At 39.6% G+C, this 230,686-nt stretch carries 216 protein-coding genes, 1 other RNA gene, 26 pseudogenes, 1 riboswitch and 1 other annotated feature (2 of these 245 only partly in view); of the genes and pseudogenes, 80 read left to right on the top strand and 163 right to left on the bottom strand.

All coding sequences use genetic code 11. The annotated features are described in order from the left end of the window. Positions 1-460, top strand: partial view of a class A sortase gene (locus HFK82_RS03575; protein ID WP_168260829.1) — the 3' portion only. It extends 212 nt beyond the left edge of the window; only the last 460 of its 672 coding nucleotides appear in the window; the start codon falls outside the window, past its left edge; the stop codon is at positions 458-460. 481 nt (positions 461-941) lie between these two features. Here HFK82_RS03575 and HFK82_RS09275 read toward each other — a convergent pair. Together HFK82_RS09275 and HFK82_RS03570 are read right to left on the bottom strand one after the other, a co-directional pair. Then, positions 942-1,448: pseudogene (locus HFK82_RS09275) on the bottom strand (IS982 family transposase); the annotation flags it as partial. 98 nt (positions 1,449-1,546) lie between these two features. Then, entirely contained in the window at positions 1,547-2,194 is a 648-nt protein-coding gene (locus HFK82_RS03570) for a LysR family transcriptional regulator (RefSeq protein ID WP_240928816.1), read from the bottom strand. 473 nt (positions 2,195-2,667) lie between these two features. Between HFK82_RS03570 and HFK82_RS03565 the strand changes: the two genes are divergently transcribed. The 3 genes and pseudogenes from HFK82_RS03565 to HFK82_RS03555 all read left to right on the top strand — a co-directional run bounded on the left by HFK82_RS03565 (position 2,668) and on the right by HFK82_RS03555 (position 6,316). Continuing rightward, positions 2,668-3,672, top strand: coding sequence for an IS5-like element ISSth7 family transposase (locus HFK82_RS03565; RefSeq protein ID WP_168260828.1), 1,005 nt, complete (start codon positions 2,668-2,670; stop codon positions 3,670-3,672). Between the two features lie 206 nt (positions 3,673-3,878). Further along, positions 3,879-5,135 (top strand): annotated as a pseudogene (locus tag HFK82_RS09270) (MFS transporter). A 202-nt stretch (positions 5,136-5,337) separates the two neighbouring features. Beyond that, positions 5,338-6,316: pseudogene (locus tag HFK82_RS03555) on the top strand (DUF1002 domain-containing protein). Positions 6,317-6,387: 71 nt separating this feature from the next. Here the strand turns inward: HFK82_RS03555 and HFK82_RS03550 are convergent. Continuing rightward, complete coding sequence (locus tag HFK82_RS03550; RefSeq protein WP_168260827.1) at positions 6,388-8,106, bottom strand: phospho-sugar mutase; 1,719 nt, start codon at positions 8,104-8,106, stop codon at positions 6,388-6,390. Positions 8,107-8,358: 252 nt separating this feature from the next. On the opposite strand from HFK82_RS03550, the gene HFK82_RS03545 reads away from it, so the two are divergent. From HFK82_RS03545 to HFK82_RS03535, 3 genes and pseudogenes are all read left to right on the top strand, one after another. Further along, positions 8,359-9,435, top strand: coding sequence for an aspartate-semialdehyde dehydrogenase (locus HFK82_RS03545; RefSeq protein ID WP_168260826.1), 1,077 nt, complete (start codon positions 8,359-8,361; stop codon positions 9,433-9,435). A gap of 53 nt (positions 9,436-9,488) precedes the next feature. Next, the gene (gene dapA / locus HFK82_RS03540; RefSeq protein WP_168260825.1) at positions 9,489-10,424 is read left to right on the top strand and encodes a 4-hydroxy-tetrahydrodipicolinate synthase; all 936 of its coding nucleotides are present in this window, start codon (positions 9,489-9,491) and stop codon (positions 10,422-10,424) included. A gap of 229 nt (positions 10,425-10,653) precedes the next feature. Beyond that, positions 10,654-11,721, top strand: a pseudogene (locus HFK82_RS03535) (IS3 family transposase). A gap of 74 nt (positions 11,722-11,795) precedes the next feature. Here HFK82_RS03535 and treR read toward each other — a convergent pair. After that, a complete protein-coding gene (gene treR / locus HFK82_RS03530) occupies positions 11,796-12,506 on the bottom strand; it encodes a trehalose operon repressor (RefSeq protein WP_154454352.1) in 711 nt (236 codons plus the stop codon). Between the two features lie 197 nt (positions 12,507-12,703). Between treR and treP the strand changes: the two genes are divergently transcribed. Together treP and treC are read left to right on the top strand one after the other, a co-directional pair. Continuing rightward, on the top strand, positions 12,704-14,677 hold the full coding sequence (treP, locus tag HFK82_RS03525; protein ID WP_168260824.1) for a PTS system trehalose-specific EIIBC component: 1,974 nt from the start codon (positions 12,704-12,706) through the stop codon (positions 14,675-14,677). Between the two features lie 14 nt (positions 14,678-14,691). Then, positions 14,692-16,317, top strand: a complete 1,626-nt coding sequence (treC, locus tag HFK82_RS03520) for an alpha,alpha-phosphotrehalase (RefSeq protein WP_168260823.1) — start codon at positions 14,692-14,694, stop codon at positions 16,315-16,317. Between the two features lie 7 nt (positions 16,318-16,324). On the opposite strand, the gene HFK82_RS03515 is transcribed toward treC, so the two are convergent. Beyond that, on the bottom strand, positions 16,325-17,587 hold the full coding sequence (locus tag HFK82_RS03515) for an aminotransferase-like domain-containing protein (RefSeq protein ID WP_168260822.1): 1,263 nt from the start codon (positions 17,585-17,587) through the stop codon (positions 16,325-16,327). 119 nt (positions 17,588-17,706) lie between these two features. Here HFK82_RS03515 and HFK82_RS03510 point away from each other — a divergent pair, with 119 nt between their 5' ends. The 10 genes and pseudogenes from HFK82_RS03510 to HFK82_RS09145 all read left to right on the top strand — a co-directional run bounded on the left by HFK82_RS03510 (position 17,707) and on the right by HFK82_RS09145 (position 26,883). Continuing rightward, a complete protein-coding gene (locus HFK82_RS03510) occupies positions 17,707-18,567 on the top strand; it encodes a pyridoxamine kinase (protein ID WP_168261023.1) in 861 nt (286 codons plus the stop codon). Continuing rightward, positions 18,564-19,121 (top strand): ECF transporter S component, encoded by a 558-nt coding sequence (locus tag HFK82_RS03505; RefSeq protein WP_168260821.1) that lies wholly within the window; start codon positions 18,564-18,566, stop codon positions 19,119-19,121. Before HFK82_RS03510 ends, HFK82_RS03505 begins: the two co-directional genes overlap by 4 nt. Positions 19,122-19,265: 144 nt before the next feature. Beyond that, positions 19,266-20,804, top strand: a complete 1,539-nt coding sequence (locus HFK82_RS03500) for an ABC-F family ATP-binding cassette domain-containing protein (RefSeq protein ID WP_168260820.1) — start codon at positions 19,266-19,268, stop codon at positions 20,802-20,804. A gap of 148 nt (positions 20,805-20,952) precedes the next feature. Then, positions 20,953-21,464 (top strand): annotated as a pseudogene (locus HFK82_RS03495) (uracil-DNA glycosylase family protein). Between the two features lie 236 nt (positions 21,465-21,700). After that, positions 21,701-23,551, top strand: a complete 1,851-nt coding sequence (locus HFK82_RS03490; RefSeq protein WP_168260819.1) for a heavy metal translocating P-type ATPase — start codon at positions 21,701-21,703, stop codon at positions 23,549-23,551. Positions 23,552-23,630: 79 nt separating this feature from the next. Continuing rightward, positions 23,631-23,858, top strand: a complete 228-nt coding sequence (locus HFK82_RS03485; RefSeq protein WP_037619394.1) for a heavy-metal-associated domain-containing protein — start codon at positions 23,631-23,633, stop codon at positions 23,856-23,858. A gap of 15 nt (positions 23,859-23,873) precedes the next feature. Beyond that, positions 23,874-24,152, top strand: a complete 279-nt coding sequence (locus tag HFK82_RS03480; RefSeq protein WP_168260818.1) for an iron-sulfur cluster repair di-iron protein, ric — start codon at positions 23,874-23,876, stop codon at positions 24,150-24,152. Between the two features lie 27 nt (positions 24,153-24,179). After that, positions 24,180-24,833, top strand: a complete 654-nt coding sequence (locus HFK82_RS03475) for a Crp/Fnr family transcriptional regulator (RefSeq protein WP_168260817.1) — start codon at positions 24,180-24,182, stop codon at positions 24,831-24,833. An 8-nt stretch (positions 24,834-24,841) separates the two neighbouring features. After that, entirely contained in the window at positions 24,842-25,471 is a 630-nt protein-coding gene (locus tag HFK82_RS03470; protein ID WP_168260816.1) for a hypothetical protein, read from the top strand. A gap of 156 nt (positions 25,472-25,627) precedes the next feature. Then, a pseudogene (locus tag HFK82_RS09145) lies at positions 25,628-26,883 on the top strand (ISL3 family transposase). Positions 26,884-26,933: 50 nt separating this feature from the next. On the opposite strand, the gene HFK82_RS03460 reads toward HFK82_RS09145, so the two are convergent. Beyond that, a complete protein-coding gene (locus HFK82_RS03460; RefSeq protein ID WP_168260815.1) occupies positions 26,934-27,605 on the bottom strand; it encodes a Crp/Fnr family transcriptional regulator in 672 nt (223 codons plus the stop codon). A gap of 157 nt (positions 27,606-27,762) precedes the next feature. On the opposite strand from HFK82_RS03460, the pseudogene nrdI reads away from it, so the two are divergent. The 21 genes and pseudogenes from nrdI to HFK82_RS03360 form a co-directional block, all read left to right on the top strand. Beyond that, positions 27,763-28,200: pseudogene (gene nrdI / locus HFK82_RS08890) on the top strand (class Ib ribonucleoside-diphosphate reductase assembly flavoprotein NrdI); the annotation flags it as partial. Beyond that, positions 28,198-28,530, top strand: coding sequence for a TehB-like domain-containing protein (locus HFK82_RS08885; RefSeq protein WP_272869847.1), 333 nt, complete (start codon positions 28,198-28,200; stop codon positions 28,528-28,530). The pseudogene nrdI and the gene HFK82_RS08885, both read left to right, overlap by 3 nt. A 33-nt stretch (positions 28,531-28,563) precedes the next feature. Further along, positions 28,564-30,720, top strand: a complete 2,157-nt coding sequence (gene nrdE, locus HFK82_RS03450; protein WP_168260814.1) for a class 1b ribonucleoside-diphosphate reductase subunit alpha — start codon at positions 28,564-28,566, stop codon at positions 30,718-30,720. A gap of 9 nt (positions 30,721-30,729) precedes the next feature. Beyond that, the gene (locus tag HFK82_RS03445) at positions 30,730-31,683 is read left to right on the top strand and encodes a ribonucleotide-diphosphate reductase subunit beta (RefSeq protein WP_168260813.1); all 954 of its coding nucleotides are present in this window, start codon (positions 30,730-30,732) and stop codon (positions 31,681-31,683) included. A gap of 364 nt (positions 31,684-32,047) precedes the next feature. After that, a complete protein-coding gene (tpx, locus tag HFK82_RS03440; RefSeq protein ID WP_168260812.1) occupies positions 32,048-32,539 on the top strand; it encodes a thiol peroxidase in 492 nt (163 codons plus the stop codon). A gap of 74 nt (positions 32,540-32,613) precedes the next feature. Then, complete coding sequence (nrdF, locus tag HFK82_RS03435; protein WP_168260811.1) at positions 32,614-33,564, top strand: class 1b ribonucleoside-diphosphate reductase subunit beta; 951 nt, start codon at positions 32,614-32,616, stop codon at positions 33,562-33,564. 29 nt (positions 33,565-33,593) lie between these two features. Beyond that, positions 33,594-34,551, top strand: a pseudogene (locus HFK82_RS03430) (L-lactate dehydrogenase). Between the two features lie 111 nt (positions 34,552-34,662). Beyond that, positions 34,663-34,920, top strand: a complete 258-nt coding sequence (locus HFK82_RS03425; protein ID WP_168261021.1) for an FAD-binding protein — start codon at positions 34,663-34,665, stop codon at positions 34,918-34,920. A 298-nt stretch (positions 34,921-35,218) separates the two neighbouring features. After that, positions 35,219-35,440, top strand: a complete 222-nt coding sequence (locus HFK82_RS03420) for a helix-turn-helix domain-containing protein (RefSeq protein WP_168260810.1) — start codon at positions 35,219-35,221, stop codon at positions 35,438-35,440. A 270-nt stretch (positions 35,441-35,710) separates the two neighbouring features. Next, positions 35,711-35,944, top strand: coding sequence for a hypothetical protein (locus tag HFK82_RS03415; protein ID WP_043043681.1), 234 nt, complete (start codon positions 35,711-35,713; stop codon positions 35,942-35,944). A 74-nt stretch (positions 35,945-36,018) separates the two neighbouring features. Then, positions 36,019-37,463: pseudogene (locus HFK82_RS03410) on the top strand (tyrosine-type recombinase/integrase). A gap of 90 nt (positions 37,464-37,553) precedes the next feature. After that, positions 37,554-38,408: a ribosome biogenesis GTPase YlqF gene (ylqF, locus tag HFK82_RS03405; protein WP_168260809.1), complete on the top strand. Its 855-nt coding sequence runs from the start codon at positions 37,554-37,556 to the stop codon at positions 38,406-38,408. Next, positions 38,395-39,168: a ribonuclease HII gene (locus HFK82_RS03400; protein WP_168260808.1), complete on the top strand. Its 774-nt coding sequence runs from the start codon at positions 38,395-38,397 to the stop codon at positions 39,166-39,168. Before ylqF ends, HFK82_RS03400 begins: the two co-directional genes overlap by 14 nt. 81 nt (positions 39,169-39,249) lie before the next feature. Next, positions 39,250-40,091 (top strand): annotated as a pseudogene (gene dprA / locus HFK82_RS03395) (DNA-processing protein DprA). A 134-nt stretch (positions 40,092-40,225) separates the two neighbouring features. After that, positions 40,226-42,358, top strand: coding sequence for a type I DNA topoisomerase (gene topA, locus HFK82_RS03390; protein WP_168260807.1), 2,133 nt, complete (start codon positions 40,226-40,228; stop codon positions 42,356-42,358). Positions 42,359-42,525: 167 nt separating this feature from the next. Continuing rightward, entirely contained in the window at positions 42,526-43,902 is a 1,377-nt protein-coding gene (gene trmFO / locus HFK82_RS03385) for a methylenetetrahydrofolate--tRNA-(uracil(54)-C(5))-methyltransferase (FADH(2)-oxidizing) TrmFO (RefSeq protein WP_168261020.1), read from the top strand. A gap of 22 nt (positions 43,903-43,924) precedes the next feature. Then, a complete protein-coding gene (locus HFK82_RS03380) occupies positions 43,925-44,749 on the top strand; it encodes a TIM barrel protein (protein ID WP_168260806.1) in 825 nt (274 codons plus the stop codon). Positions 44,750-45,168: 419 nt separating this feature from the next. Further along, complete coding sequence (locus tag HFK82_RS03375) at positions 45,169-45,921, top strand: ABC transporter ATP-binding protein (protein WP_168260805.1); 753 nt, start codon at positions 45,169-45,171, stop codon at positions 45,919-45,921. Position 45,922: 1 nt separating this feature from the next. Further along, positions 45,923-47,893 carry an FtsX-like permease family protein gene (locus tag HFK82_RS03370; protein WP_168260804.1) on the top strand — a complete coding sequence of 657 codons (1,971 nt, stop codon included), beginning with the start codon at positions 45,923-45,925 and terminating at the stop codon, positions 47,891-47,893. Between the two features lie 63 nt (positions 47,894-47,956). Further along, positions 47,957-48,619, top strand: coding sequence for a response regulator transcription factor (locus tag HFK82_RS03365; protein WP_168260803.1), 663 nt, complete (start codon positions 47,957-47,959; stop codon positions 48,617-48,619). Further along, positions 48,616-49,563: a sensor histidine kinase gene (locus HFK82_RS03360; protein WP_168260802.1), complete on the top strand. Its 948-nt coding sequence runs from the start codon at positions 48,616-48,618 to the stop codon at positions 49,561-49,563. The genes HFK82_RS03365 and HFK82_RS03360 overlap by 4 nt, the downstream gene beginning before the upstream one ends. 34 nt (positions 49,564-49,597) lie before the next feature. Here HFK82_RS03360 and xerS read toward each other — a convergent pair whose 3' ends face one another. The 14 genes and pseudogenes from xerS to guaA form a co-directional block, all read right to left on the bottom strand. After that, on the bottom strand, positions 49,598-50,668 hold the full coding sequence (gene xerS / locus HFK82_RS03355; protein WP_154454325.1) for a tyrosine recombinase XerS: 1,071 nt from the start codon (positions 50,666-50,668) through the stop codon (positions 49,598-49,600). Positions 50,669-50,813: 145 nt separating this feature from the next. Then, on the bottom strand, positions 50,814-51,383 hold the full coding sequence (locus tag HFK82_RS03350; RefSeq protein WP_168260801.1) for a ribonuclease HI: 570 nt from the start codon (positions 51,381-51,383) through the stop codon (positions 50,814-50,816). A 74-nt stretch (positions 51,384-51,457) separates the two neighbouring features. Then, positions 51,458-51,835 (bottom strand): annotated as a pseudogene (locus HFK82_RS08750) (type II toxin-antitoxin system HicB family antitoxin). A 56-nt stretch (positions 51,836-51,891) separates the two neighbouring features. Then, positions 51,892-52,076 (bottom strand): annotated as a pseudogene (locus tag HFK82_RS03340) (type II toxin-antitoxin system HicA family toxin). A gap of 180 nt (positions 52,077-52,256) precedes the next feature. Further along, on the bottom strand, positions 52,257-53,822 hold the full coding sequence (ffh, locus tag HFK82_RS03335) for a signal recognition particle protein (protein WP_168260799.1): 1,566 nt from the start codon (positions 53,820-53,822) through the stop codon (positions 52,257-52,259). Between the two features lie 58 nt (positions 53,823-53,880). Then, positions 53,881-54,213 (bottom strand): putative DNA-binding protein, encoded by a 333-nt coding sequence (locus HFK82_RS03330; RefSeq protein WP_168260798.1) that lies wholly within the window; start codon positions 54,211-54,213, stop codon positions 53,881-53,883. A 117-nt stretch (positions 54,214-54,330) separates the two neighbouring features. After that, positions 54,331-55,029 (bottom strand): GntR family transcriptional regulator, encoded by a 699-nt coding sequence (locus HFK82_RS03325; RefSeq protein WP_168260797.1) that lies wholly within the window; start codon positions 55,027-55,029, stop codon positions 54,331-54,333. A gap of 111 nt (positions 55,030-55,140) precedes the next feature. Further along, positions 55,141-55,320 (bottom strand): hypothetical protein, encoded by a 180-nt coding sequence (locus tag HFK82_RS03320; RefSeq protein ID WP_168260796.1) that lies wholly within the window; start codon positions 55,318-55,320, stop codon positions 55,141-55,143. A 320-nt stretch (positions 55,321-55,640) separates the two neighbouring features. Next, a complete protein-coding gene (locus HFK82_RS03315) occupies positions 55,641-56,933 on the bottom strand; it encodes an MATE family efflux transporter (RefSeq protein ID WP_168260795.1) in 1,293 nt (430 codons plus the stop codon). A 346-nt stretch (positions 56,934-57,279) separates the two neighbouring features. After that, positions 57,280-57,567: pseudogene (locus tag HFK82_RS03310) on the bottom strand (tyrosine-type recombinase/integrase); the annotation flags it as partial. A gap of 128 nt (positions 57,568-57,695) precedes the next feature. Beyond that, a complete protein-coding gene (locus tag HFK82_RS03305) occupies positions 57,696-58,472 on the bottom strand; it encodes a hypothetical protein (protein WP_168260592.1) in 777 nt (258 codons plus the stop codon). 1 nt (position 58,473) lies between these two features. Then, positions 58,474-61,260, bottom strand: coding sequence for a DEAD/DEAH box helicase family protein (locus tag HFK82_RS03300; RefSeq protein ID WP_168260794.1), 2,787 nt, complete (start codon positions 61,258-61,260; stop codon positions 58,474-58,476). Position 61,261: 1 nt separating this feature from the next. After that, a pseudogene (locus HFK82_RS03295) lies at positions 61,262-63,211 on the bottom strand (DNA methyltransferase). Between the two features lie 223 nt (positions 63,212-63,434). After that, complete coding sequence (gene guaA / locus HFK82_RS03290; protein WP_154454320.1) at positions 63,435-64,997, bottom strand: glutamine-hydrolyzing GMP synthase; 1,563 nt, start codon at positions 64,995-64,997, stop codon at positions 63,435-63,437. Between the two features lie 536 nt (positions 64,998-65,533). Here guaA and HFK82_RS03285 point away from each other — a divergent pair. Genes HFK82_RS03285 through HFK82_RS08875 form a run of 3 tightly spaced genes read left to right on the top strand, consistent with a single transcriptional unit; the run spans position 65,534 to position 67,430 of the window. Continuing rightward, entirely contained in the window at positions 65,534-66,991 is a 1,458-nt protein-coding gene (locus HFK82_RS03285) for an alpha-amylase (protein ID WP_168260793.1), read from the top strand. A 33-nt stretch (positions 66,992-67,024) separates the two neighbouring features. Next, the gene (locus HFK82_RS08880; RefSeq protein ID WP_239472444.1) at positions 67,025-67,186 is read left to right on the top strand and encodes a hypothetical protein; all 162 of its coding nucleotides are present in this window, start codon (positions 67,025-67,027) and stop codon (positions 67,184-67,186) included. Position 67,187: 1 nt separating this feature from the next. After that, a complete protein-coding gene (locus HFK82_RS08875; RefSeq protein ID WP_240928812.1) occupies positions 67,188-67,430 on the top strand; it encodes a hypothetical protein in 243 nt (80 codons plus the stop codon). Between the two features lie 42 nt (positions 67,431-67,472). Here HFK82_RS08875 and HFK82_RS03275 read toward each other — a convergent pair whose 3' ends face one another. From HFK82_RS03275 to HFK82_RS03235, 9 genes are all read right to left on the bottom strand, one after another. Next, positions 67,473-69,215, bottom strand: a complete 1,743-nt coding sequence (locus tag HFK82_RS03275; protein ID WP_168260792.1) for an ABC transporter ATP-binding protein — start codon at positions 69,213-69,215, stop codon at positions 67,473-67,475. Further along, positions 69,212-70,942, bottom strand: coding sequence for an ABC transporter ATP-binding protein (locus HFK82_RS03270; RefSeq protein ID WP_168260791.1), 1,731 nt, complete (start codon positions 70,940-70,942; stop codon positions 69,212-69,214). The genes HFK82_RS03275 and HFK82_RS03270 overlap by 4 nt, the downstream gene beginning before the upstream one ends. 22 nt (positions 70,943-70,964) lie before the next feature. After that, on the bottom strand, positions 70,965-71,567 hold the full coding sequence (locus HFK82_RS03265) for a lysozyme family protein (protein WP_154454316.1): 603 nt from the start codon (positions 71,565-71,567) through the stop codon (positions 70,965-70,967). Then, on the bottom strand, positions 71,567-72,541 hold the full coding sequence (locus HFK82_RS03260; RefSeq protein WP_168260790.1) for a nucleoid-associated protein: 975 nt from the start codon (positions 72,539-72,541) through the stop codon (positions 71,567-71,569). Before HFK82_RS03260 ends, HFK82_RS03265 begins: the two co-directional genes overlap by 1 nt. Positions 72,542-72,562: 21 nt before the next feature. Beyond that, the gene (gene glyA, locus HFK82_RS03255; protein WP_154454314.1) at positions 72,563-73,813 is read right to left on the bottom strand and encodes a serine hydroxymethyltransferase; all 1,251 of its coding nucleotides are present in this window, start codon (positions 73,811-73,813) and stop codon (positions 72,563-72,565) included. Positions 73,814-73,905: 92 nt separating this feature from the next. Next, positions 73,906-74,505 (bottom strand): L-threonylcarbamoyladenylate synthase, encoded by a 600-nt coding sequence (locus HFK82_RS03250; RefSeq protein ID WP_154454313.1) that lies wholly within the window; start codon positions 74,503-74,505, stop codon positions 73,906-73,908. Next, positions 74,498-75,328, bottom strand: coding sequence for a peptide chain release factor N(5)-glutamine methyltransferase (gene prmC, locus HFK82_RS03245; RefSeq protein ID WP_168260789.1), 831 nt, complete (start codon positions 75,326-75,328; stop codon positions 74,498-74,500). The genes HFK82_RS03250 and prmC overlap by 8 nt, the downstream gene beginning before the upstream one ends. Further along, positions 75,328-76,407 carry a peptide chain release factor 1 gene (prfA, locus tag HFK82_RS03240; protein WP_154454311.1) on the bottom strand — a complete coding sequence of 360 codons (1,080 nt, stop codon included), beginning with the start codon at positions 76,405-76,407 and terminating at the stop codon, positions 75,328-75,330. Before prfA ends, prmC begins: the two co-directional genes overlap by 1 nt. Positions 76,408-76,437: 30 nt before the next feature. Beyond that, a complete protein-coding gene (locus HFK82_RS03235) occupies positions 76,438-77,019 on the bottom strand; it encodes a thymidine kinase (protein ID WP_154454310.1) in 582 nt (193 codons plus the stop codon). 377 nt (positions 77,020-77,396) lie between these two features. Between HFK82_RS03235 and HFK82_RS03230 the strand changes: the two genes are divergently transcribed. Beyond that, complete coding sequence (locus HFK82_RS03230; RefSeq protein WP_168260788.1) at positions 77,397-77,582, top strand: 4-oxalocrotonate tautomerase; 186 nt, start codon at positions 77,397-77,399, stop codon at positions 77,580-77,582. Between the two features lie 43 nt (positions 77,583-77,625). Here the strand turns inward: HFK82_RS03230 and HFK82_RS03225 are convergent, their stop codons facing one another. From HFK82_RS03225 to HFK82_RS03205, 4 genes are all read right to left on the bottom strand, one after another. Beyond that, positions 77,626-78,258, bottom strand: coding sequence for a GyrI-like domain-containing protein (locus HFK82_RS03225; RefSeq protein WP_168260787.1), 633 nt, complete (start codon positions 78,256-78,258; stop codon positions 77,626-77,628). A gap of 488 nt (positions 78,259-78,746) precedes the next feature. Further along, positions 78,747-80,012 carry a nucleobase:cation symporter-2 family protein gene (locus tag HFK82_RS03215; RefSeq protein WP_168260786.1) on the bottom strand — a complete coding sequence of 422 codons (1,266 nt, stop codon included), beginning with the start codon at positions 80,010-80,012 and terminating at the stop codon, positions 78,747-78,749. A 1-nt stretch (position 80,013) separates the two neighbouring features. After that, positions 80,014-80,595: a xanthine phosphoribosyltransferase gene (locus tag HFK82_RS03210; protein ID WP_168260785.1), complete on the bottom strand. Its 582-nt coding sequence runs from the start codon at positions 80,593-80,595 to the stop codon at positions 80,014-80,016. A 227-nt stretch (positions 80,596-80,822) separates the two neighbouring features. After that, on the bottom strand, positions 80,823-82,493 hold the full coding sequence (locus HFK82_RS03205) for a formate--tetrahydrofolate ligase (RefSeq protein ID WP_168260784.1): 1,671 nt from the start codon (positions 82,491-82,493) through the stop codon (positions 80,823-80,825). Positions 82,494-82,683: 190 nt separating this feature from the next. Between HFK82_RS03205 and HFK82_RS03200 the strand changes: the two genes are divergently transcribed. From HFK82_RS03200 to HFK82_RS03190, 3 genes are all read left to right on the top strand, one after another. Further along, positions 82,684-83,367: a phosphopantothenate--cysteine ligase gene (locus HFK82_RS03200; RefSeq protein ID WP_168260783.1), complete on the top strand. Its 684-nt coding sequence runs from the start codon at positions 82,684-82,686 to the stop codon at positions 83,365-83,367. Continuing rightward, entirely contained in the window at positions 83,360-83,911 is a 552-nt protein-coding gene (gene coaC / locus HFK82_RS03195; RefSeq protein WP_168260782.1) for a phosphopantothenoylcysteine decarboxylase, read from the top strand. Before HFK82_RS03200 ends, coaC begins: the two co-directional genes overlap by 8 nt. Before the next feature lie 106 nt (positions 83,912-84,017). Then, positions 84,018-84,590, top strand: coding sequence for an ECF transporter S component (locus tag HFK82_RS03190; RefSeq protein ID WP_168260781.1), 573 nt, complete (start codon positions 84,018-84,020; stop codon positions 84,588-84,590). A gap of 232 nt (positions 84,591-84,822) precedes the next feature. Here the strand turns inward: HFK82_RS03190 and cls are convergent, their stop codons facing one another. From cls to guaC, 3 genes are all read right to left on the bottom strand, one after another. Then, on the bottom strand, positions 84,823-86,403 hold the full coding sequence (cls, locus tag HFK82_RS03185) for a cardiolipin synthase (protein WP_168260780.1): 1,581 nt from the start codon (positions 86,401-86,403) through the stop codon (positions 84,823-84,825). A gap of 138 nt (positions 86,404-86,541) precedes the next feature. Then, a complete protein-coding gene (locus HFK82_RS03180; protein ID WP_336498119.1) occupies positions 86,542-87,225 on the bottom strand; it encodes a class A sortase in 684 nt (227 codons plus the stop codon). A gap of 180 nt (positions 87,226-87,405) precedes the next feature. Further along, complete coding sequence (guaC, locus tag HFK82_RS03175; RefSeq protein WP_168260778.1) at positions 87,406-88,389, bottom strand: GMP reductase; 984 nt, start codon at positions 88,387-88,389, stop codon at positions 87,406-87,408. Positions 88,390-88,767: 378 nt separating this feature from the next. Between guaC and HFK82_RS03170 the strand changes: the two genes are divergently transcribed. Then, positions 88,768-90,279, top strand: coding sequence for an ABC transporter permease (locus HFK82_RS03170; RefSeq protein WP_168260777.1), 1,512 nt, complete (start codon positions 88,768-88,770; stop codon positions 90,277-90,279). A gap of 12 nt (positions 90,280-90,291) precedes the next feature. Further along, positions 90,292-90,948, top strand: coding sequence for an ABC transporter ATP-binding protein (locus HFK82_RS03165; protein WP_168260776.1), 657 nt, complete (start codon positions 90,292-90,294; stop codon positions 90,946-90,948). A 46-nt stretch (positions 90,949-90,994) separates the two neighbouring features. On the opposite strand, the gene HFK82_RS03160 is transcribed toward HFK82_RS03165, so the two are convergent. From HFK82_RS03160 to yjbM, 7 genes and pseudogenes are all read right to left on the bottom strand, one after another. Then, complete coding sequence (locus tag HFK82_RS03160) at positions 90,995-92,413, bottom strand: glycoside hydrolase family 1 protein (protein ID WP_168260775.1); 1,419 nt, start codon at positions 92,411-92,413, stop codon at positions 90,995-90,997. Positions 92,414-92,529: 116 nt separating this feature from the next. Further along, positions 92,530-93,221: pseudogene (locus HFK82_RS03155) on the bottom strand (HAD hydrolase family protein); the annotation flags it as partial. 138 nt (positions 93,222-93,359) lie between these two features. Next, complete coding sequence (locus HFK82_RS03150; RefSeq protein ID WP_168260774.1) at positions 93,360-94,115, bottom strand: SDR family oxidoreductase; 756 nt, start codon at positions 94,113-94,115, stop codon at positions 93,360-93,362. A 62-nt stretch (positions 94,116-94,177) separates the two neighbouring features. Further along, positions 94,178-95,173 carry a phosphate acetyltransferase gene (gene pta / locus HFK82_RS03145; RefSeq protein WP_168260773.1) on the bottom strand — a complete coding sequence of 332 codons (996 nt, stop codon included), beginning with the start codon at positions 95,171-95,173 and terminating at the stop codon, positions 94,178-94,180. Between the two features lie 17 nt (positions 95,174-95,190). Continuing rightward, complete coding sequence (locus HFK82_RS03140) at positions 95,191-96,081, bottom strand: RluA family pseudouridine synthase (RefSeq protein ID WP_168260772.1); 891 nt, start codon at positions 96,079-96,081, stop codon at positions 95,191-95,193. Further along, positions 96,078-96,923, bottom strand: a complete 846-nt coding sequence (locus HFK82_RS03135) for an NAD kinase (protein WP_168260771.1) — start codon at positions 96,921-96,923, stop codon at positions 96,078-96,080. The genes HFK82_RS03140 and HFK82_RS03135 overlap by 4 nt, the downstream gene beginning before the upstream one ends. Further along, positions 96,898-97,563 carry a GTP diphosphokinase gene (yjbM, locus tag HFK82_RS03130; RefSeq protein ID WP_168260770.1) on the bottom strand — a complete coding sequence of 222 codons (666 nt, stop codon included), beginning with the start codon at positions 97,561-97,563 and terminating at the stop codon, positions 96,898-96,900. Before yjbM ends, HFK82_RS03135 begins: the two co-directional genes overlap by 26 nt. 124 nt (positions 97,564-97,687) lie before the next feature. Here yjbM and HFK82_RS03125 point away from each other — a divergent pair, with 124 nt between their 5' ends. From HFK82_RS03125 to HFK82_RS03105, 5 genes are all read left to right on the top strand, one after another. After that, entirely contained in the window at positions 97,688-98,251 is a 564-nt protein-coding gene (locus HFK82_RS03125; RefSeq protein WP_168260769.1) for a CYTH domain-containing protein, read from the top strand. A gap of 91 nt (positions 98,252-98,342) precedes the next feature. Next, positions 98,343-99,314 (top strand): ribose-phosphate diphosphokinase, encoded by a 972-nt coding sequence (locus tag HFK82_RS03120; RefSeq protein WP_168260768.1) that lies wholly within the window; start codon positions 98,343-98,345, stop codon positions 99,312-99,314. A gap of 3 nt (positions 99,315-99,317) precedes the next feature. Next, complete coding sequence (locus HFK82_RS03115; RefSeq protein WP_168260767.1) at positions 99,318-100,433, top strand: cysteine desulfurase family protein; 1,116 nt, start codon at positions 99,318-99,320, stop codon at positions 100,431-100,433. 1 nt (position 100,434) lies between these two features. After that, the gene (locus HFK82_RS03110; RefSeq protein WP_168260766.1) at positions 100,435-100,782 is read left to right on the top strand and encodes a DUF1831 domain-containing protein; all 348 of its coding nucleotides are present in this window, start codon (positions 100,435-100,437) and stop codon (positions 100,780-100,782) included. A gap of 127 nt (positions 100,783-100,909) precedes the next feature. Further along, positions 100,910-101,548, top strand: a complete 639-nt coding sequence (locus HFK82_RS03105; RefSeq protein WP_167829273.1) for a redox-sensing transcriptional repressor Rex — start codon at positions 100,910-100,912, stop codon at positions 101,546-101,548. Between the two features lie 48 nt (positions 101,549-101,596). Here HFK82_RS03105 and radC read toward each other — a convergent pair whose 3' ends face one another. The 3 genes from radC to HFK82_RS03090 are packed head-to-tail and all read right to left on the bottom strand — an operon-like array spanning position 101,597 to position 104,297. After that, entirely contained in the window at positions 101,597-102,280 is a 684-nt protein-coding gene (gene radC, locus HFK82_RS03100; protein WP_168260765.1) for a RadC family protein, read from the bottom strand. Positions 102,281-102,327: 47 nt separating this feature from the next. Then, a complete protein-coding gene (locus HFK82_RS03095) occupies positions 102,328-103,170 on the bottom strand; it encodes a glycosyltransferase family 8 protein (protein WP_206151191.1) in 843 nt (280 codons plus the stop codon). A 2-nt stretch (positions 103,171-103,172) separates the two neighbouring features. Further along, positions 103,173-104,297 carry an AI-2E family transporter gene (locus HFK82_RS03090; RefSeq protein ID WP_168260764.1) on the bottom strand — a complete coding sequence of 375 codons (1,125 nt, stop codon included), beginning with the start codon at positions 104,295-104,297 and terminating at the stop codon, positions 103,173-103,175. Between the two features lie 615 nt (positions 104,298-104,912). On the opposite strand from HFK82_RS03090, the gene HFK82_RS03085 reads away from it, so the two are divergent. Together HFK82_RS03085 and HFK82_RS03080 are read left to right on the top strand one after the other, a co-directional pair. Continuing rightward, positions 104,913-106,244, top strand: a complete 1,332-nt coding sequence (locus tag HFK82_RS03085) for an alanine/glycine:cation symporter family protein (RefSeq protein WP_168260763.1) — start codon at positions 104,913-104,915, stop codon at positions 106,242-106,244. 45 nt (positions 106,245-106,289) lie between these two features. After that, positions 106,290-107,483 carry a cation diffusion facilitator family transporter gene (locus HFK82_RS03080; protein WP_168260762.1) on the top strand — a complete coding sequence of 398 codons (1,194 nt, stop codon included), beginning with the start codon at positions 106,290-106,292 and terminating at the stop codon, positions 107,481-107,483. A 43-nt stretch (positions 107,484-107,526) separates the two neighbouring features. Here the strand turns inward: HFK82_RS03080 and HFK82_RS08870 are convergent. The 8 genes and pseudogenes from HFK82_RS08870 to pdxS form a co-directional block, all read right to left on the bottom strand. Beyond that, positions 107,527-107,793 (bottom strand): annotated as a pseudogene (locus HFK82_RS08870) (methyltransferase family protein); the annotation flags it as partial. Between the two features lie 36 nt (positions 107,794-107,829). Beyond that, the gene (locus HFK82_RS08865) at positions 107,830-108,198 is read right to left on the bottom strand and encodes a hypothetical protein (protein ID WP_240928811.1); all 369 of its coding nucleotides are present in this window, start codon (positions 108,196-108,198) and stop codon (positions 107,830-107,832) included. 37 nt (positions 108,199-108,235) lie between these two features. Then, the gene (locus HFK82_RS03070) at positions 108,236-109,030 is read right to left on the bottom strand and encodes an amino acid ABC transporter substrate-binding protein (RefSeq protein WP_369945201.1); all 795 of its coding nucleotides are present in this window, start codon (positions 109,028-109,030) and stop codon (positions 108,236-108,238) included. A gap of 61 nt (positions 109,031-109,091) precedes the next feature. Then, positions 109,092-109,721 carry an amino acid ABC transporter ATP-binding protein gene (locus HFK82_RS03065; RefSeq protein ID WP_168260760.1) on the bottom strand — a complete coding sequence of 210 codons (630 nt, stop codon included), beginning with the start codon at positions 109,719-109,721 and terminating at the stop codon, positions 109,092-109,094. A gap of 11 nt (positions 109,722-109,732) precedes the next feature. Next, positions 109,733-110,374, bottom strand: coding sequence for an amino acid ABC transporter permease (locus HFK82_RS03060; RefSeq protein ID WP_168260759.1), 642 nt, complete (start codon positions 110,372-110,374; stop codon positions 109,733-109,735). Positions 110,375-110,494: 120 nt separating this feature from the next. Beyond that, positions 110,495-112,807, bottom strand: coding sequence for a DNA helicase PcrA (gene pcrA, locus HFK82_RS03055; RefSeq protein ID WP_168260758.1), 2,313 nt, complete (start codon positions 112,805-112,807; stop codon positions 110,495-110,497). A 121-nt stretch (positions 112,808-112,928) separates the two neighbouring features. Beyond that, a complete protein-coding gene (gene pdxT / locus HFK82_RS03050; protein ID WP_154454739.1) occupies positions 112,929-113,501 on the bottom strand; it encodes a pyridoxal 5'-phosphate synthase glutaminase subunit PdxT in 573 nt (190 codons plus the stop codon). A gap of 9 nt (positions 113,502-113,510) precedes the next feature. Continuing rightward, positions 113,511-114,386, bottom strand: coding sequence for a pyridoxal 5'-phosphate synthase lyase subunit PdxS (gene pdxS / locus HFK82_RS03045; RefSeq protein ID WP_168260757.1), 876 nt, complete (start codon positions 114,384-114,386; stop codon positions 113,511-113,513). Between the two features lie 103 nt (positions 114,387-114,489). On the opposite strand from pdxS, the gene pdxR reads away from it, so the two are divergent. Both pdxR and HFK82_RS03035 read left to right on the top strand, forming a co-directional pair. Further along, the gene (gene pdxR / locus HFK82_RS03040) at positions 114,490-115,899 is read left to right on the top strand and encodes a MocR-like pyridoxine biosynthesis transcription factor PdxR (protein ID WP_168260756.1); all 1,410 of its coding nucleotides are present in this window, start codon (positions 114,490-114,492) and stop codon (positions 115,897-115,899) included. A gap of 160 nt (positions 115,900-116,059) precedes the next feature. Next, positions 116,060-116,186: riboswitch (glycine riboswitch) on the top strand. A gap of 129 nt (positions 116,187-116,315) precedes the next feature. Beyond that, positions 116,316-117,701, top strand: a complete 1,386-nt coding sequence (locus HFK82_RS03035; RefSeq protein ID WP_168261018.1) for an alanine/glycine:cation symporter family protein — start codon at positions 116,316-116,318, stop codon at positions 117,699-117,701. Positions 117,702-117,732: 31 nt separating this feature from the next. On the opposite strand, the gene HFK82_RS03030 is transcribed toward HFK82_RS03035, so the two are convergent. The 6 genes from HFK82_RS03030 to HFK82_RS03005 form a co-directional block, all read right to left on the bottom strand. Continuing rightward, positions 117,733-118,689 (bottom strand): ABC transporter permease, encoded by a 957-nt coding sequence (locus HFK82_RS03030; protein WP_168260755.1) that lies wholly within the window; start codon positions 118,687-118,689, stop codon positions 117,733-117,735. A gap of 1 nt (position 118,690) precedes the next feature. Further along, entirely contained in the window at positions 118,691-119,743 is a 1,053-nt protein-coding gene (locus HFK82_RS03025) for an ABC transporter permease (protein ID WP_168260754.1), read from the bottom strand. Continuing rightward, positions 119,736-121,274 carry an ABC transporter ATP-binding protein gene (locus tag HFK82_RS03020; RefSeq protein ID WP_168260753.1) on the bottom strand — a complete coding sequence of 513 codons (1,539 nt, stop codon included), beginning with the start codon at positions 121,272-121,274 and terminating at the stop codon, positions 119,736-119,738. The genes HFK82_RS03025 and HFK82_RS03020 overlap by 8 nt, the downstream gene beginning before the upstream one ends. Positions 121,275-121,409: 135 nt before the next feature. Then, positions 121,410-122,471, bottom strand: coding sequence for a BMP family lipoprotein (locus HFK82_RS03015; protein WP_168260752.1), 1,062 nt, complete (start codon positions 122,469-122,471; stop codon positions 121,410-121,412). Between the two features lie 156 nt (positions 122,472-122,627). After that, entirely contained in the window at positions 122,628-123,290 is a 663-nt protein-coding gene (gene deoC / locus HFK82_RS03010; protein WP_168260751.1) for a deoxyribose-phosphate aldolase, read from the bottom strand. Positions 123,291-123,696: 406 nt separating this feature from the next. Continuing rightward, on the bottom strand, positions 123,697-124,293 hold the full coding sequence (locus HFK82_RS03005; RefSeq protein WP_235281240.1) for a class I SAM-dependent methyltransferase: 597 nt from the start codon (positions 124,291-124,293) through the stop codon (positions 123,697-123,699). Positions 124,294-124,400: 107 nt separating this feature from the next. Between HFK82_RS03005 and coaA the strand changes: the two genes are divergently transcribed. After that, complete coding sequence (gene coaA / locus HFK82_RS03000) at positions 124,401-125,321, top strand: type I pantothenate kinase (RefSeq protein WP_168260750.1); 921 nt, start codon at positions 124,401-124,403, stop codon at positions 125,319-125,321. Positions 125,322-125,374: 53 nt separating this feature from the next. Further along, a complete protein-coding gene (rpsT, locus tag HFK82_RS02995; protein WP_154454731.1) occupies positions 125,375-125,626 on the top strand; it encodes a 30S ribosomal protein S20 in 252 nt (83 codons plus the stop codon). Positions 125,627-125,708: 82 nt separating this feature from the next. On the opposite strand, the gene HFK82_RS02990 is transcribed toward rpsT, so the two are convergent. The 76 genes and pseudogenes from HFK82_RS02990 to HFK82_RS02625 all read right to left on the bottom strand — a co-directional run bounded on the left by HFK82_RS02990 (position 125,709) and on the right by HFK82_RS02625 (position 192,479). Next, positions 125,709-127,052 carry a sensor histidine kinase gene (locus tag HFK82_RS02990; RefSeq protein WP_168260749.1) on the bottom strand — a complete coding sequence of 448 codons (1,344 nt, stop codon included), beginning with the start codon at positions 127,050-127,052 and terminating at the stop codon, positions 125,709-125,711. After that, entirely contained in the window at positions 127,042-127,716 is a 675-nt protein-coding gene (locus HFK82_RS02985) for a response regulator transcription factor (protein WP_154454729.1), read from the bottom strand. The genes HFK82_RS02990 and HFK82_RS02985 overlap by 11 nt, the downstream gene beginning before the upstream one ends. 159 nt (positions 127,717-127,875) lie before the next feature. Next, the gene (locus tag HFK82_RS02980; RefSeq protein WP_168260748.1) at positions 127,876-130,416 is read right to left on the bottom strand and encodes a M1 family metallopeptidase; all 2,541 of its coding nucleotides are present in this window, start codon (positions 130,414-130,416) and stop codon (positions 127,876-127,878) included. Between the two features lie 164 nt (positions 130,417-130,580). Further along, the gene (phoU, locus tag HFK82_RS02975) at positions 130,581-131,234 is read right to left on the bottom strand and encodes a phosphate signaling complex protein PhoU (RefSeq protein WP_168260747.1); all 654 of its coding nucleotides are present in this window, start codon (positions 131,232-131,234) and stop codon (positions 130,581-130,583) included. 34 nt (positions 131,235-131,268) lie between these two features. Then, the gene (pstB, locus tag HFK82_RS02970; RefSeq protein ID WP_154454726.1) at positions 131,269-132,027 is read right to left on the bottom strand and encodes a phosphate ABC transporter ATP-binding protein PstB; all 759 of its coding nucleotides are present in this window, start codon (positions 132,025-132,027) and stop codon (positions 131,269-131,271) included. Between the two features lie 11 nt (positions 132,028-132,038). Continuing rightward, positions 132,039-132,842: a phosphate ABC transporter ATP-binding protein PstB gene (gene pstB, locus HFK82_RS02965; RefSeq protein WP_154454725.1), complete on the bottom strand. Its 804-nt coding sequence runs from the start codon at positions 132,840-132,842 to the stop codon at positions 132,039-132,041. A gap of 10 nt (positions 132,843-132,852) precedes the next feature. Then, positions 132,853-133,740 (bottom strand): phosphate ABC transporter permease PstA, encoded by an 888-nt coding sequence (gene pstA / locus HFK82_RS02960; RefSeq protein WP_168260746.1) that lies wholly within the window; start codon positions 133,738-133,740, stop codon positions 132,853-132,855. Then, the gene (gene pstC, locus HFK82_RS02955; protein ID WP_168260745.1) at positions 133,730-134,647 is read right to left on the bottom strand and encodes a phosphate ABC transporter permease subunit PstC; all 918 of its coding nucleotides are present in this window, start codon (positions 134,645-134,647) and stop codon (positions 133,730-133,732) included. The genes pstA and pstC overlap by 11 nt, the downstream gene beginning before the upstream one ends. Before the next feature lie 9 nt (positions 134,648-134,656). Then, positions 134,657-135,514, bottom strand: coding sequence for a phosphate ABC transporter substrate-binding protein PstS (locus HFK82_RS02950; RefSeq protein WP_369945202.1), 858 nt, complete (start codon positions 135,512-135,514; stop codon positions 134,657-134,659). 163 nt (positions 135,515-135,677) lie between these two features. Next, positions 135,678-136,988 (bottom strand): RsmF rRNA methyltransferase first C-terminal domain-containing protein, encoded by a 1,311-nt coding sequence (locus tag HFK82_RS02945; protein WP_168260743.1) that lies wholly within the window; start codon positions 136,986-136,988, stop codon positions 135,678-135,680. A 114-nt stretch (positions 136,989-137,102) separates the two neighbouring features. Further along, positions 137,103-138,458: a glutathione-disulfide reductase gene (gene gorA, locus HFK82_RS02940; protein WP_168260742.1), complete on the bottom strand. Its 1,356-nt coding sequence runs from the start codon at positions 138,456-138,458 to the stop codon at positions 137,103-137,105. 10 nt (positions 138,459-138,468) lie between these two features. After that, positions 138,469-138,804, bottom strand: a complete 336-nt coding sequence (locus HFK82_RS02935; RefSeq protein ID WP_154454719.1) for a DUF6568 family protein — start codon at positions 138,802-138,804, stop codon at positions 138,469-138,471. A 78-nt stretch (positions 138,805-138,882) separates the two neighbouring features. Next, positions 138,883-139,206, bottom strand: coding sequence for a putative quinol monooxygenase (locus HFK82_RS02930; protein ID WP_154454718.1), 324 nt, complete (start codon positions 139,204-139,206; stop codon positions 138,883-138,885). An 88-nt stretch (positions 139,207-139,294) separates the two neighbouring features. Beyond that, the gene (locus HFK82_RS02925; protein WP_168260741.1) at positions 139,295-140,122 is read right to left on the bottom strand and encodes a ZIP family metal transporter; all 828 of its coding nucleotides are present in this window, start codon (positions 140,120-140,122) and stop codon (positions 139,295-139,297) included. A gap of 73 nt (positions 140,123-140,195) precedes the next feature. Beyond that, positions 140,196-140,753, bottom strand: a complete 558-nt coding sequence (locus tag HFK82_RS02920; protein WP_168260740.1) for a DNA-3-methyladenine glycosylase I — start codon at positions 140,751-140,753, stop codon at positions 140,196-140,198. A 26-nt stretch (positions 140,754-140,779) separates the two neighbouring features. Beyond that, on the bottom strand, positions 140,780-141,541 hold the full coding sequence (locus tag HFK82_RS02915; protein WP_168260739.1) for an inositol monophosphatase family protein: 762 nt from the start codon (positions 141,539-141,541) through the stop codon (positions 140,780-140,782). Beyond that, positions 141,531-141,806 (bottom strand): UPF0223 family protein, encoded by a 276-nt coding sequence (locus tag HFK82_RS02910; RefSeq protein WP_154454714.1) that lies wholly within the window; start codon positions 141,804-141,806, stop codon positions 141,531-141,533. Before HFK82_RS02910 ends, HFK82_RS02915 begins: the two co-directional genes overlap by 11 nt. 119 nt (positions 141,807-141,925) lie before the next feature. After that, positions 141,926-142,333, bottom strand: coding sequence for a Spx/MgsR family RNA polymerase-binding regulatory protein (locus HFK82_RS02905; RefSeq protein ID WP_154454713.1), 408 nt, complete (start codon positions 142,331-142,333; stop codon positions 141,926-141,928). An 86-nt stretch (positions 142,334-142,419) separates the two neighbouring features. Next, entirely contained in the window at positions 142,420-143,331 is a 912-nt protein-coding gene (locus tag HFK82_RS02900; RefSeq protein ID WP_168260738.1) for a bifunctional riboflavin kinase/FAD synthetase, read from the bottom strand. A gap of 11 nt (positions 143,332-143,342) precedes the next feature. Further along, the gene (gene truB, locus HFK82_RS02895; RefSeq protein ID WP_168260737.1) at positions 143,343-144,224 is read right to left on the bottom strand and encodes a tRNA pseudouridine(55) synthase TruB; all 882 of its coding nucleotides are present in this window, start codon (positions 144,222-144,224) and stop codon (positions 143,343-143,345) included. 88 nt (positions 144,225-144,312) lie between these two features. Beyond that, positions 144,313-144,810: pseudogene (locus HFK82_RS09265) on the bottom strand (PAS domain-containing protein); the annotation flags it as partial. A gap of 80 nt (positions 144,811-144,890) precedes the next feature. After that, positions 144,891-145,668 (bottom strand): annotated as a pseudogene (locus HFK82_RS09260) (DUF438 domain-containing protein); the annotation flags it as partial. Beyond that, positions 145,661-145,900, bottom strand: coding sequence for a DUF1858 domain-containing protein (locus HFK82_RS02885; protein WP_154454709.1), 240 nt, complete (start codon positions 145,898-145,900; stop codon positions 145,661-145,663). The pseudogene HFK82_RS09260 and the gene HFK82_RS02885, both read right to left, overlap by 8 nt. A 108-nt stretch (positions 145,901-146,008) precedes the next feature. Further along, positions 146,009-146,443, bottom strand: a pseudogene (locus tag HFK82_RS02880) (N-6 DNA methylase); the annotation flags it as partial. Positions 146,444-146,529: 86 nt separating this feature from the next. Then, positions 146,530-147,978: a DUF2130 domain-containing protein gene (locus HFK82_RS02875; protein ID WP_168260735.1), complete on the bottom strand. Its 1,449-nt coding sequence runs from the start codon at positions 147,976-147,978 to the stop codon at positions 146,530-146,532. 23 nt (positions 147,979-148,001) lie between these two features. Further along, positions 148,002-148,598, bottom strand: a complete 597-nt coding sequence (locus HFK82_RS02870) for a restriction endonuclease subunit S domain-containing protein (RefSeq protein ID WP_168260734.1) — start codon at positions 148,596-148,598, stop codon at positions 148,002-148,004. 73 nt (positions 148,599-148,671) lie between these two features. After that, the gene (locus tag HFK82_RS02865; RefSeq protein WP_168260733.1) at positions 148,672-149,331 is read right to left on the bottom strand and encodes an ABC transporter ATP-binding protein; all 660 of its coding nucleotides are present in this window, start codon (positions 149,329-149,331) and stop codon (positions 148,672-148,674) included. 275 nt (positions 149,332-149,606) lie between these two features. Continuing rightward, a complete protein-coding gene (tpx, locus tag HFK82_RS02860; RefSeq protein WP_168260732.1) occupies positions 149,607-150,098 on the bottom strand; it encodes a thiol peroxidase in 492 nt (163 codons plus the stop codon). A 177-nt stretch (positions 150,099-150,275) separates the two neighbouring features. Further along, on the bottom strand, positions 150,276-150,611 hold the full coding sequence (locus HFK82_RS02855) for a zinc ribbon domain-containing protein YjdM (RefSeq protein ID WP_154455460.1): 336 nt from the start codon (positions 150,609-150,611) through the stop codon (positions 150,276-150,278). Positions 150,612-150,717: 106 nt separating this feature from the next. After that, a complete protein-coding gene (locus HFK82_RS02850; protein ID WP_168260731.1) occupies positions 150,718-151,881 on the bottom strand; it encodes a mannitol-1-phosphate 5-dehydrogenase in 1,164 nt (387 codons plus the stop codon). Between the two features lie 16 nt (positions 151,882-151,897). Further along, positions 151,898-152,335, bottom strand: coding sequence for a PTS mannitol transporter subunit IIA (locus tag HFK82_RS02845; RefSeq protein WP_168260730.1), 438 nt, complete (start codon positions 152,333-152,335; stop codon positions 151,898-151,900). Between the two features lie 2 nt (positions 152,336-152,337). Next, positions 152,338-154,299 (bottom strand): BglG family transcription antiterminator, encoded by a 1,962-nt coding sequence (locus tag HFK82_RS02840; protein WP_168260729.1) that lies wholly within the window; start codon positions 154,297-154,299, stop codon positions 152,338-152,340. A gap of 19 nt (positions 154,300-154,318) precedes the next feature. Beyond that, positions 154,319-156,091 carry a PTS mannitol transporter subunit IIBC gene (locus HFK82_RS02835; RefSeq protein ID WP_168260728.1) on the bottom strand — a complete coding sequence of 591 codons (1,773 nt, stop codon included), beginning with the start codon at positions 156,089-156,091 and terminating at the stop codon, positions 154,319-154,321. A 141-nt stretch (positions 156,092-156,232) separates the two neighbouring features. Next, positions 156,233-158,047, bottom strand: a complete 1,815-nt coding sequence (glmS, locus tag HFK82_RS02830) for a glutamine--fructose-6-phosphate transaminase (isomerizing) (RefSeq protein ID WP_168260727.1) — start codon at positions 158,045-158,047, stop codon at positions 156,233-156,235. A 219-nt stretch (positions 158,048-158,266) separates the two neighbouring features. Beyond that, the gene (gene lepB / locus HFK82_RS02825) at positions 158,267-158,824 is read right to left on the bottom strand and encodes a signal peptidase I (RefSeq protein WP_168260726.1); all 558 of its coding nucleotides are present in this window, start codon (positions 158,822-158,824) and stop codon (positions 158,267-158,269) included. Positions 158,825-160,165: 1,341 nt separating this feature from the next. Then, on the bottom strand, positions 160,166-161,011 hold the full coding sequence (locus tag HFK82_RS08745; RefSeq protein WP_206151190.1) for an SLC5/6 family protein: 846 nt from the start codon (positions 161,009-161,011) through the stop codon (positions 160,166-160,168). A 3-nt stretch (positions 161,012-161,014) separates the two neighbouring features. Next, on the bottom strand, positions 161,015-161,554 hold the full coding sequence (locus tag HFK82_RS02815) for a Panacea domain-containing protein (RefSeq protein ID WP_168260725.1): 540 nt from the start codon (positions 161,552-161,554) through the stop codon (positions 161,015-161,017). 607 nt (positions 161,555-162,161) lie between these two features. Then, a pseudogene (locus HFK82_RS02810) lies at positions 162,162-162,747 on the bottom strand (GH25 family lysozyme); the annotation flags it as partial. Continuing rightward, on the bottom strand, positions 162,734-162,988 hold the full coding sequence (locus HFK82_RS02805) for a phage holin (protein WP_168260723.1): 255 nt from the start codon (positions 162,986-162,988) through the stop codon (positions 162,734-162,736). The gene HFK82_RS02805 and the pseudogene HFK82_RS02810, both read right to left, overlap by 14 nt. After that, positions 162,985-163,260, bottom strand: a complete 276-nt coding sequence (locus HFK82_RS02800; RefSeq protein ID WP_168260722.1) for a DUF7365 family protein — start codon at positions 163,258-163,260, stop codon at positions 162,985-162,987. Before HFK82_RS02800 ends, HFK82_RS02805 begins: the two co-directional genes overlap by 4 nt. A 20-nt stretch (positions 163,261-163,280) precedes the next feature. Further along, positions 163,281-163,532 (bottom strand): hypothetical protein, encoded by a 252-nt coding sequence (locus tag HFK82_RS02795; RefSeq protein ID WP_168260721.1) that lies wholly within the window; start codon positions 163,530-163,532, stop codon positions 163,281-163,283. A 14-nt stretch (positions 163,533-163,546) separates the two neighbouring features. Continuing rightward, a complete protein-coding gene (locus HFK82_RS02790) occupies positions 163,547-163,705 on the bottom strand; it encodes a hypothetical protein (protein ID WP_168260720.1) in 159 nt (52 codons plus the stop codon). Between the two features lies 1 nt (position 163,706). Beyond that, positions 163,707-168,836, bottom strand: coding sequence for a hypothetical protein (locus HFK82_RS08740; RefSeq protein ID WP_206151189.1), 5,130 nt, complete (start codon positions 168,834-168,836; stop codon positions 163,707-163,709). Next, a complete protein-coding gene (locus tag HFK82_RS02780; protein ID WP_336497890.1) occupies positions 168,833-170,338 on the bottom strand; it encodes a distal tail protein Dit in 1,506 nt (501 codons plus the stop codon). Before HFK82_RS02780 ends, HFK82_RS08740 begins: the two co-directional genes overlap by 4 nt. Then, positions 170,332-174,429, bottom strand: coding sequence for a phage tail tape measure protein (locus HFK82_RS02775; RefSeq protein WP_168260719.1), 4,098 nt, complete (start codon positions 174,427-174,429; stop codon positions 170,332-170,334). Before HFK82_RS02775 ends, HFK82_RS02780 begins: the two co-directional genes overlap by 7 nt. Before the next feature lie 12 nt (positions 174,430-174,441). After that, on the bottom strand, positions 174,442-174,609 hold the full coding sequence (locus HFK82_RS02770; protein WP_168260591.1) for a hypothetical protein: 168 nt from the start codon (positions 174,607-174,609) through the stop codon (positions 174,442-174,444). 23 nt (positions 174,610-174,632) lie between these two features. After that, positions 174,633-174,962: a hypothetical protein gene (locus HFK82_RS02765; RefSeq protein ID WP_168260718.1), complete on the bottom strand. Its 330-nt coding sequence runs from the start codon at positions 174,960-174,962 to the stop codon at positions 174,633-174,635. Positions 174,963-175,010: 48 nt separating this feature from the next. Further along, entirely contained in the window at positions 175,011-175,562 is a 552-nt protein-coding gene (locus tag HFK82_RS02760) for a major tail protein (protein ID WP_168260717.1), read from the bottom strand. Between the two features lie 20 nt (positions 175,563-175,582). Then, positions 175,583-176,011 carry a hypothetical protein gene (locus tag HFK82_RS02755; protein WP_168260716.1) on the bottom strand — a complete coding sequence of 143 codons (429 nt, stop codon included), beginning with the start codon at positions 176,009-176,011 and terminating at the stop codon, positions 175,583-175,585. Beyond that, positions 176,008-176,382 carry an HK97-gp10 family putative phage morphogenesis protein gene (locus HFK82_RS02750; protein ID WP_168260715.1) on the bottom strand — a complete coding sequence of 125 codons (375 nt, stop codon included), beginning with the start codon at positions 176,380-176,382 and terminating at the stop codon, positions 176,008-176,010. The genes HFK82_RS02755 and HFK82_RS02750 overlap by 4 nt, the downstream gene beginning before the upstream one ends. Next, positions 176,379-176,732 (bottom strand): phage head closure protein, encoded by a 354-nt coding sequence (locus tag HFK82_RS02745; protein WP_143887964.1) that lies wholly within the window; start codon positions 176,730-176,732, stop codon positions 176,379-176,381. Before HFK82_RS02745 ends, HFK82_RS02750 begins: the two co-directional genes overlap by 4 nt. Further along, positions 176,719-177,030, bottom strand: coding sequence for a head-tail connector protein (locus tag HFK82_RS02740; RefSeq protein WP_168260714.1), 312 nt, complete (start codon positions 177,028-177,030; stop codon positions 176,719-176,721). Before HFK82_RS02740 ends, HFK82_RS02745 begins: the two co-directional genes overlap by 14 nt. A 142-nt stretch (positions 177,031-177,172) precedes the next feature. Further along, on the bottom strand, positions 177,173-178,360 hold the full coding sequence (locus tag HFK82_RS02735) for a phage major capsid protein (RefSeq protein ID WP_168260713.1): 1,188 nt from the start codon (positions 178,358-178,360) through the stop codon (positions 177,173-177,175). Between the two features lie 38 nt (positions 178,361-178,398). Beyond that, positions 178,399-179,073, bottom strand: coding sequence for a head maturation protease, ClpP-related (locus HFK82_RS02730; protein ID WP_168260712.1), 675 nt, complete (start codon positions 179,071-179,073; stop codon positions 178,399-178,401). Further along, positions 179,030-180,256: a phage portal protein gene (locus HFK82_RS02725; RefSeq protein WP_168260711.1), complete on the bottom strand. Its 1,227-nt coding sequence runs from the start codon at positions 180,254-180,256 to the stop codon at positions 179,030-179,032. The genes HFK82_RS02730 and HFK82_RS02725 overlap by 44 nt, the downstream gene beginning before the upstream one ends. A gap of 170 nt (positions 180,257-180,426) precedes the next feature. Further along, entirely contained in the window at positions 180,427-182,181 is a 1,755-nt protein-coding gene (locus tag HFK82_RS02720; protein WP_168261016.1) for a terminase TerL endonuclease subunit, read from the bottom strand. Between the two features lie 15 nt (positions 182,182-182,196). Next, positions 182,197-182,421, bottom strand: coding sequence for a hypothetical protein (locus HFK82_RS02715; RefSeq protein ID WP_168260710.1), 225 nt, complete (start codon positions 182,419-182,421; stop codon positions 182,197-182,199). A gap of 16 nt (positions 182,422-182,437) precedes the next feature. Further along, positions 182,438-182,908, bottom strand: a complete 471-nt coding sequence (locus HFK82_RS02710; RefSeq protein WP_168260709.1) for a phage terminase small subunit P27 family — start codon at positions 182,906-182,908, stop codon at positions 182,438-182,440. Positions 182,909-183,095: 187 nt separating this feature from the next. Continuing rightward, the gene (locus tag HFK82_RS02705) at positions 183,096-183,434 is read right to left on the bottom strand and encodes an HNH endonuclease (protein WP_168260708.1); all 339 of its coding nucleotides are present in this window, start codon (positions 183,432-183,434) and stop codon (positions 183,096-183,098) included. 113 nt (positions 183,435-183,547) lie between these two features. Further along, positions 183,548-183,988 (bottom strand): DUF1492 domain-containing protein, encoded by a 441-nt coding sequence (locus HFK82_RS02700; protein ID WP_168261015.1) that lies wholly within the window; start codon positions 183,986-183,988, stop codon positions 183,548-183,550. Positions 183,989-184,303: 315 nt separating this feature from the next. Beyond that, a complete protein-coding gene (locus tag HFK82_RS02695; protein WP_168260707.1) occupies positions 184,304-184,456 on the bottom strand; it encodes a hypothetical protein in 153 nt (50 codons plus the stop codon). 59 nt (positions 184,457-184,515) lie between these two features. Continuing rightward, complete coding sequence (locus tag HFK82_RS02690) at positions 184,516-184,800, bottom strand: hypothetical protein (RefSeq protein WP_168260706.1); 285 nt, start codon at positions 184,798-184,800, stop codon at positions 184,516-184,518. Positions 184,801-184,847: 47 nt separating this feature from the next. Then, a complete protein-coding gene (locus tag HFK82_RS02685) occupies positions 184,848-185,339 on the bottom strand; it encodes a DUF658 family protein (RefSeq protein ID WP_168260705.1) in 492 nt (163 codons plus the stop codon). Next, positions 185,332-185,580 (bottom strand): hypothetical protein, encoded by a 249-nt coding sequence (locus tag HFK82_RS02680; RefSeq protein ID WP_168260704.1) that lies wholly within the window; start codon positions 185,578-185,580, stop codon positions 185,332-185,334. Before HFK82_RS02680 ends, HFK82_RS02685 begins: the two co-directional genes overlap by 8 nt. A gap of 303 nt (positions 185,581-185,883) precedes the next feature. Continuing rightward, positions 185,884-187,173, bottom strand: a complete 1,290-nt coding sequence (locus HFK82_RS02675) for a VapE domain-containing protein (RefSeq protein WP_168261014.1) — start codon at positions 187,171-187,173, stop codon at positions 185,884-185,886. Between the two features lie 41 nt (positions 187,174-187,214). Continuing rightward, on the bottom strand, positions 187,215-188,033 hold the full coding sequence (locus HFK82_RS02670; RefSeq protein WP_168260703.1) for a bifunctional DNA primase/polymerase: 819 nt from the start codon (positions 188,031-188,033) through the stop codon (positions 187,215-187,217). Positions 188,034-188,061: 28 nt separating this feature from the next. After that, positions 188,062-188,589: a hypothetical protein gene (locus tag HFK82_RS02665; protein ID WP_168260702.1), complete on the bottom strand. Its 528-nt coding sequence runs from the start codon at positions 188,587-188,589 to the stop codon at positions 188,062-188,064. A 19-nt stretch (positions 188,590-188,608) separates the two neighbouring features. Then, entirely contained in the window at positions 188,609-189,379 is a 771-nt protein-coding gene (locus HFK82_RS02660; protein WP_168260701.1) for an AAA family ATPase, read from the bottom strand. Next, positions 189,380-190,573 (bottom strand): DEAD/DEAH box helicase family protein, encoded by a 1,194-nt coding sequence (locus HFK82_RS02655; protein WP_168260700.1) that lies wholly within the window; start codon positions 190,571-190,573, stop codon positions 189,380-189,382. It lies immediately after the preceding gene. Continuing rightward, positions 190,551-191,021 carry a hypothetical protein gene (locus tag HFK82_RS02650; protein WP_168260699.1) on the bottom strand — a complete coding sequence of 157 codons (471 nt, stop codon included), beginning with the start codon at positions 191,019-191,021 and terminating at the stop codon, positions 190,551-190,553. Before HFK82_RS02650 ends, HFK82_RS02655 begins: the two co-directional genes overlap by 23 nt. After that, entirely contained in the window at positions 191,002-191,211 is a 210-nt protein-coding gene (locus HFK82_RS02645) for a hypothetical protein (RefSeq protein ID WP_168260698.1), read from the bottom strand. Before HFK82_RS02645 ends, HFK82_RS02650 begins: the two co-directional genes overlap by 20 nt. Further along, positions 191,208-191,465, bottom strand: a complete 258-nt coding sequence (locus HFK82_RS02640) for a hypothetical protein (protein WP_206151237.1) — start codon at positions 191,463-191,465, stop codon at positions 191,208-191,210. The genes HFK82_RS02645 and HFK82_RS02640 overlap by 4 nt, the downstream gene beginning before the upstream one ends. Positions 191,466-191,491: 26 nt before the next feature. Further along, entirely contained in the window at positions 191,492-191,626 is a 135-nt protein-coding gene (locus HFK82_RS09255; RefSeq protein ID WP_419579900.1) for an FmdB family zinc ribbon protein, read from the bottom strand. Then, entirely contained in the window at positions 191,626-191,880 is a 255-nt protein-coding gene (locus HFK82_RS02635; RefSeq protein ID WP_240928809.1) for a hypothetical protein, read from the bottom strand. The genes HFK82_RS09255 and HFK82_RS02635 overlap by 1 nt, the downstream gene beginning before the upstream one ends. Before the next feature lie 9 nt (positions 191,881-191,889). Next, on the bottom strand, positions 191,890-192,060 hold the full coding sequence (locus HFK82_RS02630; protein WP_168260696.1) for a hypothetical protein: 171 nt from the start codon (positions 192,058-192,060) through the stop codon (positions 191,890-191,892). Positions 192,061-192,167: 107 nt separating this feature from the next. Next, a complete protein-coding gene (locus tag HFK82_RS02625) occupies positions 192,168-192,479 on the bottom strand; it encodes an excisionase (protein WP_168260695.1) in 312 nt (103 codons plus the stop codon). Between the two features lie 107 nt (positions 192,480-192,586). On the opposite strand from HFK82_RS02625, the gene HFK82_RS02620 reads away from it, so the two are divergent. Further along, the gene (locus HFK82_RS02620) at positions 192,587-192,736 is read left to right on the top strand and encodes a hypothetical protein (protein ID WP_168260694.1); all 150 of its coding nucleotides are present in this window, start codon (positions 192,587-192,589) and stop codon (positions 192,734-192,736) included. On the opposite strand, the gene HFK82_RS02615 is transcribed toward HFK82_RS02620, so the two are convergent. Both HFK82_RS02615 and HFK82_RS02610 read right to left on the bottom strand, forming a co-directional pair. After that, the gene (locus tag HFK82_RS02615; RefSeq protein WP_168260693.1) at positions 192,714-192,872 is read right to left on the bottom strand and encodes a hypothetical protein; all 159 of its coding nucleotides are present in this window, start codon (positions 192,870-192,872) and stop codon (positions 192,714-192,716) included. The two genes, HFK82_RS02620 and HFK82_RS02615, sit on opposite strands and share 23 nt — an antisense overlap. A 181-nt stretch (positions 192,873-193,053) precedes the next feature. Continuing rightward, entirely contained in the window at positions 193,054-193,242 is a 189-nt protein-coding gene (locus tag HFK82_RS02610) for a helix-turn-helix domain-containing protein (protein ID WP_168261012.1), read from the bottom strand. 166 nt (positions 193,243-193,408) lie between these two features. On the opposite strand from HFK82_RS02610, the gene HFK82_RS02605 reads away from it, so the two are divergent. Further along, a complete protein-coding gene (locus tag HFK82_RS02605; protein WP_029188633.1) occupies positions 193,409-193,663 on the top strand; it encodes a hypothetical protein in 255 nt (84 codons plus the stop codon). 117 nt (positions 193,664-193,780) lie between these two features. Here HFK82_RS02605 and HFK82_RS02600 read toward each other — a convergent pair whose 3' ends face one another. Beyond that, on the bottom strand, positions 193,781-193,996 hold the full coding sequence (locus HFK82_RS02600) for a transcriptional regulator (protein WP_156672583.1): 216 nt from the start codon (positions 193,994-193,996) through the stop codon (positions 193,781-193,783). 304 nt (positions 193,997-194,300) lie between these two features. Between HFK82_RS02600 and HFK82_RS02595 the strand changes: the two genes are divergently transcribed. From HFK82_RS02595 to HFK82_RS02555, 10 genes and pseudogenes are all read left to right on the top strand, one after another. Continuing rightward, complete coding sequence (locus tag HFK82_RS02595) at positions 194,301-194,657, top strand: helix-turn-helix domain-containing protein (protein WP_168260692.1); 357 nt, start codon at positions 194,301-194,303, stop codon at positions 194,655-194,657. 27 nt (positions 194,658-194,684) lie between these two features. Next, positions 194,685-195,065: an ImmA/IrrE family metallo-endopeptidase gene (locus HFK82_RS02590; protein ID WP_168260691.1), complete on the top strand. Its 381-nt coding sequence runs from the start codon at positions 194,685-194,687 to the stop codon at positions 195,063-195,065. A 56-nt stretch (positions 195,066-195,121) separates the two neighbouring features. Next, positions 195,122-195,325 carry a hypothetical protein gene (locus tag HFK82_RS09195; protein ID WP_044023275.1) on the top strand — a complete coding sequence of 68 codons (204 nt, stop codon included), beginning with the start codon at positions 195,122-195,124 and terminating at the stop codon, positions 195,323-195,325. A gap of 24 nt (positions 195,326-195,349) precedes the next feature. Then, entirely contained in the window at positions 195,350-195,604 is a 255-nt protein-coding gene (locus HFK82_RS02585) for a hypothetical protein (protein WP_240928808.1), read from the top strand. Then, positions 195,568-195,921, top strand: a pseudogene (locus HFK82_RS02580) (S24 family peptidase); the annotation flags it as partial. The gene HFK82_RS02585 and the pseudogene HFK82_RS02580, both read left to right, overlap by 37 nt. 44 nt (positions 195,922-195,965) lie before the next feature. After that, positions 195,966-196,388, top strand: a complete 423-nt coding sequence (locus HFK82_RS02575; RefSeq protein WP_168260690.1) for a hypothetical protein — start codon at positions 195,966-195,968, stop codon at positions 196,386-196,388. Between the two features lie 3 nt (positions 196,389-196,391). Continuing rightward, positions 196,392-196,811 (top strand): hypothetical protein, encoded by a 420-nt coding sequence (locus HFK82_RS02570; protein ID WP_240928807.1) that lies wholly within the window; start codon positions 196,392-196,394, stop codon positions 196,809-196,811. A gap of 59 nt (positions 196,812-196,870) precedes the next feature. Further along, positions 196,871-197,488 (top strand): DUF4352 domain-containing protein, encoded by a 618-nt coding sequence (locus HFK82_RS02565; RefSeq protein ID WP_168260689.1) that lies wholly within the window; start codon positions 196,871-196,873, stop codon positions 197,486-197,488. Positions 197,489-197,739: 251 nt separating this feature from the next. Further along, on the top strand, positions 197,740-199,335 hold the full coding sequence (locus tag HFK82_RS02560; RefSeq protein WP_336497863.1) for an SIR2 family protein: 1,596 nt from the start codon (positions 197,740-197,742) through the stop codon (positions 199,333-199,335). A 274-nt stretch (positions 199,336-199,609) separates the two neighbouring features. After that, positions 199,610-200,767 carry a tyrosine-type recombinase/integrase gene (locus tag HFK82_RS02555; RefSeq protein WP_168260687.1) on the top strand — a complete coding sequence of 386 codons (1,158 nt, stop codon included), beginning with the start codon at positions 199,610-199,612 and terminating at the stop codon, positions 200,765-200,767. Positions 200,768-200,864: 97 nt separating this feature from the next. Here the strand turns inward: HFK82_RS02555 and pyk are convergent, their stop codons facing one another. The 3 genes from pyk to HFK82_RS02540 all read right to left on the bottom strand — a co-directional run bounded on the left by pyk (position 200,865) and on the right by HFK82_RS02540 (position 206,661). Beyond that, positions 200,865-202,367, bottom strand: a complete 1,503-nt coding sequence (pyk, locus tag HFK82_RS02550; protein WP_168260686.1) for a pyruvate kinase — start codon at positions 202,365-202,367, stop codon at positions 200,865-200,867. Between the two features lie 78 nt (positions 202,368-202,445). Further along, entirely contained in the window at positions 202,446-203,462 is a 1,017-nt protein-coding gene (gene pfkA, locus HFK82_RS02545) for a 6-phosphofructokinase (protein ID WP_168260685.1), read from the bottom strand. Positions 203,463-203,553: 91 nt separating this feature from the next. Further along, positions 203,554-206,661: a DNA polymerase III subunit alpha gene (locus HFK82_RS02540; protein ID WP_168260684.1), complete on the bottom strand. Its 3,108-nt coding sequence runs from the start codon at positions 206,659-206,661 to the stop codon at positions 203,554-203,556. A 161-nt stretch (positions 206,662-206,822) separates the two neighbouring features. On the opposite strand from HFK82_RS02540, the gene HFK82_RS02535 reads away from it, so the two are divergent. The 3 genes from HFK82_RS02535 to HFK82_RS02525 are packed head-to-tail and all read left to right on the top strand — an operon-like array spanning position 206,823 to position 208,666. After that, positions 206,823-207,191 (top strand): GntR family transcriptional regulator, encoded by a 369-nt coding sequence (locus HFK82_RS02535; RefSeq protein ID WP_168260683.1) that lies wholly within the window; start codon positions 206,823-206,825, stop codon positions 207,189-207,191. Next, positions 207,191-207,892 (top strand): ABC transporter ATP-binding protein, encoded by a 702-nt coding sequence (locus HFK82_RS02530; protein WP_168260682.1) that lies wholly within the window; start codon positions 207,191-207,193, stop codon positions 207,890-207,892. Before HFK82_RS02535 ends, HFK82_RS02530 begins: the two co-directional genes overlap by 1 nt. A 9-nt stretch (positions 207,893-207,901) precedes the next feature. After that, a complete protein-coding gene (locus HFK82_RS02525; RefSeq protein ID WP_168260681.1) occupies positions 207,902-208,666 on the top strand; it encodes an ABC transporter permease in 765 nt (254 codons plus the stop codon). Between the two features lie 41 nt (positions 208,667-208,707). Here HFK82_RS02525 and HFK82_RS02520 read toward each other — a convergent pair whose 3' ends face one another. After that, positions 208,708-209,313, bottom strand: a complete 606-nt coding sequence (locus HFK82_RS02520; RefSeq protein WP_394992503.1) for a TVP38/TMEM64 family protein — start codon at positions 209,311-209,313, stop codon at positions 208,708-208,710. A 94-nt stretch (positions 209,314-209,407) separates the two neighbouring features. Between HFK82_RS02520 and ssrA the strand changes: the two genes are divergently transcribed. The 3 genes from ssrA to HFK82_RS02505 all read left to right on the top strand — a co-directional run bounded on the left by ssrA (position 209,408) and on the right by HFK82_RS02505 (position 210,965). Further along, positions 209,408-209,758, top strand: a transfer-messenger RNA (tmRNA) gene (gene ssrA / locus HFK82_RS02515). A gap of 138 nt (positions 209,759-209,896) precedes the next feature. Further along, positions 209,897-210,277 carry a CidA/LrgA family protein gene (locus tag HFK82_RS02510; protein ID WP_168260679.1) on the top strand — a complete coding sequence of 127 codons (381 nt, stop codon included), beginning with the start codon at positions 209,897-209,899 and terminating at the stop codon, positions 210,275-210,277. After that, on the top strand, positions 210,270-210,965 hold the full coding sequence (locus HFK82_RS02505; protein WP_168260678.1) for an LrgB family protein: 696 nt from the start codon (positions 210,270-210,272) through the stop codon (positions 210,963-210,965). Before HFK82_RS02510 ends, HFK82_RS02505 begins: the two co-directional genes overlap by 8 nt. A 353-nt stretch (positions 210,966-211,318) precedes the next feature. Here HFK82_RS02505 and HFK82_RS02500 read toward each other — a convergent pair whose 3' ends face one another. The 6 genes and pseudogenes from HFK82_RS02500 to HFK82_RS02475 form a co-directional block, all read right to left on the bottom strand. Beyond that, positions 211,319-211,771 (bottom strand): hypothetical protein, encoded by a 453-nt coding sequence (locus HFK82_RS02500; protein WP_168260677.1) that lies wholly within the window; start codon positions 211,769-211,771, stop codon positions 211,319-211,321. 153 nt (positions 211,772-211,924) lie between these two features. Then, entirely contained in the window at positions 211,925-212,779 is an 855-nt protein-coding gene (locus HFK82_RS02495) for an ABC transporter ATP-binding protein (protein ID WP_168261010.1), read from the bottom strand. Between the two features lie 368 nt (positions 212,780-213,147). Then, positions 213,148-214,308 carry a tyrosine-type recombinase/integrase gene (locus HFK82_RS02490; protein WP_168260676.1) on the bottom strand — a complete coding sequence of 387 codons (1,161 nt, stop codon included), beginning with the start codon at positions 214,306-214,308 and terminating at the stop codon, positions 213,148-213,150. Beyond that, positions 214,309-214,551 carry a DUF3173 family protein gene (locus HFK82_RS02485; protein WP_168260675.1) on the bottom strand — a complete coding sequence of 81 codons (243 nt, stop codon included), beginning with the start codon at positions 214,549-214,551 and terminating at the stop codon, positions 214,309-214,311. Positions 214,552-214,756: 205 nt separating this feature from the next. Next, positions 214,757-215,116, bottom strand: coding sequence for an SAG1252 family conjugative relaxosome accessory protein (locus HFK82_RS02480; protein WP_168260674.1), 360 nt, complete (start codon positions 215,114-215,116; stop codon positions 214,757-214,759). A 480-nt stretch (positions 215,117-215,596) separates the two neighbouring features. Then, a pseudogene (locus tag HFK82_RS02475) lies at positions 215,597-216,619 on the bottom strand (IS30 family transposase). A gap of 673 nt (positions 216,620-217,292) precedes the next feature. On the opposite strand from HFK82_RS02475, the gene HFK82_RS02470 reads away from it, so the two are divergent. Next, a complete protein-coding gene (locus tag HFK82_RS02470; RefSeq protein ID WP_168260673.1) occupies positions 217,293-217,592 on the top strand; it encodes a DUF5960 family protein in 300 nt (99 codons plus the stop codon). A 210-nt stretch (positions 217,593-217,802) separates the two neighbouring features. Here the strand turns inward: HFK82_RS02470 and HFK82_RS02465 are convergent, their stop codons facing one another. From HFK82_RS02465 to rplJ, 11 genes and pseudogenes are all read right to left on the bottom strand, one after another. Next, positions 217,803-219,584: a GmrSD restriction endonuclease domain-containing protein gene (locus HFK82_RS02465; protein WP_168260672.1), complete on the bottom strand. Its 1,782-nt coding sequence runs from the start codon at positions 219,582-219,584 to the stop codon at positions 217,803-217,805. Between the two features lie 2 nt (positions 219,585-219,586). Continuing rightward, positions 219,587-220,903: a DUF262 domain-containing protein gene (locus tag HFK82_RS02460; RefSeq protein WP_240928806.1), complete on the bottom strand. Its 1,317-nt coding sequence runs from the start codon at positions 220,901-220,903 to the stop codon at positions 219,587-219,589. Positions 220,904-221,066: 163 nt separating this feature from the next. Beyond that, the gene (locus tag HFK82_RS09140; RefSeq protein ID WP_269725467.1) at positions 221,067-221,189 is read right to left on the bottom strand and encodes a hypothetical protein; all 123 of its coding nucleotides are present in this window, start codon (positions 221,187-221,189) and stop codon (positions 221,067-221,069) included. A gap of 33 nt (positions 221,190-221,222) precedes the next feature. After that, positions 221,223-221,684, bottom strand: coding sequence for a DnaA ATPase domain-containing protein (locus tag HFK82_RS02455; protein ID WP_168260670.1), 462 nt, complete (start codon positions 221,682-221,684; stop codon positions 221,223-221,225). A 71-nt stretch (positions 221,685-221,755) separates the two neighbouring features. Continuing rightward, a complete protein-coding gene (locus HFK82_RS02450; RefSeq protein WP_168260669.1) occupies positions 221,756-222,706 on the bottom strand; it encodes a helix-turn-helix transcriptional regulator in 951 nt (316 codons plus the stop codon). A 100-nt stretch (positions 222,707-222,806) separates the two neighbouring features. After that, positions 222,807-223,865 carry an AAA family ATPase gene (locus HFK82_RS09350; protein WP_272869846.1) on the bottom strand — a complete coding sequence of 353 codons (1,059 nt, stop codon included), beginning with the start codon at positions 223,863-223,865 and terminating at the stop codon, positions 222,807-222,809. Between the two features lie 696 nt (positions 223,866-224,561). Continuing rightward, positions 224,562-224,675, bottom strand: a pseudogene (locus HFK82_RS09345) (DNA recombinase); the annotation flags it as partial. A gap of 455 nt (positions 224,676-225,130) precedes the next feature. After that, a pseudogene (locus HFK82_RS09250) lies at positions 225,131-225,202 on the bottom strand (class I SAM-dependent RNA methyltransferase); the annotation flags it as partial. A gap of 37 nt (positions 225,203-225,239) precedes the next feature. Beyond that, positions 225,240-225,536 carry a DUF5962 family protein gene (locus tag HFK82_RS02440; RefSeq protein ID WP_168260667.1) on the bottom strand — a complete coding sequence of 99 codons (297 nt, stop codon included), beginning with the start codon at positions 225,534-225,536 and terminating at the stop codon, positions 225,240-225,242. Positions 225,537-225,731: 195 nt separating this feature from the next. Further along, entirely contained in the window at positions 225,732-226,100 is a 369-nt protein-coding gene (rplL, locus tag HFK82_RS02435) for a 50S ribosomal protein L7/L12 (RefSeq protein ID WP_003065188.1), read from the bottom strand. 68 nt (positions 226,101-226,168) lie between these two features. Further along, the gene (gene rplJ, locus HFK82_RS02430) at positions 226,169-226,669 is read right to left on the bottom strand and encodes a 50S ribosomal protein L10 (RefSeq protein WP_154455229.1); all 501 of its coding nucleotides are present in this window, start codon (positions 226,667-226,669) and stop codon (positions 226,169-226,171) included. Positions 226,670-226,696: 27 nt separating this feature from the next. Beyond that, positions 226,697-226,829: a sequence feature (ribosomal protein L10 leader region), on the bottom strand. A gap of 359 nt (positions 226,830-227,188) precedes the next feature. On the opposite strand from rplJ, the gene HFK82_RS02425 reads away from it, so the two are divergent. Further along, the gene (locus tag HFK82_RS02425; RefSeq protein WP_168260666.1) at positions 227,189-229,297 is read left to right on the top strand and encodes an AAA family ATPase; all 2,109 of its coding nucleotides are present in this window, start codon (positions 227,189-227,191) and stop codon (positions 229,295-229,297) included. A 53-nt stretch (positions 229,298-229,350) separates the two neighbouring features. Here HFK82_RS02425 and mmuM read toward each other — a convergent pair. The 3 genes and pseudogenes from mmuM to HFK82_RS02410 form a co-directional block, all read right to left on the bottom strand. Further along, positions 229,351-230,297: pseudogene (gene mmuM, locus HFK82_RS02420) on the bottom strand (homocysteine S-methyltransferase). A gap of 14 nt (positions 230,298-230,311) precedes the next feature. Next, a pseudogene (locus HFK82_RS02415) lies at positions 230,312-230,551 on the bottom strand (amino acid permease); the annotation flags it as partial. An 18-nt stretch (positions 230,552-230,569) separates the two neighbouring features. Continuing rightward, positions 230,570-230,686, bottom strand: partial view of a CPBP family intramembrane glutamic endopeptidase gene (locus HFK82_RS02410; protein ID WP_240928805.1) — the end only. It continues 570 nt past the right edge of the window; 117 of the gene's 687 nt are visible here — the last part of the coding sequence; its start codon lies beyond the right edge, outside the window — the gene reads right to left on this strand; the stop codon is at positions 230,570-230,572.

Below are 230,686 nucleotides of genomic sequence, written 5' to 3'. Positions count from 1 at the left end.
TTTGCAGTCTGTTTTAAAAAATCAGACGAGTCAGGTTGATTTGCCTGTGATTGGTGGGATTGCCATCCCTGATTTAGACATCAATCTTCCTATTTTTAAAGGCTTGGGCAATACAGAATTATCTTACGGCGCTGGGACGATGAAGAAAAATCAAGTTATGGGCGGGGTCAATAATTACGCACTCGCCAGCCATCACGTTTTTGAATTGGAAGGTTCGTCTAAAATGCTCTTTTCACCACTTGAACGTGCTAAAACTGGCATGACGATTTATTTGACGGACAAATCAATGATTTACACTTATGTCATCACGTCAGTGGAGTCAGTAGCACCTGACCGCTCAGATGTGCTAAACGACAGTCCTGGGCAATCTGAGGTAACCTTGGTGACGTGTACCGACCAAGCTGCGACCAACCGTATTGTGGTCAAGGGCAATCTAGAAGCTTCAGTTTCCTATGACTAAGCTCCAAAGGACGTGCTAAAGGCTTTCCAATATGCTTATAATCAAATGTCCTTTTAACCTAAAACCTTGGTTACCATCGTAGGAAAGAAAAACTATAAGAATTGTCAATAGTTTGTTCTAAATTTTATGATGCTTTTCATGTGCTAGTTTGATTCTAAAATACTCTTTTCTTTAAAGTTTGATAAAATACTTAACAAAAACTAGCTAGCAAAACTGCTAGCTAGTTTTATATATTCCTCAATATACGATTTCTTTGGGGTGATTGTTGGTAAAGTATTAAGTGGCATCAAGTATTTGGCATTTGACTAAAATATCTGAGTATTCATAGCGAAGTCCGATTCTGATAAATAGAATTTCTACTTTAAGAGTAAATTTAGTATATAAGTTAACCTCTCCTCATACGACAATTTAGTGCATCAGACCTATAGCTAGTTAAAAAGCAACAATGATTTTTTATACTATATTCGTGGTTCTAGTTAATTTAAAAATAACGTGAATTATGAGCAAGAACGATTTGTTCAGGTCTTAACTGTATCCAAGCTAGTCTTCTAACTAATGATGTGTCTTGGACACCCAAAAGACGAAAAGACGGCACAGTTCCGAAAAACCTTGTCCATAGATAGTACCTTTCCAGTCCTAGGCTCTACTTGAGTTCATTACTTAGATAGTCTAAATCGCTGATAATGAGCAACTGTTTGCATGCTTCTAATAGCTCATGGGTTGCTTTGATATCATGAACAGAGATTGGTGTCATAACGTAGTTCAGAATATAACCTGATAAAGTAACCAACATCTGCTAATCCTTTAAAAATGGAGACTCTGTGATTGCGTACAGCTTGGCAATGAAGCGGCAGATGTTATAGAAATGGCGTTGCGATGTCATGTTCAGTTTAGCTTGTAACAAAAGCAAGACGAGAAGGGACACATCAGAAAAGTTAACCAATTTAACGTTACGCCGATGTTTAAAGGAGTCTGGGCAGTAGTTTTTTGTGTCTTTTGAAATTAATTAGCACCAAGGGTATACCATACCAAAATATATCTCACTAATGGATAGTGCCTGCTTTGTTTATATATATTTCGTCATTCTCATTTCAAATTTTCCCAGACGGTTTGAATGGCAGCAATTTCCTTTTTAAACTGAGATTTGTTCGTTTTCAGATAGGCAAGGTAAAAATCAATCTGTGCTGTTTCGTCGGTAATAGGCATTTCTAAACGACGATTGTGAACTTGCTTTTCGCGCGTGAGATGCGTGATGTTGGTAGTGAAATAAGGTAGACTTGAATAGCGCCTAATTTCATTGAAATCATCAACTTCATCTTGGTAAATAAATTTCGCATTTGGAATATTGTCCTCAATAATTTGTTGCCAAATACCAATGTCGCGAAGAACCACGAAACTAAAACCAGCTATTTCTTGAAATGTTGTTTTGGTTTTATTAGCTGGGACGATCATGGCATCACTGTTAACACGTAAACTTTCCGTGCCGACATAAAGTGATTCGATGTTATCTGTTTGAATTTCTTGGTGTGTAAAAATGAGTTGATAATCTGGAGAAAGCAATTTAGCAATAATTCCCCCTTCAGAAAGCAAATTTTTATCAATGCTAATATGCTCGGATGCTACATCTTCAGCAATGTAAAGCGGACCAGGAGCTACTGAACCTAATCGTATTTTTCCTGAATGTTTCTCAAAATCTTGGATATGATCGATAAAGGCCTGTTTGGCTTCTAGCAATTTTTCAGCTTCTTTGGTAGCTAATTGACCTGTTTCCGTTAAGCTAATGTGATTAGGAGTTCGTTTGAATAAAGTTACTCCGAGTTAGTCTTCGAGTTTTTGCATGCCTCGTGTGACCGTTGGCTAAGTGACCATAAGGTGCTCTGCTGTGGCAGAGAGCGTACCGTATTTGGCAAAAGCAACAAGGGCTTCTAAAAGGTAGTCATCAATCATGAATGCTTTCCTTTCTGGTAAGTATACGTTACAAGTATACTACTATAGAAGAGAAGTAATTTTCAAATAAAAAGCCTTGGTATATAGTTTAAGTATCAAAAGGAAAGAGGGTTATTTTGAAAACAATCTTTCCTAAAGGTTAGTTGGAGGAAAAATTATGAGTATTTTGTTTATGGGCACCTCTAAAAACTCCTCAAAAAACCTATAAAATGAGATAATAGAAATACAAGTATAAAACTCGATAAACGAGGTTAAACACGATGCATTTATTTACTGATGATGAAAAAATCTTGTCAAAACTCACTGAAAAAGGTAATCCATTGGAACGTCTAGACGCTGTCATGGATTGGCAACTCTTTCTCCCCTTGTTATCAGAATTGTTTTCTCGCAAGAATAAAGTTATTGGTCGTGGAGGTCGTCCTCACCTTGATTACCTCATGATGTTCAAAGTCCTTTTACTTCAACGGTTACATAACTTGTCTGACGATGCTATGGAATATCAATTGCTTGATCGCTTATCCTTTCGTCGTTTCGTTGGTTGCCACGAAGATAATGTCCCAGATTCAAAAACTATCTGGCTTTATCGAGATCGCTTGACTCAATCAGGTCGCGAAAAGGAATTATTCGACTTGTTCTATACTCAACTCTCGGACGAAGGTTTGATTGCCCACACAGGTCAAATAGTTGATGCTTCATTTGTGGAATGTCCTAAGCAGCGCAATTCCCGTGAGGAAAATGAGAAAATCAAAGCGCATGAAACTGTAGAAGGTTGGAACAAAGCCAAACGATGCCAAAAAGATATCGATGGGAGCTGGACTCAAAAAGGGGGTGTTCGTTACTTTGGCTATAAAAATCACGTCTGTGTTGATAGAAAATCAAAGCTAATCAAAGATTATGGCGTCACAACAGCTAGTATACATGACTTCAATGTTCTAGCTTCTCTTTGTGATGCCAACGAACCTGTATTTGATGATAGTGCCTATGTGAGGAAAAGTGTTCCTGACAACTGCCAACACCATACCGTCCGTCGTGCTTTCCGAAATAAACCATTGACCGATACAGACAAGAACATTAACCGTCATATTGCCAAAGTCCGTTGTCGAGTTGAGCATGTTTTTGGTTTTATTGAAAATAGCATGAAGGGAAGTACCTTTAGAGGGATTGGAATGGATAGGGCAAAGACAAATGTGACCTTAACCAATCTCCTCTATAACATCTTTCGATTTGAACAGATTAAACGACTAGGGTTGAAATCATGGGCTTAGTGCGCCCAAAAATTGGGAAATAGCCTTGAGTAAGACTCACAAACAAAAATTTACAAGAAATAAACTGTAGATTAAAGATAAATTTGACGCTCTAGATGCTCTACTGGTGTTTTTAGAGATTCCCTTATCAACTACGCTAACTATTCTATTTAGCATTTATTAAGAAAATCATATTGCTATGGCTTTTCTTATTGAAAAGGAGAAACATGGCTCAAAAAGTTCAAAAATTTGGTATGGTATTACCAATTGTATTGCTTAGTTATTTTATGATTTTATTGGATAATTCGATTATCTTTACTAGTACTGTCCACATTAGCCAAGATTTACAGATGTCTGCTACTTTATTGTCTTGGGTTAGCAATGCTTACGCGTTAACATTTGGTGGTTTTTTACTATTTTTCGGACGAATGGGAGATATTTACGGACGTAAACGCATTTTTCAAATAGGGCTTGTTATTTTTACCGTTGCTTCCTTTTTAGTTGGTATTTCAACAAGTTCTACCATGATTATTGTGATGCGAGCGTTTCAAAGAATTGGGTCTGCCATTTTAGCACAGACGACCTTGGCGCTTTTAATGGATGCCTATAGGGGGCCAGCTATTGCCTACTATGGTGTCACAGCAGAGCTTGGGGCTAGTTTTGGTTTGCTGATTGGTGGTCTAATTACGAGTTACAGTAGTTGGCGTTATGGCTTTTTGATTAATGTTCCTGTGGGCATTATCATGTTTTGCTTGACGCAACGATTTATCTCACAATCTTTAAGAGATAAGGATTTAGTTTTGGATTGGTGGGGTGCTATTTTATCAGTAATAACCTTTAGTAGTCTTGTTTACAGTATTAATGGTAATGTTTTACGTTGGTTGTCAGGAGTGATTTGTGTTTTTGCTTTTGTGACTTTTCTTTAGATTGAAAGTCACCATTCAAAACCGTTGATGCCCCTTAGCCTTTTTAGAAATGGAATGCGTTCAAGTGCGTATATTGCTCGTTTTTTCTTTATGAGTGCTAGTATGTCTTATTTCTTCTTGATGCCTCAAGTACTTCAGCGTTATTTTTGGTATTCACCACTGCAAGCTGCTTTTGCTTTTATTCCAATGACATTGACACAATTTATCTTTTCACTTTTTGTTAATCGCCTGACTCAACGTTTTTCAAATGTTTTTGTTCTTGTTTTGGGAACGGTTATGAATTTGACGGGATATATCATTGGGGTTAGTTTGGGCTTACATCATGGCTACTTTTTAGGTGTCGCTATTCCGATGGTTTTCATTGGGGTTGGGCAAGGACTTGTTCTTGGGCCGATGACTGTCGAAGGGGTATCCGATACTAAGGCTGATGAAGCAAGAGCTGCGTCTGGTGTTGTTAATACCGTTCACCAAATCGGTGGAGCCGTAGGATTGTCATTGGTGTCTTTATTGACATCATCACTAAGCAATCCTGAAAAAATGATTGTTCATAGCCAGTAAATCATGTTAATTTACGTTATCATCATGCTACTAGCTTCCCTAAACATTTACCGTTTAAAAAGTAAATAGAGATCAGAAATCATATTACTATGGATTTTTCCTTTATTACAGGGCTTTTATTACCACCTCATTTTGAAAAAATATTATAAAAATGTTATAATATTATAATAACAAAGGAGTTTAATTAAGAAAGGAATAAATCATGTTCAGTATCAAAAAGTATTTCGTGGCAGTTGCTCTGCTTATCGCTTCGATGATAGGCGCGGTGCAAGTGCAGGCTGCTGGACAATCTGTTCAAGATGTTATTGATGAAACCTATGTGCAATCGCAATATGTTTTAGGCTATTCTTTATCAGATGAGCAGCGTTTGCAAACCTTGGCTTTGTTGAATTACAATGAGTCAAAAGACACCAACATCAAAACCATTTCAACAAGCGCCTATGCCAAAATTATGAATGTCGCGGATGCCCCAAGCTTGCAGTTGTATTCTTCGGTTAAAATCTAAAAACTAGGCGCTTCTGAAGTCCTTACGGTCAACATTGTCACACCTGAAAACATCACAAAAGTGACCAAGGATATGTACCGTAATGCTGCGGTAACCTTAGGCATTGAGCACGCTTCTATCGAAGTGGCGTCACCTATCGCGGTAACTGGTGAATCTGCCTTAGCAGGTATTTATTACTCACTCGAAGAAAATGGGGCAACGATTTCAGACGAAAGCAAAGAACTTGCCCAAGAAGAATTGGACACCTTAGCCACTATCAATTCTGAAAACGAAGGAAACAGGGGTTACAGTGCCGACCAGCTAAATGTGGCACTTGCTGATATCAAATCAGCCGTAGCAGACGCAGGCGAAGGGGCTTCTAAAGAAGATATTCAAAAAATTGTCGATGAAACCCTCAGCAACTACAAGCTGCAAAATGTGCTTTCAAATAACCAAGTCAACCTCATCGTGAATTACGCGGTTAATTTATCAAAATCAGATGTGGTTAATAGCAAGAGCTTCCGTTCAACCCTAGCTTCACTTAAAAATAGTATTGTCGAACAATCAAAATCATAAAGGTATGAATTTGAACTTTAATGCGGCAGATACGTTACAATCAAGCCAAAACTTTTTAGTGAGAATGTGGAATGCTATCGTGAACTTCTTTAAACAGTTATTTAGCAATTTTGGTGCTTAATGAATAACCCTTGCAGGTGTCTGCGAGGGATTTTGTATACAAAAAAAGAGAGAAAGTTCCTCTCTTTTGTCTTATTTGACGAAGTTGTTGATTTCAGCTTCGATGTTAGCAATTTTAGCTTCTGCATCAGCCAAGTCAGTTCCAACTGTCGCGATGTAGAATTTGATTTTTGGTTCTGTACCTGAAGGGCGAACTGCAATCCAAGAATCATCAGCAAGAGTGTATTTCAACACGTTGCTTGGTGGCGTTGTCAAAGCTGTCACGCTACCGTCAGCAGTAGTAGCTGTTTGCGCCAAGAAATCTTCTGTTTTGGCAATAGCTGTTTCGTTGAATGCCACTGGAGCGTTGTTGCGGAATTTATCCATGATTTTCTTGATTTCGGCAGCACCGTCAACACCGCTAAGGGTAACAGAAATAGTTTTTTCAGCGAAGTAGCCGTATTCTTTGTAGATTTCTTCGATACCATCAGCAAGTGTCAAACCACGTGAACGGTAGTAAGCGGCAATTTCAGCCACGATAAGAACGGCTTGGATAGCATCTTTATCACGTACAAATGGTTTGATAAGATAACCAAAGCTTTCTTCAAAACCAAACATGTAAGTGTGGTTGCGTTTTTCTTCAAATTCTTGAATTTTCTCAGCGATGAATTTGAAACCAGTCAAGACGTTAAACATTGTTGCACCGTAGCTTTCAGCGATTTTTGTCACCAATTCAGTTGAAACGATTGATTTAGCTAGGGCTGCATTTTCTGGTAATGTACCAGCTGATTTGTGGGCTTCAAGAATGTATTTAGCGATAATAGCACCGATTTGGTTACCAGAAAGGTTGCGGTAAGAACCGTCTGCTTGACGAATTTCAACACCAAGACGATCAGCATCAGGGTCAGTGGCAACAAGCACGTCAGCATCGACCTTGCGGCCAAGTTCTTCTGCAAGAGCAAAGGCTTCTTGGTTTTCTGGGTTTGGTGATTTAACGGTAGAAAAATCAGGGTCTGGAACAGCTTGAGCTTCAACGACTTGAACTGAGTCAAAACCAGCTTGAGCAAGGGCACGACGTGCCAACATTTCACCAGTACCGTGAAGTGGTGTGTAGACAATCTTCATGTCTTTACCGTATTCATCAATTAAGTCTTGGTTGATGTTCACGTCTTTAACTTCTTTAAGGTATTCTGCATCAACCGCTTCACCGATAACTTCAATCAAGCCAGAAGCTTTGCTTTCTTCAAGGTCAGCCAAAGCAATGGTGAATGGGTCTTCAATAGTACGGATAAAGTCAGTCAAAGCATCAGCATCAGCTGGTGGCATTTGCCCACCGTCTTCACCATAAACTTTGTAACCGTTAAATGGTGCAGGGTTGTGGCTGGCAGTAATCATGATACCAGCAAATGTGCCTAAATGACGAACGGCAAATGATAATTCAGGGGTTGGACGTAATGATTCAAACACATAGCTTTTAATGCCGTGTTGGGCTAAAACTTGTGCTGATTCAAAGGCAAATTCAGGTGAGAAGTGACGAGAATCGTAAGCAATAGCTACACCGCGTTTTTTAGCCTCGTCGCCTTTTGTTTCAATCAATTTTGCCAATCCTTCAGTTGCTTGGCGAACAACGTAGATGTTGATGCGGTTTGTACCAGCACCGATGTATCCACGCATACCAGCCGTACCAAACTCAAGGTTGGTGTAAAAGGCATCCTCTTTGGTTTTTTCATCCATTTGGAGCAATTCCTGACGAAGATAGTCAGGGAGTTGTTCAAAGTTTAACCATTTTTCATAATTTTGACTATAAGACATAAGTAGAACTCCTTTATTTGTTCGTCTAAACGCTTACATTATATCATGTTGTTAGGGAATTATCTAGTGCAAATTGAAGAATCCTTTGTAAAATCCCTAAAAATAGCCTGTAAATTTTCAAAAAATGGGAGCCAATTTGCTTAAAGGAGAACTTTCTTTTTGCTTAAAAAAATAGTATAATAGAAGCACTATAATTTTTAGAAAATTTCGAGAATAGCTATTACAACTATTTTCACAGGAAGAGGTATTGAAATGGGCTATACAGTCGCTGTCGTTGGTGCCACAGGTGCCGTTGGAACTCGCATGATTCAACAATTGGAACAATCAACACTCCCGATTGACAAGGTGCGTCTTTTGTCATCTTCTCGTTCTGCTGGTAAGGTTTTGCAGTACAAGGGGCAGGATGTGACGGTTGAATTGACCACTGAAGAGTCATTTGAAGGCGTTGATATTGCTCTTTTCTCAGCAGGTGGTTCAGTGTCAGCTAAATTTGCTCCTTATGCGGTAAAAGCTGGAGCAGTGGTCGTTGATAACACGTCTTATTTCCGTCAAAATCCAGATGTGCCTTTGGTTGTTCCTGAAGTTAATGCGCACGCGCTAGATGACCACAACGGAATCATTGCCTGCCCAAACTGTTCAACCATTCAAATGATGGTTGCTTTGGAACCTATTCGCCAAAAATGGGGCTTGAGCCGTGTTATTGTATCAACTTACCAAGCTGTTTCAGGTGCGGGCCAATCGGCTATTAATGAAACCCTTCGTGAAATCAAGGAAGTGGTGAACGACGGTGTTGAACCAAAAGACCTCCGCGCTGACATTTTGCCATGCGGTGGGGACAAAAAACACTTCCCAATTGCCTTTAATGCCTTGGCACAAATCGATGTGTTCACAGACAACGATTACACTTATGAAGAAATGAAAATGACCAAAGAAACTAAGAAAATCATGGAAGAGCCAGAACTTCCTGTTTCTGCGACTTGTGTGCGTGTGCCTGTGCTTTATTCACATTCAGAATCTGTTTACATTGAAACCAAAGAAGTGGCACCGATTGATGAGGTGAAAGCGGCTATCGCAGCCTTCCCAGGTGCTGTGCTTGAAGATGATGTGGCTAACCAAGTTTATCCACAAGCGGCTAATGCAGTTGGTAAACGCGAAACCTTCGTTGGTCGTATTCGCAAGGACTTGGATGTTGCCAATGGTATTCATATGTGGGTGGTTTCAGATAACCTCCTCAAAGGTGCTGCTTGGAACTCAGTTCAAATTGCAGAAACCCTTCACGAACGTGGTCTTGTCCGCCCAACAAAAGAATTAAAATTTGAACTAAAATAAGCCAAGCAAACACAAACAGGAACATTAGAGGACAAAAAGGATAGGAGATAAGGATGGCTATTGAAGATTTAAAAGACGTTAAAATCATTACGGCGATGATCACCCCTTTCAATGCAGACGGTTCTATTAACTTTGGGGCATTGCCAAAATTGGTGGAGCATTTGCTGGCTCACCACACAGATGCACTTTTACTAGCAGGAACAACAGCAGAAAGTCCAACATTGACCCACGATGAAGAGTTGGAGTTGTTTGCAGCAGTTCAAAAAATCGTCAACGGTCGTGTGCCACTGATTGCTGGTATCGGAACAAACGACACGCGCGACTCCATTGAATTTGCTCGTGAAGTAGCGGTCTTTGGAGGCTTTGCGGCTGGTTTAGCCATCGTTCCTTATTACAATAAGCCATCGCAAGAAGGCATGTATCAGCATTTTAAAGCCATTGCTGATGCCAGCGATTTGCCAATCATTATCTACAATATCCCAGGTCGTGTAGTGGTTGAAATGACTCCTGAAACCATGCTGCGTTTGGCTGAACACCCTAACATTATTGGGGTTAAAGAATGTACCAGCCTAGCCAATATGGCTTACTTGATTGAACACAAACCTAAGAATTTCTTGGTTTACACAGGTGAAGACGGTGATGCTTTCCATGCCATGAATCTTGGGGCAGACGGTGTGATTTCGGTTGCTTCTCACGTTAATGGTGATGAGATGCACGACATGCTGACAGCTATCGAAAACAGTGACATTAAAAAAGCGGCTGCCATCCAACGCCAATTCATTCCGAAAGTGAATGCCTTGTTCTCTTACCCAAGTCCTGCGCCTGTTAAGGCTGTGCTTAATTACCTTGGCTTTGAAACAGGTCCGTTACGCTTGCCATTGGTTCCATGTCCACCAGAAGATGCCAAACGTATCATTGACGTTGTTATTGACGGTGATATTGAAGCCACTAAAGAAACCGTCACAGGTGTTTTGCGACCAGATTATTAATCAAAACAAAAGTAGCAAAGTTTTTGAACTGCACCCCAAAAATTAGACATAAAATCTAACGATCGGGGTGCTTTTTGTATGAAATTAACTTATGAAGACAAATTGGAAATATACAAACTAAGAAAAAATGGAATGTCTTGGTACCTAAAATATATGATTAAACTCATAGATATGGTGTTGAGATTGTTAAGAAAAGTAAGAATACGTAATAACTCGTATAGCATACATTATACGAAGTTATACGAAAGACAAATTGGAAATATACAAACTAAGAAAAAATGTAATGTCGTGGTACCTAAAATATATGATTAAACTCATAGATATGGTGTTGAGATTGTGAAGAAAAGTAAGAATAGGTATTATTCTCCTGAACTAAAGCAAGAAATAATCAATCAAGTCCTTCTTGAAGGACGCTCTCAATTGTCCTTTTCTCTCGATTATACTCTTCCTAACATAGGAACTCTTTCCAATTGGCTAGCACAATATAAGAAAAATGGGTATGCTATTGTTGAGAAAACAAGAGGGAGATCTTTTAAAATGGGACGTAAAGCGGAGAAAACTTGGGAAGAAATGACAGAGTTAGAACGACTTAGAGAGGAAAATGAGCATCTACGGACCGAGGTGGCATTTCTAAAAAAGTTGAGAGAAGCTCGCTTGAGGGACGAAGCAAAAATGCGCGAACAACAGCGACAATTAGAGAAATGGTTAGAGGAGGATTTAGATTAGATATCTCGTATAACTTCGTATAATGTATGCTATACGAAGTTATGCACCATTATACGAAGTTATACGAATTATGGCTATCGTCGTATCACTTTGGAACTAAGAAACCAAGGCTTTTTGGTCAACCACAAAAAAGTGCAACGCTTAATGAAACTCATGAATGTAACGGCACGCATTCGCCGCAAACCTCACTATTCATCTTACAAGGGTGAAGATGGTAAGAAAGCCGATAATCTCATCCAATGTCAGTTTGAAGCTTCAAAGCCCTATGAAAAATGTTATACAGATGTCACAGAATTTGCTATTCCAGCGCTGTTATCATGAATTTCTTAATCAAAAGGGAATTCGTCCATTCATGTCCCGTAAAGGCAATAGCCCAGATAATGACATGATGGAATCCTTCTTTGGTATCTTAAAATCAGAAATGTTTTATGGCTTTGAGAAGACATTCAAATCGCTAGATGAACTTAAACAATCCATTATAGATTACCTAGATTATTACAATAACAAACGTATTCAAGTAAAACTAAAAGGACTCAGCCCTGTACAATACAAGACTAAATCCTTTCAATAATTACTTGTCCAACTTTTGGGGGTCAGATCAATTTCAGGGTTATTTGCTACTTTTTTGCTGCTCTTTTTAATAAATCAGTGGTGCCGTGTGGCAAAATCAACAAAACGGAATTTTTCCAGCTTGTGTCTGCTTTCGGTGAATTGAAATTGGCGCTTGTCCGCCAGATAGACCTTGGATTTGACGGACACAACATGGTGTTCAGGACCAATATCTAGCAAGAGCTTATCACGGTCTGTCAGCTGGTCAATGGTGATTTCTTTTTGCGCATAAGCAATGCTGAGGTGCAGTTGCTTTTCCAAATAAGCGTAAATAGACACCTCAGCAATCTCTCGTGTCATGTCAGGCACGAGAGATTTGTCTAAATAATCGATATCAAGCACCGAAGCAACCTCGTCAACCACACGTTGGCGAATGACCCGCCAAACCAAGTGATTTTTTTGAAACCCTGTGAGAGCAGCCAGTGTGTCATCGACAATCAGTTTATCAATACTGATAACATTGGTTTTAGAAGTGATGTGATGGGCATCAACCAATTCTTTGTAGCTGGTTAGTTTGGACACTGGAAAGTCAATGGGATCATTTTTGACCACTTGGGAGCCTGATCCATGGATTTTCTTGATAAGTCCAGCTTCAGCCAAAAGCCCCAAAGCCTTACGAATGGTGTCGCGGCTTACTTGGTAGGTTTTGGTCAACTCATTTTCAGTGGGAAGGTAGTCCCCAGCTTGATAGACCCCAGCGTTAATATCATGTTCGAGTTTTTTAAAAATATATTCGTATTTTTTCATGTGCTCTTTAGGAAAAACTCCTCAGTTTTATAGATTTGTTTTTAAAATACCATACAACTTATCTTTTTTCAAGGGATTTTTAGGTTTTTTTGAAGCAAACAACTTGCATACAACACCGAAAACGATTACAATAACCTTGTAAATAAAGCTAGCGACTATTTATAGACTAACGAAGGAGTCGGTTTTACCGAAGAGATATGGGAAAATTTGAAAAAGAAGCTCGCGAGATGCTAGAAGCAATCGGCGGGAAGGATAATATTGCGGCAGTGACACATTGTGCTACTCGGATGCGTTTTGTTTTAAATGATGACAGCAAGGCAGATGTCAAGCGTTTAGAAGCTATCCCTGCTGTTAAGGGAACCTTTACCAATGCAGGTCAATTTCAAGCGATTATTGGAAATGACGTTCCTATTTTTTATAATGATTTTACAGCGATTTCTGGTATTGAAGGTGTTTCAAAAGAAGCGGCTAAATCAGCAGCGCAACGCAATCAAAATTGGCTTCAGTGTGCCTTGGCCATGATGGCAGAGATTTTCACGCCAATTATTCCAGCGATTATCGTTGGTGGTTTGATTTTAGGTTTTCGAAATATCCTAGAAGGGGTGCAGTGGTCAGCCCTAAATGGCAAAACCATTGTTGAAGTCTCTCAATTTTGGTCAGGTGTGAATGCTTTCTTGTGGTTACCAGGTGAGGCTATCTTCCACTATTTACCAGTGGGGATTGTATGGTCGGTCACACGGAAAATGGGAACCAGTCAAATTTTAGGGATTATCCTTGGAATTTGTTTGATTTCACCAAATCAATTGCTAAATGCGTACAGTGTGGCTAGTACCTCAGCGGCAGATATTGCCGCTAACTGGACTTGGGATTTTGGTTTTTTCACCGTTCGTATGATTGGTTATCAAGCTCAAGTCATTCCAGCGCTTTTGGCAGGTTTGGCTCTGGCTTATCTAGAACGTTTCTGGCGCAGACACATTCCAGAAGTGGTTTCTATGATTTTTGTGCCTTTTCTATCTTTGATTCCAGCTTTGATTTTGGCGCATACAGTACTTGGGCCAGTTGGTTGGACCATCGGTAAAGGCATTTCAGCTGTTGTGCTTGCTGGTTTGACAGGTCCTGTGAAATGGCTCTTTGGAGCAATTTTTGGTGCTCTTTATGCCCCACTCGTTATCACAGGCTTGCACCACATGACCAACGCTATCGATACCCAATTGATTGCGGATGCTGGTGGCACAGGGCTTTGGCCAATGATTGCCTTATCAAATATTGCACAGGGTTCAGCAGTTTTGGCTTTTTATGTGATGAATCGTCATGACGAACGTGAGGCGCAGATTTCCTTACCAGCAGCTATTTCAGCTTATCTTGGTGTTACGGAACCAGCTCTTTTTGGGGTCAGCTTGAAATACATTTATCCATTTGTGGCGGGTATGATTGGTTCAGGTATTGCAGGACTATTTTGTACAAGCTTTAACATTACAGCCAACGCCATTGGTATTGGTGGACTTCCAGGGATTTTATCTATTCAAGCCAAATACATGAGCTTATTTGCCATCAATATGGTTATTGCCGTCGTGGTACCGTTTGTCTTGAGCTTAGTATTCCGAAAAATAGGTTTCTTGACCAAGACAGAAGATGATTTGAAAGCCAGCGAACAATCGCAAGTTCAAGCCGTTATTGAAGCGAAAAAAGATGCTGAAGCACCTGCTGGAACAGTTGTTACAGTAAAAAGCCCACTTTCAGGAGTGGCAAAACCCTTGAGCGAATCACCAGACCCTGTCTTCTCTCAAGGTGTCATGGGGCAAGGTATCGTGATTGAACCTGACAAAGGGGAATTGGTTGCCCCAATTGACGGTGTAGTGTCTGTTTTATTCCCAAGCAAACACGCGGTGGGGCTGATTTCAGACGAAGGCATAGAATTGTTGATGCATATTGGGATGGATACGGTTAGCCTTGATGGTAAAGGGTTTACGGCAGAAGTGAAACAAGGTGACCGAGTGTCGGCAGGTGATGTCTTAATTCGTTTTGACATTCAAACGATTCAAGAAGCAGGTTACCCTGTTACAACGCCTGTTATTGTAACCAATCAAAACGATTTCCAAACAGACGTGACAAGAGCATTACCATGTGATATTGCGCATGGGGAAACGATTTTCACAGCAAGTAAATTGTGATAAAGGAGCAAAAAGTGGTATTTGATAAGAAAAAAGTCGTTTATCAGATTTATCCAAAATCATATAAGGACACGACAGGCAATGGTGTCGGCGATTTGCGCGGGATTATAAGCAAATTGCCTTATTTAGAAGAATTGGGTGTTGATGTCATTTGGCTCAACCCTTTCTATCCAAGCCCTCAGCGTGACAATGGATATGATATTTCAGATTACACCGCGGTCAATCCCTTGTTTGGTAGCATGGCTGATTTTGAAGATTTGGTTCAAAAAGGCAAGGCACACGGTATTGATATTATGCTAGATATGGTGTTGAATCATTGTTCGACGGAGCATGAGTGGTTTCAAAAAGCTTTGGCGGGAGATCGCTATTACCAAGATTTCTTTATCTTGCGGGATCAGCCGACCAACTGGGCCTCTAAATTCGGCGGCAATGCCTGGGCGCCTTTTGGGGACACGGGCAAATATTACCTGCATTTGTTTGATGTGACCCAAGCAGATTTGAATTGGCGCAACCCTCATGTGCGCAAAGAGTTGTTTAAGGTGGTAAATTTTTGGCGTGACAAAGGCGTGACATGTTTCCGCTTTGATGTCATTAACTTGATTGGTAAAGACGAGGTGCTAAAAGACAATGACCAATTTGACGGCAAACCTGAATACACTGACCGTCCGATTGCGCACGACTACCTAAAAATGCTCAATCAAGCCACTTTTGGACAAGATTCAGATAGCATGACAGTTGGCGAAATGAGTTTCACGGATATTCCAAACTGCATTCAATACAGCAATCCAAACAGTCATGAATTGGACATGGTTTTCAATTTCCACCACCTCAAAGTGGATTACGACCAAGGGCAAAAATGGACCTTGAAGCCCTTTGATTTTGCAGAACTCAAAACCTTGTTCCATACTTGGGGTGAAGAGATGAGTGAGGGTGGCGGCTGGTCAGCCCTGTTTTGGAACAATCATGACCAACCACGCGCGTTGAACCGTTTTGTGGACGTCGAGCATTTCCGCAATGAAGGAGCAACTATGCTTGCCGCATCGATTCATTTATCTCGCGGGACGCCTTACATCTACATGGGCGAAGAAATTGGTATGTTGGACCCTGATTATGAGAGCATGGCTAACTACGTCGATGTAGAGAGTATCAATGCTTATCAAGCCTTGCGCTCGGCAGGTAAGACAGAATCCCAAGCCTTTGCCATTGTTCAAGCGAAATCACGGGACAATAGTCGTATCCCGATGCAGTGGAATGACGAGGAAAACGCTGGTTTTTCAACTGGTCAACCTTGGTTACAAGTCGGAAAAACCTACCGTGACATCAATGTTGCCAAAGAAAAAAGTGGACCGATTTTTACCTTCTACCAAGAATTGATTGCGCTCAGAAAAATACTGCCAATCATTGCTGAGGGTAGCTATCAGTCCGCTTACCAAGATAATCCTTACATCTACGCTTTTGAACGTCAGTACGGCAAGCAACGTCTATTAGTTTGCAATAACTTCTTTGCTAAAACGGTTAAAGTGCCCTTGCCAAAAGCTTACCAAGAAGGGCGCGTGTTGCTAAGCAATTACCCTGAAGAGGCTTTATCAGACACGATCACGCTAAAACCCTATCAAACCTTGGCCATTTTGGTGGACTAGAAGGTTATTAGTTCAAAATCATTTTCAACGTTTTTGGCAAATGCTGGTTATTAGGCAATTTAATAAAGCGCTTGGGGGCTTGGGTTAGGTAATTGTTTTCGAGATAATCCACCTGTTTGGTAAATTTCAGCTCGCCCAAATGCTTGTTTTGAGGCAATTCAATAACCAAATGTTGCAATGAACTGCTAAAATGCAGGATATTTGGAAAACGTGCCAAAAGCTCCGTTGACTTGTTCTCTTGTTCTTGAAAGACTTTGCTGAGATAGGTGAGGTTTTTGTCAAACATGCCATTGTCCAAGTACAAAGACAGCGCCTTTTGCATAATAAGGTTGGTGTCGTAGTCCATTAGTTTTTTGAGTTTTAAAAAAGACGGCATGAGTTCTGGCGGTAGCACCAGCGTGCCAAGACGCAGCGCTGGGAAAATAGTCGCTGAAAAAGATTTTAAATAAATAACGTGCCCCGAAGTATCATAGTAATGCAGAGGCAAATCAGTGGATTTGGTGAAATCGCCCATGTAATCATCTTCAATGATGTAAACATTGTAGCGTTTAGCCAAGTCCACGATTTTTTGTTTTTCGCTGGCCGTGTAGGACAAGCCCAAAGGATTTGAAAAACGCGAAATGGTGTAGAAACATTTAATGGGCTGCGTTTTAAATAGATGTTCCAATCGAGCTAAATCAATACCATTAAAATCACGGTCAATGGTCTGGTAGGGGAGATTTTGCGAGGCGACCAAGTCAATCATACGGTGATAGGTCGGCTGCTCCAAAAGGATGACACCTTGCTCATTAGGAAATGGGACTTGAGATAAAATGTAGAGAGCTTGTTGGGTACCTGAAGTGACCAAGATGTCGCTTTCTTTGGCGTAAATATTTCCTTTTTCCAAATACTGTTTGAGCGAGCGAATGAAGGCTTTTAGTCCTTGCTGCTGAGCGAAGTAGTCAAAGAGGTAATTTTGCCCCTTTACCAAGGTTTCCGTCAAACAAGCAGTAAAATCTTCGTAGGCAATGTTATTGTAGTCGCTCAGACTGAGATTGAGGCGGTCCTCATGCTGACTCTTACCCTCCAGCACATAATAGCCACTTTTATTTACGGCATAAATGTAGTGTTTGAATTTTAATTCTAATAAGGCTCGTTGCACGGTGTCCTTGCTGCATTGGTAGCTTTGGCTGATGGCACGAATCGAAGGGAGTTTATCCCCTTTTTTTAAGGCACCAGATTCGATTTGAGTAATGATGTCAGCCATAATGTCTTGGTATTTACTGGTCATGTTTTGTCCCCATACAGTTTTTGATTGTTTCTATTGTATAATAAACTGAATTTTCTTACAATAATATCATCACTTGAACCTCTCTAAGTTTTGGAGAAGGGATGAAAAGGTTTTATCACATGACACACATTACCAAATCACTCATCGTGGCGAATGATATTGTCGGTTTAGGCAAAGTTGCTTTATCAGCAGCACTCCCCATTTTGTCAGCCTGCCAAATCGAAGTCATTCCCTTGCCAACCGTTCTTTTGTCCTCGCATACGGGTGGCTTTGAGAACATTAGCATCACCGATTTAACCGATGCGACAGCAGGCTTTCTCAGCCAATGGCGTCAGCTTCCCTTTCAAGCAGACGGGTTAATGACAGGCTACGTCAAGTCACCAGAACAGTTGCAACAAATAGCTGATTTTGCTTCTCAAAAAGGTTTAGGGCGTTTTGTAGACCCTATTATGGCGGATAATGGACGGTTGTATGCTGGGTATGAGCAGAGTTTTGTGGCAGCCATGCGTGCTTTTTGCCAAGAGGCTGATATCATCACGCCCAATCTCACGGAAGCTTGCTTGTTAGCTGATGTGCCTTATCTTGGTGATGCTTATGACCAAGAGGCTATCGAGCACTTGTTGACGCAACTAACTCCCTTGAACAATAAGCATATTATTTTGACAGGAGTGTCTTTTGAGGCCGGAAGCATCGGTTTGGCTCATTGGGATAGGGAAAAGGCGAGTGTTTCGTATCATTTTGTCAAAGCCTACCCGCAGAATTTCTTTGGGACGGGTGATGTTTTAAGTGCTATCTTAGCCGCTGGGTATTTTCATGGTTTATCTTTGGATGCTGTTGCCACATTAGCACTTGATATCATTGATAAGATCTTGTCACTGACCTTAGAGCTAGAGCGTGATATCAAATGGGGGCTGTGCTATGAGCCTTATTTGGGCGATTTAGCGAGTCGTTTGATGGTTTTAAAGGAGGAAAAGGAATGAAACATCTCACCACACGTCAACTTGTCGAACTCAGTCTTTATGCTGCCTTAATCTTTGTCAGCGTTCAATGTTTGCGTATCCCTATGGGTGCCCAATTCGTTCATTTTGGAAATGCCTTAGTCGTTGTCGCCGTTTTGCTTTATGGGTCACGCTTAGGCGCCTTGGTAGCTGCCGTTGGGCTTGGCTTGTTTGATGTTCTCAATGGCTACGCTGCAGAAGTCTGGATTACCATTTTAGAATCTTTGATTGTCTGTGCCGTTCTTCACTTGGTTTTTGAAGGACTAATGCAATCCAAAGACACCACGCGCAATGTGATTGTCGTTGGTGTCGTAGCTGCTTTGACTAAAATCATCAGCAACCTCATCAAATACACCCTCATCAACAGTCTGGTTGGCGGACTCAATCTCCAAGTTGCTTTCTTGACAGCCGTGGTTAAAATCGGTGGCACTATTGGTTCGGCTTTGGTTACCATCATCGCTGTTCCGATTCTCTATCCTTTGCTAAAACAAGTCTTTGCTCGCCAACACACGCAAACTCGTACAGTTTCAAATTAATAACATAAGCCCTCGAAACGAGGGCTTTTCCTATGCGGTTTTAAGAAGAAGTCATTGATTTCAGATTTAAAGTCATGCTATAATTGAAAAGATTCGTTTGACGAAACCCATGTCAAATGAAAAAATAATGAAAGTTTACGAGTAATGAGTATTTTAGAAGTTAAACATTTAAGCCATGGTTTTGGCGAGCGTACCATTTTTGAGGACGTGTCTTTTCGTCTGTTGAAAGGAGAGCATATTGGACTGGTTGGTGCCAATGGTGAGGGGAAATCTACCTTTATGAGCATCGTCACTGGGCACTTGCAACCTGATGAAGGCAAGGTCGAATGGTCAAAATACGTGACAGCTGGTTATTTGGACCAACACACGGTTCTTGAAGCAGGTATGATAGTGCGTGACGTGTTGCGAACAGCTTTTGATGAACTGTTTAAAACCGAAGAACGCATCAATGCCATTTACCTGTCTATGGCAGACGAGGGAGCAGATGTGGATGCCCTCATGGAAGAAGTTGGAGAATTGCAAGACCGCCTAGAATCCCGTGATTTTTACACCTTAGACGCGAAAATTGACGAGGTGGCGCGTGCCCTTGGTGTTATGGATTTTGGCATGGAGTCAGACGTGACAGAACTCTCAGGTGGTCAACGGACCAAGGTCCTCTTGGCTAAACTTTTGCTTGAAAAACCTGATATTTTACTTTTGGACGAGCCGACCAACTACCTTGATGCCGAGCATATCGAGTGGTTGAAACGTTACTTGCAAAATTATGAAAATGCCTTTGTCTTGATTTCACACGATATTCCATTTTTAAATGACGTGATTAATATCGTTTACCATGTGGAAAATCATGATTTGGTACGTTACACGGGTGATTATGACAATTTCCAAGCGGTTTATGCCATGAAAAAAGCTCAGTTGGAAGCAGCTTATGAGCGCCAACAAAAGGAAATTGCTGATTTGCAAGATTTTGTCAACCGCAACAAAGCGCGTGTGGCCACTCGAAACATGGCCATGTCCCGTCAGAAAAAATTGGACAAAATGGAGCGCATCGAATTGCAGGCTGAAAAGCCAAAACCATCTTTTGAATTCAAAGAATCACGGACGCCAAGCCGTTTCATTTTCCAAACGCATGGTTTAGAGATTGGTTACGACCGTCCTTTGACTAAGCCGCTCAATTTGACTTTTGAACGCAATCAAAAAGTGGCTATCATCGGAGCAAACGGTATCGGAAAAACCACCCTACTTAAGAGCCTCTTGGGTATTATTCCGCCGCTTTCAGGCAGTGTGGAACGTGGGGATTACATCGAATTAGGCTATTTCGAGCAAGAAGTCGCCTCAGGCAATCGCCAAACCCCACTTGAAGCCGTGTGGGAAGCTTTTCCAGCGCTCAACCAAGCTGAAGTGCGTGCAGCCCTTGCTCGCTGTGGATTAACGTCAAAACACATTGAAAGCCAAATCCAAGTTTTGTCAGGTGGGGAGCAAGCCAAAGTGCGTTTTTGTCTCTTGATGAACCGTGAAAATAATGTGCTTGTTCTGGACGAGCCAACTAACCACTTAGATGTTGATGCCAAGGACGAACTCAAACGCGCCTTACAAGCCTATAAAGGCAGCATTTTGATGGTGTGTCACGAGCCTGATTTTTATGAAGGTTGGACAGAAGTTTGGGATTTCAACGAACTCATGTAAGCAAAAAAGAGAGTTTAGCACTCTCTTTTTTAAACTCTTGTTATCATTTGGTGTTCGCAACGTTCTACAAGAAGGGCAAAACACTCATCGTCTGATTTGTCTTTGTAAATACCAGCCCTAGTGACAAAGGCGAATTTTTCAGAAGCTAATGCATCCTTGGCAAGGGTTGAAAAATACTGCTAAAATTACAATCATAGCACAAGCACCGGGGATTCATGCTCAAGAGTTAGGTATATTTTTCAATGATTTAAGCGACGATAACCTTCGTGAATGGTTAGGTATTGATAGAGAATGTTTTTATGATTCTGGATATTTCGCAGTGGTCCCAATGGATTATTATTTTCCTGGAAAAGGTAAAACGGGGGACTTACCTCCAAGAAAAGGATTTGCAGAAAAATGGCATAAGAAAACATTATATCTCATGCCAAATAAACAATTAATACTTTTGATTGGTGCCTATGTTCAATGATATTACTTAAAACAAAGATCGACGGAAAAATTAACCAATACTGTAAAAAATTTCGATAGATATCTACCTGAATTTTCCCCCCTTGTGCACCCCCTTCGCCACGTAATAATATTTGGCAGTCCAAAAATCCTTGGTTTCTAGATCAGGTTATTCCTGTTTTGCAGGAACGTGTTAAAGCAATTCTTAAATAAAGATTCGGAAATATACAGAAGATTTTTTTTATAGTCAAAATTTTTAGAACTGACACTATCGTAACTGAATAGAATTATAAAAATATAATTCTATGATTAATATCATTAAATCAATTGAAGATAGTTAGATGTATTTGAAACAATCTAGACATTCTAGTATTTTTAAAACTTGATATAAATCAATTATTATATTTTTATGCTCGGTTATACTGGATATAATAAAGGAGGTAGAAATCATGCAAAAATGGTTATCACGTTATCGGAATTGGTTGACAGCAATAACTGGTGTTCTTATTATACTTGCTTTTTCATCCAAATGGATTTTTAGTAGTGAGCAGGGCTCAGCTTATCTACTGTTTGTAGCTTCATTAGTTGGCGGTTTACCAATTTTTATTCAAGCCTATCAAGCTCTTAGAGTTAAGGTAATTAGCATAGATCTCTTAGTAACTCTTGCTATTTTAGGGGCATTCGTTATTAAAGAGTTTGAAGAATCAGCTATTGTAGCTTTTCTCTTCTTATTTGGTGCATACTTAGAACAAAGAACATTAGCCAAGACACGTTCTGCGATTAAGAATCTCGTGGAGATGGTACCAGAGACTACTTTTCGTAAACTACATAATGGTGACTTTGAAGAGGTATCAGTTGAAGAGGTTAATGAAGAAGATATTCTTTTAGTAAAAACTGGTGGAAAGATCCCAGTTGACGGTGAAGTGATATTTGGCTCTGGTACTGCAAATGAAGCAAGTATTACGGGCGAATCTATTCCAGTCTCTAAAGGTTTAAGAGATAAAGTTTTTGCTGGTACCATTCTCGAAAATGGCACTATACAAATACGTACTGAGAAGATTGGGGAAGATACAACTTTTGGGAAAATTATTGAATTAGTAGAAGAAGCACAGGACAGCAAGTCAAAAGCTGAGAGATTTATTGACCAATTTTCAAAATACTATACTCCTTCAGTTTTAGTGTTAGCGATTATTGTTTGGCTTATTAGCCGCAATATTGAGTTAGCCGTTACTATTTTGGTTCTTGGATGTCCTGGTGCACTGGTTATTGGCGTACCAGTTTCAAATGTGTCAGGGATTGGGAATGGCGCACGACATGGTATTTTATTTAAGGGTAGTGATGTCATTACAAACTTTAGTAAAGTTGATACAATGTTATTTGATAAAACAGGAACATTAACTTATGGTAACCCTCAGGTTGCACAGACAATCTATTATAGCAGTGATAGGAGTCTTGCTGAGAGCTTACTGGCTAGTGTTGAGAGAGAATCAGATCATCCGCTCGCGAAAGCAATTATGAACCATTACTCAGGTTCTGTAGTAGAGGTTATTGACTCAACAGAGGTCGTTCAAGGTGGGGGAGTTGTTGCTCGTATTCAAAATCACCAAGTCCTCGTTGGGAACTCTTATTTGATGAATCAATATAATATTCCTTTCACTAACCGGATGAAGAGCGACATAGCAGGGATGGAAGCAGAAGGGAATTCAATTGTCCTAACTGCTATTGATGGACAAATAGCTATTGTTGTAGGGATTCGCGACCAGATTAGACAAGGAGTCAAGGAGGATTTAGAGACGCTTAAGAATATGGGAGTAAAAAATCTCATTCTATTATCTGGAGATAATCAAGGCACAGTTGATTTAGTTACTAATCAGTTAGGCTTAACCGAGGCTTATGGTCATCTACTACCAGAAGACAAGGCAGAATTTGTGAGAAAACGTCAGGCAAGTGGAGAAATAGTAGCATTTGTCGGAGATGGTATTAATGATAGCCCATCATTGGTCTTAGCAGATATTGGAATTGCCATGGGAAACGGTACAGATGTTGCCATTGAAACTTCAAATGTTGTTTTGATGAATTCGGATTTTCACAGAATCCCTCATGCGATTGGATTAGCTAAAGCCACACGACGTAATATGATTGAAAATATCTTCATTGCATTGCTAGTCGTAGTAGTTCTTCTTATCAGTGTTCTCTCAAGTTCGTGGATGAATATGGCAATTGGCATGTTTGTTCATGAAGGTAGCATTCTCGTAGTTATTTTGAATGCTATGAGGCTTTTAAAATATAAAAGAAAATAGAGATTCTTGATAGAAATCAATTTTTTATTCTAAATATCGTACTATACTAAAGATATAATAAGGAAAGGAAGTAAAGATGATGAAAAAAGCGATACTACAGCTTGAAACACTGGCTTGTCCAACATGTATGCAAAAAATTGAGGGAGCCATTAAAAGTGTAACAGGTGTCGATAAGGAAAGTGTCAAAGTTCTATTCAATGCCAGTAAGGCAAAAGTAAATTTTGACGCTAGTATGACAAACATTAATGAAATTGTGAAGGCAGTGCAAGCAATTGGCTATGATGTCCTAAAAGCATCAGAAAAATAATAGGAGAAAGTTACAATGTTAAAACAATTTTTTGAAGCAAACGATGAGATGCTTGATATATATACAAATGCTATTACAAAAGCTCATGGGAAAAATCATCCAGAAGTCTTTGATGTTCGCAAAGTTTATGAAACAATTCAACATAAAATTAGGGATAATAATTTGGACCTATCAAATGAATTTTCAGAACTAAGAGCTCTTACAAAAGATTATACAATTCCAGATGATGCTTGTGAGACATTTACTAAAACTTATCAGCTATTAAAACAATTTGATGAATTATCTCAAGAATAGGTTTTATCAATTAGAAAGAGGCTATCCATGGTTCAACACATTTGTGTGACACTTGTACCATTATTTAATTATCTGTCAGAAGATGAACAGATTAAAATTAATAGATTGACACAACACAAACAATTTAAAAAAAATGAAATTGTTTTTAGACCAGGAGATGAAAATCTAGACATCGTGGCTCTCGGAAGTATGAAAGTATTCCAACTGTCTACAAATGGTGATGAACAGCTTTTACGGGTCGTTGAACCAGGTGGCTATGAGGGTGAGAATCAGTTGTTCGGTATTAAAAATGAATCTCTTTTTGCTGAAACTCTTGAAACAACTGAAATTTGTAGATTAAGTAAACAAGCTTTTGATCAAGTAATGCTTAGGAATCCACAAATAGCTCTTAAATTATTTGAATTAAGTGCGCAAAAGATGATTCAAGTGGAGAAGCAGGCCCATATTTTATCTATGGAGCGTGTTGAGGAACGTTTAGCGAACTACCTCTTGGATCTGTCAAAAGTAGCGAACGATTATCGGTTCAGTTTACCTATGAAGATGATTGATATCGCGCGATATATAGGGACTACCCCTGAAACTCTTTCTAGAAAATTTAGATTTCTTGAGGATAATAGATTGATAAAACGTTCAGGTAGAAAAATAATTATTCTTAACAGAGATGGCTTAATTGATTTATGAGGTAAAAAATGTCGTTTGACAAATTAAAGGAATATCTACCCTATCGAGGAGAAAAATATATTAAGCCGGAAAAGGCTGGTAATTATCGCCAGTATATGATGGATTTAAGGGACCTAGCTCGACAGGCCCGGGATGAATTCAGTTTAATCAGTAAATCTTTTGAAGACAGGGTAAAGTCATTTAAAGCAGAGCGTGTTAGTCAATGGATGAATCAATCTCAGCTATGTCGTCCACATTTTTGGTGTTACTTCCGATTGCCTTCCGATGATTTGGATGATTCAGCATTGGCTATTCGTCTTTATGGGGAATCTGATATTTTTGGAATTTCCGTTGAGGTTAGTTTTGTAGAAAGAAGCAGGTCTGAAAACAGTTTAGAGAAACAAAATAAAGTTTTGAATCTTCTTCCTTTTGGAGCCATGTATTATTTTGTACAAAAAAATGGTATAAGTTTCAAAATGGATGCAACAGAAGAAAATCGAAAGAGTTTACTAAAACAGGTCAAATCAGGTGAGGTTCGTAAGGTCTTGGTTAAACAGGATATTCCAATTGAGACTGACCACTCATTAGAACGGTTAATTGATGATCTATTAAAAAGTTTTGATGAATTACTGCCATTTTATAAGGAAACAAAGAAATAAACTAAAGGATAGGTAGAAGTAACACCTATCCTTTAGTGGCTCTATAATTTCTGTAGTGGGTAACTCCACTGTGGAATTATAGGGCTTTTTGAGTATCAAAAAAGTCCCATATGACTTATAATGAAAAGCGACCAAACTCACATTAGAAAGCATCATATGGAACAACTCTATCATACTACACAATTGATTGGAATTAAAGACAAAAATATCACGTTGAACAAAGTTTTGAAACACAAGACACACATTGAGATGATAGCTACACTGGACTACGCTCCTGGAAACTGTAATCACTGTCAGGGAAAACAGATAAAATATGACTTCCAAAAGCCATCGAAAATACCATTTCTTGAGGTGGCTGGCTTCCCCAGTCTTATTAGGCTCAAGAAACGGCGTTTTCAATGCAAGAATTGTCGTAAGGTAACAGTCTCTGAAACCAGCTTGGTACAGAAAAACTGTCAAATCTCTGAACCTCTCAGACAGAAGGTCGCGCAAGCCTTGGTCAATCGTCAAGCCTTAACACACATTGCTTAGGATTTAGCGATTTCAACCTCTACCGTACACCGAAAACTCAAGGAATTCACTTTCAAAGAGGACTTCTCTCGTCTGCCTGAAATCCTCTCCATCGATGAGTTTTCGTATCAAAAAGGAAAGCTTGCCTTCATTGCACAGGATTTTGAGACCAAGAAAATCATCACCATCCTTGAGAATCGGACACAAACAACTATTCGCAATTGTTTCTTCAGGTATTCTAAAGAGGCTAGAGACAGTGTGAAAATCGTTACCGTTGATATCTTTGACAGTTACATCCCAATGATTCCAAAACTCTTTCCTAACGCTAAGATTGTTATTGATAGATTTCATATCGTGCAGCACATGAGCCGTGCTCTTAATCAGACAGGTATTCAACTCATGAAGCCGTTTGACAAGAAGTCTCTTGAATATCGTGCCCTCAAATACTACTGGAAATCCGTGCTGAAAGACAGTCGTAAATTCTCTCTAAACAGCTTTCGTTCAAGGACTTTTGGAGAAACGCTCACACCAAAAAATGTTTGACCAAGATATTCCACCTTGTCCCTGAGTTGAAAGGGTATTATGACCTCTACCAGCTCCTGCTGTTCCACCTGCAAGAGAAAAACGCTGACTACTTCTTTGACTTGATTGAAGAAGCCTTACCACATCTCAATCAAACCTTTAAAACAGCTCTAAGAACTATCCTTCACTACAAGGAACACGTCACAAATGCTATTGAGCTTCCTCATTCTAACGCCAAACTGGAGGCAACCAACAAACTCATCAAAGACATCAAGCGCAATGCCTTTGGATTTAGGAACTTTGACAACTTTAAAAAACGTATCTTTATCGCTTTAAACATGCAAAAAGAGAAGGCGCATTTCCTCTCCTCTCGTGCTTAGCTATAAGTCACCCACTACAGTTGACAAAGAGCCCCTTTAGTTTATAAAAATTATAGAAAGTCAAATTTATCCCAAAAAGAACGAAATAGTATAACTTTCTTTCCATTTCTATTTATTAATCCTTCTTCTTGAAAAGCTCTTAATTTACGGGATATAGTTTCAGGACTGGTAGCTAGATAGCTGGCTAGTTCTTTCAGTGAGACTGGTATCGTAATGGTCTCTTCAGTCATTACCTCTGAAGGGAGAGAGAGCTGACTGAAGTAGGTAGCTAAACGATCCTCTATTGAATCAATTGCCAGTAGTTGCAGTTGCTTCTCAATCTCTAAAGATTTGTAGGCATTTAATTGAAGTAGTTTGCAGCTTAATTGTGGATAAAGATTGATTAACTTATTGAAATCTGACTTATATAGGATACATACTTTTGTTTCTTTAATGGCCTCTCCATAAAGAGAATCATTTGAGAGACCAAAGAGATAATTCTCTCCGTCATATTCTCCCTCATTAACAATACGAATAAGCTGTTCCTTACCAGTTTTACTCAGTTTATAGATTCTCATAGCACCAGCTGAAATAATCGATAGCTGCTCTGGATCATCGGGAGAAAAAATAATTTCTCCCTTTTTAAAGGTTTTATGATATAGCAATTCTTGAACCTTACTCTGTTCACCGCAAGCAAGATTATTAAAAAGAGGAACCCGATGAACGCAGCCAATTTTTGTCATATGTTTATTCTCCCTTGCATTTTTTTATATTTCCTAAAAAATTGACCATGGTCAATTTTTTTTAATTAGGGAAGATATATAATTAAATCACTATATGTAGTGTCTGTTTTTATCATCAAATACAGTATATAGTAATTATACATATTAGGAGGGAAAAATACAAGTGATTAGAATATACTATATCAGTCTTAGCGGGAATACGACTAATTTTCTTGAAAGATTAGATCATTATTTCCAGAAGGAACTTCAAGAGAAATTGGATTATGTTAATGTCAAGGATTTAGTAAAAAATAATGAATCATTGGAATTTGAAATCAAAGAACCTTACTTTGCTTTTCTACCAGCCTACCTTGAAGGAGGGAATGGTGTTACTACTGGTAATATCGAAATATTAACAACACCCCTCCGTAGGCTTATTGCATATAAAAAAAATAGTAAATATTGTATGGGCATCATCGGAAGTGGTAATCGAAATTTTAATAAACAATTCTGTCTGACAGCTCACCAGTATTCTGAGGAATTTGGATTTCCAGTATTAGATGAATTTGAATTACGAGGAACTGAGGAAGATGTTATTCGCATTTCAAATCGATTGAATACTAGGGTAATAGAGTGGAGATACAGTTCAGAGCTTGTATCATATAGGCACTTACCTAATATGACATCACATCATATGCCTCATCCCTTGCGGCACAGTCATCATATTAAAGATGGGACTTGGGAAAAGATAACTATTTGGTCCGGGAAGATAAAGATTTTCGAATTGAGAGAGAATGGAGATGTTCTCAGAGAGTGTACTTATGACACTAGCAATCAACCACCATTTATTGAACCCCAAACATGGTATAAACTCTCTCCGTTAACGGAAGACCTAGTATTTTCCATTGATCTCTTTTGTAAAAAATCCGATTTTTTACATCAATAAAGGTAAAAATATAAAAATAGAAAGAAGACTAGAATGACAAAAGATTATTTTATTCTGAATAATATGTTAAATGTACCGGTAGAGGGACAGATTCCACTTCATTATGACAGGGAGGCGTTAGAAGAATATTTAAATACAGAAATTAGGGATAACTTGAAAACCTTTGATAGTATTGATGAGAAATTGGATTATTTAATTAGTCATGATTATATTGATGAAAGTGTTTTGAGTATTTATGGTAAAGATAATAGGATCTTTATCAAGGAACTATTTAAGTTCGCCTATAACTATGGTTTTAAATTTAAAAGCTTTATGGCTGCCTATAAATTTTATAATCAGTATGCAATGAAAACAAATGATTCGAAATATTATTTAGAAAACTTTGAGGATCGTGCTGTATTTAATGCTTTGTATCTTGCGAATGGGGATAGGAATCTTGCTCATAAGATACTAGAAGAACTTATTTCCCAAAGATATCAACCTGCAACACCAACATTTCTAAATGCAGGTAAGAAGAGGCGGGGAGAAATGGTTTCATGTTTTCTTATTGATATTGAAGATTCTATGCTATCGATTGGTCGGAATATTAATTCAGCTTTACAGCTTTCTAGAATGGGTGGGGGCGTAGGGGTTAATCTATCCAATCTACGTGCAACAGGATCCCCTATAAAAGAAATTGAGAATGCTTCTTCGGGTGTGCTGCCTGTTATGAAATTACTGGAAGATTCATTTTCCTATAGTAATCAACTAGGACAACGAAATGGTGCAGGAGTAGTGTATCTTAATGTTTTTCACCAAGATATTCTGGAATTTTTATCTACTAAAAAAGAAAATGCAGATGAGAAAATTCGAGTTAAGACATTATCGCTAGGATTAGTAGTACCTGACAAATATTATGAGCTGCTTAAAACAAATGAACCAATGTATCTTTTTAATCCTTATCACGTTGAGCGAGTTTATGGTATCCCGTTTTCTTATGTTGATCTGACGAAAGAGTACGATACTATGGTGGCTAATGATGAAATAGAAAAAACTGTAATTAATGCTCGTGAATTAGAACAGGAAATTTCACGTTTACAACAAGAATCTGGTTATCCATATATTTTAAATATTGATACAGCTAATCGAACTAATCCTGTAAAAGGAAAAATTATTATGAGTAATCTTTGCTCAGAAATCCTTCAACCACAAGAACCGTCTATATTAAATCCAGATTTAAGTTATAAAAAGGTGGGGACCGATATTTCTTGCAACCTTGGTTCAATGAATATGGTAAACCTTATAAAATCTAAAGATTTTGGAAAGTCTATAGAATATGCGATTCGGGCGCTCACCACTGTTACTGATCGGGGTGCAATCAGTGAAGTTCCAACTGTGGCTAATGGAAATTCGCTCTACCATACAATTGGGCTTGGTGCAATGGGACTTCATACAGTTTTAGCTCTTAATGGTATTGACTATGAATCTGATGAAGCCTTAGAATTTGTAGATGCTTTCTTTCTGGCTATGAACTATTACTCTTTAAAGGCCAGTCACCAAATTGCAGTGGAAAAGAACGAAACTTTTCATGATTTTGAATACTCTCGCTATGCTGATGGAAGCTATTTTAATTATTATCTAGCGAAGGAATTTCATTTTACATCTGAAAAAGTGGCAAAGATATTTGAAAATATCTTATTACCGACAATTGAAGATTGGCAGTTATTAAAAGAAGATGTCATGAAAGATGGTCTCTACCATCGAAATAGACTAGCTATTGCTCCTAATGGTTCTATTTCTTATATCAATGAGACTAGTGCATCTCTTCACCCAATTACTCAATTAATTGAAAATCGTCAAGAGAAAAAAGTTGGTTCAATCTTTTATCCTGCTCCATACTTGTCGAATAAAACACTTAGATATTATAAGACAGCTTACAACATGGATCAACGAAAAATTATTGATATCTACGCTAAAGCTCAGCAACATATTGATCAAGGAATGAGCTTGACACTCTTCATGCGTTCTGTATTACCTGAAGGTATCTATGAGTGGAAGAAGCAAGGAAGTTCAAAATTAACAACTCGAGACTTAAATCGTCTTCGTAATTATGCTTGGACAAAAGGGATTAAGTCACTCTACTATGTTCGGACATATACGGAAGATGACGAATTCAATAGTGTAAATAATTGTGAAGCTTGCATGATTTAAGGAGGTACCATGTCAAAAAACTATTTATATTATAGAGCTATTAACTGGAATGTTGTCGAGGATGAATTTGACAATGCAGTATGGGAAAGAGCTACATCACTGTTTTGGTTGGATACCCGGATTCCAATTGAAAATGATTTTACGAATTGGGTAAAGCTTAATTTGGAGGAACAAGAACAATTAAAGCGTTTACTGATACTTTTAACGAATTTATCTACTAATCAGTCCATAGAGGTAGGTGAAATTGTTCGAAATGGTAAGTGTTCGCAACAAGAAGTTGCTATTTTAAATAATATTCAATTTATCGAGATGGTCAATACCAAAGCTTATAATCGAATATTGCTCACCTTTGATAAAGAGATTAATCTTAAAAAGTCATTTGAGTGGGTTGACAATGAATCACGTGTACTGGAATATTTGAATGATATTAATACTGTTTATAGAGAATCGAGTCTAGTTAAAAAAAGGTTCATAGCGCTATATGTAGAAGGTCTCCTGAACTATGCTTATCTTGCATACCTTTTTGAGTTATGGATTAATAAAGAATTTAATAACCTCGGAAGTATGTTGGAAATGATTATCCGTAATGAGTCCTTGCATTGCTTTTATTTTAGTCATAAGATAAAGCTTCTACTAAAGGAATCAGACCTGCAAGAGGTTGAACGCTTCAAAGCATGGGGTTATGAAACTGTCGACCACTTTGTAAAGTTGGGGATTAATTTAATTGGTGACTTTTATTATTTGAAGGAGAGTAAAATAATCGCTAAAAACTTAATATTGCAGGAAGCTAATAATATTCTCATGGGGATTGGATTGAAAGAGCAATTTAGTTTTAATGCTGAGGTGTTGAAAGGAATAAATTATCGGTTAAATAACTTACGCGAGCATCATTTATCCATCTCTAGTAACAAATCAACTTCAACCGATGAAGAGATTATGGAAGAATCTGATTACGAGTTCTAGAGGAGAATATGTAATATAGGGATATAGGCTTAATTTGGTAATTAAACTAGAAATTAGGATTGGTGTCATTGATTTGGAATTAGTCTATGATACATAATTTTAAGGAAAGGGAGTGATAGACACCATTATCCTATTAATGAAAAAGGATAACAATAGATTGATCAATCTTATTACTGACTAGATATATATCGTATTAAAATCAATAATAGAGGTTTCAAGTCTTTATGATTAAGTAGGGGTAGGAACTTGCTTAGTAACTAGAAGGATAAGTTATTATGCATAAATTGCATTAGAGACTTATTAGAAAAAGTGATAATAGAGGGTAGAAATAAATAAAACTACTGTTTAAGAAAGGAATTATATTATGACAACATTTTTTGGGAAAACCGTTACAGTTTCAGCAGAGAGACAACTACATGTTGGTGATACAATGTCAGATTTTACACTAATGTCAAGTGACTTAACTCTTAAAAGTTTAAGTGATTTTGATGGGAAGAAGAAAGTTATCTCAATTGTTCCTTCACTGGAGACTGATTTATGTTCAACACAAACACGTACATTTAACAAGGAATTATCAGAACTAGAGGATACGGTTGTTATCACTGTATCAGTTGATTTACCATTTGCTCAGGCGCGGTGGTGTGGTACTGAAGGATTAGATGTCGTTTTACTTTCTGACTATTATGATAATAGTTTTGGTAAAGCATTTGGTGTTCTCATGGATGAGTGGCATTTACTAGCTAGGGCAGTCTTGGTTCTAGATTCTCAAAATACTGTTCAATATACAGAATATCTTGAAAATATCAATGAATCTCCTAATTATGAGAAGCCTATTGAGGTTGTTAAATCACTATAAGTGTGTGTTTTGCGTATATCATATACTATTGATATATTGGTAATATTAATAAGTACAAAGGTAAGGGGAAAAGAATGCTAAATAAAACAATGAATTGGCAGCTTATAGAAGATGAATTAGATGAATATGTCTGGGATAAGGCAACTGCGCAGTTCTGGTTGGATACAAGGGTTCCTGTTTCGAATGACCTATTAGATTGGAGAAAACTTTCTGATATGGAAAAGGAGGTGGTGAAAAAAGCAGTTGGAGGACTTGCCTTATTGGATACGTTACAATCCGAAGAGGGCTTATATGCATTAAAGAAAAATGCAAGAACCTTAAAAGAGAGGGCTGTGTTGAGCGACTTCACCTTTATGGAATCCATCCATGCCAAAACATATGGAACTATTTTAATTTCACTTAATACATTTAAAGATATAGAAGAAATATATAATTGGATGAACAATGACCATAGAATGCAATTTAAAGCTAGAAAGATTAATGAGATCTATCAGAACGGCACACCTATGCAGGTTAAGGTTGCAAGTGTCTTTTTAGAAGGAATATTGTATTATAGCAATTTCTTTATCCCCCTTTGGTACCGAGGTCAGAATAAATTAGCTAACTTAGCAGAACTCATTAAATTAGTTATACGAGATGAATCAGTACATGGTACATATTTAGGGTATAAGTTTAGACAGGACTTTAACGAGTTATCGATTACTGAACAAGAAAACTTTACTAATTGGATGTATTCCTTTCTAGAGGAGCTGTTAGACAATGAGTTTGCATATACTGAAGAAGTGTATTCTGAAATCGGACTAGTGGAAGATATTAAAACATTCGTGAAGTACAACGCAAATAAGTCTCTGCAGAATATGGGATTTGATATATATTTTAAAGACGCCTCAGCAAATGATGTAAATCCAATTGTAATGAATGGCATTTCTATTGAAACAGCAAATCATGATTTTTTTTCACAGGTTGGTGCTGGATATCTAATGGGAGAAGCAGAGGAAATGCTTGATGATGATTATATTTTTTAAAAGTAACAACTAAAACGGGAGCTCATTAGATGAAAACAACTAAACAACACAAAAAAGTTATCCTTGTTGGTGATGGTGCCGTAGGTTCTTCATATGCCTTCGCTCTTATTAACCAAGGAATTGCTCAAGAACTTGGAATTATTGAAATTCCTCAACTGTTTGAAAAGGCTGTAGGCGATGCACTTGATCTTAGCCATGCGCTTGCGTTTACCTCGCCTAAAAAAATTTATGCTGCGCAATATTCAGACTGCGCAGATGCTGACCTTGTTGTCATTACTGCGGGTGTACCCTCAAAAACCGGGTGAAACCCGTCTGGATCTTGTCGACAAAAACCTTGCTGTCAACAAATCCATTGTTACTCAAGTGGTTGAGTCTGGATTTGATGGCATTTTCCTTGTGGCAGCCAATCCGGTTGATATTTTAACTTACTCAACATGGAAATTTTCGGGTTTCCCTAAAGAACGTGTTATTGGGTCAGGGACATCACTTGATACTGCTCGATTTTGTCAAGCCCTTGCGGAAAAAATTGGAATTGATGCCCGATCTGTTCATGCTTACATAATGGGTGAATACGGTGACTCTGAGTTTGCTGTATGGTCACATGCGAATGTTGCTGGTGTGAAACTGGAACAATGGTTACAAGAGAATCGTGATATTGATGAAGAAGGGCTTGTCAGACTGTTTGAATCTGTTCGTGATGCTGCTTATTCCATCATTAACAAAAAGGGTGCTACATTTTATGGTATTGCAGTGGCGCTCGCTCGGATTACGAAAGCTATACTGAATGATGAAAATACCGTTCTTCCCTTATCTGTTTATCAGTATGGGCAATATAAAGGTGTCAAAGATTTGTTTATTGGACAGCCAGCAATTATTGGTGCTCGTGGCATTGTTCGACCGGTTAATCTGCCATTGAACGATGCTGAATTACAAAAGATGCAATCTTCTGCAGGACAAGTAAAACGAATTATTAATAATTTCTTTTAGGATAGGTATTGTTGGATCTCCAACAGTTGTAAGGCGGATTCTTGAACCAAAGAAAAAGGAAAAGAATAAGATTGCTTTTGAAGTCGCAAATAAGATTAATGCTCAAGTTGGATTGACACGGCCACTAACCGAGTTGGATATTTTTCAATTGAGAATCAAATTGGTCAGTCAGGACACACCGTTAAGCCTAATGTGATTATTAATTTGGTGGGTATACAGGGAGCAAGTCAGTATACCACTGGCATGGACAAAGCAGATTTAAACATCTCTGTTAACATTGATAGAAATGCGCCCATTTTTGATATCTCTGATTATGCCTATGTTGGGGATGTAAAGGAGTTTTTAACAGAATTAAATTTACAAATTTAATAAGTCTTTGAATTACAGTGTTGAATAGAAAATTCACTGAAAGGCTAAGTGCAGCTAGATATGAACTATCCAAAAGTACTACTCTTGTGATTAAATCAGGACGGCACCCGTTGAGTTATGAAACTTAATGAGTGCTTTTTTTATTTTCCTTTCATAAACTCGTTTTATTTATGCTCTAGTACTCTTTCTTAATTATTTGAGCAATCATGTTAAGGTCGACATTAAAAAATATGCCAATTTAGAATAAATCACACACTTCACTCTGTACCAAATTATAATTTTAAGTAGGAGTGAACGAATGTATAGACGTCTCAGAGATTTGAGAGAGGATAATGATTATTCACAAGAGTATCTTGCCAAGTATTTATCCTGTAGTCAATCGTCATATTCAAAGATAGAGGCTGGTAAACGTCAGTTACCTACCGATTATCTTATTAAATTATCTAATTTATACGGCGTGAGTACAGATTACCTATTGGGGTTAACTAATTATCCTCCCCGTTTGAAGAGTATAAAATAGTTCTCCATTAATTTGACCATTGACAATTGAATAAACCGAGGTGGGACTTTCTTATTTGTCGAGCAATTTAGTGAGATACGCCGTGATAGGAGCAAAATTTATTAGCTATAAAATAGAGTGGTTTTCTATCTGCCATGACCACAAATAAGGACAATGATACTTCTGAACGTTCAGGCTGCCATCGTAAAAGGACAGTGGGTGAAATGCCCATGAATGATTTAACCAATCATACCCACGGAGGTTAATAATATAAAATAGAGAGAAACTAATATGAAAATTAAATTTGTATCGGTTGAGAATAGCATAGCTGAGTGGGCAGATAAAAAAGCTATATTGAGGAGATGGGAAGGTCTGAATCAATATACACTGAACAGATGGTTAGGTGAAATGAGAGATAATAAGCAGTTTAAAGATTATGTGATCAACCCAACTCATAAACTAGTCTTTATTAATTTGGAAGGCTTTGAAGAGTTTTTAAGATGGAAACAAAGGGCGGTAAAATAAAAAGAATCATGATATAATATAAAATGGTTATATTTCTATGATTGATTTTTCTTTTCAAGTTTAAGGAAACGAAAATGTACTATAGAACAAAAACTAATTCAAAAGGAGTTACTCGATACGAAGTTGTAGATAAATATAAGGATCCACTAACTGGAAAGTGGAAGACAGCTGTTGTAAGTTATCATAAAAACACGAGTCGCGCTCGAAAACAAGCAGAACGTAAGCTCAAAGATAAAATTGAGAGATTAGTTAATGGCAGTGAAGCCCAATTTAATCCCCAGTTGATAAGAACTTTCGGAGAGTTAAAGATGAGTTGGCTAGAAACCTGGTCAGTATCAGTAAAACCTCAGACAATTAAAAGAGAGGCTTTTGTGATAGAACGTCTTGGTGAAATTATTGGTGATGATTATTTACTCGAACGCTTAACACCATTATTGATGAAAAGGTGTTTGACTACCTATATGGAGAAATATAATGCGTCACAATCTACTATGATACATATAAAAAGCACTTGTAACAAAATTTTTAACCATGGTGTTCTTTATAATGTTATTCAGTTCTCACCAATGTCTGTAATAAAGCTAGAAACGTCCCTTGAGAAAAAGCGTGAAACAAAGAAAAAACGAGAAGCAAAGTTTTTAGAAATTCATGAAATTAGAGCTTTCTTTGAAACACTAAGTCGAAGAAGAAACCCAAATTACTATGACTTGGCTATAGTTTTACTATTTTCAGGACTGCGAATCGGAGAAGCTGCTTTTACAAAGAAAGATTTTGATGCTGAGAGAAGTATACTACATATTGATAAGGCTTTACAATATCATGATTTGAAAGTTTCAGAATTCTACTTTGATGAAACCAAAACAATAAATGCTGATCGAGATGTTGCTTTACCTAAAGTGGCTTGTGATGCTATATTAAGGGGTATACAACGAAGTGAAGAGTTTGACCGCTATGCGATTGAAAATCCTTTTCTTTCCGGGAAGTACTTGCTCGTGTTGAAACTGATCTTACTAAAAACTGCGAAGAGAGATACGGTTTCAAATGGACAAAGCATGTAACCCCTCATTCCTTTAGACATATGCATATTACCTATTTACAAAGTGAGGGTATGAAAGTTGCTATAAAAGAAATTATGGAACGTGTTGGACATGCTAATTATGAAACAACTATGTTGTATACTCATAGTCAAGGAATATCTCAAAATCAAACAGTTAAAGCCTTAGATAAATTTATTGATAGAAATAATTTTAGATTTGAAGTATTAAAATCTTGGTCTAGCAAATATTCCAAAATATTAAATGATGAAATAGAAAATAATCTTGATTCAAAAATGATTGAATTTTCTTTAGATGATTTTAGAGACAAACTTGGTCTAAAATCAACCCATACACCTAGGCATATAACTGCAAATATAATTCCTAAGCTTAAGAAAGATTTATCAAAATATTACAAGTCATTTGATATTTCTTATTTAAGAGAAGGAAAACAAAAGGTTGTTGGTTATAGGTTAACTTGGTGAATACAAAATCTTGGTGCCTGTTTGGTGCCTAATAAAAAATAGGCAGGTTTTTCAAACAAAAAAACTTGCTACGAAAGGATTTATAAACTTATGGCTACTATTCAATGGTTTCCTGGGCATATGTCCAAGGCACGCCGACAAGTTCAGGAAAATCTAAAACACGTTGATTTTGTCACGATTTTAGTAGATGCTCGCCTCCCTCTCTCAAGTCAAAATCCTATGTTGACGAAAATTGTCGGAGATAAACCCAAACTCATGATTTTAAATAAGGCCGATTTGGCTGACAGTAACTGCACCAAAGAATGGCGTCAGTATTTTGAAAGTCAGGGCATTAAGACCTTGGCCGTGAATTCTAAGGAGCAAGCAACTGTCAAATTGGTCACCGATGCTGCCAAATCTTTGATGGCTGATAAATTGGCTAAATTGCGTGAGCGCGGTATTCAAAAAGAAACGCTCCGCACCATGATTATCGGTATTCCAAACGCAGGAAAATCAACCCTCATGAACCGTTTGGCAGGTAAAAAAATTGCCGTTGTAGGCAATAAACCTGGGGTTACAAAAGGGCAACAGTGGCTCAAATCAAATAAAGACTTGGAAATTCTTGATACACCAGGTATTTTATGGCCAAAATTTGAAGACGAAGTTGTTGGCTTAAAATTAGCTCTGACGGGTGCTATCAAAGACCAGCTCTTGCCCATGGATGAAGTGACTATTTTTGGCTTGAATTACTTTAAGGAACATTACTCTGAGCGTTTGATTGAGCGTTTCAAGGGCATTGATTTGGAAGAAGAAGCGCCTGAAATCATCATGGCCATGACGCAAAAATTAGGATTTCGTGATGATTATGACCGTTTTTACAATCTGTTTGTGAAGGATGTCCGCGAAGGCAAATTGGGGCGTTACACCTTAGATGTCGTAGGAGAAGTGACAGATGGCGACTATTAAGGACATCAAGGAAGCGCTGGCTCAGATTGACTGTCTAGACGATGACCGCTGGGACTTGTACGCATCAGATATTCGCATCGGTGTGCAAAAAGCGATTGTACAGCGCAAAAAAGCTATTCAGGCAGAGATTGACGAGTACGTTCGTCTTGAAACAATGCTGCGCTACGAAAAGGAGTTGTACCAGAAAGGTTATCAAGCTATCGCAGGCATTGATGAAGTTGGCAGAGGCCCTTTAGCAGGACCTGTTGTCACTGCTTGCGTGATTTTGCCTAAAGATTGTAAAATCAGACACCTCAACGATTCCAAAAAAATTCCCAAAAAACACCACGAGGAGATTTACGAAGAGGTCCTTGCGCGTGCTTTGGGAGTGGGGATCGGCATCGTGGACAATGACACCATTGACCGCGTCAATATTTACGAGGCGACAAAACTTGGTATGTTGCAAGCAATTGAGCAGATGAAAGGCGAGGTAACAAAGCCTGATTACTTGCTTATTGATGCGATGCAGTTAGACACACCTATTCCCCAACTATCCCTGATCAAGGGCGATGCCAATTCCCTTTCTATTGCAGCAGCTTCGATTGTGGCAAAGGTTACGCGTGATCATATGATGGCTGAATACGCAAAAGAATACCCAGGTTACGCCTTTGATAAAAACGTTGGCTATGGTACTAAAGACCACCTAGCAGGCCTAAAACAATACGGTGTCACCCCTATTCATCGCAAAAGCTTTGAGCCTATCAAATCCATGCTCTCTTAAAATGACTAACCATCTTGTTTTTTAAGGCAAGATGGTATTTTTTGCCCTCTTTATCGAACTAATAAGATAGTGAGGTGACACATGAATCATTTTGAATTGTTTAAATTAAAAAAAGCAGGCTTAACCAATCTGAATATCTTAGCGATTTTGGAGTATCACGAAAAGCAGAAGAAATCCCTGTCCTTAAGGGATATGGCTGTTGTCTCAAAGTGCCGCAATCCTGTCTTGTTTATTGAGAATTACAAGTCGCTAGATAGCAAAACCTTGCGGCAGGAGTTTAACACTTACCCAAGTCTTTCGATTTTAGACAAGGAATACCCCTTGGAGCTGAAAAATTGTTACAATCCTCCTGTCTTGCTCTTTTATCAAGGCAATTTAGACTTGCTTCAACGTCGTAAATTAGCGGTTGTTGGCGCTAGAAATGCGTCTGCTGTGGGAACCAAGTCGGTTCAAAAGATTATCAAAGAATTGGGCAATCGTTTCGTGATTGTTAGCGGTTTGGCGCGTGGGATTGATACCAGTGCTCATGTATCTGTTTTGAAAAATGGCGGAGCGACCATTGCTGTTATCGGTTGCGGGCTGGATGTGTATTACCCTAAAGAAAATCAACAATTACAGGATTATTTAGGCAAAAATCATTTGGTTTTAAGTGAGTATGCCCCAGGAGAGAAGCCTTTGAAGTACCATTTTCCTGAGCGAAATCGCATTATCGCAGGTTTGTCCCAAGGTGTGCTTGTGGCTAAGCCAAAGCGAGGTCGGGAAGTCTTATCACTTGTGAGAGGGTATTAGAAGAAGGTCGGGATGTCTTTGCCATACCAGGAAATATCTTGGATGGTCAATCAGACGGTTGCCACAAACTCATCAATGAAGGCGCTAAATGCGTGACTTCAGGGCAAGATATTTTGTCGGAGTATCGTGATTAAGACAAGCCTTTTTCTTACATTTTTTTTACCCTGATTTTTTGAAAATGTTTCCAAAATGCGTAACTTTTATATTGACAGTTTAAAAAAAGCGGGTTATCATGATATAAGTTTATTACTAATAGGAAGTGAGCTTTATGGTAACGACTGTTTCAAAAGCATCTAAAACTGTCAAAAAAACAAAAACAAAAACGAAACGCAAAAAACCACAAAAGAATTTGGTTATTGTGGAATCTCCTGCAAAAGCAAAAACCATTGAAAAATATTTGGGGCGTAACTACAAGGTTGTCGCTTCAGTTGGTCATATCCGTGATTTGAAAAAATCAAGCATGTCCATTGATTTTGACAATAATTACGAACCGCTATACATCAATATTCGCGGGAAGGGTCCTTTGATTAATGACTTGAAAAAAGAAGCGAAAAAAGCTAAAAAAGTCTATCTTGCAAGTGACCCAGACCGTGAAGGAGAAGCGATTTCTTGGCATTTGGCCCATATTTTAAATTTGGATGAAACGGACAAAAACCGTGTGGTTTTCAACGAAATCACCAAAGATGCGGTCAAAAATGCCTTCGTTGAACCGCGACAAATTGATATGAATCTGGTTGATGCCCAACAGGCTCGCCGCGTTTTGGACCGTATTGTGGGGTACTCGATTTCGCCATTGCTTTGGAAGAAAGTCAAAAAAGGCTTGTCAGCGGGGCGCGTGCAATCGGTCGCTTTGAAACTCATCATTGACCGTGAAAATGAAATCAAGGCTTTCAAACCTGAAGAATACTGGACTATTGATGGTTTCTTCCAAAAAGGAAACAAGAAATTCCAAGCCTCTTTTTACGGTGTTGATGGCAAAAAACTAAAACTCGAAACCAACGAAGATGTGCAAAAAGTGCTCGCTTTAATCACGAGTGACACCTTTGAAGTAGCCAAAGTTGAAAAGAAAGAACGTCGCCGCAATGCGCCACTTCCTTACACCACGTCATCTCTTCAACAAGACGCTGCCAACAAAATCAATTTCCGAACTCGCAAGACCATGATGGTCGCACAGCAATTGTACGAAGGAATTAGCCTTGGTAAGAGCGGCACACAAGGTTTGATTACTTATATGCGTACGGACTCAACGCGTATTAGCCCTGTGGCTCAAAACGAAGCCGCAAACTTCATCACAGAACGTTTTGGAGCGACTTATTCGAAACATGGCAATCGTGTGAAAAATGCTTCAGGTGCTCAAGATGCCCACGAAGCTATTCGTCCGTCAAATGTGACCTTAACCCCTGAATCGATTGCACAGCATTTGGATAAGGACCAGCTAAAACTGTATACCTTGATTTGGAATCGTTTTGTGGCCAGTCAAATGACAGCAGCAATCTTTGATACCATGAAGGTGCATTTGGAGCAAAATGGCGTGCGCTTCACCGCCAACGGTAGTCAAGTGAAATTCGACGGTTATTTAGCCGTGTATAACGACTCTGACAAAAACAAAATGTTGCCAGACATGGCTGAGGGCGATAGTGTTAAAAAGGTATCAACCAACCCAGAACAACACTTTACCCAACCGCCAGCTCGTTATTCGGAAGCAACCTTGATTAAAACCTTGGAAGAAAACGGTGTGGGACGTCCGTCAACCTACGCTCCAACACTTGATGTCATCCAAAGACGTTATTATGTCCGTCTGGCTGCTAAACGCTTTGAACCAACCGAATTGGGTGAGATTGTTAATGGCTTGATTGTGGAATTCTTCCCTGATATCGTGGATGTCAAATTCACGGCTGATATGGAAAGTAAGCTTGACGAGGTCGAAGAAGGTAAACAACAGTGGCAGACCGTCATCGATGCCTTCTACAAACCGTTTGAAAAAGAATTGGCAAAAGCTGAAACCGAGATTGAAAAAATTCAAATCAAGGATGAACCTGCTGGTTTTGACTGCGAACTCTGCGGGCATCCTATGGTTATCAAACTCGGTCGCTACGGCAAATTCTACGCTTGTAGCAACTTCCCAGAATGTCATAATACCAAAGCTATTACCAAGGAAATCGGCGTGACTTGTCCGCTTTGTGGCGAAGGTCAAGTGATTGAACGCAAAACCAAACGCAACCGTATTTTCTATGGTTGTGACCGCTACCCCGACTGCGAATTCACCTCTTGGGACAAACCTGTCGGACGAACGTGTCCAAAATCAGGCGATTATCTGGTTGAGAAGAAAATCCGTGGTGGAGGCAAGCAAGTGGTCTGCAGCAATGAAGAATGCGATTACGCAGAAGAAGTCATCAAATAACCAAAAAGCTTCGCAATGAGTTTGCGAGCTTTTTTAGTGTTATATTATTTACATAATTATAATTACGTAAATAATAGTTTATTTTGGTGTTTTATGTCATTTATGATATGATAAAACATATCATAATTAGAAAGATTCAGATGTGGGGCATTCCCCGCATTTGGAAAATGGCGGTGAGAACTGTCATTTTTGGAGGTATTAGTCTATTGTCTCAATCATCTTATATCAATGTCATTGGAGCTGGTTTGGCGGGATCTGAAGCTGCCTATCAAATTGCTAAGCGTGGCATTCCTGTCAAACTCTATGAAATGCGTGGGAAAAAAGCGACCCCACAACATAAAACCGACCAATTTGCGGAGTTGGTTTGTTCTAATTCGCTGCGCGGTGATAGCTTGACCAATGCGGTAGGACTACTCAAGGAAGAAATGCGTCGTTTGGATTCTGTTATCATGAAAGCCGCAGAAAGCACGCGTGTACCTGCAGGTGGTGCTTTGGCAGTTGACCGTGACGGCTTTTCGCAAATGGTGACTGACGAGGTCAGCAATCATCCGCTTATTGAGGTTATTCGTGAGGAAATCACGGAAATTCCTGATGATGCGATTACTGTGATTGCCAGCGGTCCGTTGACGTCTGACGCTCTTGCTGAACGTATTCATGCGTTAAATGGTGGGGATGGCTTTTATTTCTACGATGCAGCAGCGCCGATTGTCGATAAGGGTTCGATTGATATGGATAAGGTTTATCTTAAATCACGTTACGACAAAGGAGAGGCTGCTTATCTGAACTGCCCTATGACCAAAGAGGAGTTCATGGCTTTTCACGATACTTTGGTTAATGCAGAAGAAGCACCACTCAACAGTTTTGAAAAGGAAAAATACTTTGAAGGGTGTATGCCAATTGAAGTGATGGCGAAACGCGGCATTAAAACCATGCTTTATGGCCCGATGAAACCAGTTGGCTTAGAATACCCAGAAGATTACAAAGGACCTCGAGATGGGGAATTTAAAACGCCTTATGCGGTTGTGCAGTTGCGTCAAGATAACGCTGCTGGTAGCCTGTACAATATTGTCGGTTTCCAAACGCATTTGAAATGGGGCGAACAAAAGCGAGTTTTTCGTATGATTCCTGGTCTTGAAAACGCTGATTTTGTTCGTTATGGTGTGATGCACCGCAATTCTTACATGGATTCGCCAAATCTTTTGACGGAAACTTTTGCCACACGTAAAAATCCAGACCTCTTCTTTGCTGGTCAAATGACAGGGGTAGAAGGTTACGTTGAATCAGCAGCGTCAGGTTTGGTAGCTGGTATCAATGCTGTTCGCCGTTTCAAAGGTGAAGAACCTGTGATTTTCCCACAAACCACGGCTATTGGCGCGCTACCACATTACATCACTCATGCGGAAAGCAAGCATTTCCAACCGATGAATGTCAACTTTGGTATCATTAAAGAGTTGGACGGTCCTCGTATTCGCGATAAGAAAGAACGTTACGAAAAAATTGCAGAGCGTGCTTTGACGGATTTGCAAGCTTATCTTGATGTCTAAAAGTATCTCAGGGAGGTTGCCAATGTTTCCTGTTCGATTAGGTTTGAAAGCCAGTTGTGACCCTATTCAAGTGGCGAGTCGCCTAACATACCAACCTGAAATCTTTGAGTTTTACACGTCAGAACACGATTTTACTCCTCAAGGTTTGAAAATGTTGCGCGATGCCATTGAAACTGTCAAAATGAGTGGGGTGAAGCATATTATTTTACATCAACCCATGAAATACCAAGGGCAGTTTTTGGAGTTGGTAGCTCATCCAGCCCACAAGCCAGAACTTGTTTCGTTTATTGATGAAACCACCAAGACTTTGCTGGAACTTGCTAACGCATTTGACTGTAAAGTACTGGTGCATGGCTCTTATGATTTGCGAGAAAAGGACTTGCTAGATCCCTTTGAAACCCTCAAAAACGCTCAAGATTACCTCTTTTCTCGAATAGATGCTCTTTGGCAACTGGGTGGAAATCGCATCATGTTTGAAAATGGGATTTCAAATCTCTTTTCCTTTGGCCATCCTGATTTTGACCAAGTCTTGCTGCAAAAAGGCTACCCGTTGGCTTACGATATTTCTCATGCCTTCATTTTCTTAAATCGGGATAATGTGGCCCTACAAAGGTCTTTAAGTACCCTGAAAAAGAACATCGTTCACTACCATTTGGTGGATTCTTTTGGAAAACGCCACGATAGTCTGCCGCTGGGACAAGGAAAGATAGATTGGGCAAAGCTTCTGCCACTTCTTAATAGCCGTGCTACCAGCATTTACGAGATTAATCTGGCAAATGTCACCAATCCTAAAGAGCAAGTGGCTAGTCATGCTTATTTGAAACGGTTGGTACAAGAACTGAACTAAAACGACAAACGTCTGAGATTTAGTCTCAGGCGTTTTTGATGACTTTATTCTTACATTTTTGTAAGATTTAAAGGAGAAACTGTAAGGAAGGAAAGGCTCCTTTTTCGATACAATAGACTTGTCAATAAGAGAGGAGCAATGAGATGAATCAAGCAATCAAAAGACACCTACAATTAGGAAGTCAGCTGTTTATTTGGTTGAGTATGGCAATAGTAGGTTCTGCAACCTACTAGTCTATCAGACCTTCCGCTTAGTCAAATAAGAATGTTAGGAGAAATAAGCCTAATGGATACCAATAGTTTAATAACCATTCTATCCCTGATCACCGCAAGCGTCATCAGCTTAGGTGTGTGGTATTGGAGTGGCAGAAGAAAAATAAAACACAAATAGTATTAAAATACCAAATAAAGGAGAAAGAGATGTTATTAGAGATTAATCACTTAGAGAAAGTTTTCCGCACTCGCTTTTCAAAAGAGGAAACGCGTGCCTTACAAGATGTTGATTTTAAGGTTGATAAAAACGAATTTATCGCTATTATGGGAGAATCAGGTTCAGGAAAAACCACCTTGTTGAACATTTTGGCGACTTTGGAAAAACCAACTAAGGGTTCTGTCATGTTAAACGGAGAGGACATTACCAAAATCAAGGAAAGTCAGTTGGCTGCTTTTCGTTTGAAGAATCTTGGCTTTGTCTTTCAAGATTTTAACTTGTTGGATACCCTTTCGGTCAAGGATAACATTTTCTTACCTTTGGTACTTGGTCGCTTGCCTTATCAAGAGATGGAGCAACGCTTGCAGCCTTTGGCAAAGAAACTACACATTGAAAGCTTGCTAGACAAACGCCCGTTTGAATTATCTGGTGGTCAAAAACAACGTGTTGCCATTGCTAGAAGTCTTATCACTAAGCCACAATTGCTTTTAGCAGATGAGCCGACTGCCGCTCTTGACTACAAAAATTCAGAAGATATTTTAAAACTGTTTGAAGAGATTAACGCAGACGGTCAGACTTTGCTGATGGTAACTCACTCTGCCAATGCGGCTAGTCATGCGAAAAGAGTCCTCTTTATCAAAGATGGGCGTATTTTCCACCAAATTTACCGTGGTCACAAGACCAATCAAGAATTTGCAAAAGATATTTCGCTTACCATGAGCGCTTTACTTGGAGGTCAGTAATATGTTTTATGCAAAACTCGCTTGGTCTAATATTAAAAAGTCCATTAATGTTTTTGGACCATTCCTGCTCAGCAGTACAATTTTATTTGTCCTAAACTGCTCAACTTTGCTGATTTTGTTTAGCCCTGTTGGTGGGGGAATGCGTCATGGGTCCTCTATTCTCAGTCTCGCTTTGATTGTTTTGGCGATTTTTTCAGCCGTGATGGAAATTTACAGCTATCAATTTTTACTCAAACAACGCAGTAAGGAATTTGGTCTGTATAATATGCTGGGGATGAATCGTTGGCAGGTCAGCTGGCTATCAACCATTGAATTAGGTTTGATTTTGCTGGGAGTCATCGTGTTAGGTAGTGTCTTGTCTGCTATCTTTTCACAATTGTTCTATTTGGCTTTTGTGAATCTCCTGCATTATCATCAGCTGGTCTTGACCTTATCCCTTGAAGCCTTTGTGAGTGCAATTGTTCTCTTTATCGGAATGTTTGTTCTGCTAGAAGGGGGCAATCTTTACACCATTCGTCGCACCTCACCGCTTGCCTTGTTTAAAAAGCAAGAGCAAGGGGAAAAAGAACCTCGCGGTAATGTCTTGCTGGCTATTTTGAGTGTTTTGTCTTTGGGAATTGGTTATTATTTGTCCCTATCATCCACTAAAGTAGCTGCTTTGGTTGTATTGTATCGTTTCTTTGCGGCAGTTGTGCTGGTTATCATAGGAACCTATCTCTTTTATATCAGTTTCATGACTTGGTATTTGAAACGCCGTCGTCAAAATAAGGCTTATTTTTACAAACCTGAACACTTTGTCACAACGGCACAAATGATTTTCCGTATGAAACAAAATGCCGTTGGTCTGGCTAATATCACTTTACTAGCGGTTATGGCATTTGTTACGATTGCTACAACAACGTCGCTTTATGTGAATACCCAAACGCAAGTGAACATGATGTTCCCAAAAACCACCAAGGTAGCTCTTAACGCTGACAATCAAGCAGATATGGATACCTTGATGGAAAAAGAGGTCATGGAACCCTTGCACAAACCTGCAGACCAATGGCTCACTTACCGTTCTGTTTATACGCTTTTCCCAGTTTCAGATGCCAAAGAGATTGCCATGACGCGTGAGGATGTCGAAAATCCTAACCTTAGCAGCGCTGGCTATCTTTACATCGTCACACAGGATGACTTTAGAGCCTTGGGAAACAAACTCTCACACCTCAATGAAAACCAAACTGCTTTCTTTACCCAAAAAGGCAACAGCTATTTGGAAAAACTGGACTTATTTGGGCAAACCTTTGACAATGTCCATAATCTCAAGGAGGTTAACTTCCCAGAAGTAGTCAATACCTACAACCCAGCTGTCTTAGTCGTCAGCAACCAAGAAGTGCTTAATAACATTGAAACAATCTTCACGAAAAATAAGGTTTTCCATCAAACGTCACTTATCAGCTATGCTGACCTTTCTCAAAAAGAAATCAAGTCCTTGGCACACTTTGGCGGTGAATCAGAAGTCGTTCACGAAGATGCCAATGGAAATAGCATTTTAGCTACGGTAGAAACCAAACAGGAATACCTCGACAGTGCTTATGCCTTCACAGGTGGCTTCTTGTTCACAGGTTTCTTGCTGGGTATCAGTTTCCTAATGGGCGCAGCCTTGATTATTTACTACAAACAACGTTCAGAAGGTATTGAGGACAAGAAATCTTATAAAATCTTGCAAGAAGTTGGGATGAGCAGCCAAGAAGTGAAAAAAGCCATCAATTCACAAATTTTACTGGTTTTCTTCATGCCGTTAGGACTAGCAACCCTACATTTTGCGGTGGCCTTGGTTATGTTAAAACAAATGTTGCTTATTTTCGGTGTGACAAGCTCAAGCACGATTTACATCGTGAGTGGTTCGACCATTGTCATCTTAACCCTCGTTTATTTCATGATTTACAAAATCACTAGCCAAACTTACTATAAAATCATTGAACGTTAAATAAGGTGGCCCTTGCGGCCATCTTTTATTTTGATTCATCAGAGCTTATGTTACAATAATACTATGAAACAAGGAAAGATTTACATTATTGAGGACGATGAAACCATCGTTAAATTGTTAAAACAGCACTTGAGCCAGACTTATGAGGTCTTTAGTGTGCAAAATTTTCGAGCCATTAAGCAAGAAGTTGAGGAAATTCAGCCAGATTTGATTTTGATTGATATTACCCTGCCTTATTTTAATGGTTTTTACTGGACGACAGAAATTCGCAAGACGATGACCTTGCCTATTATTTTCATTTCATCCAGCGATGATGAGATGGATACGGTCATGGCGCTCAATATGGGTGGAGATGATTTTGTGTCAAAACCCTTTTCATTGACCATTTTAGATGCTAAAATTTCTGCCTTTTTAAGACGAGCTTACCAATTCACCTCAGACACTTACCAGTTAGGGGCATTTAGCCTCTCGCGTGACGGGGTTTTGTCAAATGGCACAGAACAAATTTCCCTTTCGCCAACAGAAAATAAAATTTTATCCATTTTATTTGAACACCAAAATCAAGTGGTGACCAAGGAGGAATTGCTGGAAAAATTGTGGGAAAACGACAGCTTTATCGATCAAAACACGCTCAGCGTCAACATGGCACGCCTGCGTAAAAAAATAACACCACTAAGTTTCAATGCCATTCACACAGTCCGAGGAGTGGGGTATCTCTTAAAATGATTCGAACTTTTTTTAAAGAAAATGCCGTTTGGTACTGGAGCTATGCGTTACTGAGTGCTCTCTTTCTAATTGTTTTTGCTCTTTACCACTTGCCTATCGTCTATTTTGTGATCAGTTTTCTGCTCAATCTGACGATCCTCAGCTTTATCACCTTATGGCAGTACCAACGTTTTAAACATAAAATCAATACGTTACAACAATTTATTTATGTAAACGAATTAGATACCTTACAATTGCCGTCAGAATTAGCCTATAAAGATGTGATTATTCGTTTGTACGAGCAAAGTGCACAAGAATTGTTGGCAGAGCAGGCTAAGACTGAAGATGGGCAGAGCCTTGTCAAGATGTGGTCGCACCAAATGAAAGTTCCATTGTCTGCCCTGTCCTTGATGGCACAAACCAATCAGCTAGATGGCAAGGAAGTTCAGCAACAACTGACTCGCCTGCAGAACTATCTGGATACCTTGCTAACCTACCTCAAATTCAGCCAGAACAAGGATGATTTTCGATTTGAACGCCTGTCTGTACGCGATATCACGATTGAAAACGTTAAAAAATACCGCATTCCTTGCCTACTGAAGCAATTATCTATCGAAGTCGAAGGTGATTGGCTGCTTGCTTCTGACCGCAAATGGCTCAGCTTTGCCATTTCACAAATCCTAGACAATGCCATAAAGTATTCTAAGGAACAAGACAAGATTAGAATTGAAATAACAGATGGTAGGATTAGCATATCAGATAATGGTATTGGAATACTAGAAGAGGACTTGCCACGTTTATTTGAGGAAGGCTTCACAGGTTTTAATGGCCATGAGAATCAAAAAGCCACTGGTTTAGGGCTTTACATGACCAAACAAATTTTAGATAGTCTGAATCTAGCCATCAGCATCACTAGCCAAGTTGATAAAGGCACTCAGGTTACTATTGCATTACCAAAAGAGTAAGAGAAAAAGTAGGGGGTTAATCCTACTTCTTTTTTTACAATTTATCCAAGGCATTTTTTTGTTCGTCGTTGACGATGTGGGTGTAGAGGTCGGTGACTTGAGTGCTGGCGTGTCCGAGTTGGTGGCTAACTAGGACTTGTGATTTTGTGGTGTCGTATAGGCGAGTCGCCAAGGTGTGTCGCAATTTATGCGGTGTGACGCGGACTTTGAAGGCTTGCGAGTATTTTGCGACTAATTTTTCTACGCTGGATGCGTCGATGCGATTTGGAACCCCACGGTATTCGGTGAGAAAGAGGGCTTGGTCTTGCTTTTCAGCCTTATAACGTGGGGTACGAATTGCAAGGTAAGCTTCCAAATAAGGTTTAGCAAAACCAGCGATATTGACTGCATCACGTTTGCCGCCTTTTCGTGTCACTTCAATAATCATCATGTTAAGATTTAAGTCCTTGACGTCTAGATTGACTGCTTCGGACAAACGAACGCCGGAGGCAAGCAGTAGGGCAATCAAGGCCAAATCGCGCTCTTTATTTTTTTGGAAAGAAGATAAGGCACGATGCGACAGCGTACTTTGATAAGTTTTGTCAATATAATCAATGAAAGCCATGGTTTCATTGCCCAAAAACAATTTGCCCTTGATGTTTTCTGCCCGAGCTGCCAAGGTTTCTTTTTTCTTTTTGGTAGCGACTTTTTTCATGACGTTGCGGTAGAAGTAGGGGTCACCATTTTCATCCTCGACCTCTTCTGTCAGGTATTTGAAAAGGCTGGAAAGCGCAGAAAGCGTACGGTTTATGGTTGTTTGTGAAACCCCTTGCTTTTTGGAATAAGTATTGAGCGACGGACGTTCACGCAGGTACAAAATAAAGGATTCCATGTCTTTTTTAGAGAGGTGTTCCAAGGTTGATAAGTCAATATCAGCCATTTTATCAGCATCTGAAATCCCAGAATCCAAAAGCCATTCAAAAAAGCGTCTGTATTCCTTGAGGTATTCATACAAGGTCGTAAAACTGTAAGGAACGGTTAATTTTGATTGATAATAATCCAAGACGTACCAAGGCATGAGCGTTTTCAGCTCGTCGATTTTTTGTAAAATGTGTTCACGTTTCATTTTTTGCTAAAAAACTCCCAAATATCTGATAACTAGAAGTATATCACAGGTCTACCTATCTTTCAAGAAAATTACAGTTTTTCAGAAAGATGTTCGGAGAAAAATATAAATACTTCAGAAATCTGTTTCCATAGATAACGTAAATTTATTTATGTATATCTATTATTTTATTTTTTGTTCTTCTCTTTTCTTTGCCTCGCTTTTTAGTCACATCTTTTGCTAAACTATCAGCTTTTTCGTTCCAAAAAATTTCAGCGTGTCCACGACACCATTTAACCTCTAAAATTAACTCTTTGCCCAATTCTTTATACAATTTAAACACTTGACAGAGATTTGAATAATACCAATTCCACTGAAAAATCTGCTGTTTTTCTTTCTTTTTATAAGATGATTTCCTATGAGTATTTAACAAATGATGAAAGCGCTCCAATTCTCGATAATCCGTCATAATGCTAACACTCACTTTATCAGCATCTTTGCTTATTTTCCGTAGAGCTTTTAAGGCAATAATAACCGAAAAAAGTTCTACGCCTACGGAATTTAGTAACTTTTCTTTGGTATCTGAAATGGCACTCTTTCCCTTTAAAATGACTTCGTGATTGTCATCTAAAACAATATAGGCACATGAAGCTTTAACGTTACCGCTGTTGTACTTTTTATAAGAACCATCTGTGTAGATGATATAATTTCCTGAATGACTGGTTTCACAATTCATATTTTCCCCTTAGGTTGCTGATTTGTATAATAGGGTAAATAAAAAGCCCGCTCGCACGGACTTTCAATAGTTTATTAAGGCTGTAGTTTTCTTTCCAAGGCTTCTGTTAAGACTTGAGAAAAATTAACATCGTTTTCCTCTGCCAAGTCATTCAACCATTCAGGAATAGTCACGTTTTTACGAACCTTGTTGGCATGATACTTTTTCATTTAGACAACCATATCAATTTGAATTAAGGCGATATAGCTATCGGGAAATTGCTGTTTTAAATCCGATGGCGAAGTTGGTTGTGGATACTCTTTATAATCTTCGAGTGCAAATCCTAGAACTTCTGTAGCTTTTTCAAAAGCTTCTTGAACATCTTTTCCTTGAGTAATAGCTTCAGGAACGTCTGGAAAAGTTACAAGAATATAATCACCATCTTGGGTAAATAAAGCTGGATAAACTAACATAATAAACCTCCTCGTAATTGTTGTAGTGAAATAAGCATTGCTATTCAGCAAGAAGATTATTTCAAACCTGCTTGTTTTAAAATAGCGTCTTCAAGGCCCTTTCCGAGGTCTTTATTGTGTAATGGAACAATGATTTGGTGTCCTTTATCATCTCGAAATTTCTTATGGCTTCCATTTTGGCTGACTTCGTAAAACCCATTTTTTTAAGCAATTTTATCATCTGCTTAGGGGTCATTGGCATATTGCTTGTCCTCCTATTTATACTTATATTATACACATCAAATAATCAAATAAATAGAAGTAAAGTTTTAAACTAGCTCTCTGGGGTGTTTGGTAAAAGAAATACCTTTAATTCATAATGAAAAAGGCCAAATCATTCAGCCTTTTTCATTGATCTATTGATTTATCTGCAAGATATTTTTTATTTCTTACGTTTTTTCTTGGCTTTTTTCATTCGGTTTGCCATGCGTTTCATGGATTGTTTCATGGCGAATTCACCGATTCGGCCTCTGAGGCCGCCGCCCATCATTTCGCGTAAGTCCATATCTCCGCCACCTAGGGCTGATAAATCAGGTATACCATTTCCGCCCATCATGCCTTCTAGAGCTGACATATCCATGCCATTTGGCATATTTTTAGGGAGGTTATTTGGGTTGATGCCCATTTGTTTCATGGCTTTGTCCATGTCACCTGACATAACGCCTTGCATCATTTGTTTGGCTTGGTTGAAATCTTTGATGAATTTGTTAACTTCGACAAAGCTGTTACCAGAACCCGCTGCGATACGGCGGCGACGGCTTGGGTTAAGCAAATCTGGGTTTTCACGTTCTTCAGGTGTCATTGATGACACGATGGCACGTTTTCGAGCAATTTCTTTTTCGTCCACTTTGAAGTTTTTCATGGCTGGATTGCTTGCCATACCTGGAATCATCTTAATCAAATCTTCCATTGGTCCCATGCTTTGCATTTGGTCCAATTGTTCGATGAAATCGTTGAAATCAAAGGTGTTTTCACGCATTTTTTCAGCGAGTTCCAATGATTTCTTGTCATCGTACTCTTGGCTGGCTTTTTCAATCAGCGTCAACAAGGCTCCCATACCGAGAATACGGCTAGACATACGGTCTGGGTGGAAGGTTTCGATATCAGTGATTTTTTCACCAGTACCAGTGAACTTAATTGGTTTACCTGTGATTTCGCGAATAGAAAGCGCTGCACCACCACGTGTATCCCCGTCAATCTTGGTTAAAACAACCCCTGTGATATCCAATTGTTTGTTGAACTCGTCAGCGACGTTGGCAGCCTCTTGACCAATCATGCTATCAACAACCAAGAGAATTTCATTTGGTTGTGCCAAGGCTTTAACATCACGCAATTCGTTCATGAGTTTTTCATCAATTTGCAGACGACCTGCCGTATCAATGATAACGTAGTCATTGCGGTGTTCTTTGGCTTGGGCTAAACCGTTTTTGACAATCTCAACAGCTGAGTGGTCCGTTCCCATGTCAAAGACAGGTACATCGATTTGTTGCCCAAGGGTTTTCAATTGGTCAATCGCTGCTGGACGGTAAATATCGGCCGCAATCAACAAAGGACGTGCTTTTTCTTCCTTGATGAGCTTGTTAGCTAATTTACCAGCAAAGGTTGTTTTACCAGCCCCTTGCAATCCGACCATCATGATAATGGTGGGAATCTTAGGTGATTTCTCAATTTCAGCCGTTTCAGACCCTAAAATCTCTGTCAATTCTTCATTGACGATTTTGACGATTTGTTGAGTTGGGTCAAGGGTATCAATGATTTCATGCCCGATAGCACGTTCTCTGACACGTTTGATGAAGGTTTTAACAACTGGAAGGGCAACGTCCGCCTCTAACAAGGCCAGACGAATTTCCTTGGTGACTTCCTGCACGTCTTTTTCAGAAAGTTTGCGTTTGCCACGAATGTTTTTAAACACGCCTTGCAGGCGTTCGGTTAAACTCTCAAAAGCCATAATATCATTCTCCTACTTGAATCTGTCTTTCATTTCTATCATTTTCTCTGATGGGTGTTTAATCACGGTTGTCAATACTACTCAAAATCGTGATTTTTTCTTCTAAGAAAGCATTATCAGGGTATTTTTCTAAAATCTCATCAAAAATCTGACTACGAACGATATAATCAGAATACATATGGAGCTTCATCTCGTAAGCTTCGAGGATTTTTTCAGTTCGCTTGATGTTGTCATAAACTGCCTGACGGCTGACACCAAACTCCTCAGCAATTTCTGCCAAGCTGTAATCATCAGCGTAATACAACTCGATATAATTCATCTGCTTATCGGTCAACAAAGCCGCATAAAATTCAAACAAAGCGTTCATGCGATTGGTTTTTTCAATTTCCATAGCCTTTATTTTATCATATTTCGCGCGGTTTTAATAGTCAGAAAGCACGCAAATGGTCAGAATTGGTTAAATTTTTCAATACAAAAAGAAACACCTTAAAAAATCAGGTGTTTCAGATCATTTATTTTCCAAATAAAATTCAAATCGGTCACCAACATATTGGCTGTGGACATATTCAAATGGTCTGCCGTCGGTGAAATAGGAAACTTGTGTCAGGGCGAGGACGGCGTGGTTTTTAGGAATTTTGAGGTAATTTGCCACTTTTTCGCTGGCATTTTTGGCGTAGATGGTTTGCTGACTCTTGCCAATCTCGTAACCGTGGTCGGTCAAAGTTTGGAAAAAATGCTCGGTAATGTCCTCTTTATTGAAGGATTGAATGAGCGTTTCTGAAATGGCAGCCACTTCAAAAACAAGCGGCATATGGTCAGCGTAGCGCACCCGTTCCATGCGAATCACATAATCCGTTTCTTTCAGCTGCAAGCGTTGAATCTCGGTGTTATTGGCTGGTTTTCGTTGGTAAGAAATCAAGCGAGATGAAGGCGCCTTTCCTTGTGAGCGGACAATCTCGGTAAAACTAGTCGTTCCACGCATTTTTTCTTGCACGCGGTGGCTGGCGACATAAGTCCCGCTCCCCACACGACGCTCCAAAATGCCCTCTTCCACCAAGAGCGTAATAGCCTGACGCAGCGTCATACGGCTCACCTCGTACTCATCTGCCAAATCCCGTTCACTCGGCAAACGCTGCCCAATCTCCCAAAAGCCATCGTCAATTTGTTTCTTAATCGCATCGTGAATTCTAATGTACGCTGGAACCATACGGCACTCCCCTCCTAAAAAATGTCCTTTTCTCATTGTACCATATTTTTGAAGAAGTTTTTAGACTTCTCAAAGAAAAACACCGCTAAAAGTGTTTAGCAGTGTTTAGACTCAGGATGCCGCTCCTAAAGCAATGGCTTCACTTTTTAAACGTTCGACATCTTTAGCAGTCGGCTCCCAACCTTCAATCATATTGGTGCTTAGAGCGTACCAAACACTTGTAAAAATTTTTCTATCCTCAAATGGAACACCCAAAATGACCATTTCTTTTACATTAATATCTAAAATCATAATACTAACTCCCATTTATTATATCATAGATTCAATTTTGTCCAAAAAAGCTAACGCTTGGGAACAGCGTAAGTGAACCCTTTAAACCTTATGTTTGGTATTTTGCTATCCATACACCCCTCCAATTTCAAGAAAACGGCAGAAAACTGTCACGATTCCGTGCTTCCCCAAGCTTTTCGACTCAGATTGGGGAGGTGTTCTCCATTATTTCGCAGTAATAGCTCCATTATACACGCTTTTAGTGCTCTTGACTAGCCGTTTTCAGAAAAAACCTTCCCTTGGGAAGGTTTATAGTTTACATAAATAATATTACGTTAATATTATCGAATGGTATTCATCCATTTTCGGCTGCGAAACATGAAGATGGACACGATAAAGCGGAAAAGCTCTTCTTGGGAGAGGATGAAATAGACCCAAACGATAGGGAGTTTGAGGACGAGTCCTGTGAAAAGCCCTAGGGGAACGCCGATCAGCCAAGTGCCCATCATGTCGATAATCATGATGTATTTGGTTCGACCGCCGCTTCGGATAATGCCGCCCCCTAAGATCATGTTTTGGACTTTGATAGGGGCAAGGATGGCAAAGGCTAGGAGCAATTGTGAACCGACGTGACTGACCTGCTCATCGACATTGTAGAGATTGATGTAGCTGCTTCTGGTGAGGATAAGCACGAGCGAAAGCACCAAAGACCCTATAAAACCATAAACGCACAAGCGTTTGGAATCGTAGTAGGCACTTTCGTAGTCGCGTTTGCCGAGGCGCCTACCGATGAGAATGCCCGCTGCTTGCGACAGCCCTGAAAGAGCTCCGATAAAGAGCCCTTGGATAGGACCTGTCAAGGACATACCAGCCAGCTCACCTGTTCCCATGTGCCCATAGATGAAGGTATTGACACTCTGCCCCAAGGTCCAAAGCAATTCATTGGCAACGATAGGGAAAAGCATGACAGCGTACTGCTTGACTTCGCTTGAGGTCATACCCAAATCAAAGGCAAACTGGCAATATTTCCGATAAAAATAAATCATCAAGAGTAGATTTACCATCTGCGAAATCAGACTGGCAATGGCTGCTCCCTTGACCCCCATGACAGGAAAACCAAAATTACCAAAAATCAAGAGGTAATTCAAGACCGTATTGACCACGGCTCCCACCGCACTTATGTAGAGCGGGTATTGGGCGTAACTGTAGCAGCGCATATGAACGGCCAAGATGGAGGCCATCCCTGACAGTGGGTAAATAAAGGCCAAAATTCGCATGTAATCCGCCGCCGTCGCAATCACCTTTTGGTCGGTAGTGAAAATCCCCGCCACCGTGCTTGGCAAGAAGAAACACGCCATAACGGTCAAGGCTGCCAAGGCCAACATCACAAGGAGATTGGAGGACATGCTGGTGTTGATCTTCTTCTGCTCCTGTCGGCCCATGTATTGGGACACCATGATCCCCGTCACGGTTGCAATTGCCCCACTCACAAAAGTGAAAATAAACTGTGGTTTTCCGCCAATTTCCACCGAAGCAATGGCCGTCTTGCCCAATTGCCCCACCATCAGCTGGTCAATCATGGAAAAAGACGATTGCAACATAGCTTGCAAAGCAACGGGCAATGCAATCGTCATGGCTTCTCTGAAAAATGGTTTTCGTTGTCATTAAAGCGTTTTCTCCCTAAATCATCATACTTAGATTATAAAGCAAACGCTTGCATATTAGCAATAGATTTTTGCATCTTTTTAATGATTTTTGGGGAGGAATCGCTTTAATGACAAAAAAAACTTGCCGACATTCAGCTTTCATTTCTGAACATCAGCAAGGTTTAATAATTTTATGAGTAGTACTCGAAATATTGCCAGCTTCTACTGTAACTTGCAGGCTAATAGCTTTTTAATCCTCTGTTTATTACTCCCATTCAATGAGTAGGTTTGGCTTTGAAAAGCCCGTTGTTATTGCGTTTGTAAGGTGTCTCCACTATTTTGGAGACAGTTCTGGAGACAATTGTTTCACGGATTGATTGCCCGTGAAGGCAAATTGTTTACTTGGTGCGGTTGATATTGTGATAATCCCCGCCATAGATTCAGCGACACCATCATCAATCCCTCGCCACAAGTGTGCATAATGCTTGAGCGTGATTTCTGGCGAGCTGTGCCCGAGTCGTTTGGAAACAATCAAGACAGAAGCATTGATTTCATTAATTAGAAAGCTAACATGACTATGTCTTAGCCCTTTGGCTTGAATCACGGGAACACCCGCCAACCTGACCGCCTACCATCAAGATTTGCTGCTCTTGATAAGGATATTAAAGCACTCACAAAGTGTAAGGGTGGGGTGGTAAAAAAATGTTTCAGCAAAAAAGACCCCCCCCTTTATAGTGAGAGTCTATACTTTTAGCGTTTGATATGTAATTCTAATCGTTTACCTAGACAAATTGAGCTAATGAATGGAACAAAAACTTTTTCAACAAAAATATCTAATTTCTTTGGTAATTCGATAAATGTTAGTACTTCATTTTTGTACTCTTTAGCCTTTTTATCCACCTTTGTCTCATCAACCTCTTCATCCTTTTTAGGTTTATTAGGCTTTCTCTTCGTTCTATACACTAACTCATCCTCACGATAATACCCAAGTCTTTTGGCAGATTCAAACTCGAAATAACTAATTTTGTTAAAAGTGAAGTTGATAAATTGGTCAATCAATGCCTCATATTCTTGGTTATATGATTCATCGATTTCTAAAATAGGAACCTGATTTTCTAAATAAAACTTGGTTATCTCGGACTCAGTAGAAAGCGGAATTCCTATCCAAAATTTGGTGTAATCTTTATATTCTTGAATTTCTAGTAGTAATATCGTAAAAAACTGTTGAAAATACTCGGAAATATCTTCCCACCAATAAAGTTCATTTACGTCTGTAAAATCGAGATTCTCCATGATTGCTTCCTGAATTCTTGGAGTAATCAGGTACGGATTGTTTTTTGTCCTTATGCAGTTTAGTACTCTACTAACTAACTTGCGGTCCTCGGGAAAAAACTGAGATTGGGTATTATATTTTAGGTTATCTTCTTTCCATTTACGATATTTTTCGACAATTCTTTGTGAAGTCAATTGATAAATCAACTCACAAGTTTTGAGATAGGGTCGTGAATTCACACTTTTCTTTGGCATTTCACTCATCCTCCTCGATTATTACATCAGTAGAAGGGTCTGCTACCATCAATAAATCTATCTGTTCATTAGGTTTCTGATAGGTCACACCAGACATTGCCATCAATTCAGGGATTGTGTTTTGGCCGTCTTTTGCGGTAAAGAATTTCAGACCGCTAATCTTGACGTTATCGACACCATCTTCAAATTCCATCTCTGCTTGATGGTCGGTCATATAGAGCAACAAGTCCTGCTTCCATAGCTCGCTTACGAATCTATCGCCACTCATGCCTTTTGGTTCAATGAATATTTGGAAGTAAAAGTCACTATCTTCAAGGAACAAGATGAAGTCGGGTTGGAAGCCCTGCAAGTGCATATCTACAATTTCGCCAGCTCGATTGATCCGTGAGCCATATTGATGGAGCTTGAGCTTTTCGCTCTTAGCTGACTCACGGTGCATATTCTCGTCCATGCGGAACAAGTAAACTGCCTTGTTATATTTGGCTTTTAGCTCATTCACATGGGCTTGAATACGTGTGATGAGGTCAAATTCCAACTTGTTGACGATAGCACGGTCATAGACATAGAAGTCCTCAGCCATATCGTAAACTGCAACTTTTTGAGTGGTTTCATTCAAGAGGTTTGCCGTGTCATACTCAGGTACTCGCTTATTATAGTTGGTCAGATACTCGCTAATTGGATAACCAACAAATTTGTTTGTACCACGTTTCTTGACGTAGCCAGACTTGAATTTGACTTCGTACTCTTTCAAAAGGTCAATGGTGACTTTCAAAATATCGTCTGCCGTAATATCTGTTGACTTGTATTCTTTTGGAACGGTCAGGAAAAGTTTCAACTTACTTGCGTTGAGCCAATTTTCTCCATAAATGAAGTCTTTCATGGATTCAAGTAATGGCAGATACTTTTTCAAGTTATCAAATTGATAAAACTCAAGGCGGTGAATGGCTTTCTTAATATAGCGGTCATCAAACCTATCAACATGGACTTGTTTTGTCTCAGTCAATGCGACTGTTGCTTGATAAGACACTTCACGAGTACCATAATTCAGACTTCTTTGAATGTCCGTCTTGTGTGTGATTCCGTATTTCTGAATGGAATCAAACCAATCATCTGCCACATCCTCAGCTTCGTTGTAGTAGATTTTTCCCGTCTTATAGGTATCAGTTTTCTTGAAAGCAGGCTTAAGCTTGATTTCAATTGGTGGATTTTTCTTGTCCTGCCCCGTTGGCAAGTCCATTTGCTTCAATGAGCCTACAAGCTGTTTAAGGTATTGTGGCTCATTCATCGTGTGGTAGTGCAACGTTTCTAGGAACAATTGCTTGTTTGAGCTATCGCCATCAAATCTACGTTGATAGCTTTTTACACCGTCTAATTCAAATGGATAATACCTTGCACCACGCCCAATGAGTTGCGCTTCAACCATTGTGGCATTTTTGTTTGTCGCAGCTTCCTGTTCAATACGAACAATATCATAGAGATTGAGAACATCCCATCCCTCTGTCAGTTTTGCGACCGCAAAAACCACACGATAGAGGTTGTTTGGGCTTTCGAGCGTGTTGAGTGCCTCATACTGCCCCTTTTCAAGCATATTTCCGCTTGTGTCATTAGCATTTAACACGTTTCTCGGGTCAAAGTCTTGCTTAATCTCACGGACGATTTTTGCAAGGTCATCTTCGTTTTTGAGATAGTAGTTGTAAGCCAATTCCAAAGCTGAGCTGTCGTTGCTATCTAGGACTTGTTGGCGCTTGATAAATGCGAGCAAATCCGTAACATTGAGATTTTGAATCAGCTCATTAAAGACCTTGTTGGCTTCCAGTGATATCGCAACTTTTGCTGACTTAAACATAATCACGGGCTTAAATGTTCCTGTGACACCCTCGGCATAAGCACAGTATTTTCTAAACTGCGAAAGCAAGACCGCGTTTAGCATTTTATCTTGGTCGCTTGCGGACGTTTCAATTCGCTTAACCTGCTTGGAATAGCCATCAAACATGAATTGATTCAACGGATAGCGGTAGACCACCTTATCCCGATACTTGTTATATATGACTTCTTTATCAAAATCGACTGTTGCCGTAAATTCAAGGAGGAGATTCTTTTGTTCCTTATCATCACGGGCACGCAAGATTTTGTTAATGGCTGATTCCCAAGTATTTTCAGCTTCCTTCTCTGACTTGGTGCTTGCGGAATAATGGTGTGCTTCATCTGCTAAGACTGCAACAGGTTGGTTTTCATAGTCTGAAAGCCCCATGGTATTTTCTTTCAAGACAAACAGGTCATCCGATACTTTTTGAACCGAAGATAGCTTAATGTAAATGGTGTTGTCTTGTTGGACTCTAGGAAATCGTTCGACTTGCTTAATGAAAATATGCTTGCCGTCGATTTCAATTTTGTCTTGGAACAGGTATTTTTCACTATTTTCGTTGACCAAGTTGTCCTTTGTTTTCATCAAGACTGAGTTGGTATTGACGGTAAACAAGAAGTTGCGATAGCCATGCTCTTGATAAAGGTAGAGGATAAGCCCTGCCATCAAGTCGGTTTTCCCTGAACCTGTCGCCATGTTAAATAAAACGTGTTGAGGGTTTGGTTTAATCTGTGTTTGGGTATAGTGATAATTTCGGATAGCTTTATCCTGATAGGCACGCAAAGTATGAATTAAGTTTGCGTTGATATACTCAGGAATGATATAACCTTGGTGCTGACTGAACAAGTCTTTTTCTGCTTGTTCAGCCTGATCCACAAGAGGAAATTGACGAGCGTTAGCAGGTATTTTCTTTGCTTTTGCCATGCTAGTCACCCCCTTCATAGAAATTCTTGTTGAAGGTGTAATCTTCATCAGAGATTAAGTCACGGACGTTTTTATCGTCAATTTCAGAGTAGTTATAGTAAAGCCCATTTTTATCAAGGAGCTTCACAAGTAGACGCTTGTTTTCGTCAAATCCTTGTAGCCAATCAATCTTGGATAAGTCAGCACGGAAAGAAATATCAGCAGGTTCCATAGTATCTGTTCCTTCTAACATACGATTGTACACGACTTTCAAGTCATCTAATGTTTTTGCATGAATAATATCTTGTAGATAACCCATATTCTTAGGCATTAGTTCTGTATAGACAAATGAACCCCCGCCTTGCCAATTTACATCTTTAGAAATACCACCTTGTTCCCCAGCGATTACTTTTTGTAGTCTTGGTACAGATACTTCGTTAATATAGTCCATTTGTTCAATACCGATAAATCTGCGGTTCATTTTCATCGCGACTGCTTGAGTGGTTGCAGAACCCATGAAAAAATCAAGAACAATATCATTTTCATTTGAACCAATTTGAATGATGTCTGAAATCAAATGTTCAGGTTTAGGAAACGAAAATTTTTTCTCTCCAAATAAAGTTTTTAACTGATTTGTACCATTACCACTTGAATATTCGGGACGGTAAAAAACTGACTTTGCTTTTTTAGATGGTAGGTCTCCAAGCTCTGGTCTTTGTTTTTTATAGATAGAGTAACCATCTGTTCCTTTAACGAGGATAACATCATCAATTAACCTCTTCATAGTTTCTCTTTTCCATCTCCACGACACTTCCTGTCCATCTGTTATTGGTAGAAGCTCAAAGTCACTTTCTGATTGTCTTTCAAATTGAATTTTACCAGCGCTACTAATATAAATTGGATAATATAAATTTGGTCGTTTCGTTCTTGGTGCATTTACACCCGTTGCTTTTAAATTAGCCCCTTTTTTAAAGTATCCGACTTCATCCTCTTCCCACTCATCAACTGATTCATCCGTAATAAGTAAATTATTAAACTTCGCAAATGAAGTGTTTTTTACAAAAACTGTCAAATACTCATGTGTCCCTGCAAAACCATATTGGTCTTGATTCCCTTTTAAATTTGAAATCACCGGAACAGTAGAGACAAAGTTACTTGACCCAAAAATATCAGAAGCTAAAATTTTGAGATATGCTTGTTCATTATCGTCTGATTGAATGAAGATTATTCCATCATCTGAAAGTAGGTCATGAGAAATTTCAAGTCTATTTTTCATAAATGCTAACCAAGAGCTATGGCTAAATTTATCGTTGTAAACAAAACTATCATTTTTAGTATTGTAAGGAGGGTCAATATAAATAAGTTTCACTTTACCAGCGTACTTATCCTTGATTGCATGTAAAGCTAGTAAATTATTTCCCTTAATAATTAAGTTATCTTTATCTTCATCAAATTCTGTTACAGCTGACTCACCATTTTCATCGTACTTTTTACTATTTACAAAAACCTTCTTATCAAACAAACGGTCAATCTCGTCTTTCTAAATCACTTCATTCAAAAAAGCATCATCATAACCATCTTCATTATCTTCTTTTGTCATAGAAGCAGTGAGAACACCATCTTTGAACGGGAAGTCTAATACGACATCTTGGCTATCTTGTAAGAACTTCCCTTTTGAAGCTAACCCAACACGATTTTCATATTTGGTGTAGCTTGTGTCCCAGTAATCGTTATAGAGAACGGCTTCTTCAAGTTGTTCAATCTGAAAGAGCTTTTGCCCCGCCACTTCCTTGATGAAATGTTGCTTGATGAAATCTACTTCAAACAACTTGCTCAAAAGTGCTTCATCATAATTTCGTAAATCATCCGTGAGTTTGGAACGGTTCAATACTTCTCCGACAAAATATTTGTCGCCAAAAGATACCAAAGCCGTTTTCAACTCGTCAAAAATTTTCGGTTCAATTTTTGCCATTTTGCTCATCTCCTTAATAGTTTATCTCTTAAATTATAGCATTGAACGCCTTACACGTGTTAGCGAGAATCAAAAGAATCCTCCCACCGACAACCATTCAGTGAGAGGATTTTTGGCGACAGTTTTGGAGACAATTCAAATCATTTTGTGTCTCCGAACGTCACTTGAGTTTTAGCTAAATGCAGTAAAATCAACGTTTCTGGTGTTATAAAGTGTCACTACTTTATTCCCATTCTACTGTTGCAGGTGGTTTACTTGTAATATCGTAGACGATGCGGTTAACGTGGTCCACTTCGTTTACGATACGAACAGAGATTTTTTGCAAGACATCCCAAGGGATACGAGCGAAGTCTGCGGTCATGCCGTCAATTGATGTGATGGCACGGATAGCGATAGTGTAGTCGTAAGTACGACCGTCACCCATAACCCCAACAGAACGAACGCCAGTGTTAACAGTGAAGTATTGCCAAATGTCACGGTCAAGACCTGCTTTAGCGATTTCTTCACGGAGGATGGCATCTGATTCGCGGACAGTTTCCAAGCGTTCTGCAGTGATTTCACCCATGACACGGATAGCCAAACCAGGTCCTGGGAATGGTTGACGCCAAACCACTTCGTCTGGCATACCAAGAGCTGTTCCAAGCGCACGAACTTCGTCTTTGAACAAGGTATTCAATGGCTCGATAAGTTCAAATTGCATGTCTTCTGGAAGACCACCAACGTTGTGGTGTGATTTGATGGTTTGGGCAGTATCTGTACCAGATTCGATGACATCAGTGTATAGCGTTCCTTGTGCAAGGAAATCAACACCTTTTAGCTTGCTTGCTTCATCATCAAAGACGCTAACGAATTCATTTCCGATGATTTTACGTTTTTTCTCTGGGTCTTCTACGCCAGCCAATAAGTCCAAGAAACGTTTTGAAGCGTCAACGCGGATGATGTTAAGTCCGAATTTACCACCAAGCATTTCCATAACTTGGTCACCTTCGTTTTTACGAAGCAAACCATGGTCAACGAAGATACATGTCAATTGGTCGCCGATAGCGCGTTGAAGAAGGACTCCAACAACAGATGAGTCCACGCCACCAGAAAGTCCTAAAAGCACTTTGCGGTCACCAACTTTTTTGCGAATTTCGTTGATTTGCAAGTCGATGAAATTATCCATTGACCAGTCACCTTTAGCCCCACAAATTTTGAAGGCAAAGTTGCGCAAAATGTCGTTACCATATACAGAGTGACGCACTTCTGGATGGAATTGGATACCGTAGATGTTTTTCTCAGTGTTTTCAATAGCAGCGTAAGGGCAATCAGCCGAATCACCAACCAAGTGGAAACCTGCTGGGATTTCTGTAACGGCATCACCGTGGCTCATCAAAACCGTTTGCTCTTTTGGTGTATCTGCAAAAAGTTTTGATTCTGCTTTTAGGCGAAGTGTTGATTGGCCGTACTCGCTATTACCTGTTTGACCAGCTGGCACTACTTTTCCGCCGAGCTTATCAGTCAATAATTGCATCCCGTAACAGATACCAAGAATTGGAATACCCAATTCAAAAATAGCTTCATCAATACCAAAAGCATTGTCCGCATAAACAGAATTAGGACCACCAGAAAGCACAATTCCGATTGGATTGATTTCACGAACTTCATCGGCTGTGATTTTGTGGCTTCTCAATTCAGAGAACACACCAAATTCACGAATGCGACGTGCGATTAATTGGTTATACTGGCTACCATAATCAAGAACAATGATTTTTTGAACATCAGTCAAAGTAGATTTGTCAGTCATTATTACCCTTTCTATATCGTCGGCAAACCGCCAACAGTAATCATAGCTCATTGTAACATATTTTTTCTTATTTAGCATTATCTATTTTTAGGTAAGAAAAAAAACAGAACAGCTAAAAACTGTTCTGTTCGGAGTTAATATGAAAAGGATCGGTATGCTATTAGTATATAAGATGTGGCCCTAAATCACATCCGTCTAAAGTCCTATTTTTTGAAAAAAGAGTTATTTTGTCATGAGGATGTTAGATTTCAGTCAATTGACTCATGTCAAAACATTTGAAAAGTTTTTAAGTGGGCGTTAAGATTATTTGGTTATATTATAAGAAAATCCTAAAACTTTTCTTTTTCATAATCTCCATAGGTGAGGGCTTCTAGAGCTCTTGCTTTTTTATTGTTCCCAAATAACCACAAACAGTCTGCCTTGTCAGTTGCATGTTATATTTCAGAAAAGGTTGTACTTTACGCAAACGGTTGCGTTATTTTATCTTTTTGGTACAATGGAAGAAACAGCTTTTTCTTTTTAGGAGATTTATTTTTATGACAAATGAAACCTTAATGCAGTATTTTGAATGGTATTTGCCTGATGATGGTAAGCACTGGCAAAACTTGGCTGCTGCTGCACCGCAATTAGCTAAAAAAGGGATTACGAAGATGTGGCTTCCGCCTGCCTTTAAGGCAACGCACTCGGCTGATGTGGGGTACGGTGTTTACGATTTGTTTGATTTGGGAGAATTTGAGCAAAAAGGCAGCGTTCGGACTAAGTACGGTACCAAGGCTGACTATCTAGCGACTATTAAAAGCCTGAAAGATAACGGCATTGAACCTATGGCGGATGTGATTTTGAATCACAAGGCTGCTGCTGACCACACGGAAGTCTTTACCGTGGTGGAGGTGTCGCCTGAGGACCGCACCAAGGTCTTGAGCGAGCCTTTTGAAATCGAGGGTTGGACCAATTTTACCTTTGCAGGTAGAAAGCATAAATACAACGCTTTTGAGTGGCACTGGTACCATTTCACTGGGACTGACTACGATGTCAAGACAGGCAAGACAGGTATTTTTCAGATTCAAGGGGATAACAAAGGTTGGGCGAACCAAAATCTGGTGGATGGTGAAAACGGTAACTACGACTATCTCATGTACGCTGATTTGGACTTTAAACACCCTGAGGTCATTCAAAATATCTACGACTGGGCGGACTGGTTCGTGGAAACGACTGGCATAACAGGTTTTCGTTTGGACGCTATCAAGCACATTGATTCTTTCTTTATGGGGAATTTCATCCGCGATATGAAAGCCAAATACGGCGATGATTTCTATGTCTTTGGGGAATTTTGGAATAGCGATGAACAAGCCAATACGGATTATCTGGAAAGCACGGATTTTCGTTTTGACTTGGTAGATGTGCGACTGCACCACAATTTATTTGACGCGAGCCAAGATGAGCAATTCGATTTGCAGACGATTTTTGAGGGAACGCTGGTTAAAAACCACCCTGATTCTGCGGTGACTTTCGTCGATAATCACGATACCCAGCGTGGACAGGCTTTAGAATCAACGATTGCCGAGTGGTTTAAGCCTGCAGCCTATGCTCTCATTCTCTTGCGACAAACAGGACTTCCTTGTGTTTTTTATGGGGATTATTACGGCATTTCTGGTGAATTTGCCCAAGAGAGCTTTAAAGATGTGATTGACCGCCTACTTCTACTGCGTCAAACGGTGGTTTACGGCGAGGAAGTGGATTATTTTGATGAGGAAAATTGCATCGGCTGGACTTGCCTTGGCGATGACCAGCACCCAAATCCTCTAGCGGTTGTGATTAGCAATGGCAAAGCGACCTCAAAACGCCTTTTTGTTGGGGAAAATTGGGTTGGACAAGCCTTTGAAGATGCCCTATACCACTACCCTTTGCCTGTCACGATTGATGCGGACGGTTATGGGGACTTTCCAGTGGGTGAAAAATCGGTGAGTGCTTGGGTACCACTTGGGGTCTTGTAGGTCCTTTCGCTTAGTGATTGAGGAGGACTTGCCATGAAGGGAAACAACCGTATTTGGTACATTGGCTATGCCTTGTCACTCCTGCTTATTGTAATGATGTTTTGCAATGATTTTTCTAAAACGATGGATATGGCGCTTATCTTTTTGTTTAGTGCGGTTTTTAGCATTTCTTACATTCAGTTTGCTGCACCATAAAATGATGCGAACAGACACAACTTATCGCATCAGCGTCAAGACAGAACGCAATACCTTTATCAAGGAAAAGGCAGGCAGCATTGCTCTGATGATAACCATGATTTTTCTGGGAATTGTCACGGTTTTGCTGATTGCATTGGATTATTTTTTACCAGCTATCATGACAGGGACGCTGATTTTACTGCAACCGATATTGCTCATTCTAATCAGCAATATCCTTGAAAAACAGTATCCTGATAACTAAAAAATACCTCTCTCATGGGAAACATGAGGGAGGTATTTTGGCTTAAAAGGCACTGTCGTGTGCGGTTTGCATTTGGTAATAAACACCTTTTTTCGCCATTAAGGCATGGTGTTTACCGTATTCGACCACATCCCCGTCAACCATAACGAGAATGAAATCCACGTTTTTGATGGTTGATAGACGGTGGGCGATAATAAAGCTGGTGCGTCCTTTCATCAAGGTTTCAAAGGCTTCTTGCACCAAGAGTTCTGTCCGTGTGTCAATTGACGATGTGGCTTCGTCTAAAATCAAAATTTTCGGTGATTTGATAAAGACGCGGGCAATGGTGAGCAATTGGCGTTGTCCCTGTGACAATGAAGCGCCTGCATCAGCCAGATAAGTGTCGTAGCCGTTTGGCAATTGACGGATAAAGAAATCGGCATTGGCAGCCTTAGCTGCTGCGATGACTTCTTCTCTTGTGGCATTTGGATTTCCGTAAGCAATGTTATCATGGACGGTACCAACCTTGAGCCACGTTTCTTGCAAGACCATTCCGATTTGGTGACGTAAGGCCTCCGCGTCGTAATGGGACATTGGCACGCCGTCTAAGTCAATTGAGCCGCTATTTAACTCGTAGAAACGCATCAAGAGATTGATTAGGGTTGATTTCCCTGCTCCTGTTGGCCCAACAATCGCGACTTTTGAAGCTGGCGGAATAGACAAGTCCAGATGTTTAATCAAGGTTTTTTGGCTGGTATAACCAAAAGAAACGGCTTTGAAATCAATTTGCCCTTTAATGTTTTCAGCGTCCAGCTCTATTTTCACTGGGAGCGGTTCGCTTTTTTCATCCAAAATGCTATACAGACGCTCTGCACAAGCCAAGGTGCTCTGCAATTCTGACAAGACAGATGAAATGTCATTGAAAGGCTTGGTGTATTGGTTGACGTAGTTTAAGAAGGTGGTCAATTCTCCAATCGTGAAGGCACCTGACATGATGCGCAAGGCTCCAACCCCTGACAAGAGGGCATAAATCAAACTATTGATAAAGCGAGTGGCTGGGTTCACCGTTGAAGAATAGAAAATAGCCTCTTGAGAATAATCGGCATAAGTATTGTTAATGCCTGTAAATTGCTCGATTGTAGTATTTTGAGCGTTTAAAAGGTGGATCAAACTTTCCTGACGAATCATTTCCTCGATATACTGAGTTTGTTGACCACGTGATTTGGTTTGATTTTGGTACAATTGGTAACTTCTTTGGGCAATAAAACGTGCCAAAAAGAGTGATAAGGGCGTCAAAATCAAGACCAGACCAACCATTAACAAATCAATATCAGCCATAGCCACAATGGTAATGACAATGGTTAAAATACCGATGAAAAATTGATTAAAGACCATTAACAAACCGTTGCTTAATTGTTCAGAATTGGTCGTGACGCGGCTGACGAGGTCGCCAGCGCTCTTGCGGTCCAAATAAGCAATGGGCATTTGATTGAGTTTTTCCATGACTTTTTGCCGCAATTGGTAAACGAATTGGAAGGTCAAGCGGTTATAAATCAAAGGATTAACCCACTGAATCAAGGTGTTGAGTCCGACGACGGCAATCATCTTGGCAATAATTGGCAACAACAGTTGAATGGAATTGGGTGATAAAACAACATCAACCGCATCCCCGATGAGAATAGGGAGGTAAACGGTCAAGCTCACTTGCATCAGGGTTCCAATGGTTGCTCCCAAGACCAGCCATCTTTGTGTCAACAAATCTTTGATTAAGCGTTGGGTGGTCTGTGTTTGATAGCGTGCTTTCATCCTAAACCTCCTTCTTCTTCAGAATGTTGTGAGTAATGGATAGCCTGATAAACCTTGTTGTGAGCTAACAAGTCATCATGTGACGCAAAGCCTAATTGCTTGCCTTGGTCTAAGAGCAAGACCTTGTCAGCAGCTTTTAAGCTATTGGTGCGTTGTGAGATGAGAATCAAAGTGGTGTCCTTCAATTCTTCATGAATGGCTGTCAATAGCTTGGCTTCAGTCAAGTAGTCCAAGGCTGATGTGGAATCATCCAAAATCAAGAACGGCGCTTCTTGCACCAAGGCGCGAGCAATGGTCAACCGTTGACGCTGCCCACCTGAGAAATTACGCCCAAAAGCTTCCACCACGGCATCCAATTGCCCTTCTTTTTCTGAAACAAATTCAGTGGCTTGGGCAATATCCAAGGCACGCCAAAGCTGTTCATCGCTAATCTTTTCTTTTAATCCAAAGGTCAGATTAGAACGAATGGTTCCTTGGAACAGCTCTGCTTTTTGCGGCACGACATTGACCCACGAACGCCATTCTTTCAAGGTTTTAGGAGAGTGTTGCTTTTGGAAAATGTTCAAACTTCCCTCTTGTGGGGTGTACAGGTGCGTTAGCAATTCCACCAAGGTTGATTTTCCTGCTCCTGTCCCTCCGATAACCCCGATAAAGGCTCCTGGAGTGATGGCCAGGTTAATATCAGACAAGGCAGGCTCAGCTGCGGATGGGTAAGTGAAACTCATGTCCTTGATGCTAATAGCAAGGTCAGACGTTTTTTGTGGCAATGGGGTATTCAAATTTTCTGACGGCATCTCAAACACTTCGGTCATGCGTTTAGCACTGATGAACGATTGGTTTAGCGATGTGACTAACATGGTCATCTTGAGCAATTCTGTCAAAATCTGCAAGAGATAATTAACCAAGGCAATCAACATCCCTTGTGACAATAAACCTTGTCCGATAGATAGATTTCCCTGCCAAATCACGATAATCAGCGTGCCGTTAACCACGACATAAGTCAAAGGGGTCACTAAGCTAGACAAGTACCCTGCCTTAAGTTGCAAGCGCGTGTAGCCTTGATTAGCAGCAGAGAATTCCTCTTCTTCTTTGTCCACCTGTCCAAAGGCACGGATAACGCGAGCACCTTCTAATTGCTGACGCGTCAGACGCACAATGTGGTCGATAGCCAGACGAATTTTTGCATAAATGGGATTTAGCAAGCGTGACATCACAAAGACCAAGGTAAAGAGAATGACCACCATCAAAACAAAGGCAATGGTCAATTTTGGGCTAATGGTAAAGGCCATGATAATTGACCCAAAGACAATGATAGGTGCGCGTAAAAAGAGGCGTAGAAATTGGTTAATACCTGTCTGAATCTGATAAGTATCACTGGTTAGACGCGTAATCAAACTAGAAGCGGTTATGCGATCACGGTCCTCCTTACTCAAACTCATGATTTTCTTAAACAAATCCTGCGTGAGCTGACGGGTGTAACCAACGGCAGCTTTTGATGAGAAATACTGGGCTGTAATAGCAACGATTACACCTACAATAGCCAAAAGAAAGAGCAAGCCAATCATGGCATACAACTGTGACTTATTATGGTGGGGAATGATGGTATCAACGATTCTAGCAATAATAATGGGAACTAACAGTTCAAAAGAAGCTTCAAATAATTTAAAAAGGGGCCCCAAGATTGTCTCTTTCAGGTACCCTTTAAAATACTGTCCTAATGCTTTCATTTTCTACTTTCTAAAACATATGTTAAAACAAGCTCATCAACTCAATCAGATAGAGATTGAAATGAACTTCGCGTGAGTAATAGATATTACCACCGTTTTTGTACAATTTTCCTCCAGATATGAGTGCTATAGGGTGATGGTAAAAATAACTTTCCCCAGTGGTGTTTCCAAGACTGGGAGCAACGACATTTTTGGAATATTCAGTGGCTAATGCAATGGTACTCTTACCACCATGATTAGCAACATAATCAATATAAGCCGTTCCAAAATTGTAGGCTTGCACTGCCGTCCAAACATCCACGCCTTTTTCCTCAGCTAAGGTAAGGTTTTTAGACAAGAGAGTGACGCCCTGACGGATACTGGTTTGGCTATCCGTAATGGAATTGGCAACTCCTGAGGTGCTTTCGCTGGATTGCATAACGTCCCCATCACTGCCCTTGGTTTCCGTGTAAATCATGGCCAAAACCAAGTCAACATTGGCAGTGGTGTCATTGGTCGCCAAAATCTCCTTCACCATAGTTTTATATTGCAAGACATTATGTACGTTGACATAAGTGTCGTGAATTTGAAAGCCAGCAAAGAAAACAAGCCCAAGTATAACCAAACGTCTGATACATTTAAACATTATTTATTTTGAATATCCTCTATATTTTTGATTAGAATAGAATAGGTTCCATTTGGGTTTTGAATAAATTCGACTGACTCGGCATCCTCATAGACATTATTGGGAACAATGAGTTGAATGCCATTTGAAAGTGAGAGTTTCTGATTTTCCAGTTTTTTACTCTGACGCGAATGGTCAATATCTGATAGTTGAATAGGTTCTGGAATGCTTTCTTTCAATTCATCCACAAAGGTCAGACGGGCAGTCAGGTTGCTATCAAACAATTGGTCAGCTAGCTTTTCAGGCGACAACTCCTCTTCTTCCAAGTTTTTATGGATAGCTGCTTTCATTTTCGATTGAAAAGCAAAGTCATCTTGCTGAAAATTTTCAGCGATTTTCTGAGCAGTCTGTTCCACCATTTTAATGGATTTTTTCACAGATTGTTCAGGCTGAACTTGCAAGAGATTTTCTGAAAAATAATGAGCAAAACTGCCATTATGCTTAATTCGCTTCTCGATAAGATAGTAATTGCGATTTTGACGGTTGACAATCAAGGCCTCATCAGGCACTTGTGCAGCCGTTGGCAGATTGTTTTGCGTGATTTTCAAAGGATTATCATTATCGCTTGAAATATGTGTGAAATTTTCTTTCAAAGCAACCCGCAAAAAAGCAAAGTGCTCCATGCCATCCTTGTCAAATTGAATGAAAATGAGATCATTGACTTTTTGGTTGTCAGACAAGACAAATTCTTCTTTCCACAGCTGGGCAATCTGAACCGATGATTCCAGCAAATCATCGGTGAGATAGCTCCAAAAAACATTGTCCTTAGAAAAAGTGCCACGCTTGGCTTCGTCTGAAAAGACTTTACTGAGTTTTTTGCGAAAATACTCATCAATTCGCGGCGTCAGAGTCAACGGTTGGTCTGACAAGATTAGGTCAGTGTCGTTGGGTGTGAATTGGTGAATCACAATCCGTTTAATATATAAATCAATCATGTTGGCTGTTTTAAGTGTTCGTTAGTAGAGCGGGAAAGCATCTGTTAGAGCCTTCACGTCCTGACGAACCTCCTCTAAAATAGTTTCGTTTTGGTGATTTTCTAGGGTCTTGACAATCAATTCTGCAATCGTACGTGATTCAGCTTCGCCCATGCCACGACTAGTGATGGCTGGGGTGCCGATGCGAATGCCTGAGGTTTTAAAAGGCGATAAGGTTTCAAATGGAATCGCATTTTTGTTCAAGGTAATATTGACTGATTCCAAAATGTTTTGGGCCACTTTGCCATTTTCAACGACCTTCGTCACGTCAACAAGAAAGACGTGGTTGTCTGTTCCTCCTGAAATGACGCGGAAATTTGGGTGTTGGGTAAAAACCTCTGCCATAGCGGCAGCATTTTTCACCACCTGCTCACCGTAAGTTGTGAAAGCAGGGTCCAGGGCTTCTTTGAAGGCAACGGCTTTTCCAGCAATGACGTGCATCAAGGGTCCACCTTGCAAGCCAGGAAAGACCGCAGAATTAATCTTCTTAGCTAGGGCTTCATCATTGGTTAAAATCAAGCCACCACGAGGCCCACGTAGGGTTTTGTGGGTTGTGCTTGTTGTGATGTGGGCATAAGGAACAGGGCTTGGGTGATGACCTGAAGCGACTAACCCCGCAATGTGCGCCATATCCACCATCAAATAAGCCCCAACGCTATCAGCAATGTCACGGAAACGTTTGAAATCAATGATACGAGAATAAGCTGACGCTCCTGCAACGATGAGTTTTGGCTGGGTTTTCAGCGCTAATTGAGCTAGAGCATCGTAGTCAATGCATTCAGTGACGGGGTCCACGGTGTATGACACAAAGTGATAAGTTTTTCCTGAAAAGCTAACGGGTGCTCCGTGCGTTAGATGCCCACCAGCCGCCAAATCCATGCCCAAAACAGTATCGCCAGGTTGGATTAAAGCCATGTAGGCAGCGGCATTGGCTTGACTTCCTGAGTGCGGTTGAACATTGGCAAATGCAGCACCAAAGAGTTCTTTTGCACGGTCAATGGCAAGGTTTTCGACCACGTTCACGCAGTCTGTTCCCCCGTAGTAGCGTTTACCTGGGTAACCTTCAGCGTATTTATTGGTCAAAACGCTACCTTGTGCTGCCATGACAGCTTTTGACACCACATTTTCAGAGGCGATGAGTTCAATGTTGTTTTGTTGGCGAACTTCTTCAGCGTGCACGGCAGCCCAGAGTTCTTGGTCAAATGCTTCGTAGTTTTCCTTGTCAAAAATCATAACCTGATCTCCTTTTTGATAAGTCCAAGTGACACCCTTGTCGTCAAGTCTGTCAAAGCCAAAACATTATGAGAAAAATTCCCCCTAAAAACCTAATTGGATTCAAACGATAATTCAGGTGCCACAGCCAATAATTCCGCCTTGGTAATGGCACCTTGGCGCAAAATTCGAGCTGTTTCTCCAGATAAATCTAAAATAGTTGAATCCACGCCTGTTAGGGCAGCATCATCTGCCAGCCCTGTCACCTCGTTGTTGAACTGGGTTTTAATATCAGCAAAGATTTTCCCACTTTCTCGCCCAGAGATATTGGCAGAAGGACCAATTAAAGGCCCTGTTTGCTGAATCAATTCCAAGGTTTTTGGGTGATTGGGAATTCGAAAACCAATTGTTGATAAGCCAGAATTGATCCAAGCTGGCACACGGTCATTGGCCTGTAAAATAATGGTCAAAGGACCAGGTAAAAAAGCCTCGTAAAGTGTTTTGAGGTAGCTGGGTTGATTTTTTGAAAACGCTAAAATGGTTTCCAAATCAGCCACATTAAGATTCATCGCCTTGTCTTTTGGACGACGTTTGAGTTGGTAAACGTGCTCAACTGCTGCTTCGTTCATGGCTTGCGCAAATAGTCCGTAAACCGTTTCTGTCGGCAAAATCACCGCTCCGCCATTTTCTAAAATCTCTTTTAAATTAGCCATTATCCATCACGACCATTCTATCTTTTCCAAATACATCTTGTAATACCCGCACGCGCTTGCCAGGAAAATGCTGCTCCAGCAAGTTTCGCAAACCGTCACCTTGCTTATACCCAATTTCAAAATAAAGCTTTCCTTGCTCGGTTAGGTAGTTGCTAGCTTCTTCGATAATCCGACGGTAAATAGCAAAACCATCTTCGTCTGCAAACAAAGCCAAATGCGGCTCTGAGGTCAAAACATTCACACCCACTTCATCCCTATCGTCAAAGGCGATATAAGGCGGATTGGAAACAATGATATCAAATGTTCCTGTCAGATTGCTAAATACATCAGATTGCACCCAATCAATCTTGACTTGGTGTTTCCCCCCATTGTCACGCGCTAGGTTTAAGGCATCTATTGAAATATCAGACGCTGTCACTTGCCAATCTGTCCGCGCAGCCTTGAGTGAAATGGCAATCGCCCCGCTACCTGTACCGATATCTAAAACACGTTTATCTGCTCCGCTATTTTCCTTTAAAATCAACTCAACCAATTCTTCGGTTTCTGGTCGCGGAATCAAAACGCGCTCATCCACGGCTAAAGCTAAATCGCGGAAATAAGCCGTACCTGTGATGTATTGAGGGGAGCGGTGCTGGCTTAGTTGGGACATAATCCCTGCCAACACTTGCTCGTCCTCGGACGTCACAGATTGATTTTGGTGTAAAATGTAATCCAGCAAAGTCCAGCCTTTGATGTCACGAAAAACGTAAGCAAGGTTTTCGGGGGCTTCGCCAAGGTTTTGTAACTGTTTTTCTAATTGGCTGATGGTTTCAGCGTAATTCATTATTGATTCAACTCTTCTAATTTCTTGGTTTGGTCAAAGAGAATCAAGGCGTCAATGATTTCGTCCAATTTTCCTGACAAAATGCTATCCAATTTTTGCAAGGTCAAACCGATACGGTGGTCTGTCACACGGTTTTGTGGGAAATTATAGGTACGAATACGTTCTGAACGGTCACCAGTACCGATGGTTGATTTACGTTCGGCGTCTTGTTCGTTTTGAGCGATTTGGGCAAAGTGGTCAGCCACGCGCGCACGAATAATTTTCATGGCTTTGTCGCGGTTCTTTTGTTGGGTACGTTCTTCTTGCATTTCCACTTTAATACCTGTTGGAATGTGGACCATACGAACGGCTGTCGCTACTTTGTTGACGTTTTGTCCACCAGCACCTGAGGCATGGTAGATATCCACGCGCAAGTCTTTTGGATCAATTTCGTATTCGACTTCTTCTACTTCAGGCATAACCAAGACGGTCGCTGTTGAGGTGTGAACACGCCCTTGGCTTTCTGTTACAGGAACACGTTGCACACGGTGGGCACCTGATTCGTATTTCAATTTAGAGTAAACCGATTGACCAGATACCATGACCACTACTTCTTTGATACCACCGACACCGTTGTAAGAAGCTTCCATGACATCAAATTTCCAACCTTGGCTTTCAGCGTATTTTTGATACATTTGCAATAAGTCACCAGCAAAAAGAGCTGCTTCGTCCCCGCCTGCTGCTCCGCGAATTTCCAAGATGATGTTTTTATCATCGTTTGGATCTTTTGGCAAGAGCAAAATCTTCAATTTTTCTTCGTATTCTTCCTTGGCAGCTTTTGACTCTTTGAGTTCTTCTTTGGCCATTTCTTCCAATTCAGGATCGCCACCAGCGTCTTTAATCATTTCTTCAGCGTCTTCGATGTTTTGAAGAATTTGCTTGTATTCGCGGTAAGCTGTCACGGTATCGCGGGTATTAGCTTCTTCGCGTGACAATTCCATAAAACGTTTGGTGTCGCTAACGACCTCAGGGTCACTAAGCAATTCTCCCAATTCTTCATAACGGTCTTCAACCGCTTGTAGCTGATCGTAAATGTTCATTGTTTTTTATTACCCTCTCTTTTTCCAGTTTTACTTGTCTGTTGGCATCATCGGATTGAAATAATGCTTGCGGCAGACAGGTATATAGGTTTCATTACCACCAATTTGAATCTGATCGCCCTCGTACACAGGCTTACCATTTTCCGTACGCAAGACCATCGTTGCTTTTTTAGAACAAAATTGGCAAATGGTTTTAATCTCGTCAATCTTATCTGCCATAAGCAAAAGATAACGTGAGCCTTCAAATAACTCATTTTGAAAATCATTTTTCAAACCAAAAGCCATAACAGGAATGCCTAACTCATCCACAACACGCGCTAAATCATAAACGTGTTGTTTGTTTAAAAACTGACACTCATCAATCAGCACACAATAAGGTGTGAAAGGCAAAGCTTGTACAAAAGCAAAAATATCCATCTCTTCTGTGATAGCTACTGCCTCACGACGCATACCAATACGGCTAGAAACAATCCCGTACCCATCACGCGTATCCAGTGCCGATGTCATAATCACAACGGGCTTGCCTTGTTCTTCATAGTTGTGAGCCACTTTTAAAATTTCAATGGTCTTACCAGAATTCATGGTTCCGTATTTATAATAGAGTTGAGCCAAGAATAAGATCCTACCTTCTATTAATATTCTCCTATTTTACCATAAATACGACTTTTCGTATATGGGTACTATTTTGACTTCCAGATGAAAAGGCATTTTAACAATAAAAACGCACCCTCCTCGATTAAGAGTCTGAGTGCTAAATTATCGTCTTATTGAGGTTTTGAGTCATTATCGCCAGCGTATAGTGCAATGAAAATCGATAGCATTGCCACGATAAACATAGGTTTCATTTATTCTACCTCTATATGTATTCTTTACATGTGAGCGAATGTCGCTTTTTCTTTTATCTACACCTTCATTATACCATTTGTTTCTGAATTTTTGTGCAAAATATGCTACAATACTGATATTACTAAATGTTAAGGAGAGGTATCATGCCATTTGTCAAAATTGATTTGTTTGAAGGTCGTACGGAAGAACAAAAAATTGAATTAGCTCGTGAAGTAACTGAGGTGGTTTCTCGTGTTGCTAAAGCACCAAAAGAAGCTATTCATGTCTTTATTAACGATATGCCTGAGGGAACTTACTACCCATACGGCGAAATGAAAAAGAAAAACTAAGCCAAAAAGCTAGACGATTTGTTCTAGCTTTTTTCTTTGGATGCTACTGCTTTTTGATAGGCAATCTGATGACGGTTTTCCATTTATCAGGAGCAACTCTTCTAGCATCTGACAGATAGATTTCATGGTGACGTCGCTCATCCGTCAAATCCGTGACATAGCCATTCTCAGTAAGAAACTCTTGCATTAACGCGATGGTTTTTGGTTCATCGTCAAATGGTCCCTGATGCATGATTTGAACGCATAAGCCCTCATCAAGCGTCAGCCTTTCAACAGGCGAACAATCCAACTTTTTCTTTTTGCTTGCTGTGGCGATAGCCCAATCGAGGTCTTTTGGTGTGACAAAATCAGGCAAACGAATAAGGGAAATCCAGTGAAAAGCAGACTTGTCTTTATAATTGATATCACCACCTCTGTCTTGCCACCAAAGTCCTTCTAGTGGTGGAACGACGTACTCAAAAAAGCCTTCCATGTGGTAGTCGGTTTTGTAGCTCATTTTCAAGGTATAAGCTACTGAATAAAGCAACTGAATAGCTTGCTGGTAAGCTCCGCCTGTTTCGTTAGGATCGCCCTTTCCTCGAACGGCAATATAATGTGCCTTTGGCACCTCAACGATTTCTGGTTTGTTTTTAGGTTTGTAAAACATCTTGTATTCTTTTTTAAAATCAAAAGCCATGGCACCCTCCTTTTGACATAGTATAACAAATAATGATATCGCTTTCAATGTGTGGTATAATAGAGTGAAGTTTACGGGAGGTATGGCTATGAAACGGGAATTAGGAATAGCAAGGTGTGGTTTGGCCTGTTGCTTATGTTCAGAAAATGTGACCTATCAGGGCTGCCATTCAAACCAATGTCCTGGAAGTACGACTTGCATCAATCGTAACTGCTCCATGGAAAAACAATTGTCCCACTGCTACCAATGTTCGCAAGAGTGTCGAAAAGGCCTACTTGGTAAGATAAAGCCCTATGCTTTTACCCTGTTCATGAAATAATATGGCGAAGAAAAATTGAATGAAAAAAGAGGCATTGTTTACCACCGTGATGGCATCTATGGTGACTACGATGATTTTGACGATGTGGGCCAGCTTATCCAATTTATCTTAACTGGTGAGCGTCAGCCTTAAAATGAAAACCAGCCCTTGAAGAGCTGGTTTTTTAAGCTTATTTTGTTTGTGTTTTACCATTTAATACGAGGTTTAGCACAACGGCTAAAAGCGTAGCAATAACGATACCGTTGGTTAAGAACATTTGTAGAGTTGTTGGTAGGCTATCAAAGAGATTCGTTCCGTTAAAACCTACACCACAGGCAATGGAAACGGCAGCGATGATGAAGTTGTGCTCGTTGTGTTCAAAGTCCACTTGGTGCAGCATTTGAATCCCTTGAAGAGCAACCATACCAAAGAGGACAATCATCGCACCACCAAGCACAGGACTTGGAATCATTTGTGCCATGGCTCCAAATTTAGGAAGCAATCCCAAAATCACAAGGAACAAAGCTGTGTAGTAAATCGGGCGACGTGTCTTGATACCTGAAATGCGTACCAAACCAACGTTTTGTGAAAAACCAGTGTATGGGAAGGTATTGAAAATTCCACCTAGAAGGACGGCAAAACCTTCTGCACGGTAACCATTACGCAAGCGTTGGCTGTCAATCTTATCCCCTGTCAAATCTGCAAGTGCGAGGTAAACACCTGTTGATTCAACCATTGAAACCGTCGCGATGATACACATCATGACAATAGAGGTGATTTCAAATTTTGGCATACCAAAGTAAAATGGTTGTGGAACATGAACCAGCGGAGCTTCTACCACAGCAGAAGTATCTACCAAGCCCATGAAAGCCGCAATAACGGTTCCGCCAATCAAACCAATCAAGATAGCAATAGATTTCAAGAAACCTTTGGCAAAAATATTAACGGATAAGACAATAGCGATGGTTATCAAGGCTAAAATCATTGACTGTGCTGTTGGCGAGTCAATGTTATCTCCCATATTTCCCATAGCAACAGGAATCAAGGTCAAACCAATGGTTGTGATAACCGAACCTGTCACGACTGGCGGGAAGAAAGCCGCGATTTTTGAGAAAATGCCAGCAATCACCATAACGTAAATTCCTGAGACAATCAAAGCACCAAACATATAAGCTGAGCCTTGGTTTGCACCGATAATAGACAAAGGTGCGACTGACTGGAAGGCACATCCCAAAACAACGGGCAAACCTACCCCAAAATGCTTACGCAATTGCAGTTGCAAGAAAGTCGCTACCCTACACATGAAAATATCGGTCGAGATGAGGTAGGTCAGTTGTTCCGCTGAATAATTTAGTGCCCCAGCAATCATGATAGGCACCAAGATTGAACCAGCGTACATGGCTAATAGGTGTTGTAAGCCCAACACCGCTGAGCGTGAGTGTGTTTCTTCGTTCATCTTATGCATCGGCCTCCGTGAAAACCACCTTTCCATCACAGAAAGCTTCGATACGTGCTAGAGATGTCACTGGCACACCCTCTTCTTCCAACAAATGGCGCCCTGTTTGGAATGATTTTTCAATCACAATCCCAATACCAGCCACCTTAGCTCCAGCCTGTTGGATAATATCTAACAAGCCTTTTGCAGCTTGACCATTTGCCAAGAAGTCATCGACAATAAGCACCGTGTCATCTTCTGACAAGAACTTGCTCGCAATAGAAACCGTGCTTGTCACTTGTTTAGTGAAGGAATAAACTTCAGTCGTTAAAATGCCTTCTGTCATCGTGATGTTTTTCGCTTTTTTAGCAAAAATCATTGGAACTTGCATGGCTTGAGCAGTATAAAGCGCGGGAGCAATCCCAGAAGCTTCAATTGTGACAATTTTTGTAATACCAGCGTCTTTATAAACCTCTGCAAAAACTTTTCCAATTTCTTGCATGAGCTCATAATCCACTTGGTGCGTCAAAAAACTGTCAACTTTTAAGATATCCTTACCTAAAACATCGCCATCTTTTAAAATGCGTTCTTCTAATAATTTCATACACGTCTCCTTTTCTTTTCACAACTAACCCATTAAGCTAGGATTTTGTTATTTACTTACCACTTTTGTTCACTGCTTCTACCTCGCTAAATGGTTAACTGCATAGCTATATAAATGTTTCTACCCCACACATGGCACGATTGGCTGTGATGGGGTAGATCAGTTGTTCTATTGTAACATTTATTGTAATTATTACAAGATGCTCATTAAATCAGTCATCTGACAGATTAGAACAAACCGATAGCTGTTCCGTCTTCTGCCACGTCCATATTAAGAGCGGCTGGTTTCTTAGGCAAACCAGGCATGGTCATCACATCTCCTGTCAAGGCAACGATGAACCCCGCACCTGTTTTCGGTACAAATTCGCGGATAGTGATATCAAAGCCTTCTGGAGCCCCTAAAAGCGTAGGGTTGTCAGAGAAACTGTATTGTGTTTTCGCCATACATACTGGCAATTTATCCCAGCCAAATTGGGCAAATTGTTTCAATTGCGTTTGTGCTTTTTTGCCAAAGATAACTTTGTTACCACCGTAAATTTCAGTAACGATTTTAGTGATTTTTTCTTCAAGAGAATCGTCGTCTGAGTAAAGGCGTTTGTAGTCAGCATTGCCATTTTCAACAGCATTAACAACGGCATTTGCAAGGTCAATACCACCGTCAGCACCGTTTGCCCAAACGCTAGCCAATTCAACAGGAACGTTGATTTCGGCACAAAGTTCTTTAAGAGCAGCAATTTCAGCTTCAGTATCTGCTACAAATTCATTGATAGCAACAACGGCAGGGATACCAAATTTACGAACGTTTTCCACGTGACGTTTAAGGTTGGCAAAACCAGCACGAACAGCATCGACATTTTCTTCAGCTAAATCTGTTTTCGCTACGCCACCATGCATTTTAAGAGCACGAATAGTGGCCACAATCACAACGGCGTCAGGTGTTGTTGGAAGATTTGGTGTTTTAATATCAAGGAATTTTTCAGCCCCAAGATCTGCACCAAATCCAGCTTCTGTGATGGTATAATCTGCTAGACGAAGTGCTGTGCTTGTTGCCAAAACAGAGTTACATCCATGTGCGATATTGGCAAATGGTCCACCATGAACGAGGGCAGGTGTGCCATAAATGGTTTGCACAAGATTTGGTTTAATAGCGTCTTTAAGGATAAGCGTCAAAGCACCTTCAACCTTCAAATCACGAACGTAAACAGGTGTACGGTCATAGCGGTAAGCTACCACGATATTGGCAAGGCGTTCTTTCAAGTCATTGATGTCAGTTGCCAGACACAAAATGGCCATGATTTCAGACGCAACAGTGATATCAAAACCGTCCTCACGTGGGATACCATTAACTGGGCTACCAAGACCAATGGTTACATGACGAAGGGCACGGTCATTAAGGTCAACCACACGCTTCCAGATAATACGACGTTGGTCAATACCAAGTTCATTACCTTGGTGAAGGTGGTTATCAATGATAGCTGAAAGGGCATTATTAGCTGTTGTAATGGCGTGCATATCCCCAGTAAAATGAAGGTTAATGTCTTCCATTGGAAGAACTTGGGCATAACCACCACCTGCTGCTCCCCCTTTAATCCCCATAACAGGACCAAGAGATGGTTCACGCAAGGCAATCATAGTTTTCTTGCCAATTTTATTTAAGGCATCTGCTAGACCAATGGACATGGTTGATTTTCCTTCACCGGCAGGTGTCGGGTTAATAGCTGTCACAAGGACAAGCTTACCAGGTTTATTGTTTTGAACAGCTGCAATTTTATCAAAAGATAGTTTCGCTTTGTATTTACCATAGAGTTCAATATCGTCGAACGTAATCCCAACTTTTTCGACAATTTCAGTAATAGGTTTTAGTTCAACACTTTGTGCAATTTCGATATCAGATTTCACAAGATTCTCCTCTAAATTATAAGTGATAGCTTTATTATATCACATTTTATAAAAAACGCACGTTTTTATTCATAGTTTTATAAATGTTCGTATTTTATTCGATGGTTTTACTTTAGAAAGGCAGCAACAAGCCTATTCTAGCTTATGGTAAATCGTTTACGAAAAAAATTTTTTTGTGTAAAATGAGAACATGAAGATTTTAATTACATCTGGTGGAACCACCGAAAATATTGATGCCGTTCGTGGTATTACCAATCATGCCACTGGGACTCTTGGCAAGGAAGTTGCTGAGTGCTTTTTGGCGCAAGGGCATGATGTGACATTGGTGACGACACAAAGAGCGGTCAAACCCAAGAAACATTCCAAGCTCAAAATCATCTTGGTCGAAACGGTGGCTGATTTAATCGCGGAACTTGAACCCTTAGTGAAAACGCATGATGCTATCATCCATAGCATGGCGGTATCTGACTACACCCCTGTTTACATGACGGACCTTGAGGAAGTGGAAAAAGCACCAGCCGTCAAAGATTTGCTTCATAAAAGCAACACAAGTGCCAAAATTTCCTCTCAACAAGATTACCAAGTGCTTTTTCTCAAAAAAACACCAAAGGTGATTTCCCTAATCAAGCAATGGAATCCTGATATTATGTTAATCGGCTTCAAACTCTTGGTGGGAGTGCCAAAGGAGGAATTGTTAGCTGTTGCTAGACGCAGTTTAGCGACCAATCAAGCCCACTATATCGTCGCAAATGACCTCACCACAATAGATGATAATCAGCACTTGGCTTATTTAGTGGGGAAAGATGACGTGGTTGTCGCTAAGACCAAGAAAGCAATTGCCGAGCTGATTTTGGAAAGGGTAACACATGACTAAAACTGTATTATTAGCCGTTTCAGGCAGTATCGCCGCTTATAAAGCAGCTGATTTAACCAATCAATTCACTAAAGCAGGATTGAACGTTCGGATTTTGATGACACCTGCTGCTACTCAATTTATCACCCCTTTAACCTTGCAGGTGCTTTCTAAAAATCCCGTCACCCTTGATGTGATTAAGGAAGAAGATGCTCAAACCATCAATCATATTGATTTAGCCAAGGAAGCGGATGTCTTTTTGATTGCCCCTGCTTCTGCTAATACCATCGCCAAACTCTCTTATGGCATGGCAGATAACATCGTGACCACAACAGCTTTAGCCTTGCCAGCTGACACGCCTAAACTCATTGCACCTGCTATGAATACCAATATGTACAATAATCCCATGACCAAACGCAATATTGAGCAGCTTATTCAGGCAGGTTATCAGAAAATCGAACCTCGTTCAACGCGACTGGCCTGCGGTGATGTCGGTAAGGGGGCTTTGGCAGATTTGGAAACAATTATTGAATCAGTGTTAAAAGTTTGTAAAAATCACGAATAATGGTAACGGATACACTTGTCAACACTAGCCCAAACCTGTATAATGGGTTAAAGTCTTTTCAAAGACTCAACGCATTTATTCTCGGCTTTTGGATTTAGGAGGAACCATGAAAAAAAGACAATCCGCATCGGATATTGCCGTTATCGCCATTTTCTTTGCAATTATGCTCGTTATTCATTTCTTGACTAGTTTGGTGTTTAACCTGTGGCCTGTCCCAATTAAACCCACGCTGATTCAGATTCCTGTTATCGTGGCTTCTATCATGTATGGTTCGCGTATTGGTGCTATTTTAGGTGGTCTGATGGGGATTATCAGTGTGACGGTCAATACCATCACGCTGATGCCGACAAGCTACCTCTTTTCTCCCTTTGTTGAAAATGGGAATCTTGCCTCACTTGTGATTGCTATGGTGCCCCGTATTTTAATCGGTATCACCCCTTATTACGTTTACAAATGGTGGCACAGTAGAGCTGGTCTGGTAGTAGCTGGAGCAGTCGGTTCAATGACCAATACTATCTTTGTATTGGGTGGCGTTTTCTTTATCTTTTCAAATGTGTATAATGGTGACATAAAAGCCTTATTAGTAGCTGTTTTTGGAACCAATGCCATTGCAGAAATGATTGCCTCTGCTATTTTAACCGCTGCAGTCGTTCCTGTCCTTGAAAAGCAAAGACGCTAATAGATACTAGAAAGTTAGGAGGTCTCTCCTAGCTTTTTTGCTATCAAAAAAGCCCTCCCACCAAATAGGTAAGAGGGCTGAGGCATTCATTTGAATGTGACAAAATGGTTCACACAAATTGTCAAAGTCCGCTCCTGCGTTCTAACAAAAGTTAGAGTGACCTCCTCTGCGCAAATAAACTCATTAAGAACGAGTTCACTCGGCTCATCGCATAAGATTAGTATAGCATATCTTATAGGAGCGGCGCAATGGTTTTGACCAACATACCCACAACTTTTTCATGAACAGGGCGTTTGGCTAGAGTTTCAGGCGTCACACGCTCACATTCTTCCAAAGTCATGGTGAAATCTTCGTAAATATCTCGAATGGCATCCACTCGGTACATATAAGTTGCGCATTCAAAGTGATGGTAAAGACTGCGGTAATCTAGGTTAATGGTTCCCACAACAGCTTTAATGTGGTCGCTGACAAATACCTTGGCGTGCAAGAAGCCTGGCGTGTAGAGGTAAATCTTAACCCCAGAACGCATCAATTTGCCAAAGTAAGTCTTAGCTAGAGCATACGGAATCGGTTTATCAGGGACACCAGGCATCATGATCCGCACATCCACTCCACGCTCAGCCGCAAAACAAAGGGCGTGTTCCATTTCGCTATCTAAAATCAAATAAGGCGTCATGATATACACGTAATCTCTAGCATGGTTGAGGATATCGATATACACATTTTCCCCAACTTTATCCGTATCTAAAGGCGAATCACCATAAGGAATCACGTAACCATCGGCTGTTCTAGTTGGCGAGTGTTCCATCAAATAAGGTTCCACCACCAATTCTCTTTCCGTAACAGACCACATTTGCAAGAACAAGACCAAAAAGCTATCGACGGCTTCGCCTTCAATCATCACGGCCGTGTCTTTCCAGTGACCAAAACGCTCGATTTTGTTAATGTATTCATCAGCCAAATTCACCCCACCTGTAAAGGCAACTTGCCCATCAATGATAATATTTTTACGGTGGTCACGGTAATTGTAATAAGTCGAAATGAAAGGTGAAATAGGTGAAAAAACTTTGGCTTTAATTCCAATTTTTTCAAGACGTTGGGTGTAGTCAGGTGATAAGGTTGATAATTCAATCATGCCGTCATACAAAACCCTAACCTCAACGCCTTGCTTGACCTTATCTTCAAGAATACTTAGGATTTCTCCCCACATCTCCCCTTCAGCTATGATGAAAAACTCCATGAAAATGTAGTGTTCGGCTTTAAGGAGTTGTTTTTTTAATTCTTTAAAGAAATCCTCACCTGTCGGAAAATAAGTGACGTCGGTATTTTGGTAAACAGGAAAATTGCCACGGCTACGACTGAAATATTGAACAAGATGATAGGTTGTTGAGGTATCCTCTTTCAAGGTTCTCACAATTTCGGGATGATGTGGCAGGTATTGCACACTCTCGTCCACGCGTTGTCCCATCCGTTGCTTCAAGCCTCTATAACCCCAGTCTAGCTTGGTGTAAATCAAGAAAAGCGACCCTAATAGTGGTGCTATCATAATCAAAATCAGCCAAGTCACTCGAGAAAGAGCATCCATTTCACTATTAACCAAATACAAAACGGCTGTAATAGTCAAAATACGTTCAATAATCTCCGCCCAAATCCGAGATTGGTCTAACCAAATGTAAGAATCAAAGATAAACAGCAGTTGCAAGATTAACAGAACCGAAATAATGGTCGTTCGACTAAAGATACCTCGAAGCAACCCACGACGGCTCTTACTCAATAAACGAACAACTCTGCTATCTTTATCTGTGTTTTTCATTGCGATAATCTTAACCTCCAAAAACTTTCAATAACTAACATTATACCATACTTTTAAAAAGTATTTCAGGAACTGCTATTTTTAACAAGGAAAACAGCCGAACACAAGACGGTTCAGCTGTCAAAAAACGAATAATGGCTACTGCGTGTAGCTTTTGGTAAAAGCTTTTTGAACCTTAGATGGTGCTTGGTCGTATGGTGTTTTGCCATCATAAGTCGTCTGCACGATCAAACGGTTGCTCGCTTGCAAATCATCACACGTCACCAAGGTCAGTAAGGTCTTATCAGGAACATCCTCAATGACTTCAACATCTGTCGGAGCCACAACTTCCTTGCTAGTAATTGTGTAAGTGTAGATATAAGCCTTGTCTGTCAGATAGACTTTCTGCCCCACTTCCGCTCTTTCTAGTGGTGAAAAGAGCAGGTGATCGCTATTGACTTGGTCAAAAACATGGTGGCTGGCAAGCGCATAATTCCCCTCTCCCATGGTTTGATTTTCCTTCATGGTTCCCGCACCATATAAAAGGTTGGTATTGTCAATGCCTTTAAAAACGGGCAAATTCATTTCCAGATCTGGAATCGCAATGCCACCAATGACGTTTAGTTTTTGACCACTCATCTGAGCTGCTAGCACACCTTGGGTAGAAACAACAGCTACCTGTGAAAAATCAAAATTACCCTTACTTTTTTCATTTTGTTCAATATTTTCTCGTGATACATGGCTCACTTGATAACGGTCGGTCGTGTAAGCCATCATAATGTGGCTAATGGTCTGATGAAAGAATAGTGCCATGCCTACAAGCAAAAGCACTAGAATCAAGATCCAACGTACCTATCCCCTTAATAATCGTTTCATAGCGACAATTTCCCTTCTGACTTTTCTAATCCAATAATCTCCTACCAGCATACCATTTCTTGACCAAGGGAGCGAATGATATGCTTTCAAACACACAAAAAGGAATAGCAGTAATAGCTCCTACTCCTTTTTGCTTTTATCATCTGATTAAATGGAATCCCCATTCCAAATCGAATTTTTAACAATCACGTAATCCACGCGCGTCAAGCTATGCAAGTCACGGCCACCTGCATAAGAGATTGAACTTTGAAGGTCTTCTTGCATTTCTTGCAAGGTATCTTTCAAATGACCTTTGACAGGTAAAAGGATTTTCTTACCTTCGACGTTTTTGTGCTCACCTTTTTGGTATTCTGAAGCAGAACCGTAGTATTCTTTATACTGTTCGCCATCCACTTCAACTAGTTTTCCAGGACTTTCCAAATGCCCTGCAAAAAGTGAACCAATCATAACCATTGTAGCACCAAAACGGATTGATTTGGCAATATCACCGTGTGTTCTCACACCACCATCTGCGATAATAGGTTTTTGAGCGGCTTTCGCACACCAGCGCAAAGCTGCCAATTGCCATCCGCCAGTACCAAAACCAGTTTTTACTTTTGTGATGCAGACTTTACCAGGACCGATACCGACTTTTGTCGCATCTGCACCCGCATTTTCCAACTCACGAACGGCTTCAGGCGTACCAACATTTCCGGCAATAACAAAGGTGTCAGGCAATTCTTTCTTGATGTGCTTAATCATGTTAATCACGCTATCAGAATGCCCATGAGCAATGTCAATCGTAATAAACTCTGGTGCGTCCTCTTTTAAGCTTGTAACAAAGTCATATTCGTAATCTTTAACACCCACTGAGATTGAAGCAATCAAGCCTTTATCATGCATACGTTTAACAAAAGGTTTACGAGACACTTCATCAAAACGATGCATAATATAAAAGTAACCATCTTTAGCAAGTTTTTCAGCGATATCTTCATCGATAATCGTTTGCATATTTGCTGGGACAACTGGCAACTTAAAAGTATAATCCCCAAGTGTCACATGCGTATCTGCTTCTGAACGGCTTTTAATGATACATTTGTTAGGAATGAGTTGAATATCTTCGTAATCAAAGACAGGCATTTCGTTATACATATAAGTTTCTCCATGGTCTTTGTGTCCTTACAAACTCAAACAAAGTCAAAGGACAATACAAAAAGGCCACTTTTTTCTCTGTCAGAGTAGGCAAAAACACATCGACTCTTTCATTAAAAAATGACCTTCCTATAACTCTACTGAGCATTGATTCAATAGAGCATCGCTAGGTAAAAACTTACCCTTCCATTATCATTCTACAACTTCATTCGTTTTATGTCAACTATTTTTCTTTTGTATTTTTATATAGTTCGTTTTATCCGTACGTTATTTATTGTACACCTTTTCATCAGTTTAAGCTTTATTTTAGTTTTCTTTCAGTTTTACTTAAGTCTTATTCCCTAAACTTTTTGTAAGACAATTGCAAAGGAGTTTTATATGAATTTTATTAAACGTGCTTGGCTTGCGACAAAAGCCAAAAAAGGACGTACGGGACTACTAATTCTAGTAACCAGCGCTATCTTGATTTTTGTTCTAGCAGGCTTGACCATCAAAAACGCTGCTGATTCAGCTGTAAAAAACGCTAAAAAGCAAGCTGGCGCAACCGTCACACTATCGGTTAACCGCGAAGCAATGATGAAAGCTTTCAAACCTGATAGCAATAATAGTTCTGATTCAAGTAGTGACACATCTGCTATTACCTCTGTTGACCTTGCAACCGCAAAATCTATTGCTGAAAAAAGCGATGTAGCTTCATACCTTTTTACGACAACAACAACTGCTACAGCAGGCGATGATATCACTGCTATCTCAACATCATCTACCTCATCATCTTCTGATGAATCTTCAAACAGCAACTCTCAACCAGCTGGCCCTGGAATGATGGTTTCTGGCGATTTCACAATTACAGGAGTCAATAGCACAGATAAGGTAAGCGACTTTACTTCTGGGACAAATAAAATTTCTAAAGGAACTGGTATCACTGAAGACACTGCTGACAATTCAGCACTTATTTCAGCTGATTTAGCCAAAGAGAACAACTTAAGTATCGGCGATAGCTTTACAATTAAAACGACTGTCAATGATACCGAAACAAGTTACACTCTAAAAATCGTTGGTATTTATGACAATTCATCGACAGCGACAACTGCTCAAATGATGTCAAATGCCTCAAATCCACAAAATAACATCTATACTAACCTCACAACGGCTAATACTATGAAAGGTGAATCCGACAAATTAGATTCAGCTATTTACACTCTTTCAAACCCTGAAAAAATGGATGATTTCGTCAAAGAAGTCAAATCAGAAATTGATACTGATTCATATTCTGTAACCTCTAGCGATGAAATCTATGAACAAATGCTTTCACCACTCAATAACATTTCATCAATTGCACAAAATATTGTTATTTTAGTTGCTGTCGCTGGTGCCGTCATCTTGACGCTCATTGTCATTCTAAGCATCCGAGAACGTCGTTACGAAATCGGTGTCCTTATGAGTTTAGGCGAAAATCGCCTTAAAATTATCGGGCAATTCTTCACAGAATTATTTATGGTAACAGTCGTTTCCCTTGTCATTGCTACTGTTGCTGGAAATTTTGTAGGCAACGCACTTGGTAATCAGCTTCTATCATCTTCAACTCAAACCCAACAGACTGCTAAAAATGATTTTGCTGGTGGTCCTGGTCAAGATAGCGACTCTTCTGATAAGAGCACTAAAAATGATTTCCAACAAAAACTTGGCCGACCAAGTGGAGCTGGTTTTGGCAATATGATGACAATGGCTACTTCTTCAAGCAAAGAAATTGATCAATTAGACATCAAGTTAACAGGAAATGATGTCGCAAAACTTGGTGGAATTGCCCTTCTTATCTCATTTATCTCAACTATCTTAGCAAGTATCGGCATCATCCGCATGAAACCTAAAGATATCTTATCTTCTAATTAGAAAGGAAACCATATGACATTACGCACACAAAATATCGGCTACTGGTACACCAACAATCCCGACGACTACCTTTTCAAAGATGTTAATTTAAACTTCGAAAAGGGAAAAGTTTATTCAATCCTTGGTCAATCTGGAAGCGGAAAAACGACATTTCTCTCTCTTTTAGCTGGACTAGATAGCCCAAAGACTGGGGAAATATTCCTCAATGACAAAGGCATTAATAACTCTGGTCTGACTAATTACCGTAAAAATAGTGTTTCTACTATTTTTCAAGCTTATAATTTAATGACTTACATGACTGCACGTCAAAATGTTCAAACGGCGCTAGAAATTTCCAATAAGAACGTTGATAATGCAAAAATCGAAGAACTTTTTGAACTCGTTGGCATTCCAAAAGAACTAATTGATAAACCAGTTCTTCAACTTTCAGGCGGCCAACAGCAACGCGTCGCAATTGTACGAGCCTTGGCAACAGAACATGATATCATTATCGCTGACGAACCGACTGGAAACCTTGACGAAGAAACCACCCAAGATATCGTTAATATTTTTAAAGAAATCGCGCACCAACAAAATAAAACCGTAATCATCGTTACTCACGAAACGGCTGTCGCTAACGAAACAGATGTTATCTTCGAACTCAAGAAGAAAAGATTTACTCAGATTTAAAAGAAAAAGCACTCAATATCAAAATTGAGTGCTTTCTCTATTCATTTTAATCTGACAAATCTTGTCCGTTTGTGGCAATAACTTTTTTATACCAGAAGAATGAATCTTTGCGGTAACGTTCAAGACTACCAACTTCTTCATCTGTGCGGTCAACGTATATAAAGCCATAACGTTTGCGAATACCTTCGTGAGTTGAGATAAGGTCGACTGCTGACCATGGGTTATATCCAAGCATATCGACACCATCAGTGATAGCCAATTGAATCTGTTCAATGTGAGCACGAAGATAGTTGATACGGTATTGGTCATGAATTTTAGCATCTTCAGTCAATGTATCATAGGCTCCAAGACCATTTTCAGTAACTAAAAGTGGCAAACGGTAACGACTGTACATTTCACGGACAGTGGCACGGAAACCAACTGGGTCAATTTCCCAACCAAATTCTGTTTTTGGTAGGTTTGGATTGTCAACACCACGGTAGAAACCAGCTTCTCCACGAGCTGTTTGTTGGTCAGCTGATGGGTTTAGGCTTTCTGTTCCATCAGAAGCAGCCACGGTTGCTGTATTGTAGTAGTTAAATCCGATGAAATCAGGTTTTGCAGCCTTCATGATAGCCAAGTCTTCTTCGGTAACAACTGGTGTAGCATCTTGTTCTTCCAAATAAGCCCAAACCAAGTTGTTGTAAACACCGTAAACCGCAGCATCTAAATAAAGCCAGTTACGGATAGCGTTAAAGTTTTGTGATGCCAAAACATCTTCTGGTTTTGATGATGCCGCATAAACAAGTGAGATATTTGGAGCAGGACCAATTTTAGCCTCAGGCAACATTTCGTGACAAATTTGCATGGCTTTGGCTTGCGCAACCAATTGGTGATGGTTTTGTTGGTAAACTTCTTTGGTTACATTTGTTGTTCTTTCTGGAATGTGGAGGGTTCCGATGACAGGACCCACCAAGGTTAGCATATTTTGTTCGTTGATGGTCAGCCAATATTTAACACGGTCACCAAAGTTTTCAAATAAGACACGAGCGTATTCTGCAAACCAATCAACTGATTCATGCGTTGACCAAGAACCGCGTTTATCAAGAGCTGCTGGCATATCAAAGTGGAACATAGTCACGATAGGTTCAATGTCATATTTCAAACATTCGTCAATCAAATCATTGTAAAAGGCGATTCCTTTTGGATTCACTTCACCAACACCTTTTGGCAAGACACGGCTCCATGAAATAGAGAAACGGTAAGATTTGAAGCCCATTTCTGCCATTAAGGCAATGTCTTCTTTGTAGTGGTGGTAATGGTCAACAGATACCGACAAGTCTGCTGTTCCTGCAGGAATGTCTTTCACGTCTTGGCATGAAGGCCCTTTGCCGTCTTCTAAGGCTGCTCCTTCTACTTGGTAAGCAGATGTTGATGCACCCCACAAAAAATGTTCTGGAAATGGTTTTAAGGTTTTGTGTAACATAACGATTCTCCTTATTGCTGTGTTTTCAATAGTATTATAACAATCGCAGTTGGTAAAAACTAGTTTTATAAACCGTTTTCTTGGTACTATTCTACGATATCCTCTTTTTACTCAATTTACTTTAATGCTTTAAAAGCATTAAACAAACCATCTTCTTCCACGTCATCGGTGACCATATTGGCCATGGCTAGACTGTCAGGACCTCCATTTCCCATGGCAACCCCAATCTCGCAATAATCAAGCATAGGAATATCCACCTTAGCATCGCCAAAGGCAATGGTGTCTTGTTTGTCCGCTTGCAGATACTTTAAAAGCACGTCAATGGCATGGGCCTTGGTAATATCTTTGACACCTAGGTCGCCAAATAATGCCGTTTCCCCACGGCCACTCCAAGTCCCTGCTTTGAGATTTGGAAAAACTAGGACAGAATCCAAATGGTCTTGATACGTCTTGAGAATAAAACTCACCTTATTGACATCATCGCAATACAATTCATCCCCATAAACCAAGCCGTACAAAGTATCCTCTGCTTCCAAATCTTTCACCTCTGCTGCTGTTTTTCCCTTACGCATGGCGTATTGGCGCATGATAGAACAAGCCGCTTCTTTGAATTGTCTGAGGCAAAAAGGCCGTTGTTTGATTTCAAATAAAAGGCTAAAATACGCTCCTGCAACCAATCCACAATCACCTTGGTGTCTTCTTTTGATATCAGTTGGTGCATGACAACCTGACCGTCACACTCCACATAAGAACCGTTGCCACCAATCATGCCATCAAAATCAATCGCCCAAAGCTTATCAGGCATTTCTGTGCCCATGTTTTTCCCTCCTTTCACTGTCATTATAAGAGCTGGCTAAAGGAAAAGATAGTATGATGTTAGCGTTTTCTAATAGAATGGTATGAAAAAACACCTCCTTGACTAGCAAGAAAGGTGTTGCTACTTTGATTAGTCGCGATAAACGGGCTGCGCACCAAATGTCTGTGAAACAGGCATGATTTCGATGCGATTGATATTAACGTGCTCAGGCTGGCTGGCAATCCAAGATACCGTGTTAGCAATATCCTCAGGTTGAATAGCATGTGCTCCTTCGTAGAGTTTGGCAACTCGCTCATCATCTCCCTTAAAGCGCACATTTGAAAATTCTGTTCCTTCGCACAAGCCTGGTTCAATATTAGACACGCGGATTTTAGTACCTGCAAGGTCCGCTCGTAAATTGAGGGAGAATTGTTTAACAAAGGCTTTTGATGCCCCGTAAACATTTGCGCCTGGGTAAGGAACAGTTCCAGCGGTAGAACCAAGATTGATAATCAAACCAGAATTGCGTTTGACCATATCTGGCAGCACTTGTCGTGTGAGGTAAATCAAGCCTACAATATTGGTATTAATCATGGTCATCCAATCGGTAAAATCAGCCTCATAGGCCTTGTCCAAACCTAGCGCCAAACCAGCATTATTGACCAAAACATCGATAGCGCGCCATTGTTCAGGTAAGCTAGCCAATGCCGCATCAATAGCTTTTGGCTGAGCCACATCCATTTGGAGGGGATAGACCTTGTCTTGTCCCAACTCGGCTTGCAACTCTTGCAATTTATCAAAGCGACGGGCACAAGCAATCACTTGATAGCCGTCAGCAACTAATGTTTTGACAATGGCTATGCCAAATCCAGCAGAAGCCCCTGTTACTAAAACAATTTTTGACATGATTTCTCTTTTCTATTTGCTAAATGAGAAAGTCAGTTGGATTATCCAACTGAACTTTGTGTTTATTCGTCATCATCAATAGCTTGGGCAGCTGTGATAATGGCTAATTTGTAGATATCTTCGGCACTTGAGCCACGAGATAAATCGTTAACAGGTTGGTTAAGACCTTGGAGAATTGGCCCGATAGCCTCAAACATTCCCAAACGTTGGGCAATCTTGTAACCAATATTTCCTGATTGAAGGTCTGGGAAGATAAAGACATTTGCTTGTCCTGCAACGTCACTGCCTGGCGCTTTAAGAGCTGCAGTTCCAGGCACAAAAGCCGCGTCAAATTGTAATTCCCCGTCAATAGCAAGGTCAGGTCGTGCTTCCTTAGCCAATTGCAGAGCTTCTTGAACTTTTTCCACTTGGGGGGCTTTAGCGCTGCCCTTAGTTGAGAAGCTAAGCATAGCTACTTTAGGATCTAGGTTGAAAATTTTAGCGGTGTCTGCTGTGTTGACAGCAATCTCAGCGAGTTGTTGGGCATTTGGGTCTACATTGATGGCACAATCAGCAAACACCAAACGTTGTTCGGTTGTCTCACGGCTCATCAAAAATACTCCTGAAGTTCTTGATACGCCTGGTTTAGTTTTAATGATTTGAAGGGCTGGTCGAACCGTAGCTGCCGTTGAATGCATGGCACCTGATACCATCCCGTTAGCAATCCCCATTTTAACTAACATAACCCCAAAATAATTGACATCGTGTAAGAGTTCATCAGCTTCTTCAGGTGTTACCTTGTCTTTGCGAATTTCTAGAAAAGCTGCTTTCATCTCATCAAAGCCATCGTATTCCTCTGGGTTAATGATAATGTAATTCAAATCAGCAAATCCAATCATGTCAAGTGTTTCACGAATGACCTGAGGTTCTCCTAGAATAATCGGTTCTATTAATCCCTCAAATTTCAAACGTGTTGCCGCACGCAAAACACGTTCGTCACTGCCTTCAGGAAAGACAATCTTGAGGTTTTTTCCAATGATTTTTCCGCGCAAACTGCCAAATAAAGAGCGAATTCCCATATAAACAACCTTCAATTCTAATTTTTTTGTAATTTAATGATAACGTTTTCAAAGTCTTTTGTCAAGGGGATTTTCTGGATAATCTCCTTATTGTCATAAGGATTTCTAAAACGCAAGTAATGGCAATGCAAAGCTTGACGTGTGACGCCTAAATCCATCCGACCGCCATACATATCATCTCCCAGCAAAGGAAAGCCAATGTGCGCAAAATGCACGCGAATTTGATGGGTGCGTCCTGTGTGCAGCCGAATGTCCACCAAGGCCACATCACCAAAACGTTCGACCACTTGATAGCTGGTGTGAGCGTATTTGCCTGATGGGTGAACACGGCGCGTGATGATGCTGTCATCTGAGCGAGCAATTGGTGCAATAATCTCGCCGCTATCTTCCAATTCTCCCTTGCCAGAAACCAAAGCCAAATAACGTTTTTCAATAGACTTGCTTTGCAGCTGCTTATCTAGTCTGGCATGAGCGTAGCCGTGTTTGGCAAAAAGCATCAAACCACTCGTATCCTTATCCAAACGGGTCACAATATGAACCTGCTTATTAGGGTAATCATTTTCCATATAATAAGCCTTCACAAAATTAGCGATGGTGTTAGAGTGCAAAACACTTGGAATGCTAGCAAAGCCGCTCGGCTTATTGATGATTAGAAAATGTTCGTCCTCATAGACAATATCCAAAGGGTGTTTGACGGGAATGAGGGTTTCGTGCTCTTGCTCGTCAGGAATCTCAATCGTGACGACATCTCCTTTTTCTAAGAGGTAAATCGCATTTTGCTCAACGCCGTTAACCCAAATATTCCCCCCTTTAAATTTAACCTTGGCGAGTAACCCTTTTGAAACATCATGGCTTTTTAGAAATGTCTTGACCTTGGTTTGACGGTCTGCAACAAATTCAAATCTCACGAATCCAAATCTCCTATGAAAGCATCTGTGACACGTTCCCAAAAACTTGTATGCGATGGGGTTGCCACAAAGCTAATTTTTTTAGAATCAATCCGATATTCCACTTTAGATAAATTTTTATAATGCATGGTTTTATTGTCCACTGAAATGGTATAGATACCTTGGCGGGTCGGCTTGATTTCAATCTTATCTTTTTTAGGCACAACAATTGATGACCCTAAGGTGCGATAAACACGGTTATTTAAACTTGAAATTTCAGCTAACTGCATGGCTTCAATGGTTGGGTACAAAAGAGCCCCACCTAATGATTTGTTGTAAGCCGTGCTTCCTGTCGGTGTTGATACAGACAAGCCATCACCACGGAAACGCTCCAAGATAACATCGCTAACCATGACATCTGCCACCATGGTTTTTTCAATCCGTTTGATTGACGATTCGTTCAAGGCTCTAAGGTTAATGACTTTGCCGTCATCAAGGGTAATTTTCACTTTCAAGATAGGGTAAGAAGCCTTGTCGCCCTTGTCTGAGCGCAAATTATCAACCAATTTGTCGATTTCAAAATCACGGTAATCGGTGTAAAAGCCCAAATGCCCCGTGTGAACCCCCACAAAACGGACGGTGTCTAGATTTCTTTCGTACATATGGAAGGCTGAAAGCAACATACCATCGCCACCAATTGAAATCACTACATCAGGGTCTTTTTTGGTTAAGTAAAAATCCTTGTCTTCTTTAAAAATCGCAAACAATTTTGAAGCTACTCGGCGACTTTGTTTTTTTCCATTTGAAACAATAGCCACACGCATAGCTTTTTTGTTTTTACCTGTAGTATTCGTCTGTGTCATCGCTATTCCACACTCCATCATTTAATTTTCGACTCGCTGGATCAAATAAAAGCTGTGCTTCTCTGATATCTTCCCTAATTTTCCGCATTTCCTCGTCCAATTCCAAAGCAATTTTTGCCGTGATTTCCAAACGTTTCTTGATTTCTTCTGGAAATTCCCCCTTGTACTTGTAGTTCAAGGAATGTTCAATCGTTGCCCAAAAATTCATGGCCAAAGTCCGAATTTGAATTTCGGCTAGGACTGTTTTTTGACCATCTATAGTATCAACAGAATACTCAATAATCACATGGTATGAACGGTAACCACTTGATTTCATATTGTTGATGTAGTCGCGTTCTTGGATAATGGTCATATCATGTCTGCTACGCAATAGCGTCAAGACTTCCTCCACGTCATCGACAAATTGAACCATAATACGTACCCCAGCAATATCTTGCAAATCTTGAGCGATATTTTCAAGCTTAATGCCTCGGAGTGCCATTTTTTCTTGAATACTCTCAACCGATTTCACACGTCCTGTGACAAACTCAATCGGAGAGTGTCTGTTTTGCTTTCGAAATTGCTTTCGAATCCCTCGCAGTTTAATTTTTAACTCTCCTACGGTTTGGATATACGGATCCAAAAACTTTTCCCAATCCAAAAATCATCATCCCCCTTTATCATGACAAGTCCATTCTTGTCAAATAAATAACTTTTTTATAGAATTAGTATAACATTCTAATTATATCATATTCACTATTTTTATCACAAAGGAAAACTGGCTTATGACACATCTTGAAATAGAATACAAAACCTTATTAAACAAGGATGATTTTAACCGTTTGAGCCCACAATTTGCACAAGTCGCTCCTGTTACTCAAACCAACTACTACTTTGATACAGCGGCATTTGATATGAAAGCCAATCGGATGTCCTTGCGCATTCGCACATTTGACGACCGCGCCGAACTCACTCTTAAAGTGCCCAAAAAAGTTGGCAATTTGGAACACAATCACGATTTGACTTTAGAAGAAGCAAAAAACATTATTCAAACCAATCATTTTCCAAAGATTGCATTTTTTGATCACATTCGAGAAAATGGAGTTGATCCAGCTGCATTGAAGTGTTTTGGGCATTTGACAACCACTCGCCGCGAAATGAAAACGTCTATCGGTTTAATGGCGCTAGATAGCAATCAATACGCTGGCAAACAAGATTATGAGTTGGAGTTAGAGGTGGAAGATGCCGATAAAGGTAAGGCCGATTTTGACCGTTTCCTAGCCCAAAACCACATTCATTTTAAATACGCTAAAAGCAAGGTGGCTCGTTTCAGTGCCACACTAAAATAATTTCAGCCCATTTTTCGTTATAAAATGCTGAATAATTCCATCTTTTTTGATAAAATAGAACTATTAATGTTTAAAGGAGTATATTTATATCATGGCAGAACTTTACGCCGACAAACAATTTAAGCTTTTTTCTCTTTCTTCTAATGTGGAAATTGCCAAAAAAATTGCGGATGCCGTTAAGGTGCCGCTAGGAAAAGTGTCAACACGCAAATTCTCAGACGGCGAAATCATGATTAACATCGAAGAAACTGTTCGTGGTGATGATATCTACATTATCCAATCAACGAGCTACCCAGTGAATGACAACCTTTGGGAGTTGCTCATCATGATTGATGCTTGTAAACGTGCCAGTGCCAACACCGTAAACGTGGTGATTCCTTACTTTGGTTACTCTCGTCAAGACCGCATTGCCGCATCACGTGAACCAATTACTGCTAAACTAGTGGCTAATATGCTTGTTAAAGCTGGTGTTGACCGTCTTCTTACACTAGACCTTCACGCTGTCCAAGTTCAAGGTTTCTTTGACGTTCCAGTAGATAACTTGTACACTGTACCTTTGTTTGCAGAATACTGCTACAACCTTGATTTAAAAGGGGAAGATGTTGTTGTTGTCAGTCCTAAAAACTCAGGAATCAAACGTGCTCGTAGCCTTGCCGAATACCTTGATTCACCTATCGCTATCATCGACTACGCTCAAGACGACTCACACCGCGAAGAAGGTTACATTATCGGTGAAGTTGCAAATAAAAAAGCCATCCTTATCGATGACATTTTAAATACAGGTCGTACGTTTGCTGAAGCAGCTAAAATCCTTGAACGCGAAGGTGCAACTGAGATTTATGCGGTAGCCAGTCACGGATTGTTTGCTGGCGGTGCCGCTGATACGCTAAATACTGCTCCTATCAAAGAAATTGTTGTAACTGATTCTGTTGACACTAAGGAACTTCTTCCTAAAAACTTGAAATACCTTTCTGCCAGTGAATTGATTGCGGATGCTATTATTCGTATCCACGAAAAAGCACCACTTAGCCCACTCTTTTCATACGACGCTAAAAAGGATTAAGATATGATTTATTTTGATAATGCTGCTACTACTCCACTAACTCCGTCTGTCATTGAGGCGATGAAGGATATCATGACCACCGATTTTGGTAACCCTTCTAGCATTCACAGGATTGGACGCCGTGCCAACTACCGCCTGCGTACTTATCGGCAAATGATTGCGTCTGCCCTCAAGACAACCCCACGCCGCATTATCTTCACTTCAGGAGCAACTGAAAGCAACAATACTGCTATTAAAGGCTATGCTTTGGCCAATCAAAATAAGGGAAAACACCTGATTACAACGGCTATCGAGCATCACTCTGTCTTACACACAATGACTTATTTGGAAGAAAGTTTTGGTTTTGAAGTAACTTATTTGCAACCTCAAAACGGGACAATTTCTGCCCAACAAGTGGCTGACGCTTTGCGTAATGATACCATTTTAGTTAGCACCATGTTGGCTAATAACGAAACAGGCGACCTCCTACCCGTCAAGGAAATCGGAGAACTCCTTGAATCGCATCAAGCTGTTTTTCACGTGGATGCTGTTCAGGCCGTGGGAAAACTGGACGTTTTTCCTGAGGAGTTAAAAGCCGACTTTTTGTCTGCTTCTGCCCATAAATTCCACGGTCCAAAGGGCGTTGGTATTTTATATTCGACGCCGCAACACTTTGATAACCTACTTCATGGTGGGGAGCAAGAAGAAAAACGCCGAGCAAGTACTGAAAACATGGTTGGTATTGCTGGGATGGCACAAGCCTTGGCCGATAGTGTAGCAAATAAAAAAGCCAATTATGACCACGTTCAAATCTTGCGTGATGCCTTTTTGGAGGCTATTTCTGGCTTGGACTATTACCTCAATGAAACAGCCAATACGATGCCTCATGTGCTTAATATCGGTTTTCCTCATCACAATAATGCCACATTATTAACCCAGTTAGATTTGGCTGGATTTGCCGTTTCAACAGGTTCTGCCTGCACGGCTGGTACGGTTGAGCCAAGTCATGTGTTAGCCAGTATGTATGGCCAAGACTCACTACGTTTAAACGAGTCTATTCGCATCAGTTTCTCTGAACTCAACACACTATCAGAAGTGCAAGAGTTCGCCCAAAAATTAGTAGAAATAATAGGAAAATAAGATGGCATTTGAAAAAACAATTACATTAACAGACTGCCTATATAGCTATACTCTTAGCGATGACGTTAAAAAATATACCCTTCGCGACACGACTTTTACTCAAAATCGTGTAGGACATTATGAATTGATACGTTTATTGGAAAAAGTCCCTAATTCTGGTGAAGGTTTTGCCCTAAAAATCACTATTAACAAAGAGCTAACAGGCTTTAAAATGAACATTACGGACAAATCTGGTCTACGCCTCGTCAACATTTTCAAATCAGAAGATAACACCATTTTACAAGAGAAATTTTACTTCTTGATGGATAGCCTTGTTGAACGTGATATTTTCACCAAAACATCCGTTTAATGATCATCAGCTTGATTTCTAGTTTTGCTTAGAAATCAGGCTTTTTTTATCGGAATTTATGAAATTTGTTTTTCTTTTCACAAGCTTTTTGTTACAATAGAAGTAACAAATATGAGGAGATGGTATTGTGACGACTGATAAATCTATTCCTAAAGCGACAGCTAAACGGCTATCCTTTTATTATCGTATTTTCAAGCGATTCAATACAGATAATATTGAAAAAGCGAGCTCAAAACAAATTGCAGATGCCATGGGAATTGATTCTGCAACAGTCCGTAGAGATTTTTCTTACTTTGGTGAGTTAGGTCGGCGTGGTTTTGGTTATGACGTCAAAAAATTGATGAATTTTTTTGCGGATATTTTAAACGACCACTCGACCACGGCAGTTCTATTGGTAGGCTGCGGTAATATTGGACGGGCTTTACTACACTATCGTTTCCACGATCGTAACAAAATGCAAATTGTGATGGCTTTTGATACCGATGATAATGAATTGGTTGGGCAAACAACGTCAGACGGCATTCCTATTTATGGTATTTCAACCCTAAAAGAACACGTCAAAGAATCTGGTATTGAAACGGCGATTTTGACCGTGCCAAGTACCAAGGCTCAAGAGGTGGCTGACTACCTCGTCAGTGCTGGTATTCGTGGTATCTTGAGCTTTTCACCTGTACACCTCAGTGTCCCTAAAGACACCATTGTACAATACGTTGATTTAACCAGTGAATTGCAAACGCTATTGTATTTCATGAATCAATCAAAATAATCAGTCTAAAAATACCCTAGAAACAGGATGTTCTAAGGTATTTTTTATTTAAACTAAAATATGCTCCTCTTCTCGAAAACTATAATAACGGTATTTGCCAACAATAATGTGGTCCAAGCAGCAAATGCCAATCATCTCACAAGCCGTTTTGATTTTTTCGGTAAATCGCACGTCGTTTTCACTTGGATGGGGTAGGCCAGACGGGTGATTATGTACGATAATCACAGATGTCGCCATGTTTTTACAAGCATAATAGAGAATTTCACGCGGTTCTGCTACTGACCGTCTAACCGTTCCAATGAAAATCGTGCGTTGCTCGATGATGTGATTTTGTGTGTCTAGGTAAATGGCAACAAGATGCTCCTGCTTTTGTGCTCCCAATTCCAGCATCATTTTTTGCGCCAATTTTTCACTACTTAAAATGCGCTCGTTGTCTAGGCAAACGTCTTTGAAAATCCGTTTGGATAATTCAATCATGGCCTTGATTTCAATGGATTTGACTACTCCTATGCCGTCAATTTGTTGCAATTCCTGCAAAGAAAGGTGTTCCAAATCAGACAGGCGATTGATTTGTTTTAATATTTGCTGCGAAAGGGCTGAAACAGGGAGTTGCTTGGTGCCCGTTCGCAATAAAATGGCCAATAATTCTTGGTTGCTTAATTGTTCGGCTCCTAAATGTTGCAGTCTTTCTCGAGGCAACTGAGAAGCGGATGCGGCATCGATTCTATACATAAAAAAGTCCCTCCACTTAATTATTCGTAAGCGAAGGAACTTGTGTTTTAATCTTTGCTGTCTTTTAAACGCAAGGTACGGTGCCAATAATGTTTGTAAAGGGCACTATAACGACCTCTATAATCTTTTTTCCAAGGCTTGTCACGTCCACAAAAATGCAAGAAAACGGTATTTTCAATGACCCAGTTCAAGTTCCACTCACCTGAACTTCTGCCGTAATAAAGCACGTTGTAGCGTGCATCGTAATTGTAGATTTGGTCTGGAATGAGCACCGTGCGATGACCATATAAAGCATTTAGAATATCTTGGTCTGGCAAAAAGAGCAGGTGACTGTTTTTCTCAATGTAATCCAAAATGTCTTTTCGAAAAACCGATTGCCTAATAACTTCCAAATTCATCAAAAGCACGCCAGAATTGAAGTAACTTTCGGCTTCAAAATTTCGCAAGCGTAGCTTATTGACCAAATTTGAAATATTACCGTCTGACGTATGGCTGGCCGCTGCGTACAATTTATCCTCCAAATCCATCTCGTAGAGGGCAACCATGTCATTTAAACACAAAATGTCTGCGTCAACATATAAGATTTTATCCAAATCTTGTGGCAAGTATTCATGTGCCAATAAACGATAATAAATGGTTTCAGGATAACGATTTGTTGTCGGTGCATCTTCAAAGGATTTCTCGCCAATCACAACAGGGTGATAATCAAGACCTAGCTTATGGCAAAATGTCTCAATCGCTTCGTTTTGTGCTAGCTCCGTTTTTTGCAGTACATAAACAGAAAATTGCTGATTGGAACTGTTTTGGTGAATGGAATACAAGGTCACCATAAATTGTTGCACATAGCCATCATCGATGGCAAAGAGTAAATTCATTTTTTTCATCGTCATAGTTATTCTAAGTTGTTTGACTGGGCTTGTTGACGTTTGGCAACGTTGTCTTTAATCATTTGATAAAGACTAGCAGCAATTGGCACAGCGACAATCATTCCCAAGACACCCCAAAGTGCGCCACCGATAGTGATGGCCATCAAGACCCACATACCAGGAAGTCCAATTGACCCTCCAACGACACGCGGATAAATCACATTTCCTTCGAATTGTTGCAAAATAACCAAGTAAATCAAGAAGAAGAAAGCTTGTGAAACGGAATGAGTGGCAATGAGGATAAAACCAATGGTTGCCCCAATGTAAGCCCCAACAATCGGAATCAATGAGAAGAAGGCAACAAGGATACCGATAGTTGCTGCGTATGGGAAATCAAGCAGGAACATTCCCAAAGTGGTCAACGTTCCTAAAATCACCGCTTCAATGGTTTGACCCACGAAGAAACCGTGAAAACGCAAGTGTAAAATACCAAAAACATAGCGAATACCGTCAGCGTATTTGCTGATATAAGTATCTATCAAAACATTAAATTGACGTCCCAATTCTTCTTTACTAGCCAAGATATAGATTGAAAAAACAAGGCTAACAAAAATGTTCAAGACTGTTGAAGCAATGGTACTAACAGATGTCAACACGCCTGTTAAAACAGACAAGACTTGATTTAGGAATTGGCGACTGTAATCTGAAAGGGTGGTGGTAATATCAGACAAACTGCCAAAATAATTCAAAGATTCTTTGATGACACTATTGTCACTGATTTCCTTGATAAAATGAGAAAATCCGCTGGTATCAATCCGCAAAAGCGAATTGATACTGACGATTAAGTCTGGCAAGACAATTGAAAATAACCAAAAAATCACAAAAATAAAGGTGAGATAGGCTAAAATCATCGTTATTGACCGCTTGATTTTTTGCAAGATAGGATGTGTCAAAAAGCGGTCATAGAGGCTCTCGTAAGCACTCATGACAATATTGACAATATAAGCAATTCCCGCACCAATCATAAAGGGAATGCTGGCTTGATAAATAGTATAAACCAAAGCCGCTCCGCTATGCCAATAAGCCTGTATGGCGTAACAAATAATGAAAGCAAAGACAACATAATAGACTTGTTTTTTCTCGAATTTCATAATAACTCCTCGTTCAACATTCCCATTATAACAAATTAATACCAAATGCGCCATTGTGCGTTTTATGGTATCTAGTTCCTCTTATGCACACAAAAAAACACCTAGAACATTCTAAGTATCTTATCCTTTGTAAGTAAAACGTAACTTAGATTTGAGTTTTTCATAGAGCTCTACAACCTTTCGAGTCTAGTAATTCAAGGCCTAATGACTCTATAAAAAGTTATAACCTCTTCAGGCGAAGCTCCCATTATGTCCATTTGAATGTATCATCCTTAAGTGTATTATAACGTTTTTCATCAGATTTATAAAAAACTTTCTTCAAATGCCAATAAACTCGCTAAAAACATTTATATGTAGTCAGTTGGATATTTTTACAATTTTTAAAAAGTCGATAAAAGTTTGCTATGATAAAGCATACAGCTATTGAGAGAACTTGCTTTCTCTAACTGTGATTTGACAAAAGCTTGCAAGACCTGTACAATAGATGGGTTGAAATTATTCATTTTTCTGAAAATACCAACATTATTTCAATTGTTCCTGCCGTGTTTGGCTAGGCTTTTTCATAAGAAACGGTTGCAATAACACGGTCGGACTTGATATTTAGGAGTTTGATTTATGTACCATTTTCTATCTTCCTTAGATAGTTTTGTCTGGGGACCGCCTCTTCTTGTCTTGCTGGTTGGAACGGGATTTTACCTTTCTGTTCGCCTAAGACTGCTGCAAGTTTTCCGGCTGCCCAAAGCAATCAAACTGATTTTTGCTTCGGATTCTGACGGTCAAGGGGATATCTCAAGCTTTGCGGCCTTGGCAACGGCACTGGCGGCGACTGTTGGAACAGGAAATGTGGTTGGCGTTGCGACTGCTATAAAACTTGGAGGACCTGGAGCCCTCTTTTGGATGTGGATGGTTGCCTTCTTTGGTATGGCAACCAAGTATGCTGAAGGGGTTTTGGCTATCAAATACCGTACCAAAGACGCTGATGGCTTTATCGCTGGAGGGCCTATGTACTACATCGTTAATGGGATGGGGCAACAGTGGAAACCTCTAGCTATCGCTTTTTCTATTTTTGGTGTCATGGTTGCTCTCTTTGGCTCAGGAACTTTCACTCAGGTGAACTCGATTACCGACTCTCTCAAAAATACCGTCGGCTGGTCGCCACAAGTGATTAGTATTATCTTGGCTATTTTGGTCAGCATCATTATTTTTGGGGGAATCAAATCCATCTCAAAAGTCGCTGAAAGTGTTGTGCCTTTTATGGCTATCATCTACATCATCGCTACTGTGACTATTTTGCTTTCTCATGCAGACAATATTTTGCCAAGTTTGGGACTGATTTTCCAATCTGCTTTCACTGGAAAGGCTGCAACGGGTGGTTTTGCAGGGGCAACAATGGTAACAGCTATTCAAGCAGGGATAGCTCGAGGCATTTTCTCTAACGAATCTGGTTTGGGTTCTGCTCCGATTGCTGCGGCGGCTGCCAAGACCAATGAACCTGTTGAGCAAGGACTTGTGTCTATGACAGGAACTTTCATTGATACCATTATCATTTGTAGTTTGACAGGGCTTGCCATCATCGTAACTGGCGGCTGGTCTAGTGACCTAAATGGTGCCATGTTGACCCAATCTGCCTTTTCATCTGTCTTTGGTAATTTTGGGGTTTATGCCTTAACCTTTAGTTTGATTCTCTTTGCTTTCACAACTATTTTGGGCTGGAGCTACTATGGCGAACGCTGCTTTGAGTTTCTATTTGGCGTGAAAGCCATTCCTGTTTACCGCGTTTTCTTTATTGCCATGGTTGCTTTAGGCGGATACATTAGTTTGGAAACCATTTGGGTCATTGCCGATATCGTTAATGGTCTGATGGCTGTGCCAAACTTAATTGCCCTACTTGCCCTCTCACCTGTTATTATCAGCGAAACCAGACGCTATTTTAACAAACACCAATAATGTACCTCTCTCGTTTTTTTCCGATTGTTAAAGGAGCTATTCTTTATGTCATCTACACCAACTTCTAATCTTCAACTGGCTAAGCGTGGCCCGATTGTTAGTATAGTGGCTTACCTGCTCATCTCGATTGCCAAATTGATTGTGGGTTATAGCATTAACTCATCTTCATTGATTGCCGACGGTTTTAACAACGTTTCGGATATTTTAAGCAATGTGACCTTGTTGATTGGTCTGCATTTAGCCAGCAAACCTGCTGACGAGGACCACCGTTTTGGGCATTGGAAAATTGAAGATTTAGCCAGCTTGATCACATCATTTATCATGTTTATCGTTGGTTTCCAAGTGCTATCGCAAACCATTCACAAAATCATTTCAGGAACAACTACTACTATTGATCCTGAAGGTGCCATTGTCGGAGTGGTTTCTGCGATTATCATGTACGCTGTTTACCTCTACAACCGTCGATTGTCTAAAAAGGTCAAATCAAGCGCCCTCGTTGCCGCTGCCAAGGATAATCTTTCTGACGCCGTTGCTTCTATCGGAACGTCTGTTGCCATTATCGCCGCTTCTTTCCACTTAGTCATCATCGATAGATTGGCTGCCATTGTCATTACTTATTTCATCTTGAAAACGGCTTATGATATTTTCATGGAAAGTGCCTTTAGCTTATCAGATGGTTTTGATGACAAGGAACTCAAAAAATACAAAGAAGCCATTTTAAAATTACCAAAAGTCACTGCGGTTAAATCATTGCGCGGACGTTCATACGGAAGCAATATCTACCTCGATATCGTGGTTGAAATGAACCCTGATTTGTCTGTTTATGAAAGCCATGAAATCACGGAACAAATCGAACGCTTGCTTAATCAAGAATTTTCGATTTACGATACCGATGTTCACGTAGAACCTGCCGCTATCCCAGAAGATGAAATTTGGGAAAATGTTTACCACAGACTCCAAAAAAATGAAAAAATCATTCTCTCAAAAATCCCTGATTACGAAGAATTATTGGCAGATAACTTCCGCTTGATTTCAGACGACGGTCAGACTTATTCTAAAGAAGAAATGATTGCGCGTCAAAGACATTATGTCAGTCAATTTGAAGATTTTGAGATGACATCTATTAGCCAAAAAACCAAATTGATTACTTATACGCTTGGAGGAGAGGCTCACACCAGCATTTGGCGCCGCCAAGAAAATTGGTACCTCGTCTTCCACCAAATCACTCCAAAAAAATAAAAAAATACGAAACCCCATCTCTGAGTAGAGATGGGGTTATTTGTTACCAAATATAAGGAATTAAGCGATAACGTACTTTCTTTTGATATTCTGTATAGCCTGTTAGTTCCTTTGACAACACCTGCTCTTCATTTTTTAGCCTTTTGATAATCATGATTGGATATGGTAAAAAAACTAAAAAAGCAATTAAAGAGCCCAATACTAAAGGCATCGTCAGAAACAGAATAATTGTTGCACTGTACATCGGATGTCTAACAAGACCGTACAAGCCTGTATTAATGACTTTCTGTTCTTCTTCTACCATAACGGTACGAGATAAGTAGGTATTTTCTCGTAAAACTTCTGCCTAAAGCGCATAAGCTAGAAGAAAAAGAAGAGCAGAAACTTTGGAAATAATTTGTGGTAGTGGCAGCCAATCTAATCGAAAATCCAATCCTGCTAAGATAAAGCCCACTACAAACATAAAACCCGTAGCCGCAATAATTTTTCTTTGCTCCCCTGGTTCTTCTTTTACCTTCAAGCGCCTGCGCAACAAGTCAGGATTTTTAACCATCAAGACCAGTCTTGCTAGAAACATAGGAACAAACAAGATAACCATAAGCAAAATAGCGTTTGGATAATTTAGCGTCCCCGCAGGAATAAACAAAAGAGCAGCAACCAGAACAACACCTAACAGAAATTTGAATAAAGCACTAAGACATAACGTGAAAGTCATACAGGACTCCTAACTAGGTCAGAATAGACGGGCACTCCTATTCCTTAACCGATTGCGTTGCGACGTCTTCGCCAAACCATTTTTGGGAAATCTTTTGGAAAATTCCTTTTTGATAAAGTGTTTTGAAACCTTGGTTAATTTTTTCAACTAGCGTTTTGTCAGCTTTTCTCGCTCCAACTGCAAAATCTTCGCCTGTAAATGCACTCGGAATGATGTTGTAGCGGTCCAGCTCGCCTTCTTGTTTCAAGTAATAATTGGCATACACTTCATCAATCAACAAGCCATCAATACGGTTGTTTTTCAAATCAATGAGGGCTTGCGTCAGCGTTTCATACTGTGTGGCATCCTTGCCAGCTACGATATCTTTTAAGACTTTTGGCGAGGCTAAAAAGGCATCATAACCTGACGAACCTGACTGTACGCCTAAAGTCTTGCCCTTCATGTCCGCAAAATCCGTAATGCCAGATGATTTTTTCGTCACCAACACTTGTTTGTTAATCATGTAGGGATTGGTGAAGCGGACTTTTTCTTCCCGCTCCTTAGTCATCGAATAGCCATTCCAAATCAAATCAATAGTGCCATTGTTTAACTCGGTTTCTTTCATATCCCAATCAATGGGCTGCCAATTAACCTTGATGCCGTATTCTTTAAAGACCGCATTGGCTAAATCAACGTCAAATCCTGTGTAGGTGCCATCTCGGTCCTCAAATCCCATGGGAACGAAGGTATTGTCAAAACCAATCGTGATTTCACCTTTTTTCACATAACTATCCCACTGGTCAGTGCTGGCTGCTTTCTTTTTAGCTGATAAATCACACCCACTCAAAGCCATCAGCAAAAGAAGGAGCGTTGTGACTATTGTCCATTTTTTAAATGTCATTTACCCACCACCTCTACTTGGGATTGATTTTTAAAATATGGTCGGAAATGGTTTCGGCAAAGGCCAAATCATGGGTTACGACAATCTGCGTCATGCCTGCTTCACGATTTTGCAAGAGTAGTCTTTCCACTTCTTGACGCAGCTCAGGGTCTAGTGCCGAAGTTGGTTCGTCATAGCCAATGATTTCAGGGTCAATCATCATGGCCCGTGCCAAAGCCACACGCTGCTTTTGCCCTCCAGATAGGGAATAAGGATAGGCGTTAACGTGTTCGCCCAAGCCCAAACGACGCAACAAGCCCATGGCTTTTTCAGTTGCTGCTTCTTTACTCATTCCCATGGTTTTGGTAGGAGATAAAATCAAATTATCTAAAACTGATAAATGGGGAAATAATTGAAAATCTTGGAAAACAAAGCCCAGCAAGTTGAGGTTTTCCAAGTGGTCAATGGGAAAGGTTTTGCCATTATAGATGAGGCTACCAGAATCAATTTTTTCAAGTCCTGCTAACATACGAAGCAAGGTCGTCTTTCCCCCACCAGATGGTCCAACAAGGGATAAAATCTTGCCATCTTCAATGGTTAGGTTGAAATGATCAAAAATCTTTTTTTGACCAAACTGTTTGGAAATATTGCGTAATTCTAACATTGGTCACCTTCTTATTTGTAATAATCAAATTTCTTTTCTGTTTGTCGTGAGATGATCGTCACTACACCAATCATCAGCAAATAAAGTGCCCCTGCGATAAACATCGGTGCCAGTGAGGCATCACGGTTGGCTGCTGTTTTACTAGCAAGCAACAAGTCGCCTACCCCCAAGACATAGACCAAAGAAGAGTCTTTGACCAAGTTAATGGTTTCGTTAAAGACGCTTGGGAGAACGATTTTGAACACTTGTGGCAAAATGACATAAAAAATAGTCTGAAACGGGCTTAATTTTAAGACCTTAGCCGCTTCGTATTGCCCTTTAGGAATGGCAGCAATCCCACCACGGAAAATCTCAGCAAAATAGGCCGCGTAATTCAACGTAAAGGCCACAATGGCTGCTGGTAAACGGTCCATAACAATGCCGATGTTTGGCAAGACATAATACAAGAAAATCAATTGCAGCAGCAAAGGGGTACCACGCATAACCCAAACGTATAGGGTTAACAGCCATTCTAACGGTTTAAACTTAATCTGCATCAAAAACGCTAAGACGGCACCAAGAGGAATTGATAAGATAATCACAATGAAAAAAATCTCAATAGTTACCTTTGCACCGTCCAATAAGCTTGGCAGAATTTCCAAAATATAAGACATGTACTCTCCTAAATTAAAATTTATTCTATTATACCAAAATTTTCAGACGATTTGGGTCATATTAGAAGGATTTTTCACTTGATTTCAGAAAAAAAGAAAGCAGGCTAAAACCTGACCTTCTTATTTTTTCTCAATTGGTGCCACACTTGCCAAGAGTTTTTTAAGCCCAACTTCTGGGAAATTGATTTTTAACTCTTGGGTTTGACCTGAACCTGTCACTGACAATACCGTGCCATCACCCCATTTTTTATGGTGGGCAATGTCGCCGATTTGCCAATCAATAGCCTCTTTGCTAGCCGAAGCACTTTGCCCAAACAGCACTGCCTTGCCAGCTTTTGCAAATGGCTGCGCACCGCGGCTTGATTGTGGTTGTACCTTGGCTTTGCGAGATTGAATCGCTTGTTGCAAGCTCATGCCCTGCCCAAATGACATGGTGTCATCACCACCACTATAACGCACTCCATAGGATGAATTGGCTGGGCGTGCTAAGCCTTGGTATTGCAACAATTCTTCGTCAATTTCACGGATGAAGCGTGACGGACGGTTGTAATTGGTCTTACCAAACAAAGTTCGCGTGTTAGCATTGGTCAAAAAGAGGAGCTTTTCAGCGCGGGTAATCCCAACATAAGCTAGGCGGCGCTCTTCTTCCAACTCGTCTTGGTCCTCAGTTGCGCGTGACAATGGAAAAACCCCTTCTTCCATACCAATCAAAAAGACAATTGGAAATTCCAATCCCTTGGCGGCATGCAAGGTCATCAAGGTCACTTCGGCACTCTCTGCTTCGCCATCGTCAGTATCAGCAATCAAAGCCAAATCATTCAAGAAACGGCTGAGTTTTTCAAGACCTGTTTCCCCTTCTGGGGCATCTTCTTGATTGTCATCAAAGTTTTTGGTAACCGTCAAGAATTCTTCGATATTTTCAATACGTGCTTGGCTTTCCAGTGTATTTTGCAAACGAAGAGCTTCTAAGTAGCCTGTCTTGTCAAGGACTGCTTCCACCAATTCGGTAACCGTCATGCCATCAAGCCCATCACGCAAGGTCATGAGTAATTGCGCCAAATCCCAAACAGCTTGTGCAGCTTTTCCTTTGACACCTGATAACATGATGTTAGCCGACGCTTCTAACAAACTCATTTGTTGCTGGCTGGCAAAATCACGGATTTTATCCAAAGTCCCAGGCCCCACACCACGTTTTGGCTCGTTAACAATACGCTCGTAGCTGATGTTGTCTGCTGCATTGGCAATGACATTGAGGTAAGAAATCACGTCACGGATTTCCTTACGACTGTAGAATTTGGTTCCACCAACCATGGTGTAAGGAATGTTCGATTTCAGCAAGGCTTCTTCAATGGTACGAGATTGGGCATTGGTACGGTAGAGAACCGCAAAATCTTTGAAGTTTCGCCCTGTTTCACGCACAATATTGTCAATCGTTGAGGCAACAAAAACAGCTTCCTCACGCTCATCACGCGCACGGTAATAAACAATAGATTCCCCAGTTTCATTATCCGTCCGCAAGGTTTTTGGACGACGGTTGCGGTTGTTTTTAATCACGCTGTTGGCTGCCTGCAAGATATTTTTGGTTGAACGGTAGTTTTGCTCCAGCAAAATGGTCTTGGCTTCTTTATAATCTTTTTCAAAATCAAGGATATTTTGCATATCCGCCCCACGCCAGCCATAAATGGATTGGTCGGCATCCCCCATAACACAGATATTTTGGAAACGTGACGCCAACAATTTTACCAACTGGTATTGCGCGTGGTTGGTATCTTGATACTCATCCACATGAATGTACTGGTAACGTTGCTGGTAATAAGCCAAGACATCAGGATTTTTGTCAAACAAACGCAAGGTTAGCATGATAAGGTCATCAAAGTCCATAGCTTCGCTCTGACGCAATTCCTCTTGGTAAGCCTTGTAACATTTGGCAACAATTTGCGAATACATATCGTTGGCTTGTTTTTCGTAAGCCACTTCGTCTAGCAAATCGTTTTTGGCATTTGAAATGGTCCCTAAAATGGCTCTCTCATTCCATTTCTTAGGGTCCAAATTTAGATTTTTGAGAATACGTTTCATCAGGGTGCGTTGTTCCCCAGGGTCAACGATAGTGAAATTACGATTGTAACCAATATGGTCAGCATCACGACGCAAAATGCGCACACACATGCTATGGAAGGTCGCAATCAAGGTATCCTTGGTCGCAGGGTTTAGTTTCATAGCACGTTCACGCATTTCACGCGCAGCTTTATTGGTAAAGGTAATTGCCAAGATATTCCAAGGATTGACAAATTTTTCATCAATCAAATAAGCAATTCGGTGGGTCAAGACACGCGTTTTACCAGAGCCAGCCCCTGCCATGATTAGCACAGGACCTTCTGTCGTTTCAACCGCAAGTCTTTGTTGGTCATTCATTCCTTCTAATAATGGATTCATTGTCTAATACCACGGCTTACCTCACTAGCTAAGTCCGTGTGTTATTCCTCCTAGATAAATAGTCATCAAGATAATGCTTATCTATTGTACCATTTTTTAGAAAAAATGGGGTCCCTTGTCGTTACTTTGTCTGACAGATGCTCAAGAAATAAGAATGAATGCTGTCGTTCTCATCCACCTCAGGATGAAAGGCCAAGCCCAGCTGATTGTGAAAGCGTGCAGCCACAATCTTACCATCTTTTTCAGCTAAAACCTCAACACCCTCGTCAACTTGGTTAATATAAGGCGCTCGAATAAAGGTTGCGGGGACCTCACCCAAATCTCCGAATGAAAGCGGCGTATTAAAGCTCCCCAATTGCCTGCCGTAAGCATTGCGTTTTACCGTGACAGGTAAAGTCGCCAAATGTGTACTCTCTTGGTCTTCAATCTGCTGAGACAGTAAAATCAAGCCTGCACACGTGGCAAGCACAGGCAAACCAGCATCAATTTTACTTTTTAAAGGTTCTAGCATCCCTAAATCACGCAATAATTTGCCTTGAACCGTTGATTCCCCACCAGGTAAAATCATGCCATCCAAGGGAGCTTGCAAATCTTTAGCCTGTCTAATGTCAATGGTTTTGGCTCCCAAAGCGACAATTTTTTGGCGGTGTTCAGCAAAATCTCCCTGTAAGGCTAAAATCCCAATCACTACCATAAAAACCTCCTAGATGCCACGTTCTGCCATGAGCAGTTGAATCTCGTCTTCGTTAATTCCCACCATGGCTTCGCCTAAATTTTCTGATAATTTTGCCAACAATTGTTTGTCTTGGTAATTGGTCACGGCTTGCACAATCGCACGCGCACGTTTTTCAGGGTCACCTGATTTGAAAATACCAGAACCAACAAAGACCCCTTCTGCTCCCAAATGCATCATCAAGGCTGCATCTGCTGGTGTTGCTACCCCACCTGCCGCAAAGAGAACAACTGGCAATTTGCCTGTTTCATGCACATCTTTGACCAAGTGATAAGGCACTTGCAGTTCTTTAGCAGCAAGGTAAAGTTCATCATCACGAAGCGACTGGAGGCGTGCCATTTCTTGATTTAACTGACGTAAATGGCGAACAGCCTGCACCACATCTCCTGTCCCAGGTTCTCCTTTTGAACGAATCATGCTAGCCCCCTCAGCCACACGGCGTAATGCTTCCCCAAGGTTTTTAGCCCCACACACAAAAGGCACCTCAAATTGAGTTTTATCAATGTGATAGCGGTCATCTGCTGGCGACAAAACCTCGCTCTCATCGATATAATCAATCTCAATCGCTTCTAAAATCTGAGCCTCAACAAAATGCCCAATACGCACCTTGGCCATAACAGGAATAGAAACCGCTGCTTGAATTTCTTGAATCATTTTAGGGTCACTCATGCGAGAAACACCGCCAGCTGCTCGGATATCCGCAGGAATACGCTCTAGTGCCATAACCGCACAAGCTCCAGCAGCCTCAGCGATTTTCGCTTGTTCAGGTGTCGTGACGTCCATAATCACGCCCCCTTTTAGCATCTGAGCCAATTGTTTATTGAGTTGATAGCGTTGGTTTGTCATAAAAATACCTCATTTACTTTTTGATTGCTTTTCATTATAATAAAATCTGACATGGTATCAAGTGCCATTTTAAAGATTTTTAAAAAGGTCAGATTGGAGAATTATGCTAACTTACACTTTGGACGCACAGGCCAAAATCCCACTTTACGAACAACTGTATCGAGCGATAAAAACAGACATTACCAAGGGCATCCTAAGGTCGCAGGACAAATTGCCCTCAAAAAGAAGCCTAGCCAAGCATCTAGGCGTTTCCATTGTAACGGTGGAAACCAGTTATCAGCAATTAAAGGCAGAAGGTTACATTTACAGCCAAGCTAAAAAAGGCTTTTTTGTAGCAGATATCAAGTCTCAACGTCCGATGGTGAGAAAAACAGCAAGGTTAGTTTCTCTTCCAAAAACCAGGTCAGATGATACCTCGCCCAGCCTTAACCTTAGCAATAATCAGACCAATCCTGAAACCTTTCCCTTTGCCACTTGGTCCAAATTGCTCCGTCAGGTGCTTAATAACCACCAAACTGAATTGATGCAAGCCTCACCCAGCCAAGGGCTTTGGGAACTCAGACAAGCTATTGCCCAACATTTAAATGATTACCGTGGCATGGTGGTGGACCCTAGGCAGATTGTCATCGGGGCGGGAACGGAATACCTCTACACCCTACTGATTCAGCTGCTGGGTCTAGATAAGACTGTGGCGGTGGAGGAGCCTTCCTATCCTAAAATCACCAAGATTTACCGACAATTCAACATAACACAAGTCCCCATTGCAATGGAAAAAGACGGGCTTAGTGTGGCACAACTCCAAAAAAGTAAGGCTGATATGGTTCATTTATCTCCGTCACATCAATTTCCAACAGGTGCTATTTTATCTGTTAGCAAACGCTATGACTTGCTGAGCTGGGCTAGTCAAGGAGACCGCTATATCATAGAAGACGATTACGATAGTGAGTTTCGTTTTCAGGGCTTACCAATCCCTAGTTTGCAAGAAATTGATTGCTCAGGCCGAGTGATTTACATCAACACCTTCAGCAAAAGCCTAGCTTCAACCCTTCGCATGAGTTATATGATTTTGCCCCCACAATTGCTGGAAGTCTTTGAAAAAAAGCTCAGTTTTTATGCTAATACCGTTTCTAATCTAGAACAGTACACACTGGCTGCTTTTATCCAAGAAGGTTATTTTGATAAGCATTTAAATCGGATGCGACTTTTTTACCAGAAAAAACGGGATGAATTGATTACCTGCTTAAAGGCTAGCCCGCTAAAGGATTACATCAGCATCCATGAACAAGAATCAGGGCTGCACTTTATCATGACTATTGACAGCCACTTGTCTGAAGATGCCATTTGCCAGAAAAGTCGGCAAAAAGGCTTGCAACTAACGCCTATCTCCCACTACTACCAACACCACACGCCCCAATCTACCAATGCCTTCATCGTGAACTATGCCAATATTACGGCCCCACAAATTGAGCAAATTATCCAAATGTTGACGGAAATTCTCCTATTAGAGAGTTAGTTTCCAAACATTTTAGAATATCTCATTGACAAGGTTCGCTTTTTTTGTTATCATATTTGAAAGTTTAATAGCAAACCGAATGATGTTATTCAGGAGAAGAAAGGTTTTCCTTTCGCCGAAGGAGTTACGCTCTCAGGTGTCTAAGACAGGACTGGATGACGGACGGACTTCTGGAGAGACCTGATGATGACAATCATCACCACGTTAGAAACGTGGATACAGGCGCCGAAGGGGCAAAGTTGTCACAGACAACTCAAACTCTCAGGCAAAAGGACAGAAGATAAGAAATACTTGTAGGCTCTTGTTTTTTTGAGTACCAGCAGGTATTTTCCTATCACTTTTCAGGAGTTATCGTAATGATAGCTCCTTTTGTAATAGCATCGTTTGGGAGATATGGTATAGGGAGAAAAAGAATGATGCTCAATTTTTTTAACAGTCTTGACAATGTCGTCTGGGGTGCACCACTGCTTATCTTGCTAGTGGGAACAGGCTTTTACTTCACTGTTCGCCTTGGCTTACTCCAAGTCACGCGATTGCCAAAAGCCTTTCGCTTAATTTTTGCGGATGACAAAGGGCAAGGGGATATTTCCAGTTTTGCTGCCTTAGCGACTGCACTTGCCGCCACTGTTGGAACAGGAAACATCGTGGGAGTTGCAACCGCTATCAAATCAGGTGGTCCAGGGGCACTATTTTGGATGTGGGTTGCTGCTTTCTTTGGAATGGCGACCAAGTACGCTGAGGGACTTCTAGCTATCAAATACCGTACAATCGATGACAACGGGGAAGTTTCAGGTGGCCCCATGTACTACATTGTCAATGGGATGGGCAAACGCTGGAAACCTTTGGCAACCTTCTTTGCCATTGCAGGTATCTTAGTCGCTTATTTTGGAATTGGAACGTTTTCTCAGGTTAATTCCATCACATCATCACTTGAAAATTCCTTTGCGCTATCGCCTCAGATTGTCAGCATTGTGATTGCCGTCATCGTGGCTATTGTTATCTTTGGCGGTATCCAATCCATTTCAAAAGTTGCTGAAAAAGTGGTGCCTTTCATGGCCGTCGTTTACATCACGGCAACATTGATTGTTATTTTTGTGCATAGTGAGCAAATCATGCCTGCTTTTAATGCTATTTTCAAAGGAGCCTTCACTGGTACGGCTGCTGTTGGTGGATTTACGGGTGCGGTTGTTAAAGAAGCTATTCAAAAAGGGATTGCACGCGGAGTCTTTTCAAATGAATCTGGGCTTGGTTCTGCTCCTATCGCGGCTGCAGCTGCCAAAACAAAAGAGCCTGTGGAACAAGGGCTTATCTCAATGACAGGGACTTTTATCGATACCATTATCATTTGTACCTTAACAGGACTTTCTATCATGGTAACAGGACAGTGGAAAGTCGCAGGACTCGAAGGGGCACCACTTACCCAATCAGCCTTTGCATCTGTTTTTGGAACACCAGGTATTCATGCTTTAACCTTCTGCCTTGTTTTGTTTGCTTTTACAACTATCCTAGGCTGGTCTTACTACGGTGAACGTTGTTTTGAATTCCTTTTTGGAACCAAATACATCAAACTCTACCGTATTATCTTTGTCATTATGGTTGCCTTGGGTGGTTTCCTCAAACTGGATTTGATTTGGGTGCTTGCTGACATCGTGAATGGTCTAATGGCTCTACCAAACCTAATCGCTTTGTTGGCTCTTTCACCAATCATTATTTCAGAAACCAAAGATTACTTTGTTCGTCAAAAACAAGCAGCTGACGCTGAAGAGTTGGTAGGGTTAGCAGATAACTTAGTTGAAGACTAAAAAAGAGGGAAATTTCCCTCTTTTTATGTTCTTATTTTGATTTGATATAGTTGACACCATCTGCTTTAGGAGCCACGGATTGACCAAAGAAGACTGCTAAAACAACAATTGTTAAGACGTATGGTGTGATTTTGAGGTAAACAGATGGAATGTTTGAGAAGAGCGGTAATTGTGCTCCGATGATTGCCAATGATTGTGACAAGCCGAAGAATAGACTTGATAGCATGGCACCGACTGGATTCCAACGTCCGAAAATCATGGCTGCAAGAGCGATAAATCCAGGTCCTGCGATCGTTGTAACGGCGAAGTTATTTGAAATGGTTTGAGCATAAACCGCACCACCAATACCACCGAAGAACCCTGAAATCATAACCCCTAAATAACGCATGAGGTAAACATTGATTCCAAGTGTATCCGCTGCTTGAGGGTGTTCACCAACAGAACGGAGGCGAAGACCAAAGCGAGTCTTGAACAAGATAAACCAAGATACAAATGAAATAAGAATAGCCACATAAGCAACCAATGACGTGTTGTTGAAAAAGACTTGACCGATAAATGGGATATCTTTTAAAACAGGGAATGAGAAACGACCAAAGGTCTCTGAAATGGTATTGGTTTGTCCTTTACCAAATAAGAAACGGCAAAGGAAAACGGCTAGTGACGGAGCAATCAAGTTCAATACCGTACCAGACACGATATGATCTGCACGGAAGTTAATGGTCGCAACAGCATGAAGAAGAGAAAATAGAAGTCCTACAACTCCTCCCACCAAAGAAGCAATCCAAGGTGTCGCACTGCCAAACACATCTGCACAGCTTAGATTGAAGAGAACCCCTGAGAAAGCCCCCATAACCATGATACCTTCAAGACCAACGTTGACAACCCCACCACGTTCTGAGAAGGTTCCACCGATACTTGTGAAAATAAGTGGTGCAGAATAAATGAGCATGGAAGAAACTAATAAGGCTAATGTTGTTGTAAAAGTCATTTTATTTTCCTCCTTCTACTTTTTTAGAGTTAAGAAAACGACGGATAATGTAATCAGAACCAACAAAGAAGATAATGAAAGCTGAAATAACATCAACAATCTCTGAAGGAACGCCAATCATACCAGTCTTACCAACGGAAAGTACTGCATACAAGAAAGCTGCAAACGGAATCCCAATGGCATTATTGATCGCTAATAGTGATACAGCCATACCATCCCAACCAATGCTAAGTGAACTTGTTTGCGTATAAACATTTTCAAAAGTTCCAAGTCCTTCGACTGTTCCACCAAGTCCTGCAAGGGCACCTGAAATCACCATAGACGTGATGATAAGGCGTTTTGATGACATCCCTGCATATTCTGAAGCATGTGGGTTAATCCCCACAGAAGTGATTTCATAACCAAGTGTGGTTTTCTTCATCATAAACCATACGATAACCACAGCAATTAAGGCAATGAAAATACCGATATTAATACGTGAGTGGTTCGTCAAGTTAGACAACCATTCAATTTGATAAGATGCGTTTTGAGAAACTTTGATCGTAGCTTCTGTCGTACGCATGATGCTATCTGAAAAGACGTCTTGAATGAGGTATTGTGTTGAGTACAAGATAATGTAGTTCATCATGATAGTTACAATAACTTCACTTGTTCCAAGATAAGCACGTAAAATACCTGGGACAGCTGCAGCCAATCCTCCAGCCACAAGACCAATCACAATAGTACAAAGAACTGAGATTGGTTTTGGCAAATCAGGGAAAGAAAGGGCAAACCAGCCAGCCATTACCCAACCAATCAAGGCTTGTCCTGGAAGTCCGATATTGAAGAAACCAGCTTTAGAAGCAACTGAGAAACCAAGGGCAATCAAGATAAGTGGCCCCATAGCACGAAAAATTTCACCAATATTTTTGATAGAACCAAATGCAGTGTAAAGCAAGTCGTTATAAGCCCAAAATGGGTTATAACCAAAGATGAGCATGAGCACTGCTCCTAGTAACATCCCTAGAAAAACAGCTATTAAAGGAACTGCCCAGCGTTGTGTTTGTTTAGACATTAGCTTCCTCCTTTGTCACATGGCCCCCAGCCATCAAAATACCAAGTTCTTGTTTGTTTGTTTGACTAGCATCTAGCATACCTTGAATTTTACCATTGTGAATAACGGCAATACGGTCAGAAACATCCAAAATTTCATCCAATTCAAAACTAATCACTAAGACAGCTTTCCCTTTGTCACGTTCTGCAATTAAACGTTTACGGATGTATTCAATCGCACCGACGTCCAAACCACGGGTTGGTTGGCTAACGACTAACAAATCAGGGTTCAAATCAATTTCACGAGCGATAACGGCTTTTTGTTGGTTACCACCTGAAAGTGAGCCAGCTGATACTAATTCATTTGCCGCACGAACGTCAAATTCTGACATCAATTTGCGAGCATGTTCATTAATGTTTTTATAATTCAAGAAACCATTTTTGCTAAACGGCTCTTTGTAGTACGTTTGCAAAACAATGTTTTCAGCAATGGTCATATCAAGAACCATTCCGTCACGGTGGCGGTCTTCTGGCACATGCCCAACACCAAGTTCTGTAATTTTACGTGGACGTTTGTTGGTCATGTCTTCACCTTTGATAACAATGTGACCTGATTCGACTTTGCGAAGTCCAGTAATGGCTTCTACCAATTCACTTTGACCATTGCCATCAATACCAGCAAGCCCGACAATTTCACCCGCACGCACATCCAATGACAAATTCTTCACAGCCGGCACTCCACGATTTTCATTAACCACCAAATCTTTAACAGACAAGACAACTTCTTTTGGATTAGCTGCTTGTTTTTCTGTTTTGAAGGAAACGGCACGTCCAACCATCATCTCAGCCAATTCTTCACTGGTTGAATTAGCAACTGGAACAGTTTCAATAGATTGACCGTGTCTGATAACCGTTACCCTGTCGGCAACCGCACGAATTTCGTCCAATTTGTGCGTAATCAAAATGATTGATTTGCCTTCTTTAGTCAAATTACGCATGATATTTAGCAATTCTGCGATTTCAGACGGTGTCAAAACGGCTGTCGGCTCATCAAAGATGATAATGTCAGCGTTACGATACAAGGTTTTCAAAATTTCCACACGTTGTTGTGCACCGACTGTTATGTCTGAAATTTTAGCAGAAGGATCCACCGCTAAACCATATCGTTCCGACAAAGCTTTGATCTCTTCGCTAGCTTTTTTCAAATTAAGCACACCACCTGTTGAGATTGTTTCATTCCCCAAAATGATGTTTTCAGCAACTGTGAACGCTTCAACCAACATAAAGTGTTGGTGCACCATTCCGATTCCTATTTTTGAGGCTTTAGTAGGCGAATCCAGTTTAACCTTTTCACCTCTTACCCAAATATCCCCGCTGGTTGGTTGTAATAAACCTGAGAGAATGTTCATCAATGTTGATTTACCTGCACCGTTTTCTCCCAAAAGTGCATGAATCTCACCCTTACGAACATCTAAATTAATATGGTCATTGGCAACAAAATCACCAAATTTTTTAGTAATGTCACGCATTTCAATGACTTTTTCTTCTGCCATGTTAATCCTTTCAATATAATTATCTTTAAGTCAGTTAAGCCCATTACTCTCATTAATGAGCTTAACTGAGGAGAAAATTAAAAGTTCCTCAGCTGTTAAAAAGGCGACCTCTCGGCCGCGCTTAAAGAACGACAATTAATCACTTAAACCATCTGGAACAGTGATGTCACCGTCGATAATTTTTTGTTTTGCTGACTCAACAGCTTCCTTAATGTTGTCAGGAAGGCTGCTTGTTGTAATATCAATACCACCATCAGCAAGACCATATGTTTTTGTTTGGTCACCCTCAAACTTCTTGCCTTCAAGTTGCTCGTTAGAGATATCTTGAACGACTTGGCCAACTTTCTTGATTGTAGAAGTCAAGACAAAGTTAGATTCTTCTTTGTTTGAAGCTTTGTAGTCACCTTCGTCTACTTGGTCACGGTCAACACCGATAACCCAAACTTTTTTATCACTATCTGCAGGTAATTTTTCATCGATTTCTTTGGCTTCAGAGAATACACCAGTACCTGAACCACCAGCTGCTTGATAGATAACGTCAGCACCACCAGCGTACATAGTCGCAGCAATTGTCTTACCCTTAGCAGAATCAGCAAATGAACCAACGTATTGAACATCCACTTTGATTGAACTATCTACTGATTCAACACCAGCCTTAAATCCAGCTTCAAAACGTGTGATTGTATCTGATTCAACACCACCTACAAAACCAACGTGTTTTGTTTTACTTTGCATAGCGGCAGCGATACCGGCAAGGTAGGCTCCTTCGTTATCTGCGAACAGAACACTCTCAACGTTGTCGTGACCAGAAACAACATCATCAACGATAACGTAGTTAACGTCTTTATTGTCTTGAGCAGCCTGATCTACAGCATCGTGAAGGTTGTAACCAATACCAAAAACAAGGTTGTAACCATTTGAAACAGCAGAATCAAGGTTTGTCGCGTAATCTGACTCACTATTAGATTGGAAGAATGTGTAGTCAGTATCTTTCTTCAAATCGTGTTCTTTGCCCCAAGCTTGAAGACCTTCCCAAGCTGATTGGTTAAATGATTTATCATCAATACCACCAGTATCTGTAACAAGGGCAACTTTCACTTTAGAATCTGAATCAGATGATGAGTTAGAACGACTACATGCAGCTAGACTCAATGCTGCAACGGCAGCAAGACCAAGACCAACAATTTTTTTGTTCATGAAAATGAACTCCTCCTTAAAAATACACGCAATAAGATTGCAAATTTATCGAGTCAGACGACTCAATCCATACAACAGGCTATAAAGCTTTAAAACTGTGGCATCAACCACATGACTATCATCACGACCGTCTTTATTATCAAGTTACTAAAAAGTTCAGTAACCTTCTGTCACGGTTTCACCACTAACGATGGCAACACCTGATGACGTTCCAATTCGAGTAGCACCTGCTTCAATGAAAGTTTCAGCATCTTCGTAAGAACGTGCACCGCCAGCTGCCTTAACGCCAATATTAGGGCCAACCGTTTCACGCATCAATACGATATCTTCAACCGTGGCGCCAGCCGCTGAAAAACCAGTTGAGGTTTTCACAAAATCTGCGCCAGCAGATACCGCTAATTGACACGCTTTAACTTTTTCGTCATTGGTAAGCAGACACGTTTCAATGATGACCTTGACCAACTTGTCTTGGCTAGCCTCAACAACTGCACGAATATCTGCTTTTACGACTTCGTACTGACCTGATTTTAACTGACCGACGTTGATAACCATATCGATTTCATCTGCACCGTTTGCGATGGCATCTTTAGTTTCAAAAGCTTTTACGCTGCTTGTGTTTGCTCCCAAAGGAAAGCCAACCACTGTACAGACTTTTACGCCAGTACCAGCCAAGGTTTTCGCACAATGAGCCACCCAAGTCGGATTGACACAGACGCTAGCAAACTGATACTCAACCGCTTCTGAAAGCAAGTGATCAATTTGCTCTTGGGTACTTTCGGGTTTTAATAACGTATGATCAATGTACTGATTAATAGGCATTTTTGCCCCTTTCTGATCTATTTTGATCGTTTCCTAAAAAACAAACCCTTTATATTTTACCATTTTTTTCAAAATATGTAAGTCCTTTTTATCATTTTTTTACAATGAAACAAAATTGTAAAATCCGAAGTATCCTTCTATCAAGAAAAAACAAGGAAATTGCCCTAAAATCCGATAATATCAATTGTGACAACCATGTCACATTTATTTATACACATAAGAACTATCGGATTTTACTGAACTTTTTCATCTTATATATAGCTAATTGACAAGAATTAGTAAGGGAGAGGAAATAGTTTTGCCCGCTTTTTTCTATTATTATTTTATAAAAATTCTAATAATGTTCTATAAAGATACAAAAACCTTTTCTAAAGAAGGCTACTAAGGCCCTTTAGAAAAGGTTGGTTCACTCTTTAATGCTTTGTAAAATATAATAACCTTTGTCGCGTTTTAAAATGGTAGCATTGCCAAAAACGTCTTCCATTTTAGCTTTGGCACTTGGTGCTCCTTGCTTTTTCTGAATAACCAGCGTCAAGCTACCACCCGAATTAAGATGCGTGATGCTTTCACCAATCATTTCATGCACAATTTGTTTTCCTGCTCTAATAGGAGGATTGGTGATGATGTAATCAAAAATTCCTTCCACTTGCTCATAGACATTTGACTGAAAAATAGTGGCCGAAATCCCATTTTTCTCAGCGTTTTTACGGGCCAAATCAAGGGCACGGTTATTGACATCAACCATGGTTGGCTTCACTCCTTGCACCTTTGCTAAGGCAATTCCTAAGGGACCATAACCACACCCAAGGTCCAAAAGCGTCTTTCCTGCTTCAAAAGAAACCGCATTGAGAAGCACTTGACTTCCATAATCAATCATTTTTTTAGAAAAAACACCAGAATCGGTCAAAAAAGAAAAGTGTTGTCCTAACAAGGTAACCTTCAACTCATGAATATCGTGAGCGCTGTCTGGATTTTCTTCATAATACATATTTGTCTTTGTCATTTCCCTACTCCTTCTCAAACGTTTTATTATTTTATCATATATTGTAATGGTTTTCAATTAGGTTATAAAATGCTATAATGAAGCAATAACCTCAGTAGGAGCGTAACATGACACGTGAGTTTATCAATTTTAACGACATTTCTCGAGAATCTTGGCAAAAATTGCACCAACATACCAAACCCCTCTTGACGGCAGAAGAACTTGAAGCTATCAAAAGCCTTAACGATAAAATCAGCATTCAAGACGTGATTGATGTGTATTTACCATTGATTAGCCTGATTCAGATTTATAAAAAGGCACAAGAAAACCTCTCTTTTGCTAAAAGTATTTTTCTAAAGAAAGAAGCCTGCCAGCGTCCTTTTATCATCGGTATTTCTGGTTCGGTAGCTGTTGGCAAATCAACTACTAGTCGTCTGCTGCAAATCCTTTTATCACGGACATTTAAAAATAGCAAAGTGGAAATGGTCACGACAGATGGCTTCATTTACCCCAATAGCGTGCTTATGAAACGGCAGATATTGAACCGCAAAGGCTTTCCTGAAAGCTATAACATGGAGTTGCTCTTGAACTTCCTCGATTCTATAAAAAATGGCATGACGGCTGAAATTCCTGTTTACTCGCATGAAATCTACGATATTTTACCTGATGAAAAGCAAGTGATTCAGTCGCCTGATTTTCTCATTCTTGAAGGCATCAATGTCTTTCAAAATCAGAAAAACACTCGCCTTTACATGACAGGTTACTTTGATTTTTCCATTTACATTGATGCTGATATCAATAACATCAAAAAATGGTATTTGGAACGTTTCGATAGTTTGCTCGAGTTGGCTAAGACAGATAAAAACAATTACTACCACCGCTTTGTGCATATGGAGCGTGAAGATGTCCTTAAAATTGCTGAGGATACTTGGGGAAGCATCAATCTCGTGAATTTGAAAAAATACATCGAACCCACACGAAACCGAGCAGAATTGATTTTACACAAGGCTTCTGATCACAAAATTGATAGAATTTATTTGAAAAAGTGATAAAGACTTGCCAAAAGTCAAGAAATTCTATATAATGATATAGTTAGATTAATTTGGAGGTGAAAACATTGGCAAATATTAAATCAGCTATCAAACGCGCTGAACTTAACGTTAAACAAAACGCTAAAAACTCAGCACAAAAATCAGCTATGCGTTCTGCTATCAAAGCATTTGAAGCTAACCCATCTGAAGAGCTTTTCCGCGCTGCTTCTTCTAGCATCGATAAAGCTGAATCAAAAGGGTTGATTCACAAAAATAAAGCTAGTCGCGATAAAGCACGTCTTGCTGCTAAATTGGCTAACTAATATCCAATGAAAACTCCAAATGGAGTTTTTTTATTACCACACAAAAAGGTATTGGAGAAAATCCAATACCTTTTTGTGTTTATCAATGATGGTGGTTAAAACGCACTTCAAAAATTGTTCCTTTAGGTGTATTGTCTTTGACTGTAATGGTTCCCTTTAGGGCGTCCACGATTTGTTGAGCTAGGGACAAGCCTAAACCAAATCCACCCTTTTGACGCGTTCTTGCCTTGTCCACTCGGTAGAATCGGTCAAAAATCTTCAGCTTATCGCTATCACTAATACCGATACCATTGTCCGCAACCGTGATAATGGTGTGTCTTTCCGTTGTTTTAACGGTAAATTCAACCACGCCATCTTCATCCGTGTACTTAATGGCATTATCAAATAAGATGGTCATCAATTGTTTGAGCAAGACACGGTCTGATTTGATCGGGTGGGTAGCTAGATTTTGCCCAATAAAGATACGATTACTCTCCTCGGCAATGAGGCTGTAATTTTCAAAGACTTCATCGAACATGATTGGCTGAATCATTTCTAAATCAACCTTCAAGACATCATCTCGCCGAGCCAAATTGAGCAAATTGGTAATCAAAAAGCGCATATTACGGACTTCGTCAAGGCTAGCCGCAATGCTTTCGCTATTATCTAAAATCGTGTCATTAGGTCTTCTAAACAAACCTTCCAAACGGTTTTGCAAAACAGCTAATGGCGTCCGCAATTCGTGACTGGCATTTTCCACGAAGGCTTTTTGCTTTTCATAACTTTCCAAAATCGGCTTACGCGTCCAATTGGCAAGGTAGATGCTCGCCAAAATGGAAATCATCCAGAAAATCACCATGACTGTGATCGTAATGGTCACGTAACGTTCATTGGCTTCATCCAGCTGCCGCACGCTAATCAAAAAAGTTGCGTACTTAATCGCTGGATAATCCGCATCATCGACTTTGACCGTCAGCACATGGTATTTTTCATTTTGCCCGAAAATGGTTTTGATTTTTTCCTCTTTAATCTCCCCAATGCTATCCTCATCAAGGCTGTAAGATAAAGCACCAAATTGGAGAAAGGCGTCCAAGGCATTTAAAATCTTGCCCTTTTTATCGTACAAAAGAACACTCACATTGGTTAGCGTTTCGCCGTTGAGGGCTGATTTGAGTTTGCTGCCATTTTCATCCGCAAAAAAGGATTCATAGTCCGAATCATCAACCTGCAAAGAATCGCTGCGCTTCATCGTCCGAGCGACATAATCATTAGCATTATAAGCAGCATTTTGCAAATTGGTATCCACTGTCGAATACAAACCAAAACGCATGATTTGCAAGATAATAACAGTCATGACGATGAAAATACCTGTAAAGACCGCGAAGAAATGGAAGAAATGCGAAAAGGTTGTCCCTGATAGTAATTTCTTAGACCACTTATTCCGCATCTTTTAGAATGTACCCCACACTACGCAGTGTTTGAAGGTTTTTGGCAAACTCAGTTCCCTTCAATTTTTTGCGTATTTTAGACACATAGACTTCCACCACCGAAATGGTCGTATCACTGTCAAATCCCCACAAACGGTCAAAAATTTGTGATTTTGGCAAAATAACGTTTTGGTTTTGTAAAAAGTAAACCAACAAATCAAATTCTTTACCAAGCAATTCAACGACTTTTCCGTCAACAGTTGTGGTATTTGTCGCGGTATCAACGGTCACTTCTTTGTAAGACAAGGTATTGCTATTATATTTTCCAGAGCGTTTCAAAAGGGCCTGAATACGCATTTTCAACTCTTCAAGGTAGAAAGGCTTAGTCAAGTAATCATCTGCTCCCAACTCAAAACCATGCCCCTTATCATCAAGGCTTTCTTTCGCTGTCATAATCAAAACAGGCGTCGAAATACCTTTTTCACGCAATTCTTTAAGCACTTGGAAACCGTCTTTTTCAGGTAACATAAGGTCAAGCAAAATCAAGTCATAGACCCCACTTTCAGCTTCATAAAGACCTTCTTCACCGTCAAAAACCTGCATCACATCCGCAAAATCATCCAAGAAATCAAAGACAGAATTTGACAAGCTCAAATCATCTTCAACTAACAAAATCTTAATCATAGGCTATCTCCTTACAATCTTATTAACATCCTCTTAAGTTCATGTAAATCATGTTTTTATTATTCTAGCCCAGAGAACTTAAGACTAGCTAAATCAGATAACAGTTAAAAACGTCTGAGCTGCCTCAAACGTTTTTAATGATTTTAATGGTCATTCTTTTTATAGTTCAGCCAAAGCACTTTCAACAGCAGCTTTGCTTGTGTTAATCAAGTTGATACGAGCTGAAATTTCTTTAATACCCATTGTGATGTTACGGCTGATAGCCATGTCATCTAATTGTGGTTCAAAGAAGGCTTTGTATTCTTCCAAACGTTCAGGTGTTTTGAAGGTGTTAGCTGGGTAAATGACAAATTTGTCAAAACTCATATCGCCTCCAAGTGCAGAGGTAATCCAATCCCAGTTTTCACAAGCCCAATTCCAGAAGGCTCCTTGTGAGAAGTCCTTGTTAAGGAATGGACGGTACCAGCTCATGGCAAGGTCTTGCGGTTTCACAACATCTTTGTTTTTCAATTCGCCCAAGATGCGCTCAACGGTTGCTTTTTCTTTGGTGTTAGACAAGGCAGCAGCCAATTGACGACGGAAGTTACCATCATTAGTCTTAACGTAGCAATCCAAGTATAATGATACTAATTCTTCTGTTTCAGCGTGTTTTACTTGGTTGGCCAAAACAGATAAGCGGATTGAAGCAGGGATAGATTCGATGTTTTCTTTGTGAGCGTCAAAGATTTCTTCGGCTTTAGCCACAGCGTCCGCATTGTCTGCATAAAGCATCAAGCTAATCGCTTTTTGACGAACCATTTCATCTTCGTCAGATTCTCCAACTTGTGGTTCGAATCCAAGACGGTCATAATTCTTTTGCATCAAACGGTTAACCAAGGCTTTGAATTCAGCTTGGGCTTCACTACCTTCGTCCATAAACATATCCAAACCATCCACAACTTGCGCAATTGCTTCAGACACAAGGTAAGAAGTTTCGTCTGTCAATTTAGTCAATAATGGAATCAATTCCGCATAAGAAATCTCACCACTTTCAGCCAAAAGACGGCGTTCTTGAACTACTTGTAGTTTTGATGTGGTATCAAGTTCTGTTAATTGGTTAAGAACAGCCTTCAACAATTGACCTTTGTAATTAGTGATGTAGTGAGCTGTATTAGCAGTGTTCAAACGAAGCGCACCTTCATTTTGAGCGGCTAATTGGCTAAAGTTTGGAATAGCAAGGCGTTCTTCAGTCAAGGTTTCTGGCAAGCCTGTCCAGTTGGTATTCAATGGAATTGGCCAGATACGGTTTTGGTCTTGTCCTTCTCCGATGAAGAATTGTTTTTGGCTAAGAACAAGCGTATCATCTACCACTTCTGCTGTCACAACTGGGTAACCTGGTTGTTCCAACCAAGCATCCATAAAGGCAGCAACGTCTTTGCCTGATGCTTCTGACAAGGCATCCCAAAGGTCATGACCGATGGTATTACTGTATTGGTGTTTTTCAAAGTAAATCTTCAAACCTGCTCTGAAATCATCATCACCGAGCCAACGACGAAGCATGTGCATTAAGCGGCTTCCTTTAGCATAAACAATGGCAGGGTCAAATAAGGTATTAATTTCATCTGGGTGGTTAACAGCTACGTGAACAGATTGCACACCGTCAGTCGCATCACGTTGAAGTGCTAAAGGCACACCTGTTGTTTGGAAATCTTCAAAGATGTTCCAAGAAGGTTCAATAGCGTCGATAGACACGTATTCCATCATGTTAGCAAATGATTCGTTAAGCCATAGGTCATCCCACCATTTCATGGTTACTAGGTTACCAAACCATTGGTGAGCTAATTCGTGAGCAACGACAAGCGCAACATTTTGACGGCTCTTAACGGTAGAATTTTCATCAACGAGCAAGTACACTTCACGGTAAGTTACCAAGCCCCAGTTTTCCATAGCACCAGCTGAGAAGTCAGGAAGCGCCACGTGGTATGACAATGGGATAGGGTAGCGAACACCAAAATAATCTTCGTAAAAATCAATCACGCGAACAGCGATATCCAAGGCAAAATCCAATGTTTTTGGATTGTGGGCTTTGGTTGAGAAGACACCAACTTCTGTTCCGTTTTTACTTGATGCTGTTTTACCTTGCAAATCACCAAGTGCAAAGGCTAAAAGATATGATGACATGCGTGGAGTGGTATCAAAAGTCCAAAGACCTGTTTCTTTGCGGCGTTCTGCATCCACTTCAGGCATGTTTGATAGAACAATTTCATCAGCAGCTTGGTCAAATTTGATGCTCAAATCAAAGGTTGCTTTTGCTTCAGGTTCGTCAACACATGGGAAGGCTTCACGAGCAAAGTGGCTTTCAAACTGTGTTGAAATTACTTCTTTTTTCATGCCATCTACTGTGTAATAAGATGGGTAGATACCTGTCATGTTATCCGTGATTTTTCCTGAGAATTCAATCACAAGTGTAATTGTCCCTGTTTCTGGTAGGTCAATACTAAGTGATTCTTGTTGGTTATCAACCTTGAAATCCAAGTTTTGATTGTCCAATAAAACAGTTGCAATGGTTAAATCTTTTTGGTGGAATGAAATGACATTGTCTAAAGCTTCACCGGTAATAGCGACATTTCCTGAAAATGATTTTTCAGTACGATTGATGTCAAGAAAAATGTTGTAATTTTCAGGAACAAATTTTTCAATAAAATGTTCTACAGTTTTCATATAACTCCTTTAGAATACAGAAATGAGGTTTGATGCCTCATCCCTCACTTTAATTTGAGTAATTATCACTAACTCTAGTGGCATAAAGACCACCGAACCCTAATATTATACCACAAACAGGGCCTATCTGTCAGACCTAACCTACAAAAAGTAAGTGAGTTGCCTTACAATTCGATAATTTTACCTGTTTTGAGATAAACCACCCATTCACAAATATTGCGGGCATAATCACCGATACGCTCTAAATAGGTGATGACTTGAAGGTATTCTTTTCCTGCAAAAACCGTATCAGGTTGTTGACGGATAGCTTCAACTGCCATGTTTTGGATTTCACGGAAATAGTTATCGATGACTTCATCAGAAGCAGCGACTTCATAAGCTCTTTCTTCGTCACCTGTAATATAAACATCAAGAGCTTCTTCTACCATGCTACGCACGGCTTTCCCCATTTTCTTGATTTCTTCTTCAACCTCTGGCAAACGGGTTTCACCTTTGACACGGATAGTCGCTTTTGCAATAGAAGCAGCATGGTCAGCCATACGTTCCACATCGCTTGAGGCTTTCAAAACTGTGATAACAGTTCGCAAATCGTGTGACACAGGTTGTTGCAAGGCAATGATTTCAAGTGATTTCTTCTCCAACTTGGTTTCAAAATTATTGACAACCTCATCCCCTTCAATAACCTCTTTTGCTAATTCGCGATCGTGGCTAATGAACGCACGCACTGTTTTATTGATTTGTGATAAAACCTCAGTTCCCATCGCATAAAACTGGTTATGCAGTTTTTCTAATTCATCATCGAATTTTGACCTCAACATTATATCGCCTCCCTTATATGATACTTCCTAAATATTAACCAAATTTTCCTGTAATATAATCTTCTGTTTCTTTTTGTTTTGGATTCATGAACATCTCATGTGTTTCACCGTATTCAACGAGATTGCCGTCAAGGAAGAACCCTGTTCGGTCTGAAATACGCGACGCTTGTTGCATCGAACGTGTAACAATGAGCATGGTATATTTCTCTTTTAAGCCGTACAGTGTATCTTCGACTTTTCCTGCTGAAATCGGGTCAAGGGCAGATGTTGGTTCGTCCAACAAAATAATTTTTGGGCTGGTTGCCAAAACACGAGCCACACAGACACGTTGTTGCTGACCACCTGACAAGCCAAGAGCTGAATCGTGTAAACGGTCTTTCACTTCATCCCAAATAGATGCCCCAATGAGAGAAGATTCCACAGCTTCATCAAGCACTTGTTTATCGCGAATGCCTTTCAAACGTAAGCCATAAACCACGTTTTCATAAATAGACATTGGAAACGGGTTAGGTTGTTGGAACACCATACCGATTTCCTTACGCAACTCAACAGTATCCGTTCTAGGGCTATAAATATTGTGACCGTTATAGACAATAGAGCCTGTAAGAGTCACTTCTGGATTCAAGTCCCCCATACGATTGATAGAACGTAGGAGGGTTGATTTCCCAGAACCTGATGGACCAATCAAAGCGGTAATTTCGTTAGGATAGAAATTCATGGATACATTATTGAGCGCTTTTTTATTGTTGTAATAAACAGATAAATCGCTAACTTTTAAAATAGGTTCTGTCATCTCTGTCCTTCCTAACCAAAGTGTCCTGACACGTAGTCACTTGTTGATTTGAGTTTTGCATTTTGGAAGATGTTGTTGGTCTTATCGTACTCAATCAAATCTCCAAGGTAGAAAAAGGCGGTGTAATCACTAGCACGAGCTGCTTGTTGCATGTTGTGCGTTACGATGATAATGGTGTAATTTTTCTTCAACTCAAACATGGTGTCTTCTAACTGCATGGTTGCTACTGGGTCAAGGGCTGACGCAGGCTCATCCATGAGCAAGATATCTGGTTTAACCGCAATGGCACGAGCAATACACAAACGTTGTTGTTGCCCACCTGATAAGGTAAAGGCAGAATGGTGAAGGTCATCTTTAACCTGATCCCACAATGCTGCTTGTTTCAGAGAGGTTTCAACCACTTCATCCAAGAATTGCTTGTCTTTAATCCCTGCACGCTCATAAGCAAAGGTGATGTTTTTATAAATGGATTTGGCAAAAGGGTTTGGTCGTTGGAATACCATTCCGATGTGCTTACGCATTTCATAAACATTGATGTTTTTAGCGTTCACGTCAATGCCTTCGTAAAGAATTTCACCTGTTACTCTAGCAATATCAATCGTATCGTTCATGCGATTTAAACTGCGTAAGAAGGTTGATTTCCCACATCCTGATGGACCGATAAGGGCTGTGATTTTATTTTTTTCAAATTGCATATCAATGCCCTTGATGGCTTCTTTTTGCCCATAATAGACATGCAAATCTTTGGTAGCTAAAGCCAATTTATCCTCAGGAAAGGTGATAATATGTCTTTCATTCCAGTTGTAATCTGCCATCTCTTCTCCTTTAGTTTGCTGACGTTAATTTTGCATGAAGTCTTCTGCCGATGTAACGAGCTGATAAGTTAAAAATCAAGATGAAAATCAACAAGACTGCTGCACTACCTTGAGAAACTTGGGTCGCATCTGGAATGGTTCCTTCACTGTTAACTTTCCAAATGTGTACGGCCAAGGTTTCTGCTTGACGGAAAATAGAAATTGGACTGGTAACACTTAGTGGATTCCAGTTTGACCAATCAAGAGCTGGCGCTGACTGACCTGCTGTGTAGATAAGGGCAGCGGCTTCACCAAAAATACGACCTGAAGCAAGCACGATACCTGTGACAATACTTGGAAGGGCTTCTGGTACAACGACATGAATAACCGTTTCCCAGCGTGACAAACCAAGAGCCAAACCAGCTTCGCGTTGTGTGTGGTGAACATTTCGCAAACCATCCTCAACGTTACGAGTCATCTGTGGCAAGTTAAAGACCGTAAGGGCAAGGGCACCAGAGATGATTGAGAAACCGTATTGGAATTGAACAACGAAAATCAAATACCCAAACAAACCAACAACCACTGATGGAAGTGATGACAAGATTTCAATACAGGTACGGATAAAGTTCGTCAAACGCCCTTTTCGAGCATATTCTGATAGGTAAATACCAGCTCCCAGTGATAGGGGAATAGAGATGATTAAGGTAATCACCAAAAGAAAGAGGGAGTTATAGAGTTGGATCCCGATACCTCCACCAGCTTCATAAGACGATGAACGTCCTGTTAAAAATGACCAGCTAACGTGAGGAAGCCCCTTAACTAGAATATAAAGCAATAACGATGCCAAAATCGCAACAATGATTCCTGCAATGGTGTAGAGAACGGTTGTTGCTATTTTATCTATTTTTTTAGCGTGCATAATTTCTCTTTCTTTCTCTTGTAATAAATTTAACGAGCATGTTGAATCCAAGACTCATCAAAAGTAAAACTAAGGCTAATGACCATAGGACGTTATTTTGAACAGTTCCCATGACAGTATTACCAATTCCCATCGTTAGGACGGATGTTAGGGTTGCTGCTGGTGTGGTTAATGACGTTGGAATAACGGCTGAATTTCCCACCACCATTTGGATGGCCAAGGCTTCACCGAAGGCACGTGCCATACCAAAGATAACCGCCGTAAAAATACCAGGTCTTGCAGCGTTCAAAATTACACGCCAAATGGTTTGCCAACGAGTTGCGCCCATTGCCAAACTAGCTTCTTTGTAATGTCTAGGGACAGCTTTTAAACTATCAACCGTCATGAAGGTCACAGTTGGTAAAATCATGACAAACAAGACGCATACCCCTGATAGAATACCAAAACCTGTTCCGCCAAAGATTGAGCGTACAAATGGCACAATGACTTGCAAACCGATAAATCCATAAACAACAGATGGAATACCAGTCAACAATTCAATCGCTGGCTGTAAAATTTTCGCACCGTATTTTGGAGAAATCTCAGTCATAAATACGGCTGCACCAATGGCAATCGGTGTAGCGATAATGGCTGATAAAATGGTTACGATGAACGACCCTAAAATCATTGGAAGGGCTCCAAATGATCCTGAGCTTGGATCCCATTTTCCGCCGAATAAGAAGGCTAGTGGATTGACTTTATTGACAAAGAAAGTCGATAGCCCTTTTTGGGCAACAAAGACGAGAATCATTGCCACAATAAAAACAATTAAGACTAGGCAAAAAAATGTAATGCCTCGACCAAATTTTTCCAAGCGCGAATTTTTTGACGGCGAGGTTAATTGTTTTTCCAGTTCTTGATTTTTCATCACTTCTCCTTATTTTGCTGTTATTGTACCGTCAGCTGACTTGGTTACTTTCATATCATTAACAGAAATATAACCCATTTGTTTGACAATACCGTTTTGCACTTCGTCGCTCATGACAAAATCCAAAAATTCTTTTGTCAAACCTGTTGGCTCACCTTTAGTGTACATGTGTTCGTAAGACCAGAGTGGCCAGTTATTAGTTGTTACATTTTCAGCTGTCGGAGAATAACCGTTTAAATCAAGTGTTTTGACGCTATCGTCAACATAGGCAAATGCCAAATAAGAAATGGCTCCTGGTGTTTGTGAAACGATGGATTTAACCATACCATTTGAATCTTGTTCTTGACTACGGATGGCTGTTTTTCCTTTCATCACAACACTGTCAAAGGTCGCACGTGAACCTGAACTAGCGGCACGATTAATGATTGAAATTGGTAGGTCTTGACCGCCTACTTCTTTCCAGTTGGTAATCTCACCAGTGAAAATCTTTTGCAGTTGTTCTAGTGATAGGTTTTTCACATTAACCTTTTTATTGACAATCACTGAAAGACCTGCAACGGCAACTTGGTGGTCCACCAATAAGGAAGCATCGATACCGTCTTTTTCTTCTGCGAACAGGTCACTGTTCCCGATTTGGACCGCACCAGATTGTACTTGCGATAACCCAGTACCAGACCCGCCCCCTTGGACGTTAATGATCTTCCCAACGTGGATTGAAGAAAACTCATCAGCAGCAGCTTCTACAAGTGGCTGCAAGGCCGTAGAACCAACGCTGGTAATCGACTGTCCTTTATCAATCCAACTCGCACATCCCGATAAGATGACGACCATTGAAGCAATTAGCATGAGAAAGCTACATTTTTTCATTTGTTTCATTTATGATTCCTACTTATTTGAAAATATAAGGTACACCCCATGAGATAAACTTTACAAGCCTCTTACAAATACCTTACAAAAAAATAGTAACATATTAAGGAAGCATTTGCAAAGTGCTTCTCAACTTATTTTGATAAATGATATCTATAACAGTTTACGAGTAAAATCGTAAACCTTTTGGAAAGTAATTTTTAAGTACCTTTCCTGTGATTTTGGCAAAGCCTATGCCGTTCCCTTCTACCGTGACCAAATACCAGCCGTTTGCTAGTGAAGTGTCGAGCGGCACGACATTTCCTGACGCATAATGTTTGAACTGTTCTATATCAATTTCAACAGATTGGGTCACTTCTTGAGGAGAAAGGGCCAAGCCCAAGGCAAAAGACGGCTCAAAGCGGTTCTTTTTAAAGGTTCCTAGATGCAGGCCGTTTCGGGCAATTTTTAACTTGGCTAAATCAGGCAAGCCCTCAGGCAAGAGATAGAGATTATCACCAAAGGTTTGCAGCGTCCCTTTCAAATCAACGGTTAGATGCTTTTTATCAAAATCCTGCCACAAGGTCAATTGCGTCTTGTTCAAACGAGAAGAAGTTGGCTTGATGCGACGCGTTTTAGGAGGTCTAGTATCTCGCAACTTCGCCACAAACTGCCCTTCCCCTTTAAAATGATGGGGATACATGCGAGCCACTTCAGGCATATCAATTCCCCCAATCATGCCATTGATTTTGTCAATTGGGAGCAATTCTAAGCTTTCGTAGTTGTCTAGCAACCAGCTTACCACGCCTTCATTTTCCTCAGGCGACCAAGTACAAGTCGAATAAAGCAGTGTGCCGCCAGGAGCCAACATGGTCATGGCTTCTGCTAAAATCTCCTTTTGCAAAGCCGCACATTCTGCTGGGTAATCCTCATGCCAATACTGAATGGCAGATGGGTCCTTACGAAACATGCCCTCACCAGAACAAGGACCATCAAAAACAATCAGGTCAAAATACTCTGGAAATACCTTGGCTAATTTTTGAGAACTTTCGTTGGTCACAACAACATTTCTGGCACCAAAACGCTCAATGTTTTCCACTAAAATTTTACTACGCTTGGTGGAAATTTCATTGCTAACCAAAACCCCTGTGTTATTAAGGTAACTCAATAGATGTGTGGATTTTCCTCCTGGAGCGGCTGCCAAGTCCAACACTCGCATGCCTTCTTTTGGCGCAGCAACTTGTCCCACTATCTGAGCAGCGGGTTCTTGCGAATAAACCAATCCTGACACGTGCTCAGACGACTTGCCGTTGACCTTGCCATAATATCCCCAAGGTGTATTGGGGATAGGATCGTTAAAGGTGACTTGCACGGGTTTTAGCGGATTAACACGGAATCCTGAGACGGGTTCGTCATCAAACGACGCCAAAAAAGCATCTGCTTCAGAACCAAGAAGATGTCGGTATTTTTCAATAAATGTTTTAGGTAATAACATACTTATATGATAACAATTTCACATGTTAATTACAACTTAAAAACAGGAGAAATTGTGCATTTTAAAAGGCGGTTTTCGAATGCTGAAAACTGCCTTTCTGAATTGTTTATTTGACTAACGCATGGTGACAAATTCTTCTGCGCCTGTCGGGTGAATGGCTACGGTTTGGTCAAAATCGGCCTTGGTTGCCCCCATCTTGATAGCGACGGCAAAGCCTTGAATCATTTCATCGACCCCATATCCGATACCATGTAAACCGATAACTTTTTCGTCCTTACCAAGCGTGACTAATTTCATCACGCAAGGTTGGCGATGGTCGCCCAAAGCGGTGTACATCGGTGTGAAGCTTGAACGGTAAACCTTAACCTCGTCCTTGCCAAATCTTGCGATGGCCTCTTCTTCTGTGTAGCCGATAGCCCCAATAGATGGGTGGCTGAAAATAACCGTCGGAACGTTGGTGTAGTCCATCTTGGCATGGCTTTGACCGTTAAACAAACGCTCTGATAATTGACGGCCTGCCTTGACGGCAACTGGGGTTAATTCCAATTTGCCATTGACATCGCCAAGGGCATACAAGCCTTCAACAGAGGTGTTCTCGTAAGCGTCCGTTTGGATAAATCCTTTGTCATTTAGGGCAACCCCTGCCTTTTCAATGCCAAACCCAGTGACATTTGGCTTGCGGCCAATCGCCCAAATCACAGCATCAACGGTGTAAGATTCGCCGTTTTCAAAGCCAATGGTTAAACTGCCGTCTGCATTTTTGAGGACTTCTTTTGGTATGGCATTCGTATGCAGATGCGGTCCGTTTTTAGCCATATTATCCACGAGTGTTACAACGATGTCTTTATCAAAGCGACGCAAAGGACGGTCATAGCGAACGAAGAGATGCGTTTTCGAACCGAGTGCCTCAAGCACCCCAGCCAATTCAACCGCAATGTAACCACCGCCGACAACAGCCGTGCGTTTTGGAACATCATCCAAAGCAAAAAAGCCGTCTGAGGTCATACCGTATTCTGCCCCTGGAATGTCAGGATAAAGGGCATGACCCCCCGTCGCAATGAGAATGTGCGGCGCCGTGTAATATTTGCCAGCTGCTTCAACCGTATGGGCGTCCAAAAAGCTAGCGTAGGCTTTGACACGCTCAACCCCATTATGGTCAAAACCTCTCTCATAAGAGGCATGAATACGATCGATATAAGCCTGACGATTGGCTTTTAGGGTTTGAAAATCGAACGCCGTGTCCTTGACCTGAAAACCATATTCCGCAGCGTAGGTGTTTAGCGTTTCAGCAACCTGTGCTCCATACCACATGACTTTTTTAGGCACGCAGCCTAGATTAACACAGGTACCACCAATGTCCTTGCCTTCAAATAAAATAACCTTGGCACCGTGCATAGCGGCACGATTGGCTGAAGCAATCCCGCCAGAACCCGCACCAATGACGATGTAGTCGTAATGATTGATTTCCATAACAGAGCCCTTAGTCTTGGTTGATGAAGTCTAAAATAACGGCTTCTGATAATGAAGAATCGCAGACCACACGAACCTTGCCTGACTTAGCCACCACAAGGGCTGGAACTGTTGGAATGTTGTAAGTTAAACGCAAATCTTGTGTCACAGAATCTTGATTTTCGCTGTTTAAATAATAAACCGTCAAATCATTGTCTTTGGCTACTTGAGTCAATTTTGGTTCAAAACGGCGGCAGTAAGGACACGTTGGACGTCCGATGAAAAGGATGAATTCATCCGCTGTTTTAAGGTATTGCTCAGCTTCTTGAGCCACGATGGGTGTGAAATATTCTGCAAATGTTGACATAGTTTTTCTCTCCTTTTTCTCCTATCATATCTCATAAGAGGACAATAATCAACTTTCCCGTTTGAAAAGGGCAAATGACTAGTGGCGAATGAAAACATCATCTGCTGGATAGTCGTCTGATAAGTAACGCTCTACCGTCATGTGCAGGTCGTATTTGTCCCTGAGCGCTATCACTGTTGCCATCATGGGTGAGGCGTGGTGGGCATCAATAGCAGCCTGATTTTCCCAACTATCAATCAAAAGCACCGTTTCAGGGTCACTAACTGGGAAGAAATAATCGTATTTGAGGTTGCCTTTTTCTGCACGAATCGCTGCTGCCGTGCCTGATTGCTCCATTTCTTCCATAAATTGCTTGGCTTTGCCGTTCTCACCTTTGTAATACAAGTGAAGGGTAATCGCCATCACATCACCTTCTTTCTTTTTCTCCTATTATATGGTGTTTTGAATTCGTTTTCAACCAATCAACTCCCCTTCTATCAAAAAATGCCGCTTATCCTAAAGCGACATCCATAACCATCATCAAAACAAAGCCTGCCATCAAGCCCATCGTGGCAATATCGGTATTGCCATTGGTCTGCGACTCTGGAATCAATTCTTCCACCACCACGAAAATCATGGCGCCAGCCGCAAAGGCTAGGGCATAGGGAATGACTTGCAACATCATCAAAACAAGGGCAGCACCCAAAACAGCACCAACTGGCTCAACGATGGCAGACATAGCTCCCACGAAAAAGGCCCATTTGCGAGAGCGCCCTTCTGCTCGGATAGGAATAGACAAGGCCGCACCTTCAGGAATATTTTGCAAGCCAATCCCCACTGTCAAGCTAAGCGCCGCCACAAGAGCTGCGACGCTCGGCTGCTGAGAAGAAGCCAAGGCACCAAAGGTCACACCCAAGGCAAGGCCTTCAGGAAAATTGTGGATGGTGATAGCCAAAAAGAGCAAGGCGGTTTTTGAGAGTTTTTTCTTGGGCTGAATGCCTTCTGCTTCAGAAAGGTCCATACCCAAATGCAAGTGGGGCACTAAAACATCAATCAAACGCAGACTAAAACCACCCACTAAAAAGCCAATCGCCACAGGCAACCAAGCCATTGTGCCATAATCTGCTTGGGCAAACTCCAAGGCAGGATTGAGCAAAGACCAAAAGGATGCCGCAATCATGACACCAGCCGCAAAACCCATTGTCGCATCCAACAGGCGACGATTGACCTGCGTGAAAAAGAAGACCACGGCAGACCCCAAAATGGTGCAGCCCCAAGTAAAGAGCCCTGCTAAAAAGGCGAGCAAAACCACATGTTGTGACAAGAGCCACTCTATCATCTTAATTTTCCTTTCATTACTGACATGATTCTAGTGAAAAACCTAGCCCCATGCCGAGCTAGGTTTTGACACATTATCGGTAGGGACAACTTATTAGGTGATCATTAACCACGCCGATAGCTTGCAAAAACGAATAGGTAATCACAGGTCCTACAAAAACCATGCCACGTTTTTTCATGTCCTTACTGAGTTGTTGGGACAAGTCTGACACGGTAGGAATATCAGACAACTGTTCCCACTTGTGGTCCATGATCTGTCCTTTGGTAAATTGCCAGAGGTAAGCGTCAAAAGAGCCATAGCTTTCTTGGATGGCTTGGACGGTTTGCGCATTTTGGCGAATACTGAAAATTTTCTTGCGATGGCGAATCAAACCAGAATTTGATAACAAGCTTTCTAGTTCTTCGTCAGTCATCTTGGCACAAGCATCAATGTCAAAGTCATAAAAAGCCTTGCAGTAGTTGCTACGTTTGTGCAAAATGGTTTTCCATGACAAGCCTACACTAGCGCCCTCCAAGCACAGCCATTCAAACAAGGCTTGGTCGTCGTGGGTGACCTTGCACCATTCAGTGTCGTGATAAGCTTCTAAAAGGGCATCTCCCTCGTACCAACTACGGCAACTTGCTTCTGCCATACTGTCCCTTTCTGATCTATCCTCACTTATGGTTTGAGGTATTGTTGAATAGTTGCTAATTTTGCCTTAGGCACAAACATGACTTTTTGACGAGTCTTGAAATCAGGCTCCTTGCCATCAATAGTGAGCAAGACATAACCTAATTTTTCCCCCATGACCTTAGCAGCAGCGTAATCCCACGGCTGAATATGTGAAAAATAGGCTAATAATTGCCCTGATAAGACATAAGCCATGCTAATGCCTGCGCCACCGTAAATGCGCACGCCAAGGCTTTGCTGAACCAATTCTTTGATGCCGTGATAATCATCCGCAAACATCATGGCATTGCAACCAATCAAGCTGCGGTTTAATAGTACGTCTTGGTAGGGCTGTAATTTTTTGTCGTTGGCATAGACGTCGAATTGCCCGCCACCGCTGTATAGCGTATCACCCATGACATCGTAAATCAAGCCAAATTGCCCCACACCATCCTCGTAATAAGAGAGCATAATGGCAAAATGATCACGTTGAACAATGAAATTCACCGTGCCGTCAATAGGATCCAAAACCCACACATGCCCGTCAGACACGGGGTGATAAACGCCATTTTCTTCGGCCATGATATGGTCATCGGGATAGGCTTGCTTGATTTTACTAATGACTAAATCTTGCGTTGCCTTGTCAAGATTGGTCACTAAATCATCAAAACGGGTCTTTTCTTCAATGTCTAGTTCTTGAATCATGTGTGATTTAACAAAGGCACCTGCCTCACGGATGATTTCTTTGGCAAAGTTAAATTTAGTTTTCAAGAGAAATGTATCCTTTCTCTGTCGCGCGTGCCTGTTTCACCGCTTGGTAGGTTGAATAACCGCTGCTTTGTTCAAAAGCTCGATCAATTTGTTTTTCTTGTGCCTTGCTTTTTACAACGGTTTTAAAGGCTGCGTAGCTGTCTAAGAGATCTTTGATGGCTACCTTGCTTTCATAAGCGTCTTCAACTCGATTCAAAAAAGAAAGCACCGAGGCAATTTCATCAGTGCTCCAAGATGGATCAAGCGGATAGCTATAATTCTTCATAAAGTATTTGTCCTCAAAATAGTCTTTTCCAACGCGCACGAGCGTCTTTTCATCGCAATAAGCTTATGATCAGACACTACTTCTGTTTTTTTAAAGACTTTCTTTGAGCTACTCCTTTCTTAACTGTCTATCTCAGCTCGAATCGTCGCTTGACGCAACTCTTGTTTGCGGTAATCCTTTGGTAAAAAGGCTCGAATTTCGTCTTCGTTAAATCCAATTTGCATGTGTTTGTGGTCGTCTAAGATAATCGGACGACGCAACAAACCTGGATTTTGCGAAATCAAGTCAATCAATTCTGAAACAGAGAGATCATCAACGTCAAGATCTAACTTTTGAAAAACTTTTGATCGAGTTGAGATAATGTCTTCTGTACCATTTTCTGTTAAGGATAAAATGGTCATCAATTCTTCGTGGCTGAGCGGGTTCGTGATGATATTGTGTTCTTGAAATTTCACGTCATGCTCATTGAGCCAAGCACGAGCTTTTCGGCAACTGGTGCAGCTCGGTGATAAAAATAACGTAATCATATAAGCGCTCCCCCCATATACTTGCTTATATTATACTAAAAAAATCCATAATTGACTATCTTTTTTCTAAAAACAAACCCATTTTTTCACAATTTTAACGAAAAGGCTTTATCTTGATGCAACTGAGTTGTTAGGGCTTTCATGTTTGAGAAATTGACCATATCCCTAATCTTCTCCAACCAAATGACGTCGATGTGCTCACCGTAGATATCACTATTGAAATCAAAAATGTTGACTTCAAGACGTAATTCTGTGCCGCCAAAAGTGATATTTTTACCAATGCTGGTCATGGAACGATAGCGTTTGCCACGTACAATGGCGTCTGTGACGTAAACCCCATATTGAGGCAACAGAACCCTGTCTTGAGGAATCAGATTTGCCGTTGGGAAACCGATGGTACGCCCACGCGCATCGCCATGAACAACTAAACCGTTAGTTTGAAAGTCATACCCTAACAAACGATTAGCTTCCTTGACTTGCCCAGTTTCCAGCAAATGACGAATACGAGTGGAACTGATTTTTTCGCCCTTGTCCGTCACTTCTGGCACAATCACCACTTCTCCGTCAAACTGCTGCGCTAAATCGCTGGCACTTTTGCGGTCATGTCCAAAACGGTAATCAAAACCAACGACAATGGCCTTTGCTCGCAAGGGTTTGACAAACAAGTTCAAAAAAGCATCCGACGACAATTTGGCAAATGAGGACGTGAAGTCTGTCAAGTACAAATTATCCACACCGTAAGCCGCAAATTTGTCATAACGAAGCTCAGGAGAGGTCAATTGACAGAGTAAATCCGGACTATATCGGCTCAAGGCCAATCGTGGCGACGCATTGAAGGTCAAGACTGTGACGTCTAGATTATCTTCCTTAGCAATGATTTTAGCACGGTCAAAAAGGGCTTTGTGACCAAGATGAAGCCCATCAAAATAGCCCAAAACCAACACCGCATCTTGGCTTGTTGTGATGTCTTTATAATCGTTTAATTCATAGATGTTCATTTGTCTTTATCTCACATAAACACTTTGCGTGGTTTGTATAGGTCCTCACGAGGCTCAAGAATCGCAATTAGCTTGTCTTGGTAAAAGCCTGCCAATCGAGAATCCGTGCGCTCTAGCGGAATTTTACGGCCAAATGATAGCTCTTTGGCCTCCTCGTCTGTCAAATCCACACGTGGCAAATCCATGACACCATACTCAATCGGCAACAAGAAAGACCAATCGTCTACCTGACATTTCTCCGCAATTTCTGCTAAAGTCAAGGCGTCATCCAACTGCAATCCTGCTGAAGCTTGACGTTCCAAGAAGGACATGTGACTGGCGTAGCCCAGCGATTTCCCTAAATCCACGGACAAAGTGCGGATATAGGTACCTTTGCTACATGCCACTTCAAAATCAAAATAACAACAATCATCCTTGAAGGTCAAGGAGCTGGTGCGCCTGAAATCGTAAATGCTGACCTGACGGTGTGGGCGCTCCACTTCTTCGCCCGCACGCGCGTATTCGTACAAACGACGTCCGTTGACCTTAACGGCAGAATACATGGGCGGTGTCTGATTGATATCCCCCACCATGCCTGCCATAGCCTCATCCACCTGCTCAGGACTTAAATCAGCAGACACAGGTGTTCTCTCCACCACCTCGCCACTGGCGTCCTCTGTCGTGGTCGAAAAACCAAGACAAATTTGCCCACGATAGACCTTACCAGCCTCGGTCATGTATTCAATAACACGCGTGGCCTTGCCAACGGCAATAGGCAAAACACCGACCACATCAGGGTCAAGCGTGCCACCATGCCCAATTTTTTTCTCGTGTAATAATTTCCGTAACTTAAAAACGGCATCATGACTGGTCATGCCAGCCTCTTTCTTCAAATTGATAATTCCATTAACCATAACTTTTATTATACCGTTTTTTACATAGAAAAGACAAGTCCGCAACTCAGTAGGCCAGCTGTCGATCTTGCCTTTTGGGTGTTATAAACTAAATGTTACGACTAGCATCACCATCTAGGTCACGAAAGACTTGAATGTCTTGGACATATTCTAGCACCCCTTGAAAATCGCCTTTTCGATCACGGACAGCAGCATAGGTCACATAGATAAATTTTCCTGAACGCTCAGACTTGTACCACATAGTCACCTTGTTACGCTCACCTGAGCGCAAGAGACTGAAAATCTTTTTGACCTTTTCCAGCACACGAGGTGGGTGACACAGTTCCACATGACGACCAATTTGGCTTGGCGTGCGCTTGAAAATCATGTTTTCAGGCTCAGTGTTGTCATTGTAATACTGGAAAATATCGTCCTTATTGACAAAAGTAATCTCCATCGGCAAATGATTGAGAATCAAATCGGCTTGTTCAACAGACAAATAACCATTGCCAAAGGCTTGTGTCGTGGTGCGGTCCACAGCTGCCTTGTCCTTTTTAGGAATGAATTGAATGGTCAATTGTCCCTCAGGCGTATCAATCACACGCGTCACTTGTTCAGTGTCTGAAAGGTCCTCTGCCACAAGAGATTCTTTGTTGTCAGTTTCTTCTTGAAGATCTTTTGGTGTGTCAAAGGCTTCACGGTATGGTTGCCACACCGCAGTTGGCTTGATGATGGCATAGCCATAAGCATCACTTTCCTTAGCAATGGCCAGCCAGTCATCCTGCGTCAAGGTTTCCAACAAAATCATCAGTAAAATCGCCTCTTCTTTGAAAATCATTTCCTCAAATTCTTTGGCGAAGGCTTCAAAAGCTGCAGAAACTTGGTCAATGCTGATGTTTGGTAATTGGTCGAGTTTGGCTTGGGTGGTTTTGAACAAATCACGAATGTCATCGTCAACACCCCACATGACTTTTGGTGGGGCGTCATGCCCATAGCGCTCCATAACTGGAAAGAAGAGTTTTTCCTTGCGAGTATAATGGCGATCAAATTGCCCAAGAAGGCTCATCTGATGGCGCAAACCGTTCAACAAATCCAAACGGTAAGGCTCATTTTCAGGCTTTTCATAGTTTTCAATGATGCGGCGAATGCGCAACATGGCAGCTCGCAAGGCGAGGTTTTCCTGCTTAAAGAGATAAACAGGGTGGCCTTCTTGCTCAGCGTCAGGCGCCTCCACATCTGAAATAGCTCCCTTAAAGAGATTGGCGTGGACATTGCAAAGCCCCATGACATCCTCAAAAGTAATGCCCGTATCAGACCCCATGAGCTCATGCTCCATCATGGAAATTTCAAGGGCCGAAACGCCTGTAAAATGCTGGTTGAAGTCCTCTTGCACCGAAGCCGCATCCGCACCGTCATGCAAACGCAAGAGAATGTCTTTTAACACGTCGATTCGCTTGTCAGTCATGGTCACCTCCGATTACATCATAGCCGTGAAATATGAGCGTGCGCTCAATATCTTCTAGGGAAATGCCTGTTAGTTTTGCTCCTGCTTTCAAGGATGTAACCTTGCCTACCGTGTGCAGCATGGCTGGATTGGCCAAGGGTTTGAGCCCCAAACCCACCAAAATCTCCTTGACTTCAGGGTGTTCTTGTATGATTTCGGCGACAGGTTTCGCCAAATCAATGGTATTTGTCATAAAAAATCCTCTCTTTTATAACATACTATTATAGCACAAGATAGGCCAAAGGAAACCCCAAATCCCGAAAGCCAAAAAATACTAGGTCAAAAACCTAGTATTTATTTGTTACCATTTTGCTAAAAAGTCAGCCAATTCGTTTTGGGCATCAGGGTTTGTCCCTACTAATTGCGTGAGCATGCTTTCTAATTTTGCTGTGGTTTCAGCGATTTGTTTGTCGGTATCTGCCAATTGGTCTGCCAAATCAGGTAGTGGGATCACAGGCTCTTCTTCAAAGGTATACACGTAACGTGGGATGTTTAGGTTATAGTCATTTTCAACAATTTCATCAAAGTTTGCCAAATGCGCAAATTTATCGATGTCTTGGCGGTCTTGATAGGCAGCCAAGATTTTGGCGATGTGCTCGTCAGTCATGACGTTTTGGTTTTTACCCTTGTCAAATTCTTTTGAAGCGTCGATGAAGAAGACATCTTTTGTGGTGCGGTTTTTTTTGAGAATGATAACTGTCGTTGGAATAGACGTGTTGTAGAAGATATTGGCTGGGATTTTGAGCCATTTTTCATATTCTCCTTGAACCTAGTGTAATGATTTTATTTTATCATATTTTCAACCATTTTCAAATCACATCACTAGTCCACTTTAACGGGCTTTTGCTCTTTTAGAGACTCAAATTTAGCACGCATGGTAGGATTCTTGCGGGTTAATTTTTTGACGGAAACATCATCTAGTTTGTTATTGGCAAGGCGGAGTTGATTTTCACTGGTCGTCAAGAAGCGTTTGACCTCCTCCATACGGCGAATAGACTTGTCGATTTCGTCAATAGCCTTTTGGAAATTGGTGCTGGCGGAATTGTAATTTTTGGCAAAGGCTTGCTTGAAAGTTTCAAGGTCATCTTCAAAATGCGTGATGTCGATGTGTTGCTCACGAACCAAGGCCAACTCTTGCTTGTACTTGAGCGAATTAAGCGCCGCATTACGCAAAATCCCAATCAACTGAATAAAGAGTTGCGGACGAACGACATACATTTTTTCGTACTCGTGGCTGACATCCACAATCCCCGTGTTGAAATAATCATTGTCCGCTTCCAGCATGCTGACCAAAACGGCATACTCGCATTTTTTCTCTCTGCGGTCCTTGTCCAATTCCTTGTAGAAATCCTTGTTCTTGTGCTTGGTCTTGGTTTCATCCGCTTCGTTTTTCATCTCGAACATGATAGATAGTATTTCAATACCATTCTCGTCTGTTTCGCGGTAAATGAAATCCCCTTTGGAACGGCTGCCTGATGATACCTCATTGTCCTTGCCAAAGGTAGCATTTGGAAAGGCAATAGCGCGCACCTTGTTGAATTCTGTTTCGGCATAGACTTCCAAGCTTTCTCCGATAGCCTTGGTGGATTGTTGCGCTTTGAAATTCTTGTAAAATTCGACCTGCTCATTGGCTGCCTTGAGTTGGGCTTCGTAGTCACTTTTGACTGAGGCAAGCGACAACTCCGCTTCTTTTTCTTGTAAGGCTAATTGGGACTGGGCTTCGTCACGTTCTTTTTCGACAGACGCCACCGCCTCCACCAAACTGGTCTTGTTTTCCAAAGCCAAACGTTCCAACTGGTTTTTCAAGTCCAGCACTTCTTTGTCTTTTTCATTTAGGGCTTGGGTTAATTCCAAATCCTTGACCGAAGTAATATTTTCTAATTGTGCCTTCAGATCTGTAACTTCCTTGTCTTTCTCGCTCAAAGATTGTTTCAACTCGAGGTCTTTGACTGAGGCGACATTGTCCAATTGGGCTTTTAAGGCTGCGATTTCTTGCTCTTTTTCACTGAGTTGGCGTTGGTTTTCCAAGGCTAAGGCTTGCTTGGCTTGCTCCAACTGCGTATTGAGTTCTGCGATTTCCTTATCCTTAGCGCTCACCTGCGTCTGCAAATCATTTTTGGATTTTTCCTCCAACAAGGCTTTTTCTTTTTCCAGACGGTCGTGGATTTCCTTGTCAAATTCCTGACTGCGAACCTGCGCCAACAGTTGGCTGTACTCTGTTTCATTGATGGTAAAAACCGTGCCACAATGTGGGCATTTGATACTGTTCATCTCTATTTCTCCCCACTCATTTCTTAAAATAAATTCTTTTCAACATCGTCACGCACCCGTTGCCACTCTTGCTGGGCTCTGACAATTTTTCGCTTGTAATCATTCAACCCCTGCTCATAACGTTGCACCAAATAGGTTTGTTTGACAAGCGGAATTTTTGGTATTTCAATACTAATCAGTTTTTGCGTGCTGACATTCATCACGGCCTTACCTGTATTGGCTTCATCTAGCAAGGCTTGCCCTAGCGGTGATTCCAAAAATAATTTGATATAGCCACCCAAGACGCCGCCAGTGGGACGCAAGACAGTGATATTGGCTGACGCGATGACAGGCTGGTTTTGCTCGCTAAAAACAGCAATCTTTTTAACCGTCCCTTTTGAGGCAATCAAGACGTCGCCATCTTGTAAAAGGTAACGCAAAACCGCACGTTTATCCATCTCAATGCGTTTCAAAGCCGCGTAATCAATACCCATGCTGGTCATATCACTGAGATTGATAACGGCGACATTTCCCTCATCACCGAGTCTAGACACGGCCTTGCCCTTGAAATGCTCGGTCACATCCTTGATAGCCACCTTGGCTGTCGAACTAGTCATATAGTCTGCAATCGTTTCAGTCATATTATTCTCCTTCTTCTTAGTATTGTAATACCAAAACTGATTTTTGGCAAGTTAAAAGTGGAATAGACACATCCTATTCCACTCTATGTAAGTATTTGGCGAAATCCATTTTGTAATCACAGGTTAGGACATTGAAGGCTTGGTCATGGCTAATCACCAAGACAGTCTTGCCAGCCTTTTTGAGTGCTTTAAACAGTTTTGACACCTCAACCATGTGGGCGTAGTCTAGGCCACTGGTCGGCTCATCACACAGCAATAATTTAGGATTTTTAGCAACCGCACGCGCGATGGACACCCGTTGTTGCTCGCCTCCTGATAACTGAGCAGGAAAATTATTGAGCCGCTTTTCCAAACCCACGTCAATCAAGGCCTGCTCAGCGTCTTGGGCATCTGCGACAATTTCAGAAGCCAATTCCACATTTTCCTTGGCAGTGAGATTTGGCACTAGGTTGTAAAATTGAAAAACAAAGCCCACATCATTGCGACGGTAGGTTGTCAATTCTTTTGGACTGTACTTAGCGATATCAGTCCCATCAATCAAGACCTGACCTTCATTGCCACTATCCATACCTCCTAAAATATTCAAAATAGTGGACTTGCCCGCACCAGACGCCCCCAAAATAATGACCAATTCGCCCTTTTCAATCGTAAAATTGATGTCATTATTGGCAATGATTTCGGTATCGCTCGTTTGGTAGCGCTTGTACAAATGTTTGATTTTAATATAAGCCATCTGCCTCACCTCGTTTTATTTCTGATTGATATAATTGACCAAGTGCATCTTATACCTTTCACAGCACTTGATGTTACCTTTGACCTTTAAGTTTTTTGGGACAAAGTTTTTTTATAAAATGAAACCCCTTACAATTTTATCATATCTTTTTTGTAACCGTTGTCAATTATTTTCATTTTACACTAAAGAAATCCCTCGTGGCACTTGATAAAAGGCAGAAAAAAAACCTGCAAGCTAAGCCAACATACGTCAGCTTATCTTGTTAGGCCTCTTTTTTATAATTGATTAAGGGCATCAAGTGCCGCTTGGTAATTGGGTTCAGAATTGACATTCTCCAAATACTCAGCATAAGTCAAGCGGTTATCGCTGTCTAGGACCAAAACCGCGCGCGCCAACAGGTGCCACTCTTCCATTAAAAGCCCATAAGCCTTACCAAAAGAATGGTCGTAATAATCAGACAACATGACCGCATGTTCCAAGCCCTCTACCCCGCACCAACGTGCTTGTGCAAAAGGCAAGTCCTCAGAAATGGTAATCACCACCGTGTCATCACGGTCAGACAAGGCCTTGTTAAAGGTCCGCGTTTGCACCGAACAAATACCCGTATCAATAGACGGCACCACACTAATCACTTTTTTCTTGCCTGCAAAATCCGCCAAGCCTTGATGCGTCAATTCACGCGTCATCAAAGAAAAATCTGGCGCAACCTCCCCAACTTGTACTCTTTTACCGACTAATGTTACCTTTTCGCCACGAAATGTTGTCATGAGATACCTCCTTTATGCTTATTCTGAAATAGATGCTTTCAGAAATGCTTTCCATTCAAATAGGTTTTTGAGAACCCTTACTCACACTCCTATTGTAACGAATTTCGAGCGTTTTCACTAACAATTTGATTGCAAATCTAAAAACCGCAAAAAAAGACAAGTGGTGAAACACTTGCCTTACAATTTTTTAACAAATTCTGATTTTAATTTCATGGCACCAAAACCATCGATTTTGCAATCGATATTGTGATCCCCTTCAACAAGACGAATGTTTTTCACTCGTGTTCCTTGTTTAAGGTCTTTTGGCGCTCCTTTAACTTTCAGGTTTTTAACGATTGTTACGCTATCACCATCTGCCAAGCGTGTTCCGTTGCTATCTAAAACAACCAGACCATCTTCTGCTTCGGCAGTGTCTTTTGGATTCCATTCGTAAGCACACTCTGGGCAAACTAATAATAAACCATCTTCGTAAACATACTCAGAATGACATTTTGGACAATTTGGTAAAGACATCTTTTCTCCTTATCAAAAATTACAATAACCATGTGCGGTTGATGTCAACCGACTCTCTTTATTGTAGCGGAAAAATCCTGTTTTGGCAAGGTAGAGCGGTTAGGCCTTAAAGTTGTGGCTGTTTGTTGACGTTTTCAATCATGTTCACAGCATCAGCAATCAACTCAGCGTCTGTTAGTTGAGTGATTTCAGTCACCACTTCAGGCAAAGGCTTACTTGTCAATAATTCTTGCAATTGCACGCTTTGGTCATCGTTTTCATCTTGGTAATAGAAAACAAAAGCAGCTGTTTTCAGCAAATGGTCATATGGCAAATCACGTTCTTTCAATTCGCGGATAGGTCTGATGAAACGTTCATCGTAACCAAGTTTACGGATTGGTGTGCGGGCCACACGGCTCACGTCATCCACGATAAACGGATTTTCAAAACGTGAAATAATGACCTTGTGGTAATCTTCCAAAGTTGCTTCATCAAAGCCCCATTTAGCAATTAACAACTGACGAATCTCTGCCAAAACGCCTTCAACTTGTTCTTTCACACGCTCGTCTTTGAGTGCTTCCAAAATAGTTTCTGCCCCATAAAAAGCCCCTGTGTAAGCTGACGTTGCATGGCCTGAGTTAACTGAGAAGAGTTTGCGTTCGATGAAAGGTTCCAAATTCTCTTCGTAATGCACGCCTTCTAGTTTGAAATCTGGATTTTTCATGCGGCTTGTTTCCACCACCCACTCGTTAAAAGGTTCCACGACAACAAACAAGGGATCTTCGTGGCTTTGCGCTGGTACGATGCGATCCACAGCAGCATTTGGGAAACCAACGTAAGTATCTAGATAAGCAAGGCCTTCTTCTGAGAGGTATTTTTTAACTTCTTCAAGAAGGAATTGTGAACCGCCAATCATGTTTTCACAGGCTAGGACGTCGATGGCTTGCGTATTAGCTGCTGTCATGCGAGCTTCGATACCTTTGGCAATCAATTCTGCAATTAAAGGCAAAATGTTTGGGCCGATCGCTGTTGTGATAATATCAGCGTTTGCAATAGCATCGACAACTGCTTGAGGGTATTTTTGATTGTTAATTCCTCTGACATGGTCCACAGTGATATGAGGCTGACCTTCTTGGGCAATCTCAATCTCATATAAATGGCGTTGGTTCAAGGCATCAATGACACGGTCATTGACATCTACAAAGGTAATCGCGACATGATTTTTAGATAAAATTTCCCCGATAAACCCACGTCCAATATTTCCTGCTCCAAAATGTACGGCTTGTTTCATGATTCTTATTTCCCTTCTATTCTACATTATTCAATAAACGAATGATTTCATCTTTTGATTGGGTATCTGCCAATTTCACAACATTATCGACATCCGCACAGAAAATTGAAATTTTCTGAATGATTTCCAAATGCTCATTGCCGATACCTGCAATGCCAAACAAAACAGTGGCGATTTGCGGATTTTCATCACTGCCAAAATTCACACCATCTGGCACTTGCACCACGGTAATGCCTGATTTCAGCACTTTTTCCTTAGCTTCGTCAGTGCCGTGAGGAATAGCAATGAAATTTCCCATATAAACTGAGAGTTCTTTGTTACGCTGAATCATAGCCTCAACGTAATCGTTTTCAACGTAACCACCGTCTGCTAGCAAATTGCCGCAAAAACGAATGGCTTCTTCTTTCGTTTGAAAAGACTGATCTAATTGAATTAAATCTTTTTGAAAGTCCATTTCTAATCCTCCGATTTTTTGATTTTTTCTGTGAAAATTTGTTTCAAGAGTTGGTAAATAATGTCTTTGTTACCTGTCTTATAGATTTCGGTGTAGAGGTGGTTTTCAATGATAGACTGGCTAATGGCGGTCATGAGGTGGCGTACCTCTTCGCATTCGTCCAACCTCGTCAGCATGACCAAAATCCGTGAAATACTTTCTTCTTGATGGTTCATCGACAAGGCCGTGACAGGTGTTGCCAAGTCAAAGACCACAAAACACGTTTGTTCTACCTTACTTGAATGCGTGTGCAACAAAGCAAGGTGCGTGTCTGGAATGGCCATAGGGCTTATTTGAAAACGTTTCAAGAGTTTTTCTGACAAATAATCACTGTCCGTGATGCCTTCGATGTGGGCAACCAACTGAGGCACCGTTTCATCAAAAGAAGGCGCATTGTTGATAGACACATGTTTGAAGTGTTGGAGCAAGGTTTCGCTTGCCTGCAAATACTGTTGAAAATCATAGACAGGCTTTTCAATCAGCTCAACCTCCTCACGAACCTTCACTTCGCGGTGGGCCTGCACGTCTTGCAGAAATTCTTGCAGCGCTAGGAATTCCTTGGTGTCTGGATAGACCGACACCAGCTTAATGTCTTGGTCTTGTAAAACACTGGTTGACAACAAACAGTCATAAGAACGTTTGTCATCCACCGTGTATTGTGACAAGGTTTTCACCGCGATTGTCCCAACAAATGGGGCAATGGTCTTAATCCGTGTGACCAGCAACTCTGTTGCCAGCGGGCGTTCATCAGTCAACAACAGCAGATGAACAGGGTAAATGTCAGGACTACGCCGCAAACTTGAGGCAAAATGCAAGGTAATCAACTCATACTCACGGTCATTTTGAAAATAAGCTGGAAAGATTTCTTTGACCAACAAACTCACCACGCGATACAGGTAATCATTGCTTTTGATAACATGATGAGCAATAGTATTGGTCGCCGAATCCTCAAAAATCACTGGAATGGCTAAGTTTAAGCGAATATGATTGAACAAAAACTTAAAGAGTAGCTGGTCCTTGGCAAAATTGATTTTAGTGTAGCGCCCCACCTTATCAATCAGATTAGATACGTTATAGAAAAACTCACTATCGAAATTTTCATTAAACAAGGGGGTATTTTGACGCTTGATGACCAATTCATCCATCAAGGAAGCATAGTATAAAATCTCTTTTAAGCTGTAAAATTCTTGACTTAAGTGCGACAAGTGAGCAAAGACCTTCTGTGAAAATTCCAATGATACTTTGCTAACAGGAGTGGGATTCACTTCAAAAGTATCCCAATTAGACAAGGATAATAAAATAATGAAAAATTGATTTAATTTAGCATCAAATTCTGGTAATTCCTCTTGGTATTTCTGGAAAGCTTGCGTAGCTTGTTGCAGACGCTCAGCAGAAATGCAATCAAAGATACCACAGTCTTGCTGCCAAAATTGAGGTAAAGGAATATTCTGCGTTAGCAAAATGGCTAACAGACGGCGTTTCATTTGGCTATGACCAACGGCTAAACCATAGCCTTTACGCCTTTTCAAGACCAAGTTAAAATCTTTCAAACGTTTTTCAATATCAGCAATATCTTGAATGACAGTAACGTTGCTGACACCAAACTGGTCTTGTAAGCTTTCATTGGTGATATTCTCACGGCTGATAAGCAAGTTGTAGGTGATGAGATTGAGGCGTTCATTGCGCGTATAAGTCGCTTGTGCGCTCAATTCAGAAATGTTTTCAAAATCACCTGATAAATAATATTTATTGTTTTCTTTGATAATAGCAATGCCCAACGTGGCTAGGCTATTGGTCAAATCCGACAAGGTTCGATAAACCGTTCGTTTAGACACGCCTAGCATTTCAGACATATTATCCATTGAAAGCTTTCCAAACTTTAAGAAAGCTTTCAATAGTTGTTCTTCTCGTTTTGTTAATAGCATCCTAGGACTACTTTCCGTTTTAATGAGAGATACGAGCAATCATTTTGTCGTACTCAGGTGTTGTGACTAAACTATCAACAACCAAGAGTTGCGCATCACGAGCGTATTTTTGCACATCTGTTTGATTTGCAATATTAGAAACAATGAGAATATTATTCGCGTTAAAGGCTGGTAGGTCTTCATTGGCCACTTTTGAAACAGGGATAGCAATGCCCTTGTTCTTGAAGATAGCTTTCAAGGTTGCTTCACCCATAGTGACAGACCCTCTTGCTTTTCCGTAAGCAAAGACCACTTCATCAATTTGATTCAAGTCAATCTGTACGGGAGCTTTTTCACTCACTTGTTGATTAACAGGGACCGTTTCTTCAGCTGGTGCTTCGCTTGCTCCACTCAAACGAGTCACAATCTCATCGTATTTTGGTGTTGCAAGGAAATTGTCAACGCTGACGTGAATCGCGCTTGGTGTTTTCTGAGCCGCACGTTCTGCCAATTCTTCTTGGGTTACAATCAAAGTATTTGGCGTATCAGTTAGGTTTGAAATCGCTTTATTTGTTACAGGAATATCCAAACCAGCTTTTTTCACTTTTTCTCTCAAGATTGAAGCACCCATAGCTGAACTTCCCATACCTGCATCACAGGCAAAGATGATTTGTTGCACAGCGTTAGTGCTAATCATGAGTTCTTCTTGTGATGGTGCAACTTCTTGACCTTTTGAAGCTGCTTTAGCTGCTTGGCTAGCTGCCTGAGCTGACTCAAGCGAATCGCTTTCTGATCTGTCTGCTTTCAAAATCACAGATGCCACTAGGAAAGATGCCACAGCTGCCGCTGCCACACCAGCAATAACAGGTAAGTAACCGCCTCTTGGTGTCATGGCTAAGATAGCGATAATAGAACCAGGTGAAGCTGCTGCTGATAGACCAGCTCCTAGAAGTTGGAAAGTAAAGGTTCCCACAACACCCCCAGCAATGGCCGCTAGGAATAAAAGCGGTTTCATCATAACGTATGGGAAATAGATTTCATGAATCCCACCCAAGAATTCAATAATAACTGCTCCTGGTGCTGATGATTTAGCTGAACCTTTACCAAAGAATGAGTAAGCAAGCAAGATACCAAGACCAGGACCAGGGTTAGATTCTAGCAAGAAGAGAATTGATTTCCCTGCTTCTGCGACTTGTTCTGTTCCAAGCGGTGTAAAGATACCGTGGTTAAGCGCGTTATTTAAGAAGAGAACCTTGGCTGGCTCAATCAAGATATTTGCCAGTGGTAACATTTTCGCGTTGATAATAGCTTGAACCCCGACACCGATAGCAGCTGTCAAACTAGAAACAACTGGACCAACTGCTAGAAAAGCAAGAATAATCAAAATAAATCCGATAATCCCAGCTGAGAAGTTATTTAATAACATTTCAAATCCAGGACGAATTTTTTCTTGGAATTTCTCGTCAAATTTCTTGATACACCATGCTCCCAAAGGTCCCATAATCATGGCACCGATAAACATGGTTACTGATGACCCAACAATAGCACCGAAGGTTGCCATAGCACCTACAACTGCACCACGTTGTCCATAAACATTAAACCCTGCCGTATAACCAATTAACAAAGGCAATAGATAGGTCAAGATTGGTGATACCATTACACTTAGCGTGGGATTTGGGAACCAGCCTGTTTCGATGAATAGCGTTGCCAATATCCCCCATGCGATAAAAGCGCCAATATTAGGCATAACCATGTTGGATAAGGTTGTCCCTAATTTTTGGACTCTTACTTTTAATGCACTTTTGTTTTCCATTAGTCGTTTCCTCCTTTTTTCTTAACTATATTATAATATGTTTTGTAAGCGTTTTAAACTAAAGTTTTGGCAAAATTTTTGTGACAAAAAAAGCCTGGACGACAAATCCAGACTTTTTAGGGTTCTATTATTTAAAAACTATTATTCAACCGTTACCGCTTTAGCCAAGTTACGTGGTTTATCAACGTCAAGACCACGTTGTAATGACGCAAAGTAGGCAATCAATTGAGTTGGGATAACCATTGAAATGCTCGTCAAGTAAGGGTGGACGCGGTTAACCACTATATCATCTCCTGGTTTTGATAACCCTTCTTCAACGATAGTCAAGACATTAGCACCGCGGGCAGACACTTCTTGGATATTACCACGCGTATGGCTTGCTACTGCTTCACTTGATGAAATCAAACCAAGAACAGGTGTGCCATCTTCAATCAGAGAAATGGTACCGTGTTTCAATTCACCAGCCGCAAATCCTTCACATTGAATGTATGAGATTTCTTTCAATTTCAAGCTAGCTTCCATAGCAACGTAGTAATCATTGCCACGACCAATGTAAAAGGCGTTGCGAGTATCTTTTAACAAAGCTTCTACTTTTTCTGAAATGCTGTCTTTTTCTGAAAGAGTTGCCTCGATTGATTGTGCCACGATAGACAATTCATGTACCAAGTCAAATTCAAGGGCTTCTTTCTTACCATTTGCTTCTCCGACTGCTTTAGCAAGGAAGGCAAGTGCCGCAATTTGTGCAGTGTATGCTTTTGTAGAAGCAACTGCAATTTCAGGACCAGCATGCAACAACATGGTATAAGTGGCTTCACGTGACAAGGTTGAACCAGGAACGTTTGTCACGGTCAAACTTGGGATACCCATTTGGTTTGCTTTCACTAAAACCTGACGGCTATCTGCTGTTTCACCAGATTGGCTAAGTAGGATAAACATTGGTTTTTTGCTCAACAATGGCATATTATAGCCCCATTCTGACGCAATTCCCAATTCAACTGGTGTATCCGTCAATTTTTCAAGCATAGCTTTTGAAGCAAAACCAGCGTTGTAAGATGTTCCTGCTGCCAAGATATAAATACGGTCACATTCTTGCACGGTTTTAACAATCTCAGGGCCAACCAACATATTGCCTTCGCTGTCGGCATAGGTATTGATTAATTTACGCATAACAGTTGGTTGTTCATCGATTTCTTTAAGCATGTAGTAAGGGTAAGTTCCTTTACCAATGTCAGACAAGTCCAACTCAGCTGTGTAAGATTCGCGTTCGATAAGGTTGCCGTCATAATCTGTTACAGTTACAGAATCTTTTGTCAAAACAACCAATTCTTTATCGTGAATTTCCATGAATTCGCTAGTTTCACGAATCATTGCCATCGCATCTGAGCAGACCATGTTGTAACCATCACCCAAACCAATCAAAAGTGGTGATTTGTTTTTAGCAACGTAGATAGTATCTGGATCCTCAGCATCAATCAAAGCAAAAGCGTATGACCCTTCGATGATGTGCAATGCTTTTTTAAAGGCTTCTAAAACAGACAAACCATCTGTAACAAATTGTCCAATCAAATGAACAGCAATTTCTGTATCGGTTTCACCTTTCAAATGATGTCCGGAAAGGTATTCTTCTTTGATTTGCAAGTAATTTTCAATCACACCATTGTGAACCAAAACAAAACGCCCTGTTTCTGATGTGTGAGGGTGAGCATTTTCTTCAGTCGCATGACCGTGTGTTGCCCAGCGCGTATGACCGATACCAGTGTAGCCAGCCACATCTATCCCGATTTTAGCACGAAGGTCTGCAATACGACCAACTGATTTGATTAAGCATCCTTGATTTACACCGTTTGTCACAAAAATCCCAGCAGAATCGTAACCACGATATTCCAACTTTTCAAGACCTTGCATCAAAATATCTGTTGCATTTTTGTTTCCAACAACACCAACAATACCACACATAACATGTCACCTATTAGCAAGACACCCTTGCTATTTCTTTCTTATTTTTTTAATTGGTATAATCCGATAGTCATCAATAAAAACTAACAAAATCAGTATATAACTTTATATTATTAATGTCAACAATAAAATTGGTATAGTTTATTTAGACCAATAGCAAACGCTTTATTTTTCCTATGATTATTCCTTTTGAAAATACAAAAAAACAGAGTAGCTAAACTACTCTGTTGTCAGAAAACCAAATTGACTTAGCGGCCATAATTTGAAGGTCACAACTCCTCGAATTTGTTTTGCCTTAATCAAGCCAAATTTACGGCTGTCATTAGTGTTTTGACGGTCATCGTTTAGCACCAAATAACTGCCCTTTGGAATTTTAGTTTCTTTGTTATCTGTCAATGTTTCAATCGAAAAATCTGACGTAAAAGGCATTTGGCTATCAGATGAGGCCGTGTATTTTGATTTCATCTGGCTGATATAAGGTTCTTCCTTGGCGACATTATCGATATACAAAATATCATCCATCACCGTCGCAGTCTGACCAGGTGTCGCAATCACACGGCTGATGTAGAAAGTGCCATCTTCTTCATATACCACAAAATCCTTGTACTGCGGCTGCCTATTGCGATTAACCACTACGACATCCCCATTTGACAAATAGGAATTGGCCGCATCGTCATGAACTCTAAATGTTGAAAAAACAAAAACCCTTAATAAAACAAGGACAAAAATAGCAATGAGCGCTATAATAATATTTCGAATAAAATCACGCTTTACCATACCTACTCCTATTCTTCTAATTATTATACCATGTTTAAAGGTATAAAAAAAGTAGGCATGAGACTAAAAAAGTATTTTTTAATCGCTTCCAAAAAAGATATCTAAATAAACCAAGTTATCAGTATAATGACTACAGTTATAGCAATCACTATCCAAGTTAGCGTTCTTACTTGTTTCTCACTCATCTTTTACTCATTTACTGTTAGTTTTTCATCAAATCCAAAGCATTTGCATTTAAAACTTTATTTCTTTGTGTCTAATCTTTAACTAGGCTTTTTTTCGATCAAAACTTCTTAAAATTTATATATAAGACTACTGTCCAAGCCTTATAAGTTCAACTTTTATTTATGTTTTCCTTTAAATAATAAGTCAAGGTTTTTCGTACAGAAAACATAACAATCCAAACGATAAGTAAAATTCTAAAAGTTGTATCCATCTTTTTTCTCTTATTGTTAAGTTTCCTCTAGCTCTCATCGCCATTATATTAAAGATAATAACAAGTTTTGTCCTTAATTTTCTTTAGTATATAAAAATATTGAAAATTTCTGACTTACATGTTTATTTTGCTATGATACCGCCATAAAAATCTATATCTACTCTACAAACAGAATAAAGTCAAAGTTATTGATGTAATAGATGAATTACCTTGCCCAAAAATGCCCCAAAACATAAAAAAAGCTCTATCACACAGGCTAGAAAGCTTGATATGATAGGCTTTTTTATTAATTAATTATTTTACAGTGCGGGAAGTGTAACTTCATTTTTGATACATATATAATAGTAGAAAACATTGAAAAATAAGCATTTATAAAACTGAAACCATTCTTCTTTTTAAAGGTAAAAATACAAAAGTTTTAAACTTATGCCCCTTTTGTGCCCCTTGGTAGCTTAAAAATATCATTTTATTACTCTTTTACCTTTTATTAATATACGATTATTAATATATATTATACAGAGTCGTTATAACCTCAATTTGCTGATAAGTCCGTTATAACGGAAATAAAAAACACCCGAAAAAAATCGGGTGTAACTTGTAAGATAAAAAAGTACCTAGATAAGGGATACTTATAGTATAACATAATTTATTAGATAAGCTCAAGAGCATATTTTTTTTATTTTTGTGGTTATAACGACAATAAAAAAGGACTAGCTCACGCTAGTCCTGCAAATAAGTCCTGCTGTATTTAGTTTAACGTGTACTCGCCAGCCCACACATTGCCTATCTAGTAAGACCTTTACACTCTTACAGCAGCTATTATACCATAAACGTGTATGACTGCCAATTTTGTTGACGTCAACATAATTTAAAAAAACCTAGCTTACGCTAGGGAAAAATATATTTTAAATTTTAGGAAAATATATTATCATAACTAAACCAGATAAAAACAGAAGTGACATAGTTAAGATTATTATACAGTAAAATTTATGTCTTTTAACAGCATGCCATAAACTTTTACACGAATTAGTTTTACACTTACACACTTGTCTAGTTATAGGTTTATCTATTATTTTTGAAACCCATAATAATAGTGAATAAATAATTGTAAAAATTGTTCCCATCAAAAACGAAGACATCAAGAAGACTTTTCCTAATGAAACATTTTCTTGACTTAAACTTCTAAGAATTTCTGATAAGGCACTGAAACCACCAAACATTACAAAAACAAAACTGGAAAAAACACCCAGAATGGCTATGAAGTCAGTATATATAGATGATTTTGTATTATCAATTTTCTCAATAAGATTCTGTGAATCCTTAATTTTTGATTGAACATTTTCTGTTTTAGATTCTAACAAACCAATATGCTCTTCTAATTCGTGTGATCTAACATTAATGTTCTGTAATATATATTCTTTCTGGACTTGCGCTAAATTATAGTGACGGTTTATCTTATTTAGATTTTTCTTAAAGGTATCATTAGAATCTCCCTTATATTTTCCTACTAGTAATTTGATATTATTATTCAACCATTCGTTATCTTCTGTGCTATTCTCTTCAGCATTGCTAAAAACGAAATCAGTAATAAATTCATAAGGAATTTCCATTCTTTTTTCTAAAGTTGAAAAAATTAATTTCAAAACTACCTGATTGCTGCTGTCTTCAATCATAGATGGTTCAATCTTCTGACTGATAACAAGATATATCACTTGCTCATCTACCGCTAAGTTTTCAAGATCTACTGTCACTATTTATCCCTCATTCCAAAGTTGATATTCTCTGTGGATTTCAAAAAAATCTTTAATTTCTTTGTCGGAATATTTTATACCTTTTTCGCCATTCCTTATTCTTTCTTCATCTTTTTTCCAAATGTTTTGTTCGTGAGTTTTCTCAACTAGTTCAAATGGAGTAAAGTCTTTTAGAGAATCAACAGTAGATTGTATCAACTCTTTATGTTGGATATCGTTTGAATCGTAATATTCTGTTGATATTTTAAATTTATTGTTTTCAAAAGGATTTCTTCCGAAATCAATAGTATGTTTTTCTCTTACGATATCCGACTTTGGAATATTAAATGCACCAAATCCTTTATATTCATGGTAAACTTGAGGTACCACTGGACCAAATTTCCATTTTTCAAAACTTTCTTCAAAAATTGGTTCATCATTTTCCAACAGACATCTTGCGTTTATAAAATAAAGTAGTTTTTGTAATTTTAAATTATTTATTTCATAATTTTTTTCGTTAGAATACTCTATAATGTAATTCGCAACAAATAGTGCTGGTACCATAATATTTCTCCTTATATAAGTTTCAAAGAAAAGAGTACAAAAATAACACAAGTATTACATCTGTCACCTGTGCTTCAACTTCATTGTACATTATTCAAAATAATTATTCAATCACTTTTTTTCGGATTTGTCAAATTAATTTTTCTTGACATACGCAAAAAAACTCCCCCGCAAAAAGCGAGGGCATCCAAAAGATTACGATAAAAACATGAAAACACTTGCTAGCAGAATACGCAAACTGTTAGCTTACTTATATTATACCAAAAAAAAGCCGCCCAGATACAAATCTGAGCGGTGCTGTAATGTTATTTATTTTTAATGGTATTAGCCACGTTTTCAAGTGCAACTTTGAGCACTTCATTGCGTTTATCATCATCTAGTTTCTGTGAATTGATCAAGCGGTCAAAATCACCATCGTCTAACACTAGATGTTTACAACCTGCTTCTTGCAAAGCTACCACTGTACCGATATCTCCGATACCAAAGATGGCACCATTGACACAACCTACATAACCTTGTTTACCTGTTTTAGAACGCATTACAAAATTTAACATATCTTCTTCCTCCTCCGAAATTTCTTCTTGTTTTTCTGATGACGCTGTTTGCTCGTCATCTAGCAATACAACATTTTTGTCAAGCCCGCCAGCAATACCCGTTGATGTAAACTGCCACCAGCGAATGCCATCCATGCTTGGAAAGATATCCCAAACGGGGTCGGGGGTCACATTATAGTTAGGATAAGCAGCAATCCACAGACTGTTTGGGTATTTTGCTAGGATTTGATGATAATCAACATTTGCCAGCGTATAAGGCTTGTAGCTATAATAGATTGGCTTGTAACCAGCTTGTGCGCATTTGTCCATGAACGCCAAAATGGCGTCTGTATTGGCTTGTTTTGACGTGCTAGCGCCGTCCTCATAGTCACATACGAGGTATGAGACTTTAGCAGGGATATTGGCCAAAAAATAGTTCGCTTCTGCTATTGCTTGACTGACATTGCCACCGAAACGGGCAAAGTGGTAGTATCCTACAGGTTCGCTGGTTTCCGTCTGTTTAAAACGATTGGGCGAAAGATAACCTGTTCCCTCGCTCACTTTAATAATCGTCTTGCGTGTGCCTGCAGCTTGGCAAATAGCTGTTAAGTCTGCCGACTGATAAGACGACACGTCAATAAAATAGTCATTCTTCTTCATTAGCTTCACCTAATCCTTTTTTAGGTTCTGTATACGTTAGTGCCTCTGCACTATCACCAACACCTGCTGTTGTTGGGTCATTGACCACTCCCAGCAATACAAGCAAAGTCAAAACAGTATTGACCACGTCCTCGATGTTATCTGGTAGTTTAAAACCTAGTTGTTGAATCAGCAAAATAACGGTACTGGCAATCGCTAACAATGTAGCTTTGTTTTTGAAACGTAGTTTCCAGTTAATCATGATAGCTCCTCCAGTTTATTATCAATCTTGTCTACTTTTTCTGACAAATTTTTAATCTGTTCTGTCATTTGAATAAGCACTTGCATTTGCAAGTCATGATTATCCAATCTAGCTTTGATTTCTGTTAGTTTTTTATCTTGTTGTTTACTATTCTCTTCAAGAATCGTTAAGCGTTTTTCTGTTGAGGTCATACGATTTTGAAAAAACGTGAAGATTCCTAAAAAAGAAACAACACAAGACAAGATAACGCTAACTGTCTCTGGCTTCCACATAGCAATCACACTCTCTAAGCCTATTTGGCGGTATCTTCTTTAGTCAACTCTGCCAAAATAGCATCTTCAACCTCATAGCGTTTATTGCGAAAAGCTTCCTCTTGTTTGCGCATTTCGGCACGGTTTTGTGTGTAAAGATTAGCGTCATAGATTGATTCACTAATGCTTGATATGCCTTGCCCGTTGATATCCACAACGTATTGTTTAACAAGTGCATCTTCTACTTTTAAGTTACCTACTAAGCGAGTTGTTTTGATAGTTTCTAAAGCCATAATAATTCTCCTTTTTAATTTTGCGGTGCAGTTGCTTCATCAAGTTGTTGCTGAAGTTCTGCGTTTTGTTTGGTTAAATAATCAACTTGCGCTTTGAGCGTTGCTTTATCCAATGTTAGCTGAGCAATCTCTAAAGCGAGGTTTGATTGTATGCTTTCGTTTAAATGTTCCATATTACGTTCCTGAAATTTTGTTTAATTCTGATTTGATTGCGTTTAGTGCATCGCTTGATATACCTCCGTTAACGATGTGACCAAAACAAGCTTTGAGTACGTTAATTGTAGCCCGCATCCAGTAGCCTGAGCCGTCACCATTGTCCAAACGAAGGTCGCCAACTACGATGTTGGACTGACGATAGCTGACCCCGTAAGGTTTCAAAACTACGTTACCTTTGTAACTAGTGTCAGGGGCATAGGTTTCCATTTTCCACCCTGCGGCAGACACGCCTGTCAGTGCGTCGGTTTCATATGAGTGAGTAAAGTAAATGTTATCCCCGATGGCTCGCAAGGTATCCGCTTTATCGTGGGCATTAGACGCTACGCCGTTGATGGTTTCAGCGACTATACCAGTAAATCCACCTTGGTCCCACTTGCCATCGTCAAGCGTACTTTCCCGACGGTCACCACCTAAAATTACACGAGATAAGACCTTGCTGCTACCGTTTACGGTTATGGCCGTGTTGGTAAATTTCAAGCCCATCGTACTTGCACCACTCTGCACACGAAAGACACCCGTATTATTGTTATTGTAGAATAGCTTACCAGTGTCTAGCTCGAAGTTTGTAGCATTGGATAGTGATTGGAGTTTACCACCCTTGATAATGTTAGCGGTTAAGCCATTTGTCACAATTTTAGAGGCATCGATGGAGTTTGAAGCTATCTTGTCGCTCGTGATGGCGCTTGCCTCAATATTGATAGATTTAATAGCGCCAGCCTTAATCTGCTCACTAGTTAGCGTGCCACTAGCAATCTGACTGGCGGAAATGCTACCAGCTTTTATTTTAGCAGCGTCTAGAGTGCCAGCGGTAATCCTGTCGCCGTTGATACTGTTAGCGCTCATTTTGTCTGTGGTGACTGCACCAGCCTTGATAGCGTCAGCAGTCACGGCGTTACTTGAAATCACATCGGCAGTAATAATTTTACCATTAAGGTGTGATGTATTGATTTGTTTGCTAGCAATCTTATCACTGGTAATTGCTCCGCTAACAATCATGTTCCCTTTGACGTTAATTTTGTCAGAAAATAAGTTGATAGCGTTTTGGTTAACAGCAAAATAAGACCCAATCGCATTGGCAACGTCAGTTGTTGACTTGCCAGCTTTCATGACAATACCGTCTGCGTTAATAGTCAAACTAGAACTCTTAACCGTTGAATTATCCAACGAAGACACGCTGGCTTTGATTGCATCAGTCGTCTGTTTGAATTCAGACTGCACTGTGGCTAGCTTGCTGTCGTAGTCTTCGGGAGCAGGTGACCAGTCAGATGGAACTACACCTTCTTCAAGTTTGATGTTTTTAATAATTAGCCAATTCCCGTTGGCGGTTGGCATACCTTGTAAGTAAACAACTTGTCCTACCAAATCTGACAAAGTCTCTTTACTAGTCAAAACACAAGAGACTTTTGTCCATTGATTGGCTGTGGCTTTATTCATTATCGCGCTATCGGTGAGTGGTCCTCTTCCATCTCCAATCACCAATGACGCTGTGAAGGTTACGTCCTGACTCGGATAAACATCAAACGAAAGTGTATATTTTGTATTTGGTTCAATAAGATTGCGACGTAAACCACTATATGAAATGTAGCTCCACGATGCCGAACTATCAGACGTGCGTGTTAATTTAACCGCATTAACGCCATCAACGTCATAATTTTCTGCAGTCCCTCCACCGCTCGAAATAGACCATGACCAATTCGTCTTACCTTGGTTGGTTTTAACAAGTAAATTTCGTCCGCCAACGCTTTTCGGTATCTTCCCCTCAACTGAGCTGACTGCACTTGTAATCTGACCAGGCACTGCTTCAACTTTTGTCTGCAAACTGCTAATATTGCCATTCGCTGTTTGTAGATTGCTTTGCAAGTTAGCCACAGCTCTATCATTGCTAGCTTGGTAATTAGCAAGATTGGTTTTAGTAGCATTAGCGGTCGAAGTGGTTGCTGATAGTTCGTTGCGAATGCCCGTGACATCACTAGTATATGTTGACTTAGCAACGTAGTCCTTAGCAATCGCTGTACGTTCAGCAGTCAATTGACGAGCCGTTTCAGTCTTAGCGCTCTCGAAGTATTGATTAGCTCGTGTGGTTTCCCCATCTTTGTATGTTTCAAGCGATTCAATACGTGTTTTGAATCCTGCTGCTGTTTGCTCAGCAGTGGTCTTGTTCTGCTGCACTGTTCCGTCCAGATTTTGGACGGTCGTTTGCAAGCTTGCGTAGTTTTGATCTGCATTCTGTTTGTACTCAGCTACTTTTTGCTCGATGTCGGATTCGTTCGGGCTGTAATCAGTTGCAACATTGCCGTGCTCTAGCTTATAGCCACCAAAAAACAAATATGCATCAGTATTATAACGTTCTAATCGTGGCATCATCCAGCCACCATGAGTGATTTTGATTTTAATGGCGATACGTTTATATGTATCTGACAAATCAAAACTTATAGCATCTCTACCGTCGGCATTCTCAAAACTTACAATACCTCCTGCCTGAGGTTGTTTTGAACTGTGATTCAAGTAAAATGAGATTCTATCGGTTTCTGCGCTACTTTTGACGTATGCACTAAATACATATTCTTCACCAGTTTTCGCCTCGAAAAACTGCGAGACTCCACCCCACACATTTTGCTTTTTAAAGATTTTAACACCTTGATAATCTTCAGCATATACTGCAGAGCCGCCATTCAACCAACTTCCACTAAAATCACGACTACCTTTAAATAAGTTAGCTCCGCCAACTGACAAGCTATCAAATCTCGCATTCAAACCATTCAAGCCAGTTTCTAAAGTAGCTGTTTTTTGACTGGTACTGTCAGCTGTCGTCTTAACTTGAGATAGCGTTGTTTTAGTTCCTGCCAAATCATCTTCGACTACTTTAGTACGTGCAGTAACGCTAGTAATGTCTTTTCCGTTTTGAGCTACTGTCTTACTTAATTCACTGACAGTCGTCTTCGTGCCGTTAGCAGTCGTTTCAACAGTCGTCACACGGTTGGTCAATTCCGTTTGGGCATTGGCTTGCGTCTGCAATTGTTGGGCGTGGCTCACCAAGTCTTGTTTGGCTTGCGTAAGCTCTGATTTGGTGCTATCCACCTTGGTATTGACTTCAGCAACCGAGTTGGTAAGGTCTTGCTTAGCTGTGCTTAACTCATTAGCGACTTCGGTCAATTCTTGCTTAGCTGCATCAACTGCTGCTTGGGCATTGTTTGCGACAAGACTTGTCTCAGTTAAGTTGTTTTTAACGTTAACCAAGTCCGCCTTGATTTCGCCAGCTGCTGCATTGGCAAGCTCTGCAACCTTGGCTGTTTCTTGGTTAATCGTATCAGCATATTCTTTGGCATTGCTTTCCGCTTGCGTTTTGGCTGTTTCAATCTGCGTTTCGATTTCCGCTTTTGAGTTAGCCAATTCCTCGGCAATTTTGTTTTCAAATTCTTCACGGTTTGGTACGTCTTTTAGGTCTTCGGCGATTTCAGCGCGAAAGGCATCGACGTCAAAGTTTGCACCAACAGCGGCTGGTTTCGTCGTGGTAACTGTGCCGTCTGTATAAGTGATTTCATCATATGCCCATAAATACTTGCCGTCTTCTGTCGGTGCTGGTGGTTTATCAGACCATTCTGCTCCTTCGATTGTCACGCCGTCCGATTGGTCACTTGATGTGAAATAGCGGTCGATAGATTCAACACCTACACCGTCATCGCTGTTTGAAAAGGTCATGTAGTCGCGTACAACTTCATTGCCATTAACGTAAGCAATGACCGTGACAGCCATTGTGTTCGTGACCTGTTCAGCCTTAACCGTTAGTTTGTCACCAGTTCCAACAACCTTATTATCAACGACCCACTTCCATGTTGCCGCTATGTCTTTGCTGTATTTCTCAAGACGTGCGGTGATTGTGCTTGACCCCTCACCATTTTTAAAAATATAACCGTTGTTGGTTGATAGGCGGATAATGTAAGGGGCTGCGTCTTCTGCGAGTGCTTCAACCTGTTTTAATAAGATGTCTGCAATCTGACTGTATTTGCGTTCAAAGTTGATAAACGTTGATTTTGTCACTTTGCCTGTCAAGATGTCATCTTCAAGTTCAGACACCCGAGCTTGTACATAAAGTGCTGGTTCAAAATGAATATCATCAATCAATGTTTGCGTGTCGCCAATACCAGCTTCTATAGCACCTTCGACTTCGTAGGTGATTTCTGGTAAAGACTTCTTTTGGATTTCTCCATACATATAGCCCCAGAGTGCTTCTTTGGTCTCGTACTGTGTTTCACCCAAATCTTCAACAATCCAGTTGTCATTTGAGCCTTTGCCGACAGATGGAAAGCGGTCACGAGATTGTGGCGCATAGACTGTCATACCACTTGAGTAATAGAGTAGCTCTTTATTGTTGTCGTAAATTTTTTTATTAAGACCGTCAATGGTTAAACCGTCTTTACCAGTAGCGCGTACTGCTGTTCTTAACTCTTTAATATTATCGCTGTAGTTGATGACTTTAAGCTCTTTGCCAACTCTTACAGGCTGACTGACCTTATTTGTGCCAAGATTACCTTTTTTGTAAATATTCAGTACTTGACGTTTAAGTGAGTAATCGTCATTGAGTTCTACGTTAAAGTCAAGTTCAGCGCCAAAGCTGTTCGCGACAGAAAAAAGACGTGCCAGAATCGTGTCTGTTCCCGTCCATTCCAATTTGATTCGTTTGTCAGATACTTCATTAACGCCGATTGTTAAAGCGTGTTCTGGGTCGTAATAAGCCACATATTCAGCAATTGACATAGCATTCGCTGGTTTATGTTCGCCACGAGTTTCATTATTCAATTCAAGACCAAGCGAATAAGCTGTCAATTCAACTTCGAAACCTTTCTTCTCGAAGCTCATGACATTAAGCCAGTAATCACGATTTTTATAACGAAAAGCAAGCTTACAGCCAGAACGAATGGTGTCAATGTCTTTTGAATTGTACTTAATCGTTAAAATACTTGCCGAGCCAGCCAAGAAACGTTGCAAATTGGCACTCTTATATTTGATTCCTGCCTGATTATCAAAAAAAGCCACGTTATGGCTGTCTGTTGAATCACGAATCGCAATACGTACATTATTTTTTGTCAAATGTAAACCTCCTGTATTGTCGCTGTGGCAGAAGTAATTTCCGCAAAGCTAGAAAGTATTAACTGCACCTTTGTTTTTCCGGGTGGCACTTTAAAATAAGTTGTTCCTAAAATTTCGTCGTCTGGACGAATTTGATTATTGACTTTGATTTGTCCTTTTTCACCATCAATAGCAATCGTTGAACCGTTTGGATAGCGATTAGGGACATCTTTCCAATAATCAACATGCAATTGATAGAAACTAAAATCATTTAGATAATGGTGTGTGACCTTTCTGTCTGTCGTATTTCGTCCTGCGTACTGTCCGACAAAGAATTGAATTTTCTTCGCTTTGACATTTGCCAAGCGAGAATCATAATACGGATAATAGCCACCATACCAGAAGAACTGCACACGGTCTTTCTCTTTGACTAAATCAAACATATTCGAGTACGTATCACGTCCCTCTGAACCGTACGGGTTAGGTGGAAACCAGTACGAAGGTGTAAACGGAATCGTCTTAACCGTACGGCTACCACCCGAACCGTCACCCATTAAGAAGCGAACATTTGCAGTATTACCAACTGTGTCGTCTTTCTCAATTGCCATGCCAGCTATGAGATGATTGTTCTCGTCAAGGACCGTTAAACACCAAGCGCCAGTTTGCCCCATCAGTCCGGTTTCAAACCAAGCTCTAGCCCAAATATACCATTGAGAAATTGGATTGGTTAGTGTGTATTCCTTAACCGCACCATATTGATAAGCGCCAGACGTTCCGCTCGTTTTAAAAGAGCTTGGCAATAAACCAAGACGACCGCCGTAAGAGGTGTCAGCGGTCATTGTGGTTGTAATAATTTTGTTGGTATTCTCGTAGTTAACTGTGCCGTCAGTCCAATTGGCAAAATCACCTTTTTGATTGCTGGTTATCACGACGTTTTTGCGATCGATGTAACCATCCGCTTCGTCAACTTTCCCAAACTGCATAGCGCCGTATTCGCTAACAATGCCAACAAAACCAGATTCTTTCTTGAGCTTAATTTCGTAATTGACATATGCGTCTTCGCTTCCGTCGTTGACGATTTCAGTTTCCCAAATGCCGTCAGAATTCTTAGCAAATCCAAACTCTCGTGCTGCTTTTGAATGTGCTAAGCCGTCTGCGATAATAAAGTTAATCGTACCCTTGCCGTCTCGCCGAGTTAACCTTTCATAATCAATGTTACCGCTAGGAATAGCCTGAAACGTTATGTTTGGTAGACTGCTAAAACGCAACTCTTTAGGCTCGGCAACGTTAAGAATAGCCATCAATTTGTTGTATTCTTGTGTTGTTCCGGCTACATTGTAAAACGGAACTGGAATTTTTTTTACGTTGAAACGTGTGTAATTGAAGTCTGAACCACTTAAAATTTCACTTTCGCTAAACTGTGGGTCGAAATCAGCACCTTGCCACAAATGAAAATCAGACGTGACTGTAATGTATTGTGTTAACTCTTGTCCGTTAAAATATACTCTTTCGATTTTTACCACCCTTTCCCATAGATTGCATTTTTAATGGATTCCTGACGCTCTTGTTCACTAGTTACTGACTTTGCTACAGAGCGTCCAACACGTTCAGTATCCATGTAATTTTCAATAATCACTTGTCTGTCTGCTAAACGCTCAATACTGTGTGTATTTTCGATAATCAAATCAATAATTTTGCCAATCATGCGATGTGTGTCACTACCGCCGTTTTGGATGACAGCTACATCGCTGTTGCCTTGCAAATTACCGATTCTTTGTGCGACATCTGCAACACGAGTATTTTCAAAGCCAATGCCGTTCGCATATCGAGGAAACAGTTGTTTTGTTTTGTTGGCAGGTAGGACTTTCGAACCTCGAGGCAACGGCAACATAACGTTACGGTCTTTCGGAATGAAGCTAGTTCCGTCAGGCAAAGTAATTAACTCTCGATAAGTACCGCCCTTTTGGTCATTGACGAGCGCTAAGCCACCTGGGTGGAAGTTCGTACCTTTTTCATTTTTAGTGTGGTTCGTCCTGATATTAACGACTTTATCGTGCAGAGTCTCCAACCATCCTTTGATTCCGGAAATCACGCTAGAAGCGCGGTCTACCGCAGTGATGTGCACTGTTTTGCCCTTAACGCTATTGATGTTCCCTTTGGCGCTTGATGTTGCTCCACCAGTCAAATCAGACGCTAAGATGCCAGGAACTGATTTCTGATTAACGTTGTTGATTTTACCTTGTGCAGAACCCGTAGCCCCACCTGTTAAATCGGATGCTAAGATTCCAGGAATAGATTTCTGATTAACGTCATTGATTTTGCCTTGGGCAGACGCTGTGCTGCCGCCTGTGTTATCAGTGGCTGTCAAATTAGTGTTTTTGTCATCAGGTACAGTCAAAAGCATGTTGATTGCTGCGCTGACTGCGTCAGACGTTTGGTTGTGCGCTATCAAATCTTTTTGATCTGGTGTTGCATTATTCCACTTGTCAAGCATTTCTTTAGCTGTTCCTGCGTTCGAAGTGAATTTTTCATTTTCACACAAAAGTTCTTTAACGTTTGTCGGCATACCGTTCCAAATATCGAGCTGGTCTTTAGATTGGTAAATAGCTAACAAACCTTTGTCGTTTTGAAACAACAATTCTTTTTGCTCAGGTGTCGTATTGTCCCATTCGCCTAATTTTTGCAAAGCGTCTGCAACTTCTACGCGAGCGTTGGAATTTATATTGGCATTCTTGAGAATGAATTCCATGTTGTTCCAACCGTTTTCAGCAGTCAAAGCTTTTGCTACTTCTTGCACTGCATTCGTTTTAAGTTCACCAGTTAACAAATCGAGCGTCAAAGAATTCCATTCGTCGGTAGCGGTTCTTGCATCTGATGACATATCGGCAGCATATGTACCAATCATCGATGTATTTTGACCTATTTTATTAGCAGACTCCAAAGCTTGGTTCGACAAATCTTCAAAGCTCATGCCATAATCTGCCAAGACTTTTCGAACCTTTTCAGCGTACACACCAAACTGGCCACTTTGAGCATCTTGTTCTTGTGCTACTTTAATTAGTGCTTTACCGAATTCAGACATCGTCGCATTGTGTTGTGCCTTGAGCGTAGCCATTTTCGTGTTGTATTCCTCTTGATCCATAAGACCGAGTTTTAGTGATTCTTTCAAATCGCTCCGCTGTTGTTTATACGATTTTTGTTCTTCTTTCATCGCAGCTTTCAAAGCCGAAGATTGGTCTTTGAGCTGTGCCATCGTCATGTTTTTAACATCACCGTTAAAGACTCTGAGGATAGCTTTTTCTTTATCTTTACCAAGGCCCAATTCCTGAATACGAGCTTTGCAAAGTTCTCTCATATTGTTTTCAACAATCGTCTTTTCAGTAGCGGTCAATTTGCTGACGTCGCCATTGTGTTTCTCGTAAATTGACGTGATTTGGTCTGCCATCGCTTGCGAATTCGAAACAATCTGGTCTTGTTTAGCTTTCGCTGCGGCTACCTGCTCATCGGTAAAACCGTATTTTTGAGCGAGCTCATCTATTCGAGTTTTGGTGTCACTGGCACCTTGCGTGATTTGTTTCATCATATCTGCCACTGCTGTCTTGACATTATCAGCAGACTGCACTGCGCCGGTTTCAAAGTTAGTCATAGCTATCTTAGTGTTCGTTACTGCAGTTCCGAATTGGTCAAGTGCACCTTTTGTTTCGCCAGAAAGCGTTGTTCCGTATTTTTGAGCCTGTTCAGTAGCATGTTGTTTAGCATTAGCTAATACAACCAAACCACCAGCAAGTGCTGCTGCACCTCCTACAACTAAACCAAGCGGATTTGATAACAGTCCAACGGCACCACCGAAGTTAGATGCGGCACCTACCGCACCACCTGCTGCACTTCCAACACCAGTTAAGCCAGAAGCCATTGGTGCGAGCTTGCCGACAAGTTTTCCAATTCCACTATTGACTGAACCGAAGACTTTAAACATGCTGCCGAGACCAGTTGTTAGTTTTCCTAAAATCGAAAGCGCTGGACCAGCAGCTGCTGAAATGGCTAGCCACTTCATAATGTGCTGTTGCTGAGCTGGACTGAGCTCGTTGAATTTCTTGGCCATGTCAGACAACGTCTGAATGAGTGGTTTAGAAGCCTCGAGACCATTTTTCAATGCATCGACGAACGGACCACCGAAGTCGATAGCCATATCGACCACTTGGTTTTTTAACATTTTAAGCTTTGATTCAGTCGTTTCATAACGTGTGCTTGCTTCGTTAGTAAGCGCCGTATTTTCACTCCACGCTTTGTTCGATAAGTCAACTGCGCCAGTCATCGTGTCTGCGGCAAGTGCTAATGATTTAAGCATGTTAGACTGACGAACACCAGAAAGTTGCATGTCGTCCAACACCATAGTGGCACTCTCGCCTTTTTCGTCAAGTTTCCCAAGACCTCGAATGAAATCTTGGATAGCTTCGATTGGATGATTTTTCCATTTATCAGCGAATTCTTGTGCAGATTCGCCAGCGACTGTAGCAAATTTTTGTAGGTCTTCCCCGCCAGCAGCTACCGCAGATTCGATAGCTGATAGGGTTTGTGTCATTGCAGTTCCCCCAGCTTCTGCTTCAATACCGACAGAAGACATCGCGGTTGCAAGACCTAGAATTTCTTGGTTAGTCAAACCTGCCAATGTTCCAGAAGCCGCTAAACGGTTAGCCATGCTGACAATGTCTGATTCAGTTGTTGCGAAATTGTTACCCAAAGCTACTACCGAACTACCAAATCGTTGGTATTCATCTGATGTTAAACCAGTTATGTTCGCAATCTTAGCAATTGCTGATGCTGCGTCTTCGGCTGACAAGTTAGTTGACTCACCCATATCAATCATTGTTTTCGTGAAACTAACAACGTCTTGTGACTTGATACCTAACTGCCCTGCCGCTTCGGCAACCCCTGCAATTTCTTGGTGACTCGCTGGCAGTTGTGCTGCCAAACCACGGAGACCATTTTCGAGGTCTGCATACGAATAAACAACATTACCAGTCGAATCAACGACTTCATCGTTGGTCTTTTTAACGCCAGCAAAGGCGCTTTCCCAAGACATGGCAGATTTAACGACGGCTCCAACTCCTGCTACAATTGGCGCTGTCACACCAACCGTCATGGCATTCCCAAGCCCTGTCATCTTACCGCCGACGTTTTGAAGCGTGTTACCAAAATTGGTCATTGCCGAGCCCATTCGAGTAAACACACTCATTTCAGTAGCTAAGCCTTGTAAACGTCCTTGTAACTCGCTTACTTTAGCTGCGGTATCCATCATCGCTGTATGTGCGCCAATCAGAGCGTCTTTTTGAGCTGCTGTCGCTGTCGAGAAGTCCCCTATTTCAGACTTCAAAGCATTATATTTTTGAGATTGCTGTACTAGTAATGACTGATAGCCTTTGAGAGCTTGTCCTGTTTCATTATAGACGGCACGTAAACCTTTGATTTTACTCCCTTGACCGCTAATAGATTTTTCAACGGCTTTCAAAGAGCTGTCGATGCCACGCATGTAAGTTTTCAATTGTTTTGTGTTGGTTTGAAACGGCGCTATGTCGAGCGTAGCAGTGGCTACCAATTTACCTATGTTTGTCATTTATCCTCCCTTCTAACCAAATAGGAAAGGAAAAGCTTTATCTAACGTTGTCTCAGTTTCTTCTGCTACTGTTTCTTGTTCTAATGCTTCCACCATCAGCTCAAAATCTGATAGTTGCATTTTCTTAATATCAAGAATTGTGTAGCCGCTATTCAAAAGCGATTGAATCATTTTTAACAAGTTAGACTTGGCTTGCTCTGGTGTTATTCCTTTTTTTCGGCATCTTCCTCTTCGTTGTTTTCACCACGACCAAAAGCATCAACATAAAGCTTGTCAAGAACGTTCAACGTCTCAACGTCTGCAGTTTTCAAATCCGCAACAGTGAATTGCTTGCCATACATATCAACGAACATTTGAAGATATGCTTCGTTAAGTTTACGTGTCTGTTTCGAATCGAAAGCAGCTTTATCATTTGAAATAAAAGCGTTTTGACGTGCGTTGTGGTCAACGGCTAAAAGGTTATCTTCAACATTGATGTATTCTTTTGCGTATTCTTTGGTAACGCCGCCTTTTTTCAATTTAATTTCGTACATAATTTTTCCTCACATAAAAATAAAAGGCCACAAAATGCGGCCAGTTGATTATTCCGCAGTTGGAAATACCATTTTTTTGAATGCTGTTAGTTCAAAGCCTTCTGCATCTTCACGACCAATCAAGAGAACTGTGCCTTCTTCGCCGCCACGAGCCACGAAGCTTCCTTCAATTGAGTCAGCTTTAGGATCTGGCGCACCATCAATAGTAGACGCTTCAAAACTAGGCAAATTGAATTTACCTTTCAAGAGGCCAACCCATACATATTTGCCGTCGTCCATTTTAGTGCGGAACAAAATTGCGACGTCGTTCGGTGTAAGGTCTTTAGTGTATTTTTCAACACCGTTTTCGACAGTAATGCCAAAGAAATCTTTGCGTGCATCAGATGTCAAGTCATATGTTTCAATTGTCAATTTAGCTTCTGTAATACCACCCGAAACGACAACGTATGGTCCGTCATCAGCTGAGAGTGTTTTTAGTTCGTTTGTTAGCTCAAGTTTTGCGCTTGTAAGTCCTGGAAGACGTTTGCTTTGTGTAACTTTTTCGGCATTATTCAAAACGCCATATTCACAACCACTAAGTCCAAATTTTACTTTACCCATGTATTAATTCCTTCTTTCTTTTAATTGCCCCAATCAAAAAAACGATATTTTCTTACGTTCATAAGTAAGCCAATATCGTTATCTTTATATCGAGGCGTTTCGTTAGCTGTATACCATTCAAAACCCGCTTCGGTTAGAATGGCATCGATGCGTTTTACAATTGCTTCTGATTGCGCGGCCGTCTGACACCAAAAATTGATGACAATACGCTGTTCTGTGCCAATATAGCCATCGTCAGCATATGCATTTGGCGCATCGTAAATCGTGTTAATTCGCAGAAATGGAGCCAGTTCTTTTTTCTTCATGTTGGTCGGTTTCTCTGGAATGTCATAAGTGAAAATTCCTTGTTTAAAACCGCCCCCAAACTTCCCTCCACGATAGCTGTCAAACAGCTCATTCAATTGAACATCGTTACTTAAAAGCTTGTACGCCGTCGTTTCGGCAATCATAAATCTAAGCCCTCCTTCACCTTTTCTGCAAAAATTTTCTTAGCAACGGGCGTCATTTGATTGATTGTTTTTTCTTCAAACTCTTGGCCTCGTTGATAAATCGTTCCTGAATCAGGATACTTCGCACGCCACCCCGTAGCATTACCATAACCAATTTCTTTCGAGACAATTCCTTCACTAGCGCCTTTAAAGCCACTAATCGCTGTGTCCTCTTGCAAATGTTCGATAGATCTGCTTTCTCTAGGTGTGTTTGCTTTCAATTGTTTTTCAAATTCTTCAGCAACTTCAGTTACCGCTGCTCTTGCTGTTTTAGGTGCTTTAACTTGCAGTTTCGTAAGATTAGATAAGATTTCATCGAGTCCAGATGTCATTCGACACGCACCCCGCTTATCATAATCATTTCCTTGTTGGCGTAATCAACTTCCATTTTTTCAATCTTATATTCAAGCCCGTTAAAATCAACGAACATTGAATTGTCAAAAGGTGGTTTAGGCATATAGCGAATTAAAAAGACTTTCGTGTCGCTCGTTTTAGTCAACGTTGCATTATCTGCTTGTTTGCCTGTCGTATTCTCACGAAAATCTTTAACAGTCGTCTTAGACACTTCAGCCCAACAACTCATGATGTCTGTTCTGACATTGTCTAAAACTTCGCCATCTTCGTTTTGCCCACCTTCTCTTTTAAAAATGGTGATACGCACATTCATCTTACGTGTCAGCATTGTCACCACCTCGCAAGCGCAACTGATGAACGATATTTAACACACCATTCGCCAGTGGGTAACGGTCGCTATCAGCAGTAACACCTCTATGTTCGTAATCTTCTTTGACTTGTTTTTTAACAGCAAGATCGAATTTTTTGTAACCCGCAAAATCCTCTGGTGTTGAACCAGCTTCAATCGCAAAGCAAATCTGTTCTTGCGCAGCTTCAATCATTTCTTCCAAAATGCTATCTTCAAAGTCAAAGTCAATCTTGCAATAGAGCTTAACCGCCTCCAATAATTCTTGTGAGTCTGCCATCTAGCTACCTCCTTAAGAATTTATTAAGTTCAATAATTCAGCTTTAGTCCTACTACTTGTATAGCTAATGCCTTTAGTATCTAAGTAAGCTTTAATCTCTGTAATTGTGTTAGCCTCAGTCGGAACGCTTACGATTTCCGCATCAGCCTTCGCTGGGTGTAAATGTTACGAAGTAGCCAGCTTTCGCATCAACTTTCTTAACGCCAAAACGAAGAACAGCTTGCAAGTATTGACCATAGATTTCGTTATCTGCCCAACGAAGCCCAAGGTCTTTACGGTCTGCGAACAAGACACCACGTTTGAAATCACCAACAAACGCTTTAGCTTCTCCAGATGCACCAAGAATTTCATCAGAGAGAACGAATACTGGTTTGCCAAGCAAGACTTTGCCAGTTACTGCAGTGATTGAATCTTGCAAAAGATAGCGACCATTTCCGTCTTTAAGAGTGTCAAGAATTTGGTAGAAGCTTTGTGAAACCACGAATGCCACGTCATAAGCAGGGTCAAGGTCGACATTGAGAATTTTCTTAATGTCATCAACGTTTGCTACTGTTTTAGCTGTAAATGTTTTAAGTACGTCGGCAATAGCTGAATTGGTTGTGTTAACTTTAATTTGACCGACTGTTTCAGCAACAATGCTAATCAAATCAACATCTGCATCGTCAACAGATTCTTGTGAAACCGGAATAGCTCCACGATATGTTTCGACAGACCAGTCCACTTGTTCGAATTCTGGTTTAGCAAGAGCTGGGTTTTTCTCCAATTCAGCAACGCTAACCATTTTTGATGTAGCTTTTTTCAAAATTGGATATTTACCAGAAGCTTTTTTAGCTGGATAAATTGTTGTGAATGGTTTCAAGTCAACAGTCGTCTTGATTTCACGCATTGGAGTGGTTACAAGTTCTTCGCTAGTAACTTTAGTAGTATCTGTTTTCTTAACACCATCGGTTTTTGGCACAACTGGTGTAACTTCGTTCATTGAGATAAGAACTTCATCTTTTCCGTTAAAGCGAAGTCCATCATTAACAACAGTACCTTTTGAATGCAAGAATGCGTTGATTTTATCGCGGTAAGTCATATCATCTGTTTCAATTTCACGACCCGTTTTGTTTTCGGCTCCACCTGAATTTTTAGTAGCTTCAAAAAGCTCAAGGTCGGCTTTAGCTGTTTTTAATTCTTCTTTTGCAGTGTCAATTTCATTTTTGATTGTACGAGCTTTTTCAAGGTCATCAGCTTCAAGAGCGTTTTTAACCTGTGCTGTTTTATCAGCGATAGTAGTTGAAAGCGAGTTGATAGATGCTTTTAATTCTTTGATTTTTTCATCAAACATATAGTTTTTTCTCCTTTTTTGTGCAAAATAAAAAGGACTTAAAGTCCTTGTAAAATTTCTTCTTTTTCGATTTCACGTTTCATAGCTTCAATTTCTTTTCTGCGTTTTCCGTGAACTTCGAAGAATTCATCAATAACTGCCTGCGGTAGCAAGCCGTTTCCAATACTGGCGACTGCTTCAGATTCGTTAAATGTCATAATTTCATCAGCGAAGCCTTTTTCAACAGCTTCATCGGCGCTCATATATGTTTCATTTTTCATGAGTTCAAGCAATTCATCTTCACTTAATCCAGTTTTAGCTTTGTAAGCATTAATAATGCCTTTATCGCTAGCTTTCAAAGCGTTTGCTGCTAATTCAAGGTCGTCACTATTACCAGAGACGTCGTTAAGCAGAGCCTTGTGAATCATAATTTGAGCTGTCGGGCTGATGACAACCTTGTCAGCACCCATAATTGCAACACTACAAGCACTTGCAGCCATTCCAGTTACTTCAACTGTAACGTGCCCAGAATAATTTTTCAACGCTGTATAGATATCACTGCCTACTGTCACCAAACCACCGTTTGAATTAACTTCAACTACAACGTCTGAACCGTCTTCTGGAAGTGCTTCAGCAATCGATTTAGCGCTGACCGCTTCCATTCCATAATAGTCGTAAACTTCTTGGCTATTATTCGGAATCAGCGGACCCCTCATCTGAATTCGTTTCGGCATTTTCCTCACCTCCTTTCAATGATTGATATTCTTCTTTCTTGTCCAAGAAAACGTAATTAAGGCTTGTTTGATACCTATCCATATCTGGATTATCAGACGGCTGTTTGCCAAGCTCAATAAGCCCTTGGTTTGGTGTTAATAGCGTATTATTGACAAGTTTAACAATCTCATCAACATTTCGACCTGTAACGCTACGTGTATCAAATTCAAGTCGGCATTTCCGTCTATCTCTTGGACTAAAGATTTTAAGACCTAATTCGCTCGTTATCGCGTCAAAATAGAACGGCAAGTCATTTGTAACATAGTCTTCAGTAAGCTGAGCTACGGACTGATTAGGGCTATTTACACCCAATTTATAGCTAGGTATTCGCAAAGCTTTAGCAATTTGAGCAGTTGAAAAATTATTACTTGAAATCAACTGAAGAACATTCGTATCGATTTCTAACGGTTCGTAGGTCATCGTGTTATCAAATACTAAAGGACTGCCACCTTTCGCTCCTTCTCGCATTTTCTCGAATTCTTCACGAGCCTTTTTGCGAGCTTCACCACTCAACATAGCGCCTTCCATTTTTAAAATACCGCTTGAAAAACCGTCTTTAAAGAATTTTAAAAGCGTACTTGTTCCGCTGTTTTGCAAACTAATTTCATCACCTAAAGACAGCAACGGGGAACGCCCTAAAATTGTGTCATGGCTAAAGAATTTCCAATGGATGACGTCATCAGCTCCACAAGTGATCTCTTTGCCTGTCAAGCTATCGATGAAAGTGTAGATAAGTTCATGACTATCTAATTCTTCCACACGAGTTTCAGATGGTTTATAAAACTGAAATTGCAACGCATTGCCAGTTCGTGGGTCTCTCAAAATACGAGAATAAGCATTACCTGTCAAAATAGTATTGACTGCCATCGCAAATTTCCACGTTCGAGCTGAAGCATTGCCAGTCGATTTTACATTCAACAAATAATTGATGTCCTCGTCTTGAATGATGTCGCCATTGATGTTTTTCTTGATTAACGGAAATCTGGCAATATCACCAGCAATAATTGATGTTGCTGTCAGTACATCGCTGTTTCTAAGAGCTGAAATACCAACATACTTTGCGCTATCATTGCCAGACACTACCGAAGCGACATAATCGTCATAAGAGAGTTTGGAATCTCCTAACGACTGAAAAAAGCTCATTGTCTCACCTCCTTTCTAACGCATGGTTTTGTCAATATATAAACCTAAAAATGTACACATCAAACCCAAACACATAAAGCCAGCTGTTAAATCCAATCTAAAAAATGAATAATCAATCAAGCCAAATCCCGTTAGTAGTAGTAATGTATGAATGTTATTTTTAAAAAATTTCAAAACAGACCTCCACTTTCAAAGATTTTTTCGTCAGTCCAATAACCTGCGCCGTCAAATGCTTCGAGATAACAAGCCGCATAAGCGTCTAGTAAAGCATCGAGCGGGTCAATTTTATTGCTGTTTTTATTCTTATCAATACGCATACCGTTGTTGTCAACTCGTGTATAAGCATTATTAACAGCCATTGTAAGCAACTTATTGCCCGAATGTTTTATTTTCCCAGTTTTGACGTCATCTCTAAACTGCTTCGTCGGCATATTCAGAACCATTGTTGTTTGTGGGATTTGGACTTGTGTCCATTCTGGGTGTCGTTTCTCAATCATCGTTAGCAAAGCGCCGTATTGATAAGGGTCGAAATAAATCCCCTGAACTTCCCAATCGTTTTCAATAACCATTTCTTCGAGTTTTTCCATAACTCGTTCATTATCAATAACACCAGACTCGAGCGCGGTAATTTCGCATTCGCCCATGCGTTCAAGGTTCGTATAAGATACACCATCCCGCTTTTCTTTAGCTATCAAACCATACTTTGTAGCGATAAAAGAAAAGCTGTCAGCGTACCAATAATCGTCCATCATCGTCATTGTGCTGATTGAAAACAAGTCGCTTGAATGTCCAACGTCTACGCCTATCCAGACGCGTCTGCCAGTCGTATCTGGCTTATCAATAAGTGCATCTTCCCACGTTTGTTTATCCATGTAAGAGGCTTCGCTAGATTGACGCCACATGTTGAAATTTTTAACCAAAACTTTGTTAATTTCACCCGTTTCAAGCGAAGTTTTACGCCTTTTTCGCAAATAATCCATGATTTTTTCATACAACGCTGGCACTTCCAAAATAGGATTTGACTTAATCCAATTGCTTTCGTCAGCAATTTCTTTCTCGTCATCTTGTTCGGAAATGAACGCAAAATACGAATCATCAACTGTTTTCTTATCTAAAATCTTAGTAGCGTACTTATATTCAATGGTGTACATTGGTACATTCAAATCTAGACCAGCTGTCGAAATAATTAAAATCAATGGATTATCAAGCTGACCTTGACCAGATTCCAAAAGTTCAATCATTTCATTTGTTTTGCTTGCAGCGTATTCATCTAGCACGCCAACATATGGTTCAAAACCATCAACTGCCCCAGTGTCACGACTTAATGCCCTGATATACGATTCATCACGCTTGTTTGTTAACTCATCGCGAACAATCTTAGTAGCTTTGAAAATGTCCTTATCCTTAGCTCTAAGAGCTTCTAACTGCTTCTTAGCCATCGTCCATGCAATTCTTGCCTGTGTGCGGTCATTTGCCGTACAGAATAACTGACGACTTAATGCGGGGTTCTTACCAAATAAAAACTCGTATAGCAAAATACCAGCGATTAAAATGGTCTTTCCGTTCTTACGAGCAACTGAGACCATAGCCTTGCGGAAGCGTCTGACAGAGTGGTCTTTCTTCTTCCGCCAACCATACAAGCTGGAGATGATGAATTTTTGAAACCTTGCAAGCGGATAAGTTTTGCCTGTTTTAACATCTGGCAAAATCTCCAAAAAATCGATAGTGTTTTGGGCTTTCTCTGGGAAATAATCAAATTCAAAATCAGAATTACTAATATTTTTCAAATCATCCAAATGCCTTTGACAAGCTTTGATAACTTTCTGACAAGCTTTGATATTGCCTTCGACCACATCGAGCGCATAATAAAAAGCAGTATCTTTATACTGCTCTGGAATCTCTAAATAATCGTAAGCTATTTTGATTACCTCCTTTCATTTCTAAATACGGAACGACTGTCCAAGAGTTCTTTTGAACCCTCTACCATCATTAATGTCAAAAAATTCAATAAAGAATCCATTTTCCCACGGTGCATCGATTGCGTTTCCGGATTCGAAGCAAAATTTTACTTTAGCAATGTGGAGCACTTCTTCTCCGTCTATTTTCACAATTGGACAGCTATCGCCTTCTGTTATTTTAATAGAGAATTCTTTTACTCGCTTCATTCTTTATTTCCTTTCACTAATTCCCAAACTTATCAAACATTGTGTCTTTCTTTTCTTCTGTTTTAGGTACATACATTTTCATACGACTGTCGACAGTCAAACCTAACTGCGCTGCGCACGATTTAATATTGTTTGTCGCTTTTTCGAGCGTAACAACTAATGGATTCTGAATCCACATGCCTTTATCTTCGCTAAAAACAGAAATACCTATTTCATTTACTTTTTGACTTGCTTCAACATATATACCGTACCATGTGCAATAATTTTCTAAAATTGCTCTATCCAAATCACGAACCGGCAAACTTTTTAAATCTTCAACTATACGAGCGTATTCAACTTTCGCTGTTTCTCCTAAGTGTTCAGGAGGTGTTAGTTGTAACTCAATCAAACCGTCACCAGCTGATTTTTGGATTTCGACACGTACAGCTTTTTCAGCTTTAGTCAAATGTTTTTTGTTATTTTCAACTACCTTTAACTTTCGTCCCAAAGCTTTACATCTCCTTTACATTAAAATTTTTAGCTTTCAAAAATTCAAAAAGGGAAAATTGCGCACGAAAGAGGGCGGCGTTGTTATATCCGAACGATACATAGCCCCGATAAAAAAACAAGGGGGATTACCGAACATTTATACCACCTCACACCCGTTATAGGTGGGATAATTCGCCTTTTCTATGCTATTTTTTGCCATAATTTTCACGATTAGCTTTAGCATCGTTGCATGCTTTACAGCTTGCTTGAAGGTTCGTCAAGTCTAATCTTCTTTTCCAATCTTTTTTTATTGGAATTATATGGTCAACCATCGTTGCTTCTCCTCCACACATTTGACAGACATAATCATCACGAAGCAACACTAACTTACTTGTACTTCTCCAAGCAGAACTATTATAGAATCTTGTCAGCTTCTTATCATAGTTCCATCTTGTCTTATTATAGTTCTTGTACTCTTCGCTTCGACTATCAAAGTCTACTTGCTTTCGCTTTCCACCAACGATAGTAAGCTTCTGTGGTTTCATATTCCTTTTCCTTTTTTTTGCATAACAAAAGGAGCTACCTTTTAGCTCCCCTCGTCATTATTTCATACTACTATAATACACCATCTCATTGTATTTGTGAGTATTACTTTGTACTATTCCCGTACGATTCCGTATTGATTTAGTATAATGTTCAGACTTTTTACAGCTTTTGCTTTGATAGTGTAATATTTGTTCCTATTTAATTCCAGCTTATCAATAGCTTCGTCAAACGTTTGACAGTTTAGATAAGTAGTCAACAGGACATAGCGTTGAGCACTATCAGGTATTTGCATGATAACGCCGATAATTTCCTCACGTCGTTTTGTCAAGCGGTCAATCTCTGCCAGTCCATAATCTGACGCATCGATAATCGAGACGTTTTTGTCCGTCTGTGACTGTCGAATACCACCGCTCACTTTCATATCAGACCATTTCGGAGACGTGAGCAGCGAGCTTCTAGTAGCTTCAACATCTAATTTTAATTGTTTGATTATTTTAGGAATCAGTCTTAGTTCTTCCAATAAATATTCTGCTTCTGTTTTACTTTTAGCCACCACTCACAACCTCCAAATATGTTATAATATTAAAAGTGAATATAACATTGGAGGTCCTTACGTGAGTAGGGCTTTTTCTTTTTGGGCAGGCTCTCGCCTTGCATAATAACAGCCGACTGTTAGAGCTGCGTTAGATTGTAGAAGTAACTTAAATTTAGAAAAGTCTCCTCACTTTCTATTTTAAATTTCAGCCTCGCCAGTTTGCGCCTAGTAACAAACCAACTTGTACTTTTAGAAATTGCAAAGGAGTTCCTCCATTCTATTATTTAATTCTAGGCTACACCCATGCAAGGGCTCGAACCTTGCTAGATACCGTTATGGGTTGCTGTCGTTATTATCTGTCTGATAAACAATTACCTGATTATCTTCTAATACCTTTATCTTCGCATTCGCATCTTTCAACTCCTCTTGCAAGTCTGCAATCTGTTGCGTGTAGCCTACTTTAACGCTCTCAAATCCAGCGTACATGCTAGCTATCAGCACACCTACGCTCATGCAGACCGAGAGGGTAAACACCCAGTTAAATTTCATTGGTTAACCTCCATTTTTGATATGAGTTTCCATTTTTTGACAATCTCTTCAATTTCATCATCGTTTTCGCCTCTATAATTAAAGTTAATTTTACGAAAATAATTTTTCATACACATTCGAATATTACTTTCTCCTAAAATAAAATAAATTTCGTTACATCCGCTATCTTCGCCGCAATTTTGACAGCGTCGTGAACATTGCAAGTAATAAGCCGGAAAATCATCAATGCGTTCGATGATGAAATTATCAAAGCGCCCTCTAAATAAGTATTGTGTTTCCATTGTTTATCCAATCATCATTTTAATAATCACCGCAACAATAATAGTAATCATAATCCGCATAATGCTGCCGCCTTCATCGTGGTATATTTCCGTATACGTTGCTTGTCTTCTTTATCAGAAACAACATCTGCAACTTCAATTTTATCTTCAGGCGGTTCTTCGTCATAGCTAACTTCTTCCATGTGCAGCTTTACTCTTTCAATGCCGTTTCGCTGTTCATACTGTGAAAGATATCCCAATTTTACCCCTAAAAATTGAGCGCACTTCTCACGAGTACCAGTGAATAACCATTCTCCATCCTTAAATAATTGATATACCCAAACCTTGCGGCGTTCTTTTTCCTCTCGTGTTTTGCGTGTGAGTGTTCGTATTTCTCTTCGTTTTTCCTGCAGAATATGAATTCCTTTGCGGTGTCTAGTATATACCGTAACTGGTGAAATCCCTAACTTTTCAGCAATCTCATCAGCTGTTCCTGTAAAAACTACATTCCCATCTATTATCAAATCATAGATAATAACTTGCCTTTTGTAATTAGCCATTTTTCATCACCTTCAACATCATTTTTTTAACTTTTTCGTTTGGCAAATCTTCTAACCGTTGCAATTTTCTAGCTTTATATGCACTTATGCCAAGTAATTCAGCAACATCTTCTGGTTCGCTGATGCCTTTGCTATATAACCAGTCAATAAATTCATCCAAAATATCGAGAACCGTTTTGCTATATGTTTCATAATGCGTCACGGAATATTTTGCACGCATTTTGTTGCCGCCTTTTTTCATATTTTTACCTCAAAATATCAAAGGTAACCGAGTAACCGATAAAAAACACTTTTTTATTTATTTCCTACACCTATATTCGTAAGAATCCCTTTATATCAACATTCTTTATATATTTACTATTTTATATAATACTTTTTATAAAAATATAAGTTATCGGTTACCTTTTATATAAGAAAGTCAATAATATCAAGGGTTTAAGTGGGTAACCGAACTCTAAAATTATCGGTTACTTACGGATACCTACGGATACTTTTTGTCAAAAGGTAACCGATGGTAACCGATAAAATCAGAGAAGTAACCGAACTATTTTTTGATTTTTCGTTTAAATCCTTTAGTGTTTTTACCGGCTATTTTGAATTGTTTCTTCTCCCATTCAGGATGATTATCCATGACCATATTGATTTTCGTTGACAGCTTTCTATCGTTCGAACTTCTCATAAACAAGTTATACATCATTTCTCGTGTTGAAACTTTTGTCAATTGAGCCTCACCAGCATCAAAACCATGGCTGTTGTCAAAATAGGCTTGCGTGTATTGATGTTGCTTTTGAGCAGACATGCTTTCCCAATTTGACGGAATTGGCATATCTAAGTATTCCAAGACTTGCTGTTCGACTTCGTCTCTGTACATGAATCGTTCGCGATAAACGTTTAATTCTTGCTCTGTTTCTTCATCGAACATCAAACTTGCACCATTTTTAAAAATTGTGACGGCTTCACCCCAGATTTGTTTAATTGTTTCTGGTTCGATTTCCATCGGATGTTTCTTTTGGTTCTCGGCATTTACCATAATCGGTAAGAAACGACGTTCACCTGTCTTATCCTTTAGATATTCTTTTTGGTTAGTCGTGCGTGCCAAAACGAAGTTTTTAGCAAATTCCTCTGTTCGTTTCATGTATGGTTTTCTGAAACGTAAACTTGTTTTTGAGATAAAAGCCTTGGTTTCAGCAAATGACATTCGATTACTTGCCACCATTTCATCATCATTAACAATCAAACTCTTTAGCATGATATCGTAATTATCTTTGTTTGAGAAATCTGTGACAGCATCTGTGTACCAATTGCCGCCTAATTTTTGAAGAAGCGATGTTTTACCAACACCTTGACCGCCAACCAAATCTAAGACATAGTCAAATTTAACATATGGATCATACACCTTCGCAACTGCACCTACTAACCACATTTCAGCAATTTTTGAAACTAGTCCTATGTCGTCAGCGCCTAAATAGACTTGAAACATACGATCGATTCGCTGTCTGCCATCCCATTCTTTAGCTGCTTTTTCCATATATTCAACTACGGGATTGTAAGTTCTTTCTGAGAAGAATGTTTCCATACCATCGACCATCGCTTGATTTGAAAAAGCTACTTTCAACACGCTTTCGAAATACACTTTAACAACTGAATCAAAATTAGAAGGTAGCTCACCTTTTTTGAAATGAGTGTTACCGATTTTGATGTCTTTGATTAATTCATGTTCTTGCGAGAATTCGTTGTGTTTTAAATAAATACTTAATTGGTCATCTGACTTAAAAGCCATTAAGACATTATTTGGACTGTTAGCTCTAATATTGCCATCTTTCGTGGTAATCATACCTGCATTTCTGTCAATGCTAATCACATCACCAATTACAATCACCTTCTATCTTTTTTAATCATACTTTCAACAGTCCGTTCCACTTCCTGTTGAGGAAGTGGGCTGATACTGTTGTTATTTGCTATTTGAGCTAATTGAAAAACTAATTCATCATCAACCGCCCTGTACAGCAAGCCGCCAACAAAGCTAGTGAGCTTGTCATTACGTCCACCTTCACCACCAAAACCAACCGCGATGGTTTCGAACAATTCAGTTGTCTTACTTTTAGTTTTCTGATACGTTCTTGCTCTTAAAGCTCGCAAGCCGTCTTTACCATCGTAGCTATGCCCGTTTGTTAAAGCATATTGTTTTTTAATAGCTTCTATTAGTTGTTTTGACGGAGTTACCATCGTCAAACCTTCTTTAGATTTCTCTAAATCCCACTCGTATTGACCTTTATCGGTTGCCGATGGCGCCACTAAGACGTAATTGTTTGGATGCGCTTTGATGTCAACACCTGGAAGGAAACCAATCATTTGACTGATTTGAATATCTTCTCTTTTAAAATAGAAAAGATGCTTTCCGCCACTGGCAGTCTTAGCTTGTAAAGTTGGCTCGATAAGCTTTAAACCATCCCATTTTTTCAAGCTTTCAAATCCGTTGGTTGGTCCATGCTTATCAATGTCGATGACGAAAAAATTAGTCGTTCGAACAGCGATGTTAGCATTCGGATAGCCGTTCCAAAAACTTTCAATTTCATCAGCTGACATCGTTTTGTTCGCGAAGTCAATCAACGGCATTTTATTTTTTGGATTGATTGGAATTACTGAAAAGCCTAGCTTATTGTACTTCAAAGCATAATCTTTCATGCAAGACATGCTAACATCTCCTGTCTAATGCAGATTTTTAGAATGGAAGGTCATCATCGTCAATTTCAGTAGCTGACATAATAGGTTGATTTGCTTCCTCTTCGATATCGTAATTGCGGTATTCTTTCCCTTTTTTAGAAACACCTTCGTCAATAATAAGATTGAAATAAGAACCAACCGCTTTACGTTGAAGAGCTTCTTCCATGGCTTTACCATCTTCAAAATCACTATTTTTAAGCTCATCACCAGCCAAAACAATAACTTTTTGGAAGAATTTAATAGTTTTTTCGACAGACCAGCCTAAATCGATTGTTTTTCCATCTTTTGTTTCCCAAGTATCAAGTGTTCCGAAAGTGACAAAATCTGAACGTCCATCGTAATCACCACCGCGGACTTCAAATTGATAACCGAGACTTTCCCAGCCACTATCTGAAATGTTGAATTTCGCTTTTTTTAACACAACCGGATAAGTACCAGCTGGAATTGCAGGTTGTCCATTAACACTATCTTTACGTGGATCAAATCCATTCTTTTTAAGTCCTTTTGCAATATCTAATAAACTCATGTGTATATTCTCCTTTTAATTAAAATAAATCTTCGTCGTTAGTTGTTTTCGGTTTCGCTTCAGCTTTAGCAACTGATGCCGTTTGTGTTTTTTGGTGAGCTGGTTCAACAGCTCCTCGAATAGTTTGTAAAATCTTTAAAATCGCTTTGTCATCAACTTGGTCTGCATAGTAGGTTTTACGTTTTCGGTCGACTTCACGATTGTAATTGTTGCCAATTTTTTCGGTGTGAATCATCAAATCTGAATTACCATTGATGAGATTGACATACTTATCTTTCAAACTTGGTTTGTCTTTGGTTGCATTGCCTTTATCGTCATATTCTGAAATTTGACGACTAATATAAATGACATTCATTGGTAAAGCTTTTAAATCAATAACAAGCTCTGTCAAAGCTTGATTGAAATAATCATAGCCTTTACCATAGCTAATTTCAGATAATGACTTAACACCGAACTGACTGCAAACAGCCATTTTGATCATGTCGATAACATCGTCAATAACATCGACTACTACTGTTTCGTAGGTGTGTTCTTGCGTTTGCAAAGCCAGTAAGATTTCACTAAGCTGGTCGATAACTGATTTTGTAATACGTCCGCTCCTGTCTCGCGCATTGATTAATTGAATCGCTGGTACACTGTTAGCACTAGCATTTCCGTCCGTGTTTAAGACGATTGGATTCGGAAATTCGTTGGCCAAGTAAGATTTTCCGCTCATTGTTTCACCGTAGATGAAATAGTTTCGTGGTGTGTCTCTCGGCACTTGTGGTTTGTTTTCTGGTAGTTTAAACATCTATTCTCCTTTATAATAAAATTCAATAACATTGACATCATGCTGCTGACGACTTCCTGTTACTCGCCATAGGAGCTGGCGATAATCATCATATTCACCGCTATCTTTGTCAACTGGATCAAGAACGACAATTGTTTGAAATCGATACTGAAGACCATCAACGCCAACACCCAAAACTTGACTTGTAGCAACGACTGTTTGGTTATCAATGCCTTCTTTAACATCTCCTGTCCAAATTCCTGTATTTGGATTGCGTTCATGAATGACGTTAACAACCTGTTTCGATTTACTAACAATCAACATGCCATGTGGTGCCCGCTCAATTAAACCGTCCAATTCTTTTAAAAGTGGTGTATCAGCGTTGACGGCTTTTATTTTCGGAAAGTCAACAATTACACCTGTTTGACTTAAGTAGCGTTCAAACGTCTTACGACCAAATGATTGTTTGGCCATTGCGGTCTTGCCGTCGATTGTTACTAAGTTCATTTTTTTAAATTGCTTTAATTTTTCAGGATTAGCAACAGGAACTGTCTTTTGAAAAAATTTGATGTCATAGCCATTGTTCTTTTTGGCATTTTCAATCTCTTCAATTTCTTCCCAACGCATGAAATTTGGTAATTTAGATACATAGCTTTCATAGTCTCTAAAGTCATCCCATTTCTCTTTTGAGTAAGAGAATGGATCATATACCATTTTTCCGTGTGTTTTCTGCCAATCAAATTTTCTGTTAGGATTAGCAAACCCCCACAGCGTTTTTTCTAGCGGATAGAAATTTTGTCCTTTTTTCCTAATCGGTGTGGCTGATAATCCTATCGTGTAATTGCGCTTTATCTTGGCATATGCTCGCACGTTTTTATCACTTGATACATTTTGCCACTCATCAATAATAAGTACGTCACAAGCTATTTTTTGCGTTTTGACACGATTTTGTAAAGCTCTATCAGTTAGGTAGATAACTTCAAAGTCTTTATCGAATTCAAATTTTTGAACTGTTTCTTTCCAACCGTCTAAAATAGCTACTCGATTATTAACAATGATGACTTTGTCAACACTTTTAGCTTTACAGATTGATAAAGCACAGATGGTTTTGCCTCTACCGCCTAAAGCTTCTAAAAAGATACCGTGAACAGGATTTTTAACACTCTTTTTTAAAGCTTCTTCTTGCCATTTTCTAAGCGTGATTTCGATGTTCAATCACCACCTTCCCAATGTCTTGAATAACTTCTTCAATGTCGTTTCGCATTGCGTAAAATAGCCCAAGTCTGGCGGCTGCTCGGCAATCTTGATGATGGCTTTTTTCAAATTTCCATAGACCCAAAATTTTTAAGAGATTATCTGGAATGTCAGATTTATAACCAGCATTGCGTTGCAAAATTAAATTCGGAAAGCACATTTTGATAAAAGCAATCGTCTCCAATACTGAATTATCTTTTGACTTGTCATTATCGCGAGCTTCGAATTTTTCAACAACAACGACATCTGGCTTTAAATCAAATCCAATAGTCGTATACCACTCTTTAAAACCTCGCATGCCGTATGTTGCTATCCAAGAACATTCAAGCCTTGCATTGTCCAACAAAACAATTCCAGTTGTACTGGTTTTGATTTTGTTTGAAGATGGATCAATAGCTAAAATCTTCACGTTCCCACTCCTCAAACTCGTTACCAGTCAGACCAACCCATTCGACAAGAATAGTAGCAACATCTTCTATACCAAGCTGGTAACCAACGATTTCATGCTTCCAACAATGCTTATTCAATTCAATTTCATGGTTTAACCAATCTGTAGCGTTATAGCTAACACCGTCAAAATACTGCTTTACAAAAATCATTTCCCATATTTCTCCTCGACTAGTTCTGTTAGCACTGTTTCAAAATCATTAAAACTTTTGATTTGTCTTTGTCTTTCGACAAAAAGTTCTTCAGTCGGAATATCATCAAAAATTGGTTGCCAGCGATTAATAATCTCTTGCATAGCTTCGTTGACTTCTTTTTCGATTTCCTTTGTGAATTCACCATCTTTAATTTGCATAGTTTCGTTACTGACACCACCGTATTTTTCAAAAACTTCTGGTGCTAAAATCAATTTTTTTCGTTTATTTACATATACTCTCATTCGTATGCCCTCGCTTTCCATATTTGATAAATATCTTCGCTTTCGCATTCTGGACATTCAATCGGTGGGTAACTGTCAATAATTTCCCAGCGCTCGCCACAATCCAAACAGCGATATTCGTATGTGTACATTATTGATTCCTTTCCTCTCTTTCGCTCATAGCGTCCTTTTTTATCTCTAGCTGGTCTATCTCGTCCAGTTTGCCGATACATTTATCAAGCGTTGATTGCAGTATGTAGCCATCTGAGATAATGATATCCAGTAGATTTGCTTTTGCGTTGACTTTGTAACTGTTTGTTAGCTCGTTGTTTAACCGTCTGTTTTCGTCCCTGAGGGCGCTGTTTTCGTCAAGCAATCCTTGCATACTAAATCCTCTGTTTGTCATGGTTACACCTCAATACTTGCCTAATTCGTGCGCTGTCATTTGTTTCATAAGTCTGTCACGTTGCTCCCAACGTCTTTCAGACGCTTCGTGTCCGTTTTCTTCAATCGTCCATTTCCATGTTGGTTTTTGGATAACTTCTTGTTTTTTAGGTTTTGCAAAAATCCAATTAAATAATTTCATCTTCTATATCCTCCAAATCAAAAATTGATAATCGTTTGCCTGCAAACGGTAAAACGATTATTTCAGTTAACGTTAAAACTGTGACTGCGATAATTAAATATGTCATGTTATATTCCGACTCTTTCTTCTAGTTTGATATTTTCCAGCATTTCTGCTAATGTTTCTTTTTTTGATAAATATCTATTGCGCGATTTCCATTTAACAAATAGTTCAAATCCTTTGTAATTGATAAAAACTATTCGATGTGTAGGATTATCAATATATTTCCTAAATTCTGGATGTTCACGCATTTCGGCTGCCCACTGTTTGGCAACGCTCTTGCTCAAACCTTCCCAACGTTGCATCAAGTGGTCATAATCGCCCCACTCTGCTTTTTCGTCGTTACCAACAGCTTTATACGTTATATTTGCTTTCGGCATAGCACACTCCTTTTAAATGTGATATAATCTAGTTAAGTTTTTTTGTGTAAGTCACTGATTTTTCAGTGGCTTTTTTGTTATAATCATCTCGAAAAGGAGGTGATTATATGATTTCTAAAGAGCAAATCGCCCACGATTTGGCTATCGCAGTTATCACAGCAAAATTGTCTAAACAAAATTGTCCACAATCTTCAAGACAGTTGCTCGTAGATTACGAAGCCGAATTGAAAGAAATCAAGCGTCTTCAAGGGCTATAACCATTGAGTATGCTTCATAAGCTTCTGACAGTTTGATAAGCGTTAAAGCCCTGTGGCTTTCTCTTCTGCTGTCAGAGGTTTTTAATTCGTCTAGGATAGACTGCATTGCTTCTAAAATAAGTTGTTCTGTTTTCATGCCATATCCTTTCTTTTTTGGTTTTCCAGCTAGGCTGGTATAGTCCTAGCAGACCTAATGGAGCTTCATTTCAACACGTCAATTATCTATAATTTTTAAGGAGGTTGTCTGCTAGAACTGTAGCAACCTAGCTGGAAATGTGTATATTGTCACCTATCTGTTTTTGATAATGCTATTTCTTTCATGTATTATCCTTTCTAAATTCATCTAAGCTAACATCTAAAGCGTCAGCGATTTTGACCATATTTCGAAATGAGATTTTACTATTTCGAATATTTTGGATTGTGTTTTGACTAATTCCTGCTTTTTCCGCAAGTTCTTTTTTTGTCATTCCTTTTTCAATCAAAATATGATTTAATTTTTTCCACATATTTTCACCAAACCACAATATGTTGTATCTGTTTTTGATTTTACTCACTACATTTTGTGGTTAATCCTACTTTCTGCTATAATATAGATATGACAATCAGGTAAAAACTTTAACTACCAATTTAAGCGATTTCCTGTGAGTCAAATATTAAGGAAAGGAGAATAGTATGTCTGAACACTTAGTCACATTTCTGAAACACCGTACAATCATCACAGGTCAAGCAACAGTAGAATTTAGGTCTGAAATTGATTACACAATCGTTGCAGGCGAGGATGAAAACAGTATGGTTCAAGCAATAAATTTTTGTAAAAATGGTTTAGTAGTGCTTTCAAACTCTGAAACAAGAGAGTTATGGTCAAATCGTAAACCAATTCTAATTACAGAAAACGGTAAACAAGTTTTTACTTTTGAAACTGAATAACAGCCTGATTCAGAAGTACAGATAGCTTTCCGTTCTTGGAACTCAGAACTTGCTTATTAGCAGGTTCTTTTAATTTTTGTCTATACGGATAACGTTTTGGTTTCATGTTTGCTCCTTTTAATTTTCTTCAAATTCTTCCCATGGCTCACGAATGCTAAGAATTTTAGAAACACGTAGTTTTAAATCAACACTACCTTTACCAGTTTTGAGCAAATCGGTAATGGTACCTTGACTTCGTAAACCAACCGCTTGTGTTAAATCTGCTTTCGACCAGTTTTTTTCTTTCAATCGTTGTTCGACTAAAGCAATCCATTTTTTATGTTGCTGACTCATTTTGTATATTTCCTTTCTTTAAAATGGTAAAGCGAATTTTTTTGCGAATTTTTTATGCTTTTTATTGACTTTTTTAAATCAATAGATTAAAATCAAAGTATAAGAAAATCACTAACAAAATACTTGATAAATACTGATAATCAAAGTCGCCAAACTTATTTTTTTAGTTTTATCTTCGTTTTTTGTTTCGCTTATTCATTCGCTTTACATTTTATATTGTAACCTATTGATTAAATAAAGTCAACGGTTTTTAATCAAAAAATTACAATATTTTTTTGTAATGCTTAGAAAGGTTGTTATATCAATGTTTCCAACATTCGAAAAAATTAAAGAACTCGCTGATAAAAAAGGGATTTCAATCAATAGATTAGAAGAACAACTTGGTTTTAGTAGAAATACAATCTACAACATGAAAACCAAGAAGCCTAACGCAGAAAGAGTTGCAACAATCGCCGACTATTTCAATGTGTCTACAGATTATCTATTGGGACGCACTGATAATCCAAGAATTGCTTCTGATGATACTGCATCAGAATACACTACTGAAGATTTACGTAAAATGGCAAGAAACGCCAAAACATTTGACGGTAAACCACTTACTGACGAAGATGTTGATGCAATTACAAACATTATTGAAATCTACTTGAAAGGTAGAAAATAAAAATTACTTAGCAAAGGAAGATAGTCTATGACTATTGAAGAACTTGTTGAATCGTATGGAGTTACACTAGCTTATTTTGATAACAAGCTATGGCCACGACCTGGAATCTATATTGATGACATTAAAATTATCTTCGTCAATAAATCACTTTCGGAAGAAGCTATGAAGAAAGTTGTTTACCATGAGCTTGGACATCTTGAACATGACTCTAGCCAATATCAAAGACATCATGAACAATTTGAATTGCAAGCTAACCGCCACATGATCCGTCTCTTGTTAGAAGAAGAGTTGAGAGAATCAGATTATGAATTCAACTACGTCAATTTCATGCAAAGGCACCAATTGAATACTGTAGCTGATGAATGCATGGTAATTGATGAATACTATAATTTAATGGATATTGTTTAAAAAAGCTATGTGCAATCACTGAACCACAATAAAAGCTGGAGAATGGAGAAAAAAAGATGGGATTGTTTGCTAAACGCTGTCCATATTGCAGAAGCACTAATATTCAGTTTATGAATCAGGACAGAAAAAATTTCAATGGTTGTGTTGGTTGTATTGGATTTTTAATTTCTTGGCCACTCGTCCTACTTGGACTTGTCGGTAAGAACGGAAAAAACAACTGGCACTGTAATAACTGTGGTAGAACCTTTAAAAGTAAATAAAGGGTAAAGTTATAAAAAGGGATTTTGTTAACAAAAATAGTAAGTGGTGAAAAGCAAAAAAGGCCGTTTACAACAAACGACCTACAACTATTTAATGCATTTTACGATATTAAGAAAGATGGACGCTATTGCTACCACTATAAAATCGGTAATCGATATAGCTACGCTCCAGCTTTCTGTGAGTTTTTCATTGAAGAGATTGAACGAAACCCTGAAACATTCGTAGAAAACTTGAAAAAGAGGACAATGCAGTATCTGCTGGAACTGGCCAATTTTTAAGTGATGTACAAAAAGAAACTATCACGTTGCCTGTTGAGTATGACGCAGATTTTGTTGTCCCTGTCTACGGTGATTCAATGGAACCAGAGTATCATTCTGGTGACTATGTATTTGTAAAACTTTCTGTTGACTTATCCAGCGGTGATGTTGGTGTATTTGAATTATATGGCGATGCTTATATAAAAGAAATTACTATAAAAGATGATCATGCATTTTTGCATAGTTTTAACACATCTAAATATCCGGATATTGCAATTGACGCTGACAGCGACTTCCGTGTTATCGGGAAAGTCGTTGGTAAATACTCTGAAAAATAATTACTATATATGCTAATAAATTTATTTAAAAGGAAGAAATCAATATGACAAGTATAGAAATGAAACCCAACCCTTTTAGGGAAAAAATGACCGCAATTCGAATTGTTAAACCTGATAGCGGACAACAATTAGGAACTATCAATAACCTAGATATGTATCCTGGTTCAACAACTCTAGTTGCTTTCCTGGATTTTTTCAATCTTAAGCCAGAAACTAACTACACTTTATCGGTTTTTGCTTTTTTCCCAGATGGTTCAAACTACCCTGTCCACGCTACAAGAGTATTTATAAAAAAAGAGGATTTTACTCTATTAAAAGATGGTTATGGTAAAGTAACAGGGAATTTTGATTTCAATTTTACAATTCAAAACCCGAGCGATTTTTATTTTTTATTTGTATTAATGGATGGGAACGGTAATGAGTTAGATACAGCATATAGCTATCACTACTTTGGTAAATGGGGGTAAAATATGCCAGCTGAGATACAGGCTAAGACGCAAGATAATTTTAAGCCCACTAAATCAAATATCACACCTTTGCAGAGTGAAAAAACTTCATCGACAACTACCCAAAAATACTATAATGGTATAATGGAATCAGAATTAAACATGGGGGATTTCACTATGTCTCAAGATACATACTCTAAAACAGAAATTGATTTAAAATTAGATAAAATCAATTCAGATACTCAGCACGGTTTTGAAAGAATTGATTTAAAATTCGACAATTTTGAAAAAAGAATTGAAAATCTTTTACTTTCTCAAGAAAACAAAAGAATCGAAGAGCAAGCCAAAAATAGACGCGAGTTCATTTATTGGTTCGTTGGATTATTTATTAGTTCTATCATCGGTATAGCAGCAATTATTGTTACTATACTAATGACCAAATAATCAAATATGTGCAAACCTGAACCACGGTAAAAGCTGGAATAAAAAGGGAATTGTAAAAAATGAAAAAGTTTATCAAAATGCCACTTTTTTGGTCAACGGTCGTTTTAGGATTGTTAACAATTATATTTGCATTCGCTACCTATTCGCTGGCTGATAGGGTGGATGCGATTAATGACGCATTAGACAAATATGGCATGTATTATGACGAAAAAGATGATGACATTTATCGCGAGAGTTCATCGAATAAGACGAGCTACTCAAGTAACTCCTCTGAAGAAGAGGAAGAAACAACTACTGCTTCATCTTCAAAAGAAGTGCAATTTTACAAAACAGGAACCGGAATCGATTTTTCAAATGGTTTGATGGTTAAAGTCAACAGCATTACTCAAGACACTTCTAGAGCTTTGAATGATGATACAGGAAATATTCCTGTAGTCGTTAACTTTACAATCGAAAACAAAGGAAACAGTTCATGGTCAATGAATCCACAATATTTCAGTATGGTAGACGGTTCGAAAAATATTGCTAATTTTGATAGTTCAAGCTATGAAACAGATTTTCCAAACAGTTTGACAGCTGGACAATCAATTACAGCTGATATTGTTTTTAGCGCTAAAAACGACGGTCCTTATCAAGTTACTTTCGCTGACACGACGTGGTCTAACGAATACGATTAAACAAAAAATCCCTCACACTCTCCATCGCCAAACTTAGAGTGTAAGGAATAATTGGTAGTAGGGAACTTGTTCAAGAACTACTTGAACAAGTTGAGGAGAATTTACTTGGAAAATAAAAAAATAGTATAAAACACTTGACACATATTGAAAATTAAGAAAACATAAAGTTTTTTATTCAAAAAGCCAGTTACTAAGTATTAATAAAGTAAAATCAAAAAACGATTCTGTTCAAATAATTTAGATTGTGAGGTGTGAGTATTTTGCTTAAAGACATTATTGAAAGTAACAGTTATCCTATTGTTTTTATAGGCTCAGGAATATCCAAACGTTATTTAGAAAATTTTCCCACTTGGTCAACCTTATTAGAAGAGTATTGGCAAAAGCTAGGTGAAAAATCATCCATATTTAGTTATATGAGAAGTATAAAAAAAGAAATCAAAGATACTATTTCTGATGATGAAAAAGATTTTATCGTTAATATAAAAACTGCGTCATATATTAAACAAAAGTACGATGATTTATTTTTTGACGGAAGTTTTTCACTACATGGTCTTGATCAGAGTACTGCTTATCACGAAAAAATTTCGCCCTTTAATTTTTCTCTTTCTGAAAGGTTTAAGAACTATACCATCAAAGAAGATATGAAAAATGAAATTGACTTATACAAAGTATTTTTATCAAAAGCTAAAGTAATTATCACAACTAATTATGATACTCTTACCGAAGATTTATTAAATTCTATAAATGAAAAGCCAACTATATACATAGGTCAAAAAGGTTTTTTCGATGATACATATAATTGGTCTGAATTATTTAAAATACATGGAGACGTAAAAGACCCTAGTAGTATCGTCATTACGGAGGAAGATTACGACAAATACGATAAAAATTCAATTTTAATAAGCGCTAAGATTCTTTCAAACTTAATAAATTCCCCGATAATTTTTCTTGGATATTCGCTTTCTGATAGAAATGTTCAAAAGTTATTATCTGACTTTGCTTCTCAATTGCCAGACGGGGATGTAAGAAAAAATAGTAGTCGTATAACTGTTGTAGAATATTCTAGTGGGGAAGATGAACTTATAGAACAAATAGTAAATAACAATTTACTAAATATATCTTATTCAACTATAAAAACTGATAATTATTCTAAAATTTATAAAGAAATTTCAAAAATCAATCAAGGATTGACAGCATATGAAGTGAGTAAGTATGAGTCTTTGGTCAAAAATATTATTATTACTGCAGGTGCAAAAGGTAAACTTGATAGCCATCTAGTTTCACCTCAAAATCTTGATAGTTTGTCTGAAGAAATTAAGAAAAGACGACTTGTAGTTGCTTTAGGTGATAAAAAAAATATGTTTGTCAATCCTAGCATACCTGATTATGTAGAAGATTATTTTTTAGATAATGCTTCATTTCTACCAGAAGTTTCCCTGCCAGTAATTGCTGGAGAGCATACTACAGCAAGAATTCCTTTTGTAAAATATGTAAAAAATATAAACTACCAAGAATATGATTTTCTTTCTACACGTAGCAAAAGAAAAATAAAAAGACGTATATCAGAGATGGGGTCGCTACAAAAATTAATAGACTCAATTCCTAAAACAAATAAAAAAGAATATTCAACTTTGGAAGAAATTTTAAATTCTCCTGGAAAGATGAATAAAAAATTAGAAATCATTGTATATAATATTAAACACTTAGATAGATTGAAACTATTAAATTTTATTCAAAATAACGTACTAACCGAATTTAGAAATAACTATAATAATAGTTTGTCAACCTCACAACAAAGAAGACTTCTACTAGCATACGACCTTCTTGAAAACGGAGATTTAAACTAAAAAAAGACCGGTGAGTTCCGCTCATGAACCTAAGTCCTAACGGAAAACAAACGGTCTAAACAAGAAACAGACATCTAATACGGCTAGAGGTAAGCAACTCTTGTTATATTGTTAGCAATAGTATAACAAAAGTTATATGAAAAGTAAAATAAAAAATCCCTACACTCTCCGTCGCCAAACTTAGAGTGTAAGGAAATTGGTAGTATAGTAAAAACCTGCATACTGTAGGCCTCTTTACTATACCCATTTTATCAAAAAAGTGAGGTAAAAACAAATGTGGATTGAAGAATTAACCAACGGCAAATATAAGTATTTCGAGCGCTACAAAGACCCATATACCGAAAAATGGCGCAAAGTATCTGTAACACTTGAAAGTGCTTCTAACCGAGCGAAAAAGGAAGCTCAAAAAATTCTTGAAGAAAAAATCAAAACAGCTTTAAGGAACTTAAAAACTTCTGATGCTTACTTCACTGATGTTTTAGATTCATGGTGGGAATTTCACAAAAAAGAAATCAGGCGTACTTCTATTAGTGCTCTCACAAGTAATGTTAGACTAGTACGTGAAACTTTTGGTTTAAAAACAAAAATTACGAAGATTGATACTCTTTATGTTCAAGACTATATAAACAAACTTGATATTTCACGCCCAAAATTAGAGCGCGTTAAATCAATATTAAACCTATCTTTTGATTACGCTGTAACTATTGGGCATCTCAAGATGAACCCTGCTAGACAAGCAAAACTTCCTAAAAAAGTTCTAACCCTTGAAGATTACGAAAAAATCAAGAACAAATATCTGGAAATTGAAACAGAGTTAATTCCATTAATTAATGAATTACGACGCACGAAACGAACTTACTTGAATTCACTGATTGCCGAATTTCTATTTTTAGATGGTGCACGTATTGGTGAAGTCGTTGCTTTAGAAGATATTAATTACCGTAAAGACGATAATTTTGTAGATATTTTTGGCACTTTAGACAGCGTCCAAGGATACAAGAAAGCCAAAAAAGAACCACCCAAAACACCTGCTGGCTATCGTAGCAATAAGTTATCAAAACGAGAATCAGAAATATTAGATGAAGCTATTAAGATTCGAGATTTAAACAAAAGTTTAAATCCTAATTGGATAACTATGGATCGTAGCTACATATTTGTAACTAATCGTGGAGTGCCTATCCAACGTAATTCATTTAATGAATCCATCAAGGCCGCTAATCAGCGACTAGAACATCCAATTAATAAACCTATCAGCTCACATATCTTTAGACACACGCTTGTTAGTTATTTGGCTGAAAAAGGTGTTCCTTTAAAAGCTATCATGGATCGTGTTGGACACGAGGACAGTGACACCACAATGAAAATTTATACGCATGTTACAAACAAGATGAAAGACAAAGTTGTCGACATGATTAATAAATTACCACTTTAGTTTGCCCCTTCTGTGCCCCTCGCTACCATTTTGACATAAAAAAAGCCCTATCACACAGGCTAGAAAGCTTGATATGATAGGCTTTTTTATTAATTAATTATTTTACAGTGCGGATACGCATGGTGTTTGTACCACCTGAACCAACTGGAACACCAGCGACGATAACGATATTGTCACCTGATTGAACCAATCCTGATTCAAGAGCAACTTTTTCAGCCACTTCAAACATGTCGTCTGTTGAAGCTGGTTTTTCAGTTACGATTGGGAATACACCCCAGTTAAGCATAAGTGATTTTTGAGTGATTTCATCAAATGTAACAGCCAAGATATCTGCATCTGGACGGTATTTTGAAATCAAACGAGCTGTGTTACCTGATTCAGTAAGAGCAACAACTAATTTGATGTCCATTGAACGAGTTGCGTCTTTAACAGCAGATGCAACAACTTCTGTCTTAGATGTACGATCAAATGCTGATGAATCAAGACGTCCGTATTCATTAAGAAGTGTTTGAGCGTTTTTATCGATAGTTGCCATTGCACGAACAGATTCAACAGGGTATTTACCGTTTGCTGATTCACCTGAAAGCATTGTAGCATCAGTACCATCGATAACAGCATTAAATACGTCAGATACTTCTGAACGAGTTGCACGAGGTTTTTCAGTCATTGATTCAAGCATATTTGTTGCTGTAACAACGATTTTACCTGCAGCGTTAACTTTAGTGATGATCATTTTTTGATATACTGGAACCATTTCAAATGGAACTTCGATACCCATGTCACCACGAGCGATCATAATACCATCAGCAGCTTCGATGATTTCATCGATGTTGTCGATACCTTGTTGGTTTTCGATTTTAGCCAACAATTTCACATGTCCGTTACCAGTTTCTTCACAGATAGCGCGAACTTCGTTAACATCTTTTGCAGTACGTACGAATGAGATAGCGATAAAGTTAAGACCTTGTTCAAGACCAAATCGAATATCAGCGTTGTCACGTTCAGCAAGAGCTGGGAATGGGATTTTAGTGTAAGGAATGTTTACACCTTTTTGTTTAGCGATGATACCGTCGTTTTCAACTTCAACTTCAAATTCGCGAGTTGCTTCGTCTTTAGCGATAACACGAAGACCAAGTTTACCATCGTCAACAAGGACTTGTTTACCAACTTCAACGTCATCAAAGATATCAAGAGCACCAGCTACGTTCAAAGCAATGACTTCACGAGTTGATTTGATACCTTGTTTAGTTGCAACGCGGATTTTTTCACCAGTTTTATATGAATATTCTTTAGCATCGCCTTCAAAAAGTTCAGTACGGATTTCTGGACCTTTAGTATCAAGAAGGAAACCAACTTTTTGACCTGCAATTTCTTCGGCACGGCGAACAGTTTTCATGCGTTCACCTTGTTCTGCGTGGTCACCATGTGAGAAGTTGAAACGGAATACGTTTGCACCTTCTTTGATCAATTCTGCAATTTTTTGTGCTGATGCTTCAACATCAAGGCTTTCACCCCAATAACCATCTTCACCAAATTTTTTACCACCGCGGAGTTCTACCGCAGGACCAAGTGTAGCAACGATTTTCACGCGTTTATTCATAATAATCTAAAACTCCCTTTATATTTCGTCGATATACGACGTTAGTAACAATAATAACTTTACATTAAGTAAATAGTCTTAAATATGAGCGATATCTCGATTCAATTCTGCGAAATCAAGACGTGCTTTGTGTGGCATATTAACAATGATGCTGCCATCTTCTGCCAATGAGAACAAGGCACCTTCTTCTTTTGTACCAAGAATTGGGCTTTCAACAAGTTCTTCATTGTGGATACCAACAGCAAGACCACCACGTCCTTCAAGAAGAAGGTCAACGGCATGAGCACCCATCCAAGAAGCAAGAACACGGTCACGTGGAGATGGTGCACCACCACGAAGGATGTGTCCAAGGTTAGTTGAACGAAGGTCGCTAGTGTCACCAGCTTCCTTCATTAATTGTGCGAATTTATCAGCATGCATCACACCTTCAGCAAGAACGATCAAGTGACGTTCTTTACCTTTGTTTTCGTAACCATCTTTTACTTTTGCAACAACATCGTTAATGTCGTATGGTTCTTCAGGAATGATGATTTGATCAGCACCTGCAGCGATACCAGACCAAAGAGCGATATCCCCAGCGTTACGTCCCATTACTTCAACAACGAAAGTACGACGGTGACTGTAAGAAGTGTCACGAATTTTATCAAGGGCATCTGTTGCTGTATTGACAGCTGTATCAAAACCGATAGTGTAGTCTGTACCAGCAATATCGTTATCGATTGTACCTGGAATACCAATAGCTGGGAATCCATGTTCTGTCAAACGCATAGCTCCGTGGTAAGATCCGTCACCACCGATAACAACAACACCTTCGATACCTTTTTTCTTAAGTTGCTCAATTCCTGCCAATTGACCTTCAAGAGTGGCAAATTCAGGGTAACGAGCAGATTGAAGGAAAGTACCACCGCTTGTCAAAATGTTTGATACACTTTGATCATCAAGTGGGAAGATGTCTCCCTCAACCATACCAGCATAGCCGCGGTTGATTCCGAAGACTTCCATGCCTTCTTTAATTGCTTTACGAACAACTGCACGAACGGCAGCATTCATACCAGGGGCGTCGCCGCCACTAGTTAAAACAGCAATACGTTTCATTTTGCGTATACTCCTTTTATTAATCTAACGGTTATTATTATAGCACATAATCTTGTAAAAAGTCTCACTTTATTGTTTTTTTACCCAATTTTTATTGATAAATCGTTTTCACTGCGTAAAGAGAGAGGGCTTTTAGAAGTTGTGGGCTTTTTTGGACAAGATGTCTTTGGCTTTTTAGCGTTTGCTTGCTATCTTGGTAGTGCAGCATCACTGGAATATTGCCTGGGTATTGCGACAAAATGTCTGAGACTTCTTGGTCATATAGGTGATTTGGCAACAAAAGCCAGAGGCGTTCTGAACTAGCTTCTTGTACGCGATTCAAAATCATTTGCAAACGGTCGTTGCGTTTTTGCACCTTGCCTGTAAGATAGTAGAATCGGCCTTCTTGCAAATCTGTTTTAAATTGGGCATATCTTTCAGGAAAAGCCGTCACATCAAATAAACGATGCATGTCTGTGACCGTTAGAAAAGCCATTTGTTCTCCCTTAGTCTTAGTCCTAATCACGCGCATCTGTTTTAATTCAACCAAGATAGTCGCTTCGCTATTTTCCCGCAAATCCTCTAAAGGGGTAAATGGCACGGTGGACTGCTTGGCAATTTTCAAAAGTGGATGCGGGCTAATGCCTACGCCTAATATTGCTTGTTCCAGGCGGTATTTTTCAGCATCTGAATAATCATCTACTTCTGTCCAACTATAAGCACTATCGGCAAATAAACTCCCCAACTCCGTCACAAAAAGGAAAAGCGAATCCAAGTTAGCACTAATTTTATGGCGATTTTTATCAAAGACATCAAAGGCTCCAACCTCCACCAAAGGAAGCAACAAGTCCTTCTTGCGGTAATTTTCAGGTAGGCGAATCAGGAAATCTTCTATCGTTTTAAAAGGACGATTCTCAATAATCCAGTAGCACAAATCACGCGGAACCCCTTTTAAATCTTTTAATCCCAAGAAAATCTGACGGCCAGAAATCTTATTTTGATAAGGTACGGTGTTGATGTTAATCGGCTGCAAGGTGAAATGGGCTTCTAAGGCATCTTTGACATAATCTACGCTGGCGTTATTTAGCATGACATCGTAGAAAACATCAGGATAATGTGCTTTAAAGTAAGCCAGTTGAAATGCTAAGGCTGAATAGGCAAAGGCATGACTGCGGTTAAAGCCATAACCTGCAAATTTGGCCATGCGGCTAAACAATTTCTTAGCGGTTTCAATCGGATGACCTAGGCGTTCAGCGCCTGCTAAGAAGTCTGCTTCCATTTGTTGCATGGCTGTAAGATCTTTTTTTGACATGGCACGTCGCAACAAATCCGCTTTACCAAGCGTAAAACCAGCATACACTTGGGCAATCTGCATCACCTGTTCTTGATACAACATAATACCGTATGTTGGCTGTAAAATAGGCGCTAATATAGGATCAATGACATCTACTGCTTCTTTTCCAAATCGACGTTTGATGAAATTCTCCGTATAATCGCTGGCACCAGGACGGTTCAAACTGGTTGTGGCAACGATGTCTTCAAATTGTCGTGGCTGGATGCGTTTAAGCAGATTGATAGCTCCAGCTTGTTCAAATTGGAAAATGCCTTTTGTTCGACCTGCCGCAAACAAAGCCAGAGTTTCCTTGTCCTCCAAATCAATGGCCTTAATATCAATAGCGACATGATAATCCTTAGCCACTTTTTCTTGCATACGTTGCACAAAGGTCAGATTGCGAAGGCCAAGGAAATCCATTTTCAAAAGCCCATTGGCTTCAACAGCAGAGGCATCATACTGAGTAACCATCAAGTCTTCCCCAGCTTTTAGTGGAATATGATTGGTCAAATCATCGTCACTCATCACTACACCAGCCGCATGGATAGAAGTCTGACGTGGGTTCCCTTCAATGCGTTTAGCAATAGCAAAAGCCTTCTGATACTCTGGTTTTTCGTGAATTAACTGGCGAAAGCCAATATTTTTCTCATAAACCGAGGTCAACGTATCTCGAAAACTGATTTTTTTGGTGAGGCGGCTCAGTTCGTATTCAGGCACACCGAAGCGTTTAAAGACATCGCGAATGGCTTGCTTGGCTCCAAAGGTCGAGAAAGTCACAATTTGGGCAGAATGTTGACTACCGTAACGGTCACGCACATAATGAAGAAACTCGCTACGGTAAACGTCAGGCAAATCAATATCAATATCTGGCATACTGTAACGTTCCGCATTTAAAAACCGTTCGAATAGTAGGTTATTTTTAACAGGATCTATTCCTGTGATGTCAAGGGCAAAAGCAACCAAGCTCCCTGCCGCAGAACCACGCCCCATTCCCATATAATAACCACGACTACGACCAAAACGCAACAAATCCCAAACAATCAAGAAATAATCATCAAATCCCATCTGATGAATAACAGCTAATTCCTTTTCCAAGCGTTCTTGATATGCGGGTAACCACAATTGCTTGGATTTCAAGCCTTCTACCGTACGCTCGACCAATTCTTCCTGAGCGGGTTTGTGACGGTTAAACCGTGGTAATTTTAAATTGGTATCAAAAGTATAATCAATAGTAGAAACGAGTTTTTCTAAGGTCTCAAGGGCTTGGGGGAAACGTTCTTGAAAGGTTTGTGTGACTTGCTGGCAGGAATAAAAGGCTTGCCTTTCAGGAGCTGGAGCGGCTTCTTTTAAGGAAAGATTGTCCCGAATAGCATGCAAAACATGAAGCGTCTGCCTTTCGCTGGCTTCAAAATAACGAACCGTTTGCAAGGGTACTAAAGGCTTAGGGTACTCTTTTTGAGGAGACTGCAAATGAACACCGATATAATAGTCAAAAGGAAACGCTACCTCTTCTATCCCTTCCACATAAGGAATAATCACAGCAATCCCAGGCAAATAAGAAGGCAGATCCTCTAACTCAAGTCCTGAAGAAAGCTGTTTGCTGGACAGTTTCATGAGGTTCTGATAACCCAAGGTGTTTAAGGCAATCAATTGCACCGTCACTGTCTGCCACTCTTTTATCGAAAAAGCACACTCCAATCCCAAAACAGGCTGCAACCCTTCCTTTTTAGCTTCTTGAATAAAATGAAAAGCCGCGTACAAATTATCCCTATCCATGATGCCGATCGTTTGATAGCCCAAATCTTTCGCTTTTTGAATATAGGTTTTCAAATCAATCAAACTGTCCATAAAAGTATAGACTGTCTTTGTATCTATCTGTGCAAACATGCCAAAAACTCCCTTGTTTCCTTAATATGTCTATTATACACTATTCAGCGAGCAGGATAAAATACCTAACTTAAGTTATGTTTTCTTGACTTTTTAGGCTTATTTTTGTACCATTTTTTTAGTACAAAATATTACTGACATAAAATAGAAAGGGGCATCGTATGTCCTGGAATTTTGATGAAAAATCACCTATTTATATTCAAATTGCGAAACACATTAAAATGAAAATCATCAGTCAAGAAATTAAAAGTGGCGACCAACTCCCCACCGTTCGTGAATTAGCCGAAGAAGCTGGGGTCAATCCTAACACGATGCAACGTGCCTTTTCAGAATTAGAGCAAGAGGGCATGGTTTTTTCCAAAAGAACCTCAGGGCGTTTTGTGACAGAAGATGAAAAACTCATCAAACAAAAACGCCACGAATTAGCAACCGAGGAACTCCAGTCTTTTGTACAAAATATGCATCACATCGGCTTTGATACAAGCGACATCATTGCTGTCCTAGAATCTTATGTTAAGGAGAATCACTGATGACAACACCATTACTTCAATTACAGCATGTTAGCAAACAATACAAAAAGCAGCCGGCTATTGATGACATCACAATCCGGTTTTCTTCTGGTAAAATCATCGGTTTACTAGGACCAAACGGAAGCGGTAAGACCACCTTGATGAAACTGATCAACGGTTTGTTGCACCCTAATTCTGGGGAGATTGTCATTGACGGTTACCGTCCGTCCAAAGACACTAAAAAAATCATTTCCTACCTGCCTGATACTTCTTACTTGAGAGATAACATCAGAATTGAAGAAGCCATCACCTTCTTTGACGATTTTTACGAAGACTTCTCACGACAAAAGGCGAAAAAACTCTTGGCAGATTTGCAGCTGGATCCTAAGGAATACCTTAAAAATCTATCTAAGGGAAATAAGGAAAAAGTGCAACTTATCTTGGTAATGAGCCGTAAAGCCAAACTTTACTTACTTGATGAACCAATTGGTGGTGTGGATCCATCAACCAGAGAAACGATTTTACGCACCATTATCAATAACTACTGCGAAGACGCTTCTGTGATTATCTCAACCCATCTCATTTCAGAGGTAGAGCCCGTCTTAGACGAGGTTGTTTTTCTTGATAAAGGAAAAGTGATTTTGCAAGGTTCTACTGATGATTTACGAGCTGAGCATGGCAAATCAATTGACGCACTCTTTCGCGACACTTACCGTCATTAAGGGGGATTTATGTTCACTACATTATTAAAATACGACTTAAAATCAATTGGACGCTGGTACATCGCCCTAAATACAGGCATTTTAATCAGTTCTTTTGCCTTAGGGCTTAGCCTTAGATCCTTTGAATCTTTTGCCCAAACGACAAGCAGCTCACCAAATCATGTGATGCAGCTCATTCCGCTGATTTTAGCAATGATTTTTGGCATCTTGGTAGCAGGGTCTTGGGTGGCTACGGTGATTATTATCGTTCGCCGTTTCTACCAAAGTATTTTTGGTAAGGAAGGTTATTTGACCCTCACCTTGCCAGTCACCACTCATCAAATAATTCTATCACGCTTACTAGCCGCTTTTATCTGGACCTTGTGCAATACCCTTGTCCTCATCATTGGCGTAGGACTCTTGATTTTGCCTATGTCAGGCGTTGGGCAATTTCTTATCGCTCTGCCTCACATCGTATCTTTGCTGACCATAAGCAAATGGGAAATCCTGCTTGTTTACCTAATAGCAGCTACTATTTCAGAGATTCTCATGTTCTATCTCGCTATCACTATTGGACAACTCTTTACGAATCGCCGTATTCTCATGAGCTTTGTTGCTTACTTTGCCATTGCCATTATCGGCACAGTCTTGTCAAGTATAATCGATTCCCATTTATTGAAAAACATTGTTGATATATCCTATTTTGGTTATGCCACTATCGGAGAAATCATTGACATTCTCATTTTCTACTTCATAACATACTATTTATTGGAAAATAAAGTTGATATTCAGTAACAAAAGAATAGCCGTCCCTTGAAGGGACGGCTATTCTTTTGTTAACTCAAAAATTGTCTAATAAAATCACCGCCGAAAATCCACAAATAACTATATGATAGAATTGACACAGGCTTGGTGAGTAAGATAATCCAAGTAAATCGTTTCACAGAAATGTGTGACAAACCTGTCACCATCACGATGACATCAGCAGGCGAAATAGGCGCTAGCATTGATAAAATGAAAAAGAGTTCATAGCCATGCGTTTCCAACCTAGCCGTGTATTTATCGTAGGTCTTTTCATTTACAAACAAGAGAATAAAGCGCTGCCCAAAAACACGAACCAATAAAAAGAGAATCACGCTTCCAATCACAATCCCAATGTAATTGTAGATAAAGGCGGCTAGCGGGTCAAAAATCAAGAACCCCGCAACCGTCGTCACCCCACCTGGAATCACAGGGAAAACCACTTGGAAAATTTGCACCAGGATAAAAATGAGGGGACCAATCAAGGGACGAGCATGGATAAAATCTTTTAAGACATTGCTATCATTCAAAATGCCGAGTCGGTAGAACCATATCACTAAAAATACTGTTCCAATAATCGCTAAAATACCTAATAACTGAATCAAACGCTGGAAAAACGCGTAAAGGTTTATCTTTTTCATCATGTTGTTATCATATCATAACTCCTGTTTTTTTGCTATTTTTAAACATATCTGTTATACTAGTAATGTTGGTTATGAAATCAGCATTTTGTCTGGGGTCGTTACGGATTCGACAGGCATTATGAGGTATATTCTGCGACTCATCGGCAGATGTAAAAATGCCAGTTAAATATAACTGCAAAAAATACAAATTCTTACGCTGTAGCTGCCTAAAAACCAGCTCGCGTGATCTCTACAAGATTGCTTGAGTTTTGCTAGAGGTTTCATTGTTATCAAGCTACGTTTGGCTATTGTCTAACTAGTCAAAAAGAGATTTTTTAGACTCGCTTGAGTGAGGTTTGAGTTATGTATCGCGCTTAAGTTAAATGAAAGACATAACCTATGGTTGTAGACGAATATATTGGCAGGTGTTTGGACGTGGGTTCGACTCCCACCGGCTCCATTCTTGTAGATACCGTTTAAAGCGTTGCGTTATCAACGCTTTTTTCTTTTTATTATCTTTTCTGAAAACTTATATAAAAGCGTTTTCCAAGTCTTGCAATTCTTCTTTAGAGTAGTAGACTTATACTGGAGGATTTTACTGATGAAACTATACGTTCAATTTATGATTATCTTGATTTTCTCACTCATCGGAGAAGCCATTTCAACGCTTTTTCATCTGCCTGTCCCCGGTAGTATTATCGGTTTGGTTCTGCTTTTTCTCGCCCTTGAATTTAAAATCATTCGTTTAAGACATGTTGACACCGTTGGTAATTTTTTGCTTGGCAACATGACAATTTTATTTTTACCCGCAGCGGTTGGTATTATGGAAAAATTCAACGATATCAAAGATTATTTGCTTCCTATTACCATCATCATTTTAGGGGCTATTTTACTAAATGTGGCTGTCATTGGTCTAGTCGTCCAATTTGTCAAGACACGCTATGAAGGCGATTACGTTGAAAAAGGAGCTTCTAATGACTGACGTTTTATCAAATCCTATTTTTGGCATCATGCTTTCTATCTTGGCTTATCTGATTGGTATGCTGATTTTTAGACGCTTTCCACATCCTATAACCACACCACTTCTTTTAGCTACCTTTATCATCATTCTCTTTTTAAAGCTAACCCACATTTCTTATGATGATTATTATGTTGGCGGTAGTTACCTCAATATGCTCATCGTGCCATCAACGGTTGCCTTGGGCATTCCCCTTTACCGCTCTTTTCATCTCATGAAACACCACATTCGCAGTATTTTAGCAGGAATATCCATTGCCTGCGTGGTCAATACCACTTTTACTGCTATTATCGCCAAAACCTTTGGTATCAAATATTTACTCGCTATTTCCCTCTTTCCAAAATCTGTCACTACTGCGATGGCTGTCGGAATCACTAATAAAATGGCAGGTATAACAACTGTAACCCTTGTTGTAGTCGTTATCACAGGGATTTTGACTAGCGTTCTTGGGCCTGTTCTATTGAAATACCTGCACATCACCGATCCCGTAGCAGTCGGGCTAAGTCTTGGCGGGACAGGACACGCCATTGGTACTGGTACCGCTCTAAAATACGGTTATGTCGAAGGGGCCATGGCGGGCCTAGCCATCGGTGTCACAGGAATCGCCTATGTTATCGTCAGCCCAATCATCGCTCAAATCATTTTAAAATAAAGCACCAAACACCAAAGCAGAACGACACGCGGTCGTCCTGCTTTTTTATTTCTATAATTCTATGGCAAGTAAAATCAACGAGTGATAGTTAAAATCCCACCAAGAATGATCTTGGTGGGGAACGTTTTTACATTTTTTAAATAGTATTGAAGAACTCTTTTACCTCTAAGATAGTACCTCAACTTGCTAATACTCAAGTCTATTATACAAATATAAAGAGACAAGATACAAAATCACATAGTAAACGACAAACAGTAATGTGAGGAGTAATACGCAACTACCAAAAGATACATGTCCTAACACATTAACATAACCGTTTAGAAACAGATATTTTAGCGAAGTAAGGTGTGGAGCTATAAAAAAACAATTCCTACAAGCATAGTGAAACCATTCGTCAAGAGAATTGATGCCAAACTAGCAACTAGCAAACACAACAAAAATACCAAAATAGTTCCAAAAATACTAACCACCGTATATTGTATGTCATCCATTTTTGAAGGCAAAAAACTACCTGACGTATAGGGTTGATGAATCAAATAAACATAATAAGTGAATAATGAAAAGAAAGTCATTACAATATACAATAATTGAAACAATAAAATTACTCCTAGTTTTGCATTTAAAATAACTTTTCGACTAACATCCTTGAAAAGATACATAATGCCGCTTGTTATTTCATCTCTAAAAATCGTACTAACAATATAAATAAAAACGACCAGTGGCAATGTCATTTGGTATTGAGTGGATAAAACGGTGCTAAAAAACTCCAAAAAGCTTAGTGATCCTATTGGAGCACTTAATTGCATAAAATTGGTATTGAACAATCCCTACAACAATTAGTAGCATCGGGAAAAAGCTAAAAGCTAACGCAATTTTTGATTCTCTCTTCTTCAACAATGCTTTAAAAAAAGTAATGTTAAGTAATTCATCTCTATTCCTCCGTAAATAATCTTTCTAAACTATCTTTTTTTTGATAAAATATTTTTAATCAGCTTAGCAACTGCTAGTTGTTCCAAGATAGCATTTAAGGCTTCATTATTTACAGAATTATCAATTTCAATACAATTTTCACTATATTTTAAGTAATAATTTTTCACAAGATTTTCTATCAAATGACCATCTTCTTCACTGATCATCTCATTTAGCTCTATAATGATACTATTGTGTTCTGCACTGATTTTATCGTCAATTGTCCCTGATTCAATGAAAAGATAACGTGTACACAACTCTTCTAGCTCTGCTAACTGGTGACTAAATATGATCATTGATGTTTTATTAACTTTTGACCATTGTTTTAAAATGTCCAATAAATTTCTGACGCCAATAGGATCTAAACCTACAAAAGGTTCATCTAACAATACAAATCGAGGTTCTGTAACAAGAGCCAAGGCTAATGCGGTCCTTTGTTTCATACCAAAAGAAAAATCCACAGGTTTTCTATTTTTAGCTTCCCAAAGTCCAACTAATTTCAGTGTTTTTTCGATATTATCTTGATACTGTTCTTTCTTATGAATTTTAAGATATAACTTTACATTTTCCTCAACACTAATTTGTGGAAAAAAGACAGGCTCTATCATGATTCCAAAATCTCTGAGAATATTATCTTCTTTAAAAATATCTTTACCATTGAAAAAAACAGTTCCTTCTGTAGGATTTTGAGATTTTGCCAATAGTTTCAGCAAAGTACTCTTCCCTGAACCATTTTTACCGACTAAACCTACAATATCTCCCTCTTCAATAGTAAAATTAGCATTTTTCAAAGAGTAAAAATCATTACCCTTATATCTTTTCCCTAACCCTTTAACTTCAATTATTGCCATTTTTCTCCTCCCTTATCCCAATATAACTTTTCCATTATATCATGTAAAAAAAAAAGACCCCACCAAGAATTATCTTGGTGGGGTAGAAGTCATTTCGCACCATATTTTTCTTACATTGCTGTTTTAAGCAATGAAAAGTGACACACATATTGTGCAAAATATACAATTAAAGGTTATAGACGCATTAAACAATCTTTCTAAATGTTGAATATACAAAAAACCGCCAATCCTAAGAATAGCGGTTTTATCGTTTTATTAGGCTACTTGAGTAGTTACTCTATTATTTAAGAGTAACATAAGCAAATTGCTTTTAAACCTTAGTATTATGCATTTTTCAAGTCAAATATTATCGATAGTGGTCCTTATCGGGGTGTTGATGAAACACCCTCCTTTTTCAATAATTCTGTTATCTCGTTACCTACTGTCTGCTTTCTAGCATTGTAAAAATGAGAATAAGTATTTAGAGTTGTAGCTTTATCAATTCTACCTGAACGTTGAGAGACTGCTAAAACATTTTTTCCTAGGATATTGATCATAAATGAATCATGACTATGCCTCAATCCTTTATCAGTTATCTCAGGTACACCTGCTAACTTAGCCTGTCTCTTCAACATTCTAGTTAAGGTACTCTTAACCATAGGTTCACCAAACTTAGATAAGATGTAGTTATCATCAGAATTAGCAACTTGAACTTTTCTCCAACGTTCTATGACATTAATTGTTTCATCATCTAGATCAATAAATCGAACTCCTGCATCCGTTTTAGTCTGATCTTTTATACGATAAATACCACCTTTTAACGCTTCTAAAGTTGAATGGACAAAAATTCGCTTATTCTCTTTATCATAGTCAGACCACAATAAAGCAAAACCTTCACTGACTCGAACCCCAGTCATGTAGTATAACCAAGTTGTCGTAAAGCGATGTAAATCTTCATAGTCTTCTATATCAAAGGTTGCAATAACTTTTTTGAACTCATCGAATGTCCAAAATTTTGTATCTGGTCGCTTCCCTTTTGGATTATCAAGACTCTTACATGGGAAAGTTTTAATATATTCCATTCTTTCCGCATATCCTAAGCATTGTTTGAAACGAATCCAAACACATTTTGCATAATTAGGAGAATGGTTTGCTATAAGCTTTAGTCGAAATCTCTCGCAATCACGTGGCTTAATATCACGCAATTTCATTTTCCCGAATTCCTCTATAAATAACGTAAAATGAGTGATTGCAGTTCTATATGTTGAATCCTGTACCGTTTGTTTATAATACGGTAAGAAAATGTCTTCCATGTATTGAGCAAATGTTAAATTATAATCTGAATAATCAAATTTATCATAAAACTCTACTCTTGCTCGACAAAGCTCATCATAAGCTTCTTTCTCTGTCGTGAAAGATTTTCCCCACATATTGCGATAACGTTTAAAACGTTGACGTTTCCCAGTTGCAGATGCCTTAAATTCAGTTTGACAATATATCCTACCTTTTTCATCTCTAAATACACCTTTATATTTCTTAGACATTTATTTGTTTTCCTTTCTTTCATCAATGATTGGAAAACCGAGCAGCTCCTCTACGATAATTTTTGGAGCTAAGTCTAATCGTCTATTATCAAAAGGCGATTTTCTTAATTTTACCGCATTATTATCTAAATGACTACTATAAAATTGATTAACGGCTATTGCTTTAGCTTCTCTGATAATCAACTTTGAAGCTGTCTTAGAAAAACCAAGCTTCATAATACTTTTATGTGTAACAGTTTCCATAAGATACTCCTTCTATTTTTATTCTGATTAAATCTCAGTAATAGTAATGTATCAATTAATATTTGAAAAGATTATCACAATACAGTTTTGGATGAAATGCTACTTCCAAAATTTAATAACTTAAAATTAAAAAAAGTAAAATCCTAAAATCAAATAGTTGGATATGATGAAACACAATCTAATAAAATTCTATAACTTAGTTGTTCTAGCCTATATACTTTTCACGAAACTCCAGGCTCAATGGTTGCGTCTGGTTCACTTCCGAAATCAAATCTTGAACACAGCCCAATAAAATAGATACATGTTCCTGAGTCACCTGATTATTCGCTCTTGCGACAATCATAACTTCATAGACATCACGACCAATCTGCTCTAATTTTTGATTACGCCAGAAAGAAAACCATTCTTTTTCCGTTAACTGCTTATCATCAGTCATTAAAATTTTATCTCTGACAAATGGTGAAAAGTGTCGATAATGATTGTCCCTCATTAATTTTTCAATTTGTTTTAGCTCATTGGCTGTTAAATTTATTTCTTTGCGAATATCTCTATATTGTTCAGACATAATAGTTTCTCTTTATTATCCTTTCTCGGGTAAAACCCGGCCCCGTATATCATACAGGAAATTTTCTAAAGACCTTGTTCGGTCTTTGCGAGCTCAGGCATTGTGGTCACAATACCCAAAAAATCATATCGCCAGCCGACCAAAACTTTCCAGTTTTGACAACCAACGATAAGATTACTTGGTGGCTTCGCCCCCCAACCCCCAGTGAAAATTCAAGACTTGATTTTCTTAGGAATGCCATTAGAATAACAAGGATAATTTGGAAAAGTTATCACACTTCTAAAAAAAGTTTCAAAACTTGATAATAAAAAACGTTTTATAGAGGCCTTATTTCTGACAGAGTTATTTCTAATAAAAAAACTACCTTTTACAGCATAATCAAAAAATACATAAATATATTTATCATTGAATTGTTTTTGCAATTTCGCAAATTGTCAAGTCAAGTGCAACAAGAATACTGCTAAACAAGAATTCGATAGCTTAAACAGTTTGGGTTACCCCAAACAGAAAAGTTGCCGTTTTATAATTGAGAAGTCGTCTCGGTCTTTCATTAATAGCGGAGACATACTGAGAAAGCTCGTCATCCGTTAATGGATTAAGTGATTTCCCTTTAGGAAGAAACTCTCTGAGTAGGCCATTAAAGTTCTCATTTGATCCTCTTTCATGAGATGAGTAGGGATGGGCATAGTAAATATCAACTCCTGCTAAGTGTGACAACAGACTAAACTCAGAACCATTATCTGATGTGATAGAACAAATAGGGTACTGAGAGAGTAAGTCTCTGACAGATTGATGGATAGTTTCAGCTTGCTTATTCGGTAACTTACAGGCTAGGGCAAAACGAGTCTGACGTTCTACCAAGGTCATGACAACAGCCTCACCCTTGGTCTTTTTACCAAGAACCAAATCAATCTCTCAATGACCAAATTCAGAGCGAGTCGTAATGGTTTCTGGACGCTCCTCAATGGATTTACCAAGAGTTTTCTTATGGGTCTTAGAGGCAGGCTTAGAGCGTTTTCGAATACTGACCATCTTAGGTAAATCAATTACTTTAATCGCCAACAGACCGTCTTTGATGTAACGGTACACTGTTTTGGTGGACGGGATGACTTCCAGTGGATGTTCCTCTTTGTAGGTTTGAACAAAGCTATCGACATTATGACAACGTGGTTTCGTTTTTAGAGCTTTGACGAGCTCCTTGAGAAAGGTTGAGGAACAGTTCTTGAGCTTGTGGTAGGTAGAGTTCTTACGATTTGTTCCATAGGCACGTTGACCGCTATCTGCGAAATAAGCCTCGTAGTAGTTCAGCTTTCCATTTTTATCTTGGACTTGTGTAACAGTTCCTCGCCTTATTTCACGACAGATGGTCGAACGGTGACGATCCAGGAGCCGAGCAATCTCAGCTGGCTTCTTTCCCATCTTGAGATAAGCACTCATTTCGCCACATTCAAAGGCTGAGAGGTGTGAATACGAAGAATTTTTGGTAGAATGAATGGTGGACATGTTTATCTGCTTTCTATACTGAGTTGGGGAATTCTAGTATAGCAGAATAACATGTCTTTTTTGTTGCACTTCATTTTACAACGCGGGGTTTTTGCAATTTAAAAATATTTGTCTAAATGTGCTTAAGCTAACTGGTCTATCAGGGAGTTCGGAAACACAACTTTAGTATCAAAGTTTTAAAAATTGAGTTGCACATCAACGCCCCCCTATATAGGATTAGATAAAGATTGACCTTATAAATCACACGAAGACATTAAACGATACCGCCCTGATATTCTTACGTTCCCAATACAGTTATAGAGTAGTCAGAATGAGTTACGTTAATTACTCAGTATTTGTGGATGACAACTATTCCCTATTCTTTCTGTTCTATGCCTCGGAAGTTATCGAGGAGGAGGATAAACGCTAAACCACTATCAAAACGATACATTTTCAATCTAGTTTTTTTGACGTACAAAATGAAACTGCCTTATTAGACAGCTCCAGAAATATTGCAAGAAGTTAATTTATCGGTGGGTATTTGGAAAATAATAAGATAACATTCTTATTCGAAGTGATTATTGAACAAAAATTGCTACTCCTTAGCTAGCTTTACGCTAACTAATTCAGCATGGGAATAAGAACATCAAGCTAGATGATATTCTCAATATCAAACTAATAGAGGTGGTGTACCATGAATCAGCTTGAGTTTCAGCGTAATCACCTGCAAATGGACTATTACAGCGAGAGCTACCAAGATTTTGAACGTGACTTCTACCGCTACTCCAACATGAATATACCATTGACCTTTCTGACTGATGATATCCTCAAAACCATGGCGACTTCTCGTAAGAATTACTTTGTCCTAAATAAGGAGAAGTCCAGAGATAATCGTGATCACTTCTTTATTTTTGAAGTAAGAACCTTAGAAGAGAATCCACTAATCTACCGTTATTCTTACAAGAAAACAACAACGTATTTAACAGAAAAATAGGAGTGATGCAAAAGACCACTCCTATTTTCTATCATCTCATTATATAATTAAAATCACCATTTTATTGAAGTAACTAGATTCTTACCAATTATTTTTTCTATAATATCTAATTGCGCCGAATGTACTGGTACTTCTTCCTTTTAAATGAGTTGTTTAGGTTCTGTTGGCTAATCAAAATAGATTGGTTTGCAAGAATATCTCTACTCTCATTTACTCTTTTTGGGAAACGAGAATGTTAAACATCTCGTTCTGATGAATGTGTGCCAATTTTTGATCCCAAATATTGTTATTTTGTCTCATCATTTCAGCCATGATTTTCAGCTTCAAACTCTGCGCAATAATACCCGGGTTTGTACTTGCTTTTCCGACAGGCGTTGCATTATTAAAAGTAGAATTGCCAGATACCGTAATCAAGGCTAAATTACCAAAGCAATTCAGATCTGCATCAGCCCAAGGTGACAATTCAGTTGGATGTTGAGGGTAGAAATGTTCAATTGAACTTCTGAATTGAAATTGCCAGTCACTCGATAATGGCCGTATTATTTCCTGACCATTGTATGAATAGCCATCTCTATAAATCAAATAATCTAAATAAGTAAACACAATCCGTTCAAATCCAAATCCAGAAGCCGTTTCATATTCAGCTGCATCAACTTTTGACTGTGCATAACTTTCAAGAATCTTCAAAACATTAGCATTTTCATCATTAAAATAGCTTGACAAAACTAATGAAATCCAATGCATTGTTTTTGGAGATGTGTATGTTATACGTAAGGCAGATTGTAAGGTTCGAATCTGTCTATTTTTATTATCTTCATCTCCACCAAACGTTCCGATATATTTGGGTTTATCTGTTCTAGCATCACGATATTTTTCAAGCTTTTGTAATGACCACTTTCCTGTTTCTTTGTAGTCACGCGCAAATTCACGCTTTAACACATATTTGTCGAATATAACGCGTGCTTTTAGCAGCATAAATAAAAAGTGCTTAGCAGACAATTCATCTGCCCAATTATTCTTAAGATTTGTTAAAAAATTCTTATCATCCAAACTTGAGTCGTCGTCCGCATTTGATCTCGAAATAGCTTCATTGACTTGTAATAAGAAGTTCGGGAAAGAAATAATTGACTCAAAACGTTCATTCTCTAACTCTTCACTTGATGTTGATTCACCACTTAGTTCTCCCTTACCTTGAAGTATTTCTTCAAGAGTGAATCTTTCTTCTGTTACTGATTCATTTAGATAGCAACAGGATAATGAATCAAAGTCAACTATTTGCTCGGATAAGCTACTCCAATCATTGCTAAAAATCATATCCCGTTTTTCTTTAGGATAATTCATTTGAATGTAGGAGTCCATGTTGGAGCAATATTCCCAGATATCACTAGCGATTTTCTTGTCAACTGGTGCCGTTATTTTTGACAAAAAATTTGCTTTGGCAATTTCATGTAATTCGAGTTGCTCACCACGAGTATTCATAATTTCAAAATAATGGTTCAAGTCGATTTTATCGGGTACCTGTACACGGATAAGATTCACCTTATCCAAACGCTTGATGAATGATTCTTTTTCTTCTTTAAGACCTGTCTTCTCAAAATAATCATCAATAATTTTATAGCCCTCTTTAATTTCTGAAGACTGCAACTCATCAGTTAATTGGTTTGTATTGGGTAATGTTGCTAGCGTTCTATTCGCCTTATCTCTAGCTTCAAAACGTAATGCATCATTAGCAAACGCAATACCCAAATATCTTTCCAGTAAAAATAATGTTGTCAAGCGTTGTTGCCCATCAATAACTTCATAAACATTATTTTCCTTTTGATTAACGATTAGATTACCCAAAAAATAATCATTTTTGGTGCTCCTAATATCTTCGATTAACTGTTCAATTTGGTCAGAACCCCATGCGTAATTTCGTTGATAAATTGGAACCTCATAATGAATATCAGAAAATATTTTTGAAACTGGTATCATTTTTAAATGATTGTCCATGATTACCACCCATTCCATTGTTTAATTAATTCATAAATTGCTTTGTAGCTACTGCTTTGAAGGTCGCTCTCTTCTACACTTTCTAAGAATATGGATTTCAATTCTTGCGGGTCATTCATTTCACTCATTATTGAAAACAAATCTTTACCCAGATTGATCCGATCATGTTGACCAATTGCATACTTATTTATAGTTTGTGGATAAATAGCCTTCATTCGTAATCTTAATGAATAACACCAAGTGTATAGCTGATGCATGACCGATTCATCGATTGTTTCAAAACCAAACCTATCAGCATAAAATAGCAACGAAGCCTCATAAAGTTGTTTTATGTAAATGTCACCAGTTCGCCTTCCTGGGACTTCTTCTTCTTTTTTATGGTAACTATTAATTTTATTTTTGACTTGTTCCAATAAAGCTGAATAATGCAAGGTCCACTCAAAGAAGCGTTTTCCGGCAATAATTGGTTGGGTTAATTGAAATTGGTTTAATTCCCCAGAACTGAGCAATTCACTTGAACCACTCGAATTAACTTGTTCAATGAAAATATTACTGGCTTTATGATAAATCGCATAGTTATAAGTATTCGATTGCTTGATCCCTTTGAAATACTGAATTTTATCAGATGAATAATGTAGCCCATCCCTGTTATTAAACCATCGAATGACTGGATACAAATAATTTCTAAACAAATCCTCAAGAGCATTTTGATCCGTATCTTCCCAATCAGAAATCAATCTTATTTTTAACTGCTCAGAATCTCGAGCCATTTCTCTCAAGTGGTACGACTTCAATAAATCATGAGGCTTGAGTGCTTTTCCACGTGAATTTTGTGAATCAAAGAATTGAAAGGCCTCCTGCTCACTGTCTGTCACAATTTTTACAACAGTACAATTTTTTTCAAGAAACTCTTTATACTTTCTTTGTTCTTCCTTGGTAAGTTCATTCACTCTCTTTTGGAGCAATTTATAATTATTGTAAATTGCATCACGAGATGATGGTTTATAATTTTCACTCAGAAGTTTTTGGCTTTTTTCACCAAGCGCATAGAGTAAAATGGATAAGGTTGTAGTCCGTTGCTGTCCATCAACTAGATTATAATCGTAATGTTGGCTATTATGATTCAATGCCCTATGCAAAATGACTGAACCTAATCTATACTCATCAATTCCTAACTTATAAGCTTCATAGGTATCTGCAAAAAGGGTATTGGTTGAACTAGATGACCAACGATATGGACGTTGATAATCTGGAATCTTTAAATTGATATTCATTAACTCATTTACGCTGATGATTTTTAATTCGTCTTGAATTAACATCAAAATACTTCCCTCCTTATTGGAATCTAACTCCTTCATTATAGCACATACAAACTTTTCACAAGTCCGCAATTAGTAATCAGAGAACACAAGAAATAATATGAACATGATATCCGAAAACGAACTCTAAGTAAGGTGTGTCAATTGTAAAGTTGTAATCTTACTAGCTTTTCTTTTCAACACTAGCGTTTGGAATAGTTTCCGCATAAAATTCTGCTGATTGTTTATCATAAAAACCTTGTGCAATCACATTCCCGAACTGATCGACAACAATCCATTCTTGCATGTTAGGTTTCTCCTTCCTATCTAAGTTTACTAATCATTGATTTTGGGATGTCATATTTGTTGTTAATCCCCATTGTAATCGTTCCTGTAATGTGCTAGAAACTTCCATGCTATTGGGGTCAATAGTGGATGAAATAATCACTTGTTTCTTGTTTGCTTCAATCAGCATGGCGATTTTTTCTTCCAGAGCTTTATCTTTAGGCAGTAATTGCAAGTCATCGATGAGAATATAGTCATCATCTGACAACATAATTTTTTCTACCATTTCAACTGCCAGTTCTTTTGCTGATAGAAATACTACCTTATTTCGTTCAACAATTGCGTTGATGGTGGTATTTAGCAAGTGCGATTTCCCAACTCCTTCTTTACCGTATATATAAACCGGATTATAGTAATTCTTATCTCTAATAACTGTCTTTAATGCAGCTAAAGCCCAAGCATTTCCATCATTAACCGAAAAATTCTCAAATGTTTGATTTTTATTGACTGGTTTCATCTTTTGTCCCTGACTTATAACTTGATAGGTTTATTATAAAAGATTCCATAGACAATATTTGTCCACTTAGTCTACTTGTCATAATTTTGCTGCATTTTTTTAAGAAAATTCTTCATATCATCTACTAGCGTTGCAGGAGAAAGCACTGTCAAAGCATCTACTTGACTCAGCAACCATCGTTTCAATCCTGGTGTGTCTTGACTGATAAATTCAATCACAGCTCCGTCAGGGGTATGTTCAATAATCCTAGCAGTTGGAAATTGATCCGTTACAATGGTTTGGTCATAGGTAAATTGAACTCTAATCGTCAACTCTCGTCCCATAAATGGATCAACACGTTTGTTCCGTACTTCTCCATCACGAAACTTCTCCCCATAAGAAATCTGTGGTTTCTTTTCCGTAGATACTTTCCAATCTAAAATTCTATCCAATTTTAAAGTCATGTACGATTCAAAAGTCAAATTAAATGCTACAACATAAAAGTAATGCAGATCATAGTAAAGGGATACGGGAAAAATGGTATGCTGCTTTTCACTATTGTAAGGCGATTGATACCGAATCTCTAGAACTAGCTCTTTTTGTATTATTTCCGACCATTCCCAGATTTTGTCAATTCGATTTTGAGTATCAGACAGTGGCGCATAATTTAGTAGTTCGCTCGCAATAATTTGATAAACCTCTTTTTGTTCCTTTTTAGAGATTAAAGCCAACAAACTATCGATCAGAGACTTATTTTCCTCTTTGTTCAAAGAACGGTTCTCTAATAAAATCTTTGAGATTATCAAAATATCCTTTTTATTAAATAATGATTTCCCTTTTAGATAACGGGTATGGTATTTCGCATCATAGGCAAGTTCCGCTGCAACTATAGGCTGAGATTCCAAGAAATGACCTAATAGAGAAAAATCTCTCTGTATTATTTTTTCACTAACTCCAAACTCATCTGCTAACTGTAACTTAGAAAGATGAGCACCTGATTGCAAACGTAGAAAAACTGTTAGTAAGCGTTCTTGATCATTCATATTTACCTCATTCCTTAGAAACATTATAACACCTCAAGTAGTCCCTATTCAATGATATTCCGACTTTTTCAAGGTTATTATTTTGCAAATAAGATTAATTTTAGTATCTGCCAAATCCAATTGTCCGACTTAACTTCTGAGTACTAAATCCAAAACTTTCCAGAGCATTCTCAATATCCTCTAATGTCACTAGACTCAAATTCTCCAGACTTGTCAATTGACTATCTTCCATATTAATAACCCGTTGTGCTTGATAAAGAATAATATGGTCAACAAGTTTTCGGACATATCGAGCATTCCCGAAATAACTATCTCTTTCTAGTTCGGATAGATGTTGGTATAGCTTATGTTTGCAATCACCTTTCAACTGATACTGTTTCCTCGAAATCATCAGTTCGATGATAGCAAAGAGTTCGTCAGAAGAGTAGTCTTCAAATCGAATTTCCCGTGAAATCCTTGAAGACAGACCTGGGTTTATATCAAGGAACTCCTTCATCAAATCTTCATAGCCCGCAAAAATAACTAAGACCTCATCTCTCCGATTTTCCATTTCCTGAATAATAGTCGCAATAGCTTCATGTCCATAATCTTTTTCGTGCCTTGGAATTAAACTGTAGGCCTCATCTATAAAAAGGACACCTCCTTTGGCATCATCAAATACCTTTTTAACTTTGGGAGCAGTACTTCCAATATACTCTCCAATCAGATCCGCACGCCCTACTTCCACCAATTTGTTTTCTTGAATTATCTTATTATTAAACAAAATCTTTGTATAGAGTCTTGCAACTTCTGTTTTTCCTGTACCAGGGTTTTCAGAAAAGACAAGATGATGATTAACAGTATCGTTGTAAATTCCATGCTGTTTCCTGAGATGGTTGACCTTATTGAATGCAATTTGCTGAGTCAATAAATTTTTGACCTCTGTTAGCCCTATCAGTTCTTGCAAAGTATCTTCTGGGGTCTTACTCAATCCAATCTGACTTTTAGGGCAGATTAAAAAATTTTCTAAATTTATCTCCTTATCCTCAGAGGGATCATATCCAGTTTGGACTGAAAACTCTATAATCTCTTGAACAAATTGTCGAATATGTTTTGCATTGTTTATTCTCGATTTTTTTGATAGCGCGTTTTTAAAATCATCATCGTTGACTCGAATCATTTTCTTTGCCAGCATCATCCTACCAATAGAAGCTAGTTCTTCTTGCTGATAATCTGGAAAAGGAACAATTGAAATTCTATGATTTATTTCTGATAGTTCTTTTTCAATCTCCTTTGCTTCTTGGTAATTATTGGCCATAAAAATAGCTAAGGTGTGTCCTTCTAGTTGGCGTAAACTCTCAAAAAATTCAATTTTTGGGTTTGGTCTTGCTGAGAAAAAATCATAAACTACTGGAAAATCTTCTGTTGTAATTTTTGGAAGGAAAAAATCCTTACAGTTCGCAACAACTGCTCTCAAGCCAAATAATGATTCCAAGAATTGAATGGCAAATTTTCGACCTGAGCCTTGTTCACCCGTAAAAATATAAAAGTGCCTTTGCTTCTCATTATTATTTATTTTATTTTGGAATGATAAATAGGCGATAAGTTCCTTTACTGCATTTTTAAAATCAGTCAACCCAACAATACTATTCAATTCCTGTAACTTTTCAGCGTTAGAATTCATCAATGAATACTTTGTATCATTTCGACTATTGAGTAAAAATTTGATCAGATCACCACGATTACTTCTCTCGATCTTTTTTAAAAAATCAGTTTCTGTCAATACCTCAAACTTATCCAGAGAAACCTTTTTCTCAAAGATACTTCTTAATTTTTCAATCATTTCTCGCCAACTGTAATCATCTTGTGAAATAAGATAATAAGTCTCGGACTCTTTAATTAGTATCCAACGATTATCAGTAATAAAATCTTCTGTTTGTACTTTTAAAAATTCATCAGGATTTGTAAGCTCAACTTGATAATATTTCATTTCTCACTACCTCATATCATTTATTGATACATTGAGTTTACAAAAAAGGATGGGAGATAAATGTCCATTCTAATAATTTTTTCTAAACTTCCTAATAATTTTTAACAATCCAAACTATTCCACAATAATATTCACTACACATCATTTACTTTGCAATAAGTAATGGTTAAAACCAATTCATTCAATCATTATCCACATTATGACACCTTGAAAACAAGCATTTTCAAAATATTTTGAGATTTTGTATTTTTTTCACTCATCTTACACTAGTTAGTTTCCCTAGGCCAAACCTTCTAGAGTTTCATCCATAGGGTGGGTAAATGGAAATAGAATGGGATAGTTTGATGCTGCCGCTTCTACTCACTATAAAAAATTACTCACTCTGATAATTCCCCACCACATAATAAAAAGCCTTGCTACCAAGGCTTTTTATTATCCCTTTCGTTCAAAGGTTTCTAGGCTTTTACAAGCAGAGCAACACACTCCACGTGATGTGTAATTGGGAACAAATCAACAAAATAAATTTTTTCTATAAGAAAGAATAATTGCAACTGCATACATCTCTCAGTCATAAGATAAACTAATATATTTTCCAGCGATATTACAATCTAACCATTTTAATTCATTAACTAAATACAAATATTCTCCATGTAAGCATTCATCTAAATTAGGAAAATCATTTTCTTTGGTATTGATAATAACTTCAAGTAGATTAGTTAATTCTCTGATTGAAAAACTATAATCTAAAGTTTCTTCTTCATATGAGTCCTTAAGTTCTATATATCTTTTATATTCAACATTATTTTTAAAACCAAGAGTTAACATTTCTTCTAACTCATAATATAAATCTTCACTTAACATAAGTTCCCTCCTCTGTATTTGTCATTAGTTTACTGCAACAAATATAGAATGTCAGCTAGAAACAAAACACCCCCACAAAAATTTGTGGGGTGTTTTGTGGGGAAATTTCAATTGAAATTATCCCTTCTTAATCACCTTGACATTAGCGAAAAGGCTTTAAAACTCGGCTTTCAGCCTTAAACAATCAATAATTGATTATTTAAGAGTGATAGAAGCTCCAGCTTCTTCAAGTTTAGCTTTGATTTCTTCAGCTTCTGCAGTTGCAACGCCTTCTTTAACGTTAGCAGGTGCACCATCAACAAGAGCTTTAGCTTCTTTAAGACCAAGACCTGTAACTTCACGTACAGCTTTGATAACAGCAACTTTCTTGTCACCAGCTGAAGTCAATTCAACGTCAAATGAGTCTTTAGCAGCACCAGCGTCAGCAGCACCACCAGCAGCTACAGCAACAGGAGCAGCTGCAGTTACACCAAATTCTTCTTCGATAGCTTTTACAAGGTCGTTCAATTCAAGGATTGAAGCTTCTTTAATTTCAGCAATAATGTTTTCAATGTTCAATGCCATTATAGATTCCTCCAAAAAATAGTATATGTTTTTTAATAAATTAATATAGCACTAGGCTACTTTTTGCATTAAGCTGCGTCTTCTTTGCTGTCTGCAACTGCTTTGACTGCAAGAGCAACATTGCGAACTGGCGCTTGAAGTACAGAAAGGAGCATAGAAAGAAGTCCTTCGCGGTTTGGCAATGTAGCAAGGGCAAGGATTTCTTCTTTTGAAGAAACAGAACCTTCGATTGCACCACCTTTGATTTCAAGTGCTTCAGCATCTTTCGCAAAATCATTGATAATTTTAGCGGGAGCAACAACATCTTCGTTAGAGAAGGCTACTGCTGATGGTCCAACGAAAAGATCTTTCATATCGTCAAGACCAGCTTTTTCAGCTGCACGAGTCAAAATTGAGTTTTTGATAACTTTGAACTCAACACCGCTTTCGCGAAGATTGCGACGAAGAACTGTATCTTGCTCAACTGTAAGACCACGTGAATCTACAACAACGATAGATGCAGCAGCTTTCATTTTTTCAGCAACAGCTTCAACTTGCTCAGCTTTTTTAGCGATAATTGCTTCACTCATTAGTTTTACCTCCGTTATTATTTTTGGGATAGGCACAAAAAAACGCACCTAAACCTAGACACGAAAGTACAAATACGTTATTCTCATTACGTTTTGTGCCTCGGCAGGAATATTATGAGCACGGCTCCCCTGCTGTCTTAGGTCAGTTTTATCATAAAACCTTAATTAGTATATCGTCTTTTTGATGACTTGTCAACCCATTACGCCCACTTTTTTATCTTTTTTGCTATTTTAGGAAACTTTCTCTTTTTAATAACACCGTCTCTTTCCTATAAAAATATAGGTTTTTAGCTCCGAATCATATTATAGTATTACTTTTTTTAAATTTTTTGAGTATTTTTTGTTGACTTTTAAGAGAATATGCTATATGATAATACTATAAAGGTGATTGAAAAAAAGACAATCAACCAAGCCTTATCAAGCTATTGATCTAGTCCGAAAAAGAGATTTTGTATCGCATATCATCTTTTGTTTAAAATCGTACTATAATATCATTTATATGAAGAGAGGTAATAGATTATGGCAAGTCGTGATTTTTATGGAAGAGATCCTTTTGGAGGAATGGACGATATTTTCAATCAACTCATGGGAAACATGGGCGGATATAATTCTGAAAATAAACGTTACCTTATCAATGGACGTGAAGTAACACCTGAAGAATTTGCTGCTTATCGTAAGACAGGTAAACTTCCTGGTAACGAAGAATACCGAGAACAAGCTGCTGCTAACGCTCCTAAACAAGATGGTATCCTTGCAAAACTTGGTACTAACTTGACAGAACGTGCTCGCGCTAACGAATTGGACCCTGTTATTGGTCGTAATAAAGAAATTCAAGAAACAGCTGAAATCTTATCACGTCGTACAAAGAACAATCCCGTTTTAGTCGGTGATGCTGGTGTTGGTAAGACAGCCGTTGTTGAAGGTTTAGCACAAGCTATTGTCAATGGTGATGTCCCTGCTGCTATTAAGAATAAAGAAATCATTTCAATTGATATCTCTGGTCTTGAAGCTGGTACACAATACCGTGGTGCTTTTGAAGAAAACGTACAAAATCTCGTTAAAGAAGTCAAAGACGCTGGAAACATCATCTTATTCTTTGATGAAATCCATCAAATTTTAGGTGCTGGTTCTATTGGCGGTGACTCTGGCTCTAAAGGTTTGGCTGATATTTTGAAACCCGCTCTTTCTCGTGGTGAATTGACCGTTATAGGTGCTACTACTCAAGACGAATACCGTAACACTATTTTGAAGAACGCAGCTCTTGCTCGTCGTTTCAATGAAGTTAAAGTAAATGCTCCTTCTGCTGAAGATAGCTTTAACATCTTGATGGGTATTCGTGATTTGTATGAAAAGCACCACAACGTTGTCCTTCCTGACAATGTTTTGAAAGCTGCCGTTGATTTTTCTATCCAATACATCCCACAACGTAGCTTACCTGATAAAGCTATTGACTTGATTGATATGACAGCTGCTCACTTGGCTGCACAACATCCTGTCACAGATGTCAAAACACTTGAAAAAGAAATTGCAGAACAAAAAGATAAACAAGAACAAGCTGTTGCTAATGAAGATTATGAATTAGCACTTAATACGAAGACACGTATTGAAGCCCTTCAAAAACAAATTGACAACCACACTGAAGGTCAAAAAGTAACTGCTACGGTTAACGATGTGGCTGAATCTGTTGAACGTTTGACTGGTGTGCCTGTATCTAATATGGGTGCTAGTGATATTGAACGTTTGAAAGAATTGGCTAGCCGTTTGAAAGGTAAAGTCATCGGTCAAGACGAAGCTGTTGAAGCTGTTGCTCGTGCTATCCGTCGTAACCGTGCTGGTTTTGACGAAGGTAATCGCCCAATTGGTAGCTTCTTATTTGTCGGTCCTACTGGTGTTGGTAAAACCGAACTTGCTAAACAACTAGCCTTTGATATGTTTGGTTCAAAAGATGCCATCATTCGTTTGGATATGTCTGAGTACTCTGACCGTACAGCCGTTTCTAAATTAATTGGTACAACCGCTGGTTACGTTGGTTACGATGACAACAACAACACTTTGACAGAACGTGTTCGTCGTAATCCTTACTCTATCGTCCTTTTGGATGAAATTGAAAAAGCAGACCCTCAAGTCATCACCCTTCTTCTTCAAGTCTTAGACGATGGTCGTTTGACAGATGGTCAAGGTAACACCATTAACTTCAAGAATACGGTTATCATTGCGACATCAAATGCTGGTTTTGGTCATGAATCATTAACTGGTGACGCTGAAAAAGATATGGAGATTATGGACCGTATCGCTCCTTACTTCCGCCCAGAATTTCTTAACCGTTTCAATGGTATCATCGAATTTTCTCATTTGACTAAGGAAGATTTGAAAGATATTGTCAACTTGATGCTTGATGAAGTCAGCGAGACTATCGCTAAGAAAGGTATTGATTTGGTTGTTAGTGACGCAGCTAAAGAACACCTTATCGAAGAAGGTTACGATGAAGCCATGGGTGTCCGTCCACTTCGCCGTGTCATTGAACAAGAAATCCGTGATAAAATCACTGACTTCTACCTTGACCACACCGATGTGAAACATCTTAAAGCCGATATGGAAGATGGCGAACTTGTTATTAGCGAAAAATAATCTTTTCCACTAAACGCTCCCAAAAAGCCCAACTTGTTTGAGTTGGGCTTTTTTTATTTGTGAAAAGCTTGCGCCAAACTAACAATATCTTTGGGACTAGTACGGCAGCAACCACCAATGATTTGGGCACCTAATGTTAGCCAAATCTTGCTATTTTCAAGAAGGGTCCGTGCTTCATCAGGACTTGAAGTCCAAGTTTGAGTGCTACCGTCGTAAACTTCACCAGAATTAGGATAGGCAACTAGCGTTTTTTGAGATACTATCCGAATGCGTTTCAATAGACCCGAAATAACTGTCGGGCTGCTACAATTAATGCCAAAAGCTAAAACCTGAGGACTTTGCTCACACAAATCCGCCACTACTTCAATTGGAGTGCCATCTGAAATGTGGCTATCGTCTTGTGCTGTAAATGACAGATAGGCTTCTGTTTCTGGAAAATCCGTCGCCAATAAATCAATCAAAGCTTTGGCTTCATGAACATTTGGAATGGTTTCAATGGCTAAAAAGTCGCATCCAGCAGCCAACAAAGTTTGAATACGCGAACGATGAAAGGCTTGGTAAGCTTCTTTACTTAGATGATAATGCCCCGTGTACTCCGAGCCATCTGCCAAATAAGCGGCATAAGGCCCAACATCTCCAGCAATCAAGGGATAAGAGCGTTTGGCCTTTTCTTCATCTGATAAAGTACGCCAAAACTCATCACGAGCTTGCTGGGCTAAGGTGACTGTCAAAGCGATGATGTCCAGAGCTTCTTTTTCAGATAAACCAAAATCCGTTAAGCCCTGAACAGTTGCTTGGTAGCTTGACGTTGTAGAATATCTGCTCCCGAACGAAGGTAAATACTGTGAAGATACTGAATGATACGAGGATTTTTCAAAAGGTATTTAGCAGACCACAATTTTCCAGATACATCATAGCCACGCTCTTCCAATTCCGTACCCAAAGCACCATCTAAGATGATAACTTCCTGATTGGCTAATAAATCCTCCAATTTTCCCATGGCTTATTTTCCTCCTACCATTTTTTATACCGCAAATAATGATAACCATAATATAAAAGAACAAACGGAGTGCCAAAATACAGTCCTGCACGTTGTGACGCATCCCAAGTAATACCGATAATCGAAATCACCAACAACACAATAGTGATATAGGGCAAAACAGGAGTGAAAGGTGTTTTGAAAGACAAGTCATCCAAAGTGTGTGTCTTCAAGAAGGCTTTACGGAAACGAATCTGTGCTATGGGAATGGATATAGAGATAAAGCAACTTTCCTACCTCCTTAAAAAGAACATAAATACAGCGACAATTGATATTGTATTGCCAAGAATATGTGAAAAGGTACTGATAACACAATTTCCAGACTTATAATAAATTACTGAAAAAATCAA

Origin of the sequence: Streptococcus alactolyticus (assembly GCF_012277075.1) — a bacterium.
In the GTDB taxonomy this organism is placed as follows: Bacteria; Bacillota; Bacilli; order Lactobacillales; family Streptococcaceae; genus Streptococcus; species Streptococcus alactolyticus.
Note: the sequence above shows the minus strand (reverse complement) of the source record. Positions and strands in the feature narration are given on the sequence as shown.

Bases quoted from the DNA above. Each gene is read 5' to 3' on its own strand.
- HFK82_RS03225 (WP_168260787.1), bottom strand. From the start codon at position 78,258: ATGGCTTTTGATTTTAAAAAAGAATACAAGATGTTTTACAAACCTAAA.
- HFK82_RS02530 (WP_168260682.1), top strand. From the start codon at position 207,191: ATGACAACACCATTACTTCAATTACAGCATGTTAGCAAACAATACAAA.
- HFK82_RS02725 (WP_168260711.1), bottom strand. From the start codon at position 180,256: ATGAGCTTTTTTCAGTCGTTAGGAGATTCCAAACTCTCTTATGACGAT.
- HFK82_RS02730 (WP_168260712.1), bottom strand. From the start codon at position 179,073: ATGCCGAAACGAATTCAGATGAGGGGTCCGCTGATTCCGAATAATAGC.
- HFK82_RS02555 (WP_168260687.1), top strand. From the start codon at position 199,610: ATGTGGATTGAAGAATTAACCAACGGCAAATATAAGTATTTCGAGCGC.
- truB (WP_168260737.1), bottom strand. From the start codon at position 144,224: ATGGTTAATGGAATTATCAATTTGAAGAAAGAGGCTGGCATGACCAGT.
- HFK82_RS03420 (WP_168260810.1), top strand. From the start codon at position 35,219: ATGTATAGACGTCTCAGAGATTTGAGAGAGGATAATGATTATTCACAA.
- HFK82_RS03270 (WP_168260791.1), bottom strand. From the start codon at position 70,942: ATGAAAGCATTAGGACAGTATTTTAAAGGGTACCTGAAAGAGACAATC.
- HFK82_RS02750 (WP_168260715.1), bottom strand. From the start codon at position 176,382: ATGACATCTGGACTCGATGAAATCTTATCTAATCTTACGAAACTGCAA.
- HFK82_RS03400 (WP_168260808.1), top strand. From the start codon at position 38,395: ATGGCGACTATTAAGGACATCAAGGAAGCGCTGGCTCAGATTGACTGT.
- HFK82_RS02690 (WP_168260706.1), bottom strand. From the start codon at position 184,800: ATGGAAACACAATACTTATTTAGAGGGCGCTTTGATAATTTCATCATC.
- HFK82_RS02490 (WP_168260676.1), bottom strand. From the start codon at position 214,308: ATGTCTAAGAAATATAAAGGTGTATTTAGAGATGAAAAAGGTAGGATA.
- HFK82_RS03065 (WP_168260760.1), bottom strand. From the start codon at position 109,721: ATGTTAGAATTACGCAATATTTCCAAACAGTTTGGTCAAAAAAAGATT.
- HFK82_RS02845 (WP_168260730.1), bottom strand. From the start codon at position 152,335: ATGGACTTTCAAAAAGATTTAATTCAATTAGATCAGTCTTTTCAAACG.
- cls (WP_168260780.1), bottom strand. From the start codon at position 86,403: ATGAAAAACACAGATAAAGATAGCAGAGTTGTTCGTTTATTGAGTAAG.
- HFK82_RS02455 (WP_168260670.1), bottom strand. From the start codon at position 221,684: ATGAAACCAGTCAATAAAAATCAAACATTTGAGAATTTTTCGGTTAAT.
- HFK82_RS02755 (WP_168260716.1), bottom strand. From the start codon at position 176,011: ATGATTGCCGAAACGACGGCGTACAAGCTTTTAAGTAACGATGTTCAA.
- HFK82_RS02795 (WP_168260721.1), bottom strand. From the start codon at position 163,532: ATGGCTTTAGAAACTATCAAAACAACTCGCTTAGTAGGTAACTTAAAA.
- HFK82_RS02675 (WP_168261014.1), bottom strand. From the start codon at position 187,173: ATGATTACCACGAAAGATGGCAATATTAGAGCTAACAGTCCAAATAAT.
- nrdE (WP_168260814.1), top strand. From the start codon at position 28,564: ATGACAAAAGATTATTTTATTCTGAATAATATGTTAAATGTACCGGTA.
- HFK82_RS02850 (WP_168260731.1), bottom strand. From the start codon at position 151,881: ATGAAACAAGCCGTACATTTTGGAGCAGGAAATATTGGACGTGGGTTT.
- trmFO (WP_168261020.1), top strand. From the start codon at position 42,526: ATGGCGGTGAGAACTGTCATTTTTGGAGGTATTAGTCTATTGTCTCAA.
- HFK82_RS03110 (WP_168260766.1), top strand. From the start codon at position 100,435: ATGGCATTTGAAAAAACAATTACATTAACAGACTGCCTATATAGCTAT.
- HFK82_RS02500 (WP_168260677.1), bottom strand. From the start codon at position 211,771: ATGCAATTAAGTGCTCCAATAGGATCACTAAGCTTTTTGGAGTTTTTT.
- HFK82_RS03060 (WP_168260759.1), bottom strand. From the start codon at position 110,374: ATGTCTTATATTTTGGAAATTCTGCCAAGCTTATTGGACGGTGCAAAG.
- HFK82_RS03505 (WP_168260821.1), top strand. From the start codon at position 18,564: ATGAAACATCTCACCACACGTCAACTTGTCGAACTCAGTCTTTATGCT.
- HFK82_RS02570 (WP_240928807.1), top strand. From the start codon at position 196,392: ATGCCAGCTGAGATACAGGCTAAGACGCAAGATAATTTTAAGCCCACT.
- HFK82_RS03480 (WP_168260818.1), top strand. From the start codon at position 23,874: ATGTTAAAACAATTTTTTGAAGCAAACGATGAGATGCTTGATATATAT.
- HFK82_RS03230 (WP_168260788.1), top strand. From the start codon at position 77,397: ATGCCATTTGTCAAAATTGATTTGTTTGAAGGTCGTACGGAAGAACAA.
- HFK82_RS02805 (WP_168260723.1), bottom strand. From the start codon at position 162,988: ATGATTAACTGGAAACTACGTTTCAAAAACAAAGCTACATTGTTAGCG.
- HFK82_RS03320 (WP_168260796.1), bottom strand. From the start codon at position 55,320: ATGATTTTAGATATTAATGTAAAAGAAATGGTCATTTTGGGTGTTCCA.
- dapA (WP_168260825.1), top strand. From the start codon at position 9,489: ATGGCTATTGAAGATTTAAAAGACGTTAAAATCATTACGGCGATGATC.
- glmS (WP_168260727.1), bottom strand. From the start codon at position 158,047: ATGTGTGGTATTGTTGGTGTTGTTGGAAACAAAAATGCAACAGATATT.
- HFK82_RS02470 (WP_168260673.1), top strand. From the start codon at position 217,293: ATGAATCAGCTTGAGTTTCAGCGTAATCACCTGCAAATGGACTATTAC.
- guaA (WP_154454320.1), bottom strand. From the start codon at position 64,997: ATGACTGACAAATCTACTTTGACTGATGTTCAAAAAATCATTGTTCTT.
- HFK82_RS03365 (WP_168260803.1), top strand. From the start codon at position 47,957: ATGAAACAAGGAAAGATTTACATTATTGAGGACGATGAAACCATCGTT.
- HFK82_RS02815 (WP_168260725.1), bottom strand. From the start codon at position 161,554: ATGGTACCAGCACTATTTGTTGCGAATTACATTATAGAGTATTCTAAC.
- coaC (WP_168260782.1), top strand. From the start codon at position 83,360: ATGACTAAAACTGTATTATTAGCCGTTTCAGGCAGTATCGCCGCTTAT.
- HFK82_RS03350 (WP_168260801.1), bottom strand. From the start codon at position 51,383: ATGAATTGTGAAACCAGTCATTCAGGAAATTATATCATCTACACAGAT.
- pfkA (WP_168260685.1), bottom strand. From the start codon at position 203,462: ATGAAACGTATTGCTGTTTTAACTAGTGGCGGCGACGCCCCTGGTATG.
- HFK82_RS02620 (WP_168260694.1), top strand. From the start codon at position 192,587: ATGATTTCTAAAGAGCAAATCGCCCACGATTTGGCTATCGCAGTTATC.
- HFK82_RS02575 (WP_168260690.1), top strand. From the start codon at position 195,966: ATGACAAGTATAGAAATGAAACCCAACCCTTTTAGGGAAAAAATGACC.
- HFK82_RS02485 (WP_168260675.1), bottom strand. From the start codon at position 214,551: ATGGAAACTGTTACACATAAAAGTATTATGAAGCTTGGTTTTTCTAAG.
- radC (WP_168260765.1), bottom strand. From the start codon at position 102,280: ATGTATAGAATCGATGCCGCATCCGCTTCTCAGTTGCCTCGAGAAAGA.
- HFK82_RS02900 (WP_168260738.1), bottom strand. From the start codon at position 143,331: ATGAACATCTATGAATTAAACGATTATAAAGACATCACAACAAGCCAA.
- HFK82_RS03085 (WP_168260763.1), top strand. From the start codon at position 104,913: ATGTACCATTTTCTATCTTCCTTAGATAGTTTTGTCTGGGGACCGCCT.
- HFK82_RS02610 (WP_168261012.1), bottom strand. From the start codon at position 193,242: ATGTGGAAAAAATTAAATCATATTTTGATTGAAAAAGGAATGACAAAA.
- HFK82_RS02985 (WP_154454729.1), bottom strand. From the start codon at position 127,716: ATGATTAAGATTTTGTTAGTTGAAGATGATTTGAGCTTGTCAAATTCT.
- HFK82_RS02535 (WP_168260683.1), top strand. From the start codon at position 206,823: ATGTCCTGGAATTTTGATGAAAAATCACCTATTTATATTCAAATTGCG.
- pstB (WP_154454725.1), bottom strand. From the start codon at position 132,842: ATGGCAGATTACAACTGGAATGAAAGACATATTATCACCTTTCCTGAG.
- HFK82_RS03260 (WP_168260790.1), bottom strand. From the start codon at position 72,541: ATGATTGATTTATATATTAAACGGATTGTGATTCACCAATTCACACCC.
- pdxT (WP_154454739.1), bottom strand. From the start codon at position 113,501: ATGGTAGTGATTGGGATTTTAGCCTTACAGGGAGATTTTGCTGAACAC.
- HFK82_RS02865 (WP_168260733.1), bottom strand. From the start codon at position 149,331: ATGGCTTATATTAAAATCAAACATTTGTACAAGCGCTACCAAACGAGC.
- prmC (WP_168260789.1), bottom strand. From the start codon at position 75,328: ATGAATTACGCTGAAACCATCAGCCAATTAGAAAAACAGTTACAAAAC.
- HFK82_RS02525 (WP_168260681.1), top strand. From the start codon at position 207,902: ATGTTCACTACATTATTAAAATACGACTTAAAATCAATTGGACGCTGG.
- deoC (WP_168260751.1), bottom strand. From the start codon at position 123,290: ATGCCTATTAATCAGTACATTGATCATACGTTATTAAAACCCGAAAGT.
- tpx (WP_168260732.1), bottom strand. From the start codon at position 150,098: ATGACAACATTTCGTGGCGAAAAGGTAACATTAGTCGGTAAAAGAGTA.
- HFK82_RS02800 (WP_168260722.1), bottom strand. From the start codon at position 163,260: ATGTGGAAGCCAGAGACAGTTAGCGTTATCTTGTCTTGTGTTGTTTCT.
- HFK82_RS02980 (WP_168260748.1), bottom strand. From the start codon at position 130,416: ATGAAAACTGTAGAACATTTTATTGAAAAATTTGTTCCTGAAAATTAC.
- HFK82_RS03210 (WP_168260785.1), bottom strand. From the start codon at position 80,595: ATGAAATTATTAGAAGAACGCATTTTAAAAGATGGCGATGTTTTAGGT.
- HFK82_RS02910 (WP_154454714.1), bottom strand. From the start codon at position 141,806: ATGAAGAATTATAGCTATCCGCTTGATCCATCTTGGAGCACTGATGAA.
- HFK82_RS02840 (WP_168260729.1), bottom strand. From the start codon at position 154,299: ATGCTATTAACAAAACGAGAAGAACAACTATTGAAAGCTTTCTTAAAG.
- HFK82_RS02925 (WP_168260741.1), bottom strand. From the start codon at position 140,122: ATGATAGAGTGGCTCTTGTCACAACATGTGGTTTTGCTCGCCTTTTTA.
- nrdF (WP_168260811.1), top strand. From the start codon at position 32,614: ATGCTAAATAAAACAATGAATTGGCAGCTTATAGAAGATGAATTAGAT.
- HFK82_RS02920 (WP_168260740.1), bottom strand. From the start codon at position 140,753: ATGGCAGAAGCAAGTTGCCGTAGTTGGTACGAGGGAGATGCCCTTTTA.
- HFK82_RS03160 (WP_168260775.1), bottom strand. From the start codon at position 92,413: ATGTTACACAAAACCTTAAAACCATTTCCAGAACATTTTTTGTGGGGT.
- HFK82_RS03370 (WP_168260804.1), top strand. From the start codon at position 45,923: ATGTTTTATGCAAAACTCGCTTGGTCTAATATTAAAAAGTCCATTAAT.
- HFK82_RS02670 (WP_168260703.1), bottom strand. From the start codon at position 188,033: ATGTCTTGCATGAAAGATTATGCTTTGAAGTACAATAAGCTAGGCTTT.
- HFK82_RS02635 (WP_240928809.1), bottom strand. From the start codon at position 191,880: ATGACAAACAGAGGATTTAGTATGCAAGGATTGCTTGACGAAAACAGC.
- HFK82_RS03325 (WP_168260797.1), bottom strand. From the start codon at position 55,029: ATGGTTCCAGCGTACATTAGAATTCACGATGCGATTAAGAAACAAATT.
- pyk (WP_168260686.1), bottom strand. From the start codon at position 202,367: ATGAATAAACGCGTGAAAATCGTTGCTACACTTGGTCCTGCGGTAGAA.
- HFK82_RS03305 (WP_168260592.1), bottom strand. From the start codon at position 58,472: ATGCCAAAGAAAAGTGTGAATTCACGACCCTATCTCAAAACTTGTGAG.
- HFK82_RS03550 (WP_168260827.1), bottom strand. From the start codon at position 8,106: ATGTCTTATAGTCAAAATTATGAAAAATGGTTAAACTTTGAACAACTC.
- HFK82_RS02565 (WP_168260689.1), top strand. From the start codon at position 196,871: ATGAAAAAGTTTATCAAAATGCCACTTTTTTGGTCAACGGTCGTTTTA.
- HFK82_RS09195 (WP_044023275.1), top strand. From the start codon at position 195,122: ATGGGATTGTTTGCTAAACGCTGTCCATATTGCAGAAGCACTAATATT.
- HFK82_RS02615 (WP_168260693.1), bottom strand. From the start codon at position 192,872: ATGAAAACAGAACAACTTATTTTAGAAGCAATGCAGTCTATCCTAGAC.
- HFK82_RS02440 (WP_168260667.1), bottom strand. From the start codon at position 225,536: ATGTTAAGTGAAGATTTATATTATGAGTTAGAAGAAATGTTAACTCTT.
- HFK82_RS03030 (WP_168260755.1), bottom strand. From the start codon at position 118,689: ATGACTTTTACAACAACATTAGCCTTATTAGTTTCTTCCATGCTCATT.
- pta (WP_168260773.1), bottom strand. From the start codon at position 95,173: ATGGGAATTCGCTCTTTATTTGGCAGTTTGCGCGGAAAAATCATTGGA.
- HFK82_RS03510 (WP_168261023.1), top strand. From the start codon at position 17,707: ATGACACACATTACCAAATCACTCATCGTGGCGAATGATATTGTCGGT.
- HFK82_RS03565 (WP_168260828.1), top strand. From the start codon at position 2,668: ATGCATTTATTTACTGATGATGAAAAAATCTTGTCAAAACTCACTGAA.
- HFK82_RS03120 (WP_168260768.1), top strand. From the start codon at position 98,343: ATGGCAGAACTTTACGCCGACAAACAATTTAAGCTTTTTTCTCTTTCT.
- HFK82_RS03150 (WP_168260774.1), bottom strand. From the start codon at position 94,115: ATGTCAAAAATTGTTTTAGTAACAGGGGCTTCTGCTGGATTTGGCATA.
- HFK82_RS03020 (WP_168260753.1), bottom strand. From the start codon at position 121,274: ATGGCAGAAGAAAAAGTCATTGAAATGCGTGACATTACTAAAAAATTT.
- HFK82_RS02625 (WP_168260695.1), bottom strand. From the start codon at position 192,479: ATGCCGAAAGCAAATATAACGTATAAAGCTGTTGGTAACGACGAAAAA.
- HFK82_RS02505 (WP_168260678.1), top strand. From the start codon at position 210,270: ATGACTGACGTTTTATCAAATCCTATTTTTGGCATCATGCTTTCTATC.
- HFK82_RS02790 (WP_168260720.1), bottom strand. From the start codon at position 163,705: ATGGAACATTTAAACGAAAGCATACAATCAAACCTCGCTTTAGAGATT.
- glyA (WP_154454314.1), bottom strand. From the start codon at position 73,813: ATGATTTTTGACAAGGAAAACTACGAAGCATTTGACCAAGAACTCTGG.
- HFK82_RS02600 (WP_156672583.1), bottom strand. From the start codon at position 193,996: ATGAGTCAGCAACATAAAAAATGGATTGCTTTAGTCGAACAACGATTG.
- HFK82_RS03265 (WP_154454316.1), bottom strand. From the start codon at position 71,567: ATGTTTAAATGTATCAGACGTTTGGTTATACTTGGGCTTGTTTTCTTT.
- HFK82_RS03090 (WP_168260764.1), bottom strand. From the start codon at position 104,297: ATGAAATTCGAGAAAAAACAAGTCTATTATGTTGTCTTTGCTTTCATT.
- pstA (WP_168260746.1), bottom strand. From the start codon at position 133,740: ATGCACGCTAAAAAAATAGATAAAATAGCAACAACCGTTCTCTACACC.
- HFK82_RS02775 (WP_168260719.1), bottom strand. From the start codon at position 174,429: ATGACAAACATAGGTAAATTGGTAGCCACTGCTACGCTCGACATAGCG.
- pstC (WP_168260745.1), bottom strand. From the start codon at position 134,647: ATGAAAAATCAAGAACTGGAAAAACAATTAACCTCGCCGTCAAAAAAT.
- HFK82_RS03285 (WP_168260793.1), top strand. From the start codon at position 65,534: ATGACAAATGAAACCTTAATGCAGTATTTTGAATGGTATTTGCCTGAT.
- rplL (WP_003065188.1), bottom strand. From the start codon at position 226,100: ATGGCATTGAACATTGAAAACATTATTGCTGAAATTAAAGAAGCTTCA.
- HFK82_RS02950 (WP_369945202.1), bottom strand. From the start codon at position 135,514: ATGAAAAAATGTAGCTTTCTCATGCTAATTGCTTCAATGGTCGTCATC.
- HFK82_RS03005 (WP_235281240.1), bottom strand. From the start codon at position 124,293: ATGACAAAGACAAATATGTATTATGAAGAAAATCCAGACAGCGCTCAC.
- HFK82_RS03115 (WP_168260767.1), top strand. From the start codon at position 99,318: ATGATTTATTTTGATAATGCTGCTACTACTCCACTAACTCCGTCTGTC.
- HFK82_RS02885 (WP_154454709.1), bottom strand. From the start codon at position 145,900: ATGACAAATACCATTGATTTGGCGAAACCTGTCGCCGAAATCATACAA.
- HFK82_RS09140 (WP_269725467.1), bottom strand. From the start codon at position 221,189: ATGCAAGAATGGATTGTTGTCGATCAGTTCGGGAATGTGATTGCACAA.
- HFK82_RS03165 (WP_168260776.1), top strand. From the start codon at position 90,292: ATGACATTACGCACACAAAATATCGGCTACTGGTACACCAACAATCCC.
- HFK82_RS03445 (WP_168260813.1), top strand. From the start codon at position 30,730: ATGTCAAAAAACTATTTATATTATAGAGCTATTAACTGGAATGTTGTC.
- HFK82_RS02760 (WP_168260717.1), bottom strand. From the start codon at position 175,562: ATGGGTAAAGTAAAATTTGGACTTAGTGGTTGTGAATATGGCGTTTTG.
- HFK82_RS02740 (WP_168260714.1), bottom strand. From the start codon at position 177,030: ATGGCAGACTCACAAGAATTATTGGAGGCGGTTAAGCTCTATTGCAAG.
- HFK82_RS02520 (WP_394992503.1), bottom strand. From the start codon at position 209,313: ATGAAAAAGATAAACCTTTACGCGTTTTTCCAGCGTTTGATTCAGTTA.
- prfA (WP_154454311.1), bottom strand. From the start codon at position 76,407: ATGAACATTTACGATCAGCTACAAGCGGTTGAAGACCGTTATGAAGAA.
- HFK82_RS02685 (WP_168260705.1), bottom strand. From the start codon at position 185,339: ATGGCTAATTACAAAAGGCAAGTTATTATCTATGATTTGATAATAGAT.
- phoU (WP_168260747.1), bottom strand. From the start codon at position 131,234: ATGTTGAGGTCAAAATTCGATGATGAATTAGAAAAACTGCATAACCAG.
- gorA (WP_168260742.1), bottom strand. From the start codon at position 138,458: ATGGAAATCAATCATTACGACTACATCGTCATTGGTGCGGGTTCTGGC.
- ffh (WP_168260799.1), bottom strand. From the start codon at position 53,822: ATGGCTTTTGAGAGTTTAACCGAACGCCTGCAAGGCGTGTTTAAAAAC.
- HFK82_RS02450 (WP_168260669.1), bottom strand. From the start codon at position 222,706: ATGAATGATCAAGAACGCTTACTAACAGTTTTTCTACGTTTGCAATCA.
- ylqF (WP_168260809.1), top strand. From the start codon at position 37,554: ATGGCTACTATTCAATGGTTTCCTGGGCATATGTCCAAGGCACGCCGA.
- HFK82_RS02645 (WP_168260698.1), bottom strand. From the start codon at position 191,211: ATGATTTTTGTAAAGCAGTATTTTGACGGTGTTAGCTATAACGCTACA.
- HFK82_RS03500 (WP_168260820.1), top strand. From the start codon at position 19,266: ATGAGTATTTTAGAAGTTAAACATTTAAGCCATGGTTTTGGCGAGCGT.
- HFK82_RS03190 (WP_168260781.1), top strand. From the start codon at position 84,018: ATGAAAAAAAGACAATCCGCATCGGATATTGCCGTTATCGCCATTTTC.
- HFK82_RS03460 (WP_168260815.1), bottom strand. From the start codon at position 27,605: ATGACAAAAATTGGCTGCGTTCATCGGGTTCCTCTTTTTAATAATCTT.
- lepB (WP_168260726.1), bottom strand. From the start codon at position 158,824: ATGGTAAAGCGTGATTTTATTCGAAATATTATTATAGCGCTCATTGCT.
- HFK82_RS03200 (WP_168260783.1), top strand. From the start codon at position 82,684: ATGAAGATTTTAATTACATCTGGTGGAACCACCGAAAATATTGATGCC.
- xerS (WP_154454325.1), bottom strand. From the start codon at position 50,668: ATGAAACGTGAACACATTTTACAAAAAATCGACGAGCTGAAAACGCTC.
- HFK82_RS03380 (WP_168260806.1), top strand. From the start codon at position 43,925: ATGTTTCCTGTTCGATTAGGTTTGAAAGCCAGTTGTGACCCTATTCAA.
- HFK82_RS08880 (WP_239472444.1), top strand. From the start codon at position 67,025: ATGAAGGGAAACAACCGTATTTGGTACATTGGCTATGCCTTGTCACTC.
- HFK82_RS02680 (WP_168260704.1), bottom strand. From the start codon at position 185,580: ATGAAAAAAGGCGGCAACAAAATGCGTGCAAAATATTCCGTGACGCAT.
- HFK82_RS03300 (WP_168260794.1), bottom strand. From the start codon at position 61,260: ATGGCAAAAGCAAAGAAAATACCTGCTAACGCTCGTCAATTTCCTCTT.
- HFK82_RS02460 (WP_240928806.1), bottom strand. From the start codon at position 220,903: ATGTTAATTCAAGACGAATTAAAAATCATCAGCGTAAATGAGTTAATG.
- HFK82_RS03035 (WP_168261018.1), top strand. From the start codon at position 116,316: ATGCTCAATTTTTTTAACAGTCTTGACAATGTCGTCTGGGGTGCACCA.
- HFK82_RS02870 (WP_168260734.1), bottom strand. From the start codon at position 148,598: ATGACTGAAACGATTGCAGACTATATGACTAGTTCGACAGCCAAGGTG.
- HFK82_RS03095 (WP_206151191.1), bottom strand. From the start codon at position 103,170: ATGACGATGAAAAAAATGAATTTACTCTTTGCCATCGATGATGGCTAT.
- HFK82_RS03080 (WP_168260762.1), top strand. From the start codon at position 106,290: ATGTCATCTACACCAACTTCTAATCTTCAACTGGCTAAGCGTGGCCCG.
- HFK82_RS03275 (WP_168260792.1), bottom strand. From the start codon at position 69,215: ATGAAAGCACGCTATCAAACACAGACCACCCAACGCTTAATCAAAGAT.
- HFK82_RS09255 (WP_419579900.1), bottom strand. From the start codon at position 191,626: ATGTACACATACGAATATCGCTGTTTGGATTGTGGCGAGCGCTGGGAA.
- HFK82_RS02665 (WP_168260702.1), bottom strand. From the start codon at position 188,589: ATGAGTTTATTAGATATTGCAAAAGGACTTAAAAAGAATGGATTTGAT.
- HFK82_RS09350 (WP_272869846.1), bottom strand. From the start codon at position 223,865: ATGATTCGAGTCAACGATGATGATTTTAAAAACGCGCTATCAAAAAAA.
- HFK82_RS02605 (WP_029188633.1), top strand. From the start codon at position 193,409: ATGTCTGAACACTTAGTCACATTTCTGAAACACCGTACAATCATCACA.
- HFK82_RS03375 (WP_168260805.1), top strand. From the start codon at position 45,169: ATGTTATTAGAGATTAATCACTTAGAGAAAGTTTTCCGCACTCGCTTT.
- HFK82_RS03485 (WP_037619394.1), top strand. From the start codon at position 23,631: ATGAAAAAAGCGATACTACAGCTTGAAACACTGGCTTGTCCAACATGT.
- HFK82_RS02630 (WP_168260696.1), bottom strand. From the start codon at position 192,060: ATGAAATTATTTAATTGGATTTTTGCAAAACCTAAAAAACAAGAAGTT.
- HFK82_RS02480 (WP_168260674.1), bottom strand. From the start codon at position 215,116: ATGTCTGAACAATATAGAGATATTCGCAAAGAAATAAATTTAACAGCC.
- HFK82_RS03545 (WP_168260826.1), top strand. From the start codon at position 8,359: ATGGGCTATACAGTCGCTGTCGTTGGTGCCACAGGTGCCGTTGGAACT.
- HFK82_RS03330 (WP_168260798.1), bottom strand. From the start codon at position 54,213: ATGGAAATTGAAAAAACCAATCGCATGAACGCTTTGTTTGAATTTTAT.
- HFK82_RS03125 (WP_168260769.1), top strand. From the start codon at position 97,688: ATGACACATCTTGAAATAGAATACAAAACCTTATTAAACAAGGATGAT.
- topA (WP_168260807.1), top strand. From the start codon at position 40,226: ATGGTAACGACTGTTTCAAAAGCATCTAAAACTGTCAAAAAAACAAAA.
- HFK82_RS02935 (WP_154454719.1), bottom strand. From the start codon at position 138,804: ATGTCAACATTTGCAGAATATTTCACACCCATCGTGGCTCAAGAAGCT.
- HFK82_RS03025 (WP_168260754.1), bottom strand. From the start codon at position 119,743: ATGTCTAAACAAACACAACGCTGGGCAGTTCCTTTAATAGCTGTTTTT.
- HFK82_RS02745 (WP_143887964.1), bottom strand. From the start codon at position 176,732: ATGCTGACACGTAAGATGAATGTGCGTATCACCATTTTTAAAAGAGAA.
- HFK82_RS03215 (WP_168260786.1), bottom strand. From the start codon at position 80,012: ATGAACGAAGAAACACACTCACGCTCAGCGGTGTTGGGCTTACAACAC.
- HFK82_RS02765 (WP_168260718.1), bottom strand. From the start codon at position 174,962: ATGTACGAAATTAAATTGAAAAAAGGCGGCGTTACCAAAGAATACGCA.
- HFK82_RS02425 (WP_168260666.1), top strand. From the start codon at position 227,189: ATGGCAAGTCGTGATTTTTATGGAAGAGATCCTTTTGGAGGAATGGAC.
- treP (WP_168260824.1), top strand. From the start codon at position 12,704: ATGGGAAAATTTGAAAAAGAAGCTCGCGAGATGCTAGAAGCAATCGGC.
- HFK82_RS03415 (WP_043043681.1), top strand. From the start codon at position 35,711: ATGAAAATTAAATTTGTATCGGTTGAGAATAGCATAGCTGAGTGGGCA.
- HFK82_RS02905 (WP_154454713.1), bottom strand. From the start codon at position 142,333: ATGATTACGTTATTTTTATCACCGAGCTGCACCAGTTGCCGAAAAGCT.
- HFK82_RS02990 (WP_168260749.1), bottom strand. From the start codon at position 127,052: ATGCGGAATAAGTGGTCTAAGAAATTACTATCAGGGACAACCTTTTCG.
- HFK82_RS02540 (WP_168260684.1), bottom strand. From the start codon at position 206,661: ATGTTTGCACAGATAGATACAAAGACAGTCTATACTTTTATGGACAGT.
- HFK82_RS02835 (WP_168260728.1), bottom strand. From the start codon at position 156,091: ATGGAAAACAAAAGTGCATTAAAAGTAAGAGTCCAAAAATTAGGGACA.
- pcrA (WP_168260758.1), bottom strand. From the start codon at position 112,807: ATGAATCCATTATTAGAAGGAATGAATGACCAACAAAGACTTGCGGTT.
- pdxR (WP_168260756.1), top strand. From the start codon at position 114,490: ATGCTAACTTACACTTTGGACGCACAGGCCAAAATCCCACTTTACGAA.
- HFK82_RS02930 (WP_154454718.1), bottom strand. From the start codon at position 139,206: ATGGCGATTACCCTTCACTTGTATTACAAAGGTGAGAACGGCAAAGCC.
- HFK82_RS02945 (WP_168260743.1), bottom strand. From the start codon at position 136,988: ATGTTATTACCTAAAACATTTATTGAAAAATACCGACATCTTCTTGGT.
- HFK82_RS03070 (WP_369945201.1), bottom strand. From the start codon at position 109,030: ATGGCTTTGAGTGGGTGTGATTTATCAGCTAAAAAGAAAGCAGCCAGC.
- pstB (WP_154454726.1), bottom strand. From the start codon at position 132,027: ATGACAGAACCTATTTTAAAAGTTAGCGATTTATCTGTTTATTACAAC.
- HFK82_RS02735 (WP_168260713.1), bottom strand. From the start codon at position 178,360: ATGTTTGATGAAAAAATCAAAGAATTAAAAGCATCTATCAACTCGCTT.
- HFK82_RS03515 (WP_168260822.1), bottom strand. From the start codon at position 17,587: ATGACCAGTAAATACCAAGACATTATGGCTGACATCATTACTCAAATC.
- HFK82_RS02590 (WP_168260691.1), top strand. From the start codon at position 194,685: ATGACTATTGAAGAACTTGTTGAATCGTATGGAGTTACACTAGCTTAT.
- HFK82_RS03135 (WP_168260771.1), bottom strand. From the start codon at position 96,923: ATGACACAGACGAATACTACAGGTAAAAACAAAAAAGCTATGCGTGTG.
- HFK82_RS08865 (WP_240928811.1), bottom strand. From the start codon at position 108,198: ATGACTTTCACGTTATGTCTTAGTGCTTTATTCAAATTTCTGTTAGGT.
- coaA (WP_168260750.1), top strand. From the start codon at position 124,401: ATGACACGTGAGTTTATCAATTTTAACGACATTTCTCGAGAATCTTGG.
- HFK82_RS02705 (WP_168260708.1), bottom strand. From the start codon at position 183,434: ATGAAACCACAGAAGCTTACTATCGTTGGTGGAAAGCGAAAGCAAGTA.
- guaC (WP_168260778.1), bottom strand. From the start codon at position 88,389: ATGTATAACGAAATGCCTGTCTTTGATTACGAAGATATTCAACTCATT.
- rplJ (WP_154455229.1), bottom strand. From the start codon at position 226,669: ATGAGTGAAGCAATTATCGCTAAAAAAGCTGAGCAAGTTGAAGCTGTT.
- tpx (WP_168260812.1), top strand. From the start codon at position 32,048: ATGACAACATTTTTTGGGAAAACCGTTACAGTTTCAGCAGAGAGACAA.
- HFK82_RS03015 (WP_168260752.1), bottom strand. From the start codon at position 122,471: ATGAACAAAAAAATTGTTGGTCTTGGTCTTGCTGCCGTTGCAGCATTG.
- treR (WP_154454352.1), bottom strand. From the start codon at position 12,506: ATGAAAAAATACGAATATATTTTTAAAAAACTCGAACATGATATTAAC.
- HFK82_RS02875 (WP_168260735.1), bottom strand. From the start codon at position 147,978: ATGAACAGTATCAAATGCCCACATTGTGGCACGGTTTTTACCATCAAT.
- pdxS (WP_168260757.1), bottom strand. From the start codon at position 114,386: ATGACAAACCAACGCTATCAACTCAATAAACAATTGGCTCAGATGCTA.
- HFK82_RS03475 (WP_168260817.1), top strand. From the start codon at position 24,180: ATGGTTCAACACATTTGTGTGACACTTGTACCATTATTTAATTATCTG.
- HFK82_RS03250 (WP_154454313.1), bottom strand. From the start codon at position 74,505: ATGGCTAATTTAAAAGAGATTTTAGAAAATGGCGGAGCGGTGATTTTG.
- HFK82_RS02465 (WP_168260672.1), bottom strand. From the start codon at position 219,584: ATGGACAATCATTTAAAAATGATACCAGTTTCAAAAATATTTTCTGAT.
- HFK82_RS02695 (WP_168260707.1), bottom strand. From the start codon at position 184,456: ATGTACGCTGGATTTGAGAGCGTTAAAGTAGGCTACACGCAACAGATT.
- HFK82_RS03360 (WP_168260802.1), top strand. From the start codon at position 48,616: ATGATTCGAACTTTTTTTAAAGAAAATGCCGTTTGGTACTGGAGCTAT.
- HFK82_RS03170 (WP_168260777.1), top strand. From the start codon at position 88,768: ATGAATTTTATTAAACGTGCTTGGCTTGCGACAAAAGCCAAAAAAGGA.
- HFK82_RS03470 (WP_168260816.1), top strand. From the start codon at position 24,842: ATGTCGTTTGACAAATTAAAGGAATATCTACCCTATCGAGGAGAAAAA.
- HFK82_RS02510 (WP_168260679.1), top strand. From the start codon at position 209,897: ATGAAACTATACGTTCAATTTATGATTATCTTGATTTTCTCACTCATC.
- HFK82_RS02715 (WP_168260710.1), bottom strand. From the start codon at position 182,421: ATGAAGCGAGTAAAAGAATTCTCTATTAAAATAACAGAAGGCGATAGC.
- HFK82_RS02595 (WP_168260692.1), top strand. From the start codon at position 194,301: ATGTTTCCAACATTCGAAAAAATTAAAGAACTCGCTGATAAAAAAGGG.
- HFK82_RS02855 (WP_154455460.1), bottom strand. From the start codon at position 150,611: ATGTCTTTACCAAATTGTCCAAAATGTCATTCTGAGTATGTTTACGAA.
- HFK82_RS03315 (WP_168260795.1), bottom strand. From the start codon at position 56,933: ATGACGATTGCATTGCCCGTTGCTTTGCAAGCTATGTTGCAATCGTCT.
- HFK82_RS03490 (WP_168260819.1), top strand. From the start codon at position 21,701: ATGCAAAAATGGTTATCACGTTATCGGAATTGGTTGACAGCAATAACT.
- HFK82_RS02660 (WP_168260701.1), bottom strand. From the start codon at position 189,379: ATGTTTAAACTACCAGAAAACAAACCACAAGTGCCGAGAGACACACCA.
- HFK82_RS08875 (WP_240928812.1), top strand. From the start codon at position 67,188: ATGATGCGAACAGACACAACTTATCGCATCAGCGTCAAGACAGAACGC.